The organism is Akkermansiaceae bacterium (assembly GCA_019634595.1).
Lineage (GTDB): Bacteria > Verrucomicrobiota > Verrucomicrobiia > Verrucomicrobiales > Akkermansiaceae > Luteolibacter.
In genome coordinates this window covers 173,015-401,705 of sequence record JAHCBC010000003.1, presented here as the reverse complement: position 1 = coordinate 401,705, position 228,691 = coordinate 173,015, and the positions used below count along the sequence as shown (strand labels likewise).

Annotated in this window: 201 protein-coding genes, 1 tRNA gene, 1 other RNA gene and 1 riboswitch (2 of these 204 cut by a window edge); of the genes, 122 read left to right on the top strand and 81 right to left on the bottom strand. The window is 63.2% G+C overall.

Translation table 11 applies throughout. The features are described 5' to 3' along the window. The 3 genes in view from ruvB to KF712_12380 are tightly spaced (at most 56 nt apart) and all read right to left on the bottom strand, a layout consistent with a single transcriptional unit that may run on beyond the window. Positions 1 to 300, bottom strand: the 5' end (the start) of a protein-coding gene (gene ruvB / locus KF712_12390) for a Holliday junction branch migration DNA helicase RuvB (GenBank protein ID MBX3741786.1). It extends 732 nt beyond the left edge of the window; 300 of the gene's 1,032 nt are visible here — the first part of the coding sequence; its start codon is at positions 298 to 300; its stop codon lies off the left edge, out of view. Positions 301 to 356: 56 nt separating this feature from the next. Further along, the gene (locus KF712_12385) at positions 357 to 1,436 is read right to left on the bottom strand and encodes a hypothetical protein (GenBank protein MBX3741785.1); all 1,080 of its coding nucleotides are present in this window, start codon (positions 1,434 to 1,436) and stop codon (positions 357 to 359) included. A gap of 8 nt (positions 1,437 to 1,444) precedes the next feature. Next, the gene (locus KF712_12380; GenBank protein ID MBX3741784.1) at positions 1,445 to 2,368 is read right to left on the bottom strand and encodes a DUF2167 domain-containing protein; all 924 of its coding nucleotides are present in this window, start codon (positions 2,366 to 2,368) and stop codon (positions 1,445 to 1,447) included. A 39-nt stretch (positions 2,369 to 2,407) separates the two neighbouring features. Between KF712_12380 and KF712_12375 the strand changes: the two genes are divergently transcribed. After that, positions 2,408 to 3,787 carry a hypothetical protein gene (locus tag KF712_12375; protein MBX3741783.1) on the top strand — a complete coding sequence of 460 codons (1,380 nt, stop codon included), beginning with the start codon at positions 2,408 to 2,410 and terminating at the stop codon, positions 3,785 to 3,787. A gap of 9 nt (positions 3,788 to 3,796) precedes the next feature. Here the strand turns inward: KF712_12375 and KF712_12370 are convergent, their stop codons facing one another. The 3 genes from KF712_12370 to KF712_12360 form a co-directional block, all read right to left on the bottom strand. Continuing rightward, complete coding sequence (locus tag KF712_12370; protein ID MBX3741782.1) at positions 3,797 to 4,150, bottom strand: hypothetical protein; 354 nt, start codon at positions 4,148 to 4,150, stop codon at positions 3,797 to 3,799. 73 nt (positions 4,151 to 4,223) lie between these two features. Then, positions 4,224 to 5,078 carry a prolyl oligopeptidase family serine peptidase gene (locus tag KF712_12365; protein MBX3741781.1) on the bottom strand — a complete coding sequence of 285 codons (855 nt, stop codon included), beginning with the start codon at positions 5,076 to 5,078 and terminating at the stop codon, positions 4,224 to 4,226. A 302-nt stretch (positions 5,079 to 5,380) separates the two neighbouring features. Beyond that, entirely contained in the window at positions 5,381 to 7,609 is a 2,229-nt protein-coding gene (locus KF712_12360) for an NADP-dependent isocitrate dehydrogenase (protein ID MBX3741780.1), read from the bottom strand. A 159-nt stretch (positions 7,610 to 7,768) separates the two neighbouring features. Here KF712_12360 and KF712_12355 point away from each other — a divergent pair, with 159 nt between their 5' ends. Beyond that, a complete protein-coding gene (locus KF712_12355) occupies positions 7,769 to 8,023 on the top strand; it encodes a DUF167 domain-containing protein (protein MBX3741779.1) in 255 nt (84 codons plus the stop codon). A 159-nt stretch (positions 8,024 to 8,182) separates the two neighbouring features. Here KF712_12355 and KF712_12350 read toward each other — a convergent pair whose 3' ends face one another. The 3 genes from KF712_12350 to KF712_12340 are packed head-to-tail and all read right to left on the bottom strand — an operon-like array spanning position 8,183 to position 10,776. Beyond that, positions 8,183 to 9,295, bottom strand: a complete 1,113-nt coding sequence (locus KF712_12350; protein ID MBX3741778.1) for a DEAD/DEAH box helicase — start codon at positions 9,293 to 9,295, stop codon at positions 8,183 to 8,185. Further along, positions 9,292 to 9,999 (bottom strand): HAD family hydrolase, encoded by a 708-nt coding sequence (locus KF712_12345; GenBank protein ID MBX3741777.1) that lies wholly within the window; start codon positions 9,997 to 9,999, stop codon positions 9,292 to 9,294. Before KF712_12345 ends, KF712_12350 begins: the two co-directional genes overlap by 4 nt. A gap of 36 nt (positions 10,000 to 10,035) precedes the next feature. Further along, positions 10,036 to 10,776, bottom strand: coding sequence for a class I SAM-dependent methyltransferase (locus KF712_12340; GenBank protein MBX3741776.1), 741 nt, complete (start codon positions 10,774 to 10,776; stop codon positions 10,036 to 10,038). A gap of 127 nt (positions 10,777 to 10,903) precedes the next feature. On the opposite strand from KF712_12340, the gene KF712_12335 reads away from it, so the two are divergent. Continuing rightward, the gene (locus KF712_12335) at positions 10,904 to 11,323 is read left to right on the top strand and encodes a DUF5069 domain-containing protein (GenBank protein MBX3741775.1); all 420 of its coding nucleotides are present in this window, start codon (positions 10,904 to 10,906) and stop codon (positions 11,321 to 11,323) included. Here the strand turns inward: KF712_12335 and KF712_12330 are convergent. From KF712_12330 to KF712_12300, 7 genes are all read right to left on the bottom strand, one after another. Then, a complete protein-coding gene (locus KF712_12330) occupies positions 11,320 to 11,790 on the bottom strand; it encodes a hypothetical protein (protein MBX3741774.1) in 471 nt (156 codons plus the stop codon). The two genes, KF712_12335 and KF712_12330, sit on opposite strands and share 4 nt — an antisense overlap. A gap of 158 nt (positions 11,791 to 11,948) precedes the next feature. Next, positions 11,949 to 12,890, bottom strand: coding sequence for an AEC family transporter (locus KF712_12325; GenBank protein MBX3741773.1), 942 nt, complete (start codon positions 12,888 to 12,890; stop codon positions 11,949 to 11,951). A gap of 226 nt (positions 12,891 to 13,116) precedes the next feature. Then, positions 13,117 to 13,314 (bottom strand): hypothetical protein, encoded by a 198-nt coding sequence (locus KF712_12320; GenBank protein ID MBX3741772.1) that lies wholly within the window; start codon positions 13,312 to 13,314, stop codon positions 13,117 to 13,119. A gap of 16 nt (positions 13,315 to 13,330) precedes the next feature. Beyond that, positions 13,331 to 13,486, bottom strand: coding sequence for a DUF3309 domain-containing protein (locus tag KF712_12315; GenBank protein MBX3741771.1), 156 nt, complete (start codon positions 13,484 to 13,486; stop codon positions 13,331 to 13,333). Between the two features lie 35 nt (positions 13,487 to 13,521). Next, positions 13,522 to 13,713, bottom strand: coding sequence for a CsbD family protein (locus KF712_12310; protein ID MBX3741770.1), 192 nt, complete (start codon positions 13,711 to 13,713; stop codon positions 13,522 to 13,524). Positions 13,714 to 13,927: 214 nt separating this feature from the next. Continuing rightward, complete coding sequence (locus KF712_12305; GenBank protein ID MBX3741769.1) at positions 13,928 to 15,334, bottom strand: MATE family efflux transporter; 1,407 nt, start codon at positions 15,332 to 15,334, stop codon at positions 13,928 to 13,930. A gap of 179 nt (positions 15,335 to 15,513) precedes the next feature. After that, on the bottom strand, positions 15,514 to 16,227 hold the full coding sequence (locus KF712_12300; GenBank protein MBX3741768.1) for an MgtC/SapB family protein: 714 nt from the start codon (positions 16,225 to 16,227) through the stop codon (positions 15,514 to 15,516). A 96-nt stretch (positions 16,228 to 16,323) separates the two neighbouring features. Between KF712_12300 and KF712_12295 the strand changes: the two genes are divergently transcribed. Further along, the gene (locus KF712_12295; GenBank protein MBX3741767.1) at positions 16,324 to 18,126 is read left to right on the top strand and encodes an N-acetylmuramic acid 6-phosphate etherase; all 1,803 of its coding nucleotides are present in this window, start codon (positions 16,324 to 16,326) and stop codon (positions 18,124 to 18,126) included. On the opposite strand, the gene KF712_12290 is transcribed toward KF712_12295, so the two are convergent. From KF712_12290 to KF712_12270, 5 genes are all read right to left on the bottom strand, one after another. Continuing rightward, complete coding sequence (locus KF712_12290) at positions 18,127 to 18,873, bottom strand: hypothetical protein (protein ID MBX3741766.1); 747 nt, start codon at positions 18,871 to 18,873, stop codon at positions 18,127 to 18,129. A gap of 460 nt (positions 18,874 to 19,333) precedes the next feature. Continuing rightward, the gene (locus KF712_12285; GenBank protein MBX3741765.1) at positions 19,334 to 19,780 is read right to left on the bottom strand and encodes a nuclear transport factor 2 family protein; all 447 of its coding nucleotides are present in this window, start codon (positions 19,778 to 19,780) and stop codon (positions 19,334 to 19,336) included. 414 nt (positions 19,781 to 20,194) lie between these two features. Further along, the gene (locus KF712_12280; protein MBX3741764.1) at positions 20,195 to 20,347 is read right to left on the bottom strand and encodes a hypothetical protein; all 153 of its coding nucleotides are present in this window, start codon (positions 20,345 to 20,347) and stop codon (positions 20,195 to 20,197) included. Positions 20,348 to 20,368: 21 nt separating this feature from the next. Beyond that, positions 20,369 to 21,022 carry a gluconate 2-dehydrogenase subunit 3 family protein gene (locus KF712_12275; protein MBX3741763.1) on the bottom strand — a complete coding sequence of 218 codons (654 nt, stop codon included), beginning with the start codon at positions 21,020 to 21,022 and terminating at the stop codon, positions 20,369 to 20,371. A gap of 39 nt (positions 21,023 to 21,061) precedes the next feature. After that, positions 21,062 to 22,846 (bottom strand): GMC family oxidoreductase, encoded by a 1,785-nt coding sequence (locus tag KF712_12270; protein ID MBX3741762.1) that lies wholly within the window; start codon positions 22,844 to 22,846, stop codon positions 21,062 to 21,064. 124 nt (positions 22,847 to 22,970) lie between these two features. Between KF712_12270 and KF712_12265 the strand changes: the two genes are divergently transcribed. The 5 genes from KF712_12265 to KF712_12245 all read left to right on the top strand — a co-directional run bounded on the left by KF712_12265 (position 22,971) and on the right by KF712_12245 (position 29,123). After that, the gene (locus KF712_12265; protein ID MBX3741761.1) at positions 22,971 to 23,501 is read left to right on the top strand and encodes a sigma-70 family RNA polymerase sigma factor; all 531 of its coding nucleotides are present in this window, start codon (positions 22,971 to 22,973) and stop codon (positions 23,499 to 23,501) included. Then, positions 23,498 to 24,826, top strand: coding sequence for a discoidin domain-containing protein (locus KF712_12260; GenBank protein ID MBX3741760.1), 1,329 nt, complete (start codon positions 23,498 to 23,500; stop codon positions 24,824 to 24,826). Before KF712_12265 ends, KF712_12260 begins: the two co-directional genes overlap by 4 nt. A gap of 62 nt (positions 24,827 to 24,888) precedes the next feature. Further along, positions 24,889 to 26,493 (top strand): FAD-dependent oxidoreductase, encoded by a 1,605-nt coding sequence (locus KF712_12255; GenBank protein MBX3741759.1) that lies wholly within the window; start codon positions 24,889 to 24,891, stop codon positions 26,491 to 26,493. Positions 26,494 to 26,667: 174 nt separating this feature from the next. After that, positions 26,668 to 27,678 carry a type II secretion system F family protein gene (locus KF712_12250; protein ID MBX3741758.1) on the top strand — a complete coding sequence of 337 codons (1,011 nt, stop codon included), beginning with the start codon at positions 26,668 to 26,670 and terminating at the stop codon, positions 27,676 to 27,678. Positions 27,679 to 27,716: 38 nt separating this feature from the next. Continuing rightward, on the top strand, positions 27,717 to 29,123 hold the full coding sequence (locus KF712_12245; protein ID MBX3741757.1) for a DEAD/DEAH box helicase: 1,407 nt from the start codon (positions 27,717 to 27,719) through the stop codon (positions 29,121 to 29,123). A 272-nt stretch (positions 29,124 to 29,395) separates the two neighbouring features. Here the strand turns inward: KF712_12245 and KF712_12240 are convergent, their stop codons facing one another. Beyond that, positions 29,396 to 31,567: an SUMF1/EgtB/PvdO family nonheme iron enzyme gene (locus KF712_12240; protein MBX3741756.1), complete on the bottom strand. Its 2,172-nt coding sequence runs from the start codon at positions 31,565 to 31,567 to the stop codon at positions 29,396 to 29,398. Positions 31,568 to 31,690: 123 nt separating this feature from the next. Between KF712_12240 and KF712_12235 the strand changes: the two genes are divergently transcribed. Beyond that, complete coding sequence (locus KF712_12235; protein MBX3741755.1) at positions 31,691 to 32,365, top strand: PEP-CTERM sorting domain-containing protein; 675 nt, start codon at positions 31,691 to 31,693, stop codon at positions 32,363 to 32,365. 6 nt (positions 32,366 to 32,371) lie between these two features. On the opposite strand, the gene KF712_12230 is transcribed toward KF712_12235, so the two are convergent. Then, entirely contained in the window at positions 32,372 to 33,385 is a 1,014-nt protein-coding gene (locus KF712_12230) for a Fic family protein (GenBank protein MBX3741754.1), read from the bottom strand. A 180-nt stretch (positions 33,386 to 33,565) separates the two neighbouring features. Here KF712_12230 and KF712_12225 point away from each other — a divergent pair, with 180 nt between their 5' ends. The 4 genes from KF712_12225 to KF712_12210 all read left to right on the top strand — a co-directional run bounded on the left by KF712_12225 (position 33,566) and on the right by KF712_12210 (position 37,980). Next, positions 33,566 to 35,776, top strand: a complete 2,211-nt coding sequence (locus KF712_12225; protein MBX3741753.1) for a cellulase family glycosylhydrolase — start codon at positions 33,566 to 33,568, stop codon at positions 35,774 to 35,776. Positions 35,777 to 36,088: 312 nt separating this feature from the next. After that, a complete protein-coding gene (locus KF712_12220) occupies positions 36,089 to 36,535 on the top strand; it encodes a hypothetical protein (GenBank protein ID MBX3741752.1) in 447 nt (148 codons plus the stop codon). Positions 36,536 to 36,587: 52 nt separating this feature from the next. Further along, complete coding sequence (locus KF712_12215) at positions 36,588 to 37,661, top strand: class I SAM-dependent methyltransferase (protein MBX3741751.1); 1,074 nt, start codon at positions 36,588 to 36,590, stop codon at positions 37,659 to 37,661. Positions 37,662 to 37,731: 70 nt separating this feature from the next. After that, entirely contained in the window at positions 37,732 to 37,980 is a 249-nt protein-coding gene (locus KF712_12210) for a hypothetical protein (GenBank protein ID MBX3741750.1), read from the top strand. Positions 37,981 to 38,057: 77 nt separating this feature from the next. Here the strand turns inward: KF712_12210 and KF712_12205 are convergent, their stop codons facing one another. The 5 genes from KF712_12205 to dnaK form a co-directional block, all read right to left on the bottom strand. Further along, complete coding sequence (locus tag KF712_12205) at positions 38,058 to 38,333, bottom strand: Smr/MutS family protein (GenBank protein MBX3741749.1); 276 nt, start codon at positions 38,331 to 38,333, stop codon at positions 38,058 to 38,060. 7 nt (positions 38,334 to 38,340) lie between these two features. Continuing rightward, on the bottom strand, positions 38,341 to 38,907 hold the full coding sequence (locus KF712_12200; GenBank protein MBX3741748.1) for an SLBB domain-containing protein: 567 nt from the start codon (positions 38,905 to 38,907) through the stop codon (positions 38,341 to 38,343). Between the two features lie 121 nt (positions 38,908 to 39,028). Beyond that, entirely contained in the window at positions 39,029 to 40,669 is a 1,641-nt protein-coding gene (gene groL / locus KF712_12195; GenBank protein MBX3741747.1) for a chaperonin GroEL, read from the bottom strand. Positions 40,670 to 40,787: 118 nt separating this feature from the next. After that, the gene (locus KF712_12190; GenBank protein ID MBX3741746.1) at positions 40,788 to 41,078 is read right to left on the bottom strand and encodes a co-chaperone GroES; all 291 of its coding nucleotides are present in this window, start codon (positions 41,076 to 41,078) and stop codon (positions 40,788 to 40,790) included. A 92-nt stretch (positions 41,079 to 41,170) separates the two neighbouring features. Beyond that, a complete protein-coding gene (dnaK, locus tag KF712_12185) occupies positions 41,171 to 43,084 on the bottom strand; it encodes a molecular chaperone DnaK (protein MBX3741745.1) in 1,914 nt (637 codons plus the stop codon). Positions 43,085 to 43,391: 307 nt separating this feature from the next. Between dnaK and recJ the strand changes: the two genes are divergently transcribed. The 4 genes from recJ to KF712_12165 all read left to right on the top strand — a co-directional run bounded on the left by recJ (position 43,392) and on the right by KF712_12165 (position 48,567). Beyond that, on the top strand, positions 43,392 to 45,089 hold the full coding sequence (recJ, locus tag KF712_12180) for a single-stranded-DNA-specific exonuclease RecJ (protein MBX3741744.1): 1,698 nt from the start codon (positions 43,392 to 43,394) through the stop codon (positions 45,087 to 45,089). An 85-nt stretch (positions 45,090 to 45,174) separates the two neighbouring features. Further along, positions 45,175 to 46,572, top strand: a complete 1,398-nt coding sequence (locus tag KF712_12175; GenBank protein MBX3741743.1) for a Gfo/Idh/MocA family oxidoreductase — start codon at positions 45,175 to 45,177, stop codon at positions 46,570 to 46,572. Positions 46,573 to 47,003: 431 nt separating this feature from the next. Then, the gene (locus KF712_12170; GenBank protein ID MBX3741742.1) at positions 47,004 to 47,951 is read left to right on the top strand and encodes a hypothetical protein; all 948 of its coding nucleotides are present in this window, start codon (positions 47,004 to 47,006) and stop codon (positions 47,949 to 47,951) included. Between the two features lie 193 nt (positions 47,952 to 48,144). Further along, entirely contained in the window at positions 48,145 to 48,567 is a 423-nt protein-coding gene (locus tag KF712_12165) for an RNA-binding protein (protein ID MBX3741741.1), read from the top strand. A gap of 272 nt (positions 48,568 to 48,839) precedes the next feature. Here the strand turns inward: KF712_12165 and KF712_12160 are convergent, their stop codons facing one another. The 3 genes from KF712_12160 to KF712_12150 all read right to left on the bottom strand — a co-directional run bounded on the left by KF712_12160 (position 48,840) and on the right by KF712_12150 (position 50,558). Next, on the bottom strand, positions 48,840 to 49,274 hold the full coding sequence (locus tag KF712_12160) for a hypothetical protein (GenBank protein MBX3741740.1): 435 nt from the start codon (positions 49,272 to 49,274) through the stop codon (positions 48,840 to 48,842). Between the two features lie 112 nt (positions 49,275 to 49,386). Then, entirely contained in the window at positions 49,387 to 49,818 is a 432-nt protein-coding gene (locus KF712_12155; GenBank protein MBX3741739.1) for a GNAT family N-acetyltransferase, read from the bottom strand. A gap of 11 nt (positions 49,819 to 49,829) precedes the next feature. Next, positions 49,830 to 50,558, bottom strand: coding sequence for a hypothetical protein (locus tag KF712_12150; protein ID MBX3741738.1), 729 nt, complete (start codon positions 50,556 to 50,558; stop codon positions 49,830 to 49,832). A gap of 209 nt (positions 50,559 to 50,767) precedes the next feature. On the opposite strand from KF712_12150, the gene KF712_12145 reads away from it, so the two are divergent. Next, a complete protein-coding gene (locus KF712_12145) occupies positions 50,768 to 52,771 on the top strand; it encodes an ATP-dependent DNA helicase (GenBank protein ID MBX3741737.1) in 2,004 nt (667 codons plus the stop codon). Between the two features lie 56 nt (positions 52,772 to 52,827). Here KF712_12145 and KF712_12140 read toward each other — a convergent pair whose 3' ends face one another. Further along, positions 52,828 to 53,532, bottom strand: coding sequence for a type I 3-dehydroquinate dehydratase (locus KF712_12140; GenBank protein MBX3741736.1), 705 nt, complete (start codon positions 53,530 to 53,532; stop codon positions 52,828 to 52,830). A 154-nt stretch (positions 53,533 to 53,686) separates the two neighbouring features. Between KF712_12140 and KF712_12135 the strand changes: the two genes are divergently transcribed. From KF712_12135 to ppdK, 8 genes are all read left to right on the top strand, one after another. Continuing rightward, positions 53,687 to 54,316, top strand: a complete 630-nt coding sequence (locus KF712_12135; GenBank protein ID MBX3741735.1) for a hypothetical protein — start codon at positions 53,687 to 53,689, stop codon at positions 54,314 to 54,316. A 73-nt stretch (positions 54,317 to 54,389) separates the two neighbouring features. Continuing rightward, on the top strand, positions 54,390 to 56,240 hold the full coding sequence (gene pilM, locus KF712_12130; GenBank protein MBX3741734.1) for a type IV pilus assembly protein PilM: 1,851 nt from the start codon (positions 54,390 to 54,392) through the stop codon (positions 56,238 to 56,240). A 33-nt stretch (positions 56,241 to 56,273) separates the two neighbouring features. After that, on the top strand, positions 56,274 to 57,269 hold the full coding sequence (locus KF712_12125; protein ID MBX3741733.1) for an Amuc_1100 family pilus-like protein: 996 nt from the start codon (positions 56,274 to 56,276) through the stop codon (positions 57,267 to 57,269). A 30-nt stretch (positions 57,270 to 57,299) separates the two neighbouring features. Continuing rightward, the gene (locus KF712_12120) at positions 57,300 to 58,334 is read left to right on the top strand and encodes a hypothetical protein (GenBank protein ID MBX3741732.1); all 1,035 of its coding nucleotides are present in this window, start codon (positions 57,300 to 57,302) and stop codon (positions 58,332 to 58,334) included. 98 nt (positions 58,335 to 58,432) lie between these two features. After that, a complete protein-coding gene (locus KF712_12115) occupies positions 58,433 to 61,042 on the top strand; it encodes a type II and III secretion system protein (protein MBX3741731.1) in 2,610 nt (869 codons plus the stop codon). A gap of 408 nt (positions 61,043 to 61,450) precedes the next feature. Continuing rightward, positions 61,451 to 63,460, top strand: a complete 2,010-nt coding sequence (gene rho, locus KF712_12110; GenBank protein ID MBX3741730.1) for a transcription termination factor Rho — start codon at positions 61,451 to 61,453, stop codon at positions 63,458 to 63,460. Between the two features lie 24 nt (positions 63,461 to 63,484). Further along, positions 63,485 to 64,060, top strand: coding sequence for a hypothetical protein (locus KF712_12105; GenBank protein ID MBX3741729.1), 576 nt, complete (start codon positions 63,485 to 63,487; stop codon positions 64,058 to 64,060). A 266-nt stretch (positions 64,061 to 64,326) separates the two neighbouring features. Continuing rightward, entirely contained in the window at positions 64,327 to 67,227 is a 2,901-nt protein-coding gene (ppdK, locus tag KF712_12100) for a pyruvate, phosphate dikinase (protein MBX3741728.1), read from the top strand. Between the two features lie 98 nt (positions 67,228 to 67,325). Here the strand turns inward: ppdK and KF712_12095 are convergent, their stop codons facing one another. The 12 genes from KF712_12095 to KF712_12040 form a co-directional block, all read right to left on the bottom strand. Then, positions 67,326 to 67,799: a YcxB family protein gene (locus KF712_12095; protein ID MBX3741727.1), complete on the bottom strand. Its 474-nt coding sequence runs from the start codon at positions 67,797 to 67,799 to the stop codon at positions 67,326 to 67,328. 28 nt (positions 67,800 to 67,827) lie between these two features. Beyond that, the gene (locus KF712_12090; protein ID MBX3741726.1) at positions 67,828 to 68,343 is read right to left on the bottom strand and encodes a GNAT family N-acetyltransferase; all 516 of its coding nucleotides are present in this window, start codon (positions 68,341 to 68,343) and stop codon (positions 67,828 to 67,830) included. Between the two features lie 32 nt (positions 68,344 to 68,375). After that, complete coding sequence (locus KF712_12085; GenBank protein ID MBX3741725.1) at positions 68,376 to 69,890, bottom strand: NADH-quinone oxidoreductase subunit N; 1,515 nt, start codon at positions 69,888 to 69,890, stop codon at positions 68,376 to 68,378. Between the two features lie 47 nt (positions 69,891 to 69,937). After that, the gene (locus KF712_12080) at positions 69,938 to 71,368 is read right to left on the bottom strand and encodes an NADH-quinone oxidoreductase subunit M (protein ID MBX3741724.1); all 1,431 of its coding nucleotides are present in this window, start codon (positions 71,366 to 71,368) and stop codon (positions 69,938 to 69,940) included. 55 nt (positions 71,369 to 71,423) lie between these two features. Then, a complete protein-coding gene (gene nuoL / locus KF712_12075) occupies positions 71,424 to 73,274 on the bottom strand; it encodes an NADH-quinone oxidoreductase subunit L (protein ID MBX3741723.1) in 1,851 nt (616 codons plus the stop codon). A 49-nt stretch (positions 73,275 to 73,323) separates the two neighbouring features. Next, positions 73,324 to 73,740, bottom strand: coding sequence for a GxxExxY protein (locus KF712_12070; protein ID MBX3741722.1), 417 nt, complete (start codon positions 73,738 to 73,740; stop codon positions 73,324 to 73,326). 64 nt (positions 73,741 to 73,804) lie between these two features. Next, positions 73,805 to 74,122, bottom strand: a complete 318-nt coding sequence (gene nuoK, locus KF712_12065) for an NADH-quinone oxidoreductase subunit NuoK (protein ID MBX3741721.1) — start codon at positions 74,120 to 74,122, stop codon at positions 73,805 to 73,807. A gap of 34 nt (positions 74,123 to 74,156) precedes the next feature. Further along, on the bottom strand, positions 74,157 to 74,720 hold the full coding sequence (locus KF712_12060) for an NADH-quinone oxidoreductase subunit J (GenBank protein ID MBX3741720.1): 564 nt from the start codon (positions 74,718 to 74,720) through the stop codon (positions 74,157 to 74,159). A 16-nt stretch (positions 74,721 to 74,736) separates the two neighbouring features. Beyond that, positions 74,737 to 74,913, bottom strand: coding sequence for a hypothetical protein (locus tag KF712_12055; GenBank protein MBX3741719.1), 177 nt, complete (start codon positions 74,911 to 74,913; stop codon positions 74,737 to 74,739). Beyond that, positions 74,910 to 75,476 (bottom strand): 4Fe-4S binding protein, encoded by a 567-nt coding sequence (locus KF712_12050; GenBank protein MBX3741718.1) that lies wholly within the window; start codon positions 75,474 to 75,476, stop codon positions 74,910 to 74,912. Before KF712_12050 ends, KF712_12055 begins: the two co-directional genes overlap by 4 nt. A gap of 12 nt (positions 75,477 to 75,488) precedes the next feature. Then, entirely contained in the window at positions 75,489 to 76,739 is a 1,251-nt protein-coding gene (locus tag KF712_12045; GenBank protein MBX3741717.1) for an NADH-quinone oxidoreductase subunit H, read from the bottom strand. Between the two features lie 21 nt (positions 76,740 to 76,760). Next, positions 76,761 to 78,518, bottom strand: a complete 1,758-nt coding sequence (locus KF712_12040; GenBank protein MBX3741716.1) for a molybdopterin-dependent oxidoreductase — start codon at positions 78,516 to 78,518, stop codon at positions 76,761 to 76,763. Between the two features lie 199 nt (positions 78,519 to 78,717). Here KF712_12040 and KF712_12035 point away from each other — a divergent pair, with 199 nt between their 5' ends. Continuing rightward, on the top strand, positions 78,718 to 79,287 hold the full coding sequence (locus KF712_12035; protein ID MBX3741715.1) for a Uma2 family endonuclease: 570 nt from the start codon (positions 78,718 to 78,720) through the stop codon (positions 79,285 to 79,287). Positions 79,288 to 79,326: 39 nt separating this feature from the next. Here KF712_12035 and KF712_12030 read toward each other — a convergent pair whose 3' ends face one another. Then, positions 79,327 to 80,871 carry a pyridoxal-phosphate dependent enzyme gene (locus tag KF712_12030; protein ID MBX3741714.1) on the bottom strand — a complete coding sequence of 515 codons (1,545 nt, stop codon included), beginning with the start codon at positions 80,869 to 80,871 and terminating at the stop codon, positions 79,327 to 79,329. A 98-nt stretch (positions 80,872 to 80,969) separates the two neighbouring features. On the opposite strand from KF712_12030, the gene KF712_12025 reads away from it, so the two are divergent. Then, on the top strand, positions 80,970 to 81,197 hold the full coding sequence (locus tag KF712_12025; GenBank protein ID MBX3741713.1) for a DUF2132 domain-containing protein: 228 nt from the start codon (positions 80,970 to 80,972) through the stop codon (positions 81,195 to 81,197). Between the two features lie 29 nt (positions 81,198 to 81,226). On the opposite strand, the gene KF712_12020 is transcribed toward KF712_12025, so the two are convergent. From KF712_12020 to KF712_12010, 3 genes are all read right to left on the bottom strand, one after another. Next, a complete protein-coding gene (locus KF712_12020) occupies positions 81,227 to 81,877 on the bottom strand; it encodes a hypothetical protein (GenBank protein ID MBX3741712.1) in 651 nt (216 codons plus the stop codon). Further along, positions 81,874 to 84,033 carry a tetratricopeptide repeat protein gene (locus tag KF712_12015; protein MBX3741711.1) on the bottom strand — a complete coding sequence of 720 codons (2,160 nt, stop codon included), beginning with the start codon at positions 84,031 to 84,033 and terminating at the stop codon, positions 81,874 to 81,876. Before KF712_12015 ends, KF712_12020 begins: the two co-directional genes overlap by 4 nt. Before the next feature lie 192 nt (positions 84,034 to 84,225). After that, on the bottom strand, positions 84,226 to 84,678 hold the full coding sequence (locus KF712_12010) for a hypothetical protein (GenBank protein MBX3741710.1): 453 nt from the start codon (positions 84,676 to 84,678) through the stop codon (positions 84,226 to 84,228). 278 nt (positions 84,679 to 84,956) lie between these two features. Here KF712_12010 and trpD point away from each other — a divergent pair, with 278 nt between their 5' ends. The 11 genes from trpD (at position 84,957) to KF712_11955 (ending at position 101,006) form a co-directional block, all read left to right on the top strand. Then, positions 84,957 to 86,000: an anthranilate phosphoribosyltransferase gene (gene trpD / locus KF712_12005; protein ID MBX3741709.1), complete on the top strand. Its 1,044-nt coding sequence runs from the start codon at positions 84,957 to 84,959 to the stop codon at positions 85,998 to 86,000. A gap of 34 nt (positions 86,001 to 86,034) precedes the next feature. After that, positions 86,035 to 88,710, top strand: coding sequence for a 4-alpha-glucanotransferase (locus tag KF712_12000; protein MBX3741708.1), 2,676 nt, complete (start codon positions 86,035 to 86,037; stop codon positions 88,708 to 88,710). Then, positions 88,707 to 89,249: a GNAT family N-acetyltransferase gene (locus tag KF712_11995; GenBank protein ID MBX3741707.1), complete on the top strand. Its 543-nt coding sequence runs from the start codon at positions 88,707 to 88,709 to the stop codon at positions 89,247 to 89,249. The genes KF712_12000 and KF712_11995 overlap by 4 nt, the downstream gene beginning before the upstream one ends. A 105-nt stretch (positions 89,250 to 89,354) precedes the next feature. Next, positions 89,355 to 90,536 (top strand): ADP-forming succinate--CoA ligase subunit beta, encoded by a 1,182-nt coding sequence (gene sucC, locus KF712_11990; protein MBX3741706.1) that lies wholly within the window; start codon positions 89,355 to 89,357, stop codon positions 90,534 to 90,536. Between the two features lie 29 nt (positions 90,537 to 90,565). Next, positions 90,566 to 90,967 (top strand): VOC family protein, encoded by a 402-nt coding sequence (locus KF712_11985; GenBank protein MBX3741705.1) that lies wholly within the window; start codon positions 90,566 to 90,568, stop codon positions 90,965 to 90,967. 31 nt (positions 90,968 to 90,998) lie between these two features. Then, a complete protein-coding gene (sucD, locus tag KF712_11980; GenBank protein MBX3741704.1) occupies positions 90,999 to 91,895 on the top strand; it encodes a succinate--CoA ligase subunit alpha in 897 nt (298 codons plus the stop codon). A 104-nt stretch (positions 91,896 to 91,999) separates the two neighbouring features. Beyond that, positions 92,000 to 94,345, top strand: coding sequence for a hypothetical protein (locus tag KF712_11975; protein ID MBX3741703.1), 2,346 nt, complete (start codon positions 92,000 to 92,002; stop codon positions 94,343 to 94,345). 219 nt (positions 94,346 to 94,564) lie between these two features. Continuing rightward, the gene (locus KF712_11970; GenBank protein ID MBX3741702.1) at positions 94,565 to 96,841 is read left to right on the top strand and encodes a hypothetical protein; all 2,277 of its coding nucleotides are present in this window, start codon (positions 94,565 to 94,567) and stop codon (positions 96,839 to 96,841) included. Between the two features lie 32 nt (positions 96,842 to 96,873). Further along, positions 96,874 to 97,851: a PmoA family protein gene (locus KF712_11965; protein ID MBX3741701.1), complete on the top strand. Its 978-nt coding sequence runs from the start codon at positions 96,874 to 96,876 to the stop codon at positions 97,849 to 97,851. 579 nt (positions 97,852 to 98,430) lie between these two features. Continuing rightward, on the top strand, positions 98,431 to 99,723 hold the full coding sequence (locus KF712_11960) for a glycosyltransferase (GenBank protein MBX3741700.1): 1,293 nt from the start codon (positions 98,431 to 98,433) through the stop codon (positions 99,721 to 99,723). Between the two features lie 68 nt (positions 99,724 to 99,791). Continuing rightward, complete coding sequence (locus KF712_11955) at positions 99,792 to 101,006, top strand: glycoside hydrolase family 57 protein (protein ID MBX3741699.1); 1,215 nt, start codon at positions 99,792 to 99,794, stop codon at positions 101,004 to 101,006. A 106-nt stretch (positions 101,007 to 101,112) separates the two neighbouring features. Here the strand turns inward: KF712_11955 and KF712_11950 are convergent, their stop codons facing one another. After that, positions 101,113 to 102,312: a PmoA family protein gene (locus KF712_11950; protein ID MBX3741698.1), complete on the bottom strand. Its 1,200-nt coding sequence runs from the start codon at positions 102,310 to 102,312 to the stop codon at positions 101,113 to 101,115. 138 nt (positions 102,313 to 102,450) lie between these two features. On the opposite strand from KF712_11950, the gene KF712_11945 reads away from it, so the two are divergent. Beyond that, the gene (locus KF712_11945) at positions 102,451 to 103,866 is read left to right on the top strand and encodes a TonB-dependent receptor (protein MBX3741697.1); all 1,416 of its coding nucleotides are present in this window, start codon (positions 102,451 to 102,453) and stop codon (positions 103,864 to 103,866) included. 31 nt (positions 103,867 to 103,897) lie between these two features. Continuing rightward, positions 103,898 to 104,791, top strand: a complete 894-nt coding sequence (locus KF712_11940) for a hypothetical protein (GenBank protein MBX3741696.1) — start codon at positions 103,898 to 103,900, stop codon at positions 104,789 to 104,791. A 153-nt stretch (positions 104,792 to 104,944) separates the two neighbouring features. Here KF712_11940 and KF712_11935 read toward each other — a convergent pair whose 3' ends face one another. From KF712_11935 to KF712_11925, 3 genes are all read right to left on the bottom strand, one after another. Beyond that, a complete protein-coding gene (locus KF712_11935; GenBank protein ID MBX3741695.1) occupies positions 104,945 to 106,135 on the bottom strand; it encodes a hypothetical protein in 1,191 nt (396 codons plus the stop codon). Positions 106,136 to 106,252: 117 nt separating this feature from the next. Continuing rightward, positions 106,253 to 106,666 (bottom strand): hypothetical protein, encoded by a 414-nt coding sequence (locus tag KF712_11930; protein MBX3741694.1) that lies wholly within the window; start codon positions 106,664 to 106,666, stop codon positions 106,253 to 106,255. Between the two features lie 26 nt (positions 106,667 to 106,692). After that, entirely contained in the window at positions 106,693 to 108,108 is a 1,416-nt protein-coding gene (locus tag KF712_11925) for a family 10 glycosylhydrolase (GenBank protein ID MBX3741693.1), read from the bottom strand. Between the two features lie 404 nt (positions 108,109 to 108,512). Here KF712_11925 and KF712_11920 point away from each other — a divergent pair, with 404 nt between their 5' ends. The 30 genes from KF712_11920 to gntK all read left to right on the top strand — a co-directional run bounded on the left by KF712_11920 (position 108,513) and on the right by gntK (position 138,624). Then, positions 108,513 to 109,529 (top strand): ThuA domain-containing protein, encoded by a 1,017-nt coding sequence (locus KF712_11920; GenBank protein MBX3741692.1) that lies wholly within the window; start codon positions 108,513 to 108,515, stop codon positions 109,527 to 109,529. 68 nt (positions 109,530 to 109,597) lie between these two features. Further along, positions 109,598 to 109,894 carry a hypothetical protein gene (locus tag KF712_11915; GenBank protein ID MBX3741691.1) on the top strand — a complete coding sequence of 99 codons (297 nt, stop codon included), beginning with the start codon at positions 109,598 to 109,600 and terminating at the stop codon, positions 109,892 to 109,894. 310 nt (positions 109,895 to 110,204) lie between these two features. Next, positions 110,205 to 111,566, top strand: a complete 1,362-nt coding sequence (gene xseA / locus KF712_11910) for an exodeoxyribonuclease VII large subunit (GenBank protein MBX3741690.1) — start codon at positions 110,205 to 110,207, stop codon at positions 111,564 to 111,566. A 17-nt stretch (positions 111,567 to 111,583) separates the two neighbouring features. Then, positions 111,584 to 112,351, top strand: a complete 768-nt coding sequence (locus KF712_11905) for a glutaminyl-peptide cyclotransferase (protein MBX3741689.1) — start codon at positions 111,584 to 111,586, stop codon at positions 112,349 to 112,351. Between the two features lie 8 nt (positions 112,352 to 112,359). Continuing rightward, positions 112,360 to 113,337, top strand: a complete 978-nt coding sequence (locus KF712_11900) for a hypothetical protein (protein MBX3741688.1) — start codon at positions 112,360 to 112,362, stop codon at positions 113,335 to 113,337. A 1-nt stretch (position 113,338) separates the two neighbouring features. Continuing rightward, entirely contained in the window at positions 113,339 to 114,193 is an 855-nt protein-coding gene (locus tag KF712_11895) for an MBL fold metallo-hydrolase (GenBank protein MBX3741687.1), read from the top strand. Beyond that, the gene (locus tag KF712_11890; GenBank protein MBX3741686.1) at positions 114,186 to 115,484 is read left to right on the top strand and encodes a hypothetical protein; all 1,299 of its coding nucleotides are present in this window, start codon (positions 114,186 to 114,188) and stop codon (positions 115,482 to 115,484) included. The genes KF712_11895 and KF712_11890 overlap by 8 nt, the downstream gene beginning before the upstream one ends. Further along, on the top strand, positions 115,481 to 116,434 hold the full coding sequence (locus KF712_11885) for an NAD(P)-dependent oxidoreductase (GenBank protein MBX3741685.1): 954 nt from the start codon (positions 115,481 to 115,483) through the stop codon (positions 116,432 to 116,434). Before KF712_11890 ends, KF712_11885 begins: the two co-directional genes overlap by 4 nt. 4 nt (positions 116,435 to 116,438) lie before the next feature. After that, the gene (locus tag KF712_11880) at positions 116,439 to 117,587 is read left to right on the top strand and encodes a hypothetical protein (GenBank protein MBX3741684.1); all 1,149 of its coding nucleotides are present in this window, start codon (positions 116,439 to 116,441) and stop codon (positions 117,585 to 117,587) included. Next, positions 117,580 to 118,152 carry a hypothetical protein gene (locus tag KF712_11875; GenBank protein ID MBX3741683.1) on the top strand — a complete coding sequence of 191 codons (573 nt, stop codon included), beginning with the start codon at positions 117,580 to 117,582 and terminating at the stop codon, positions 118,150 to 118,152. The genes KF712_11880 and KF712_11875 overlap by 8 nt, the downstream gene beginning before the upstream one ends. Next, complete coding sequence (locus KF712_11870; GenBank protein MBX3741682.1) at positions 118,149 to 119,390, top strand: hypothetical protein; 1,242 nt, start codon at positions 118,149 to 118,151, stop codon at positions 119,388 to 119,390. Before KF712_11875 ends, KF712_11870 begins: the two co-directional genes overlap by 4 nt. A 65-nt stretch (positions 119,391 to 119,455) precedes the next feature. Next, complete coding sequence (locus KF712_11865; protein MBX3741681.1) at positions 119,456 to 119,773, top strand: hypothetical protein; 318 nt, start codon at positions 119,456 to 119,458, stop codon at positions 119,771 to 119,773. Between the two features lie 193 nt (positions 119,774 to 119,966). After that, a complete protein-coding gene (locus KF712_11860; protein MBX3741680.1) occupies positions 119,967 to 120,668 on the top strand; it encodes a cytochrome c3 family protein in 702 nt (233 codons plus the stop codon). Between the two features lie 61 nt (positions 120,669 to 120,729). Next, the gene (locus tag KF712_11855; GenBank protein MBX3741679.1) at positions 120,730 to 124,098 is read left to right on the top strand and encodes a TAT-variant-translocated molybdopterin oxidoreductase; all 3,369 of its coding nucleotides are present in this window, start codon (positions 120,730 to 120,732) and stop codon (positions 124,096 to 124,098) included. Positions 124,099 to 124,140: 42 nt separating this feature from the next. Then, a complete protein-coding gene (gene nrfD / locus KF712_11850; GenBank protein ID MBX3741678.1) occupies positions 124,141 to 125,616 on the top strand; it encodes a polysulfide reductase NrfD in 1,476 nt (491 codons plus the stop codon). Positions 125,617 to 125,644: 28 nt separating this feature from the next. Continuing rightward, positions 125,645 to 126,202 (top strand): DUF3341 domain-containing protein, encoded by a 558-nt coding sequence (locus KF712_11845; GenBank protein ID MBX3741677.1) that lies wholly within the window; start codon positions 125,645 to 125,647, stop codon positions 126,200 to 126,202. A gap of 36 nt (positions 126,203 to 126,238) precedes the next feature. Next, positions 126,239 to 126,892, top strand: a complete 654-nt coding sequence (locus tag KF712_11840; protein MBX3741676.1) for a cytochrome c — start codon at positions 126,239 to 126,241, stop codon at positions 126,890 to 126,892. A gap of 17 nt (positions 126,893 to 126,909) precedes the next feature. Beyond that, the gene (locus KF712_11835) at positions 126,910 to 128,220 is read left to right on the top strand and encodes a hypothetical protein (protein ID MBX3741675.1); all 1,311 of its coding nucleotides are present in this window, start codon (positions 126,910 to 126,912) and stop codon (positions 128,218 to 128,220) included. 36 nt (positions 128,221 to 128,256) lie between these two features. After that, positions 128,257 to 129,033 carry a c-type cytochrome gene (locus tag KF712_11830; protein MBX3741674.1) on the top strand — a complete coding sequence of 259 codons (777 nt, stop codon included), beginning with the start codon at positions 128,257 to 128,259 and terminating at the stop codon, positions 129,031 to 129,033. Positions 129,034 to 129,058: 25 nt separating this feature from the next. After that, a complete protein-coding gene (locus KF712_11825) occupies positions 129,059 to 130,564 on the top strand; it encodes a cbb3-type cytochrome c oxidase subunit I (GenBank protein MBX3741673.1) in 1,506 nt (501 codons plus the stop codon). Between the two features lie 27 nt (positions 130,565 to 130,591). Continuing rightward, complete coding sequence (locus KF712_11820) at positions 130,592 to 131,305, top strand: cbb3-type cytochrome c oxidase subunit II (GenBank protein ID MBX3741672.1); 714 nt, start codon at positions 130,592 to 130,594, stop codon at positions 131,303 to 131,305. Between the two features lie 29 nt (positions 131,306 to 131,334). Continuing rightward, positions 131,335 to 132,105: a c-type cytochrome gene (locus KF712_11815; protein ID MBX3741671.1), complete on the top strand. Its 771-nt coding sequence runs from the start codon at positions 131,335 to 131,337 to the stop codon at positions 132,103 to 132,105. A 77-nt stretch (positions 132,106 to 132,182) separates the two neighbouring features. After that, entirely contained in the window at positions 132,183 to 134,096 is a 1,914-nt protein-coding gene (locus KF712_11810; GenBank protein ID MBX3741670.1) for a cbb3-type cytochrome c oxidase subunit I, read from the top strand. 62 nt (positions 134,097 to 134,158) lie between these two features. Continuing rightward, positions 134,159 to 135,799, top strand: coding sequence for a heme-copper oxidase subunit III (locus KF712_11805; GenBank protein MBX3741669.1), 1,641 nt, complete (start codon positions 134,159 to 134,161; stop codon positions 135,797 to 135,799). Between the two features lie 36 nt (positions 135,800 to 135,835). Continuing rightward, positions 135,836 to 136,174 carry a cytochrome C oxidase subunit IV family protein gene (locus KF712_11800; GenBank protein MBX3741668.1) on the top strand — a complete coding sequence of 113 codons (339 nt, stop codon included), beginning with the start codon at positions 135,836 to 135,838 and terminating at the stop codon, positions 136,172 to 136,174. Positions 136,175 to 136,195: 21 nt separating this feature from the next. Continuing rightward, complete coding sequence (locus tag KF712_11795; GenBank protein MBX3741667.1) at positions 136,196 to 136,396, top strand: hypothetical protein; 201 nt, start codon at positions 136,196 to 136,198, stop codon at positions 136,394 to 136,396. Between the two features lie 13 nt (positions 136,397 to 136,409). Beyond that, positions 136,410 to 136,631, top strand: coding sequence for a hypothetical protein (locus tag KF712_11790; protein MBX3741666.1), 222 nt, complete (start codon positions 136,410 to 136,412; stop codon positions 136,629 to 136,631). A 27-nt stretch (positions 136,632 to 136,658) separates the two neighbouring features. Then, on the top strand, positions 136,659 to 137,639 hold the full coding sequence (locus KF712_11785; GenBank protein MBX3741665.1) for a cytochrome c oxidase subunit II: 981 nt from the start codon (positions 136,659 to 136,661) through the stop codon (positions 137,637 to 137,639). A gap of 26 nt (positions 137,640 to 137,665) precedes the next feature. Next, positions 137,666 to 137,980: a DUF3820 family protein gene (locus KF712_11780; GenBank protein ID MBX3741664.1), complete on the top strand. Its 315-nt coding sequence runs from the start codon at positions 137,666 to 137,668 to the stop codon at positions 137,978 to 137,980. Between the two features lie 125 nt (positions 137,981 to 138,105). After that, positions 138,106 to 138,624: a gluconokinase gene (gene gntK, locus KF712_11775; GenBank protein MBX3741663.1), complete on the top strand. Its 519-nt coding sequence runs from the start codon at positions 138,106 to 138,108 to the stop codon at positions 138,622 to 138,624. On the opposite strand, the gene gluQRS is transcribed toward gntK, so the two are convergent. Next, complete coding sequence (gluQRS, locus tag KF712_11770) at positions 138,567 to 139,442, bottom strand: tRNA glutamyl-Q(34) synthetase GluQRS (protein ID MBX3741662.1); 876 nt, start codon at positions 139,440 to 139,442, stop codon at positions 138,567 to 138,569. The genes gntK and gluQRS overlap by 58 nt on opposite strands. A gap of 289 nt (positions 139,443 to 139,731) precedes the next feature. Here gluQRS and nuoB point away from each other — a divergent pair, with 289 nt between their 5' ends. The 3 genes from nuoB to KF712_11755 are packed head-to-tail and all read left to right on the top strand — an operon-like array spanning position 139,732 to position 141,665. Further along, complete coding sequence (gene nuoB, locus KF712_11765) at positions 139,732 to 140,268, top strand: NADH-quinone oxidoreductase subunit NuoB (GenBank protein MBX3741661.1); 537 nt, start codon at positions 139,732 to 139,734, stop codon at positions 140,266 to 140,268. Positions 140,269 to 140,297: 29 nt separating this feature from the next. After that, positions 140,298 to 140,867 carry an NADH-quinone oxidoreductase subunit C gene (locus KF712_11760; protein MBX3741660.1) on the top strand — a complete coding sequence of 190 codons (570 nt, stop codon included), beginning with the start codon at positions 140,298 to 140,300 and terminating at the stop codon, positions 140,865 to 140,867. A 45-nt stretch (positions 140,868 to 140,912) separates the two neighbouring features. After that, the gene (locus KF712_11755; protein ID MBX3741659.1) at positions 140,913 to 141,665 is read left to right on the top strand and encodes a rhomboid family intramembrane serine protease; all 753 of its coding nucleotides are present in this window, start codon (positions 140,913 to 140,915) and stop codon (positions 141,663 to 141,665) included. A 13-nt stretch (positions 141,666 to 141,678) separates the two neighbouring features. Here the strand turns inward: KF712_11755 and KF712_11750 are convergent, their stop codons facing one another. Beyond that, positions 141,679 to 142,653, bottom strand: coding sequence for a hypothetical protein (locus KF712_11750; protein MBX3741658.1), 975 nt, complete (start codon positions 142,651 to 142,653; stop codon positions 141,679 to 141,681). A 263-nt stretch (positions 142,654 to 142,916) separates the two neighbouring features. Between KF712_11750 and KF712_11745 the strand changes: the two genes are divergently transcribed. The 3 genes from KF712_11745 to KF712_11735 are packed head-to-tail and all read left to right on the top strand — an operon-like array spanning position 142,917 to position 145,314. Next, positions 142,917 to 143,606 (top strand): type II secretion system protein, encoded by a 690-nt coding sequence (locus KF712_11745; GenBank protein MBX3741657.1) that lies wholly within the window; start codon positions 142,917 to 142,919, stop codon positions 143,604 to 143,606. 8 nt (positions 143,607 to 143,614) lie between these two features. Then, positions 143,615 to 144,334 carry a type II secretion system protein gene (locus tag KF712_11740; protein MBX3741656.1) on the top strand — a complete coding sequence of 240 codons (720 nt, stop codon included), beginning with the start codon at positions 143,615 to 143,617 and terminating at the stop codon, positions 144,332 to 144,334. 20 nt (positions 144,335 to 144,354) lie between these two features. Further along, positions 144,355 to 145,314 carry a prepilin-type N-terminal cleavage/methylation domain-containing protein gene (locus KF712_11735; protein MBX3741655.1) on the top strand — a complete coding sequence of 320 codons (960 nt, stop codon included), beginning with the start codon at positions 144,355 to 144,357 and terminating at the stop codon, positions 145,312 to 145,314. 19 nt (positions 145,315 to 145,333) lie between these two features. On the opposite strand, the gene rnpB is transcribed toward KF712_11735, so the two are convergent. Beyond that, positions 145,334 to 145,721: RNase P RNA component class A (gene rnpB / locus KF712_11730), an RNA gene on the bottom strand. A 52-nt stretch (positions 145,722 to 145,773) separates the two neighbouring features. Continuing rightward, positions 145,774 to 146,310: a DUF456 domain-containing protein gene (locus KF712_11725; GenBank protein MBX3741654.1), complete on the bottom strand. Its 537-nt coding sequence runs from the start codon at positions 146,308 to 146,310 to the stop codon at positions 145,774 to 145,776. A gap of 109 nt (positions 146,311 to 146,419) precedes the next feature. On the opposite strand from KF712_11725, the gene KF712_11720 reads away from it, so the two are divergent. The 6 genes from KF712_11720 (at position 146,420) to KF712_11695 (ending at position 151,070) form a co-directional block, all read left to right on the top strand. Beyond that, entirely contained in the window at positions 146,420 to 147,373 is a 954-nt protein-coding gene (locus KF712_11720; GenBank protein ID MBX3741653.1) for a D-alanyl-D-alanine carboxypeptidase, read from the top strand. A gap of 60 nt (positions 147,374 to 147,433) precedes the next feature. After that, entirely contained in the window at positions 147,434 to 148,507 is a 1,074-nt protein-coding gene (locus KF712_11715; GenBank protein MBX3741652.1) for a 6-phosphofructokinase, read from the top strand. Positions 148,508 to 148,605: 98 nt separating this feature from the next. Further along, positions 148,606 to 148,965: a four helix bundle protein gene (locus KF712_11710; GenBank protein ID MBX3741651.1), complete on the top strand. Its 360-nt coding sequence runs from the start codon at positions 148,606 to 148,608 to the stop codon at positions 148,963 to 148,965. Positions 148,966 to 149,010: 45 nt separating this feature from the next. Continuing rightward, entirely contained in the window at positions 149,011 to 149,496 is a 486-nt protein-coding gene (locus KF712_11705; GenBank protein MBX3741650.1) for an Lrp/AsnC family transcriptional regulator, read from the top strand. An 84-nt stretch (positions 149,497 to 149,580) separates the two neighbouring features. Next, positions 149,581 to 149,982 (top strand): hypothetical protein, encoded by a 402-nt coding sequence (locus KF712_11700; protein ID MBX3741649.1) that lies wholly within the window; start codon positions 149,581 to 149,583, stop codon positions 149,980 to 149,982. Positions 149,983 to 150,047: 65 nt separating this feature from the next. Then, on the top strand, positions 150,048 to 151,070 hold the full coding sequence (locus tag KF712_11695; GenBank protein MBX3741648.1) for an LLM class flavin-dependent oxidoreductase: 1,023 nt from the start codon (positions 150,048 to 150,050) through the stop codon (positions 151,068 to 151,070). A gap of 16 nt (positions 151,071 to 151,086) precedes the next feature. On the opposite strand, the gene KF712_11690 is transcribed toward KF712_11695, so the two are convergent. Then, a complete protein-coding gene (locus tag KF712_11690) occupies positions 151,087 to 151,950 on the bottom strand; it encodes a bile acid:sodium symporter family protein (protein MBX3741647.1) in 864 nt (287 codons plus the stop codon). A gap of 221 nt (positions 151,951 to 152,171) precedes the next feature. On the opposite strand from KF712_11690, the gene KF712_11685 reads away from it, so the two are divergent. Continuing rightward, the gene (locus tag KF712_11685; protein ID MBX3741646.1) at positions 152,172 to 153,566 is read left to right on the top strand and encodes a PEP-CTERM sorting domain-containing protein; all 1,395 of its coding nucleotides are present in this window, start codon (positions 152,172 to 152,174) and stop codon (positions 153,564 to 153,566) included. A 128-nt stretch (positions 153,567 to 153,694) separates the two neighbouring features. Here the strand turns inward: KF712_11685 and KF712_11680 are convergent, their stop codons facing one another. Further along, positions 153,695 to 154,900, bottom strand: a complete 1,206-nt coding sequence (locus KF712_11680; GenBank protein MBX3741645.1) for a cellulase family glycosylhydrolase — start codon at positions 154,898 to 154,900, stop codon at positions 153,695 to 153,697. Positions 154,901 to 155,079: 179 nt separating this feature from the next. Here KF712_11680 and KF712_11675 point away from each other — a divergent pair, with 179 nt between their 5' ends. Further along, positions 155,080 to 158,220, top strand: coding sequence for a c-type cytochrome (locus tag KF712_11675; GenBank protein ID MBX3741644.1), 3,141 nt, complete (start codon positions 155,080 to 155,082; stop codon positions 158,218 to 158,220). Between the two features lie 114 nt (positions 158,221 to 158,334). On the opposite strand, the gene KF712_11670 is transcribed toward KF712_11675, so the two are convergent. After that, positions 158,335 to 159,948, bottom strand: a complete 1,614-nt coding sequence (locus KF712_11670; protein ID MBX3741643.1) for a CTP synthase — start codon at positions 159,946 to 159,948, stop codon at positions 158,335 to 158,337. Between the two features lie 20 nt (positions 159,949 to 159,968). Next, on the bottom strand, positions 159,969 to 160,721 hold the full coding sequence (gene kdsB / locus KF712_11665; protein ID MBX3741642.1) for a 3-deoxy-manno-octulosonate cytidylyltransferase: 753 nt from the start codon (positions 160,719 to 160,721) through the stop codon (positions 159,969 to 159,971). Between the two features lie 352 nt (positions 160,722 to 161,073). Between kdsB and KF712_11660 the strand changes: the two genes are divergently transcribed. From KF712_11660 to KF712_11630, 7 genes are read left to right on the top strand one after another with little or no spacing between them, the layout of a single operon-like run. Then, entirely contained in the window at positions 161,074 to 162,348 is a 1,275-nt protein-coding gene (locus KF712_11660) for a hydroxymethylglutaryl-CoA reductase (protein ID MBX3741641.1), read from the top strand. Then, positions 162,345 to 163,244 carry a UbiA family prenyltransferase gene (locus KF712_11655; protein ID MBX3741640.1) on the top strand — a complete coding sequence of 300 codons (900 nt, stop codon included), beginning with the start codon at positions 162,345 to 162,347 and terminating at the stop codon, positions 163,242 to 163,244. The genes KF712_11660 and KF712_11655 overlap by 4 nt, the downstream gene beginning before the upstream one ends. Positions 163,245 to 163,275: 31 nt before the next feature. Then, the gene (locus KF712_11650; protein ID MBX3741639.1) at positions 163,276 to 165,714 is read left to right on the top strand and encodes a hypothetical protein; all 2,439 of its coding nucleotides are present in this window, start codon (positions 163,276 to 163,278) and stop codon (positions 165,712 to 165,714) included. Then, the gene (locus KF712_11645; protein MBX3741638.1) at positions 165,711 to 166,811 is read left to right on the top strand and encodes a DUF3419 family protein; all 1,101 of its coding nucleotides are present in this window, start codon (positions 165,711 to 165,713) and stop codon (positions 166,809 to 166,811) included. The genes KF712_11650 and KF712_11645 overlap by 4 nt, the downstream gene beginning before the upstream one ends. Beyond that, positions 166,808 to 168,130 carry a hypothetical protein gene (locus KF712_11640; protein MBX3741637.1) on the top strand — a complete coding sequence of 441 codons (1,323 nt, stop codon included), beginning with the start codon at positions 166,808 to 166,810 and terminating at the stop codon, positions 168,128 to 168,130. The genes KF712_11645 and KF712_11640 overlap by 4 nt, the downstream gene beginning before the upstream one ends. Continuing rightward, complete coding sequence (locus KF712_11635) at positions 168,127 to 169,116, top strand: GNAT family N-acetyltransferase (GenBank protein MBX3741636.1); 990 nt, start codon at positions 168,127 to 168,129, stop codon at positions 169,114 to 169,116. Before KF712_11640 ends, KF712_11635 begins: the two co-directional genes overlap by 4 nt. Beyond that, positions 169,113 to 170,678, top strand: coding sequence for an AMP-binding protein (locus tag KF712_11630; protein ID MBX3741635.1), 1,566 nt, complete (start codon positions 169,113 to 169,115; stop codon positions 170,676 to 170,678). The genes KF712_11635 and KF712_11630 overlap by 4 nt, the downstream gene beginning before the upstream one ends. A gap of 462 nt (positions 170,679 to 171,140) precedes the next feature. Here the strand turns inward: KF712_11630 and KF712_11625 are convergent, their stop codons facing one another. Together KF712_11625 and KF712_11620 are read right to left on the bottom strand one after the other, a co-directional pair. Further along, positions 171,141 to 172,466: a cytochrome P450 gene (locus KF712_11625; GenBank protein ID MBX3741634.1), complete on the bottom strand. Its 1,326-nt coding sequence runs from the start codon at positions 172,464 to 172,466 to the stop codon at positions 171,141 to 171,143. Then, positions 172,463 to 173,584: a sulfotransferase gene (locus KF712_11620; protein MBX3741633.1), complete on the bottom strand. Its 1,122-nt coding sequence runs from the start codon at positions 173,582 to 173,584 to the stop codon at positions 172,463 to 172,465. The genes KF712_11625 and KF712_11620 overlap by 4 nt, the downstream gene beginning before the upstream one ends. A 58-nt stretch (positions 173,585 to 173,642) precedes the next feature. Here KF712_11620 and KF712_11615 point away from each other — a divergent pair, with 58 nt between their 5' ends. Then, entirely contained in the window at positions 173,643 to 174,239 is a 597-nt protein-coding gene (locus tag KF712_11615) for a nuclear transport factor 2 family protein (protein ID MBX3741632.1), read from the top strand. 185 nt (positions 174,240 to 174,424) lie between these two features. Here KF712_11615 and KF712_11610 read toward each other — a convergent pair whose 3' ends face one another. Continuing rightward, positions 174,425 to 175,735 carry an SGNH/GDSL hydrolase family protein gene (locus tag KF712_11610; GenBank protein ID MBX3741631.1) on the bottom strand — a complete coding sequence of 437 codons (1,311 nt, stop codon included), beginning with the start codon at positions 175,733 to 175,735 and terminating at the stop codon, positions 174,425 to 174,427. After that, entirely contained in the window at positions 175,735 to 177,528 is a 1,794-nt protein-coding gene (locus KF712_11605) for an ATP-binding cassette domain-containing protein (protein ID MBX3741630.1), read from the bottom strand. The genes KF712_11610 and KF712_11605 overlap by 1 nt, the downstream gene beginning before the upstream one ends. A gap of 177 nt (positions 177,529 to 177,705) precedes the next feature. Between KF712_11605 and rsmA the strand changes: the two genes are divergently transcribed. From rsmA to KF712_11570, 7 genes are all read left to right on the top strand, one after another. Continuing rightward, positions 177,706 to 179,031: a ribosomal RNA small subunit methyltransferase A gene (gene rsmA, locus KF712_11600; GenBank protein ID MBX3741629.1), complete on the top strand. Its 1,326-nt coding sequence runs from the start codon at positions 177,706 to 177,708 to the stop codon at positions 179,029 to 179,031. A gap of 48 nt (positions 179,032 to 179,079) precedes the next feature. Continuing rightward, positions 179,080 to 181,764: a PQQ-dependent sugar dehydrogenase gene (locus KF712_11595; GenBank protein ID MBX3741628.1), complete on the top strand. Its 2,685-nt coding sequence runs from the start codon at positions 179,080 to 179,082 to the stop codon at positions 181,762 to 181,764. Positions 181,765 to 181,822: 58 nt separating this feature from the next. Further along, on the top strand, positions 181,823 to 182,710 hold the full coding sequence (locus tag KF712_11590) for a hypothetical protein (GenBank protein MBX3741627.1): 888 nt from the start codon (positions 181,823 to 181,825) through the stop codon (positions 182,708 to 182,710). Between the two features lie 7 nt (positions 182,711 to 182,717). Continuing rightward, the gene (locus KF712_11585) at positions 182,718 to 183,434 is read left to right on the top strand and encodes an SCO family protein (protein ID MBX3741626.1); all 717 of its coding nucleotides are present in this window, start codon (positions 182,718 to 182,720) and stop codon (positions 183,432 to 183,434) included. A 7-nt stretch (positions 183,435 to 183,441) separates the two neighbouring features. Continuing rightward, positions 183,442 to 184,008 (top strand): DUF420 domain-containing protein, encoded by a 567-nt coding sequence (locus KF712_11580; protein ID MBX3741625.1) that lies wholly within the window; start codon positions 183,442 to 183,444, stop codon positions 184,006 to 184,008. Between the two features lie 140 nt (positions 184,009 to 184,148). After that, entirely contained in the window at positions 184,149 to 185,621 is a 1,473-nt protein-coding gene (locus tag KF712_11575) for an MBOAT family protein (protein MBX3741624.1), read from the top strand. 9 nt (positions 185,622 to 185,630) lie between these two features. Then, a complete protein-coding gene (locus KF712_11570) occupies positions 185,631 to 186,449 on the top strand; it encodes a hypothetical protein (protein ID MBX3741623.1) in 819 nt (272 codons plus the stop codon). Positions 186,450 to 186,658: 209 nt separating this feature from the next. Here the strand turns inward: KF712_11570 and KF712_11565 are convergent, their stop codons facing one another. Both KF712_11565 and KF712_11560 read right to left on the bottom strand, forming a co-directional pair. Next, positions 186,659 to 187,543, bottom strand: a complete 885-nt coding sequence (locus KF712_11565) for a transglutaminase family protein (protein MBX3741622.1) — start codon at positions 187,541 to 187,543, stop codon at positions 186,659 to 186,661. Positions 187,544 to 187,558: 15 nt separating this feature from the next. Further along, complete coding sequence (locus KF712_11560) at positions 187,559 to 188,410, bottom strand: transglutaminase family protein (protein ID MBX3741621.1); 852 nt, start codon at positions 188,408 to 188,410, stop codon at positions 187,559 to 187,561. 204 nt (positions 188,411 to 188,614) lie between these two features. On the opposite strand from KF712_11560, the gene hisD reads away from it, so the two are divergent. After that, a complete protein-coding gene (gene hisD / locus KF712_11555) occupies positions 188,615 to 189,904 on the top strand; it encodes a histidinol dehydrogenase (GenBank protein MBX3741620.1) in 1,290 nt (429 codons plus the stop codon). Positions 189,905 to 189,991: 87 nt separating this feature from the next. Here hisD and trpC read toward each other — a convergent pair whose 3' ends face one another. After that, a complete protein-coding gene (gene trpC, locus KF712_11550) occupies positions 189,992 to 190,771 on the bottom strand; it encodes an indole-3-glycerol phosphate synthase TrpC (protein ID MBX3741619.1) in 780 nt (259 codons plus the stop codon). Between the two features lie 114 nt (positions 190,772 to 190,885). Here trpC and KF712_11545 point away from each other — a divergent pair. Both KF712_11545 and KF712_11540 read left to right on the top strand, forming a co-directional pair. Further along, positions 190,886 to 190,960, top strand: a tRNA-Gly gene (locus tag KF712_11545). An 81-nt stretch (positions 190,961 to 191,041) separates the two neighbouring features. Further along, the gene (locus KF712_11540) at positions 191,042 to 191,902 is read left to right on the top strand and encodes a 50S ribosomal protein L11 methyltransferase (protein MBX3741618.1); all 861 of its coding nucleotides are present in this window, start codon (positions 191,042 to 191,044) and stop codon (positions 191,900 to 191,902) included. Between the two features lie 4 nt (positions 191,903 to 191,906). Here the strand turns inward: KF712_11540 and mutM are convergent, their stop codons facing one another. Together mutM and KF712_11530 are read right to left on the bottom strand one after the other, a co-directional pair. Then, positions 191,907 to 192,722: a bifunctional DNA-formamidopyrimidine glycosylase/DNA-(apurinic or apyrimidinic site) lyase gene (gene mutM, locus KF712_11535; protein MBX3741617.1), complete on the bottom strand. Its 816-nt coding sequence runs from the start codon at positions 192,720 to 192,722 to the stop codon at positions 191,907 to 191,909. Between the two features lie 6 nt (positions 192,723 to 192,728). After that, positions 192,729 to 193,385, bottom strand: coding sequence for a hemolysin III family protein (locus KF712_11530; GenBank protein MBX3741616.1), 657 nt, complete (start codon positions 193,383 to 193,385; stop codon positions 192,729 to 192,731). Positions 193,386 to 193,630: 245 nt separating this feature from the next. Between KF712_11530 and KF712_11525 the strand changes: the two genes are divergently transcribed. Next, on the top strand, positions 193,631 to 196,429 hold the full coding sequence (locus tag KF712_11525) for a DUF2339 domain-containing protein (GenBank protein ID MBX3741615.1): 2,799 nt from the start codon (positions 193,631 to 193,633) through the stop codon (positions 196,427 to 196,429). A gap of 4 nt (positions 196,430 to 196,433) precedes the next feature. Here KF712_11525 and KF712_11520 read toward each other — a convergent pair whose 3' ends face one another. Further along, entirely contained in the window at positions 196,434 to 196,952 is a 519-nt protein-coding gene (locus tag KF712_11520; protein ID MBX3741614.1) for an NUDIX hydrolase, read from the bottom strand. 54 nt (positions 196,953 to 197,006) lie between these two features. Here KF712_11520 and KF712_11515 point away from each other — a divergent pair, with 54 nt between their 5' ends. From KF712_11515 to KF712_11485, 7 genes are all read left to right on the top strand, one after another. Next, positions 197,007 to 198,176 (top strand): 3-dehydroquinate synthase, encoded by a 1,170-nt coding sequence (locus KF712_11515; protein ID MBX3741613.1) that lies wholly within the window; start codon positions 197,007 to 197,009, stop codon positions 198,174 to 198,176. Positions 198,177 to 198,210: 34 nt separating this feature from the next. Further along, on the top strand, positions 198,211 to 199,800 hold the full coding sequence (locus tag KF712_11510; GenBank protein ID MBX3741612.1) for a sel1 repeat family protein: 1,590 nt from the start codon (positions 198,211 to 198,213) through the stop codon (positions 199,798 to 199,800). Between the two features lie 54 nt (positions 199,801 to 199,854). Beyond that, a complete protein-coding gene (locus KF712_11505) occupies positions 199,855 to 200,796 on the top strand; it encodes a glutathione S-transferase family protein (GenBank protein ID MBX3741611.1) in 942 nt (313 codons plus the stop codon). Positions 200,797 to 200,851: 55 nt separating this feature from the next. Next, positions 200,852 to 201,466, top strand: a complete 615-nt coding sequence (locus KF712_11500; GenBank protein ID MBX3741610.1) for a TetR/AcrR family transcriptional regulator — start codon at positions 200,852 to 200,854, stop codon at positions 201,464 to 201,466. Between the two features lie 72 nt (positions 201,467 to 201,538). Further along, positions 201,539 to 202,711 (top strand): efflux RND transporter periplasmic adaptor subunit, encoded by a 1,173-nt coding sequence (locus KF712_11495; GenBank protein ID MBX3741609.1) that lies wholly within the window; start codon positions 201,539 to 201,541, stop codon positions 202,709 to 202,711. 78 nt (positions 202,712 to 202,789) lie between these two features. Next, complete coding sequence (locus KF712_11490; protein ID MBX3741608.1) at positions 202,790 to 205,951, top strand: efflux RND transporter permease subunit; 3,162 nt, start codon at positions 202,790 to 202,792, stop codon at positions 205,949 to 205,951. Then, positions 205,948 to 206,694, top strand: coding sequence for a glucose 1-dehydrogenase (locus tag KF712_11485; protein ID MBX3741607.1), 747 nt, complete (start codon positions 205,948 to 205,950; stop codon positions 206,692 to 206,694). The genes KF712_11490 and KF712_11485 overlap by 4 nt, the downstream gene beginning before the upstream one ends. A 61-nt stretch (positions 206,695 to 206,755) precedes the next feature. Here the strand turns inward: KF712_11485 and KF712_11480 are convergent, their stop codons facing one another. Both KF712_11480 and KF712_11475 read right to left on the bottom strand, forming a co-directional pair. Further along, entirely contained in the window at positions 206,756 to 207,544 is a 789-nt protein-coding gene (locus KF712_11480) for an SDR family oxidoreductase (GenBank protein ID MBX3741606.1), read from the bottom strand. Between the two features lie 265 nt (positions 207,545 to 207,809). Then, positions 207,810 to 208,796 carry an alpha/beta fold hydrolase gene (locus KF712_11475; GenBank protein MBX3741605.1) on the bottom strand — a complete coding sequence of 329 codons (987 nt, stop codon included), beginning with the start codon at positions 208,794 to 208,796 and terminating at the stop codon, positions 207,810 to 207,812. Between the two features lie 177 nt (positions 208,797 to 208,973). Here KF712_11475 and KF712_11470 point away from each other — a divergent pair, with 177 nt between their 5' ends. Then, positions 208,974 to 210,107 (top strand): DUF4886 domain-containing protein, encoded by a 1,134-nt coding sequence (locus KF712_11470; GenBank protein MBX3741604.1) that lies wholly within the window; start codon positions 208,974 to 208,976, stop codon positions 210,105 to 210,107. Positions 210,108 to 210,222: 115 nt separating this feature from the next. On the opposite strand, the gene argB is transcribed toward KF712_11470, so the two are convergent. The 7 genes from argB to KF712_11435 form a co-directional block, all read right to left on the bottom strand. Then, on the bottom strand, positions 210,223 to 211,092 hold the full coding sequence (argB, locus tag KF712_11465) for an acetylglutamate kinase (protein MBX3741603.1): 870 nt from the start codon (positions 211,090 to 211,092) through the stop codon (positions 210,223 to 210,225). Next, positions 211,089 to 212,726 carry a hypothetical protein gene (locus tag KF712_11460; protein ID MBX3741602.1) on the bottom strand — a complete coding sequence of 546 codons (1,638 nt, stop codon included), beginning with the start codon at positions 212,724 to 212,726 and terminating at the stop codon, positions 211,089 to 211,091. The genes argB and KF712_11460 overlap by 4 nt, the downstream gene beginning before the upstream one ends. A gap of 7 nt (positions 212,727 to 212,733) precedes the next feature. Continuing rightward, positions 212,734 to 213,684 (bottom strand): phosphotransferase, encoded by a 951-nt coding sequence (locus KF712_11455; protein ID MBX3741601.1) that lies wholly within the window; start codon positions 213,682 to 213,684, stop codon positions 212,734 to 212,736. A 60-nt stretch (positions 213,685 to 213,744) separates the two neighbouring features. After that, on the bottom strand, positions 213,745 to 213,999 hold the full coding sequence (locus KF712_11450) for a hypothetical protein (GenBank protein ID MBX3741600.1): 255 nt from the start codon (positions 213,997 to 213,999) through the stop codon (positions 213,745 to 213,747). Between the two features lie 289 nt (positions 214,000 to 214,288). Then, positions 214,289 to 214,786 carry a hypothetical protein gene (locus KF712_11445; protein MBX3741599.1) on the bottom strand — a complete coding sequence of 166 codons (498 nt, stop codon included), beginning with the start codon at positions 214,784 to 214,786 and terminating at the stop codon, positions 214,289 to 214,291. Between the two features lie 49 nt (positions 214,787 to 214,835). Then, complete coding sequence (locus KF712_11440; GenBank protein ID MBX3741598.1) at positions 214,836 to 215,228, bottom strand: VOC family protein; 393 nt, start codon at positions 215,226 to 215,228, stop codon at positions 214,836 to 214,838. Positions 215,229 to 215,235: 7 nt separating this feature from the next. After that, a complete protein-coding gene (locus KF712_11435) occupies positions 215,236 to 216,465 on the bottom strand; it encodes a polysaccharide pyruvyl transferase family protein (protein ID MBX3741597.1) in 1,230 nt (409 codons plus the stop codon). A gap of 92 nt (positions 216,466 to 216,557) precedes the next feature. On the opposite strand from KF712_11435, the gene KF712_11430 reads away from it, so the two are divergent. From KF712_11430 to KF712_11410, 5 genes are all read left to right on the top strand, one after another. Next, positions 216,558 to 217,712, top strand: coding sequence for a beta-lactamase family protein (locus tag KF712_11430; GenBank protein ID MBX3741596.1), 1,155 nt, complete (start codon positions 216,558 to 216,560; stop codon positions 217,710 to 217,712). Between the two features lie 80 nt (positions 217,713 to 217,792). Further along, on the top strand, positions 217,793 to 218,605 hold the full coding sequence (locus tag KF712_11425; protein ID MBX3741595.1) for a sugar nucleotide-binding protein: 813 nt from the start codon (positions 217,793 to 217,795) through the stop codon (positions 218,603 to 218,605). 187 nt (positions 218,606 to 218,792) lie between these two features. Next, on the top strand, positions 218,793 to 219,809 hold the full coding sequence (gene pheS / locus KF712_11420) for a phenylalanine--tRNA ligase subunit alpha (GenBank protein MBX3741594.1): 1,017 nt from the start codon (positions 218,793 to 218,795) through the stop codon (positions 219,807 to 219,809). A 101-nt stretch (positions 219,810 to 219,910) separates the two neighbouring features. Further along, positions 219,911 to 222,292, top strand: coding sequence for a phenylalanine--tRNA ligase subunit beta (gene pheT, locus KF712_11415; GenBank protein MBX3741593.1), 2,382 nt, complete (start codon positions 219,911 to 219,913; stop codon positions 222,290 to 222,292). 455 nt (positions 222,293 to 222,747) lie between these two features. Next, complete coding sequence (locus KF712_11410; GenBank protein ID MBX3741592.1) at positions 222,748 to 224,007, top strand: hypothetical protein; 1,260 nt, start codon at positions 222,748 to 222,750, stop codon at positions 224,005 to 224,007. 288 nt (positions 224,008 to 224,295) lie between these two features. Here KF712_11410 and KF712_11405 read toward each other — a convergent pair whose 3' ends face one another. Then, positions 224,296 to 226,275 (bottom strand): FAD-dependent oxidoreductase, encoded by a 1,980-nt coding sequence (locus KF712_11405; GenBank protein MBX3741591.1) that lies wholly within the window; start codon positions 226,273 to 226,275, stop codon positions 224,296 to 224,298. Between the two features lie 152 nt (positions 226,276 to 226,427). Between KF712_11405 and KF712_11400 the strand changes: the two genes are divergently transcribed. Further along, positions 226,428 to 226,808, top strand: coding sequence for a hypothetical protein (locus tag KF712_11400; protein MBX3741590.1), 381 nt, complete (start codon positions 226,428 to 226,430; stop codon positions 226,806 to 226,808). A 96-nt stretch (positions 226,809 to 226,904) separates the two neighbouring features. Here KF712_11400 and KF712_11395 read toward each other — a convergent pair whose 3' ends face one another. Then, on the bottom strand, positions 226,905 to 227,117 hold the full coding sequence (locus tag KF712_11395) for a hypothetical protein (protein MBX3741589.1): 213 nt from the start codon (positions 227,115 to 227,117) through the stop codon (positions 226,905 to 226,907). A 123-nt stretch (positions 227,118 to 227,240) separates the two neighbouring features. Between KF712_11395 and KF712_11390 the strand changes: the two genes are divergently transcribed. The 3 genes from KF712_11390 to KF712_11380 form a co-directional block, all read left to right on the top strand. Continuing rightward, complete coding sequence (locus tag KF712_11390) at positions 227,241 to 227,399, top strand: hypothetical protein (protein MBX3741588.1); 159 nt, start codon at positions 227,241 to 227,243, stop codon at positions 227,397 to 227,399. Positions 227,400 to 227,540: 141 nt separating this feature from the next. Beyond that, positions 227,541 to 227,765, top strand: a riboswitch (cobalamin riboswitch). Positions 227,766 to 227,900: 135 nt separating this feature from the next. Next, entirely contained in the window at positions 227,901 to 228,491 is a 591-nt protein-coding gene (locus KF712_11385) for a hypothetical protein (protein ID MBX3741587.1), read from the top strand. Positions 228,492 to 228,510: 19 nt separating this feature from the next. After that, a protein-coding gene (locus KF712_11380; protein ID MBX3741586.1) for a TonB-dependent receptor crosses the window boundary here: on the top strand, positions 228,511 to 228,691 show its start. It continues 1,796 nt past the right edge of the window; 181 of the gene's 1,977 nt are visible here — the first part of the coding sequence; it begins with the start codon at positions 228,511 to 228,513; the stop codon falls past the right edge of the window.

The following is a 228,691-nucleotide window of genomic DNA, read 5'->3' as shown; positions in this document are numbered from 1 at the left end:
GGTGAGGATCCCGGCGAGGTCGCCCGCCTTTTCGATCTGCGGGCCGGAGGTGGTGTGGAGCTGGGTTCCGGCGGCGCGGGCGATGAGGTTGGCCAGCGTGGTCTTGCCCAGGCCGGGCGGGCCGGAGAGCAGCACGTGGTCCAGCACGTCACCGCGTTTCTTCGCCGCCTCCAGCATCAGCAGGATGCGGTCCTTCACCTTTTCCTGGCCGATGAACTCGGAGAACGCAGGCGGCCGCAGGGAAACGTCGAAGGAGGTTGCCGGGGCGGTGGTGGTCTGCTGGTAGAAGTTCTCGGACATCGGGCGGCGGCCACCATTGGAGCGGATGGCGGCGCGGGAGAGAAGCGCGGAGTTGTTCAGGGAAAGGCTTTCAGGGGGACGCCCTTGCAGTCGGTGCAGGAGTCCACGCCATCCGCGAAGACCGAGTGGCACCGCGGGCAGAACCGGGTCGCGCCTTCATCCCCGGAGTTGGAGGGGATCGTCCCGTAGCCGGAAATTTCCCTGCCGTGGCGGGACAGGGCATTTTCCAACAGAGGCCGGATCAACGTCGCGCGGTCGTCATCGAAGGGAACATCCGGCCTCGGGTGGAGCAGTTCGCGGGAAAACCTGCCCAGCCACGGGTTCTCCGTATCTCCGGTGGAAAGGAGCAGCGCCACCGGGTGGGTGGTCGCCATGGCGTGGACGGCGGCCAGCTCAAAGGCACGCATCGCGTGGAAAGGCACCACACAGCAGAGCGCCGCATCCGCCCGCAGGGCGCGGCGTGCGGCGGGATAGACCCTCCCGCCCAGCCACCACAGGCGGCAGCCGATGACTCCCATCAGCACCCACAGGAACAGCGCCACACCCAGCGTGGGCAGCACACCGGCATACAGGAACGTCACCGGCAGTCCGATGAAAAACCCGGTCGTGAGCAGGAGACAGAATGGCGCGAGCGGGGAGGATACAAGCCGCCAGCGCCGCCATTCCTTTGCGGCGCGGTGGGGTGACATTGCCTTTTTCCATGCGTCCGCGATACCCTCGGAGGGGGACAGGCCGCGCTTTTTCGCACGGCGGAAAAGATCGACCATCCGCGGTGAGGAAACCCGGGCGGACACGCCACCCAGCGAAAGCCTGCCGGCGTCCACCGTGATGTCCTCCCACGTGGGGGCCCCGCACTCCACCAGATCGGACGCCGCGGTTTCCAGCAGCACCTTCCCCTGTGGAGTCACCAGCAGGGGAGGTGACTGGCACGGAGCGAGGCCGGTGTCCGGCACCACCGGCAGCATGGCCACCAGCCCCAGCTCACGGGTGGACATCCAGTGGCCGGGCCGGACGACGCTCCAGCGGTCGGAAAGCGGCCGTTTCCGCAGCGCGGCGGCACGGAGCGGCAGCCACAACCCGGACTCCCAAAGGTAGATGGCCAGGGCGATGAGGAAAAATTCCGCGGCGGCAGACATGCCGTGCGTCAGACGGATTCCTTCTTCTTCTTGAAGCCGAACAGCTTCGCGATGCCGGCGAAGACCGCCACCACGCCGATGAGGATCGGTTTGAGGAATTGGCCGAGCTTCGACAGCAGGCCGGTCTTGGCCGCGGCGAGCAGCGTTCCGCCGACGATGAGTCCGGTCAGGCCGTATTCGGCGATCTTGTCACCTTTTTCGAAAGAGGCGTAGGCCTCCTCCTTCTTGTAGGAGAATCCGCCGAGGAGTTTCTGGTATTCCGGCACCACGGTGGCGAGCTGGCTTTCATCACACACCAGCACCACATCCATCACACCCCTGCGTCCCAGGATCTTCGTGCGGTAGTTCACCACCTGTCCCCCGGCGCTGCTCAGGCGGACGGCCCATTCCAGGTTCTTCGTTTCCGGATTGTAGAAAGGAGGGGTCTGCCAGCCCAGGATGGTGAGGGGCGACATCCCACGGCGTGAGAGTTCAGCGTTTGCCTGCTCCTGGCCCTTGCGCATGTCCTCCAGGATCTTGTCCGCGTCCAGCTTGTCCTTCTCGTCGTCCTTCACGTAACCGACATCGGAAAAGGTGAAGACGGCGAACCAGGAGAAATCCTCCGGAGTGAGGTAACCCAGCTCGCTGCCATTCGTCAGGTTGCCGTAGAACTCCATCAGCTTCGATGAGCCGGGCTGGCCGGTGAAGCGGTAGCCTTCCGGCACGTTGATGGTTGCCTGGTGGCCGATCCCCGCCTCACCGCTGGTCGTCCAGCTAAGGGACTCCACCAGTTGGACAAAGGGATTCGGTCCTTCCGGCGCGGTCTGTTCCGCCGCGGGTGCTTCAGGTGCCGCCGGCTGGGCGATGACCGGGATTGAAAAGGACAGCGAGAAAACGCTGAACAAGGGCAGGAGCTTGGAAAGGGTCATGAACTTTTTCGGGATGGCTCTCATCTTCTCTCTGATGCCCGGCCATTTTGCAAGCCGCATGCCATGTCCAACGGCCCGTGGACAGCGGCGGGAGGTGGGTTAGGGTGGAGGATGTTCCGCGTGATCGGTCTGTTGATGGCCTTCCTGTTCGCCCAGGTGTTCCAGGCGGAGGCCCAGCCCATCAAGGTTCTCACCATCGGTGACAGCCTCACGGAGGAATATCGCTTCGAGGGCGTCTTCAGCGGCCCGAAGGTCGAGGGGGTGCCGGTTCCCGTCGCCAATACGCGGAATTGGGTCGAAATCGTCGCGGACCGCCGTGCCGGCCTGGTTTCCTTCGGATCGTTCGACGCGAATTTCGGCGCCTACTCCGACTTCCGGAATGGCGGCTACGCACACAACTACGGCGTGCCCAGCTTCACCACCACCAACTGGGTCGGTGTCATCAACTGGGAGACACTCTATTCCCAGGGAATACCGTACATGGTGGCCGCCATGCGCACCCATGACAAGCTGGTGGAAAACCTGGAGGAAGAGGGCATCGGTGTGGTGGTCATCTTCCTCGGCGGGAATGACCTGAAGTCGAACTATTCCGGTATCTTCCAGAATGCGGAGCCTCCCGCCCTGCTCCAGACCGCGGTGAACAATCTCGCGCAGATCATCAGTTTCGTCCGCCAGCAGAACGCCACCGTGCCGATCGTGGTCTGCACCTTTCCGGACATCGGTGCCACGCCGGTCATCACGACGAACAACAACTACGCGGACCTGTCGCTGCGGGCGAGGGCCAGGCAGCGCATCGCGGACACGAATGCCGCGGTGATGTCGCTGGCCGCCAGCAGGGGGGCGCAGGTGGCCCGCATCGACTTCCTGACGACGCGGATCTTCGATGAGCCGCAGTTCCATCTGAACGGCACGGTATTCAAGTATCCGCCGAACGATTTGAATCCGCCGGACCATCTGTTCTGCCATGATGGCTTCCATCCTTCCACCGTCGGGCAGGCGTTGATCGGGAATCTCGTCCTTGATGCCATCAACCGCGCCACCGGAGCGTCCATTCCGCTGATGCAGAACCGCGAGATCATCGGCGATGTACTGGGTCTCAACTCGGACCAACCCTATCTCACCTGGGCGGGTTCCGCCGGTGGTCCCGCAGCCAATCCCGACGGCGATGGCTTTCCCAACCTGGTGGAATACCTGCTGGGAAGCAGCGCCACGGTGGCGGACAACCCGCTCACCTTCGCCGCGAATGGCGGGCTTTCCTTCCGTCCGCTGGAAGCTCCATCCCGCTACGCGGACCTGGCCGTGCAGGAATCCGGAACCCTCCGCAACGACTGGACGGCGGTGCCGCAGTCGCGCATCACCGTGCTGCCGGATGGCACATGGCAGGTCGCCCCGAACGGAGGTGCGAGGAATTTCTACCGTCTGGCCGCAACGCCGAAGCCCTGACGTGTAGGCTTACGGGTAGAAATACTTCTCCAGGCGCCCGAGGAAGTATTTCTCGGTGGAGGTCAGGCCGTCGGCGGCGAGCACGCGGGTCAACCATGTCAGGGCGGCCCCTTCGTTGCCATGGCGTTTGATGGTGTCCGCCCGCTCGGCGAAGAAAACCTGGGTTTTTTCCAGGCTGGTGAATGCCTCGCGGGATGACCCGAAGGCGCGGAAGATGAAGCTTTCCCGTGGTGATCCGGACTCCCAGCCCAGCGTGTCGAGCGCCTCGGTCAGCACCTCGTCCTCCGCCAGTGACAGATGGTCGTCCATATAGAGGGACAGGAAAAGCAGCTCGATGATCGCTTCGCGGGAGTTTTGGTTCATGGCAGCGGAATCTAACGGGCCGTGCGGAAAGCTCAATGTCATTCAGCCGGAGTGGAATCGTGGCCCGGAAATTCTACCGGTGCTGGGAGAAAAGCCACGCGGCCACCTTCGGGTCGATCCACGCGTGGACGGAAATCTGGTGGCCGCCATCCTTGAACTCGGAGTAACGGACCGGGCCGCCCGCCGCCGAGATCTGTGAGAAGGCGCGTCGGGATTCCTCCACCGGGACGATGTTGTCGTTCTCCCCGTGGAAGATCCACAGCGGGACGTCCTTCAGCTTTGCAGCCTGGCCTTCCGGCATGCCTCCACAGATGGGGATTCCCGCCGCGAAGCGTTCCGGCTGCCGGACCAGCCAGTCGAAGGTGCCGTAGCCACCCATCGAGGCACCGACCAGATAGACGCGCTCCGGATCGATCTCCTCCGTCTTCAGCCGATCATCGAGCAGGGCCATCAGGTCCGCGAGGGCGGGTGCCGGTTGTGGGGAAAGTGGATGGACGGGAGAGGTCCATGAGGCGGTGAGCGTCCACATCTCACCCGGAGGGCACTGCGGCACCATGACAAAACAGGGATGGTCTTTCTGCCGTTCAGGCGTAGCCCATACCCCGGCACCCAGCGCACCCGTGCCAGCCAGCAACTGGCTCCGGTTGTCGCTGCCCTTCCCGGAACTGCCATGCAGGACGATGACCAGCGGCAGCGGCTTGTCCGCCTTTTCCGGGGCGAACCAACGGTAGCGGACGGTCCTCCCTCCATGGTCGAGCGTGCGGGCCTCGAAGCGGTCCGGGTTCTCCCGCAGCAGGCGCTCCCGCATCTTCTCCACCGCCGCGCCCTGCGCCTCGTATTGAGCCGGTGGGATGATCTCCGGCTGCGGTTCCTTGGCCGAGCAGCCGATGGTGGTGAGGAGGAGAAAGGAGAGGAGGCTGGGTTTCATGATCAAGTATATGACGGGCATTCGCTGGCCGATCTTCCGCAGTAGGTGGCAGGGACCGCATTCCATGCGGTCAGGCGGGGGCGACATTCACTTATCCCGGGATTCCGCATCCGGGTGACGTCCGTTGATCTCTGGAGGGTGGGTCGGTTAGATATTGATCACTCTAAGGCTGGTCGACCGTCCCCACCCTGACCGCATGGAATGCGGTCCCTGCCGAAGATTCCCCGATTCCACGACGAAAAAAACCGACCTGCAGGAGCGGCTCCTGCAGGTCGGAAAAATTCAGGCTGTTTTCAGCTCGATCAGATCGCTGCCAGAATGGCGTTGAACGTCCCGCTCGGGCGGAGGGCGGCGGAGGCCTTGGCTTCGTCCGGCTGGAAGTAGCCGCCGATGTCGACCGGCTTGCCCTGCACGGCCAGCAGTTCGGAAACGATGGTTTCCTCGTTGGCGGCGAGCTTTTCCGCGACGGGGGTGAAGATCTCCTTCAGTTCCGCATCCTTGTCCTGTCCGGCGAGCGCCTGTGCCCAGTAGAGGGCGAGGTAGAAGTGGGAACCGCGGTTGTCGATGGTGCCCAGCTTGCGGCCCGGGGAGCGGTCGTTTTCGAGGAACTTGCCGGTGGCGGCGTCCAGCGTGTCCGCCAGCACCTTTGCCCGTGCCAGGCCGAAGGTATCGGCGATGTGCTCGAACGATGGCGCGAGGGCGAAGAACTCACCGAGGGAATCCCAGCGCAGATAGTTTTCCTGCACGAACTGCTCGACGTGCTTCGGCGCGGATCCACCGGCTCCGGTCTCGAAGAGGCCGCCACCGTTCATGAGGGGAACGATGGAGAGCATCTTCGCGGAGGTGCCGACTTCCAGGATGGGGAAGAGGTCGGTGTTGTAGTCACGCAGCACGTTGCCGGTCACGGAGATGGTGTCCTTGCCCTGCACGATGCGCTCGAGCGAGTAGGTGCAGGCATCCGCCGGGGCGAGGATCTTGATCTCCAGGCCGGAGGTGTCGTGGTCCTTGAGATACTGTTCGACCTTGGTGATGAGCTGCGCGTCGTGGGCGCGGTTCTTGTCCAGCCAGAAGACGGCTGGGTCGCCGGTGGCGCGGGCACGGTTCACGGCCAGCTTCACCCAGTCCTGGATCGGCGCGTCCTTCGTCTGGCAGGCGCGCCAGATGTCACCTTCCTCCACTTCATGGGAGAGCAGCACGTTGCCGTTGCTGTCGGTGACCTTGACCGTGCCCTTGGCAGGGATTTCAAAGGTCTTGTTGTGGGAGCCGTATTCCTCGGCGGCCTGGGCCATCAGACCGACGTTCGGCACGGAGCCCATGGTCTTCGGGTCGAGCGCGCCGTTCTTTTTGCAGAAGTCGATCACCGCCTGATAGACGCCGGCGTAGGAGCTGTCCGGGATGACGGCGAGGGTGTCGCCGGTCTTGCCCTGTGCGTCCCACACCTTGCCACCCGCGCGGATCATCGCGGGCATGGAGGCGTCCACGATGACGTCGGACGGCACGTGGAGGTTGGTGATGCCCTTGTCGCTGTTGACCATGGAGAGGGCCGGGCCGTCCGCATAGGCGGCCTGGATGTCCGCCTCGATCTCCGCCTGCTTGTCAGCGGGGAGCTTGGCGATCTTGGCAACGAGGTCGCCGAAGCCGTTGCGGAAATCCACGCCCAGTTCCTTGAGGGTGTCCGCGTGCTTGGCGATGAGCTCCTTGAAGAACACCTCCACCGCGTGGCCGAAGATGATCGGGTCGGAAACCTTCATCATCGTCGCCTTCATGTGCAGGGAGAACAGCACGCCGTCTTCTTTCGCCTTGGCGATCTGGGTGCCCAGGAAATCGACGAGGGCGGCCTTGCTCATGAAGGTGCCGTCGATGATCTCACCGGCCTTCAGCGGGGTGGAGTCCTTCAGCACCTTGGTGCTGCCGTCCGCGCCAACGAACTGGATCTTCACGTCGGTCGCGTCCGCCACGGTGACGGACTTCTCGTTGGAGAAGAAGTCGCCCTTGCCGTTCATGCTGCCGACGGAGGTCTTGGAATCACCGCTCCACGCACCCATCGAGTGCGGGTGGGCCTTCGCGTAGTCCTTCACCGCCTTTGGCGCGCGGCGGTCGGAGTTGCCTTCGCGGAGGACCGGGTTCACGGCGGAACCCATGACCTTCGCGTAGCGGGCCTTCACTTCCTTTTCCGTGTCGGTGGACGGGCTTTCGGGGAAGTCGGGCAGCTTGTAGCCCTTCGCCTGCAGCTCGGCGACGGCGGCCTTGAGCTGCGGCACGGAGGCGGAAATGTTCGGCAGCTTGATGATGTTCGCCTCGGGAGTCAGGGTCAGTGCGCCCAGCTCGGACAGCGCGTCGCCGATCTTCTGGTCCTCCGTGAGGTATTCCGGGAAGTTCGCGATGATCCGGCCCGCCAGGGAGATGTCGCGCGTCTCGACGGCGATGCCGGAGTGCTTGGTGAATGCCTGGACGATCGGCAGGAAGGAGTAGGTGGCGAGGGCGGGCGCTTCGTCGGTCTTGGTGTAGATGATGGTGGGAGACGCGGACATGGTTCTGGAGTTTGGAAATTCCGGGAGGTGTTTAGGTGCTGCGGGACACAGGGGCAAACGCAAAGAGTGTCCCGGACGGCATCTTTCCGGCCCGGCCCGGATGCGGAGCATCGGATTTGGGGTTTGGCGGCGGCGTTCCATCCTGTAGCGATGGTGCGCATGAGATTGACCGTCAGGGCCGTGCCGAACGCGAAGACCAGCGCCATCCTCGGCTGGGAGGAGGATCCGCTTGCGGGGCGCGTGCTGAAGGTTCGCATCGCCGCCCCGGCGGTGGATGGAAAGGCGAATGCCGCGCTCACCGCATTCCTCGCGGAAAACCTGGGGCTTTCCCGTGCCTCGGTCACCTTGGAAAAAGGAGGAACCTCACGGTTCAAGCGGTTCACCATCCCGGATGGGACGCGGCTGCCGGAGTGAATGCCCGCCGTGCGAGTACCGAGTCGGCTCCGATGCCAAAAATGCCGGTCTGGAGACCGGCGCTCCCAGCGTCCTGGATGGCATCCTTTCCATGCGGAGTTGAGGGGTGTCCGTTGATTCGCCCAGCCGTCGTGACGAAGTCACGCCGCTACCGAATTCTCACCGCGCCTCGCTGAAGCGGATCTCCAGTTCGTCCTCCAGCTTCTTCAGCTTTCCGCGCTCCTTCGGGTGGATGAAGGCGATGGAAAGGCCTTTCCTGCCCGCCCGGGCGGTCCGGCCGCTGCGGTGGGTGTAGTATTCCGTCTGGCCGGGGAGCTGGTGGTGGATGACGAAGGACAGGCCCTCGACGTCGATGCCTCGTGCCGCAACGTCCGTGGCCACCAAGAGCTGGGTGCGTTCCTTCTTGAAGGAGCGCATCACCTTGTCGCGCTCCGACTGCATGAGGTCGCCATGGATGGTGTCCACGCCGAAGCCTTCCGCCACGAGCTTCTTGGAAAGGTGGATGGTGTCTTCCTTCGTGCGGCAGAAGATGACCCCGCGTTCCCCGCGCTGGCGGCGGAGGAAGTCGAGCACGGCGGGCAGCTTCTCGTCGTTCGTGCAGACCACGTATTTGTGGATGATGTCGCGGTTCACCACGTGGGCCTTGTCGATCTTCAGCATCGGCGCGCTTTCCGCCATGCAGACCTTCGCCAGCGCCTGGATGGAGTCCGGGATGGTGGCGGAGAACAGCCAGGTGCTTTTCCGGCTGCGGGTGTGGGTGAAGATCTGCTGCAGCTCCTTCTTGAAGCCCATGCTCAGCATCTCGTCCGCCTCATCCAGCACCAGGTGCTTCACGTGGCCCAGATCGAGCGCCTTCTTCTTCAGCAGGTCGATCAGCCGGCCCGGCGTCACCACGATGATGTGGGTAGGCCGCTGGAGCGCGGAAATCTGCCGCTCGATGGGATCACCGCCGCAGAGGACCTCCGTGAAGACACGGTCGGAGTATTTTGTGAAGCGGAAAAGCTGCTTGCCGATCTGCTTGGCCAGCTCCCGTGTCGGGGTGACCACCACGCCCTGGATGTGCGGGACGCCCGGCTTCATCGCCGCCAGCAGGGGCAGGCCGAAGGCCGCCGTCTTTCCGGTGCCCGTCTGTGCCTGGACGATGAGGTCCCCGCCGCCCTGCAACAGTTGCGGGATGACCTTGGCCTGCACCTCCGTCGGCTGGCGGATGTCCAGTTCTTCGAGGCCCTTGATGAATCCGGCGCTGATGCCGAGGTCTTGGAATGTTTTCACGATGTCAGTTGGCGGATGATTTCCGGCAGGTCGCTCATTTGGCCGAGTTTGAAGAACCGGTCAAGGAACTCCACCGGTTCCTCCGCATGCTCGCCGATCCAGGTGATGTGGTAGGGCAGGTGCGCGCCCGCCCCGCCGAGCGCCAGCACGGGCAGGATGTCCGATTTCAGGGAGTTCCCCACCATCAGGAAATTCTCCGGCGGGATGCCGTGGCGGTCGAGGATCTTCCCGTAGGACGAGCTTTCCTTTTCCGAGACGACCTCGATGTGGCGGAAATATCCCGCCAGCCCGGACCGCTCCAGCTTCCGCTCCTGGTCGCGGAGATCCCCTTTGGTGATGACGATCATGCGGTGGTCCGCGGCCAGCGCGTCCAGCGTCTCCGCCACTCCGTCCAGCAGATCCACGGGGTGCTCCAGCATGTCGCGGGCGGCGTCCAGCAACTGGCGCAGCTCGCTGGAGCTGATGGCCCCGTTGGACAGGGTGATGGCGCTCTCAATGGCGGACAGGGTGAAGCCTTTCACGCCATAGCCGTAGAGGGGGATGTTCCGCATCTCCGTGGCGACCAGCACCTCGCCCGCCGGGAGCGGGTCATGGTAGCGGGCCAGCAGCTCGCGGAAGCGGTCGTAGGCGCGCTCGAAGATCGGCTGGTTGTGCCAGAGCGTGTCGTCCGCGTCGAAGCCGATGATGAGTTCCCGGGCGGGCATGCTCCGCACGCTAGTCCATCCCACGGCTGCGGTCGATCAAAGACGCTCCCCGGCCTTCACTGCGGTGTATTCGCTGAAGACATTGAAAATGGCGCGGCGTTTCACCTCGACGAAGCCCGCTTCCTCGAACGCCTTCATGATGTCCGCGGGGCGCACGCAGGTGTCCATGGTCTCCCAGAAATAGACCATCATCTCCTCCGCCTTCTTGCTGCGGGTGAGCAGGCGGGAGAAGCCCGGATAGATCTTTCCGAAATACAGGCGGAACAGGAAGGAGCCGAATTTGCCCTCGGGCCGCGTCGCTTCCAGGATCAGCACCTTGCCGCCCGGCTTCAGCACGCGGTTGAACTCGGTGAAGGTTTTCTTCAGGTCAGCGAAGTGGCGCATCGCATAGCCCACGGTCAGGAAATCGAACTGGTCGTCCGGCAGAGGCATGTCTTCCCCGCCGCTCTGGACGAAGGTGGCGTGCAGTTTGGCCTTCGCCTCGCGGATCATCCCGTCACTCGGCTCCACGCAGGTGATGTCCTTTTCATAGCCCATCAGCTCCGCGGCGGCAACCGCCATCAGGCCGGTGCCGGAGGCGACATCCAGCAGCTTCATGCCGGGGCGCAGGCCATGGCGGCGCTGGGCGTCCTTGCGGTAGAGGTTGCCGGTGCCGAAGAATCCCCACTCGCAGATGGAGTCGTAGTGCTCCGCTCCTTCGTCGAAAAGCTGCTTCACATAGACCGGGCGCTCCTCGGGACGGGTGTACCGGTTTTCCAGGACAGGATGGGGATTCATTCGCGGCGCGACCTTGCAAGATGGCCCGGAAACGTCAATACCGGCGGCGGATTAGTTTGAAGCGCCGTCCGACATAACGGGAAATCCTCTTGCCCCCGGCGGACCTCCTTGGAAACCTCCACATGCCATGAGTTTTCCAATCCGCAGCGCACGGGACCAGGTTTCGGGGGTCTATGTTTTCGGTCGCATCCTCGACAAGATCCGCCTCCACGCGGAGGGCAAATTGCCTCCCGCCTACCACCTCGGCGTCATCCCCGGCAACCGCACCTTCGACGACCGGGTGTGCAAGTTCCTGGGCGTGGAATACGCCGCCCTGCGTGACCGCGTGCTGGAAGGCGGCACCGACGAGGAAGTCATGGAATGGTGCTTTGAAAACGGCACGCGCCCGACCGACGAGCAGATCGAGATCTGGAACGGCTTCATGTTCAAGCGCGGCTGGCGCGACAGCTCCGGCTTTGAAAAGGACAAGGCGGACGCCGGTTTCGGCGACCGCCCGGAGATCATGACGTATTTCGACCTGTTCGACGCGGAGGAAGGCCGGGCTTAATAGTCCGCCGGATCCGCGCGGTTCAGCACGATCTGGTAGCCGTGGCGCTCCAGCACCACGGAGTCGCCCGCGTTGCGCGCGCGCCATTGGGCGACGGACACCGCCTGGCGGGAGCCTTCGCTGAACTGGTTGCCGAGGAACAGCTCGTTGGTGCCAGGGAAGACCTGCCAAACCATGATCCGCACCTTCACGTTCGGGTTCTGGCGGAGGGAGACGGCGACCTTGCCGCTGGCTTTCTCTCCGGTGATGCCGGAGTTGAAATCCATGAACCACTCGCGGCCGGTGCCTGCCGGAAAGAACGGATCGTTGCTGGCGGCGACCTTGTACATGCCGTTGAGGGAAAGGGAGGAACGGCTGCCGTTGGGGAGATCGGCGCGGGATTGGTGGACGAACGCAACCAAGAGCAGGGTGGCCAGATAGACGAAAAACTTCAGGCCATGGGATTTAGGTGCGGTAGAAGTATTCATAGCACCTTTCCTCTAGCCAGAGGCGTGCCGAATTCGCCCGGTTAGATTCCGGTGTTGTGAAATCAATGGCTTATAGGTCTATATGCTTTGTTTTTACCGCCATGCGAAATGCGTCTGTGGGGGAAGGCGGGCCCCGATGAATGCGTTTTGCCCGATGCTCAGAGCCAGAGCTTCAGGATGTAGACCAACAGGGTGGTCGTGAACATGCTCGCCAGCGTGCTGTAATAGACGGCGGACGTTGAAAAGGAGAGGTCCCCGCCGAATTCGTGGGCCAGCAGGGCGGTGTTGACCGCGGTGGGCGCGGCGGCGGAGAGGATGAGGGAGGCGGCCACTTCCTTTGGGAAACCGAAGAGCAGCGCGAGCGGGGCGGCGAGCGCGGGGGCGATGGCCAGCCGCAGCGCGATGGCGGACCACAGCGGAGCGCGGAAAGGGGCGGGGCGTGTCTGGGACATCTGCACACCCAGCGTCACCAGCGCGAAGCCGATCAGCCCGGCCTGGATGAGGTCGAGCGGTTCCCACAGCCAGGTGATGCTTTTCACCGGCACCTCCAGCGACTTGCACAGCACACCCAGCAGCAGCGCATAGAGGGTCGGCTGGCGCAGCACCTTCATCAGCGCCTTGCGGTGGGAAACCTCCGCTTCGCCATGGGACTGCGCGAGGAACAGTCCCACCGTGTAAGTGGAGACGTTCATGGTCGCCAGCACGTAGATCTGCACCGCCGCCGCCTGGTGGCCGAAGGCCAGCGTCACCAGCGGCAGGCCGTAGTTGCCGGAGTTGTAGAACATCGTTGCCAGCGATAGGGACTGACGCTGTTTCTCCGGCATCCTGAAAATGCCTCCCGCGAGCCTGCTGCCCACGAACATGAGGAAGACGATGCACAGCGTGAACGCCACGATTTTCAGCGCATCCCCACCCGCCAGCTCCGTGGAGATGACCTTCGTGAAGATGAAGGCCGGCACCATCAGGTAGATGTTCAGCTTCACCATGCTCTCCAGGTGCAGCTTGAACTTCCGGTCCAGCAGCCAGCCCGCCCCCACGGTCAGGAAGATCGGCGCGCAGACATTAAGGAAGATCTGGAAGAACACTTCGCCGCCGATCAAGGAGCCGCCGGGCTTTCCTGTCAATCAGAGCAGCCTTATTCGCGGTTCGGATTTTTCTGAAACAAGGCGACAAGCGGGATCGCCCTTCCGTTCGTTCTCGTAGCCTGCGGGAAAAAGACGGAAATGTCGAGGAGGCCCAGAAGGCCATCAGCTCCTTCAGCGGATCAAAAAAAGCCCCGCGCGGATCACCGTGCGGGGCTTTTCTGTTATGGTTTTCCGGATGGAATCAGTTGCCGAGAGCCTTATCGATCTTCTCGCCCGCCTTTTCGCCCGGGCCTTTGGGATCGACGGCGTCTTTGATATCTTCTCCGGCCTTGTCGAGGCTTTCGCCGATTTTCTCCGCCGGGCCTTTTTCGCGGCAGGAGGTCATCATTGGAGCGATCGCGCAGAGGGCGAGGGCGGACATCAGGATGGTGGTTTTCATAGGTTGGTGTGGGAGATCAGATTTTGCCCATCAGGACGAGGATGATCACGATGATCAGCACGAGGCCGAGACCGCCGGTGGGGCCGTAGCCCCACTCACGGCTGTGACCCCATGTCGGGAGTGCTCCGATGAGCAGCAGGATGAGCAGGATCAACAGGATGGTTCCTAACATGGCGGTAGGTGGGTGAGGGTTTCAGGATTTGGGGATCAGCGGTCCGCATCGCGCAGCGCTTGTTCGACCGCTTCGCGGGTTTCACCGGTGCGTTTCTGGATGCGGCCCACCAGCTCGTCGCCGAGTCCTTCGGTATACTGGAGATCATCATCGGTGAGCGAGGCCCACTTCTGCTTCAGTTTTCCTTTGGCGATGTTCCAGTCTCCTTTAAGTGTGAATTTGTTCATGGTTTTGTAGGTTGGGGTTATTGGGGGATTATTATCAGGGATCGTGCCATCCGCTGGAATTCACCCACGTCACCGCCCGCAACTCCCCATGGCTGTAAGGATGCCGCGCATCACCGGCTTTTTTTCGTGCTGCCCGGACGCTCCCGGAATGAGTGCAACATGCATTATTTTGCAAAGAGCCGGTGCAAAAGCGCTCCTGCTCCAATTGGTGGGATCAAACCACCTGTGTCTTCCACCGGCCCTTGCGGAACAGGACCAGACTCCAGAGTGCCAGTACCGAAAACGAGACCGGCACCGCAACGAACACACCGACCGGACCAAATCCCAGCGGCACCGCCAGCAACCACGCGAGCGGCACCTGGCCCGCCCAGAAGCAGAAGAAGTTCAGCCGCGTGGGCGTCCACGTGTCACCCGCACCGTTGAAGGCGCCTTCCATGCACATGCCCGCCGCATAGAGGGGGAATGCCAGGCTGATGATCCAGAGAGCCTGCGTGCCCTGGCGCGCGACTTCCGGATCGTTGGTGAAGATCCCGATGAGAGGCTTGGAAAACACGACGAATATGAGACCCACCACGCCGAGAAACAGCATGTTGAAACGGGTGGCGATCCGCACTGCCTTGTCCGCCCTGTCCGGTTGGCCCGCGCCGAGGTTCTGCCCGACGAGGGTGGAGCCCGCGTTGGCCAGTCCCCACGCCGGCATCAGCGCGAAGATGACGATGCGGATGGCGATGGTGTAGCCCGCCAGAGTGGTGCTGCCGAACATCGCCAGGATCTTGAACAGGCCCACCCAGCTCGTCGTGCTGATGAGCAACTGGGCGACTCCGTTTTTCGCCAGCCGGACGATGGCGAGCAGGATGGCGGGGTCCGGCAACAGGTGGGAAAGGCGGACCTTCAGCCTGCTGTTGTGGCCGGCCAGGTGCCAGAGTTGGTAGAGCACGCCGGTGCCACGGCCGATGTTGGTCGCCACCGCCGCACCGGTGAGGCCCATTTCCGGAAATGGCCCCCAGCCGAAGATGAAGCACGGACCCAGCACGATGTTCAGCGCGTTGGCCAGCCACAGCGTGCGCATCGCGATGACCGCGTCACCCGCTCCGCGGAACGCGGCGTTGATCAGGAAGATCAGGAACACCGTGATGTTCCCGCCCAGCATGATCCTGGCGAAATCCGTGCCCATCCGGACCACGGACCCGGAGGCACCCATGAGCGCGAGGATTTCCCCGGCGAAAATCGCCAGCACGATGCCGAGCACGGCGGACACCGTCGCGCCCAGCAGCAGGATCTGCCCGGCGGTCCGCGCCGCCTGTTCCGGATCCTGCTCACCGATCCGCCGGGAGACCATCGACGTCGCGGCGAAGGAAATGCCGATGGCCACCGCATAGATGAGCGACATGACGGACTCCGTCAGGCCCACCACCGCGATGGCATCACTGCCCAGGTGGGAGACCCAGAAGACGTCCACCACCGCGAAGAGGGACTCCATCACCATCTCCAGCACCATCGGGATCGCCAGCAACAGCACGGCGCGGTTCAGCGGAGCGGTGGTGAAGTCGTGGTGCCTGCCCTTGAGCGACTCAAGGATCACACGCCCTAGGGACATGTTGTCGGTGGAAGATGGTTCCATGCGGCGGGCGCTGGATTTCGTCGATCCGCCCGCGCCGTGCAAGATCAATCGGGTGCCGAAGCTCGTGAGGGCTTCGGCAGAGTGGACGTCCATCCGCAAACAAGCTCCTGTCCCCATGGCCTTCCCCCCAACCGAAGCTCTCACGAGCTTCGTTACCCGCCAGGACGCCACCGCCTCCCTCAGCCGTGCCAGTGCACCGTCTTCACATCCGGCAGGGCGCGCAGCGCGGTGATCGCTTTTCCGGGCAGGATGAGCCGTTCCCCTTTTTTGTATTTCACGTGGAAGAGGAGGACGCGTTCGTTTCCACCCATGTTCTCCTTCCAGTCCACTCCCTTGACCTTCATGTGCAGGGATTCGATGACCTTGATGGCTTCATCCACATTGGAGTCCGTGGAGTGGAACGAAATGCCGAGATCCGAGTACCAGTCGTTCTCCATCCGGTTCTCGAAACGGGGGATCAGGCCGAGGATGATCAGGGCGAGCACGGTGGAAACCAGCCCTACTCCCAGCGACCCCGCGCCCAGAGCCAGGCCGATGATCGCTGCGAACCACAGCGTCGCCGCCGTGGTCACGCCCTGCACGACGTGATCCCGCTGGTGGACGATGACGCCCGCGCCGAGGAATCCCATGCCCGCCAGGATGCCCGCCGCCAGCCGCGCCGGATCCGGGTGCCAGCCCGCCGCCCCCCGCCTGTCGAAACTGTCCTGATAGAACGCGTCCGAAACGATCATGGCCGCACAGGCGGAGAGGCACACCAGCAGCGTGGTCCGCAGGCCCGCGGCCCTCCCGTGCGACTCCCGCTCCATCCCGATGAAAAATCCGGCAACCAGAGAGAGCCCGAGCCGGAGGAGGATCTCCGGATTCAGATCATTGAGGAAAAGCTGCCAGTTCATCTGTCCCATGAAGATGCACGCGGGAGGAAAAAAAGAAACGGAGGAATCCATCATTCCCAGCAGGCGGGAAGTGGTATGATATGGAGGAGAACTGGAATGACCGCGGGGCATACTTATCTGGGGATCGAGACCGGGGCCACCCACACCACCGTGCTGGTGGCGGATGGGGCCGGGCGGGAGGTGGATCGTTTCGAACTCGGGCCCGCCAACGTGCTGCTGTCCACGGACGGGGAACTGGAGCGTTTCTTCCGCGAGATCCGGTCGCGCGTGGGTGAGGTGTCCGCCATCGGTGCCGGCATGGCGGGCCTGCGGAACGAGCAGGACCGGCGGCGGGTGGACGCCATCGCGCGGGTGGTCTGGCCGGATACTCCTTTCCATGCGACGAATGATCTGGAAACCGCGCTCGCTGCTGCCGGGGAGTGGCCTGCGGGGATCGATGCCCGTGTCCTGCTGCTGAGCGGCACGGGATCCTGCGCGTATGGGCGTGACGCGGCGGGAAAGGTCGTGAAATTCGGCGGCAGGGGGCACATCCTCGGGGACCGCGGCAGTGCCTGTGACATCGCGTTGGGCGCGTTGCGCGCCGTCGTCTATCAGTTCGATGTGGATGGCCGGTTCCCGGCGCTGGGGAACGCGGTGCTGGCCGCCCTCCAGCTCAATGAGCCGGACGATCTCATCCCTTGGATGCAGGAGGCCGAGAAGCATGAGATCGCCGCGCTGGCGGTGACGGTTTTCCGAAAGGCGGAGGAAGGGGACGCGCTGGCAAAGCAGGTGCTGCACGATGCCGCGGACAAGCTGGCGGACATGGCCGTGCATTGCGCGGAGCGTCTGTCGCGGAAAGGAATGCCGGTGCAGTTCGTTCTGGCGGGCAGTGTTTTGCTGAAGCAGCCCGCCTTCGCCGCCGGGGTGGGCCGCCGTTTGCAGGAGCAGTGGGAGGGCTGCCAGGTGGTGAAACTGGAGGGTGAGGGTGTATGGGGCGCGCTGGCACTGGCGCGTACCCTGCCTCCTGCGGAAAAGAAAACGGCCCCGCTGCCTGCACGGCAATCCGGTCCGTTGATCGCCCTTTCACAGATGGCCTCCGCCCCGACGGAGTGGCGGAACCCGCGCACCATGGAACTGGACTCCATGCCGCTGGCGGATGCGATCCATCTTTTGATCGAGGAAAACGCGGCGGCGGTGGATGCGCTCAAGCCCCACGCCGCGGATCTGGAATGGATGATCGTGCGCACGGTCGAGGCGTTCCGGAACGGCCGGCGTCTGTTCTATGTCGGGGCCGGGACCAGCGGGCGGCTGGGCGTGCTGGATGCCAGCGAATGCCCGCCCACTTTCCGGGTGCCGCCGGATCTGGTGCAGGGCATTATGGCCGGGGGACGCCGTGCCTTGTGGAGCGCGGTGGAAGGAGCGGAGGACAAAGAAGCGGAAGGCGCGGAAGCCGTGAGGTTCCGCGGCGTGGGGCAGGGGGATGTCATCCTGGGCATCGCCGCGAGCGGACGGACGCCGTATGTATGGGGTGCACTGGAGGAGGCACGGCGTCTCGGTGCGGTGACCGCGCTGCTGGCATTCCATCCGGGTTTGGAAGTGCCGGACGCCCACCGGCCGGACCGCCTCATCCTCATCAACACCGGGCCGGAACCACTGACCGGCTCCACCCGCATGAAGGCGGGCACCGCCACGAAGGTCTTCCTCAATACCCTCACCACCCTGGCGATGGTCCGCACCGGCAAGGTCCGCGGCAACCTGATGATCGATCTCAACCCCAGCAACACGAAGCTCCGCGACCGGGCGGTGAGGCTGGTGACGGAACTCGTTTCCTGCGACGGGGAAACGGCGCGCAGGGCGTTGGAAGAAAGCGGCTGGGTCGTCAGGGCGGCGGTGGAGCGGTTGACCGGGGAAAGGAAGTGATCATCGGCTGGGGGGAGGTACGACCCTTGGGCGTGGAGCATTCGGTACGATGCGCGGGCGCATCTTGGGAGAAGTCTCCTCCAGCCAGTTGATGCTGATCTGCACCCAGTTCCTTGTCTCGTCCTGAGGGTCTCCGCCGACGATGAGGGTTGCCTTTCCGCCCGGCACCTCCCCGGTAAGCGTCAATGGTCCGCCATCCTTCCAGAATTGATTCTTGATCCAGATCTCCGCGCGTTCGGACGGGATTTTGAAATAGGCCAGCAATGCGGGCACATCCCCTCCGGGCAGGGTGCCACTGGTGTATGCTCCCTTTACCGGTGTCTCCGGCCCCGCCGGGGGTGGGTCCGGATAATAGTCGCCGCGGGGTATGAAATCCTCCGCCCGGAAGCCGATGCTGACTTTGGTGACGGAGATGGACGGTGTGGCCTTGTCCTTCGAGGCGAACGTGAGCGAAAGCGGGCCGGAGCTTTCAAGGGATTTCGACCAACGCAGATCCTGTTGCTGAGGTAGAAGAAATTTCAGGTCCGCGGCGGTGAAGGTGGAGAACTTCGGAGCCTCATCCAGCACCAGCCGGATCGGCACAGGAGCCGGGGCGGGAGGTTTGGCTGTGTCTGGTTGTGGTGCCAGTAACTGCTGGGGAACCGGATTCGGCTGCGGCGGGGTGCCCGGTGGCGTGGGTGTCTGCGCGAGGAGGACCGGCTGGAGCAGACCGGCGGTGAGGAGCATGCGTGCGACGGAGGTTTTCATGTCAACGTGATCAGACGCGCGGGTAGGGTTGTTATTCATATAATTCCATGGCTGCGCCATGACGGCTGGGTGGGGCGATGCCTTTCTCGCGGCTCCGCATTGCGAGGGATATCACGGGTGCGCCAGCTTTTGGAGTGCGGCGGCCCTCCGCCGCTTTGGAGGGGATGCCACTGCGGGAGGAGGTCGCTTGATTTAGGAAAGTCGTATCCGCTGCCGGATAGCGGCAGAGACTGCCGCACTCCATGACGCTGCCGCGCGGAGGGGGCTTCCGGGAATGGATGGTCTCCATCCTCCCATCCGCATTTACCATCCATCGGTCACATCCTCCAGCCCCAGCAGCTTGATGACCTCGTAAGGCACGCCGGGATAGGGTCTGGCGAGGAGATGTCACCGGTGCTGTGGCAGGTAACGTCAAGGTGCGGCATGGAGTGCTGTGGAGCTGTCTCCACCGGCTTCCGCATTACGCTTGGGGTCCCAAGTGTTCTGAAACAAGCTGCCAAGAGGTATTTCCACGAACAATCGTCGAAGTTCCTCTTCCTGCTCCTGATGCTTGCTCGCCTGCGATGACCCCGGACCAGGCGAAAGAATAGGTGAAAACCGCGAAATCCTTGTTCCTGATCACCCAGTGTAACTCCGTGATGGAATATTTTTCGTTCTCGATTGCATCGAAATTCCTTTGGAAGGCCGCTTGGACCTCCGTTTTTCCTTTGTGACAACTGCCATTGGAGAAGGTGACGGTGCAGTCCGGGTGAATCAAGGGGGCGACTTTGCCCCACTCCTGGGTTGCGAGCGCCTTTTCATACGAGATGACGAAATGTTCAGGTTCCATACTCTTCTGTTCATTTGCTTGGGATGGACTGGACGATACGAGCATCACGCCCACCAATGATGTCAGGGGGAATTTCATGGGTTGGATTGCCAAGGTGAGGAGCGGAGTGCGACGGGATTTGCTTCACCATCATGCAAGTTCCGGCGAATCGCAGGGGTCCTGGAGTGTGTATCCATTTTGGGACGTGGGAGTGAAATTCCGTCAATAAGGGTCATTCATATCCGTTTGTCACCCTTATTGTCATTTGGCGGCGGAGCCGCTCCTGAAAAGCCCGGTAGGGCCGGACCGGCCCCGGTCCGCCGTGGCTTCCGGTGGAGCGGTCATGGATTTTCCTTCACCAAACCGGCTCCGCAGGCCAGTCCGCCTTACAGCTTCGGCGGCCCGGGCGGACCAACCCTACCGTTTTCCGAAATGAGGTGACCCTGCATCCATGGCGCATTGGAGCCGGGAGATCGCATTCATCCTCCCGGCCGGAACGGCGGAGCCGTCCCGTTACACGAGAAGCGGAAGTCGTGAGACTTTCGGCGGGGTGAACGGCATCTGCCTCTCCAGCCTCATCCCGGAACAGACGGCATCCATCCGCTGCGTCGTCATGGGGTGGATGGAGTCCTCCCCGCCGAATCTCTCACGAGATTCGCTGCGCATGGGATCGGCTCCCCACGCGGCCTACCACCCATCCGTCACATCCTCCAGCCCCAGCAGCTTGATCACCTCGTCCGGAACGCCGGGGTAGGGTCCGGCGATGGGGACATTGCCGACGTAGCCGAGGCTTTTCCAGGTGCTACTGTGTGTGTAGTATCCGCCCAGGGTGAGCATGCGCAGCCGCCGGAAGAAACGCACGCCGGGAGCCAGTGCGGGCGCGGCTTTCGCGGGATCGCAGATGGTGTCGAGGATGCCGGTCTGCTGGGCTTCCGTCAGGTCGTCGAACCTCTTTCCATGCAGCGCGTTGCTGTGGCTGTGCATCCAGGCGAGGCCGCCGCGCAGGTTCTCGAAGTCATCGAGCGTGTCCTTGTAGGGGGCACCCACCCACTCGTTGAGGAAGTCCGGCACGCCGATGGCGGATGGCATCGGCAGGTCGGCTCCATCACCGGGCAGGATGATGTCGCAGAGGATGGCGAGGGTGGCGACCTCCGCCTCCGTCAGCGGCTTCTCCCAGGGGATGACCTTCTGGGTGTAGTCCGGGTCGGTGAGGGCGTCCTTCACGTTGCGGGTGAGGGGCTGCGGGGCCTGGGCCTTCGCTTCCTTCGGCATCATCGCACCGGCCGCGGTGGCGGCGGCGAAGAGGCGGAAGACATCGCGGCGGGAAATCTGGGAAGACATGGGAAATGAAATTGGGGATGGGAGATTGGAAATTCGGATTCAGAGGTTTCCGCGCTTCATTTCCTGGGTGAGGTATTCGGAGGATCTCCACGCCAGCGCCATGACGGACAGGGTGAGGTTCTTGTCCGGGTTGGACGGGAGGATGGAGCCATCCATGCAGAAGAGATTCTTCACGTCCCAGGTCTGGCCGAAGGAGTTCACGACGGAGCTTTTCGCATCCGCGCCCATCATGCAGGTGCCCGCTTCATGGATGATCTCGCCCGGCTTTTTCAAGGCGACCTTGCCCGGCTGCGGGTTCGCCTTTCCGCCCATCGCGTCGATGATTTCGGCGAAGGTGTTCTGCATGTGCGTTGCCTGGTTGATCTCATGGTCCGACCATTTCCAGTGGAAGCGCGGGATGGGGATGCCCCACTGGTCCACGCGGTTGGGGTCCAGTTCCATGTAGCAATCCTTGTTCGGGATCATCTCGCCGCGACCTGCGAAGCCGATGTTGGAGCCGTAGTAACGGCGGGCCTCGTCGTGCAGCTTTTTGCCATACACGCCGGGCGCCTTCGCATCCAGCGTGCCGAAGGAACCCATGTCCGGCATGCCCCGGCCGCCGCCGATCTCGATGTGGTAGCCGCGTGCGAAGCCGAGCTTCTCATGCTCCCCGTAGAGCCACCACGGGCTGTAGACGTGGTTTCCGCCCGCGCCGTCCTCGCTGTAGGGCGGGATGCTTTCCATCGCCGGGATCTGCGCACCCAGGTTGGTGCCCACGGTGTCCGTGAGGTTCTTTCCGATCTGGCCGCTGGAGTTGGCGATGCCGTTGGGGAACATCGCCGACTTCGAGTTCAGGAGGATGCGCGCCGTCTCGCAGGTGCTGGCGGAAATGATGACGACCTTCGCCTTGGCCACCGCGTCCTTCCGCGTCGGCTTGTCGATGTAGTGGACGCCGGTCGCCTTGCCGGAGGAGTCGACCAGCACCTCCCTGACCATCGCGTCGGTGATGATGTCCAGATTTCCCGTGGCGAGGGCGGGTGGGATGAGGACCGTGGTGCTCTGGAAGTTCGCGCGGATCGAGCAGCCGCGGACGCAGGGCGTCGCCCAGAAACACGGAGCGCGCATCGACATGTCCGCGCCGACGATTTTCTGTGCCAGCGGGTTGTTCGGGAACATGCGCTTCGCACGGGCCGGGCCGTCGAGCGCCTCGCTCAGCACGGCGCGGTGGATGGGGACCACGGGCACGCCCGCTTTGCGCCCGCCCTTTTTCGCCAGCAGGTCGCCGTGGCGGGGCTTCGGCGGGGGCTGGAGGATGCCCGCCGGGGAGTCCGGGATGTTTTCCATCCCCGTGTTGGTGCCGTAGATGCCGACGATGAGTTCCGTCTTGTCGTAGTAGGGCGCGAGATCCTCGTAGGAGATCGGCCAGTCGTAGCCCAGTCCGTCGCGGGACTTCGGCTTGAAATCGTAGGGTCCGAAGCGGAGGGAAATGCGGCCCCAGTGGTTCGTCCGGCCGCCCAGCATGCGGGGGCGCCACCACCAGAACTCCGCCTCCGTGCCCGGCTTGTCGGAGTAGGGTTCGCCCGGCACCTGCCAGCCGCCGCCCACCGTCGCGTCATAGTGGCCGAAGGGCCGGTCCGGCGTTCCCTTTCCGCGCAGCGGTGCCTGTTCCGGCGTATTGAACATCGGCGTTTCCGTCACCGGGTCGTAGTTCCGGCCAGCTTCCAGCATCAGCACCTTGAAGCCTTCCAGAGCCAGTTGCAGGGCCATCATCCCACCGCCCGCGCCGGAGCCGACAATGAGGACATCGTAATCGCGGGACGTTTTTCGGTCGGTGAGGATAGCCATGGGTTACGGGATTGCCTTTCAGGCTAGCGGGCGGTGGCGGGATGGAAATGAGTAAATTCGCTCCACCACTCCCCGAAAGATTTCCGGTAAGATTCCTCCCGGATGCGGTAAGAAAGGAGAATCCATGGCGGAAATCCCACAGACCCCGGAGGAAAGCGTCGTTGCGCTCATCACGCGGCACCAGCTCGCGCTGTACTCCTACATCCTGTCGCTGCTGCCGGACCGGTCGCTGGCGGATGATGTGCTCCAGGAAACGAACCTGGTCATCTGGCGGCGGGCCGCGGAATACGATGTCTCCAGGCCGTTCATGGCGTGGGCCTGCCGGATCGCCCATTTCCAGGTTCTCGCCGCGCGCCGGGATGCCGCGCGGGACCGCTGCGTCTTCCACCCGGATCTTGTCGATCTGCTCGCCACGGAAGATGAACCTGACCTGGAATCGACCGACGCCATGAACCACGCGCTGCGTGACTGTCTGGAGGAACTGCCGGAGGAAAAGCGCGAGCTGATCCTGAACCGCTACCACTCCGGAAGTTCCGTCGCCGGGATGGCGCAGGAGAAGAACCTCACTCCGGGAGCATTGTCCGTGCAACTCCACCGGATCCGCCAGATGCTGGAAGGTTGTGTGAACGGGAAACTCAGCCGCAGCACGCCATGAACCTTCCGGATTATGATGCCGCACGGCTGGACCGGTTGATCGCGGATCTGCTGGACGGAACGTTGCCGGACGCGGAGCGGGTTGAGCTGGGGGAGATCCTCGCCGCATCGCGCCAGGCACGGGACCACTACCGCTCCAGCATGCGCATCCATGCCGCGCTCATCCGACACGCGCCGCCGCTTCCGGTCCGGGAAAGCAGGCGCGTGAGCCGTCCGCTGTGGCCCGTTGCCCTTGCCGCCGCGGCTTGCGTTGCCATCGCCGGATGGATTGCGTTTCCACGGACCGGGGTGCCGGTGGCCGTGTTGTCCGGGACGAACGACGCGCAGTGGGCCGGGGCGGAACCCGCGGGCGAACTGATGGGCGTGCCGTTGGAACTGCGGCGCGGGTTTGCGGAGATCTCCTTCCGCAGCGGTGTCCGTGTCACCGTGGAAGGCCCCTGCCGCTTCAGGGTGAAGGATCTTTCCTCGCTGGAGTTTGGCCATGGCCGCGCGTCGGTGAAGGCTCCGGACAAAAAGCCCGCCGGGTTCGCGTTCCATCTCGATACTCCCGGCGGCAGGCTGACGGATCTGGGGACGGAGTTCGGCGTTTCGGTCGGCACCGGTTCGCATGGTGCGGTGGTGATGACAGAAGTCTTCGACGGCGAGATCGAGGTGCCTTCGGACAATGGCGCGCGCCGCCGGATGCTGGCCGGGGATGCCGCCGCCATCCTGAAGGAAACCGACGGCACGCGACTGGTCACCACCGTCGGCGACTATCCGGTGGATCTGGGGGATGTCGCCCGCCGTCTGCCCGCACCGGTGGTCAGGAGGGATTTTTCCGGAAACCTCGCCCTCGGAAAGCCGGTCACCACGCCTGCTTATCTGTCGAAGGCCGGTGGCAGTGTCTTTCCTCCCGACAACCTCACCGATGGCCGCCTGAATGATACCGGCTCACCCGGCGACTGGTCGTTCTGGCTCGCGCCGGATGGCGAAACCGGGGAGGCCACCATCGACCTCCTTCAGCCGGAAACCATCGGCAGAGTGGTGATGCAGAACACGCGCAACCGCAGGAACGGGGACCGTGGTATGAAGGAGTTCGTCATCCGCGTGTCGGAGGACGGGCAGATTTTCCACGAAGTTCACCGGGGTGAGATGCGGCGCGTGGAGGATGAACCGTCACCTGGTGTGGACTTCCCGTTCGAGACCATTTCATTCGGGCCGGTGCGGGCGCGTTACGTCATGGTCCAGGGCATCAGCCACTATCGCAGCAAGGACCGCCAGCCATCCCACCGGCACTACGGCTTCCATAGTGGCGGGCTGAACGAAATCATGATTTTCGCCCCTTGAGGGATTTCCGGTAAGATCGGCGGACCGGACGGTAATACAACCGAACCACGAAACCACGACCCATGAAATCCATCCGCCACTCCCTTCTGCTCGCCGTGTCACTGGCGGGCGCACTCCACGCCCAGGAGGCTCCGAAGCCCTCCGATCTCCGCTACTACTATCCACCCGCGAAGACGGATTCCAAGGAAGTCATCGAGGTGGATGTCTGCGTCTATGGCGGCACCTCCGGCGGGGTCACCGCGGCGGTGCAGGCGGCGCGCATGGGGAAGAAAGCCGTGCTTGTGGAGCTGGGCCGCCATGTGGGCGGCATGACGGCGGGTGGCCTGAGCCACACGGACGGCGGGCATCCTTCCATCACCGGTGGCCTTGCCGGTGAATTCTACAAGAAGATGGGCAAGCGGCGGGGCTTCCGTCCTTCCGAAGCGGAGAACGCCTATCTGGCCATGCTCAAGGAGGCGGGGGTGAAGGTGCTTTTCGAGCATCCGCTGAAGTCGGCGGAAAAGAACGGGAGCCGGATCACGGAGATCGTCATCGAGAACGGAACCCGCATCCGTGCGAAGCAGTTCATCGACGCGACGTATGAGGGCGACCTGATGGCGGCGGCGGGTGTTTCCTACACCGTCGGCCGCGAGAGCAACTCGCAGTATGGCGAAACCATCAACGGGGTGATCTACGGGCCGAAGGACAACTTCGACAAGCCGGTCGATCCCTACGTGAAACCCGGGGATCCTTCCAGCGGCCTGCTGCCGGGTATCACGAACGGGCCGCCCGGCAAGGTGGGGGAAGGGGACAAGCTCATGCAGGCCTACAATTTCCGCATGTGGCTGGAACCGGCGGAGAACGCCATCCCGTGGCCGAAGCCCGCGGGCTATGACGCGGGCCGCTACGCGCTGCTCGTCCGTTACATCGAGGCCGGTTGCCACCACACCCGCCTCCACCAGGGGGACAACAACAACCACCACATGTTCAACGGGGCCTACTCCACGGACAACATCGGCATGAACCACCGCTGGCCTGAGGCGGGCCACGCGGAGCGGGAGAAGATCTTCCAGGACCATGTGACCTACCAGCAGGGCCTGATGTATTTTCTGGCGAATGATCCGCAGGTGCCAGACGCCATCCGGGAGAAAGTGAAAGCGTGGGGGCTGCCGAAGGACGAGTTCACCGGCACCGGCGGCTGGCCGCACCAGTTGTACGTGAGGGAAGCCCGGCGGATGGTCTCCGACTATGTGATGACCCAGCACCACGGGCGCGGCGAGGTGGTCGCGGAGGACAGCATTTCCATCGCCTCCTACCAGATGGATTCCCATAACACCGCCCGCGTGGTGGTGGATGGCAAGGTGCAGAACGAGGGCCAGACCTACGAGAACGTCGCCCGTCCGCTGCCGCTTTCCTACAGGGCGATCACGCCGAAGGAGTCCGAGTGCACGAACCTGTCCGTCATCTTCTGTGTCTCCGCCTCCCACATCGGGCTGAGCACCCTGCGGATGGAGCCTGTGCTGATGATCACCGGCCAGTCCGCCGGAACCGCCGCCGCATTGGCCATCGACGAGGGATGCTCCCTCCAGAAGCTGCCCTATCCGAAGCTGCGCGACCGCCTGCTCGCTGACGGCCAGATCCTCGTCCCGCCGCCACCGAAGCCGAAGGAGGAGAAGAAGGCGAAATAAGCAGCGCCGCGCTGGATTTCAAAACCGCGAATGGACGCGAATAGGGTGATGGGATCGATTCTTCAGGAAAATGACTTCATTCGCGTTTGTTCGCGTCCATTTGCGGTTGGAAAAATGAGGTCGCGATGACCCTGCTTGTTTCATGGGCGGCGGTGGCGTACGTTTCCGCAACCCATGAGCAGCAACCCCGCGCAGAAGCACCTCCTCCACCTCGAGCTGGCGAAGCTGCTGGAGGCCGGGTTCGGCATCCGCCAGGCCATCGCCACCATCCTCAGGACAAAGCCTCCGGGCGACCAAGCGGCGCTGCTGGCCGGGGTGGACGCCTCCATCGCGGCGGGGAAATCCATTTCGGACGCCTTTTCCGCCGGCACCGGGGTGACGGACCTGGAGCGCAGCATCATCGGTGCAGGGGAGCGTGGCGGGCGCATGGCCCAGGCGTTCCGCCATCTGGCGGACTACTATGAAATGCTGGCCCGCACGCGCAGGCAGGCTGCGCGGGCCATGGTCCAGCCGCTGGTGCTCATCCACATGGGCGTGTTCCTCGCGGTCGTTCCGTTCGGGCTGATCGCCGGGAAGGGCTGGGGGGAAATTCTGTTGTCCGGTGCGGTCACGCTGGGTCTGCTTTACGGCGGCCTGATCGCCGTGTGGGTGCTGGTGCGCATGGCGCTGGCGGCGGCTCCGGGGAATGCGGCGGTGGATTCCCTCATCAACCGCATCCCCACCATCGGCGGGGCACGGCGGGCGATGGCGATGGCGCGCTTCACCCGCGTCTATCACACCGGGCTGCTGGCCGGGCTTTCCATGAGCGAGACGGTTTCCATCTCACTGGATGCCACGCAGAGCGGCGTCCTGCGGGAGGCGGGCAGGGATCTCCTCATCACCGCGGAGACGGGAGGCCCCCTCGGTCCCGTGTTCGCAAGGAATGACGCGTTCCCACCCGCGTTCGCCCGTTCCTATGAGACGGCGGAGGAAGCCGGTGGGCTGGACCATGATCTCGCCCGCTGGGCGAAATATTATCAGGAAGATGCCGTCCAACGCGTGCAGGTGGCGGCCGCCACCATCCCGAAGGTGATCTACGCCCTCATCCTCATCTTCGTGGCGTGGAAGATCATCAGCTTCTTCCTCGGCTACTACAGCTTGCTCGACCACATCGAGGACTACGGATCGGACCCGCCGGAGGAGTGAAAGCTGGTGCTCTCCCCTCCGCCGCGTATCCTCCGGCCATGGCGTTCGACAAATTCGGTCTCGATGTGGAAATCCTCCGGGGCATCCGGAAGGCGGGCTACACCCAGCCCACCCCCATCCAGGCGGCGGCCATCCCGCACGTCATGCGCGGCCGTGACGTCACCGCCATCGCCCAGACCGGGACCGGAAAGACCGCCGCATTCCTGCTGCCCATGCTGAACCGTTACCGCCTGCTGCATGTTGACGGGCAGCTCCGGGGCACGAAGGCGCTCATCCTGGCCCCCACCCGGGAGCTGGCCCTCCAGATCCACTCGAACATCCGCACCTTCAGCGAGCACCTGCCCATCCGCGCCGCCGCCATCTACGGAGGGGTGGAGGAGGAAGCCCAGTTGAAGGCACTCCGCAGAGGCGTCCACATCGTCATCGCCACGCCCGGACGCCTCATGCACCTGGCGAAGGAACTGCACCTGCATTTTTCCGAACTCGAGACCCTCGTGCTGGATGAGGCGGACCGCATGCTCGACATGGGGTTCCTGAAGGACATCGAGACCATCGTCGCCAACCTTCCGCCCCGGCGGCAGACACTCATGTTCTCCGCCACTTTCCCGAGGGAGATCGAGGGGCTTTCCCGCAGATTCCAGCATGAACCGAAGATGGTCCGCATCGGCGACCAGTCGAACCCCGCGGATACCGTCAGGCAGTCCATCTATGAGGTGCCGAACCATCTGAAGGGACCCATGCTGCTGGAGCTGCTGAAGCAGCCCGGCTTCACCAGGGTGCTGGTCTTCACCCGGATGAAGGACGGCGCGAACCGTGTTTTCGACCTGCTGCAGAAAGGGAGCGTCCAGGTGGCGAAGCTCCACTCCAGCCGCTCCCAGGAACAGCGCATCAAGGCGCTCCAGGATTTCAAGGACGGAAAGGTCCGCGTACTGGTGGCGACCGACATCGTTGGCCGCGGCATCGACATCGAGGGGGTGACCCATGTGGTGAACCATGATTTCCCGGTGAACCCGGAGGACTACATCCACCGCATCGGCCGGACGGGGCGCGCGGAGATGACGGGGGAGGCCATCAGCTTCGTGCCGCCGGGGGATCTCAATCTCCTCCACATCCTGGAGATGGCCATCGGCATGAAGCTACCGCGGAAGCGGCTGAAAAATTTCAACTACCACGCCCGCTCGCAACCTCCCGCCGCCGGTGAAAAGCCCGCGAAGCGCGACTGGCGGAAACGCACCCGCGACATGGAGGCGAAGAAAGCCGCCGCCGCGAAACCCGGTCACGCTGCCCCCGGAAAGTTCCGCAAGGAGACCAAACCCGGCGCGCCGAAGGCAAAGCCTGACACCGGAATGCAGTCTTCCCCGGGCAACGAAACTTCCGGACACCCTGCGCCGGACCGGCGGTCGGTAGACGGACCGTTTGCGAAATTCCGCAAGAAGAGGAGCTAGGAAGGCAAGGACTAAATCGGGGGAGAGAAGCCAGGGTTCCTACATTAGGGATGGGCAGTTCCCTGATCCCTGCATTTTTCAACCGCAGATGAACGGGATGTACGCAGATTAACGGAAAATTTCTGTTTTCATCTTACGCCTCGGACTTTTGTAACCGAAGTTGTCGGTTGGGGGGCGGGTTCCAGATCCATCCTGATATTCATCTGCGTCAATCCTGTTCATCTGCGGTTGGATTTCTCCCTAATGTAGGGACCCTGGGAGAGAAGCTGGCCTCAGGGGTCGAGTGTATGTACGTCGATGTGCTGAAAATCAATACCTTTCGGGCCGGTAGATGCATCCAGAGGTTGTTCGGGCACATTTCCGTATGGAGCCAATTGAGCGAACAGCGATAAATCTCCGGCCAGTGTTGCCGCATCAAATTCTCGCTCTCCGATCAGGCAATCGTTGCTGTAGACCTTCATTCGATTGCCATGCACGGATACTCTGAATCGATTCAGGGAACCGTCGGTGCGAATCATGCCCCTATTGATTTTCACGAAAGGTTCCGCCTGATAACCTCCGGATGCATCATAGTAGCCACTGCCCCAACCAGGCAGCTGAGCATGGCTCACAAAAGCCCGATATCCCGATCTCGCATTTGCACCTGTTCTGAAATTGAAAGCGATTCCGAATCCTACTTCTTTCTCAGGCATCCCGATCAAACAGTAACCCACAGTCGCCTCGAAATCCTTCGGTTGCTCGGCGAGGGGAATTAGGAAGGCAAATCCTTTGAGTGCATCAGGATGGGTCATGTCAAAAAATTGCTTCTCGGGTGGGATGGGGACGGAAACAATTGTGCGTTGATCTTCGGCTTTCGAGGCGTTGTCATCGGGTGCCAGAACAATCCTGTATCCCATGATAGAGGTGGCACCTTCACGGGCGAGTGGCCATCGCAGGTCGGTGCTTACACCGATATCGTCCGAGGATAACCAAGAACCTCCTCTCGCACATACCACACCCGTGTTCGAATGGTCGATCTCCGGGTGCCTCCGATAGACGTATGGATGGTTGAGACTCCTGTCATAGGGAGTGTCGCAGATTTCGGTGACGTTGCCTCCGAGATCAAAGATTCCCAGTGGATTTGGATCATATGAACCTACAGGTGCTGTTATTTCCGCCCCATCTCCGCTGGCTGAAGGGGTCTGTTCAAAGTTCAGTTTCAGGTTGCCGTAATTTCCCCGCCTGGAAGGAGAGATTTCGTAAGGATTCCACGGATAAATCGTATCCCCTGCCGCCAAGCTCCATTCCGAGTCCCTGATGACGCGATATCTGAAGCCCTCTGGAATGGTCTTTTGTTTTTTCTCCCTTGTGGTGAGCCAATCGCAGAATTTCGCCGCATCTGCCAGGCTGATGCCTACCACGGGATGGTTACCGTTTTGGTAGAATCCGGGGCTTTGCCAACTCCGGCCGAAATTCGCCCATTTCGCCGTCCCGTCCTTGTCGTCGGTTTCGTGGGTTTGCATCCGGGTCGTGATCGGATAGGTCCCCGAATCAGCGAAGATCCTGAAGTCGTCGACTCTCAGTTCCCAGATGCTGCAAAGAATCTGGGAGTCGGGTAGAACGACAAATCTCATCCCCAGGCTATTAACAAATGGCGCGGTTTTGTCATGGTTTGCAGGCTTGAAATGAGAGGCATTCCCGTTAGCTGACTTCGAAAAGTATGCGGCCGCCAGAGTTACGCCTACGGCGCAAGCGAGTAGCAAGGATCCTGCGACCAGCCGTTTTCTGCTTTTTCGGGGTGCTCTCCAACTTTTATCCAAGGCGACAGGAACGTCAGGGCTGTTACCTGTGTTTGGTTGAATTTGAGGTCGTACGGTTTCCTCTGGTGCAGGGCGGGGCCTGACGCCCAGCTTGTCCGGGAGAAGTTCGATCATTTCCCTCAGGTGTCGTTCGACATCTGCGAATGCTTCAGCCGGGTTGATCCAGCGTTTGTCTTCGACAGGTTTCACTTCGCTGGGAAGAGCCTGGAGGCAATACCACTGTTCTTTCTTCCAGCCGGGAGTTGTCCTGAGGAGGACGGGGACGATGACTGCTTTTCCTTCGTTCATCAGTTGCATCGCGATCGGAGCCTCCACGTTGCGGATGAACTCGGAGTCCAGAAAATTGTTGCTCACCAGAAAGATGATCACCTGTGAGGCCATCATTGCATCGGTGATGGACTTTTCCCAATGGTCGCCCGGTTGGATCTCGCCGTCCGTCCATTGCTCGATGATGCCCTGCCGCTGCATAACCCTGAGGTTAGTATCGAACTGCCTCTTGAGATCCGCATCATGATGCGCATAACTTACAAAGACTCTGGGAGGATTTGTGGATGACATGGATAAATGATTCGTCAGATCGGATGGTGTGTCATGAGCTGCGAGGCGGCAAGAAACATTCATGTCCATTGGGATTCTTGCTGGCATAGGATTGTCGGAGTTCAGAGGGGCATCTTTTGATGGCGAATCATCAGGGTTTCCTTATCAATTAAGGGATTGATCCCACCCGGGGGTGTGGGTTATACGCCTTGATCGTAACTCCCCCCGGTTATGAAATCACCCCTCGCCCTGCTGCTTGCCGCAGCTTGTTTCACCCCGCTTGCCTTGCAGGCGCAGAATGACGTCACCATCGGTGTGAGCCTCGACTCGCCGCTTGATGGAAACTACGAACTCACCGGCCAGTCCGCCTTCATGCAGTTTTATGCAGGTGGCATGAGCACCGGCGGGCAGTTGGACGGCATCATGTCCGGTTCCACCGGTCTCGGCTTCACGGAGGTTTTCTCCCCGCCGCCGCTGGAGGACTACGTTGCCTGGTCCTACTTCGGCAGGATCAATACCTATGACTCCGGCAACGCGCTCGTGGACCGGAGCTTCGTCATCGCGTTGCAGAGCGGTACCGGTGTCGGCCTGAAGGTGGAGGATCTCTTCGCCTACACCGAGTCGGAACTGGTGACCGCTTTCGATACCTACGACTCGCCCGAGTTCCTCGACATCCTCGTCGGAGGAAATGGCATCGATTCCGTGGCCATTTCGAAAGGGGCGTTCACCATCGCCCCGCTCGGTGCGGCTGGCAGCAAGCTGGATCTCATCGCCTTCATCGGTGGTCCGGGCGGCGATGTGGGCGTGAAGGTGGGGGAGATGTCGGTGGCGGTCGTCCCGGAACCGGGTCCGGCGGGCCTGCTGGGGATTCTCGGCGCCATCCTCCTGCTGCGCCGGCGGGCCTGAGCTTCTTCAGGAGCGTCGTGGTAACGCGCTTCCCTTTTCGGTGAGCCGATATTTCTGCAGCCGGCTGCGAGGCTTCGATGGAATGGCATATTCGATCCATCCCCCGGAAAGCGCCGGAGCCAGATAGTTCATCCGGAAGGTGGGACGGTGGGAAAGCCCCAGCCGCTCCATGCACTTCACCGCGCTCAGGGTGTCGCCGCCAATGGCGGAAAGGAGTGATCTGACTTGGTCGGTGACTTGGTCGGTGACTTGGTCGGTGGAGGAGATCTCGAGAAGCGCGGTCAGCAGAGCATCCAGCAGAAATTCAATGAATGCCGTGGAGTTTCCCGCCTTGTCGCACAGGGCAAGCACCCGGTAGTAGGCATCCTGGCGGTCCCGGATGACTGTTTCCACCGGTAGGTAGGCGAAGAGGGTATTCCAGCGGCTGAGGATCAGCGTTTGCCATAGCCGTCCCATGCGACCGTTGCCATCCACGAAGGGGTGGATGAACTCCAGTTCGTAGTGGAAAACGCAGCTCGCGACGAGGGGATGCGTGTCCGTCCGCTTGAGCCATCCGATGAGATCTTTTATCAGTCCCGGCACTCCTTCGGACGGTGGAGCCAGATGGACGATCTGCTTTCCTTGTGCGATTCCGACCGAACGCGTGCGGAACTTCCCTGCGTCGCCAGCCAAACCTCCGAGCAGCATCCGGTGGGCGGAGAGCAGATCCTTCACGGAGTGGGGACTCCACTCGTGCATTTCCTCATACGCGGCGAAAGCGTTCCGGACTTCGAGAATCTCACCTGGTGGGCCGAGAACCCGTCTGCCTGCCACCACTGCGGTGACCTGGTCCAGGGTGAGCGTGTTGTTTTCGATCGCCAAGGAGGCGTGGATGCTGCGGATGCGGTTCTGCCGCCGCAGCTTGGGGGCGATCCCGTTGCCCGGCATCCCACCCAGCCTGCCTACCTCCGCGGCGATCTCCGCGACCGCCGACAGGATGCCGGAAGTGATCACGAAAGGGGGTGAGTAGGAGGCGGCCATCGGACAGCAGGATGATGGCAGGATATCCCAAGGAAAGCACGATCATCCCGTGGAGTGCCGTTCTATCACGGAAGGTCGCCTCCCGTACTACCCAATCGGGTTCTTGCCAATAAATCCGGATGATTCCATTTTTCACCGATCCAGGGGCCGACCCCTCACCCGAAAAACCATTTCCCATTCATGAAACTTCCATCCGGATTCCTTTCCACCCTCGCTGCGGTCGCCCTGCTCGGATCAGCGGCCTTTGGTGCCAACCTCGTGTCGAACGGGGACTTTGAGAAATCAGGGGAGGGGGAGTGGCCGGCGGATTGGGCGAAGCCGGGTGCGGGCGGCACTTGGGAAAAGGAAGACGCGAACCGTTTCCTCCGTCTTGCCAGCCCCGCTCCGGGCACGAACGTGATGCTCTACCAGGAATACAAGATCCCGGAAGGCACCCGCGCGCTGGAGTTGAAGTGGAAGCAGCGGGTGACCGGCCTGAAGGTGGGCAAGCAGAAGTGGTTCGACGCCCGGATCATGCTGGAATTTTCAAATGCGGAACGCCTGAAGGTTGCCGGCACCCCCTCTGCCCCCGCCACCAACCGCGACACCGACGGCTGGGTGGAGAAAAGCACCTCCTTTCTCGTCCCGCAGGATGCGGTCTACCTGAAGTTCATGCCCGCCCTGTTCCAGGCGGAGGCAGGCACCTTCGATCTGGACGACATCTCCATCGAGAAAACCGATCCGAAGCCCCTGGAGGAAGAAAAGAAGGCGAAGGATGAGGAACGCGCCCGCAAGGCCGCCGAAACCGCCGCGAAGCGCCAGGCAAAGGCAGCCGAGTTGCTGGCCGCCACGGGCAACCTCATCACCAACGGCGACTTCCAGACGGAATCAAAAGGCAAAGCCGGCGGCCCGGAGGGCTGGGGCGTGCTGAAGGGTGACAAGGAATGGAGCCAGGAGGGCGCGAACCGCTACGCCACGATGAAGTCCCCCGCGCCTGACAGGATGGTCTCCCTCTACCGCACGGTGGACGTCCCGGCGGATGTGAAGGCGCTGGAGCTTTCCTGGAAGCAGCGCGTCACCGGCCTGAAGAAGGGCAAGATGCCGTGGTTCGACGCGCGCATCATGATGGAGTGGCATGACGCCGGTGGCAAAAAGATCGGCACTCCGCCGCCAGCCCCCACCCAGAAGGACACCGATGGCTGGGTGGAGCGCAACAAGAGCTTCCTGGTGCCGGAGGGTGCCGTCACCCTTGTCCTGATGCCGTCCCTGTTCCAGGTCACCACCGGAACCTTCGACATCGACGACATGGTCCTCAAGCCGACCGATCCGGAGATCCTCTACGCCCAGCAGCGGGCGAATGAGGAGGCGGAGCGCATGCGCCACGTGGATTTCGAGGAGCCGAAGAAGGACAAGTGGCCGCAGCCGCTCAAAGTGGTGGGCAACCGCCTGCATGATCCCTCCGGAAAGGAAGTCTGGCTCCAGGGCGTGAACCCCGGCGGTCTGGAAACCCTGCCGCATGATAAGCAGGTGCTGAAAAGCACGGTGGTCGCGCTCGACGAATGGAAGGCCAACTGCCTGCGCCTGCCGATGAACGAGATGTTCTGGTTCGGCCGCAGCCCCATGCAGAAGGACGGTGGCAAGGAATACCGCGAGCGCATCGACCAGATCATCACCCTCACCGCCAACCGCGGTGGCTACCTGGTGCTGGACCTCCACCGCTTCCGCGCTCCGAAGCAGGAGCACGCGGACTTCTGGAAGGACGCCGCCGAGCGTTACAAGGATCACCCGGCGGTCATCTTCGATCTCTTCAACGAGCCATACGGCATCGACTGGAAGGTCTGGCGGGATGGCGGCTTCGTCGCCAACCAGGGCAAGATCACGGATGAGTCCGCCTTCCTTTCCGAAGAGGAGAAGAAGAAGAACCAGGGCTTTGAATCCGTGGGCATGCAGGCCCTGCTGGACGCCGTCCGCAGCACCGGCGCGAAGAACCTCGTCGTCGTCGGCGGACTCACCTGGTCCAGCGACCTGCGCGGCATCGTCGATGGCTACGCGCTGGATGACCGCGGTGGCAACGGCATCATCTACGGCTGGCACATCTACAACTGGCACAAGGACTGGGAGAAGCTCATGCTGGCCGTCTCGGAAAAGCATCCCATCCTCGTCGGTGAGGTCGGTGCTGACACCAAGATCCTCGACTTCATCCCCAAGGAAGCCCAGGAGGCACCGGAAACCTGGGTGCCGGATATGCTCGGCTTCATCCAGAAGCACAAGCTGAACTGGACCGGCTGGTGCTTCCACCCCGGGGCCTCACCGGTCATGATCTCCGACTGGAAATACACCCCCACCCCTTGGGGTGCCATGGCGAAGGAAGCCCTCGCAGGGAAGCAGTTCGAGCTGAAGCGCACGCGCTGAGTCGCGGAGGAGGAAACGGCGGTGGCAGATGGTGATTCGTCCTCCGCCGTCACCGGAAAATACGGTGGAGAGTGGTTTCAGAACCACCTCCGCCTTTTTGTTTGCCATGGGCTGTTTTCCCGCCGGAATTGAATGAGATTCCGTTGCGTATGGCATTCATTCCTTGGTGGGCGTTCGCTCTGGCCCACCGGACCCTTGTATTTAAGGGAAATTAACCGATCGGGGAATTGTCCTCATTATTACGGTTTTTTGAAAAATTTGACGCGATGATTGAACGAGTGCGCGGGAAGGCTGTCGAAACAGCCGAGACCTATGAAATCACTCCTGACTTCCTGCGTTTCCCCCCACGCTTCCTGCCACTACCGCATCGAGTCCGAAAGGAACATGCACATCGAGGAATACACCGGAAAGGTGGGCTTGGACGACCTGAGAAGTCTGGCCTCCGTCATGGAGGAGGATCCCGAATGCCAGGAGTCGAACAACCGTCTCGTTGACCTGAGCGGTGCGGATCTGGAACTGAGCAGTGACGAGGTGCTGCGGTATGCCCTCATCATGCGCTCCGGAAAGTCCCGGCCGGTTGGCTGGCATGCGTTTGCGGTGAAGGATGCCGCCGCGTTTTCCCTGGTCCGGATGCTTTCCCATTGGGCGCGCGTCAGCGACCGTTGCCGGATCTTCTCGTCCCGGGATGAGGCGGAGCGGTGGCTGGAGGTGAACTCCCCCGCCGTGGTGGCTTCCGTCCCCGCCGTTTCCGTGGCTTGAGCGCGGTAAAAGGATCGACTTGCCGGTGGACCTTCCTATCAGTGGGGGTCTGATGCATTCCCCTGAAGTCGCGCCACCGTCACCCCTGCTCCTCCGGATTCCGGAGGTATTCGCGGATCTCGTTCCTGAGATCCTGGACGGGTTGGCCGTGCAGCCCATCAAGCGGATGGGGGCGGAGTATTTCCTGGTGAACGCGGGACTGACGGACATCCGGAGTTCGGCGTATGGGAAATTCGTCAGATGGTGCCTCCCGGTCGAGCATGGCTGGCCGTGCAATCCGGAGAAGATGACCGGCTTCGTCGAGAAGGCGGCGCAGGGGCTTTTCAAAAAATTCGGGGATCGCAAGCCCCAGGCGATCCTTGCCGGCCAGCTCGACCCGAGCGCCTCCGGCCGCTACTACAAGACGCTGGCGTCGAACCTGCGTGGGCGCACCCTCCAGGTGTTTCCCTCCATGGACATCGGCTCGGCGGAGGAACAACACTCGGGCCGGGCGACCTTGTTCTGCCTTGTCGGAAAGGATGGGCTGTTTTCCGGCATGATTTCGCCGAAGGCCGCGAACGGCTTCCACCCCGGCGGGACGAAATACATCTCACAGAACGCGGAGGACACCATCAGCCGGGCCGGGGCGAAGATCGCGGAGGCGCTGCACTACCTCCGCCTCTACCTGCCGGAACTTCCGGCGGGCGGGCGGTGGCTGGAACTGGGAGCCAGTCCCGGTGGCATGACGTCGGAGCTGTTGAAGCGTGGATTCCATGTCACCGCCGTGGACCGCGCCGCCCTCGATCCCCGGCTGGCGAATGCCAGGAATCTGGAGTTCCTGCGGCGGGATGTCTCCACCTTCGTGCCGGAAAAAGGCTCCTCCTACGACGCCATCCTGTCCGACATGAACGGAAAGCCGCGCGACGCCTTCCAGCAGGTCGCCCGTCTGTCCGTGTTCCTCAAGCCGGGAGGGATCGTGGTTTTCACCCTGAAAACGACTGCCGTGGGATCCGCCGCCGCCATCAATGACCTGCACCTCGCCGTCCTGAAAGATGCGGAGGAAGCGGGACTCACACCCGTGGCCTGCACCCATCTCACTTATAACAGGCAGGAATTCACCCTGTTCTTCCGCAGGAGGAATGCGTGAATTTTTTTACAGCACGTTGAATAATCCGTGCGAGCTTCCGTCATAGATGTTGTAACCCAACTGAAAGGCCATGAAATCAATCATTCTCAAAACCGTCGCGGTTCTCACCGCCGTCATCGCCACCACCTCCTGCATGACGACCTATGACGCGTACGGACGTCCCGTGCAGTCCGTGGACCCAGCCGCCGCCACCGCAGGCGTCGTGGCCGCCGGGGTGCTGGGATACGCCGTCGCCAACAGAAACAACGACCGTCACCACCACCACCACTACGACCGTGGCTACTACCGTCCGCGCCACCGCGGACACTACTACCGCTGATCTTTCCCGACGCGAAAAGCGAAATCCCGGAGGAGCACATCCTCCGGGATTTTTCGCGTAAGGGGTGTCCATCCTCCTTACCTGAGATTCACCCAGGTCGCCCCCCATGATCCGGCATCCGCTTCCGCCGGGTATTGGTAGGAGGCCACCCCGGGGATCTTGGGCAGCAGACGGTGGACCGTTTCACGCAGGGTGCCCGTGCCTTTGCCATGGATGACGCGGACGCGGGAGATCCCCCGCGCCCGGCATTCGTGGAAATACTCCGGCAGCAGGTCCTTGATCTCGGATGGCCGGAACGTGTGCAGGTCCAGCTCCGGGGTGATGGGGATTTCGATGGGATCTTCCTCGTCCATGGCGGTGTCAGTCACTGGCACCTTCGAACGGACCACGCTGTTCGACAATGATGGAGTCGTCCGGCATGAGGATGAGATTCTTGTTCTCCGTTTTCCGGAAATCGAGGGCCATGGTCTTGCCATTCCGGATCAGGCGGATGTTGCGGCTGCCGAACTCATTCCGGTCACCTGCCGCCTGGATGGCCTGGAGCAGCGTCATGTTCTGGCGGAAGGCCACCGGGCCGGAGCGTCTGACCTGGCCACCCACGCTGACGATCGCTTCCTGGCCTTTCTGGTCCGCACCGCGGACGATCTCCACGTCGATGGCCGGTGTTTGATAGACACCCGCCGTGATGTAGGCTCGCTCCGCCGCCGCGGCAATCTGTTCCGGCTCCATGCCGGATACGGGGAGGCGGGCCGTCAGGAAAGGGAGACGCAGGCCGCCGGCACCCACGCGGTAGGCTCCGTTGACTTTTTCCTGCTCCACGGCGGGGATGCCGCGGACGGTGACCTGGATGGAATCGCCTTCCTTCACTCCGGCGTGGAGCAGGCAGGGCGCGAGCGGGAGGAGGCAGGCGAGGTATCGTGCTTTCATGGTGGAATCCCTTAAATCGCATTAACTTTGCATTGCAAAGTAAAAAGGGAAAGAAAAAGCCGGATGGTCTCCCACCCGGCTTTTTCAGATGATTCAGCGAACGTGCGCTGGAAGGGATGGCTTAGAAGCCGCCCATTCCGCCCATTCCGCCGCCGTGGTCGTGACCGTGGCCACCACCCGCGGCTTCCTTCTCAGGAAGGTCGGTGATGAGGGCTTCGGTGGTGAGCAGGAGGCCGGCGATGGACGCGGCGTTCTGCAGGGCGGAGCGCGTCACCTTGGTAGGATCGACCACGCCGGAGGCGATGAGGTCTTCATACTTGTCGGTGGCGACGTTGTAGCCGTGACCTTCCTTGTTGGTCTTCACGTTGGAGACGATCAGCGCGCCTTCGCGGCCTGCGTTGGCGGCCAGCTGGCGGAGAGGAGCCTCCACGGCACGGGCGATGATGCCTGCGCCGGTGAGTTCGTCACCTTCCAGCGGCAGATCGCCGACGGCGGCCTGCGCACGGATGAGGGCGGTGCCACCGCCAGGAACGATGCCTTCCTCGACGGCCGCGCGGGTCGCGTGGAGGGCGTCTTCGACGCGGGCTTTCTTTTCCTTCATCTCGGTCTCGGTGGCGGCACCGACGTTGATGACGGCCACACCGCCTGCGAGCTTGGCGAGGCGCTCCTGGAGCTTCTCGCGGTCGTAGTCGCTGGTGGTGTCTTCGATCTGCTTGCGGATCTGGTTCACGCGGCCGGTGATGCCGTCGGAAGAACCGCCGCCTTCAACGATGACGGTGTTCTCCTTGCTGATGACGACGCGCTTGGCTTCGCCGAGGTCGCTGAGTTCGACGGACTCCAGCTTGATGCCGAGGTCTTCCGTGATCACGCGGCCACCGGTGAGGACGGCGATGTCTTCCAGCATGGCCTTGCGGCGGTCGCCGAAGCCAGGAGCCTTGACGGCGGCGATGTTGAGGATGCCGCGGAGCTTGTTGACGACGAGGGTCGCGAGGGCTTCGCCTTCGACGTCTTCGGCGATGATGAGCAGCGGACGGCCGGTCTTGGCGACCTTCTCAAGGAGGGGAAGCATGTCCTTCAGGGAGGAGATCTTCTTCTCGTTGATGAGGATGTAGGCGCTCTCGAGGAGGGCTTCCATGGACTCAGGGTTGGTCACGAAGTATGGGGACAGGTAGCCCTTGTCGAACTGCATGCCTTCGACCACGTCGAGGGTGGTCTCGATGCCCTTGGCTTCTTCCACGGTGATGGTGCCGTCCTTGCCGACCTTGTCCATCGCCTCGGCGATGATGTTGCCGATTTCGGTGTCCCAGTTGGCGGAAACGGTGGCGACCTGTGCGATTTCCTTGGTGTCGGAGACAGCCTTGGAGATCTGCTTGAGCTGGGCGACGATGGCCTCGGTGGCCTTCTGGATGCCGCGCTGCAGGGAGATCGGGTTGGCACCGGCGGTCACGTTGCGGAGGCCTTCCTTGTAGATGGCTTCGGCGAGCACGGTCGCGGTGGTGGTGCCGTCACCGGCGATGTCGGAGGTCTTGCTGGAGACCTCGCGGATGAGCTGGGCGCCCATGTTCTCGTAAGGGCACTCGAGCTCGATTTCCTTGGCGACGGAAACGCCGTCCTTGGTGATGGTCGGGGAGCCGAATTTCTTGTCGAGGATGACGTTGCGGCCGGCTGGTCCGAGGGTTGCCTTCACGGCACGGGCGAGTTTCTCGACACCGCGGAGAAGGGCCTGGCGGGCTGCTTCGTCGAATTGGAGTTGTTTGGCCATGGTGATAAAAAGTTATTGGATATTCGTGATTGGATAATTGGGTGGCGGGTATCCGGGTGGCTCATGGTTTGGGGATAACCCCAATTTCCAATTTCCCATCCCGAATGTCCCGTTGGCGTCAGCCAACGATGCCGAGGATGTCGTTTTCGGAGATGATGAGGACTTCCTGTCCGTCGAGCTTCACTTCGGTGCCGCCGTACTTGGAGATGAGGACCTTGTCGCCGACTTTCACGGTGAACTCGATGAGCTTGCCGTCTTCGTCGCGGCCGCCGGTGCCGAGGCTGAGGACTTCAGCTTCCTGCGGCTTCTCTTTGGCGGTGTCCGGAAGGACGATGCCACCGGCGCTGATGGCGTCGGCTTCGATGCGCTTGACGAGGACACGTTGTCCCAGGGGTTTGATGTTGGCCATATGGTCTGTGTATTCTGGTTTGGTTTGTTGTGAGAAAGCCGCCCCTCCCTTTTCGGAGAGGGGCGGAAAGTGTGTCGGTTCGGAAAAAGGAATCAATCTACGACTTCGGCATCTACGACCTTACCTTTCGCCTGCTTCGGCTCGTTGGAGGCCTGCTCGTCACCGGCGGGTTCGACGTCCGGTTGGGCGGCACCCGCGCCGGCCTGCTGGGCGGCTTGGGAGAGGGCCTGCAGGGAACCTTCGAGGTCGGCGACGGCGGAGTTGATGCGGTCGAGGTCGTCGCTGGAGATCGCGTCCTTCACGGCCTGGACCTTGCCTTCGAGAATGGACTTGAGTTCGGCGGGCGCGTTGTCGCCCAGTTCGCCGAGCTGCTTCTCGACCTGGAAGACGAGGTTGTCCGCCTTGTTCTTGGCATCGACTTTCTCGACGCGCTTGCGGTCTTCCTCGGCGTAGGCCTCGGCGTCCTGCTTGGCCTTCTCGATCTCGTCCTTGGAAAGGCCGGAGGATCCCTGGATGGAGATCTTCTGCTCCTTGCCGGACTGCTTGTCCTTCGCGGAAACGTGGAGGATGCCGTTGGAGTCGATGTCGAAGGTCACTTCGATCTGAGGCTCACCGCGGCGAGCCGGGGCGATGCCATCGAGCTTGAAGTTGCCGAGCTTCTTGTTGTCCGCGAACATCTTCCGTTCGCCTTGGCAGATCTGGATGTCCACAGCGGGCTGGTTGTCAGCGGCGGTGGAGAACACCTGCGAGGTCTTCTTCGGGATGGTCGTGTTGCGCTCGATCATCGCGGTGGCGATGCCGCCCATGGTCTCGATGGAGAGGGTGAGCGGAGTGACGTCGAGAAGGAGGACGTCCTTCACGTCACCGCGGAGCACACCGCCCTGAATGGAGGCACCGATGGCGACGACCTCGTCCGGGTTCACGCCCTGATGCGGGGTCTGGCCTGCCAGTTCCTTGGCGGTTTCCACCACCTTCGGCATGCGGGTCATACCACCGACGAGGACCAGTTCATCAATGTCGCTGGCGGAAACACCGGCTTCCTTGAGGCAATCGCGGACGGGCTTCTTGGTGCGCTCGAAAAGGCTGTCGGTCAGTTGCTCCAGCTTCGACCGGGTGAGGGTGAGCTGGATGTGCTTCGGGCCGGTGGCGTCCGCCGTGATGAACGGCAGGTTGATGTCGTAGGACTGGCTGGAGGAAAGGGCGATCTTCGCTTTCTCCGCCTCTTCCTTGATCCGTTGCAGCGCGTCCGGCTGGCCGGAAAGGTCGATGCCCTGGTCCTTCTTGAACTCACCGGCGATCCAGGAGATCAGGGTGTTGTCCCAGTCGTCACCGCCGAGCTGGGTGTCGCCATCCGTGGCGAGCACCTCGAAGACGCCTTCGCTGATCTCGAGGACGGAAATGTCGAACGTGCCACCGCCGAGGTCATACACGGCGATTTTCTCGTCGGCCTTCTTGTCCAAACCGTAGGCGAGCGCGGCTGCGGTCGGCTCGTTGATGATGCGGAGGACTTCCAGACCGGCGATCTCACCGGCGGCCTTGGTGGCGTTCCGCTGGGAGTCGTTGAAATAGGCGGGCACCGTGATGACGGCCTGCTTGATGGATTCGCCCAGCTTCGCTTCGGCGTCGGCCTTCAGCTTGCCGAGGACCATGGCGGCGATCTCCTGCGGGGAGTAGGTCTTTTTCTCGCCGTTCACTTCCACCTGGATGTGGGCGTCGCCGTTGGCAGCCGCAACGATGGTGTAGGGCATGCGCTTGTCCGCCTCGGTCAGCTCGCTGAACTTGCGGCCGATCAGGCGCTTGGCGGAGAAGATGGTGTTCTTCGGGTTGGTGACGGCCTGGCGCTTGGCGGCCTGGCCGACGAGGCGTTCGCCGTTCTTCGCGAAGGCGACGACGGAAGGGGTGGTGCGTGCGCCCTCGGAGTTCTCCAGCACGGTTGGCTCACCGCCATCCATGACGGCCATACACGAGTTGGTGGTTCCGAGGTCGATTCCGAGAATTTTTGACATAAGTGGGTTCCTTTCGATTGGTCCCATGCACGGGCACGGGGAAATGATGATGCCAGCCTTTCGCAGGGAACATGCCACGGGTGCTGTGGGTTTCCTAAGTCATTGGATTTCAGGTGGAAATCAAGAAAGTAATTCATCCCGTTTTCTAACAGAAACACCTAATTTGCGCCAAAGTGACGCAGTGAGGGTGGTCGCTTTGTCGCGCTGGACGGGATGTCCCACCAGTCGGCGGATTGGGTCCGGGCGCCCTTTCCGATTTCAAATCTTGTATCCGGGGCGGTGGGGTATTTAGAATGTCCGGACGTTGATGCGAGCTGAACCTTTCCGATGGATTGCCCGCGGAGAACCGTTTCACACCATCGGAAGCGGTTCCTCCGCTGAATTTCCCGCGATCCTGGAGCACCTCATCCTCCAGCGCGGATTGCCCGTCGGAGACCGGCTGGAAAGTTTCCTCCGCCCCCGTCTGGCGGATCTGGCGGATCCTTTCCTCATTCCCGGCATGCGTGCCGCCGTGGAGCGCATCCTGCTGGCGGTGGACCGGGGGGAGCAGGTGTGCATCTTCGGCGACTATGACGTGGATGGGGTGACCTCCATCGCCATCATGCGGCGCATCCTCCGCAGCTACGGGCTGGAGCCGCGTCATTTCATCCCGCGGCGGGGATCGGAGGGCTACGGGCTGAACCGGGCGGCGCTGGAGCGCTGCATGCGGGAGGGGCCGAAACCGGACCTGCTCATCGCGGTGGACTGCGGGACCGTCTCCGTCGCGGAAGTCGCGGAGCTGAATGAAAAAGGTGTGGATGTGGTCATCGTGGACCATCATGAACCCGCCGAGGAACTGCCAGCGGCGGTGGCGGTGGTGAACCCGAAGCGCGGCGATGATTTCACCTACCTCTGTGCCGCCGGTGTCGCGTTCAAGGTGGGCCATGCCCTGCTGAAGACGCGGCAGGTTTCACTCGATCTCAAGGAACTGCTGGATCTGGTGGCGGTCGCCACCATCGCGGACATCGTGCCGATGGTGGGGGAAAACCGGCTGCTGGTGCGCCACGGCCTGCGCCACCTGCCCGGAACGCTCAATCCCGGCCTGCGCGCGTTGCAGGAGGTGACGGGCATGAACGGCCACGCCACCTCCATGGACGTCGGCTTCCGCATCGGCCCCCGGCTGAATGCCGCCGGGCGGATGGATGTGCCGGAGGACGCGCTGGAAACCCTCATCACCGACTGCCGGCGGCTGGCCATGGACCTGGCGCTGAAGCTGGATGACTACAACCGCGCCCGGCAGGAGCATGAAAACCTCATTCGCAGGCAGGCGCTGGAGCATCTTCAGAGAGACTTCGTTCCGAACCGGGACCCGGTCATCGTGATCGGCTCGCGGGAGTGGCATCCGGGGGTGGTCGGCATCGTCGCGTCGCGGCTGATGCGGCAGTATCACAAGCCGACCTTCGTCATCGCCATCGACGGTGACGGCATTGGGAAAGGCTCCGGCCGCAGCATCGAGGGCGTGTCCCTGGTGGAGGCGATCCGTGCCTGTGGTGACGACCTGCTGGCAGGCGGTGGCCACGCGATGGCGGCTGGCCTTTCCATCGAGGAAGCGCGGCTTCCTTCCTTCCGCGACCGCTTCGCCGAATACGTGCGGCGGAACACGAACGAGGATCAACTGAAGCCGACGCTCTACTATGATGCGGAGATCAGCTTCGGCCAGCTCTGCCTGGAGTTCATGGACAGCTATGACCTGCTCCAGCCCTTCGGCAACGGGAACCCGCAGCCGGTGTTCATTTCACGGGGCATCTCCCTCAGCCGTCCGCCGGTGCGGATGAAAAACCAGCACCTGCGCTTCATGCTCCGCCAGGGCTACCATGAGCAGGATGCCGTGTTCTTCGGCGGTGGGGAAAAGGCGCTGCCGGACCCACCGTGGGATGTGGCATTCACCATCGACCGCAATACGTTCCGCGGCAGGACGACGCTCCAGTTGATCGTCCAGGATGTCCGTGGGGCCGTACCGGTTTGAGATTCCCCGCGGTCTGACTGATAAGCGGTGCGAATCGGTCGAAAAGAGGCAAACGCCGTGGTGACAGATGGTGTATTGATGGGCCATGAGCATGACCGACAGGAGAAACTTCATCAAGGCGACCGCCGCCGCTTCCGCCGCCTTCACCTTCCTGCCGCGCCATGCGTCCGGCGCACCGCGCAAGCTGGGGCCGGATGACAAGGTGAACGTGGCCATCATCGGCACCGGCGGCCAGGGCCGTTCGGACATGCGCCAGCTCCTGAAGCTGGATGACGTGCGCATCATCGCCATCGCGGACCCCGCGGATTCCTTCAGCCTGGATGCCTTTTACTACAAGGGCATGGGCGGTCGGCTGCCGGTGAAGAAAGAGATCGAGGCCCACTACCAGAAGGCGGATCCGGCGTTCCGTTGCGCGGACTACGTGGACTTCCGCGAGATGCTGGAGAAGGAAAAGGACATCGACGCGGTGCTGGTGGCCACGCCGGACCACCTGCATGCCTATGTCTCCGCCTACGCCATGCGCGCGGGCAAGCACGTCTACTGCCAGAAGCCACTCACCCATAACATCTGGGAGGCCCGCCACGTGGCAAAGGTAGCGCAGGAGACCGGTGTCGCCACCCAGCTCGGCAGCCAGGGCCACTCATCCGACGGCACCCGCGAGACCATCGAGCTGATCCAGGACGGAGCCATCGGCGCGATCCGTGAAGTCCATGCGTGGGCAGGCACCGGCAGGTGGAACCCGGGTCTGAAAGGCGCGCCGCAGGGAGGTGCTCCGGTGCCCGCCGGGCTGAACTGGGACCTGTGGCTGGGGCCGTGCGAGGAGCGTCCGTTCGATCCCGCGTATTTCCCGGTGGCCTGGCGTGATTTCTGGGCCTTCGGCACCGTGGGTATCGGTGACATCGGCTGCCATGACCTGAACAGCGCGGTGCGCGCGCTGGATCTCCAGCTTCCTTCCAGGATCGAAGGCTCCGGCGCGGGCGGCATGAATGCCGATATCGGGCCGTATGGCTCAATCGTGAATTTCGAGTTCGATGCGAAGGGAGACCGGCCGCCGGTGAAGCTCACCTGGTATGATGGCGGCCTCATGCCGGTGACCCACCCGCTGATGGAAGGCGTGAAGTTGCCGGGCAGGGGCTGTGTCTACATCGGTGAGAAGGGCATCATCTGGGCTGCTGGCAATGGCGGCCCGCCGAATCTCATCCTGTCGGAAAAAGGCGCCACCCATCCGAAGCCCGCGGCCCGCATCAAGCGGCTGCCCGGCGGCCACTACCGGAACTGGATCGACGCCTGCAAGGGCACCGAGGAAGCCTACAGCCCGTTCGGCTTCGGCGCGCATCTCACGGAGATCCTGCTGCTGGGCGTGCTCTCCCTGCGCATGCAGAAGACCATCCACTGGGACGCGGCGGAGATGAAAGCCAAAGGGATGCCGGAAGCGGACAAGTTCATCCGCGAAAGCATCCGCAAGGGCTGGGAGATCGTGTGATGAGGCGAGCGTGGCTGCTGCGTCCCGCAGCAGGCCGTGGCATCGGCGTCCCGCCGATGTCGTTTTGGGCAGGGACGATTTTCCAAGCCGTCCGGCGGCGAGGGTGTCCCATCATCCCGTGATTCCGATCCCCTGGTGGCCTTGTACGGTTTTTCCAAATGGCCCCGGGGTCTCCAACAGACATCCAACTGATCGATCCATGAACTTTCCCGGGGGATTTTCCCTCCCGCAGGCGTTGGTGGTGGCAGATGACAAAAGGGAGAATAGGGATCGGGGCGTGCGTGTTGGTCGTGGCGATGTTGGGGGGCGGAGGCATCTTTCTGATGCCGGATGAATCGGGATCTCATCGGGAGGTGGGGCGGTCGCAGGCATCGGGTGACAGGGCTGGGGGATCAACCCGGAGCCGCCGGGAAAGGCCCGCTCCGCCGAAGGTGGGAATCACCCCCGCCGAAGCGAGGGAGCGATTGGTGGTGGCCCGGGGCATCGAAGACATCCGGTCGCGTGCGGCGGCATCCCGGGAGGTGATCGCGGCGCTGTGTGCGGCTGGTCATGCGGAGGAGGCGTGGGCATTGATCGAGAGTGAGCCGGGGCAGGTGCGCAGCCATCAACTGGAAGTGTTCTTCCATCATGCCAAGCTGGCGGATCAGGCGCTCTATGAAAAGCTGCTGGCGTTGTCGCCGCAGGAGATGTCCGCAGGGATGCGCGGGCTGTGCCAGCGTCACCGGCCGGAGGAACTGGCGGCATATCTGACCTCGCCGGGTTTCAAAGACTTCTTCGTCAGACTGGAAGCGGCCGGCTTCACGAAGAACGGACTGGCCACCACGCTTTCCCCGCTGCTGCAGCTCCATGTGCATGACGCCGCCACCGGGGATGTGGCGGGGCAGCGCACGCGGATGGAAGCGGTGGCGGATCTCTACGGAAAGGGCCTGCTGACCCCGGAAGTGATGGTGGCGGTTCTCAAGAACGGGAACCTGATGAACATCGCCGCGAGGGTGGATGCGATGCAGCGCATCCCTGACCTGGGTGATGGCCGGAATGCGTTGCAGACCTACCGGCGCTCACTCATGTCAGCGTGGGTGAAGAGGGATCCGGAGGCGGCGCTGGCCGCCGCGCGGGCAGGCCCGCAGCCGCTGATGGACCTGAGCAATACCTTCAGCTCATGGGCGAAAATCGATGGTGCCGCTGCGGCGGACTGGTATGCGGCGAATGCCGGTTCATTGGCCTGGGAACACAGGGACGCCGCGGCGATGGGCGGCTTCGCCGTTTCCGTGGACCTCGGCGACTACGATGCCGCACGGGAATGGATCCTCCAGATCTCGAAGTCGGAGCGGAGGGACTACCTGTCGAAATATCTGGCGACGCGGGAGGGAGGGAAGTGAGCGGTTCCGCTGATTCTTCACCGTTGTGGATTACCGTGCGGGCGAAATAAATTCCGAATCATGTTGCTTATCCCATCCTCCGGTCATAAGCGTGAGGCTTGATCGTCAGCGGCAAGTCCGTCCGGTCTAGCTTGACCGGTTCTGTAACGCAAAGTCCCCGCCAAGTCATAGGAATGCGTTAAACGAAAGAAATATAGATATGGATATTTATGTGGGCAACCTGCCCTATTCCGCCAAAGAAGCTGATATTTACGAAATCTTCGCTCCTTTTGGTGATGTGCAATCGGTGAAAATCATCACCGACCGCGACACCGGATCCTCCAAGGGATTCGCCTTCGTGACCCTCGCGGACCAGTCCCGTGTGGACGAAGCGGTGAAAGCACTGCATGACAGCGATTTCCAAGGCCGCGCCCTGCGCGTGAACCCATCGGAACCCCGTCAATCCGCACCACGTAGTGGTGGCGGCGGTTACGGTGGTGGCGGCGGTTACGGTGGTGGTGGAAACCGCGGCGGTGGCTACAAAGGCGGCGGCGGTGGCGGCGGTGGCTACAAAGGCGGCGGTGGCAACCGTGGCGGTGGCGGCGGCAGCCGTGGCGGCTACGGCGGAGGCTGGTAAGCCTTCCGCAAGGTCAACACCTTGATTTCATGGACCGGTGTCTCCTCGCGGGACACCGGCTTTTTGTTCTCGCTGGTGAGCGGAGAAGAACTGAGGCGGAGGGGAGGACGCGGAATAGACAGGAGAGCGCGGGCAGGGATGCCATTCCATGGCGTCCGGTGGGGGAGAGCCATCATCATGTTCCGGTTCCGCAACCCGCGGACGTTTTCTTGGAAGTCCGGGATTGGAGGATGATGAATCATCCATACAGGCTGACGCCATCGACTGCCGTCTTACGGCGCTTCCGCCAGCTTCGCCCAATCCCGTTCCGGCTGGAAGCCTTGGGAAATGAGGAAGCGACGGAGCGTGCCGAGGAGTTGCTTGGGCGGGAGGCGGTCGCTGCCATCCCAGGTGATGTCCCCGCACTGGAAGCAGATGCGCAGGGTGCTGGTGGTGTTTCCTTTGTTGCGGAATTGGATGATGTGATGATCAAGGAAGGCGCAGCGGGTGCGGTTATCTTCAGTTCGCGCGTCCAACGAGCGGATGGAGCTTTCCAAAAATGAAGCGGCAGCGGGTGGGAGGTCTGCCTGGCGATAAATGCGGCGTGGCTTTCTGAAAGCTGCCTTTCTTTCCGGACCAAGGAAGTCCATGGGATGCGATTGCTCGATGATCCTTACGGTATCCGCGCCGCGGATGGCATCCGCCAACTGGTCCCGGTAGGACGTCATGCCCTGGGATGACGGCCGCACTGGTTCATGGAAGCCGCATGCTGTGATCAACAGAGGAATGACCAACAGAATGAAGAGTCGCGGCATGGAGGGACCAGAGTCGGGTGAGGGGTTATGGAAGCAGCCGCTTCTTGAAGCGGTAGCCCGTCTTGTCATACCCCAGCCGGGTGTAGAATTCGTGGGCGTCATCACGCTGGAGACCACTGTGGAGGCGGACGTCCTCGATGCCGCGGGACCGGAGGCCGTCCTCCGCGGCGGCGATGAGCGCCTTGCCGATGCCTTTCCGCCGGTGGCCCTCCGCGACGGACAGGGCGAGGATCCAGCCGACGGGGATGGAGTATTCATAGACCGGCAGGACGATGACACCGATGAAGCCGACGACCCGGCCATCCACCTCCGCGACGAGCGTATGGTAGTAGTCCGCAGACATGGAGCGCATGCGTTCCGCGACCTGCTCCGGGGTGGAAGGGTAGCCGAGATCCGCCATCAGGGCGGACATGTCACCGGTGTCTGCGGCTGCGAACGGGCGGATGATGGCGGACATGGCAGGACACCTCAGTCAGGGGAAACGGCGGATTTCCTCAGCGACCGGATCTCCGCGGCCGCCTTGGCGATGCGTTCCTGGGCTTCCGCGATCTTCTCCTGTTCCCTGCTGATCCACTGGTTGATCCGGTTGCCGTGCCTGAGGCCGGCATAGATCCGGGATGGGCGGCGGTTGACGTTGACGCGGGATTTCACATCGTCCTGTTCCTCGACCTTGCCTTGCTCGAACGCCTTCGTCGCGCGCTCGGACTGGCGATGGATCTCCTTTTTCGCCGCGTCGATCTGCCGATAGGTACGTTCGATGAAATTCTCCAGATAGGTGATGCGCCTGCCTGCGTCCGCGTCCCGGGGTTCCAGCATGGCCTCGAAGGCGGTGTGGCGCATTTCCTCCGGGAGTGCGGCGTCCAGTATGGCGGGATCGGAAAGGGCTTTTTCAATGGCTTTGTCGGCGGCCTCGCGGTTGGCCTCCACCATGCCCCGCGCGACCTCCCGGTCATGGGCGGCGGCGTCTTCCTTTTCCTTGCGCAGTTGCTCGGCGGCGGCTCCGGGTTTCACCTGGAACTTGTCGGCCAGCTCCCGCGGCAGCCGGTTGAACGGAACGCGGGCGGTGCCCGCATCATGGGTGATCTTGAGTCCGACGGCATCCGCGCCGACGACCTTCGCGTTCTCATACACCTTGTGGTCGCGGGTGGTGAGGGTGCCCAGCTCCATGGGCAGTTCCACCGCCCCGGCGGGTAGCATGGCCAGCGCGCCCGCGAGGAGCAGCGGAAGCCTCCAGGATCGAACGAGGGATGGATGGGATGGTATGATGAGGTGGAAAGCTTTGCAGTGAGTATGGACGCTCCCCGCCCCGGAGGACAGGAAATAGTCACCCGTGGCGGGAGACCGGTCGTCGTACTCTGAAGTTGAGCTTGGCAGGAGGGGGGATCGCGGAGTGCCATGGGGTCCGCATGATCGCCATCACCGAAGGACAACCACTGCCCGGATTGGGGGAGGCGGTGCGTCATGCGTTTTCACCGAAGGGGATTCTGTCGAAGTCCCGGGACTTCGAATACCGGCCGCAGCAGCAGGAGCTGGCGGTGGCCGTGGCGGAGGCGCTGGTCAGGGCGTCCCCGCTGGTGGCGGAGGCGGGGACCGGGGTGGGGAAATCCCTGGCCTATCTGGTGCCCGCCGCGCGCTTCGCCCTGGAGACGGGGCGGAAGGGGGTGATTTCCACCCACACGATCAACCTGCAGGAACAGCTTGTGCGGAAGGACATCCCCATCGTCCGCAAGGTGCTGGGGGAGGAACTGCCCGCGGTGTTGCTGAAGGGGCGGCAGAACTATCTGTGCCCGCTGCGGCTGAAGCGGGCGCGGGAGCAGGCGGGGGATCTTTTCACCTCCACGGAGAGCGAGGAACTGGAGGCCATCCGCCGCTGGGCGGAGGCCACGCGCGACGGCACGTTGAGCGACCTGGATTTCCAGCCGTCGATGAAGGTGTGGCTGCAGGTGTGCAGCGAGGCGCACCTCTGCACGGCGCGCTACTGCGGGCCGAGGGGGGATTGTTTTTTCCAGGAGGCGCGGAAGGCGGCTGCGGACGCGAAGCTGGTGGTGGTGAACCACACGCTCTTTTTCGCCCTGATGAACACCGACGAAATGGGCGGTGACGGGGAGTCGGCGAAGGCCCCCGGCTTTCTTTTCCCGAATGATTTCGCGGTGCTGGACGAGGCGCACACCATCGAGCAGGTGGCGGCCGTCCAGCTCGGCCTGCGCCTTTCGCAGTCCGGCCTGAAGTTCGATCTCCAGCGGCTCTACCATCCGCGGACGCGGAAGGGGCTGCTGAAGTCCTTCCGGAAAGCCTCCGCCATGATGGCGGTGGAGGAGACGCTGGTGGCGGCGGACCGTTTCTTCAACCGGGTGGGGGATGCCGCCGCATTCGGGAGCTACGCGAAGGAACACCGCGTGCGCCAGCCGGAGATGGTGCCGAACACGCTGGCGGAGCCGCTGCGGAACCTGTGGCTGGAGCTGGACGCCATCGCCGCGGATGTGGAGTCGGAGGCGACGAAGTCGGAACTCCAGGACGCCGCGCGGAAGCTGCGTGAGGCGCACGGTGCCGTGGGCGTCTTCCTGGACCAGTCTTCGGAAGACAGCGTCTATTGGGTGGAAAAAGGTGGCCGGGAGGAGACCCACTACAGCCTGCACGCCGCACCGGTGAACGTGGCGGACCGCCTGCGGCCGTTGCTTTTCTCAGGGCCGAAAAGCCTGGTGCTGACGAGCGCCACGCTGGGCGTGGGGGATCCGGCGCTGGGCTATTTCCGCGGCCGGGTGGGGGCGGAAAGCTGCCGCGCGCTGAGCATCGGCAGTCCCTTCGACTACCAGCGGCAGATGAAAGTGAGGATCTACAAGTCCGTGCCGGAGCCGAACGCGCCGCGTTACGACGAGCTGCTGGCGGAGGGCATCCGGCAGGCGGTGAGCGAGAGCGAGGGCCGCGCCTTCGTCCTGTTCACCAGCTACCGCATGATGCGGGACGCGGCGCAGCGGCTGGAGGGCTTTTTCAAGCGGAAGGGCTGGCGGGTGCTCATGCAGGGGGACGGCCTGCCGCGCCACCGCATGATCGAGGAGTTCCGGAATGACGTGCACAGTGTCCTTTTTGGCACGGACAGCTTCTGGACGGGCGTGGATGTTCCGGGTGAGGCGCTGTCGAACGTGGTGGTCACGCGGCTGCCCTTCGCAGTGCCGGACCACCCGCTCACGGCCTCCCGCCTGGAGGCCATCGAGGCGGCGGGAGGGAACCCGTTCATGGACTACTCCGTGCCGGAGGCGATCCTCAAGATGAGGCAGGGTGTGGGGCGTCTGATCCGCACCGCCAGGGACAGCGGGTTGGTATGCATCCTGGACAACCGGATCCTGACGAAGAGATATGGAAATCTCTTTCTCAAGGCACTGCCGGATGCTCCGGTGGAGATCATCGGGTGAGGACGGGGAGAGATGATCCTTTCTTCATCCCCATCTCCCATCCACCCGGCGGGAGATCAAAGCGTCGTCAGCCGTGACACCGCGTCCTTCAGGAAAGCCGCGCTCCATTGGCCCGGGGCGGTGGGCGTTTCGCCGATGTAGCCGTAGTTCAGCACGCTGCCGTACTGCGCGCATAGTAGCCTGGACACGGGGGCGAGCGGGCCCATGCCCATGGTGGCCACCGGCAGGCCGTGGTCCGCTGCCTGGAACTCCGCCAGACGTGCGACGTCCGCCGCGGAATTCACCCGCGCGGCTGCCTTGAACACGGCGGCGCCGGCGTCCCCGGCCAGTGCGGCCGCGGTTTCCAGGGCGGCGGTGGAAGGGAGTTTTCCGAAGTCATGATAGGATGCCACCCATGGCAGTCCGAGGTGGGCCATCTCCTCGATGACCGCGGACATCTCGCTGATGCTGGCGACCTCGATGTCGATCAGGGCCGCATCCTCGATGGCGAGGCGGATGAGTTTCTCCCGGTTCGCATGACTCAACTCGATGGGGCTTCCTTCCTCTTTCCTCCGGGCCGTGAAAAGCAATGGCATATCCAGCAGGTGGGACCAGATCCCGCGCTCCGGAGTGGTGCCCTCCGCCACCATCAGATCCAGCCGGATCTCCAGCAGGTCGGCGGCCTCCGCTGCCGCCGCTGCGGACGTGGCCGGGATCGTCCCGGCACGGCCGAAACTGCCAACGATATTCGGTCGGTTGAGGGCGGGTTGCGGGCGGGGCATGCCCCATGGAGAACCACCCGGCGCATTCCGTCAATCGCTTGCGGCAAAAGGGGACTTCATTTGTAATTACACGAAATAATTTTCATTCTGATCCGACCTTTTCTCTGGCCAACCCGGACACCCAGCACCTAGTTATCTTGGAAACCCGATTCTCATGATTCCTTTCTTTCAAAAAATCGCCCTATCAGCCGCCGTCGTCACCGCATCCCTGGCATTTTCCGCTTCCGCAGTTGCCCAGGCCGTGAAAGTCACCGCAGACAAACCGAGCTTCGAAGATCTTCCTTCCCCGACCGATTTCGGAGGCGCGAAGGGCAAGTCCTTCAAGCAAAAGGACTGGCTGGAGGTTGAGACCAAGCTCAAGTTCCAGATGGCTCCCGCGCCGAAATCCCAGACGCTGGAGCGGATGACGGTGAAGTGGTACATCGCTGTGAAAAACCCCGAGAAGAGTGGGACCTTCCTGCTGCTCAGCAAGGACATCGAGTACGTGAACATCGCGCTGGATGAGGACGTCTATGCCTCCATGTACCTGTCTCCAGCTTCGATCAAGCGCCTCACCGGCAGCGACAGGGCCGGCAAGAGTTCCGTGGAGTTCGTTGGTTTCGAAGTTCTGGTCAACGGTGAGAAGCTCGCCGCTGAGACCAACAAGGGCCAGGTCGGCTGGTGGAACGCCGCTTCGGACAAGATCTCCCGGACCGACACCGTGCCCCTCCTGAGCAAGAAAGAAACGCCCTTCAGCGTGATGTGGTGGGACCGCTACGCGGAAGAGGCTCCGGTGCGCCGCTGATCCTCCCTGCACTGGCGTGCCGGAATCTCCGGTACGCCGCTCCTTGTTTTCCGATTTTCACAAAAAACGCATCATGGCTGACACTCCAGCAACCGTCGCTCTCAATATTGGTTCCCAACGAATCGGCATGGCCGTGTTCGAAGCCGCGAAAGGCGGAGGACTTGTCCTCAAGGCTTATGAATCCGAAGCCATCGTCGCGGATCCCGCGATGGAGGCCGCCCGGGTCTCCCAGACCCGCATTGCCGTCGCCAGCCTCGCCCAGAAGCTGAAGGTCGGAAAGTCGAAGGTCCGCTACGCGATCTCCGGCCAGTCCGTCTTCACCCGCTTCGTGAAGCTGCCCCCGCTGCAGGAGGACAACATCGAACAGCTCGTCACCTTCGAAGCCCAGCAGCATGTTCCTTTCCCCATCAACGAGGTGGTGTGGGACTACGAGCTGATCGAGAACCCGGGTGAGAAGGAGGTCGTCATCGTCGCCATCAAGGGTGACGCGCTGGATGAGATCAATGCCGCCGTAACGGATTCCGGTCTCAGCACCGTCGAGGTGGATGTCGCGCCGATGGCGCTCTACAATGCGTTCCGCGCCGCCTATGGCGAGCCTGCTGAAACGGTCCTGCTCATCGACATCGGTGCGCGGACCAGCAACCTGCTTTACATCGAAGGCAAGCGCTTCTTCACCCGCAGCATCGCCATCGGCGGAGCGGCGGTGACCGCCGCTGTGTCGAAGGAGTACGGCGTTTCCTTCATGGAGGCGGAAGGCACCAAGGTGCAGCACGGCATGGTGGCGCTTGGAGGCGGCCATACGGAGCAACTGGAGGAAAGCGTGGCCGCGCTGGCCGGTGTGGTCCGCAACGCCCTCACCCGTCTGCCGGCGGAAATCGCCCGCACGACCAACTACTACCGAAGCCAGCAGGGTGGCAGCGCGCCGACGCGCGTGATCCTGGCCGGAGGCGGCGCCAACCTGCCCTACACGCTGGAGTTCTTCCAGGAGAAGCTCAACCTGCCGGTGGAGTTCTTCAACCCGCTGGGCATCGTGACCGCGGGCAAGGGCATGGATCCCGCCGTGCTCCAGCGCGATGGGCACCTGCTTGGTGAACTCATCGGCCTCGGCCTGCGTGGCCTGGGCAAATCCAGGATCAACATCGACCTGGTGCCCGCCGTCGTCGAGCAGGCGCGCGCTGCGGACCGCCGCAAGCCGTTCCTCATCGGTGCCGCCGCCCTGGTCCTCTTGGGTGCTGGTGGATGGGCCGGTCTGCAGTATCTCGCCTGGCAGAAGGCGGAGAAGGAGAAACTCCAGCCGCTGACCGAAACCAACGAGCAGCTCAACCCCATCGCTGACAACATCCGCGGCCTGCTGCGGGAAGAGGAAGGCATCCGCAAGGTGGCCTCCGGCTACACCAAGGCGGAAGACGACCATGCCTATTGGTATGACCTGCTTTCCGAAGTGCGTGGTTCCTTCGCCAGCGACGCGGTCTGGATCACCGATCTGGAGCCGCTCAACGGATACAATCCGCTGGCTGACACGAAGGTTGATCCGAAAGCCGGCCAGCCGAAATCCCTGATCAAGCCCGACTTCTTCAGTTCCGCCTACGGCCAGACAAATCTTCTGGTCCTTACATCGGACGCTCCGACCGGTGGCAGGGGTGCAAGTGCCCAGCCAGTATCCCTCACGGACGCGAACGCCATCCGCATCCGCGGATTCTGGCGGGACAATCCGGCCGGGCAGAACGTGGTTTCCGAGATCCTCAAGAAGATCCGGGAGAACACCCAGTCCTTCAATTTCGATCTGCCGGGCAAGGACGGCAAGCCGGTCACCCTCAAGGATGAGCAGATCCTGAAAGTTTCCGTCGGCAACGCCGGCAGCGGCGAGCTGGGCTTCCCCTTCGAGGTCACACTGCCTCTCGCCGAGCCTGTCGCCATCAGATAAAAACCCCATCGGAACATTTTTCACTGACCTCATATGAGTTGGATCAAGGATAACAAATTTGCCGCAACCCTCGGCGGGATCACCCTGGTGGGTGCCGCGGGATTGATCGTCGCGGGCCTCCAGTTTTCGGGCAAATACGCCGAGGCCCAGGCGAGCTACGAAGAACAGACCTCCATCACCAACGACGCCGAGAACCTCGCGTTGTACCCCACCACGGCGAATGAGCAGGGCAAGCGCAAGGCTGTGGCGGACTACAAGGCCGCTGCGGAGGCGCTCCAGACTTCCTTCGGGAAGTTCCGTCCGGAGAAGCTCGATAACATCCCGCCGCAGGAATTCACCAACCGGCTGCAGGCCGCGAACGCGGAGGTGCTCGCGGCGTTCCAGGCGAGCAAGACGGATGTGCCGGGTGTCTTCTTCCTCGGTTTCGAGGGTTACACGGGATCTCTCGCCAAGGGTGCCGCAACCGGCATCCTCGACTTCGAGCTGGGTGCGATGAAGGAGCTGATGCTCTCTCTGGCCAAGCCCGGCATCGCCCAGCTCATCAACGTCCGCCGCGAGAAGCTGGTGGAGGAAGATGGCGGAGTCTTCAAGGAAGAGTCGGGCCAGGTTGCCCGCCCTCTTTCCGTGGAGGTGACCTTCAAGGGTTCCGAAGCCGCCGCGCGTGATTTCTTCTCCTCCATCGCAGGCTCGGACAAGCACTACTACGTCGTCCGTTCCGTCCGTATTTCCAACGAGAGGAAAGGGCCGCCTCTGGCAACGGATGCCAAGTTCGATGACCCGGTGCCGACGACGGATGCCGCCCCTGCGGATGGTGGCTTCGCCCTGCCTCCGGATCCCGCTGAAGCCGCTCCGGCCGCCGATGATGCCGCTCCCGCCCCCGCTGCGGAAAGTGCCGCACCTGAGGCCGCCGCCGCCGCTCCCGCCCCGGTCGATACCGGCAGGATCCTCCAGCAGGTTCTCGGAACGGAAGACATCTACGTCTTCGTCCGCATCGACATCATGCAGTTCCTGCCCGCCAAAAAATTCTGAGGTTCATTTCCTTAAAACCCGTTTTCATCCATGTCCTGGTTATCGAAAAATTATGAGAAGGCCGCCCTCGGCGGTGCCGCGGTCATCGCCCTCGGGCTTGCAGCCGTCGGTTTGCTGAAGGTCGGCAAGGTAGAGGAAGACTTCGCGACGGAACTCAAAGGCTCCGGCAATGACAATCCCGCCGTCACGGATGCGGATCTGGTTGCGAAAGCGTCCGCCTCCCTCGGCAACAAGCGCAAGTGGGACCAGGCGGACGACAAGGGCCGCCCGGTCAATCTCTTCACCGGCATCCCGCTGTTCATCTCCAAGTCCGATCCCGCCAAGCCGGTCGATCCCTACGGCGGGGATCCCATCCATCCGCCCATCCCGAACCAGTGGTGGCTGCAATACCGCCTCGACCCGGGCTTCGGGGATTCCCCTTTGCGGGATCCGGACGGCGACGGCTTCTCCAACCTGGAGGAATTCAACGCCAAGACCGACCCGACGAATTCGGAGGACTTTCCCGCGCTCATCAACAAGCTGGTGTATCTCGGTGATGAGAGCCTCAACTGGGTTCTCCGTCCTGGATTCGATAGCGACGGCGGCTTTGGCTTCAACTACCGCGACAACAAGGGCGGGACCAACAGGATCCCGGCGGGCGGAGTGGTCAAGCCGGACGAAATCTTCTTTGCGGACGGCGTGATGAAGGGCCGCTTCAAGCTCCTTGGTTCCGAGGAGCGGGTGGTGAAGAACGAGAGGACCAACTCCGAGCAGCCGTTCAAATTCGTCCGGGTCGAGGACCAGAAGGCCAACAAGAAGGGCACGATCTACGAACTCAAGCAGAGCTTCCGCGATCCGGAGGAACTGCCGGTCTACAGCCAGTATGATCGCACCGCCGTGCTGAAACTGGAGGCGCTCGACCAAGCTGGCAGCCAGTTCAAAATCGAGGAAAACACCACCTTCGGCCTGCCGGCGAACTCCGACAAGAAGGACTACCTCCTCAAATCCGTCACCCCGGAAAAAATCGAAGTCGAGTATTCGGCGCCCGATGGAACGAAAAAAACCATCGAAATCCCGAAACGTTAGACTTTACAAACAACGATTTGATGTCTCCCCGAAAAAATCTCTTTCCAAAGTTTCATAACACCGCCAAAAACCCGAAATCACGTATGCAAAAAACGCCAATGTATCGTTCCAGTCGCACCGCCCTCGCGTTGATGGCGGTGGCTACCTCCATGCCGGTGACCGTCACGGTCGCCACGGCGGATGAAGGTGGCAGCTATAGCGGGCTCGCCCAGCGCGAAATGATCCGCCGCCAGGAAGCGGTGGTGGATGCGGATCGTCTTCTCGGTGAAGGCCGTGAAGCCTATGCGAAGGCCGACTATCAGGTCGCGGTGAACAAGTACCGCGAATCGCTGGACCGCCTTCCGGACGCGCCGAGCCTTGAGGATCGCCGGCTGGAATACACCGCCCACCTCGCGGATGCGAGCGTGGCCTTGGCACAGCAGCACCGCCGCGTTGGCAAATACACCGAAGCCCGTGCCCTTCTGGACGGTGTCCTCGCACCGAACGTGGATCCGGAGAACGCCGCCGCCAAGCGTGAGCTCAGCTATCTGGATGATCCCATCCGCACCAATCCGGCCCTCACTTACGAGCATACCCAGAATGTCGATGCCGTCCGCCGCGGCATTTACATGGCGGAAGGCAACTACAATCTCGGCAAGTATGACGATGCCAAGCGCGAGTATGAGAACGTCCTGCGCAAGGATCCCCACAACTCCGCCGCCCGCCGTGGCCTGGAGCGCCTGGCCGCCGCCAAGTCCGACTACTACCGCGCCGCCTACGACCACACCCGCGCCGAGCTTCTGATGGAAGTGGACAAGGCCTGGGAACTGGCCGTGCCAGCCACCCTGCCGGACTTCCCTCTGCAAACGGACGGTCGTTCCGGTGACACCGGCGGAGTCGCCTACATCACCCAGAAGCTGAAAACCATCATCGTCCCGCGGATCGACTTCGAGGACACCACGGTTGAAGAAGCGATCGATTTCCTCCGCATGCGCTCCGTGGAGCTGGATACGATGGAACTGGATCCCACGAAGAAGGGCGTGAACTTCATCGTCCGCCGTCCCCGTCCGGCAGCCGCCGCCGCTCCTTCCCCGGATGGCACCGCTCCCGCCGACACCCTCGCCGCGGCTCCGGATCCATCCACCATCCGCATTCCTCAACTGCGCGTCCGCAACGTGCCGCTGCAGACCGCCCTCCAATACATCTGTGATGCCGCCAAGCTGCGCTTCAAGGTGGATGATTTCTCCGTCACCCTCGTTCCTCAGAACGAAACCGGCGAAGATTTCTTCATGCGCACCTTCAGCGTGTCCCCGGACTTCTCCACCCAGCTTGAAGGCGCCGGTGGTGGTGGTGCTGCGGCTCCTGTCGATCCGTTCGGCGGCGGTGGTGACACAGGTGGATCCTCCCTTTCCACCCGCAAGCCGATCCGGGAACTCCTGATCAACAACGGCATCACCTTCGCGGATGGCAGCTCCGTGACCTTGGCTGGTGGCAACCTAGTCGTCCGCAACACTCCGAGCGAACTCGAGAAGATCGAGAACCTCGTGGAGGTGACGAGAAACAACCAGCCGAAGCAGGTGAAGATCACCACCAAGTTCGTCGAGGTTTCCCAGGAAAATACCGACGAACTCGGTTTCGACTGGGTCGTTTCCCCGTTCGGTCTTTCCGAGAACCATCTCTTCGGCAGCGGCGGCACCGTCAGCAGCGGCGGCTTCCGCGGCTCCGGTGACTTTGTCAACCCGGTCAACGGCCTGACCCTGCCGAGCTTCCCGGCGGATCCTTCCCAGAACGTCACCAACATCATGACCGGCGGTCTCCGCTCCGGTGACCAGGCGATCAACCGCAACAACATCGACGCGATCCTCAACAACCCGAACCGCACCGCCCAGCAGGCGAACGTGGCGCCGGGCATCGCTGCCCTCACCGGTCTGTTCTCCGACGGCCAGGTCCAGCTCATCATGCGCGGCCTCGCCCAGAAGAAGGGGACCGACCTCATGACCGCTCCGTCCGTGATGGCGAAGAGCGGCCAGAAGGCCAAGATCGAGATCATCCGCGAATTCATCTATCCGACCGAATACGAACCCCCGGAACTTCCGAACAGCGTCGGTGCGACCGGCGGCACCGGCGGCGGTATCGTCGGCGGTCTGGGTGGCGGCTCCGGCATGTTCCCGGTCACTCCGGCGACGCCAACCGCGTTCGAAACCCGGAATACCGGTGTGACGCTCGAGATTGAGCCGAATGTCGGTGACAACGACTTCGTGATCGAGCTTCGCTTCATCCCGGAAATCGTCGAGTTCGAAGGCTTCATCAACTACGGCAGCCCGATCCAGTCGCCTTCCACGGACATTCTGGGTAACCCGGTCACCGTCACCATCACTGAGAACCGCATCGAGATGCCGGTGTTCTCGACCCGCAAGGTCGATACCTCCCTGACGATCTATGACGGTTACACCGTCGCGGTCGGTGGTCTGATGCGTGAGGACGTGCAAAACGTCGAGGACAAGGTGCCGATCCTGGGGGACATCCCGTTCATCGGCCGCCTGTTCCAGAGCAAGTCGGAGAACCGGATCAAGAGCAACCTGATCATCTTCGTCACCGCCCAGATCATCGATGCCACCGGTCGTCCGCTCCGCGGAGCGGATGCCCCTCCGACATCGACACCGGTTTCGACCAGTGGTGCACCTGACTACAACGGCGGTGTGCTTCCGGACATCAGCCTGCCTCAGTGAGGTGGTTGCTCCGGTAGATTGATAATTCCATGCAGGCGGAGGAGAAATCCTCCGCCTGTTTTTTTGCTCATCAGGAAGGCGCTGGGAGCGCCGGTCTCCAGACCGGCCTCGACGGCAGCGGGACAGGTCATCGGTCATCGGTCATCGGTCATCGGTCATCGGTCATCGGTCATCGGTCATCGGTCATCGGTCATCGGTCATCGGTCATCGGTCATCGGTCATCGGTCATCGGTCATCGGTCATGGATCATCGGTCATGGATCATGGATCATGGATCATGGATCATGGATCATGGATCATGGATCATGGATCATGGATCATGGATCTCCCCGCAACCCGTCCGGCCAGGATTGTCCCGCTTCTCCGGAAGAGGTGGACAGGAGTGTCCACCCTCCTTACTCATGATCGCATGCGCGTGCTGGCACTCACGGGGGGAATTGCTTCGGGGAAATCGACGGTGGTCCGGTGGTTCAGGGAACTGTTGCCGGGGGTGGTGGTTTTTGACAGCGATGCGGCGGTGCGGGCATTGCTGGATGGGGATGCCGGGGTCGCGGCGGCATTATTGGAATCATTTGGCGAAGGGGTGGTGGATGGCGAAGGGAAGGCGGACCGGGGATTTCTTCGGGAAAGGGTGTTCGGAAGTCCGGAGGAACGGAAGAAACTGGAAGCCATCCTGCATCCCCGGGTGAGGAAGGAATGTCTTGCTTTGTTGGAGCGCGCTGCCAGAAATGGCGCGGGGGGATTCGTCGCCGATATCCCCCTTTTCTTCGAAACGGGCTTCGATTTCGGCCAGGATGAGGTGATCGTCGTTGCCTGTTCCCGGCGGAGCCAGATCGAGCGTGTGAAACTGCGCAACGGCTTCGATGATCGGATGATCGGATCGATGCTCTATGCGCAACTCCCCGGAGAAGAGAAAATACGCCGCGCGGATGTGGTGTTCTGGAACGAGGGTCCGCCCGAGGTTCTGGAAGCCCAGGTCCGCCGGTTCTGCCAAGCATTCCCCATGACAAGTCCCAACGAGATCGAAGCCTCCGATGCCGGAAACGGAATTCCAGCCGATGTGCCCGCCGCCTCGCCATCCGGGGAAGCAACCGCACCCGGGCAGGATGCCGTTGCTGTTGAGGAGCAGGCTCCTGTGGAAACCCCACCGAAGGTCCAGGTGCCGCCTCTGGTGGATGTGAACCTGCTCCGCCTGAAATCTTTCTCGGAACTGCAGGCGATGGCGGAGGCCGTGCCAGCCCGTATTCCCGGAGGCATCCCGAAGACGCAGCTCGTCTATGAACTGCTGTGCTTCTATGGCAAGGAAGGCGCGGAGATCGTCTGCGAAGGGATACTGGAGGGCGTGAAGGAGAATTTCGCCATGCTGCGGGATCCGCACCGGAGCTTCCGGCCTGGGCAGGATGACATCCATGTGAGCGCGAATCTGCTGCGGGAACATGGCCTGCGCATCGGCCAGAAGGTGAAGGTCCACGTGAAGGTGCCGCGGGAAAAAGACAAGTACATGACCGCCGGCGATGTCATCGAGATAGAGGGTATCCCGGTCGCGGACTTCCAGCAACCGACGGAGTTCGACAAGCTGACGCCGCTTTTCCCTGACCAACGCATCCACCTGGAAGGTGAGGGAACGGAGTTCCTCGGCGTGCGAGTCATCGACCTCATCGCGCCGCTCGGCAAGGGCCAGCGCGGGCTCATCGTCGCGCCTCCGCGGGGAGGTAAAACCATTTTGCTCAAGCAGATCGCGAAGTCGATCAAGCGCAACCACCCGGAGGCGGAGCTGGTGATCCTGCTGCTGGACGAGCGTCCGGAGGAAGTCACCGACTTTGAGGAAACCGTGGGTGCCGAGGTGTTCGCCTCCACCTTCGACGAATCGCCGAAGCGCCACGCGCAGGTCGCCGACATGGTGATCGAGCGGGCGAAGCGCCTGGTTGAGCAGGGCAAGGACGTGATCCTCCTGCTGGACAGCCTCACCCGCCTGGCCCGCGGCCACAACTCCGCCATGCAGGGCGGCCCGATCGGTTCCGGTGGTGTGAGTCCGGTGGCGCTGCAAAAGTCGCGGAAGTTTTTCGGCACCGCACGGAATGTGGAGGAGGGTGGCTCACTCACCATCCTGGCCACCGCGCTGGTGGAGACGGAGAGCCGTCTGGACGATGTCGTTTTCGAGGAGTTCAAGGGCACGGGCAACATGGAGGTCCGGCTGGACCGGGAACTGGCGGAGCGCCGTGTGTTCCCCGCCATCCACATCCCGCAGTCCGGCACCCGGAATGACGACCGGCTCTACCACCCGGATGAGTTCGTCAAGGTGGTGGACGTCCGCCGCCAGCTCGCGCAACAGCCCATCGGCGATGCGATCGAGTCGCTGCTTTCCAACCTCAAGGGCACGAAGACCAACGCGGAGTTCCTGCTCCGTGGTCTGCGGTGACCGGAAAGTCCAACCACCACCGCCATGAAATTCCTCGCCGTCGTTTCCATGGTGTTTCTCGCCGGTTTCTCCGCCGTGGTGGCGCAGGAGGAAAGGAAGGATGGTCTCTCCTCCAGCGGGAAGATCGCCTGGCATGTCGTCGCGGGGAAGGACAGCGCGGAGGTCTTCATCTCCGAAGGCGACCAGGGCGAATCCGCCGCGCAGAAACTCTCCGACGCGCTGACCGTGGCGAACACCGAGGTGTTCGTGTCACCGGATGACTCGTGGATCGTCATCCAGAGCGGTGGCGGCAGCGTGGGTGTTTTCCTCAACGCTTTCCGCCGGGAAAACGGGATGATCTACAACCAGGAGAAGGACACGGACATCGGTGACGTGGCATTGCTCGCCGCATGCGGTGGTGACCGGAAGAAGGCGGACGCCATGGACCACGTCTATGTCCGCTTCACCGGCTGGGCCGCGGACTCGAAATCGCTGCTACTCTCCGTGAACGCGCGGGGCGGGGAGAAGCAGAAGGTGGAGTCCTTTTTCGGCATCTATGATCTCGCGGCGAAGAAGATCGGCTACGATCTGGAGAAGTTCAACGGCTCGCGGGTGAAGTGAGGGGATCCGTGGTTGGCTGCGGGTCCGTCAGGCGTGGTGACGCATCGGCGGAATGATGTGGCGCAGGGGTGGCCCCACGGCCGGGGTTCCGATGTCCGGCCGCGCCGCGGAACACCCGTGGAACGTGGATGAACCGCACATTTGTGGCAACTGTCCGATTGACAGAGTTGCACCTGTTGTTAGCCTCCCGCGCCTTGCGCTGGGGTTTTGAGTTGCATTTTTCCTGCAATCCCAGCCCTAGCCAATAACCTGACATACCAACCACGATGGCAACCAAGAAGAAGGCCGCTAAGCCTGCCGCGAAGAAAAGCGCCCCGTCCGCAGCCAAGTCCGCTGCAAGCAAGACGGGCGCCAAAAAATCCACCGCCGCCGCCAAAGCGCCCGCCGGTAAGAAAACCAAGTACGTCTACACTTGGGGAGCCAACAAGGCCGACGGCAACGGCACCATGAAGGCCCTTCTCGGCGGCAAAGGCGCGAACCTCGCGGAAATGACCCGCATCGGTCTGCCAGTGCCTCCCGGATTCACCATCACCACCGAGGTCTGCACCTACTACTACGCGAACCGTAAGAGCTACCCGCAGGAGCTCCAGGCCCAGATGGAGTCCGGCGTCCGCAACATGGAGAAGATCATGAACAGCAAGTTCGGCGACGCCAAGGGTCTCCCGCTGCTTGTCGCCGTCCGCTCCGGCGCGCGTGATTCCATGCCGGGCATGATGGACACCATCCTCAACCTCGGCCTCAACGACCAGACCGTCCTTTCCCTCGCCGCCGTCACCAAGAACGAGCGCTTCGCATGGGATTGCTACCGCCGCTTCGTCCAGATGTATGGTGACGTCGTTCTCGGCGTGCAGAAGCGCGAAGGTGAGGACCACGAGCCTTTCGAAGTCGTCATCGAAGACTTCAAGCACGAGAAATACGGCAAGGACATCATCGACTCCGACCTGACCGCCGACGACCAGAAGGAACTGGTCAAGCGCTTCAAGGCGCTCGTCAAGGAGCGCACCGGCAAGGGCTTCCCGAGCGATCCTTGGGACCAGCTCCGCGGTGCCGCCGGCGCCGTGTTCTCCTCCTGGATGAACGACCGCGCGATCGTCTACCGCCGCAAGTACGGCATCCCCGCCGAGTGGGGCACGGCCGTCAACGTGCAGGCCATGGTCTACGGCAACACCGGTGAAACCTCCGGTTCCGGCGTGGCCTTCACCCGTAACCCTGCCAACGGTGTGAACGAGTTCTACGGTGAGTTCCTCGTGAACGCACAAGGTGAGGATGTCGTCGCCGGTGTCCGCACCCCTGAGCCGGTCATCAACATGAAGAAGGCGATGCCGAAGCCATACGCCGAACTCATGAAGGTCCGCACCATCCTTGAAAAACACTTCAAGGACGTCCAGGACGTCGAGTTCACCGTCCAGGAAGGCAAGCTGTTCATGCTGCAGACCCGGAACGGCAAGCGCACCGCCGCCGCCGCCCTCAAGTTCTCCATGGACATGGTCAAGGAGAAGCTCATCACCTGGGAAACCGCGATCCTGCGCAACCCTGCGGAGCAGCTCGACCAACTCCTCGCCCCGATCTTCGACGCCGCAGAGGTCAAGAAGGTCAAGGCCATCGCCACCGGCCTTCCAGCCGGCCCGGGCGCCGCCTCCGGCAAGATCTACCTCAACGCCGACCGCGCCGTGCTTGCTGAAGCACGTGGCGAGCGCGTCCTCCTCGTCCGCACCGAGACCAGCCCGGAAGACCTCCGCGGCATGATCGCGGCGGAAGGCATCCTCACCTCCAAGGGTGGTGTGTCCTCCCACGCGGCACTCGTTGCCCGCCAGATGGGCAAGGTTTGCGTCTGCGGTGCCGCGGGCGTCGAGATCGACTATGACAAGAAGACCGTCACCGCCGGTGGCAAGACCTTCAAGGAAGGTGACTTCATGTCCATCGACGGAACCGCTGGCACCGTCTACGGTGGCGAGCTGAAGACCGCTCCTTCCGAGATCATCGCCGGCATCGTCAGCAACGACAAGGCCGCCAAGGCGACCGAGAAATTCAAGGGCTTCACCCAGCTCATGAAGTGGTGCGCTGACGCGACCCGCATGTCCGTCCGCACCAACGCGGACACCCCGGAGCAGACCCGCATCGCACTCGCGTTCGGCGCGCAGGGCATCGGCCTCACCCGGACGGAGCACATGTTCTTCGAAGGTGACCGCATCGACGCGATGCGTGAGATGATCCTCGCGACCAACCTTCCTGCCCGGAAGGAAGCCCTCGCGAAGCTCCTCCCATACCAGCGTGAGGACTTCACCGGTATCTTCAAGGAGCTGAAAGGCCTCCCTGCCACCATCCGCCTCCTGGACCCACCACTCCACGAGTTCCTCCCTCACACGAAGGAGCAGCAGCTCGACCTCGCCAAGAAAATCGGCGTGCCGGTGGAAGCCATCATCCAGCGCGTGCACGACCTGCACGAGTTCAACCCGATGCTCGGCCACCGCGGCTGCCGCCTCGGCATCGCCTATCCGGAAATCACCGAGATGCAGGCCCGCGCCATCTTCGAAGCCGCCGCTGACGTGGCGAAGAAGAAGATTGCCGTGAAGCCTGAGGTGATGATCCCGCTCGTCGGCTTCAAGAAGGAGTTCGACCTGCAGGCAGAGATCGTCCACCGCGTGGCGAAGGAAGTCATGGGCGAGAAGAAGGTGAAGTTCGACTACCAGGTCGGAACGATGATCGAAGTGCCGCGTGGTGCCCTCACCGCCGACCAGATCGCCGAGAACGCCGAGTTCTTCAGCTTCGGCACGAACGACCTCACCCAGACCGCACTCGGCATCAGCCGTGACGACATGGGCGCGTTCCTCATGCCCTACACCGAGAGCGACGTGTTCAAGAAGAACCCGTTCGCCACGCTCGACACCGTCGGTGTCGGCCAGCTCATCGAGACCGCCGTCTCGAAGGGCCGCCAGACCCGCCCGAACATCAAGCTCGGCATCTGCGGTGAGCACGGTGGTGACCCTGAGTCCGTCGTGTTCTGCCACAAGGTCGGCCTGAACTACGTGTCCTGCTCGCCATACCGCGTGCCGGTCGCCCGCCTCGCCGCCGCCCAGGCCGCTCTCGAAGAGAAGCGCGCCGCAGGCAAGGCAGCTCCGGCGAAGAAGGCCGCCAAGCCAGCCAAGAAGGCAGCGAAGAAGAAGTAATTCTTCCTGATACCTGATATCCTTGAAGCCGTCCCGGGAAACCGGGGCGGCTTTTTGTTTGGGTAGGCTAGAAGCCCGCGCTCCGGTCCGTCACCGTATCACTTTCCGCTCACGCCGGACAGGCGTTCGCGGACGAAGCGGTCCTCCTCCTCTGACAAAGCCCGCTTTGGCAGGATGCGCGCGTGGAGGTCACTCTCGAACAGGAAGATGAAGCGGCGGTCCTCGCTCCATTTCCGGATCCGGTCCCAGCCCAGCAGACGGGTGCCGGTGGAGTGGCTGTAGCGGATGCCCTCTGCGTTGATCTCCACCGTGAAGGTTTCACGGAGGGAGGCCTGGTCGTCGAAGGTCTTTCCCAACCGGTGCCTCAGGACGAAGATGACGGTGGGCACCATCACCAGCAACGCCACCACGTAGGGCGCGGCGGCCAGCACATTGTCATTCCGGATCACCCGGAAGGTGGCGATGGCTACCACCACGGCAGCGAGAAAGAGGATGAAACGGAGCGTTCGTTGCTTCGCCAGGCTCAGGGAAGCGGCGAGGTATTCGTCACGGGTGAACTTGAAGGTGGCCATGGATCGGAGTGGGAACGGATTCAGGCAACTACTCCCGGATGAGGGCGAACATGTGCGAATCGTGGGCGACATCCCCCACGCAGAGGCGCTTCCGGAGGATGCCTTCGTGGACGGCTCCCACGCTCTCCGCCACTTTGCGGCTGGCGACGTTTCCGGTGGCGACGACGATCTCCAGGCGGTTCATGCCCGCCACCGTGAAGCCGAAGTCACGCAGGAGCAAGGTGCTCGCACGCGCCGCGCCCTGCCTGAGACGGGAGGAACGGATCCAGTAGCCCAGGTTGCAGAAACGATTGACCCGATCCAGATGGTTCAATCCGCAAGCCCCGGCGATGGAGCCGTCGGAGTCGTCGATGATCAGGTGTTCGTAGCTGTGGATACCCCATTCTGACACCACCTTGTTGACCCAGAACTCCGCATCCGCAGGTTGGTAGGCAGGAGTGAGCCAACCCATCCACGGAGAGATGTGGGTGATCGATTCACTGGCGGCCGCATGGACCGCATCCACATCCTCGTGGCGGTAGGGACGGATGGAGAATCGGCTCATCGTAAAGACGTCCTACATCGCGGTGGAGCGGCTCACTTCAGCAGCGCGAGGATCGGCTGCGGCCAGATGCCGAAGAGCAGGACGGCGGCGGTGAGGACGCCCACGGCTGCCTTGGTGATGGTAGGCAGCACCAGCGGTTGAGCACCTTCTGCCGGTGCGGACCACCACATGGCGCGGATGACCTTGAAGTAGTAGTAGAAACCGGCGGCGGCACCGATGAAGGCGATCACCACGGGAATCCAGAGATCGGCCTCCACCGCGAGGGAGAAGACGAAGAACTTGCCGTAGAAGCCTGCGGTGAGCGGGACACCTGCCAGCGCGGCGAGCAGGACGGTCAGGGCGAAGGCCAACGTCGGGTTCGTCTTGCCGAGGCCATTGAAGTCATTGATCGACTCGCCGTCGCGTTGGATGCGGATCTGGGAAAGCACGAAGAACACGCCCAGAGTCATGAGCAGGTAGGTGGCGAGGTAGAAGGATGCCGCTTCGTTCGAGCTGAGGGTCTTGTCGGAGCCGGGATTTCCGGCAGCCAGCGCGAGGAGGAGGAAACCGGCGTGGGCGATGGAGGAGTAGCCGAGCAGGCGCTTGAAGTTGGATTGGGAAATGGCGGCCAGGTTTCCGAACAGGAGGGTGGCACCGGCCAGGATCGCCAGCAACGTGATGACTGAGCCGCGGGTGAGGTCGCTGGCCAGGAATGGCTCCAGGAAGCGCATCAGCAGGATGAAACCCGCCGCTTTTGATCCGACGGAAAGGAAGGCCGTGGTTGGCGTCGGAGCACCTTGGTAGACGTCGGGGATCCAGATGTGGGTCGGAACCGCGCCGATCTTGAAGCCCAGGCCGATGAGGACCAGGGAGATGCCGAACAGCAGCGGAAGCTGGGGAACGGCGGGATATGGAACCGGCTCCGATGCGATGGGGGTGACCAGGCGGGGGATGAGCGCTTCCGACATCTCCGCGAGGTTCATGGTGCCGAGGGTGCCATAGACCCAGGCGATGCCATAGATGAGGAAGCCGGTGCTCAGCGCGCCGATGATAAGATATTTCACCCCTGCCTCCAGCGAGCCGACGTTCCGGCGCATGAAGGAAACGAGGATGTAGAAGGTGATGGTGACCAGCTCCAGGGCGACGAAGGCACCGGCCAGATCCTTAGCGGATGCCACCCACATCATCCCCGCACAGGCGAAGATGGGCAGGCAGTAGTATTCACCGGTGCCGTTTTCGGAACCCGGATGCTCGGTGAAGCGGGCCAGCACCTTGCGGTAGTCCACGGCCAGCAGCAGGACGAGGATGGTGGTGAGCAGGGAGAAGATCTTGTAGAACTTCGCGGAAGCGTCGAACTGGTAGAAGTTCCAGAGCGGCCACTTTGCCCATGCGGCTTCGGGGTTCGCCGCCGGTCCGACCGCCGTGAACGTCAGGACCAGGATGACCGCCAGGCCGATGGCACCGGCAATGCCGAGCCACGCCTTGCTTTTGCCCGGAGAAAAGGCTTCGGCCATCAGCAGGACGATGCCGAGGGTGACGGTCAGGGCTTCGAGATAATAGGCGGGCATGGGAAGAAGTGGAGAGTGATCAGTGATCGGTGATCAGTGGAAAAACCTTACTTGAGCAGATTGAGCAGCAGGTTCGGGTAGAGACCGACGGCGAGCAGGGCGATGATCAGGATCAGGGCCGGGGCGCGGTCGGCGAAGGTGATGTCCGGAGCGGAGGTGGTGAGCTTCACGGCCGGGCCGTGGAAGATCCGGCGGTAGGCGCGCAGCATGTAGACGGCGCTGATGACCACACCCCATACGGACAGGATGCAGGCGATCTGGACCGGGCCGAGGCCCGCGGTCGGGGAGTAGTCCTTGAAGGCGGAGAGGAAGACCAGCACCTCACCGGAGAAGTTCGCCAGCCCCGGCAGGCCGATGGAGGCCATGGCGGCGATGCCGAAGAGGAAGGCGAGCGTCGGGGCGGATTTCGCAAGGCCACCGAGGTCCGCCAGATCGAGCGAACCGGTGTTGCGCTCGATGCGGTCGGCCAGGCCGAACAGCAGCGCGATGGAGACACCGTGGGCGAACATCAGGATGACGGCGGCGGGAAGCGCGAGGGTGTTACCGGGAACGGCGATCAGCGCGGCGATGGCTAGGAAGATATAGCCCATGTGCATCACGGAGGAGTTCCCCAGCAGGGTATCCAGGCGCTTCTGGGAAATGGTGACGAGGCCGACCCAGAGGATGTTGCCCAGCAGCAGGACCAGCAGCGGGGTCAGCCACTGTTGCAGGCCTTCCGGCACCAGTGGGATGGCGAGGCGGAGCAGGCCGTAGAGGCCGAATTTTTTCAACACACCGGCGTGCAGCATGGCCACCGGTGCGGGTGCGCTGGCATAGGCCGGGGCGGCCCAGGAGTGGAAGGGGAAGAGGGACACCAGCGTGCCGAAGCCGATGATGAGCAGCGCGGCGATGCCTTTCTGCGCCTCCGCCGGGATCATCGCCTTGTTGGCGATCATCGTCGGGATGTCGTAGCTGCCGGTGAGGTTCGCCAGCCAGACGAGGCCTGCGAGGAGGATGATGGAGCCGACACCGAGGTAGATGGTGATCTTCCACGCGATCTCGCGGCGGTCACCGCGGCCGAGGATGCCGATCATCAGGAAGGTGGGGATGAGCGCCAGTTCGTGGAAGGCGTAGAAGAAGAACAGGTCGGTGGCGGCGAACGCGCCCAGCGCACCGGCGGAGATCAGCAGGGAAGAACCGAAGTAGAGCTTCTCTTTCCCGGCGGGGGACTGGCCGGAGAGAACGGCCGCCAGCGTGACGATGACCGTCAGCAGCACCATCACCAGGCTCATGCCGTCCGTGAAGGCGAAGGAAAGGTGGAGCGCCGGTTTTTCCAGAACCGGCAGGTTGAACGCCCACGCCGCCTTCGGGGTGACCGTGGCTGCGAGTCCGAGCAACAGGTTGATCGCCGCCGCCGCGATGGCGGAGGACCTTGCGGGCGCGCCGAGCAGGATCGCGGCGAAGGCGATGATCGGGAGAAAGACGAGGAGGGCGAGCATTTGAAAGTTTGCTAGGTGGCAGTTTTCAGTTTTCAGGGAAAGGCGCTCCGGAAGCTCAATAGAAAACCGTGAAGTAGATGACGAGGAGGGTTCCGATGCCGAAGGCGAAGGCGTAGGCCTGGAGGCTGCCGGATTGGACCTTGCGGAAGGCGTTGCCAAGGGACTCCGCGCCGCGGCTCAGACCGCCGACGAAGATGCCGTTGATGAAAAGCTCGTCGAAGAAATGGACGATGGCGGCGAAGGCATCCTGGAAGTAGCGGACCAGGAAGTTGTCGTAAAAGCCGTCGATGTAGAAGCGGTTCTTGAACAGCGGGACGGAGAGCGGGTCCTTGTCCTTGCCCTTGTAGAGGACGAAACCAACGGCCAGACCAAGCAGCAGGGAGGCGATGGATGCACCCAGGATGACGCCGTGGCCTTCCGCGTGACCGCCTTCATGGATGGGGCGGTAGGCGTTGAGCGGGCCGCTCAGGAAGGTGAAACCGGCGATCACCGCCATCACGGCGAGAACCACCAGCGGGATGGACATCAGCGGGCCGACTTCGTGCGCGTGGCCGGCACCGTGTTCGTCACGCGGCTTGCCGAGGAAGGTGACCACGAACGCGCGGGTCATGTAGAAGGTGGTCAGGAAGGCGACGAAAACGGCGATGCCGAACAGCGCCTTGTTCCCATTCCAGGCGGCGGCCAGGATTTCCTCCTTCGACCAGAAACCGGCGGTGACCCAGGGCACGGCGATCAGGGCTGCGGTGCCGATGGCGAAGGTGATGCCGGTGATGGGCATCTTCTTCAGCAGGCCGCCCATTTTCCAGATGTTCTGCTCGTGGTGGCAGGCGTAGATGATCGCGCCGGAACCGAGGAAGAGGAGGGCCTTGAACCAGGCGTGGGTGAAAAGATGGAACATGCCAGCCTCACCGGAGACGAGGCCGACGGCCATCACCATGTAGCCGAGCTGGGAGAGCGTGGAGTAGGCGAGGATCTTCTTGATGTCGTCCTGTTGGGTCGCCATCAGCGCGGCGGCCAGCGAAGTGATGCCACCTACCCAGGCGATGACCTGGCTGGAGAACAGACCGGCGAGGACATCCTCAGGCAGGGCAAGGGAAAGCTGGACGCGGAAGAGCATGTAGACACCGGCGGCGACCATGGTCGCGGCGTGGATGAGGGCGGACACCGGAGTGGGGCCTTCCATTGCGTCCGGCAGCCAGACGTGGAGCGGGAGCTGGGCGGACTTGCCGACCGCGCCGCAGAAGACGAAGAGCAGCGCCATGGAAAGGATGCAGCCGTAGGCGGCGGAGTTCTGGGCGAAGTAACCGGCGTTGTCCGCGCCGAAGGCTTTCATGCCATCGGCCATGCCGCCGAAGGTCAGCGTGCCGGTGATGCCCCAGATCATCAGGATGCCCACCATGAAGCCGAAGTCGCCCACGCGGTTGGCGAGGAACGCCTTCTTCGCCGCGTCCGCCGCGGAGTCCTTCTGGTACCAGTGGCCGATGAGCAGGTAGGAGCTGAGACCGACCAGCTCCCAGAAAATAAAGGTCATGATGAAGTTCGACGCCAGCACGATGCCGGTCATCGAGAACATGAACAGGGACAGGCCGGTGAAGTAGCGGGCCTTCGCCTCGTCATCCTTCATGTAGGCGAGCGAGAAGATGTGCACCAGCATGCCGATGCCGGTCACCACGATCATCATGCCGGTGGAAAGCTTGTCGAGCTGGACACCGATGTTGACGGAGAAGTCGCTGATGGTCGCCCACTGGAAATCATACGTGCCGGTCTTGCCGAGCAGCAGCACCGCGATGATGAAAGTCGCAACCGATGATCCGGTCGAAACGAGCGGAGCCAGGCCCGTCTTCTTCAGAACGAGCTGGTTGGCCGCGGCGACGGCCAGAGGGAGAAAGAGTAGGATCCAGGGCATGGGTGCGTCTTTTAGGAAAGGGGATGGGAAACCACGGATTACACGGATTTTACGGATTATTCAGATTCTGTGTTCGTGGATCAGTGTGAATTTCGGAGTTCTCCTGGAGGTAAATATTGGCGATCCGTTTAAAGGTGAGAGAGATGGTCCGGAAATTCAGAATCAGGCCAACTTGGAGTCCTGTGATGCTGAGATAACTTAATGTCTGGGCGATGTGGATGTCGCTGATGCTGGAAGCGACTTTTGCTTCGATGATCACCTTGTCGCAGACGATCAGATCGGTGATGAGGTTGCCCACAATGCGCTTCCGGTAGAACACCGGGAACGCCTGTTGCTGGGTGAAATCGAGTGACTGGGCTGCGAACTCCAGGCAGAGAGCGTTCTCATAGATCTTCTCATCCAAGCCTGGGCCAAGAGCACGATGCACCTTCATGGCCGCACCGATGATCTGCTCGGTGAGTTCCATGTGCGGGTGGCTGTCAGCTCTGCTCTTCATTAAATCCGTATAATCCGTGAAATCCGTGGTTTTCTCACCCCTTCAGCGAGGTCAGCTCGTCGGTGTGGATGGTCTGGCGGGAGCGGTAGAGGGCCACGATGATGGCCAGGCCGACGGCGACCTCCGCGGCGGCGACGGTGATGACGAAGAAGACCAGCATCTGGCCGTTGTAGTCCGGCAGGCCGTTCACGGTGTTGAATCGGGAGAAGGCGACCAGGCTCAGGTTCGCGGCGCTGAGCATCAGCTCCAGGCACATGAAGACGATGATGATGTTCCGGCGCATCACCACTCCGGCGAGGCCGATGGCGAACAGCAGGCCGGAGGCGAGGAGGTAGTCGTTGAGAGTAGCCATCGGTTCAGGGGTCAGCGGTCAACAAGTGGAAGGACTATTCAGCCTGGCGTTTGGAAAGGGAGACGACGCCGACGGTGGCGACGAGGAGAAGCACGCCGAGGATCTGGAGGGCGAAGTTGTATTCGGTGAACAGCGTGTGGCCGATCAGGTGGACGTCGGGCAGTTTTCCTTCACCCAGTGTGGTGGCGATCTTGGAACCTGCCTGGAAATTGCCCGCGGAGTTGGCGAGGGCGGTCTTGTCCAGTGCGGGAGCTGCCTTGTCCACCGTCTTCGAAAGGACGCCGAGAAGCTGGACCACGAAGGCCAGTGAAAGGGCGATGCCCGCCGCGATGGGGGCGATGCGGTTGGCCCGGTGTTCCTCGTTCTTCAGGTCGAGGAGCATGATGATGAACAAGAACAGCACCATGACCGCTCCGGTATAGACGAGGATCTGGATGACCCCGACGAAGAACGCGCTCAGGCCGATGAACAGCCCGGCCAGCCCCACGAAGCAGGTCACGACGGACAGCGCGCTGGAGACCGGATTGCGGAAGGCGACGACCGCCGTGCCACCGATCAGCATGATCGTTGTAAAAAGCCAGAAGAGGTAAGAGGGCATTGGAGTGGAAAGGGTTTCAGCGGTCGTATTTGAGGCTGGCCCACCAGCCGATGAGGCCGAGGGACAGCGTGATCATGCCCGCAGCCACGGCGATCATGGCCAGGGAAGGATGTGCGCTGCTGGCGAGCGGAGCAGAGGCGATGACGCCGAACATCCCGGCAAGAACGACGATGGAGGCCGAGATCGATTTCATTTCAATTCGTTCCACTTGTTGACGAGGCCTTCACGGACGCCGCCGATCTGGTAGAGTTTCTTCTTGTCGTGGACCATTTCCTTCCGGGTCAGGCCGGTGATGAGGTAGTCCTTGCGGAGGAAGATGGCCTGCTCCGGGCAGACTTCCTCACACATGCCGCAGTAGATGCAGCGGATCATGTCGATGTCGAACTCCAGGGGGCGCTTCTCGACCTTCGCCCACTGATCCTCTGACGGGATCTCGGACGGGGTGATCTTGATCGCCTTCGGCGGGCAGATGAATTCGCAGAGCTGGCAGGAAACACAACGCTCGCGGCCCTGCTCGTCGGTGACGAGGGTTGGCGCGCCGCGGTAGTGGTTGGGCATGTGGTCGTCCCACCGTTGCTCGGGGAACTGCATGGTCACGCCCAGGCCGGAGGAGTTGAGGCTTTTCGCGCCCATCGACTTTCCGCGCAGCGAGGTGATCGCGTGGCGCATCGTGAGCATGAAACCCTTGATGAGGGCGCCGAAGTAGATCTTCTCGCCGAGGCCGAGTTTGGGGCGCTGGAGTTTGACGATTGCCATGGAGGAAAAGGGTTAGGCCCGGAGCAGCTTGGGTTTTTCCTCGGACACCTTGGCCACCCAGATGACGGCCAGCGTGAGGACGATGAGGAGAACGGCGCCGACGGCGATGATCGTGCCCTTGAGCTGTGGGGCGGCGAGGATCAGCGCGGCGAGGAAGACGTTGATGAGGGCGGCTTCGAAGAAGATCACCCAGCCCAGCTTCATGAGCTGGTCGTAGCGGAACCGGGGCACCGTCCAGCGGACGAGGATGAAGAAGAGGATGAAAACGATCAGCTTCGTCATGAACACACCCAGATGGATCAGTCCCGCCAGCCCGAAACCGGCGATGTTCCAGTCCGCGATGTGCGCATCGAGCGTGAAGCCCATCGACCAGCCGCCGAGGAACAGGGTGACGATCATGGCGGAGCCGATGACCATGGCCGCGTATTCACCCATGAAGAACATGGCGAACTTCATGGAGGAATACTCGGTGTGGTAGCCGCCGACGAGTTCCGTCTCGCACTCCGGCAGGTCGAAGGGCATGCGGTTGGTCTCCGCGAAGATGGAGATGGTGAAGATGAGGAAGGCGATCGCGGCGGGGAACCAGAACAGCACCTTTTCCGTGGTGAGGCCGAAGCCGTCCTTGTCCCAGACGGGCAGGAGCAGCCAGCCGTGGTCCGCCTGGTGCTGGACGATCTTGGAAAGGTTCAGATCGCCGAAGTAGAGCAGCACCGGGATGATCGAGAGGCCGAGGCAGATTTCATAGGAAATCATCTGCGCCGTGGAGCGCACGCCGCCGATGAACGGGAACTTCGAGTTCGAGGCCCAGCCCGCCAGGGTGATGCCATAGACACTGAGGGAGGCGATGGCGAAGACGAACAGCGGGCCGACGTCGATGTCCGCGATGACCAGCTTGTATTCCTCGCCGTTGATGACCAGCGGTGAGCCGAAAGGAACGACGCATACGGTGATCAGCGCCGGGATGACGGTCAGCGCCGGGGCCAGCCAGTAAAAGGCTTTCCGGACGTGGTCCGGGGTAAAGTCTTCCTTCAGGAACAGCTTCAGGCCGTCCGCGATGGGCTGGACCAGACCGAAGAGGTGGAAGTCCTTCTTCGCGCCGAAGAGCGTCAGCGGGATGCCCACCCGGTTGGGACCCACGCGGTCCTGGATGATGGCGGAGAAGCGGCGCTCGAAATAAACGGATACCGGCACCAGCGGCAGCACGACCATGAAGGTCAGCGCGACGATTTTGACCAGGATGATGAGGATCGGGACGATGTCCATGGTAGCGGAAAGGTTGACCGGTTAGCCGTTGATGATGCCAGCGGCCTTGCGGGCGCCCTCGTTCTTGAGGAGGGGGATTTCGTAGCCGGTCTCCAGCACCTGCGTGCCTTGGTGGCCGATTTTCGAGAGGGTGAGTCCGTCGAAGGCGGGGACCGCCGCGGCGACCTGCTTGAAGAGATCCTCAATGAGGAACAACGGGCTCTTTTCACCGGTGATGGCGGCGGTGAGGTCGCGGAGGATTTCCCAATCGTCGTGGGCCTGTCCCGGCAGTTCGTTGGCCCGGTTGAGGCGTTGCAGGCGGCCGCTCAGGTTCACCATCGAGCCGCGCTTTTCCGTGAAGGCCGCGGACGGCAGGACGATGTGCGCGTTTTCCGCCGTGGGGTTCGCCAGGATGTGGGACTGCACCAGCAGCTTCAGTTCCGAAAGGTCGTCGTGGGTGAAATCGGCGTCGGCGATGAGATCCTCACCGAAGACGAGGAGCGCCTTGATGGCCCCGCGGAGGACGCCCTCGCGGATGGCGGAAAGGTCGGCGTAGGGATCTTCCAGACCCAGCACCAGCTTCGCGCCGGTCGTGTTCGGGTTGCGGTCGGCGGCGACCAGCAGGGTGTCCGCATCGCCCGTGCGCGGGACGAGGGAAAGGTGGCTGGTGCCGATGGTTTCCGTGAGCTTTTTGACGAGAAACAGCTCCTCGTTCGTCATCCGGCCGGAGGCGATGACAGCCACTTCGTCGGGGGAGAGCGTCTTCAGAACGGTGGCGGCGGTGGCGTGGGCGTCCGCCCATGGGACCACTTCGTGGACGGGGCCTTGCTTCACCAGCGGCTCGGTCAGACGGGCGTCGCTGTTGATGTAGTGGAAGTTGAGGCGGTGGGAATCCGGCATCCAGTTGCTGTTCACGCCGTCGTTCTGGCGCGGAGTGATGCGGTGGATGGTGTTGCCGCGGGTCCAGACGGTGATGTTGGTGCCGGTGCCGCAGTTCACGTCGATGGTCGGCGTTTCCTTGAGGAACCAGACCCGCATCTGGAAGCGGAAGTCATTGGAAGTCAGTGCTCCGACCGGGCAGATATCCGCCGTATTGAGGGAGTAGTTGGAGTCCAGCAGGCGTCCCGGGTGGACGGTCAGGGTGGTGTGGGTGCCGCGCTGGGTGAAGCCCAGCACCGGGTCACCGGCCACCTCATCCATGAAGCGGATGCAACGGCTGCACATGATGCAGCGTTCGTCGTCCAGGCGGATGCGCGGGCCGATATCGACATTCTTCGGCTTCTTCACCTTCATGTCCACGAAGCGGGAAACGCCGCGACCGTGGTCCACGGAGTGTTCCTGCAGGCGGCACTCGCCGGCTTGGTCGCAGATCGGGCAGTCCAGCGGGTGGTTGATCAGGAGGAACTCCATCACGCCCTCGCGGCACTTCTCGACCAGCTCTCCCTGGGTGCGGATGCCCATGTTCTCGCCGACGGTGTTCGCGCAGGCGATGGCCGGGCGGGGCATCCAGCCGATGTTTTCGTAGCCGTTTTCGTCGCGCTTCGGCTCCTCACCGGGAGCGGGGCGGGGTGGCATTCCCATCTGTACCAGGCACATACGGCAGTTGCCGGGGACGGAAAGCTTCGGGTGGTAGCAGTAGTGCGGCACCAACGCGCCCACCTGGCGGCAGGCCTCGATCATCCTGGTGCCACGGGGAAACTGGTGCCATGTGCCGTTGATCTGGACATTCACCATGCCCTTTTCGGCGGCTAGGTCTTTTGGAAGCTTGATTTCCGCGGTCGCCGAAGGTGTGTCGCTCATGGCTGGTGAAAGGCACTGAATCCCGCCGGATGATCATTTCCGGCGGGTTCGCGCGCGAATATGTCAATCCGCCCATGAACGGGCAAGCGTGCTTTGTGAAATTTTTCACAAGCGGGCAATACGCGGGCAAAAAAGTTGCCCATGGCCGCCAAGGAGTTGGCGTTCTTGCCAATTCCTCTCCGGGGGCTAGGATGCTCCTATGACGGCTGGGCCGAAACATGCCCTGCTGAGCGTGGAGGATTACCTGGACGGGGAACTGCGCTCCGAGGTGAAACACGAATACCTCGGGGGGGAAGTTCATGCGATGGCTGGTGCGACCAACCGGCACAATCTGATTTCATCCAACGCACTGGGCATCTTGTTCGCAGGGCTTCGGGGAAAACCCTGTCGGGCATTCAATAGCGACACCAAAGTCAGGGTGGAGCTTTCTTCGCAGACGCGCTTTTACTACCCCGATGCTCAAGTGGTGTGCGACTTGAACTCCGGAAACGACAGTTTCCAGGAGCGCCCGGTCGTGGTTATTGAAGTTTTGAGCGATTCGACGCGCCGGGCGGATCTGTTGGAGAAGAAAGAGGCTTACTTGATGATAGCCACGCTCAAGGTGCTGATTTTCGTCGAACCGGACGAACCCCTGCTCATTGTGCACCGACGCAGGCCCGACGGAGGGTTCACCAAGGAAGAGTATTTCGGATTGGAGAAATCAGTCCCGCTGCCGGAAATCGGGACGGAACTGAAGTTGGAGGAGGTTTTCGAGGGGCTGGAGTTCTGAAGCGGAAAAAATCGACGGCCATCCCGTGATGCCGTCCCGTCACAGTCCTCCCACCAGCCGCCGCCGCGTTTCCTCATCCACCGGCTCGCACAGGCGGTAACCATCTCCATGGCTCGGGATGGTCATCAGCAGCGCGTCCCGCTCGTAGGGGGAGGGGAAGTCGAGGCCGATGAGCGCGCGGCCGATGCGTTCACCGGACTGGCGGTAGTTGAAATAGCAGAGGTTCGCGTTGCCCTGGATGCGCTGGCCGAGGAAGTCATGGAGCGCTCCCTTCCGTTCGTAGAAGTCCAGCCGCAGGAACGCGGGGTTCCTCAGCAGGTCGCTGCGCAGCGGGATGGCGCGGAAGTCGATGTCGATGGCCCCGGTGAGGTCCTGCCAGGCAAACCCGGCGGCGTCGAGTTTCGCCGGGACCCCTTCCAGGACGGCCGCATCGTCCGCGGCGATGGTGAAGGCGGGCCACGCCTCCGCTTCGTCGGTCTTCCCGTATTGGAAATCGGTGATGTTCACCCCGTCGAAGCAGGTGTCCAGCAGCTCCAGCATGGTCCCCGGGCGTTCCGGGATTCTCACCCGCAGTGTCCGGCTGATCTGGTTGGAGGCACCCTGTGACTGGGCGATGAGGCCAAGCTGGAGGAAATCCACGTTCGAGCCGGAGACAACGATGAGCACTTTCTTTCCCTTGAGCGCTTCGCGGTTCTTGATGACGGCAGCCAGACCCAGCGCGCCGGACGGCTCGGAGACGCAGCGCAGCGTTTCCCACAGCGTGCGGATGGCGTGGCTGACCTCCGTGTTGGTGACGGTCTCGATCCGGTCCAGCGTTTCGCGCAGGATCTGGAACGGGAACTCGCCCGCCTTGCGCACGGCGGTTCCGTCGCAGAACAGATCCACGTTTTCCAGCGCGACGGGCTTCCCCGCTTCCAGCGCGGCTTTCATCGACGCCTGGCCGACGCCCTCGACACCGATGATCCCGATGCCCGGCCAGTAGGTCTTCAGCCAGGTGGAAACCCCGGCCGCCATCCCGCCACCACCGATCTGGAGGTAGGCGGCGTCGAAAGGGCCGTGGCCGGAAAGGACCACTTCATCCGCGAGCGTGCCTTGCCCGGCCATCACTTTCACATCATCGTAGGCGTGGACATAGACGGCTCCGCTCTCCGCCTCATCGGCGCGTGCGGCCTGCACCGCTTCGTCATAGGAGTCCCCGGAAAGGTGAATCTCCACGAACTCCCCGCCGTGGTGGAGGACGGCGGACTGTTTCACCCGCGGGGTGGAGCGCGGCATGTAGATCCGCGCACGGATGCCCAGCGCCTTCGCCGCCAGCGCGATGCCCTGCGCGTGGTTGCCCGCGGAGGCGGTGACCACTCCCTTCGCGGCTTCCTTCGGCGTCAGCACCGCCATGCGGTTGCACGCGCCGCGCCACTTGTAGGACTTCACCGCGCACAGGTCCTCCCGCTTCACCCACACCTCGGGTCCGTCGGGAATGATGATGCGCTCGAGAGGGGTCGGCTGGCCGAAACGATAGACACGCTCCCTGGCAAAGAGCGTTTCCTGGCGGAGTTGTCGGTCGAGCGGGAGATCCTCGCGTTCCATGATGCGCGGAGTCTTGTCCGGCCCACCGGACCCGGCAAGCGTGGCGCGGCGCGAAATTCACGGATTGCCATGCCGCGTGATTCCGGAATGCTGCCGCCATGGAACATCCGAACGATCCCCTGCACGGCGTCACGCTGGAAGCCGTGCTGCGCAAGATGGTGGACCGCTACGGTTGGGAAACGCTCGCTGACCGCATCCCCATCCGCTGTTTCATGTTCGATCCCACCATCAAGTCCAGCCTCACCTTTCTGCGGAAAACCCCATGGGCGCGGAAGAAGCTGGAGGACTGGTATGTGTACGATGCGGTGCGGAAGATCGACGGGTGAAGCAAGGAGAGCAGTCGGTTTGTTACTTCTCAGCGACCCAGGAAACTTTTGGTTTCGCCCATGCTCATGGAGCGTTGTTCGCGCCAGTCCACGACGGCGGGTGGGGTATAGACACGGCGGCGGATGTCGGTTTCCGCGTCGGAGGGCTTGCCGAGGCGGTTGCCACCGGCTTCGCGGGCGGCGCTGGTGCCGTATTGATTGGTGCGGTATGCGCCAGGCAGCTTGGCGGAGGTGTTCGCCTCACGGGCACCGGAGTCCTGAAACCGGGAGCTGGTCTGGAAGCGGCTGCCGTTCGTGTCGCCGCCGAATTTCTTGCTCTCGTATTGGGTGTCCCCCCACCACGACTTCTTGGAGTAGTCGTTGGTCTTGAAGTTTTTCTTCGCGTAGTCCCCTTTGAAATGGGGGGAGTCACGGTTTTGCTCGAACGAGCTGCGCTTGTTGGAAGTGGGGAGGAAGTTGCCGTCGGCGTCCTTGGTGTAGCCGCCGTCGCGCCCGGCCATCATGTCGTTCATCCTCTCTCTCATGGGCTTGAAGCCTGTGTCACTGGAACTGGAGGAGCTGGGCCTGCCGGAGGCACCGGTGGCGGAGTCGCCGCCGCCATCGCCGCCATCGCTGGCGCAGGAGGCCAGGAAAAGCAACGGAGCCGCGAGGATGATGCGGAAGTTCCGGGAAAGTGTCATGGTGCGGAGCTGGCGAGGAGTTTCTCAAGCCGGGGGTCCGGCAGGGCACCGCGTTCCAGTCCCTGCTGGTAGTAGTTCCGCGCGTCATCGAGCTTCTTCTTCTTCACGCTGATGAGCGCGAGGTTGATGTAGGGATCGCTGAGGACAGGATCGGCGGAGATGGCTGCCTTGAAGTGGGATTCCGCCTCGCTGGTCTTGCCCTGCTCGAACTGGATGAAGCCGAGGAGCATCTGCGCCTTGTAGCTGTCCGGGGCGAGTTCGACGGAGCGGGCCACCCTTTGTTCCGCCTCCGCGGAGTTGCCCGCGCTGTGGAGCGTCAGGCCCAGCATCATGTGGGCGTAGGGGTTGGTGTCATCCAGCTCGATCGCGCGGCGGAAGGCATTGTCCGCACCGGCAAGGTCGTTCAGTTTGAGCTGGATCACGCCCAGTTTGCAGAGCGCGGAGGTGTCGCCCGGGTTGGCATCGACGACCATCTGGAAAAGCTCCTTCGCCGGGTGGTAGCGTTCCGCGGCAAAGGCGCGGGTGGCGGCGCGGTCGTAGCTTTCCAGCTCCCGTTTCAGACCCTGGGTAGCTCCCTCCACGGTGGCGCGGTCGCGGGCGAAGGGGGAGATGAATTCACCGTCCACCTGCCGGTCGGCGATGAGTTTCTGTTCCTCCGGGGAAAGCTGGATCTCCTCGCCCTCGAACATCTCGATGGCGCGGGCGACATTCTCATCCTGGCTGCCGAGCTTCTTCGCGGCCTCGACCAGGATGTCGCGGGCTTCCTTGCGGTGGTTCTGGGCGCGGATCTGGCGTTTGATGATGTCGCGCAGCATCTCGACCTCGGCGGGATCCGCGGCGACCTCGCCGCGGGCGAGCGCGCCTTCCTCGTTCTTCAGGCGGGCCTGCAGTTCCTCCAGGCGCTTCTCCTGCTTGATGCGTTCCTTGCGGAAGGCGTTGATCTGTTCCTTGGCCATGGCCAGGTCGCGGAGGGTCTCGGTCAGCTCGTCCTTGGTGGCGTTGTTGTCGAGGTCGAGACGGTCCACTTTCTCGGTCGCCTCGCGGAGCTGCTTGGCGAGACCCATGTTCTGCTCGATGAGCTGCTGGATGCGGCCCGCTTCGTTGAGTTTCAGGAGGGCGGCCATCTGGTCGCGCTCCAGCAGGAGTCCGTCGCGCTCGGTGCGCAGGTCGTTGAAGGCGGCGCGGCTCTGGTCCAGTTCCACCTGCAGCCCGGCGATGCGCTGGTTGGCCTTGTCGAGTTCGTCGCCCTTCGACTTGAGGGCCTTTTCCATGTTGTCGAGCTGGCGGCGGAGGCCGGCGACGACTTCGTTGGCCACGCCGCGTTCCTTCGTCAGGTTCCGCTCGGAGTCCACCTGCTGCTGCCGCAGATCGGCGGATTCCTTCCGGAGTCTGGACACGTCCTTTTCCAAACCGGAAATCTTGTCGAGCGCGTCACGGTGCGCGCCGTGGCTCTGTGCCAGCGCGCGGGCCATCCCCTCACGTTCCATTTCAAGACCCTCGATGCGCTTGTTGAGCGCCTTGTATTCATTCTCCGCCGGAGAGGTGGTGAGTCGTGCGCGGAGGCTTTCGACATTGGTTTCCGCGGCGCGGAGCTGCGCGGCCAGGGAGTCCCGCTGGCGTTCCAGATCCCCGACGCGGGAAGCGTTGCGGGAGGCTTCGTTCGGGTTGGAATTGGCGATCTGGTTCCGGAGGCGCTGGACTTCCTGAAGCGCTTCCGTGAGGCGGCGGTTCAGCAGCGGATCCGCGGCCAGCACGTTGGGATTCGGGTCTTCCGGTGCGGCTGGCATGGTACCGGCGCGGGCACCGCCTTCGAGCTCGGCCACGGCACCCTGGTTCTTCTTGCGCTGTTCTTCCGCCTTCGGGCGGACGCTGGCGATGGATTCGGTGGTTTTTTCCGAACGCCCGGCGACCATTTCCTTTTTCCAGTCCGGATAATAGCGGCGGACGCTTTCGAAGAACTTGCTGGCCTGGTTGAGCTTTTCGGCCGCGCCGATGAAATCGCCGTCCGCTTCCAGCTTTTCCGCTGCGCGGGTGGCCAGGTAGCCTTGGAAATAAACGTCAGAAGGGTCGAACTGGGCCGGTGCCGCCGGAGGAGGGTCCTGGGCGCGCGTCGTCTGTACGGCGAAAAACGGGATCGCCGCCGAGAAGAGGAGCACCGCTGCGAGGGATGGGGTTTTTGCCGGCCGGTGGACCATGGGAGCCGGAGGCTAGCGGGCCTCCCCGGCGGGCGCAAGGAGGATTGCGGGGTGTTAGATGCGGTGGGAAAAGGGAACGTCGAACTTCAAACGTCCAACATTGAACATCGAAGTGAAGAGAGGGGAGTACTGCTCAATGTCCGGCCGGCGGTTTTAGCCGCGTGACATGCGTCTGATGGTCTCCTCCAGCGCCTTGAGCTCGGCGGGGTCCGGCGCGGGCTCCACGCGGGCTGGGACTTTTTTGAGGTTCTTCAGCGGCTCCATTGCTTTCCGGCGGATCTCCGCGATGGCATGGCCGACTCTTTCCATCCGCCCGGCGACCATGTCTTTCTTCCAGTCCGGATGGTCGCGCTGGATGCTTTCGAAGCACTTCCTGGCCTCGTCGAGCTTTTCGGCGGCGCCGATGAAATCACCGGCCTGCTCCAGCTTCTCCGCGGCGCGGGTGGCGTTGAAGCCTTGGAAATAAACGTCGGTCGGGTCGGGCTGGGCTTCTTCTTCAGCAGCAGGTTCCTGGGCGTGTGTCGTCCCGATGGTGGAAAACGGGATCGCCAGTGAGAAAGCGAACACCGCTGCGAGGGACGGGGATTTTGCAGACCAAGGGACCATGGGATCCGTAGGCTAGCGGGCTGCCCGGCAGGGCGCAAGGAGGATTGGGGGGAGGGAACATCCAACATCGAACGTCCAACATTGAACATCGAAGTGAAGAGGGGTGGGTGGAGTGACGACAGGGAAGGAGGGTCGAGATGGCCGTCCGGCTCTTGATCTGCCATCCTTGCCCGCCCGGGTCCACCCGCCCCTCTTCACTTCGATGTTCAATGTTGGACGTTCGATGTTCGATGTTAAAAAATCCTGCGGCGTCACCCGTTCACGTGCTAAGGTCGGCCATGGACGCTTTGATTCATCATCTGGAACACGGGCAGGAGCTGTCTCCACGGGAGGTGGAGGTGGCGGCGGAGCTTTTGCTGGACGCGGGTGTGCCGGATGAAAAAAAGGGACGGCTGCTGGAGGCGCTGTCGAAGAAGGGGGAGACACCGGCGGAGATCGCGGGGTTCGTGGAGGCGTTCCTGGCGCATGCGGTCGATCCGGGCGTGGCGGACCTGGAACTGGAGGGGCCGACCATCGACGTTTGCGGGACGGGTGGGTCGAAGATGGACCTGTTCAACTTTTCCTCCACGGCCATGTTCATCGTGGCGGCGGCGGGTGGCGTGGTGCTGAAGCACGGGAACCGCGGGATCACCTCGAAAAGCGGCGGCGCGGATGTGCTGGAGGCGCTGGGGGTGCGGATCGACCTGCCGCCGGAGGGCTTCCGGAAGTGCATCCAGGAGGCGGGCGTGGGCTTCCTTTTCGCGCCGAACTATCACCCGGCGTTCAAGGCGGTCGCGCCGATCCGGAAGGAGCTGGCAGGGCGCGGGGTGAGGACCATTTTCAACATCATCGGCCCGCTGATGAATCCGGCGCGGCCGGAGTGCCAGCTGGTGGGGGTGTTCGCGCGGGAGTTCTGTCCGGCCTTCGCGGAGATCCTCCAGCGGCTGGGCCGTGACAGCGCGTGGGCGGTGCATGGCTCGGTGAGCGATGGCCGCGTGATCGATGAGGTGAGCCTGATGGGGCCGACGCGGATCTGCAAGGCGGGTGCGTACCAGGACCTGGAGGACGAGGAGATCACGCCGGAGGACTTCGGCTTCGCCCGGGTGGACCCGGAGGACCTGCGGGGCGGCGACGCGAAGGTGAACGCCGCGATCCTGGAGGCCATCCTGGAAGGCCGGGAAACGGGCGCGAAGCGGGACATGGTTTTGCTCAATTCCGGCGCGGCGCTTGCTTGTGCCGGTCTGGCGGACCACATCGGCGACGGCATCGAGTTGTCGCGGGAGGTGATCGCCAGCGGTGCCGCGCTCGACCGCCTGCGCCGCCTGCAGAAAGCCGCCGTCTGAGATCATTTTTCCGTCCCCCTCTGTTCCACCGTTCATGAAAAAAATCGTCTTCCGGGTCAACTACCACACCGTCGCTGGCCAGAGCCTGTGGGTGAGGATCTCGGTGAAGCTGGGCGACGTGGTGTTCGACCATCTGCTGCCGATGCGCTGGATCAGCGGGACGCAGTGGCAGACGGAGTGGGAGACGGGCTGGAGCACCAGCGCGGGATTCCTGCTGTTCACCTACCGCTATGTTTTCCGGCAGGAGGGGAACGGGGTGGAGCTGGAGGAATGGGGGGGGGCGCGGATGATCGGCGCGTTCGAGGATGCGGTGGTGGCGCTGGACACGTGGTGCTCCGCCGGGACGGTGGACCATGCCTATGAGACGAAGGCGTTCGATGCGGTGACCAGGCCGCGCGTGGTGGAGGACCTGGACGCCCGCGGGAACCATGATTTCCAACTGCGGATGGCGGCGGTGCCGGAGGGCATGGCGGTCTGCCTGCTGGGCGGGCCGCGGGAACTCGGTGGCTGGGATCCCGGCCGCGCGCTGGTGATGAAGGAAACCGCGCCGAACCTGTGGAAGGTGCGGGTGGGGATGCCCGCCGGTCGGGATGTGGATTACAAATATGGTCTCTATGACCTGTCGCGGGGTGCGCTGGTGGATGTGGAGCAGGGTGAGAACCGCTGGTTCCACAGCCCGGTGGTGGCGGAGAACCAGTCCACCCGGATCAGTGACGAGGCGTACCGGCGGGATGAGCGCCAGCTTTTCCGCGGAGCGGGAGTGGCGGTGCCGGTCTTTTCCCTGCGCAGCCGGGATGGACTGGGGGTGGGGGAATTCGCGGACCTGAAGCCGCTGGCGGACTGGGCCGCATCGACCGGACTGAAGATGATCCAGATCCTGCCGGTCAATGACACGACTTCCTCCCATACCTGGACGGATTCCTATCCCTACTCCGCCATCAGCGCGTTCGCACTGCACCCCATCTACCTGCGGGTGGATGCCATGGGCTTCAGCATGCCGGAGGATTTCCAACGGCGGCTGCGGGAGGCGCGGGAAAGGCTGAACGGCCTGCCGCAGGTGGACCATGAGGGGGTGATGGCGGCGAAGACGGGCCTGCTGCGGGAGACCTACGATGCGCACCGTAGTTCCATCCACGCGGATGCCGGGTTCAGGGCGTTCGTGGAGGGGAACCGCGGGTGGGTGGTGCCGTACGCGGCGTTCTGCCTGCTGCGTGACCGGAAGGGGACGGCGGAATTTTCGAAGTGGGGGGAGTGGGCGGCGTACGACGCGGCCCGGGTGGCGGAGATGGCGCGCGAGGGTGGCGGCGACTGGGATGCCATGGCGTGGCACCTGTGGCTGCAATACGAACTGGACCGCCAGCTCATGGATGCGGTGCGCCACCTGCACGGGAAGGGCGTCGCGCTGAAGGGTGACCTGCCCATCGGCATCGACCGGGAGTCCGTGGACGCGTGGTCCGCGCCGGAGCTGTATCACATGGGCGCGCAGACCGGCGCGCCGCCGGATGCGTTCGCGGTGAAGGGGCAGAACTGGGGCTTCCCGACCTATAATTGGGGGTTGATGAAACAGGACGGCTACGCCTGGTGGCGCGAGCGCTTTGCCCGCCTGAGCCGGTATTTCGACGCCTACCGCATCGACCACATCCTGGGCTTCTTCCGGATCTGGCAGGTGCCGTATGAACAGGTGGACGGCATCATGGGATGGTTCGACCCGGCGCTGGCGATCCATGCGGACGAGATCTGGGAGCGGGGCATCCCCTTCGGCAAGGAGCGGTTCTGTGAGCCGTACCTGCGGGAGGAGTCGCTGGAGGAACGCTTCGGAGCGGATGTGGAGGCGGTGAAATCCCGCTTCCTGGACGACCGGGGGAAAGGCGCGTGGCGGCTGAAGCCGGAGGTGGACACGCAGCGGAAGATCACCCTGCTGCCGGAGGACGGCCTGACCGGACGGGTGCGGGAGGCGCTGCTGGACTGCGTGAGCGACGTGCTGTTTTTCGAGGTGCCGGGGTCCGGTGGGGAGGAATACCACCCGCGCTGCGGCATGCAGCTCACCCGCAGCTACGCCGCGCTGGAGGCGGACACGAAGGCGCGGATGGAGGACCTCTACAACGACTATTTCTACCGCAGGCAGGAGGACTTCTGGCAGGCGCAGGGGTATGAGAAACTGCCCGCCATGCGCCGCGCCAGTGACATGCTGCTGTGCGGGGAGGACCTGGGCATGGTCCCCGCCTGCGTGCCGGGCGTGCTGAAGGAAACGGGCATCCTGTCGCTGGAGATCCAGCGGATGCCGAAGGCACCGGGCAGCCGGTTTTTCAATCCCGCGGACGCGCCCTACATGAGCGTGGTCAGCCCGTCCACCCACGACATGCCGACGCTGCGCGAGTGGTGGACGGAGGACCGGGAGGCGACGAAGGATTTCTCATGGGAGATGTTCGGCATCGCGTCACCACCGGAGGATCTGGATGGGGGGATGGCGGCCCGGATCATCGGCCAGCACCTGCACTCGCCCGCCATGTGGGCGGTCTTTCCGCTGCAGGACCTGCTGGCGATGGATGAGACGCTGCGCCACCCGGACGCCGCATCGGAGAGGATCAACGTGCCCGCCATCATGCCCTACTACTGGCGCTACCGCATGCACCTGGAGGTGGAGGCGCTGGCGGCGGCGGAGGGTTTCAACACGCGGCTGGGCGGGCTGGTGAGGGAGTCCGGCAGATGACCGGCGTGCGGCTCAGGCAGTGGCAGGACGGCGATCTGGAACGGTTCGCGGAAATGAACGCGGACCCGGAGGTGATGCGTTGGTTCCTGAAATCCTCCTCCGCCGCAGAATCGGAGGCGATGATGGAGCGTTTCCGCGCGGACATCGGCCGGCGGGGATGGGGAGTGTGGGCGGTGGAGGTGGACGGGGAATTCGCCGGGTTCACCGGGCTTTACGAGCCGACCTTCACGGCGGCGTTCACCCCCTGCGTGGAGATCGCCTGGCGCTTCCGTCCGGAATATTGGGGCCGGGGAATCGCCTTTGCGGCGGCCCGGCAGGCGGAGGATTTCGCGTTCGGAGAGCTGGGGTTGGCGGAACTCGTCTCCTTCACGACGGAGGGCAACCTGCGGTCCAGGCGGCTGATGGAGCGGCTGGGATTCGTGCGGAATCCGGCGGAGGATTTCCCGCATCCGCAGGTCCCGGCGGACCACCCGCTGGTCAGGCACGTGCTTTACCGGAAGGAGGGTCCGGGAACCGGCCGGGATGAATCCCAGTCCTAGCGGGGATTGGAATAAATCACGAGGGATGCCTTGACCGGTCCGGGGGGGAGATCCTAGTTTTCGCGCGGTTCGCTGCCCGCCGCAGCCAGTTTTTTTCCCCGCGCCATGAACATCCACGAATACCAGGCCAAAGAGCTTTTCGACCGTTTCTCCGTTCCAAGCCCCATCGGTGCGGTCGCCTCCACGCCGGAGGAAGCTGCGGAAGCCGCCAGGAAATTCGCCGGCGCGAAGCTGGTCATCAAGGCGCAGGTCCACGCGGGCGGACGCGGCAAGGGTCATTTCAAGAACGGCTTCCAGGGCGGTGTCCACCTCATCGACTCCCCGGAGCAGGCGGCGGAATTCGCCGGCAAGATGCTCAACGAAACGCTGGTGACCATCCAGACCGGTGATGCCGGAAAGCTGGTCCGCAAGGTGATGGTGGCGGAAGCCGTGGACATCACCCACGAATACTACCTGGCCATCCTCATGGACCGCGCCACCTCCCGTCCGGTCATCGTGGCTTCCACGGAAGGCGGCATGAGCATCGAGGACGTGGCGCACAACACCCCGGAGAAGATCATCCGCCAGTTCGTGCACCCCATCCTCGGCCTGCAGGGCTATGAGGTGCGGAAGCTGACCGCCGCGCTCGGCCTTTCCGGAGACCTCGCCAAGCAGTTCGGCAAGCTCCTTTCCAACCTCTACAAGCTCTTTGTCTCGCTCGACTGCGCGATGGTCGAGATCAACCCGCTGGTCACCACTCCGGATGGCCGCGTGCTGGCGCTGGACGCGAAGTTCGGCTTCGACGACAACGCCCTGTTCCGCCACCCGGAGATCGTCGCCATGCGCGACAAGGACGAGGAGGATCCACGCGAAGTGGCCGCCTCCGAGTATGACCTGAACTACATCGGACTGGACGGAAACATCGCCTGTCTGGTCAACGGCGCGGGTCTGGCGATGGCCACCATGGACATCATCAAGCACTACGGTGGTGATCCTGCCAACTTCCTCGACGTGGGCGGCGGCGCTTCCAAGGAGCAGGTCACGGCGGCCTTCAAGATCATCCTCGCCGACCCGAACGTGAAGGGCATCTTCATCAACATCTTCGGCGGCATCATGGACTGCAACGTCATCGCCGAAGGCGTCATCGCCGCCGCGAAGGAAACCGGTCTGCCGATCCCGCTGGTGGTCCGCCTGGAAGGCAACAACGTCGAGGCGGGCAAGGCCACCCTCGCCGCCTCCGGCCTCAACATCACCTCCGCCGACACCATGGCGGACGGCGCGGAGAAGATCGTCGCCGCGGTCGCCTGATCCGCAGAACCCTCCACCCCACCACGACCATGTCAGGCATCGGCATCAAGGAACTCGCATTCGTTGGTTATTCGGTGAACGACATCGCCGAGTCCCGCCGCTTCTACGGTGAGATCCTCGGCCTGCCGGAAGGCATGGTTTTCGACCACGAGGGCGAAGTCGGCTGGGTGGAGTACAGCGTGCCCGGTGGCGGCACGCTCGCCATCACGAAGGCGAACGACCAGTGGCAACCCAGCGAGCATGGCGGCGGCGCCTGCTTCGAGGTGGAAGACCTCGACGCCGCTGTCTCGAAAATGGAAGCCGCGGGCGTCAAGATCGCCATGCCCATCCAGGATTTCCCGATCTGCCGCATGGCCCTGATTTCGGACCCGTCCGGCAACACCATCGCCATCCACCAGAAGAAGACGAACCATCCCGAGGGTTCGCACTGAAACTTTCCAACACGCATCTCCCACTCCCGCCATGTCCATCCTCATCGACGAAAACACCAAGGTCCTGGTCCAGGGCATCACCGGCAGCTTCGGCGCCCGCCACGCGCAACTTTCCCTGGCCTATGGCACGAAGCTGGTCGCGGGCGTGACCCCCGGCAAGGGCGGGCAGAAGTTCGAGAACGTGGTGCCGATCTTTGACACCGTCTCCCAGGCCGTGCAGGAAACCGGAGCGACCGCCTCCGCCATCTTCGTCCCGCCGCCATTCGCCGCGGACGCCATCCTGGAGGCGAACGACGCCGGTGTGGACCTCATCGTCTGCATCACCGAGGGCATCCCGGTCATGGACATGATGCGCGTGAAGGAAGCCATGCGCGGCTCGAAGTCCCGCCTCATCGGCCCGAACTGCCCCGGCCTGGTCACCCCCGGCTACGGTGAGAAATCCCACGGTGGCTGCCGCATCGGCATCACCCCCAGCCAGATCTGCAAGCGCGGCAACGTCGGCGTGGTTTCCCGCTCCGGCACCCTCACCTATGAGGCCGTGTTCCAGCTCACCCAGCTCGGCTATGGCCAGAGCACGCTCGTCGGCATCGGCGGCGACCCTATCAACGGCACCTCCCACCTCGACGTGCTGGAAATGTTCAACAACGACCCGGAGACCGAGGCCATCATCCTCATCGGTGAGATCGGCGGCAACGCCGAGGTCGAGGCCGCCCGCTGGGCGAAGGACAACTGCAAGAAGCCCATCGCCGGATTCATCGCCGGAGCGACCGCACCTCCCGGACGCCGCATGGGCCACGCCGGCGCCATCGTCGGTGGTGAAGAGGACACCGCGCAGGCGAAGAAGCGCATCCTGGCCGAGTGCGGCATCGCCGTGGCGGAAACGCCGAGCGTGATGGCCAGCACCCTGCTCGAGCGCTGGGGCAAGTAAGTTCCGCATCACGCACATCACTTCCGGCCGGTCCATGGAAACGTGGACCGGTCTTTTTTTAAGTGGGCTGAACGGATGGGATGTGAGATTGATCGACGTCGGTTATGATTTCCCCCTCCCGTTGGCTGCCATTGTTTGTCATCGCCGTTGCGGCCATCTTGCTGGCACCCGCCAGCATGGCGGATCTGGTGATCAGGAACACGGCGGGGGAGGTGATCACCTCCTTGGATGCGGGATCGACCATCAAGGACGATCCCCGGTCCATCGAAATACGTATTGAGAATACCGGCACGACCCCCGTGGGAAATCTTGTTTCGTTCACCGGACCGGCGGCGGGGGACTTCAGCATCGGAGGTATCTATGGGACCTCCATCCCGGCGAAGGCATCAGTGACCGCGTATGTGTATTTCAAACCGCAGGCTCTCGGCTTGAGGATGGCACGGCTTTCCGTGGGATCTTCCGATCCTGGTTCCACCAATGTGTTCCTGGATCTTGCGGGTACGGGTAGTACGGTTTTTGAACCCATTTTCGTGTATCCTGACAGTGAAGCCGTCCATGTCAGCTTCAACGCACAGGGCTATTCGATAGGTAAGGTGACCATCAATTTCCCTCCCGACCCGCACAGGGATCTTCTGATCGCCAGGATTTTCAGCGGGATGTTCACCAACCACTTTGATCCGGTCAGGGTGAGGTACCAGGACAGAATCTACCTTTATGAGCTGGCTTACCGCCAGCATTTATCGGGCAGGTACACTTGGGTGCTTGCGTTATCCTCCGTGACGGGTCAGCAGGATACCTCCTTCAATCATCCGCTCAACACCGGGGGAGGGACAGTGGCTGTCCAACCTGACGGCAGGTTGATTGTAACCGGAGGCTTCCTGAATCCGGGCGGAACGGGAAACCAACGGATCGCCCGATTGCATCCGGATGGGTCCATCGACACGACATTTGTGGCCGCTGCAGATGGGATTGCCGCCTGCGTTTTTCTCCAGGAGGACGGAAAAATTCTGATGGCGGGGCCATTTTCCAAGGTGAACGGGGTGGTCAGGTCAGGCTTGGCGCGCCTCCATCCGGACGGTTCGCTGGATGAGGGGTTCGTTCCTCCCGTGGATGTTCAAGTGGCCCGGGTCCTGGGCATGAAGGATGGGAAAATCCTCGCCGGGGGGCCTTCCCCTGTATCCGGAGGCAACGGTTCCGGGCTTCTCCTGCTGCATCCGGACGGATCGGTGGACCATTCGTTCGATGCCGGTATCACCAGTTCGACTGCCATCTACAGCTTGGCGGAGGAAGCGGACGGTGGAGTTTTGGTCGGCGGCGTCATGACGATTGGGGACACCGCGCGTTACCTGTGCCGTCTCCACCCGGATGGCTCTCTGGACACCGGTTTTCAAGGAAGCACCAACGCGAATGTTTCGGCGATCATCGTCCAGCCGGACGGGAAGCTGCTGATTGCCGGTGGGTTCAACTTGGTGAACGGACGAGCGCAAGCCAAGGGAGTGGCAAGATTACATCCGGACGGTTCGCTGGATGAGGCTTTCGTGCCCGGTCCGCTTGGTTTGGTTTGGATACACTGCATTCTTCTCCAAGCCGATGGCAGGATTCTGATAGGTGGTACTGCCAGCAATGACCTCCGTTGGGGCTCATCGCGCCTCACCCGTATGGAGGCTGATGGAGCGGATGATGTGACATTCGCCGCACCTACGATGCATCTCCAGGTGACTGGTCTCTCCATGGGTGCCGACGGTTCCGTGTTCGTCAACGGGTCATTTGGACCTGGTAATGGACTCCTCAAGCTCCGCAATCATCCCGGGGTTTCGGACCTCCTCCCTGCGGGAAGTGGGGGCCTGAAATGGACCCGGACTGGAGCGGTTCCCGAGCTGCAGGCGGTGGTATTTGAAAACTCCGCCGATGGGGGAGTGACGTGGAGCAGACTGGGAGAAGGAAGCCGTGTTGCGGATGGATGGGTTCTGGATGGCGGTCTTTCTCCCGGAACTGGATTTCTCCGGGCGAGGGGAGTGGGGCTTGCTTCAAACCGGGGCTACGCTGCGATCCGGGAGACGATCATCCACGGGCGGAATCTGACGGCTCTGGAAACGTGGAGGCAGGTGCAGCTCGGATCACCCCTGAACGAGGGAGTGAGTGCGGATGGTTTCGATCATGATCGGGATGGCATCAGCAACCTCCTCGAGTATGCCTTTGCCCTGAATCCCAAGCTGCCGGACGCGCACCTGTTCCCGGTCTGGCAGAAGACAGAGGATGGCTATGAGCTCATCTTTCCGAAATACCTGACCGTTGGGGGCATCACCTATCACCCGGAGTGGTCGGAAACCATGCGCGCGGACGACTGGCATCCCGGGGAGACTGTCGGTGATGGGACCCGGAATATCTTCCGGATTCCTTTCGGGCCGGAGGATCGGAAATTTTTCCGGCTGAGGGTGGAGAATCCGTGATGATGTTGAAACGCCGAGCGTGATGGCCAGCACGCTGCTCGAGCGTTGGGGCAAGTAAGTTTTTCCATAGCGCAAGGTTTGCGGCCGGTTCGTGGGAAACTCCGTGGAGTTCCCGTGAACCGGCCTTTTTATGTGGGCTGCACGGATGATATGTGACATGGATCGACGCTCGCCGTTCCAGTTATGACTTTTCGATCCCATTGGTTTCCATTGTTCGTCTTGGCCTCTGCGGTCATCGCTGTGGCCCCCGTCAGCATGGCTGACCTGGTGGTGAAGAATAGCGCAGGAGATGTGGTGACCTCATGGGCTGCGGGAGAGACCGCCATCATCGATCCCAGGTTCATCGACATCCGCATCGAGAATACCGGCACTGTGGCGGTTGGAGGACTGTCCGCGACAGCGGAGGGCACGGCAGCGGTGGATTTCTCCGTCACCAACCTTTCCGCGACAACCATTCCCGCGTCTTCGTCTGTGACCGCGCGGATCAGGTTCGCCCCGCAGGAACTCGGATCCCGGCAGGCGGTCCTGCGGATTTCCTCATCCGCTCCCAGCGTCCAAGAGACTACGCTGGATCTCAGCGGCACCGGCAGCATGACGTTCTCACCGATTGTGAACGATCCTTCGGGGATACAGAGCGTGGGTCCGGGGCCTTCCGGCCGGGTCTATGACTTTGGCATCATGACGCTGAACTTTCTGCCGACGGATCAGGCCATCACTTACCAAATGTCGCCGGAATTCAGCACGAATGTCAGTGCTGGGGGGATTGTATATGGCAATTATCAGGGAGCGCTTTTCCCCTACCGTGCCTCCTTCCAGCAAGGGCCACCTCCGGCCCGGATCTCCACCATGACGCTTTCCATGGCAATGGGAACCGCGTTCGCGGATTTCGACGCGAGGCTGGATGGCAGCGGGGGAACGGTTGCAATCCAGGGGGATGGAAAAGTGATCGTGACCGGGAGATTCAGCATGGTAGGTGTTCATCGTAGGGAGCGGATCGTCCGGTTGAATGCGGATGGCTCTGTCGATCCCAGTTTCCTCTGCTCCTTGGATGACGTCGCGGACTCCGTCGCAGTCGATCCGTCTGGCAGAATCCTCATCTGCGGCTATTTCGAGACGGTCAACGGCATCCCCATGCCGGGTCTGGCGCGTCTGAATGTGGATGGTTCATTGGACTCCTCGTTTGCCCCCATCTCCGGCTTCAGCCACGGTTTGCGTGTCGTGTCGCTGCCGGATGGGAAAGTCCTCATCAACCCGGGGATGCTCCGCAGACTGAATGTCGATGGCTCCATCGACGGGACTTTCACGGAAACTCCCGTGAGCAGTCCGTTCAACAGTTTCGCGGTGCAGGATGACGGGAAAATCGTAGCGAACACCGACCGGGTCAGGCGTTACAACGCGGACGGGACTCTGGATTCCACCTTCACGGCGGATGTGGCATCCGTCACGGCCATCGCCATCCAGAATGACGGAAAGATCATCGTCGGCGGCCACTTCGACGTGGTGGGCGGTGTGGCGCGGAAACGGGTGGCGCGGTTGAATGCGGATGGCACCCTCGATTCCGGTTTCGCAGGTGCCGCCTTTGCGGCAAGTGAGGCCGTGTCCTGCGTCGCGGTGCAGGAAGACGGCGGCGTCATCATCAGCGGCACATTCATCAGCATTGACGGAGCGGCCCGTCCCTGTGTGGCCAGGCTGAATCCGGATGGCACCCTGGACCGGGGCTTCGCTCCTGCTGGCAGCGGCAACGTGATCACGGGAATGTCACTGGCTGCGGATGGATCGGTTTTCGTAGCGGGACAATTTCAGTCGATCGGCAGCGAGAGCCGGAGGGGGTTCGCGAAGCTCCGGAACCGGTCGTGCGTCGCGGAGTTCGGCATCGAGGGAGGCAACACGTTGCGGTGGAGGCGTAGTGGATCCGCTCCCGCTCTCTCTGCGGTTACATTTTCGGTTTCCACCGACAGCGGCCATAGCTGGACGGTGCTGGGTTCCCCTGAACGGTCCGGGGACAGTTGGATTCTCGGTCCGGTGTCCCTGCCTTCCCATGGCTTCGTGCGTGCCAGTGGTGGCAGCGTCCTTTCCAGCCGGGGCTTCGGCCTGATCCGGGAGAGCAAGCTGTTCGGCCGTGGCCCCACCGCCGTGGAGGAGTGGCGGACCGCCAACTTCGGTGCACCCCTGAACGAGGGGAGCGGCGCGGATTCCCAGGACTTCGACAGGGACGGCCACCGGAATCTGGTGGAGTACGCCTTCGCTTCCGATCCCAAAACCGCAGGTCTGCCGGCCTATCCTTCATGGCAGGCAGCCGGGTCCGCCTACGGCATCAGTTTCACGAAACCGGCTGCTGTCACCGGCATCACCTACTCCGCGGAGTGGTCGGAGACGATGGGTGGGGACGACTGGCATCCTGCGGAGGACCTGAGCGTGGGGGATGCGAAGTCGTTCCGCGTGCCGGTGGGGACGGAGGAACGGAAGTTCTTCCGGCTGAAGGTGGCGAATCCGTAAGATCCGGCGGCGGAAGGGGGTATGTGGGCACGATGAAAACCCATAGCCTCCTCTGCCTGGCCGCCGCGTGCGCGGCAATGGTCTGCCCCGCTGCCGCCGCATTTTCCGTGAAGGACTCTCCGGCGGAGGGCCATCTGGATATCCTGGAGGATGGCCGACTGGTGGGCCGCTACATGTATGGCCGGGACAAGTCGTCGAAGAACGTCGATTTCGACACGGCGAAGACCTACCTCCATGTGTTCGACGCGGAGGGGAAGGAGACGATCACAAAGGGACCGGGCGGTGAGCTTCCCCACCACCGTGGCATCTTCATCGGCTGGAACAAGCTGACGGTCGATGGAAAGGCGGACGACCTGTGGCACATGAAGGGCAGCGAACAACTGCACCAGAAGTTCGTGGACGAGAAGGTGGACGACACCGGCGCCAGCGTCACCTCGCTGGTGACGTGGAAGGGGAAATCCGGTGCGACCTTGCTGGAGGAGCGCCGCACGATGACGTTCCGCAAGGCTGCGGCTCCCGCCTACCTGCTGGTGGATTTCAGCTCGACGCTCACGGCGGTTGCTGGCGAGGCGAAACTGGAGGGAGATCCGGAACACGCGGGCCTGCAGTTCCGCCCGGCGAATGAGGTGGACCGTGCGAAGACGCGCTTCCTTTTCCCGAAGGCGGACGCCGTGCCGATGAAGGACCTGGACTACCCGTGGGTGGTGGAGTCCTACGTCCTGCGCGGGAAGACCTACAACGTCGCCTTTCTGAATCATCCGGAGAACCCCACGGGCACGCGCTTCTCCGCCTACCGGGACTACGGCCGGTTCGGTGCGTTTTACAAAACCGCCGTGCAGAAGGAATCCCCGCTCACCCTGAAGGTCCGCTTCGTGGTCGGTGAAGGCCAGCTCCCCGAGGCCGCCTGGGTGCAGGAGCAGGCGAATGCTTTCACCGGAAAGTCCGATCCGGTGCCGGCGACGACGTTGACCGAGTCCAAGGCGAAAGCCGCCCCCGCGCCGAAGAAGTGAGGATGGAGCGCGGACTTCAGGCCGCCCCGGAGAATCCGGCTCGCTGTCTTTGGGAGCCGGAGAAGCACATCCGGATGATGACCGTAGCGGCGTGGCTGCGCCACGACGGCGGGGAGAGCACACCTTCCTCCCTGCGGGGCCGCATGGGGAACAAACCGCGCGAGGTCATCAGGAAACCGGAATCGCGGGATGATGGAGATCCACCCCGCCTGACGGTTTGGAAAACCGTCCCTGCCAAAAGAATACCGTCGGCCGCACCCTCCCGATCCGAATGGCGCAGCCATTGCGCTACGCCGCGTTGGCATGACTGGGACCGCGGGATTCATCCCGCCCCGGAGAATCGGATCTTTGCGAAGCCAGGCGGACTGAAGTCCGCGCTCCGTTGGGATCTACGTTTTGCGCGGCGGGTGAGCGGAATTGCGTGATATGATCGGGCGGATCTCCCGGTGTGTGGTGGATGATAAGGAATCAATGTTGTTTCCCAACGAAGCTGGATCTTGGCCCGTTGTATGCTACCGATGCAGCGCGCCGTGGAGTTATTCGCATTGAACCACTTGCCACCACGGCGGGTTCCGGAACATGAAGCGTTTGCGTGTCCTCAAACTCGGCTGGGAATTTCCACCTCTGATCAACGGCGGCCTCGGGGTTGCCTGCCTGGGTTTATCCAAGGCGCTTTCGAAGCACGTTGATCTGACGGTGATCGTGCCGAAGGCCGCTCCGGACGCCTCCTTCGACGGTTTCGATCTGCGGGGTCTGAACCAGCTTTCGATCGACCAGCTCAAGACGGTGGAGGGGAAATACCGCTACGAGAGCTTCGCCCAGGTGCGCAATGTGCCGATCTTCCTGGACCCCTACTCGACGGAGGAACAGACGACTGCGGTGCTCGACCGCACGCCGGAAGGGGAGATCACGTTTTCAGAGACCACGCGTCATCAGCTCGACTCATTCAAGCTCGGTGAGCTGTATGGGCCGGACCTGGGCAACAAGGTGGTGGAGTTCTCCAAGGTGGCGGCGAAGCTCGCGCTGCTGGAGGACTTCGACGTCATCCACGCGCATGACTGGATGACCTTCCTGGCCGGGGTGGAGGTGAAGAAGGCCACCGGAAAGCCGCTGGTGGTGCATCTCCACGCGTCCCAGTACGACCGCGCCGGTGCGGATGCGCGCGGGTGGATCTACGACATCGAGAAATACGGGATGGAGCAGGCGGACCGCGTCATCCCCGTGAGCGGATATACGGGAGACATCGTAGTCGGGCACTATGGCATCGATCCGGCGAAGGTCCGGCCGGTCCATAACGGGGCGGATCCGGTGGATGTCTTCGTCACGAAGAAAAAGTTCCCGGAGAAGCTGGTCCTGTTCCTGGGGCGGCTGACGGCGCAGAAGGGACCGGAGTTCTTCCTGGAGATCGCGACGAAGGTGCTGGAGAAAAACCGGGACGTCCGCTTCGTGGTCGCGGGCACGGGGGAGAAGCTCAGGCCGCTGATCGAGACCGGCGCGTTCCGCGGTCTCGGCGGGCATTTCCATTTCACCGGATTCCTGAACAAGGAGAAGGTCAACGACCTGTTGTCCATGACGGATGTCTATTGCATGCCGTCCGTGTCGGAGCCGTTCGGGCTGTCCGCGCTGGAGGCCGCGCAGTTCGGCATCCCGGCGGTGATCTCGAAGCAATCCGGCGTCGCGGAGGTGCTCCAGGGCGCGTTGGTGGCTGACTTCTGGGATGTGGAGCTGATGGCGAAACACATCAACGACCTCCTCACCGACGATGAAATGAGGGAGCGCGTGGTGGAGCAGGCAAAGCAGGACATCGCCGCCTCCACGTGGGACGCCGCCGCCTCGAAGGTGGTCGATATTTACCGTGAGGTGACGACGTAAAGTGATGAGAGAGATGTTCCAGAAGAATTCCCGGCTGGCTGCCCGCGGCCGGTGTTCACCCGAAAACCATGCCTGACGTCTGCCTCTATTTCCAAGTCCACCAGCCGAACCGGCTGGTGCCGTACGATTTTTTCCGCATCGGGGAACACGCGCTGTATGAGGATGACGGGCTGAACGCCTCCATCCTGAACAAGGTCGCGGAGAAGTGCTATCTCCCGGCGAACCGCATGTTCAAAAGGCTGATCGAGGAAAGCGAAGGACGCTTCCGCATGGCCATGTCGATCAGCGGAACGGTCATCGAGCAGTTGGAGCAGTACCGGCCGGATGTCCTGGAGTCGTTCCAGGAACTGGTGGCGACGGGCGGGGTGGAGATCCTTGCGGAGACGTATTACCACTCGCTCGCTTTCGTGCATTCGAACAGGGAGTTCGAGCGGCAGGTGGAGATGCACCTGGACAAGATTGGTGACGTGTTCGCGGTGAGGCCGCGGGTTTTCCGGAACACGGAGCTGATCTACAACAACGCCATCGCCGCGAAGGTGGAGACCATGGGCTTCGACGGCGTGATCGCGGAAGGCGTGGAGTGGACGCTCAACGGGCAGTCGCCGAATTTCCTCTACCGCGCGCCCACCACGGCGCGGGTGAAGACGCTGCTCCGCAACACGGGGCTTTCGGACGATCTTGGCTTCCGTTTTTCCGACAAGAGCTGGAAGGACTATCCGCTGACTCCGGAGAAGTTCGCGCAGTGGGTGATGGAATCGCCGGGGGATGTGGTGAACCTGTTCCTGGACTACGAGTCGATCGGCGAGCATCAGTGGGAGGAGACGGGTATCTTCGACTTCTGGGAGAAGCTGCCGGAGGCGGTCATCGAGGCGGGCGCGCAGTTCGTGACGCCGATGGAAGCGGTGGAGTTCTACCGCGCGTCGCGTGAGTATGACTGCCACTTCATCACCTCATGGGCGGATGCCGAACGGGATCTCTCCGCCTGGATGGGTAACATCCTGCAGCAGGAGGCCATCGCGAAGGTGCACCGTCTGGAGCAGGAGATCCTGGCGGTGAAGGATCCGGACCTCACCCATACCTGGGCGAAGATGCAGACGTCCGACCACTTCTACTGGATGTCCACGAAGGGCGGCACGGACGGGAATGTGCATTCGTATTTCAGCCCGTATGCGGGGCCATACGATGGCTACATCTACTTCATGAACGTGCTGGCGGACCTCCAGATCCGCCTGCGGCGGGCGCAGGAGAAGATGGGCATGCGGTCGATCCCGAAGCCGCTGTGATGGGGTGGAGTGGAGCGCGGACTTCATCCAGCTTGGCTTCGCAAAGACAGGATTCTCCGGGGCGGGATAAATCCCGCGGTCCCAGTGATGCCTTGGTTCCACGCCGCTACTTCTTCCACGTCGCGGTGACGGGATGGGCGTAGTCCTGCCAGAGCCGTTCGATCAGTTCCGCGTCAGCCTCCCCGTCGAAGATGATGAAACGGTAGCGGGAGTGGTAGGATTCACCCGGCTTGATGGACATGCCTTCTTTCGTCTGCGGCGCGAAGCTGATGAACGGCTCGTTCGGATGGATGCGGACCGGCTGTGGTGCGCGGAAGTTGTCCGGATGGGAGAGGATGGCGAGGCCGGCGGTTCCTCCTTCCGCAGCCTCTCCGCTCATGGCGATCCAGTGGGCGGGCTGGCTGTTGGCCTTGTTGCGGTCGGTGATGTTCGCGGAGGTGACAAAGCGTGCGGCATCCTTTCCGTTCCATCCTTCCAGTCCGCGGATGCCGATGCCGCCGTAGTGGTAGATGGGAAGGTCCAGCGGCTTGTCCCCGGTGGTGGTCTGGATGCTGTCCAGGTCGATGATGTGGTAGGTGGCTCCGGTGTCGTAGGTCCTGACGGTCCATGTTTCATCCAGCACATCGACCGGCGGGCCGCTGGTGAGATCGGTGAACTTCTGGAGGGCGGTCAGACCCGTCTCGACCGGACCGCTCCAGCTCTTGCCGAGTGAGACGAAATCGACCTTTCCCTTGCCTTGTCCCATGTTCCAGAAATCCGGCTCCCGTCCATCGAAGCGGGTCTTCGTCCACGCGGTCCAGATCCCGTGGTGGTGGAGGTGGTTGAGCGCGTAGTCATCCGTGACGATCTTTCCGGAAGGAGTCCTCAGCGGGTGGAGATAGCCGCCTCGCAGGAACTTGGGATCGAGATTCTCCCGTGGGGATGTGCGGGCGGTGGTCTGGTAGGCGGCCACATTCTTTCCCCGGACGCTGAGCTGGATGCGGTCATCCTCCTTTGCTGCCACCGCTTTGTTTGGGAAGTTTTCCCCCTCCACCATGGACAATTCCAGCTTCTGGTGAGCCCCCAATGCAGGTAGTATGAACGTGATTTTTCCGTCACTCCCGGACTGGTAAGGGAGCCGGATTCTTCCATCATCCGACTGTAGCACACCACCGGTCCCTCCGGCGGAAGCGGCTGGCCGGTGCAGCGTCACGATACTTGCCCTGCGGGCGAAATCCCCGGTATCGATCTCCAGTTTATGGGCGTACACCGGTTGCACGGAGAGCACCAGCGCGAGAGCGGGAAGGGCGGGGAACACGGGTTTCATTTCCGTCACTGCAACCGATTCCACCGGTGCAGGTCAACGGAGAAGCGTTGCGGGGGTTGCGGGCTGGCGTGAATGTTGCTAGGAGTCCGGCATGGGATCGCATGCTCAGGATCAAGGTGTCAGCAGTGGAGGTGAGGGATGAGTCTGAATGAACGGGATGAGGCGCTGGATACCCACTTCAAGGCGCTGAAGGTGAACCTGGACCCGCGCTGGTATGGAACCTTCGCGGAGATCGGTGCGGGGCAGGAGGTGGTGCGGTGGTTTTTCCGCGTGGGTGGCGCGGCAGGCACGGTGGCGAAGAGCATGTCCGCCTATGACATGGTGGTCAGCGACGCCATCTATGGCGGCAGCGAGCGCTATGTTTCCAAAGGCCGGGTGCAGGCGATGCTGGACCTGGAGTTCGGCCTGAACCTGGAGCGCCTGAGCGAGAAGCGCGGCGACTCCACCGCTTTCTTCGCCTTCGCGGACACGGTGGTGGCCCGCAGTTTCAAGGGCGGCAACGAATGCCACGGATGGATGGGCGTGAAGTTCCAGTCCCGCCCGAATGACGAGGCGAGCCAGATCCTGATCCACGTGCGGATGCTCGACACGGAGGCCGCGCTGCAACAGGAAGCCCTGGGCGTGGTGGGTGTGAACCTGCTCTACGGCGCGTTTTTCCTCCACCATGAGCCGGAGAAGCTGGTGGAAAGCCTGCTGGACCAACTGACCACGGGCCGGATCGAGATCGACGTCATCGAGTTCCGGGGCATCGAGTTCCGTGCGGTGGACAACCGGCTCATCGCGCTGAAGCTGGTGCAACTGGGACTCAGCGGCGCCGCCATGTTCGACCCCAGCGGCCAGGTGCTGCAACCGTCCGAGGTGCTCTACAAGAAGGCCGTGCTGGTGGAACGCGGCAGCTTCCGCCCGCCGACGAACGTGAATGTGGACATGCTGCAGTGTGCGCTGGAGAAGTTCAGCAAGGAACCGCAGGTGGTGGGAAAGACCATCCTGCCCATCTATGAGCTGACGATGCGCAACCTGCTGGCGGGCGGGGATGACGTGGACCGCCGGGATTTCCTCGCACGGGCCGACCTGCTGGCCGCCTGCGGGATGACGGTGCTCATTTCCGACTATTTCGAATACTACCGTCTCGCCGCCTATCTGGCGTGGCGGACGAAGGAACGCATCGGCATCGTGATGGGGGTGCCCAGCATGGTGGAGCTGTTCGAGGAGAAATACTATACGCAGCTCCCCGGCGGCATCCTGGAATCGTTCGGCAGGTTGTTCAAAAACGAGCTGAAGCTCTACGTCTATCCCTTGTTCGACCAGATGCTGGGCAAGCTGACCACCGTGGAGGATCTGCTGGTGGCTCCGGAACTGCGGAAACTCTACGGCTACCTCCAGGACCGCGGGAGCTTCGTGGCGCTGGACAACTACAATGAGGCGTATCTGAAAATCTTCTCCCGCGACGTGCTGAAGAAAATCGCCAGCGGGGATGACGAGTGGGAAAGCATGGTCCCGGTGGAGGTGGCCGCGATGATCAAGCGGCGCGGATTCTTCAGTTACAAGCCTTGAGCTTTCCCCCGCGGATGGGGATGCTCGGCCCATGAACCGGAGGAATTTTCCATGGATTGTCGTCGGGATGATGTTCGCGGGCGGCGCGTTCGCGGATGAGGTCGCCTTTGTCCGTGCGGAGCCTTCGGCCTCCATCCAGTCCGGGGCGGTGGCGGAGGCCAGCGGGCTGGCGGTATCATCGCGTGACGCCGGTTTCATGTGGATCGTCAACGACAGCGGGGCGCAGGCTGACCTGCACCTGTTCGGGAAAGATGGCGTGGACCATGGCCAGGTGAGGGTGGAGGGAGCGGTGAATGTGGATTGGGAGGACCTCTCGTCGTTCGAACTGGACGGGAAGCCCTACCTGCTCATCGCGGACAGCGGGGACAACCTGTCCCGGCGGAATGACTGCGTGTTGTATGTGGTGGAGGAGCCCGCTTTGCCAAAGGAGGGGGAAAAACTCTCCGGCACCGTGAAGGTGGCGTGGAAGATCCCGTTCAGCTTCGAGGACGGGCCGAGGGATTGCGAATCCGTCGCCGTGGACGCGCGGGTGGGAAAGGTCATCCTCGTCAGCAAGCGGACGAAGCCGCCCGTGGTGTATGAGATGCCGCTGCGCCCGAAAGACGGTGTGGTGGTGGCGAAGCGGTTGGGGGAAACGACGGTGGCTCCGCCAAAGGGCGTGCCGATGCTCCCTTACATCGCCCAGCCGACCGGGATGGATCTGGCGCGTGATGGATCCATGGGGGTGCTGGTCAGCTACTACGGCGTGTTCCTTTTCCCGCGGAGCGGAAAGGAAAGCTGGGGTGAGGCCTTCGCGAAGGCACCGGTGATCCTATCCCCGCATGGCATGGCGCAGGCGGAGTCCGTGGCGTTTTCCCGGGATGGGAAGACCCTGACCCTGGTCTCGGAGAGAGGGGACAAGAGGATCGTGGAATACCGGAGGTGAGAAAAGGGGCGGCACTCTTGTCGCACGGTGGCATTGGCGAAATACGGCACGGAGGGGAACTGGATGGCTTGCAAGATGGGTTCGCTCATTGCAGCCGGTGGACAGGAAGGGCATCAGCGGACATTGCGGCTCCGCCGAAATGTCCGCCCTTCCTTACTCGAGGAATTTGGAGATGGTTTCCTGCGCGTGCTTCAGGTTCGCGGCGGGGTCCTGTTTGTCAGCCTTTTCCAGTTCGCCCGCGTATTCGAAGTGCTCGGCGTAGAGCTTGCCGCCGTCATCGTCCTCGTCACGGAGGGTGAATGTGGCGCGGTCCGCCATTGTCTTCGTCCAGGTGTCCCGCACGTCCTTCCAGTAGGCGTTGGTCTTCTCCCAGTATTTGTTGAAGGCGGGGGCCAGCTCCGGCTTGGTGATCTCCTCGTAGCGGTTCACCCCCAGCTCGGCGCCCAGGTAGGTGCGCTTGCCGTCCGGGTCCACCTGCAGCTTGCGGTTGTTCTGGAGGTGCACCCAGCCGTTGGGGGTGATGGTGATTTCATGGAAGCCCTCCAGCACGTTGTAGTCCTTCCGCACGGAGTGTTCGCGGCGGGGCAGGGGGCGCGGGCAGTTGTCGCTCTGCCAACTGTGCAGCACGCCATCGTGGGTCCAGCCGCCCATCACCTCGTAGCGCGGGGAGTCGTCCACCTGATAGACCGCCTGTGACCAACGGCCCTCCGGGCGGGCGGCGGCGGTCTTTTTCCACGTCCTGTTGCCGGTGAACTCCTGCAGCTCTTTGTCCTGCCAGGTCCAGTCCTGCCGCCAGTGTTTCATCACGTGCGGTCCCTGTTCCTTGCCGTCCTTGTCCTTGAAATACATCACCAGCGAGTGCTGGAGGCTGATGAACTCACCCCTATCCTCCAGCACCATCACGTGCTCCGTGGCCCATGAAAAATAAGGGCGCATCGGTTTGAACTCCTCTTTGAAGCCGAGCGATTCGATGAAGTCGAAGCCCACGCGGTAGTTCCCCGCCATGGCCAGGATGGCCCGCCGGTCCTGCTCGAACTTGGAAAGGCCCGGCTCATTGAGCTTCTTCCAGGCGTCCTTCGCGCCGGGGGCCAGCGTGACGTCCGCTCCCTTCGAGGTGCCGCCGCGGGGCACCATTTCCTTCCACTCGATGAAAGGCCAGGCGAAGACATGGCCGGTGGATTTCTCCTCCTTAGGCACCTTCGTCGCGGCTTCGTCGGTGGCAGCCTCTTCGGCCTTTTCTTTGGCGGAGGTCTCCTCCGGAGCCTTTTCGGCTGGAGCTTTGTCCGCGTGGGCGAGGCCTTGGAGCGCCATCAGGGAGGAAAGGAGGATCGGAAGAGGTTTCATGGGCAGGGTTCGAAGGTAACGGGCTGTCACCGTTTCTCAACGGGATTCAGTGACGGGTTCTTGCCGGAAAATGGCGGCGGGTTGCGGGGAGGGTGGTCCCGGCGGCGCTTCGCCGGATCACATCGGCTGCCCGGAGAGCATCATCGGCTCCAGCAGGACACCGAGCAGGAACAGGCCCATGGCGACGAAGGACAGGAAGCATCCCCCGCAGAAAAGCCCCTTCCGCAACCACGGCTTCGGCTCTCCGCGGAACAGGACCGCCCGCAGGTAAAGCTCGGCCAGCGGCCCTCCGAAAAACGCGGCGTTGGCACCCAGCCCGCACAGCAACCCGCTGGTGATGGCGAGCGGGAGTGGCATGGAATCGCGTGAGAAGGCAACCGCCAGCACGCCGATGCCGGGCAGGAGCAACATGCCGTTGTAGAGCAGCCGGAGCTTTTCCCATCCCTTCACCAGCTCTCCGAACGCGGAGAAAGACACCGGATCGGCGGCAGCGGAGGACGCAGGGGTGGCGTAGGGGTTGGCGGGATTCATGTGGGCGGGGAAATCATCAGCCTCCATCACAGGCCCAGCACCTTCGGCGCGCTGGCATTTCCGTAACGGTCGAGCGCGGTGACCGCCACGACATCCGCCCGCTGGGTGGTGATGCCCTTGTGGCCGGCGGGGAAGACGCCCACCACGCGCCATTGGCCGCCACTGCGCGTCTGCACCAGCACCCGGGCCGTGCCGTTGGCCGGCACCCAGCGGATGAAGGTGCCATTTCCGCTCACGGATGAGGCCACGCCCGGCGCGGCGGGCAGCTTGTTGTTGATCCATGGCATCGGCGGCACGGCGGCGGGCTGGGTGTAGGTGCCGGCGAGCCGTGTGGCGATGCCGCCCTGGTTCTTCACCAGCGACTTCGCGCTCCAGTGGATGTGGCCGTTCCAGTTCCGGCCGATGCGGCGGCTGGTGTCGATCTGGCTGGTGATTTCCGATGCCGGGCGGCCCGGATCCTCCGATGAGTTGATGCGGGAGGTGGCGATGCCCGGCCAGACCGGGCGGCTGCCCTGCTGCCGCCACCAGGAAAGGAGGTGGGAGAAACTTTGCTTCCGCGGCTGTTCCCGCCAGTAGAGCTGCGGTGCCAGGTAGTCCACCCAGCCGTTCTTCAGCCATTTCCGGGAGTCACCGGCGAGCTGCTCATAGGAATCAATCCCTGCCTCGATGCCTTCCGGCACACCGGGCCGCCAGATGCCGAACGGACTGATGCCCACGCGCACCCATGGCTTCTGCCGCTTCACCGCCGCATACAGGTTGTTCACGAACGAATCCACGTAGCCGCGCCGTTCCGCCGGGGACTTTCCATCGGCGAAGCGCAGGCCGCCGGACGGGTAGGGATAGAAGTAGTCGTCCAGGTGGACGCCATCGATGTCGTAGCGTTTCACCACATCCATGATCACGTTGAGCGCGCGGGTCCGCGTTTCCGGCAGTGCCGGATCACACCACACCATGGAGCCGAATTTTTTCGTGATGTGTGGCGCGGAACGAGTCACGTGGTTGCCGGACACCGCCTGCGAGGAGCTGGTCAGCGCGCGGAACGGATTGAACCAGGCATGCACCTCGATACCCCTCGCATGCGCCTCTCGGATGGTGAATGCCAGCGGATCGTAGCCGGGATTCGCGCCCATCTTTCCCGTCAGGAAGGACGACCATGGTTCGATGCTGGAAAGGTAGAGGGCATCGCACTGAGGCCGGACCTGGAAGATCACGGCGTTGATCTTCAGGCTGGCGAGGCGGTCCAGCATGTTCCGCATCTCCGCCTGCTGCGCTCCCGCGGACAGGCCCTTCGCGCTGGGCCAGTCGATGTTATGGACCGTGGCGATCCACGCCGCTCGGAACTCACGGGGGAATGGCGGCGGCTTCACATCCACCGGGGCGTAGTTCTGGGCGGAGGAAAAAGCGGCGGTGATGAGGAAAAATACGGCTGCCAGACGGAACATGGGCTGAGTATGGCCTCATTCGCCACCCGGGGCAAGCTGCGGTGGCTGATGGAAAAACCATGCGGCTTCCCGCTGTTGGAAGGGGATGACCACTGATTGCACTGATTTACTGATTCAAGAGGATGATCTGGTATGATCCGGAGACTTTCCGGAAACGGGGCAACCAACGGCAGGGTGATTTCCTTCCCCGATGAATCAACCCCTGGCATGTGCTTTTTAAGCCCAATCAGTAAATCAGTGCAATCAGTGGTCATCCTCACCTTTGCTTCCTGGAAATGTTGGTTTCATCTGTGATGTGGATGGGTTCCCACATGCCGCGCCGGTGAACCCACGGTTATTGCTGTCACTCGGGCCGGACGACCGAAAGATTGCTTGTGGCCGGTTGGTAGGGATGTTCCAAGATCATGAAGATGAACCTTTTCTCCACGACCGCTTTCCTCTCCCTCGCCACGCTTTCCGCCCTCCATGCCGAGTCCGGCCCGGGCTGGATCACCTATGAACCGAAAGGCGACATCAAACAGGGCAAGGAAGTCGTCCTGCTCGCGGGTGATGAGGAATACCGCTCGGAGGAATCCCTGCCCATGCTGGCGAAGATCCTCAGCGAGCGCCACGGCATCAAAGCGACCGTCCTTTTTTCCTACAGCGGTGATGGTGTCATCGACCCGAAAGCGGGCGGCTCGCTCGGCAAGCCGGAGGCTCTGGACTCCGCGGACGTCGTCGTGCTCGGACTGCGTTTCCGCCACTGGCCGGATGATGCCATGAAGAAATTCGAAGGAGCGGTGAACCGCGGTGTCGGCATCGTCGCGCTGCGCACCAGCACCCATGCCTTCAACTTCCCGAAGGACAGCCCGTGGACCACGTGGTCCTGGAACAACCAGGGCGGATTCGGGAAAAAAGTGCTCGGTGAAACCTGGGTGACCCACTGGGGTTCCCATGGCAAGCAGGCCACCCGCGGCGTGGTCGAGGTCGGCGCGGGGAAGAACCCGCTGCTCAACGGAGTGTCCGATGTTTTCGGCGACACCGACGTCTATGAAGCCTACCCGCCGCAGGACGCCACCATCCTGCTCCGCGGTCTGGTGCTGGAGAACATGGAAAAGGACGGGAAGCCGCTGGAGGGTGAGAAAGCCCGCGCCACGGACAAGCAGAAGCAACCCATCAACGATCCGGCGATGCCCGTCGCCTGGAGCCGCGAGGTGAAGAACGAAGCCGGCACCACCAACAAGGTCATGACGACCACCATGGGTTCCGCCAGTGACCTGGTGAACGAAGGGCTCCGCCGCCTCGTCGTGAACTCCGTCCTCTGGGGCCTCGGTGAGTCCGTTCCGGAAAAGGCGGATGTCACCATCGTCGGTGATTTCACCCCGACCAAGTATTCCTTCGACGGATTCAAGAAAGGCGTGAAAGCCGCGGATCTGAAGTGATGGCCGTTCCCGGAACTGATGCGGAGGGCCATGGTTGCCTTCCTGGCAGGAGGTGTTATGCCGGTGGCGTGAAGTTTCTCCCCGGTTTGCTGTCGTTGTTTTTCGTCGCCGGATGCTCCCTGAGGCATCCCATCAATGTTTCCGATGAAACGGATGAGATCCACGTCAACCGCCGGTCGAAGCTGTCGCTGACCACCGTCCAGCAGATCGCCGATGCCCGTGGCGGCAAGGAAGACGGCGAGGTCTGGCATGTGGACCGGCAGAAGGACGACGTCAGGATCCGCAAATCCCGCGACGGATCGAACCCGGACGATGATGTCGAGCTGTGGTTCCGCGACGAGGACGGATCCTGGATGCCGCGATAGGTGGCAGGGACCGCATTCCATGCGGTCAGGAGGGGGCAAGCCGATGCTGCTCCGCCGGTCCCATCCTTGTCGTCCCGCGCCACCCCATCACCTGCGGAGATGCCGCAATCCATGGGGCATCATGGGATAGCCTCCGCCGTCCCCCGCCGGACCGCATGGAATGCGGTCCCTGCCAACGCCGCAGATGGAGCCGTCCTGCAGCTTGGGATCGGCAGGGCTTCCACGCCCTTCCGTTTTCCCGAAATAAAGCGACCTTGGGCGGAGGATTTCCCCGCTGGATATTTCCTTTCGCGGAGGCATCCTTTCCGCCGTGGATCTTTTCTCAAAACCCCGGCCGGAGCCGAAGGCGCTTTCCGTCACGCAGTTGCTGCGGCGGATGAAGAATGTCCTGGAGAGCGGCGTCGGCGAGGTGTGGGTGGAGGGGGAAATCTCGAACTTCAAGAAACAGGCGAGCGGGCATTGGTATTTCTCGCTGAAAGATGACGGCGCGCAGATCCAGTGCGCCATGTTCGGCGCGAAGCGGAAGCCGGGCGCGGAGGTGATGGAGGATGGGGTGAAGATCCGGGCTTTCGCGGAAGCCACCGTTTATGAAGCCCGCGGCACGCTCCAGATCATCGTCCAGAAAGTCGAGAAATCCGGAGCGGGTGACCTCCAGGCACGGTTCGAGGCATTGAAACGCAAACTGGCCGACGAGGGCCTTTTCGATGCCGCCCGGAAGAAGCCGATCCCGAAATTTCCCCGGGTGGTGGGGATCGTCACATCGGACACGGGCGCGGCGATCCGTGACATCCTGAACGTGTTGGGCCGGCGCGCGCCGTGGGTGCAGCCGGTTCTGTTCCCGGTGCGGGTGCAGGGGCGCGGGGCGGAGCGGGAAATCGCGGAGGCGATCAGGAAAATGGGTGAGCCGGAGAAATACGGCTACCCGCGCTGTGATGTGCTCATTGTCGGGCGCGGCGGCGGATCGCTCGAGGACCTGTGGAATTTCAACGAGGAGATCGTCGCCCGGGCGATCGCGGCCTGCCCGCTGTCGGTCATCTCCGCGGTGGGGCATGAGATTGATTTCACCATCGCGGACTTCGTGGCGGACCTGCGTGCGCCCACGCCCAGCGCGGCGGCGGAGCTGGCTGTGCCCGATGGCGCGGAACTGGCGATGAAGCTGGCGCAGGCGCGGCGCAGGCTCGGCCGGATCACGGCGGAGCGGCTGCTTTCCGCGGAGCGGTTCCTGGCGGGGTTGAAACGCGGCGCGCTGAGGCGGGATGGTGAGAGCCTGCTGCGGGAGCCGGTCATGCGGCTGGATGGTCTGCGGACCCGGCTGCGGTCGGCGGCGGTGCAGGGATTGAGGACCGCGGCCATGCGCTACACGGAGGCGAAGAACACCCACCGCACCATCCACCCGGCGAAGGTTCTGGAGCGCAGGCAGGAGAAGCTGGAAATGCTGCGTGCGAGGCTGGAGCGGCTGGGCGGGGACGGCGTCGCGCACCATTCGCGGCGTCTGGATGTCCTGCGTGGCCTGCTGCGCGCGCTGGGACCGGAGTCCGCCTTCCAGCGCGGATTCTCCATCACGCTGGATGAACATGGCGGGGTGATCCGTTCCACGAAGGAAGTGGCGCCCGGCAGCTTGCTGAGAACGAAACTGGCGGATGGCGAAGTGGCCAGCCGCGTGGAGAAATGACTTTCCGAATGATTGAAATGAGATCGCTTTTGAAATGGAGCGCGGCGGCGCTGGTGTTGGCCATCGCCGGATGCGCGAAGAAGGACGCCGTCCCGGAGACTCTGTCCTATGAAGTGGTGGCCGTGGTGCCACATGATGTGGATGCCTACACTCAGGGCCTGCAGCTCACCGGCGGCAGGTTGCTGGAAAGCACCGGCCATTATTCGAAATCCTCCGTGCGCGAGGTGGACCGGAAAACCGGAGCGGTGCTGAAACGCCGCAGCCTCCCGGCGGAAGTGTTCGGCGAAGGCATGACCCTGATGAACGGCGAGCTGTGGGTGCTCACGTGGAAGGAAAAGACCGCCTTTGTCCTGGATCCGGCGACTTTCCGTACCCTGCGCACCCATACCTTCGAAGGCGAGGGCTGGGGACTCACCACGGATGGGAAGCACCTCATCATGAGCGACGGCAGCGACGCGCTGAAGTTCCGCGACCCGAAGGACATGGCCGTGAAGAGAACCGTCACGGTGACGGATCAGGGCCGGCCCGTGAAGCTCCTGAACGAGCTGGAATACATCAACGGCTCCGTGTTCGCGAACGTCTACATGACCAACCGCATCGCGCGGATCGATCCGGAGAGCGGGCAGGTGACCGGCTGGCTGGACCTCTCCGCGCTCCGCTCCCAGCTTCCCACGCCCAACCGGGCGGAAGTGCTCAACGGTGTCGCCCATGATGAGGAGACCGGCCACCTGCTGGTGACGGGCAAGTACTGGCCGAGCATGTTCGAGATCAAGCTGAAGCCATGACGCGGCGGGTGAAACTCCTCTCGACCGCGGCGGTGGTGCCACCGGCCCGCCTGACGGACGGAGACCTGGACCGCGCGCTGGGCCTGGCGGACGGGGCGAGCTTCAAGGCGACCGGCATCCGCTCGCGTGCCATCTCGACCACGGAAACCGCCGCATCCCTGGCGGCGGATGCCTGCCGTGCCGCGCTGGAGACCGCCGGCCTCGGCTGGGATGACGTGGACGCGCTGGTGGCCGCCTCCGCGACGATGGACCAAGCGCTGCCCTACAATGCCGCGATGATCCACGCCGAACTGGGCCTGGGCGGAAAGCGCACGACCACCTTTGACGTCGGGGCGAGCTGCATGTCTTTCATCGCCGCGCTGGATGTCTGTTCCGCGCTCATCGCCGTGGGACGTTTCCGCCGGGTGATGGTCGTTTCTGCGGATGTCTCCACCTTCACCGCGGACCGCACGGACCTGAAAGTCGGCGGCTTGTTCGGCGATGGTGCGGCGGCCTGCCTGTTGGGGCCCGCGGAGGCGGGTGAAAGCTCGGCGATCCTCGCGACGGAGAGCATCACCCTTTCCGATGGCGTGGACTTCTGCCGCATCCCAGATGGCGGCTCGCGCTTCCACCGCCGCACGCCGGACTCGAATGCGGGCGCGTTCTTTGGCATGTCGCCGAAGCCGCTCTACGCCCTGGTGGCGAAGGAGCTGCCGGGCTTCGTTGAGCGGTTGCTGGCGGCGGCGGGCGTGACCATGGATGAGATCGATCTGGTGGTGCCGCACCAGGCCAGCCCGCTGGCGCTGAAGCACATCATCCGCACCCTGGACATCCATGCGGGGAAAATGGTGGACATCTCCGCGGACCACGGGAACCAGGTGGGCGCGTCATTGCCCACCGCCCTGCACCATGGACTGGCCGGCGGGCGCATCCCGCGCGGGGCGAAGATCCTGTTGCTCGGGTCCGGAGCGGGTGTCACCATCGGCGGAACCGTGATGATCTACTAAGATGACCGTAGAACCGATTTCCTTCGACCTGCTGAGGGTGGGGCACTGCACCCATCCGGAGTGCGTGGCGATGCGCGGTGGCCGTTTCAAGTCCATCGAGTTCCCCGCGCTCGTCGGACTGATGAAACATCCGTCGCTGGGTTACGTGCTTTATGATACCGGCTACTCCCGCCATTTCTGGGAGGCGACCCGCACCTTCCCGGAGTGCCTCTACCGGATGATCACGCCGCCTGCGCTACCACCGGAGGAGGAGCTGATCCACCAACTGGAGCAGCGGAACATCCGCCCGGAGCAGATCGGCTCCATCATCATCTCCCATTTCCATGCGGACCATGTCGCGGGGCTGCGGGATTTCCCGAAGGCGCGCTTCATCGCCACCCGTGACGAGTTCAGCGAGATGCGGGGGAAAGGTCGCTTCGCCCGGTTGCGCGGAGCGTTTCTCACGAAGCTGCTGCCGGATGACTTCGAAAGCCGCGTCTCATGGGCGGAGGACCAGGCGGTGGTGGATCCACGTCTGGCGGGCTTCAATGAGGCGTACGATCTCGCGGGCGATGCCAGCCTGCTGGGCATCCCGCTGCCCGGCCACGCGCGCTCGCAGCTCGGCCTGCTCTTCCGCTCCGGGGAGGGAAGGAATTTCCTCATCGGCGACGCCTGCTGGCAGATGGAGGCGCTGGAACGGCGGCGGCTGCCGTCCCGCGTGACGAAGCTGTTGTTCGCGGACAGCCGGCGCTACGCGGAGACGTTTTTCCGGCTGGCGGACCTTCACAGGTCGGATCCCTCCGTGACCATCATCCCATCCCACTGTGCCAGCACCTGGAAGCGGCATGGAAACACCCGGCAGGTGGTGCATGCCTGAAACGCTGTCCATCCTCCGGCACTTCGTTGCCGCGCGCTGGCTGAGGCGTTTTCCCACGCGGGCGTCACTGCTGGCGTGGCAGCGAGCGCGTCTGGATGCCTTCTTGGTGCGTCTGGTGAAGGAGGTGCCCTTCTATCAGGGAAAGACTCCCGTCTTGGAATCACTGCCGGTGATCGACAAGGCGGCGATGCGGGGGAACTTCGCCGCGCTCAACCGGCACGGCATCCATCTGCATGAGGCGGAGGCGGTCGCGCTCGAGGCGGAGACCCGGCGCGACTTCTCCCCGGTCCTGCCGGGCGGGGTGACGGTCGGCCTTTCTTCCGGGACGTCCGGAAAGCGCGGCGTGTTCCTTGTCAGTCCGGAGGAGCGGGAACAATGGGCGGGCATGATCCTGGCGAAGATGCTTTCGCGGAGATCGCTCGTCAGGATACTCAGCTTCTGGCGGACGCCGCTCCGCATCGCTTTCTTCCTCCGCGCCGACAGCAACCTCTACCGCACGGTGGCCAGCCGCCGCATTGATTTCCGCTTCTATGACCTCCTGCAACCGCTGGGGGATCTGGCGCATGATCTGGAAACACACCGCCCGCACATCCTGATCGCCCCCGCGTCCGTCCTTGCCGAGCTCGCCAGGATCGATCCCCTCGACGTCCATCCGCAGCAGGTGATCTCTGTGGCCGAGGTGCTGGACGACCGTGATGCGGAGATCATCCACGCGCGTTTCCGCGTGGAACCGGGGCAGATCTATCAGGCGACGGAGGGCTTCCTGGCCTGCACCTGCCGGGAAGGACGGCTGCACCTGAACGAGGAGGTGCTGCACATCGAGCCACAATGGCTGGACGCGGAACGGACAAAGTTCCATCCGGTCATCACGGACTTTTCCCGGACGGCACAGGTCTTTGTCCGCCACCGTCTGGATGATGTGCTGGTGGCTGATGAAAGGGAGTGCCCGTGCGGAAATCCCGCGCTGCGGCTGGCCCGTATCGAGGGCCGTGCGGATGAAGTCCTGCGCTTCCCGGAGCCGGTCTTTCCGGAGGTGTTGCGGCAGGCCCTGTATGCCATGCCCGATGCGCCGGACTTCTACCGGATCGAGCAGCGCGGCGGGGAACTGGCGATTTTCCTCAAGGACCCATCACCCGCACTGCGGGCCGCGGTGGAGGAGGCGATGATCCGTCTTTTCACAAGACTGGGTCTGGTCACTCCGCGGCTGGCCTTTCCGGAATGGACGGACCAACCTCGCGGCGAAAAGCGGCGCCGCATCCGCTGTGTCTCCCCGCTGCATTCCCTCACATGAATATTCTCATCACAGGTGCGTCCGGTTTTGTCGGCGGTTCGTTCATGCGTTGGGCGGAACGGCATCCGGACGTGTGCGTGCATGGCATCGGCCGCCGGAAGCTCGCCATGGCCAACTACACCTCGTGCGATCTCACGAAGCCACTGGAGCTGGAGCAGACGCCGGATGTGATCATCCATGCCGCGGCGAGATCCGCCCCATGGGGATCCTTGCAGGAGTTCCGCCGCCAGAACGTGACCGCCACGGAGAATGTGGTGGATTTCTGTGTGCGGAAGGGCGTGAAACACCTCATCTACATATCCTCCAGCTCCGTCTTCTACCGGGAGGCGGACCAGGAAGGGATGACGGAGGAGACACCCATCGGTCCGGACTTCGTGAACCACTATGCCCGCACGAAATACGAGGGCGAACTGGCGGCGCGGAAGTTCCCGGGCCGGGTGGTGGTCCTCCGGCCGCGCGCCGTCTTCGGGGAGGGGGACACGGTATTGTTCCCGCGCATCCTCGCCGCCGCCCGGGCGGGCAGGATGTACCGCTTCCTGCGGGAGGGGCCGCCGGTGAGGGGGGATCTCATCCACATCGGCTCCCTCTGTGACTACATGCTGCGGGCCGCGCTGGACCCGCGGATTGAAGGCGACTTCAACCTCACGAACGACGCTCCGGTCGAGATCGGGCCGTTCCTGTGGGAGATCTTCGGACGTCTCGGCATCGCGCTCCCGGACAAGACGATGACCTGTGAGAACGCACTGAAACTGGCGACAGCGATCGAATGGGTTTATAAGATCATGATGCCTTGCAAAGAACCACCCATCACCCGCTTCGGCATCGGCGTGCTCGCGTATTCGAAAACCTTCGATGCCTCGAAGACCCTGCGCGTCCTGGGCCGGCCCGCCGTCTCTCTGGAGGATGGGGTCGAAGCGTTCATCCGCTGGCAGAAACAACAGATGCCCTGAACCCATGCTGGTCACTCTCTTCATCATCGCCTGTTGCGGCCTCTACCTTCTCCTGCTGGGGATGAAGGCGGTGCTCGCCGTGTTGCAGGCGCGGAAGGATGCGCACGCGGAGGAGCAGCTTCTGAAACTGCGGACCCTCACCGTGCTGCAGCCCATCCTCAGTGGGGATGAAAAGCTGGAAAGGATGCTGGCGAGCAACCTGCACTCGCTGCCGGGGCAGTGCTTCGTCTGGCTGTGCGATGAAGGCGATGCGGAAGCCATCCGCGTGGCGGAGACGCTGCGGTCCGCGTATCCCGCGCACCAGATCACCATCGTGACCTGCCCGGAATGTCCGGACGGGGTGAACCCGAAGGTTTTCAAACTCATCCAGGCATCCTCAATGGTGGAGACGCCGTTCTTCGCGGTGTTGGATGATGACACGCACCTGCCTGCCGCCACGGCCGCGGATCTGGTGATGCACGCGCAGGACGCGATGCTTTCCACCGCGCTCCCATCCTATCGTGAGAGCGGAGGTTTCTCCGGTTCCCTGCTCGCACAGTTCGTGAACAACAACTCGGCGATGACCTACTTGTCGCTGCTGCCGTTCTGCCCGCCCATCTCCCTCAACGGCATGTGCTACGTGATGAAAAGCGGGGACATCGGCCTGTTCCCGGGCATCGCCCGCCATTTGACGGATGACCTCGCACTCGCCGGTGCGGTGAGGTCCGCGGGCGGTGTGATCCACCAGTCGTCCCTGCCGGTGTTCCTCACCACCCACATCAACGGATTTTCCCACTACCTGCGGATGATGCACCGGTGGTATCTGTTCGCGCTGCTGCTGGTGCGGGAACAACATCCCGCCCGCCAGGTGGTGATCTTCGCGTTCCATGGCTGGCACCAGCTCCTGCTGTGGGTGCCGCTGGTTTTCCTGGTGATCCGGCCGTCGGTGCGGCTGGCGGTGTTCACTTTGATCGTTTTCCTCGTTCGCTCCTTCATCCTACAGTTGATGCAGACCGGTGTCTTCGGCACGCCCATCCACCGTCCGTTCGCATCCCTTGTTTCGGAACTGCTCCAGCCGTTGCACATGGTCCACGCCCTGATTGACCGCAGGATCCGCTGGCGCAGCCGGAGATACCGTGTCCATGCCAGTGACCGCTTCGTGAAGGATGAATGAGGAAAGGGTCATCGTCGCCTTTTTCACCGGCCAGAGCGATCCACGGACGAACGCACTCAGTCCGCTGCAGCTCGGATTCCTCGACCGGTCGCCCGTTTCCCCGGAGCAGAGGCTCGACCTGAATTTCCCCTACCGGCCCGCGGCTGCGTGGCGTGAAACGAACCTCCTCCTCGCGAGTTTCAGCAACGCGCGGCAATACCTCGCCTCCCGGCGTCCGTCATTCGTGGAAAGACACCGCCTTTCCTTCCAGGAAACATTCGTCTCCGCCGGAAAGGTCATTTTGCTGGCGGGAAGTTGCGGGCTGGAACTGTTGGTGAACCTGGGGCTGCCGGAGCAGGACCTGCGGCGTCTGCATGTCTTCGCCTACGGCCCCGTGTCCCGGTCGCTCCCGCGCTGCGCCTCGCTGGAAACCGTGCAGGGGAAACGCGACGCGATCTCCAGATGGTGGCACCCGCAGGTGGACCATGTCATTTCCTGCGGGCACATGGACTATCTGGAGGCGGAGGAAACGATGGCGCTCTTTTCCGCATTCCATCGCCGGGTGACCGGGGGAGGGGAGCCGTGAGGAAGATCCGCGTGTGCCTGCTGGCCCCGCCCTACAGCGGCCACCTGTATCCACTGCTGGGCCTCGGGCGTGAGCTGCTGCCGCTGGCGGAGGTGACCGTCTTCAGCACCCCCGGCGTGATGCGGGCGGTGGAGGCGGCGGGCTTGTGCGGCTATCCCATCATCAAGGAGCATGAGCAGCTCATTCTTGATATCGCTTCGCCCGGGCAGTCGGTGAAAGGGAATCCCTTGCTCCTGTTCCGGCAGTTGGAGGCGAATGTCTCGCTGAAGACACAGGTGCTGGAGGAAGTCGCCGCCGCCATGGCGGAACTGCGGCCGGATCTGGTGATCGCGGACTTCACGCTGCCGGTCGCCGGAGTGGCCGCCGCACGGCTGGGCATCCCGTGGTGGAGCCACCTGCCCTCGCCATGCGTGTTCGAGGCTCCGGACGGCCCGCCCGCCTATTTCGGCGGACTGGTCCCGGCGGAGTCCCCTGCGGAAAAGGCGGTCCATTTCCTCCTGCGGAAGGCCACCCGCGTATTCAAGCGGCTCATGTTCTTCGTTTTCCGTGGCACGTTCCGGAGGGTCGGCCTCACTTCCGTCTATCGGCAGGACGGTTCGGAGCGGGTCTATTCGCCGGAGCGCATCCTGGTTTCCGCCGCCAGCGAGATCGAGTTTCCGCGGACCTATCCCGGCCACTTCCAGTTTATCGGGCCGTTGCTATATACGCCGCCGGTGGAGCCGGTGCCGCCTGTGTTCGCGGAAGGGAAAAGGCACGCGCTGGTGACGCTGGGCAGCCACCTGGGCCACCGGAAGGATGAGATCGCCGCCGCCATACGCGATCTCGCGGCGGGGAATCCGGAATGGATCTTCCATTTCACCGATGGTGATCCGCAGGCCGGGCAGTGGCCAGGAGAGGGGAATTTCCACCGCCACCCGTTCATTTCCTATGACCTGCACCTGCCGCGCTATGATCTGGTCATCCATCATGGCGGCAGCGGCATCCTCCACCATTGCCTGAAGCACGGCCTGCCCGCCGTGGTGATGCCGATGGATTTCGACCAGTTCGACAACGCGGCGCGCCTGGCGTGGGCCGGGACGGCGGTGCGGGTGGATGCGCTGGAGGAACTCCCGGCTGCTTTCCGGGAGGTGGCGGGGAGTCCGGAAATGAGGGCGGAGTGCCGCCGATATGCCCGGATACTCGGAAAATACGATCCCGGAGCGCGGGTCCGCGGCATGGTCGGGGAAAGGTTCCCGTAACCGGGGGAATCCGCGCCGTTTCTTTCAACTTCTCATCGGCGTGGGGCTCCGCTCATAGTCCGTGCATGCCCGAGACGGAAATTTCCACGGTAGTCATCCTCATCGCCGCATGTGCGGGGATCTTGTTCCTCATCCTTGTCGGGGTGATGTTGATGGGGTCCCGTCTTGCCCGGATTGAGCGGCTGCTTGCGGGGCAGAAGGAGAATTCCCGGGAGCAGGCGGCCAAACGGGGAACCGGAGAGGTCATCGAAAGCCGGCCCGGAAGCGCGTTCGACAAATTCCTCGATGAGGTGCCCTCCCGGAAGCTGCTTTCCAAGAAGGAGCAATCCGCCGCTTACCGCAAATGGCGACAGGAACAAGGGATGAATTGGTCGAATTCATGATTCCATCAGCCTGATAGAAAAGCCGTTCAATACGGAGTGATTGCGCAGAAATTTTTCGGTTTTTTCGCATTGCCAGCCGACCTCCCATTGGCATTCTCCCCGTGCCCGACCCGAGCCAATCGGGAAGAACTCGAAAACAGCTTGTGAAAAATTTCACAAGCTCCTAAAACAGTCGCACCGAACCGCCCTCCTCATGGCAAATTTTTTCCCACGCTGGTCGAACCTGCTTCCGCTGAAGATTGCGTTTTGTGCTGGCACGGCTCTGGCGGGTGTCGCCCTTGCTTTCGCGTACTACGCGACTCCCAAGGCGACGACCGTCGGATACCAGCCGGCCCAGCCGATTCCGTTCTCCCACAAGATCCACGTTGACCAGCTCGGTCTCGACTGCCGCTACTGCCACTCCTTCGTGGATGTTTCCGGCACTTCCAACGTCCCGACCGGGAACACCTGCTGGAACTGCCACCAGCACGTGCAGAAGGACAGTCCGAAGCTGGCTCCGCTTCATAAGTCGATGAACGTGAGTTATGAAGGTTACGACGGCAAGCCCATCGAGTGGGTGCGGGTGCACAAGGCTCCTGACTACGTTTATTTCAACCACTCCGCCCACGTGAACCGGGGCATTTCCTGCCAGAGCTGCCACGGCAACGTGGACAAGATGGAAGTGGTCTATCAGGCGGAGAGCCACTCCATGGCCTGGTGCCTCGAGTGCCACCGCGCTCCTGAGAAGCACCTCCGCCCGCTGGAGGAAGTCTTCAACTTCTCCTATGGCGACAAGGATGTCTCGAAGTATGCGAAGGCAAACTCCGGCATCAAGACGACCCAGGATCTCGGCCTCAAGCTCAAGGAGCAATTCGGCATCAATCCGAAGACGAGCTGCGCGACCTGCCACCACTGATCGCCGTTTCGCCCATCCATTTCCCATCATCCCCGACTTTTCCCGAAATTCTTAGCCTCACATGAGTAAGCGCATTTGGAACCACCCGGAAGCGGACGCTGGCAATGCCACCGTCGCTTGGCGCAGCCCGGGACAGCTTCAGGACTCACCGGAGTTCCGCACCTGGCTGGACCGGGAGTTCCCGCAGGGAGCCGCGGAAATGGCGGATGGCGAGGACGCCGAGACGTCCCGCCGTTCCTTCCTGAAACTGATGGGGGCATCCACCGCGCTGGCCGGTTTCGGCATGGCCGCCTGCCGCCGTCCGGAATCCTACATCGTCCCCTACACCAAGGCACCCGAGTGGGTGATCCCTGGCAAGGCGACGTATTACGCTTCCTCCATGCCCCGTGCCGGTGGCGCGACGCCACTGGTGGTGACCACCTTCGAGGGCCGTCCGACCAAGCTGGGCGCGAATACCCTGCACCCGGACAACGAGGGCACCGACGCCTTTGTCCAGGCATCCGTCCTCGATCTTTATTCCGTCTCCCGTTCCCGCACCATTCTCAAGGAAGGCAAAAAGGCCTCCCGCAAGGATCTGGACGCCATGGTCGCCGCGCTGTCGAAGGACGCCGCCGGCAAGATCGGCTTCGTTTTCGGCGCGGATGACAGCCCGACCCGCACCCGCCTGAGCCGCGAGCTGGCGTCGAAGTTCTCCGCCGCGAAGTTCTACCAATACGAACCCCTCGCCGGTGAATCCGTGCTGGGTGATGGCATCACGACCGCCGTCGATTTCTCCAAGGCCGACCGCATCCTTTCCTTCGACTGCGACTTCACCGCGCTCGATTCCCAAGGCCCGATCCGTCCGTTCTACGACCGCCGCAAGCCGGAAGGCCGCACCTACGACCAGAAGCCGGACGCTTCCAGCATGAACCGCCTCTACATGGTGGAGGCCGCCTTCTCCCTGACCGGGGGCATCGCGGACCACCGCCTGCGGGTTCCCGCCAGCCAGATCGTCACCATCGCCGCCCAGATCGCCCGCGGCCTCGGCGTGAATGCCGCTTCCCTCACCGCCGCTGGTGAAGTGACGGACGCCAAGCATCTCCAGTGGATCAACGCGCTGGTCGAGGACCTGAAGGCGAACGCCGGCAAGTCCGTCGTCCTCGCCGGCTCCCGCCTGCCCGCCGCCCTGCGGCAGCTCGCGTTCGAGATCAACAGCAAGCTCGGCAACATCGGCGAAGGCAAGCCGCTCGCAACCTACCGCTCGGACGTGACCGGCCTCGGCACGCTCGCAAATGTGAAGGCGGACATCGACTCCGGTGCGATCGAAACCCTGGTCCTGCTCACCCCCGCCAATCCGCTGCACGACGCGCTCGCGGACCTTGGTTTCGCGGAATCGTTCAGGAAGCTGAAAGCCAGCATCCATCTCGGTACCCGCACGGACGCCACGGCGCATGCCTCCACCTGGCACATCCCGGCCGCCCACTATCTGGAGGCGTGGTCGGACGCCCGCAGCGTCCGCGGCACCTACACCATCGTCCAGCCGATGATCCTGCCGCTCTACGCGGACTGCGTGTCCGAGCTGGAGCTGTTGCTCGCCCTGCTTTCCGCGGAAGGCGAACTGATCAATGGCGAAGGCAAGGAAGGCGAAGCCTCCCCCGCCTACACCGCCGTCCGCGCCACCTTCGCCGGCATCGGCGGGGAAGGGGACACCGCCTGGAAGCAACTCCTCCGCGACGGTTTCCTCAAGGACTCCGGTTATCCCGCCACGGAGGTCAGCCTGCCGCAGAACGTCTGGTCCGGCCTCGCCTCCATCCGCCGCGAAGTGCCCACCACCACCTCGCTGGATGTGATCTTCGCCACGGACGCTTCCGTCTTTGACGGCCGCTGGATCGACAACGGCTGGCTCCAGGAAGCCCCGGATCCGATCTCCAAGCTGACTTGGGACAACGCCGCCCTCATCGCCCCGCAGACCGCCAAGGATCTGGGCATCTACAAGGATCTCGTGCCTCTCAGCACCCGCTTCGCCGACCGCGCTCCGGAAGGGGACAACGAAGGCGAGCACCGCACGGCGCCGATGATCAAGCTGACCGTCAATGGTGTGACCATCGAGATTCCGGTCCTCATTTCCTTCGGCCAGGCGGAAAACACCATCGTCATCCCTCTTGGCTACGGCCAGGGCTTCAACGAAGAGGATGAACTGGAGCGCGACACGAAAAACGCCTCCCACGTCGGCCTCGTCGGTGTGAACCGCGGTTTCGACGCCTACGTCCTCCGCAAGTCCGGCAGCGAATACTACGCCACCGGGGCCAAGGCGGAGAAGATTGCCAAACGCTACCACGTCGCCCTTACCCAGGAGCACAACTCCATGTATGGACGCGCGCTCGCCCGTGAGATCTCCACGATCGAGACCGATGAACTGAAGGGCGACTTCGCCAAGCAGCTTGCCGGCGTCAAGAAGCAGGGCAACGACTCCCACGCTCCGGAAAACATCTCCCTCTACAAGCAGGAAGGTTCCTCCACCTGGGATCCGGGCAAGGATGGCAAGGCCAAGCCGCTGCTCAGCGACCCGCTGCACCAGTGGGCGATGGCGGTGGACCTTTCCGCCTGCACCGGCTGCAACGCCTGCCTCATCGCCTGCCAGGCGGAGAACAACATCCCGATCGTCGGCAAGGAACAGGTCGCCCGCGGCCGTGAGATGCACTGGGTCCGCATGGACCGCTACTACGCCGTCCACAAGGACAACGACTTCGACCCGGGCAACCCGGAGATGATCACCCAGGGTGTCTCCTGCGTGCAGTGCGAAAGCGCCCCGTGCGAAACGGTCTGCCCGGTGAACGCCACCGTCCACACCGAGGACGGACTCAACGCGATGGCCTACAACCGCTGCATCGGCACCCGCTACTGCGCGAACAACTGCCCCTACAAGGCCCGCCGCTTCAACTTCTTCGACTACAACAAGCGCAACCCGCTCATCGAGCACAACCTGAACAAGGGTCCGTTCGGTGAAACCCAGGTGGGCAAAGGCCCGCACCTCCAGCGCAACCCGAACGTCACCGTCCGCATGCGCGGTGTCATGGAAAAGTGCACCTACTGCGTGCAGCGCCTGAAGGACGCCGTCATCCGCCAGAAGCGCGGCCAGAAGCAGGAAGTCCTCGCCTCCGGCCAGAAGTCTCCTGACGTCCAGGTCACCACCAACACGCTCCGCGTGCCGGTGGAAGCCCTCAAGGTGGCGTGCCAGGACGTCTGTTCCGCGGAAGCCATCAGCTTCGGCAACCTCCTCGACGGCGACAAGTCCACGATGGTCCGCGCGAAGAACAGCGAGCGGAACTACGACCTGCTCAATTACATCGGCACCCGCCCGCGCACCAGCTACCTGGCCCGGGTGAAGAACCCGAACCCGCAGATGCCGGACGCCAAGTTCGTCGGCAAGGCGACCATCGACATGGTCTGATCCGTTCACGCAATTCCCTCACCACCAGCCTTTCCACCACACATGGCATCCTCCACACACACGGCTCCGGAGACGCACACGGGAGTGAAACTCCCGGTTCTCGAGCGTGAAAAGCTGATCCTCAACGGCCGGTCCTACCACTGGATCACCGAGCGGATCTGCGGCGTCGTCGAAAACAAGCAGCCCCTCCTCTGGTGGCTGCTGTTCATCCCGTCCGCGCTGATCGCCCTCATCGGTGTCGGCGGCGGCCTGACCTACCTCGTTTCCACCGGTGTCGGTGTGTGGGGTATGACCAACCGGGTCTTCTGGGGCTGGGACATCACCAACTTCGTGTTCTGGATCGGTATCGGCCACGCGGGCACGCTGATTTCGGCGGTTCTGTTCCTGACGCGACAGAACTGGCGGACGTCCATCAACCGCGCGGCGGAGGCCATGACCATCTTCGCCGTGTGTTGTGCGGGTATCTTCCCGGCCTTCCACATCGGCCGCGTGTGGTTCGCCTGGTTCCTCGCTCCGGTGCCGAACGCGAACGGCATCTGGCAGAACTTCAAGTCGCCCCTGCTCTGGGACGTGTTCGCGGTGTCCACCTACTTCACCGCCTCCCTCATCTTCTGGTACCTCGGCATGGTGCCGGACCTCGCCACCATCCGCGACCGGTGCAAGCCTGGCCTGCGCAAGCTCCTCTACGGGATCTTCTCCCTCGGCTGGCGCGGTGGCAACCGCCAGTGGAGCCACTATGAGATGGCCTACCTCCTGCTGGCCGCCCTCTCCACCCCGCTCGTGCTTTCCGTGCACTCGGTCGTGTCCTTCGACTTCGCCACCTCCGTCGTCCCGGGCTGGCACACCACCATCTTCCCGCCCTACTTCGTCGCTGGCGCCATCTTCGGTGGCTTCGCGATGGTGCTCACCATCATGATCCCGGCCCGTTTCATCTACGGCCTCCAGGACATGATCACGATGAAGCACATCGACAACATGGCGAAGATCATCCTCCTGACCGGCACCATCGTCGGCTACGCCTACCTCATGGAGCTGTTCGTCGCCTTCTACTCCGGCGCGATCTACGAGATGGACGCCTTCAAGTTCCGGATCGCTGGTCCATACTGGTGGGCCTACTACGCGATGATGGGCTGCAACGTCATCTCCCCGCAGCTTTTCTGGTTCAAATGGTGCCGGGAGAACCTCTGGGTCATCATGATCGTCTCGATGTGCGTCAACGTCGGCATGTGGTTCGAGCGCTTCGTCATCATCGTGACCACCCTGGCGCGGATGTGGCTGCCGGGTGACTGGAAGACCTACTCCCCGTCCGGTGTGGAAATGATGACCTTCGTCGGCACCATCGGCATGTTCCTCGCCCTGTTCCTGCTCTTCCTGCGCTTCCTGCCCTGCATCAACATCGCCGAGGTGAAGTGGACCCTTCCGGAGTCCGACCCGCACTTCGACGACAACAACGAGCACGACGACCACGGCACGGTCTCCGAAGCCGCCTACCAGAAGGAGCTGGCCTCCTCCAAGTAATCCATTTCCAACCGACCTCCTCCACCACGTGAGCACCACCCGCAAACGCGTCTACGGCTACCTCGCCGAGTTCAAGAGCGCCTCCGCCCTCTACAAAGCCGCCGAGCAGATCCGCGACGCCGGCTTCCGGAAATGGGACTGCTATTCCCCGTATCCGATCCACGGCCTCGACGGGGCGATGGGAGTGAAGCGCTCCATCCTGCCATGGTTCGTCTTCTGCGGTGGCATCACCGGCACGGCGACCGCCTTCGCGCTGGCCTACTCCACCCAGGTGGTGATCTACCCGACGGTGGTGCAGGCGAAGCCGACGAACATCTTCACGGTGCCCGCGTTCTTCCCGATCATGTTCGAGCTGACGATCCTGTTCTCCGTGCTGACCGTGCTCTTCGGCGTGCTCGCACTGATGCAGCTCCCGCGCCTGAACCACCCGCTCTTTGCCAGCCGCCAGTTCCACCGTGCGACCGATGATGGCTTCTTCATCGCCATCGAAGCCCGCGATCCGAAGTTCAGCCCCAACGGCACCCGCGACCTCCTCTCCGAGATTGGCGGGGCGAACATCGAACTCGTCGAAGAAGAGGACAAATAACCCACGGCTGTCCGCACCCCTCAAACGATTTTCTCCATGCGCTACTTCTTCATCATTTACGCGATCATCGCGCTGCTTGTTGTCGGAATCTTCGGGTTCCGCGGCCAGCACTCGTCCAAGCCACCCATCCGGATCTTCCCGGACATGGACGAGCAGGACAAGCTGAAGGCCCAGAAACCGGAACCGTTCTTCGCGGACGGCCACGGCGGGCGTCTGCCGGTCCATGACACCCAGCCGCGTGGTTTCAACGAGGAAGGCGTCCGTGTCATCGGCGGCATCCCGGAATATGAATTCGGCGGCCAGACCGGCTACTACTATACCGGCACGCTGGATGACTACTACGGCACCGGCATGCCGGCGGAACTGGAGCTGACGGCGGACAATGCGGCGGCCCTCATCCGCCGCGGCCAGGAGCGCTACGGCATCTACTGCGCCGTCTGCCACGGCTCTTCCGGTGACGGACAGGGCATCACCGGGAAGTATGGCGTGCCCGGCATCGCCAACCTGCACGGGGATCCGTTCAAGTCTCCGGCCTACCCGGACGGCCGCATGTTCGACGTCATCACCAAAGGCAAGGGCATGATGGGTTCCTACGGCGCCAACATTCCCGTCCGCGACCGCTGGGCCATCATCGCCTACGTCCGCACGCTGCAAGCCGCCAAAGAAATCCCGGCTCCCGCCGCCCAATAATTTTCCTACCCGCCAAGATGTCCCATCACGTCACATCCGCAGACATCGCCATCAACGGCGATCACCTGGATAAATCGAAGATCGCCAAGGTGAAAAACATCGCCGGTGCGGTCTCCGCCATCGGCACTGTTGTCAGCCTTTGCGCCCTTTTCGGTCTATTCGGCCAGAAGGTGCAAGGCACCTACTCCTACTCCTGGCTGTTCGCGTTCTACCTTTTCCTCACGCTGTCCATCGGTGGCGTGTTCTGGACCCTGCTCCACAACGTCTCCAACTCCGGATGGGGGACCTCCGTCCGCCGGACCTTCGAGAACCTCGGCTCCACCTACGGCTGGATGATGCTCTTCGCCATCCCGCTGCTTTTCCCGCAGGTCCAGCAGTACCTGTATGAGTGGATGAACACCCACCGCGCCGCCCACGGCAACGTGAAGGAGCACCTCCACCATGTGGACCACCTGCTCTACAACAAGCACTGGTACATGAACATCCCGTTCTGGTACGGTCGCGTCGCCTTCTACTTCATCGGCCTCACCCTGGTGATCTTCGGCCTGCGCAAGCTGTCCACCTCCCAGGACACCGACCCGAACCCGGGGACCAAGCGCCTCTTCCGCGCCCGTTTCCACTCCACCTACACCCTGATCCTGTTCGCCCTGACGATCACCTTCACCGGTTTCGACTTCATGATGGCGCTGGACTACAAGTGGTTCTCCACCATGTGGGGCGTTTATCTCTTCGCGGGTTCCGCCCTGAACTCGATGGCGGTCATCATCCTGGTGGCCACTTTCCTCAAGAGCCGCGGCCACCTGAAGCACGTGACCGGTCCGGAGCACTTCCATATCATGGGCAAGCTGCTGTTCGCCTTCACCGTGTTCTGGGCCTACATCGCCTTCTCCCAGTACTTCCTCATCTGGTACGCGAACATCACGGAGGAAACCTCCTACTTCCTCATCCGGAACACCGGCAACTGGAACACCGGCATGATCGCGCTGGTCTTCGGCCACTTCGTCATCCCCTTCGTCATCCTGCTCCAGGCCTGGCTGAAGAAGAACCCGAAGTATCTCTCCATCATGGCGGGCTACACGCTGGTGATGCACGTGCTCGACCACTACCTCATCTCCATCCCGGAGCGCGGCGTTTCCCTCGGCAACATCAAGCCGGATGTCTTCGGTGCCATCCAGCCGTCCATCCCCGGTGCCTTCTGGGGTGATATCTTCGCCTTCGTCACCATCGGTGCCGGCTTCCTCTTCTTCCTTCTCCGCGCCCTCGGCCAGCATTCGGTCTACCCGAACCGCGACCCGCGCATCCTCGAATCCGCCAATATGTCGAACTGATCGGCCTACCGGAACACCCAGCCCTTTTCCTCTCACATGGACTCTTCCCGCGATAATCTCTTCACCCGCTTCACCACCTTCTGGTGGGCGCTCTTCGTGTTCGCCGGTTTCGGCGTGCTGCTGGCGGTCATCTGGCTCTTCAACAACTCCGAGCCGAAGAACCTCGAGGATGTCGTCGCGGTCGCCCGTTACAAGAACAAGGAAGAAGTGCTGAAGGCCCAGGCCACCGCCCTTCCGCAGGAAGCCATCGACAAGGCGATCTCCGGCGTGGCCGCGAAGCTGGCCGCTTCCAAGCCCGCCGCCGTCGCGACCGACGCCCAGATCGTCCCCGGTTCCGCCCGTGCGGAGGCCAAGGCAGCGGGCGGCTCCGTCGATCCCACCGAGATCAACAAGGCCGCCGCCGAGTCCACCGAAGCCGTCGATCCGGCGGTGCTGGCGAAGGGCCAGGCCAGCTACCTCCTCTGCGGAGCGTGCCACGGCCAGAACGGTGAAGGCGTGCCGATGGCAGGTCCTCCGCTGGCCGGCTCCGAGTGGGTCACCGGTCCGGTGTCCAACCTCGTCATCCTCGGTTTCCGCGGCCTCATCGGCCCGATCACCGTGGCCGGAAAGGAACACACGGAATTTGTCGCCGGCATGGCCCCGATGGCCGCCGCCATGTCTGACGAGGACTACGCCGCGGTCCTCACCTACATCCGGAACAGCTTCGGCAACAAAGCCTCGCCAGTGAAGCCGGAATGGGTCAAAGCCTTCCGTGGCGAGATCGGCAAGCCGCAACTCCCCACCTCCGAGCTGATCCAGCCCGAAGCCAAGTAACGGACCCACAATTTTCCCACAGACGATGTCTTCCACCGCCCAATCCATCCAGGACGCGAAACTCCGCGCCGATATCGACCGCTCGCTGCGCCACCCCGTCATGTTCTTCATGACCAGCGGCGCGGCTTGGCTCGCCGTCTCGATCATCCTCGGCCTCATTTCCTCCGCGAAGGTGCACAGCCCGGAGTTCCTCTCCGGCTGCGGCTGGCTCACCTACGGCCGCGTTTTCCCGGCCCACATTGCCGCGCTTGTCTATGGATGGGGCTTCCAGGCCGCCTTTGGCGTCATGATCTGGCTGATGGCCCGTCTTTCCCGCCAGGAGTGCAAGTCCGCCGGTGTCATCCTCGCCGCCGGCCACGTCTGGAACTTCGCCGTCAGCATCGGTCTTCTCGGCATCCTCGGTGGTGCCGGCACCGGTGTGCCGTGGATGGAATTCCCGACCTTCGTCTGGCCGGTGCTGCTGGTGACCTACTTCGTCATCGTCGTCTGGTCCTTCATCCAGTTCCGTGTCCGTCCTTCCGGCTACGTCTATATCTCCCAGTGGTACATCATGGCGGCCATGATCTGGTTCCCATGGGTGTTCATCACCGCGAACCTGCTGGTCTTCACCTTCAAGGGCGGCCATCCGGTCATGGCTGCGGGCATCGCCGCTTGGTTCAAATCCGGCCTGATCTACCTCTTCTTCACCCCGGTCGCCCTGGCCGCCAGCTACTACCTCGCGCCGAAGGTCACCGGCCGGCCGATCTACAGCTATTCCCTGGCGAAGCTCGGTTTCTGGTCCCTGGCCATCATCGCCCCATGGGCGGGCATGCAGAAGCTGACCGGCGCGCCGATCCCGTTCTTCCTGCCCTACCTCGGGGCCGCCGCGACCGCGCTGCTGTTCATCCCCGCGCTCGCCGTCGGTGTGAACATCCTCCGCACCACCCTGGCCAATCCGGAAGCGGTCGAGCAGAGTCCCTCCCTCCGGTTCTCCGTCGCGGGCATCATCGGCCTGCTGGTCTTCGGCTTCGCCGGCCTGTTCCTGAACCTTCCCGGCTCCAGCCTGAAGCTCACCCAGTTCTCCCTTTCCGGCTACGGTTTCGAGATCCTGGCCCTCTACGCCTTCTTCAGCTTCATCATGTTCGGTGCCATCTACTTCATCGTGCCGCGCATCACGCGCCGCGAGTGGCTGTCCCGCCGCCTCATCAACATGCACTTCTTCTTCTCCGTCTATGGCATCATTGCCGTCTCGGTGGTGGCGCTGTTCGGCGGCCTCATGCAGGGCATCGGCCAGGAGGAGTGGATCCAGCCGTGGATCAACGCCGCCACCCGCACCTATCCCTATGCGATCTTCATTACCATCGCCTGGGCGTTCATCCTCTTTTCCAATGTTTTCTTCTTCCTCCACCTGACGCTGATGTGGCTCCGTCTGGGCCGCCGCAGTTCGCACCCGACGCTGCTCGTCTCCCACCACGGTGGAAGCAGCCCGCACGGTGCGGAAGGTGACATCGACAACGCCGGTCCCGGTTCCGCGGACGCCCACGCCCACTAAGCACAACCGGAAATTTTCACCGCACTCATGAGCCTCCGCCACTTCATCATCGGCCTCTCGGTCAGCTTCGGACTTGCCTGGCTGTCGGTCGTCGTCATTCCGTTCGTCAAGATGCGGAACCTCGCTCCCATCGCGCTCAGCGTGGAGGAGCCGGATTCCGGCCCGTATTTCCCGAAGCGCGCCGGCCGTGTGGCCAACGGTGCGGAAATCTACGCCTCCAACGGCTGCTATAACTGCCACACCCAGGTGGTCCGCCCGACCTATGCCGGCAACGACCTCTTCCGCGCCGACTGGGGTGGCCTCAAGTCCGACCCCGAGCGTGGCGACACCCGCCGTGAGACGAACGCCTACGACTTCCTCGGTGAAAGCTTCGCCCACATCGGCGTGAGCCGCGTGGGTCCGGACCTTTCGAACGTCGGCCGTCGTGTGGAAGCCATCTATTCTCCGGAGAATCCGGCCCGTTGGCTCTACGCCCACCTTTTCAACCCGCGCTATGAGGCGGACCGTGAGAAATCCACCTGTCCTCCCTTCCGCTACATGTTCGACGAGAAGGAAATCGGCACGGGCCTCTCCGATGATGCCGTGACCTACTCCGACGGCAGGTCGCCCGGCTCCGACACGACCGAGTTCGTCCCCAACTCCGACGCCAAGGCGCTCGTTTCCTACCTCCTCTCGCTGAAGAAGGATCAGCCGGTTCCCGCTTCCATCGACTTCCAGAAAAAGGACGACGAGAAGAAATAATTTTCCCCACAACGCATTCATTTCCCACCATGTCCGTGCCGAACTCCAAGCCTGACCTCGATGAGTCGATCAACGTCGCCGAGGCTCATGGCCGTATCATCCGCGAAGCCGCCGCGACCGCGCGTGAGAAGCGCATCGCCGACAACGGCCGTGAACCGGTCTCCATTGGACTCATCGTCGTGATCGGCATCACGGGCGTGATCGCAGGTGGCATCCTCGGCCACGGTGGGGATTGGTTCAACTACAAGACGCTCTTCAAGCCCGGCTACGTCCGTGCCGAAGCCCCCGGTGGTGAGGACAGCGGTCCGAAGCCGAAGCCAGCCATCGAGGTTCTCTCCGCCCGCGGTGCGAAGCTCTACTCCGCGAAGTGCGCGGGTTGCCACGGCCCGGACGCGAAGGGTGACGGCTCCAACTACCCGGCCCTCGCCGGTTCCAAGCGCGTGCTCGGCAACACCGACGCGCTCGCCATGGTCATCCTCAACGGTCTCCAGGGACCGACCAGCTCCGGCAAGACCTATGGCGCTGGCCTCATGCCTCCGCAGGGCGCGGGTATGGGCGCGGAAGACCTCGCCGGCCTGCTGACCTACATCCGCAACGGCTTCGGCAACACCTCCGGTGATGTCGTCACCGTGGACATGGCGAAAGCCGCGCTCGACATCTCCGGCAAGCGCGCCAAGGCGGGCCAGCCTTCCACCGACGCGGAAGTCATGGCGGAACACGACAAGGCGCTCCCGGGTGAGCCGCTCGATCCGCAGATCATGATGGACCCTGTGACCCTCCAGCTGGCACCTGCCCCCTGATTTCAAAACCAACGGCGGATCTTTTTCCGTCACCTTTCCCCAACTCCACCTTCGACCCCACCGCCGCAGCCGGACCTATGAGCGCCCACGCAGACTCCCACCACGGGCATGACGCCCATCATGACGATCACCATCATCACGATCCGGGATTCCTCCAGAAATACGTTTTCTCCACCGATCACAAGATGATCGGCATCCAGTACGGGATCACGGCCATGTGCTTCCTGGCCTTCGGATTCTACCTGATGATGGTGATGCGCTGGAGCATCGCCTATCCGCACGAGCCGCTGCACGAGTGGATGAGCTGGATCTTCACCGACAGTTGGAAAGCCCGCTGGCTGTCCGATGGCAAGGTGACCGGTGAGACCTACAACATGTTCGGAGCCATGCACGGCACCATCATGGTGTTCCTCGGCATCGTGCCGCTCGGCTTCGGTGCTTTCGGCAACTACGTGACCCCGCTGCAGATCGGCGCGCCGGACATGGCGTTCCCGAAGCTGAACATGCTCAGCTACTGGCTCTACCTCCTCGGTGGCGTGGTGATGTGCGCCTCCTTCTTCATGGAGTCCGGTGCGGCGAAGTCCGGCTGGACGAACTACTCGCCGCTCGCGGGCTTCGCGGACGGCCAGGTGGTGAACCAGTGGCTCGCGGGTCAGACCCAATGGCTCATCGGTCTGGTGCTGCTGATCACTTCCTCGCTTCTCGGCTCGGTGAACTTCATCACCACCATCATCAACCTCCGCGCCCGTGGCATGACCTGGATGCGCCTGCCGTTCCTGGTGTGGGCCATGCTTGTCACCGGCTTCCTGCTCCTGCTCGCGTTCCCTCCGCTTGAGGCCGCCGGCATCATGCAGCTCATGGACCGCGTCGCCCATTCCTCCTTCTTCATGCCATCCGGGCTCTTCACGAAGTCGGAAGGTCTGGCGGATCTCTCCGGCGGTGGTTCCCCGCTGCTGTTCCAGCACCTTTTCTGGTTCCTCGGCCACCCGGAGGTGTACGTGCTCCTTCTTCCTGCCATCGCCTGCGTCGCGGAAATCATCCCGGCCAACACCCGCAAGCCGCTGTGGGGCTACAAGTCGATGGTCTATTCCGTCCTCGTCCTCGGCTTCCTCTCCTTCATCGTGTGGGCCCACCACATGTATATGACCGGCATGGGACCGATGGTCTCCACCTGGTTCCAGACCACAACGGTGCTCATCTCCGTGCCGTCGGTCATCCTGCTGACCGCCATGATCATCTCCCTGTGGGGCGGTTCCATCCGCTTCACCCCGCCGATGATGTGGGCCTGCGCCTTCCTGCCGATGTTCGGTATCGGCGGTCTGACCGGTCTGCCGCTTGCCTTCAACCTCGCCGACCTCCACCTTCACGACACCTACTACGTGATCGGCCACTTCCACTACGTGGTGGCACCGGGGATTCTCTTCGGCCTCTTCGCCGGGGTGTATCACTGGTATCCGAAGATCACCGGCCGCTTCATGAGCCGCAAGCTGAGCCACCTCCACTTCTGGCCGAGCCTCGTCTGCATGAACGTCATCTTCTTCCCGATGCTCGTGCAGGGTATGGCAGGCTTCCACCGCCGCTGGTACAATGGTGGTGACGCCTACCTCGACAAGACCGCCCTTTCCCAGGGTGTGGACAGTGCCAACGTCTTCGCCAACACCGTGGCCCAGCACATCGACCTGAACATCCTCATGTCATGGGGCGCATGGGCGCTGGCCGTCGCGCAGATCCCGTTCTTCCTCAACCTCTTCGGTGCCTGGAAGTTCGGCCGCAAGGTCCAGAGTGACAACCCGTGGGACGCCACCACCCTGGAGTGGGCGACCCCGACACCTCCCGGCCACGGCAACTTCACCTTCGACATCGCCGTCTACCGCGGTCCTTACGAATACAGCCGTCCTGACTGCAAGGAGGACTACCTCCCGCAGTGGATCGAGCCGAAACACGGCGCCGGCGACGCGGCGGCAACCCCAGCCAAGGCAGCCCACCACTGATCCAGAGCGCTCCGCCCGCGGCCTGCTGAAGGCCGCCAACGGAAACCAGACATCTCTCCAAAATGGAAATTCCCTACATCGTAACACCCCGCAAGGACACCGGGCTCTTCAACTCGAAGATCGCCATCTGGTTGTTCCTGGCCTCCGAGGTCATGCTTTTCGGTGGTTTCTTCTCCGCCTACGTCTTCCTCCGCATCGGGGCTGACTATCCATGGCCGGAGCGGACCCTGCCGGTGCTCCCCGGTCTGATCAACACCTTCGTCCTCATCGGTTCCTCCGTGACCGTCGTGTTCGCATGGGCCGCGCTGAAGATGCGAGAGTGGCGGAAATTCCAGATCTACATGTGGATCACCATCCTCTGCGCCGGACTCTTCATGGTGCTCAAGGCCATCGAGTACAAAGTGAAGTTCGGCCACCAGGCCGTCCGCCTGAATGACTACTCCATCGTCGAAGGCCACCTCGGCTACGAGAAGGAGAACGGTGAGTACGTCAAAAACTACAAGGGTGACAAGATCGAGGAGAACCAGATCGTCATCGAAGGCACCAAGTTCAGCTTCAGCACCGTCCGCTACCACGGCGCATGGGTGAAGAGCATCGCCGACCAGGCGAAGCACCACGGCGCGACCGTCACCGTCGCCGCCGACGTCAAGGCCGTCACCAAGGTCGGCGAGGCCGAGGAAGTGATCGCCAAGGCAGGTGAACCACTCACCACCGACCTGCTTTCGAAGGTCCGCGGCGTCCACCTGAAGGCCCGCAAGCACAACGGCGCCCTCCGCACCGCCGCCCTCCGCCAGGAATGGAACGATGCCAAGGCCGCCAATCCGGACGCCTCCAGCGTCGCACTGGCTCCTAACGTCAACATCGACGCCGAGGCCCTGGCCCCGAAACTCCTGACCGAGATTCCGTCCGTCGCCTTCAACGTCAGCAAGCCCGTCCACTTCCTTTTCGCCCCGCGTGACATCCGTGAGGCCGACGGCCAGTCCCGCCTGCGGGATGACACAGTGGTCGAGGGCAAGCTCCTCGCCAGCCCGATGGTCTTCCACTACGTGGACGCGATCGACTTCCAGCACTTCGCCATGAAGGCGAAGGAGAAGGGGATCGATATCGATCTGGCCATCGACAACTCCTGGCTGATGAAGAACGACGCCTTCACCCGGGAAATCTGGGCCTGGCACCGTGGCGAGATCGCCAAACTGGAAGCACGTCTCCTCAAGGAATACAAGGTGGACGAGAAGACCGGCAAGCCGAACCGCCATCCCACCTGGAAAGAGCGCTATCGCGTCGGTTGGAAGGAAATCAAGAAATTCTCCGAAGAGAAGAACGGCATCAAACTCTCCGGTCTGGCCGCTTTCAAGGAAGAGTTCACCGGCCCGAACTACACGGCCCGCAACCCCAACGGCGATGACCTGACCAAGCCGCACACCTTCCCGCACCTTTCCGTGCCGCGTGAGGAGATCCGCTTCGCCTCGAAGTTCACCCCGTCCTGGAACACCTACTACGCCATCTACTTCACCATCACCGGTCTCCACGGCCTGCACGTGGTGGGTGGCGCGATCGTGCTGGGCTACTACCTGTTCTTCGGCCGCAAAATGTATCTCTCCAATCCCGAGTGGCTCGCCAACCGGGTGGAGGTCGGTGGCCTCTTCTGGCACTTCGTGGACCTTGTCTGGATCTTCGTGTTCCCGGTCCTGTATTTGATGTGATCCACCCAGCAGCGAACTTTTTCATCACCTATCTCCATGGCAAATTCCCCTGAAGAAATCCAAAAGGCAAAGAAGCTCTATCTGCTGATCTTCGGCGCGTTGCTCGTCTGCACGGTTCTGACCGTTGCTGTGGCGACCGTCGAGGCTCTCGACATCGGTCACCACGGCTTTGACATGTGGGACTGCATCCTCGGCCTCGCCATCGCCACCGTTAAGGCGAGCCTCGTCGGTGCGATCTTCATGCACCTTAACCACGAGAAGAAGTCGATCTACTGGATCTTCTTCGGCTCGTTCATCTTCGCGCTGGCGCTGTTCGGTCTGACCGCTTTCGCGGAGTTCGACCCGATCTTCGACCCGCACTTCTTCGGCAAGTAACCCTCCAACCCGGAACTTCCCATGTCACTCAAAGGTTTCCACATCGTCTTCGTCACCGTGAGCACCCTGCTCTTCGTGTTCCTCGCGCTATGGGCCTTCGTCTACATGCAGGAGGCCACCACGCTGACCCGTACTCTCGGCGGCATCGGCATCGCCGGAGCCATCGTGATGCCGGTCTATGGCGTCCTCTTTTACCGCAAGGCCACCCGCCTCCATCTCTGACCCCATTACAGCCATGATGCTCCAATCTCCGCTCGCGTGTGCGACCTGCCAGGCCAACATGGCTGCCGGTGGTGATGCCGCCGGATATTCGATCTTCTTCCTGTTGATCGTCATCCTCGCCGTCCTCGGCGGCGTGATCTTCTGCATGGCCCGCATGATGCGGCGGGAACAGGCCAGCCTTGATCCGGCGCTGCAGGACGACTACGTCCGCCCCTCGTCCACGACCCATTCCTGATTTCTCCCATTCCGATTCGTCTTTTCCATGAGCCCTTCCAAGTTCCTCGGCATTCCTGAAAACTTCTCCCTCCACGGCGCGGACGTGGATCATATCATGGACGTCGTCCATTGGTTCATGATCGCGCTCTTCGTGGGCTGGACGATTTTCTTCCTGTTCTGCCTGTGGCGTTTCCGCCAGTCGCGCAATCCGAAGGCGTCCTATGAAGGCGTGCGCAGCCACCTTTCCAGCCACCTTGAGATCGGCGTGATCATCATCGAGGCCGTGCTTCTCCTCGGCTTCGCCTTCCCGCTGTGGGCGGACCGGACCGACAAGTGGGACCACGTGCAGCGCCAGAACCCGACGCGCGTCCGCGTCGTCGGCTGGCAGTTCGGCTGGACCTACCACTACCCCGGTGCCGACGGCAAGTTCGGCCGCATCGACCCCGCGCTCATCAGCGGCACCAACCAGCTCGGCATCGACTACAGCGACCCGAACGCCCTCGACGACTTCACCGCCCCGCTGCTGAAGCTTCCGCTCAACCGTCCGTCCGTCCTCAACATCGGCAGCCTGGACGTCATCCACAACTACTCCATCATCCCGATGCGCATCCAGCAGGACGCCATCCCCGGGAAGGAGATCCCGATGTGGTTCACCCCCATCGCTCCGCTGGAAACCTTCGTCGTCTGCGGACAGCTCTGCGGTGAAGGCCACGGCAACATGACCGGCACCATGGAAGTGGTTCCCGCCGCCGACTTTGACAAATGGCAGGAGGAGCAGACCAAGGCCGCGCTCGAGGCGAACCAGAAAGCCCAAGCCGCCAAGGCTCCGGCTTCCCCTGCGGAACAGGTCGCTCCCGCGCCCGTGCCGCAGCCCGCTCCGACCGAGCAGCCTGCCGATGCGAACGCGCCTGCTCCCGCCGATGCGAACGCACCTGCTCCCGCCGACGCGAACGCACCTGCTCCCGCCGACGCGAACGCACCTGCTCCCGCCGACGCGACTGCCCCGGCACCTGCTCCCGCCCAGTAATCGGGGAACCTTACGGTCCCTACGCGATGGATCCCATCGAGCTTGACCGCGAGGACTTCCGGAACCTTCTGGCGGAGATCGGACGCACCCGGATGCCCTTCGGGAAATTCGGGATCAAGGAGTACCCGCCCGCCGGGGTTCCGATCATGGATCTCCCTCCGGAGTATCTGGCGTGGTTCAAGGAACGTGGTTTTCCCAAAGGCCGCCTCGGCGAGCTGATGGCCCAGGTGAACGTCATCAAGGAAGTCGGCATGGACGCCGTCTTCGACCCTATGCGCCAGGCGATGGGTGGCAGGTTTCCGCTAAGGCAGAAGCCGCGGCGGTCATTTGATTTCGAGTAGTGGGGCTGGGACCGCGGAATTCATTCCGCTTGGCTTCGCTTGCCATTTGCTCCGGGGCGGAATGAATTCCGCGGTCCCAGTCTTTGCCTTGCCTAACCGCGGACAAACGCGGAATTTCCTCCCCGATGGAATCAACGAACAGGGTCTTCGTGGTGATGGGGGTTTCCGGCAGCGGGAAATCCGTGGTGGCTTCCGAAGTGGCGCGGAAAGTGGGCGGCGCGATGCTCGACGGTGACTTCCTCCACCCGCGGGCGAACATCCTCAAGATGTCCTCCGGCCAGTCGCTCAACGACGATGACCGTGCTCCCTGGCTGACCGCCCTGAATGACGCCGCTTTCGCGATGAAGCGCACGAACGCGTATTCGTTCATCGTCTGCTCCGCGCTGAAGGCCCGCTACCGCGACCGCCTGCGGGAGGGGAATCCAGACCTCACCTTCATCTATCTGAAAGGCAGCTACGATCTCATTCTCGGACGGATGCAGGCGCGTCCCGGACATTTCTTCAAACCACAGATGCTGGTCACCCAGTTTGAGGCGCTGGAGGAGCCCGTGGAGGATGAGGCGGATGTCATCGTGATCCCGATCGATCAGACGCTGCCGGAGGTCGTGGACGCCGTGATCGCCCGGATCACCGCCGGATCCTGAATCCGCGAAAGGATCTCCGCAGGGGGGGCTCCGGCTTCCCTCATGGCGGCGACGGCCAGTGCGTCATGCCGCTTTGCCAGCCGCTTGCCGCTGTCATCCAGCACCAGCGGGTGGTGGAGATAGACCGGCTCCGGCAGTCCCAGCAGTTCCTGCAGCAGCCGGTGGACATGGGTGGAGTGGAGGAGGTCCTCCCCGCGTGTCACATGGGTGATTTCCTGGAAAGCGTCATCCACCACCACGGCGAGATGGTAGGCCGTGCCGATGTCTTTCCGCGCCAGCACCACGTCTCCCAGCAGGTCTTCATCCACCACCGCCACGCCGTGCATCAGGTCGTTGAAAGTGAGCCTGCGTCCCGCCCGGCACGCCGCCTTTCCGGCATCCAGCCGCCAGGCGTGGGAGAGTCCCGCGGCCAGTTTTTCCTGCCGGACCTCCACGGGCAGTTCCCGGCAGGCACCGGGATAGAGCGGACCTTCCGGACCGTGGGGGGCACCCATCTCGTTGATCTCCCGCCGGGTGCAGAAGCACGGGTAGGCCACCCCCATTTCTTTCAGCCGCTCCAGCGCGGCCTCATAGGCGGGGATACGTGTGGTCTGGCGCAAAGGAGTGCCCTGCCAATCCAGCCCCAGCCAGAGCAGATCTTCCTCGATGCCGCTGTAGTATTCCTCCCGCACGCGGGTCAGGTCGATGTCCTCATGCCGCAGCAGGAAAGTGCCGCCGTGTGCATCCGCCAGAGCCTTCGCCACCCACGCCGCCATCGCATGGCCGAGGTGAAGCTTTCCCGTGGGGCTGGGAGCGAAGCGGGTGCGGAGGTGGGTCATTGGAATCATCCCGCGCTTCCGGGCACTGGAACGGGCAAATGAGGGCGGCGGGGATAATCTCTTTGGCCGCCGGATTTTCACAAGGGGAAAGACATGGGGACGGGAAGGAGAAAGGAGGGCAAGCCTCCGGATTGCCTCCCAAAAGAAGCAAGCCTGAGGCTTGCCCCACCTGGTGTTGGCAATCCGGAGGCTTGCCCTCCTTTCTTTTCCGAGAGGCTTGTGAAAAATTTCACAATCCACTTGAGGCAGCCGCATCCCATGGGCAGAGTAACGGCGATCCCGCCCCGCTATGGTAACCGACTCCTCCTCGATCGCTCATGCCGCCTATGATTCGAAGATCGAGGGCAACGTCATCTTCACCCAGCTTGACGCGGCGATGAACTGGATGCGGAAGAACTCGCTGTGGCCGATGCCGATGGGCCTCGCCTGCTGCGCCATCGAGCTGATGGCCACCGCTTCCAGCCGCTTTGACATCTCCCGTTTCGGCATGGAGGTCATGCGCTTTTCCCCGCGCCAGAGTGACGTGATGATCGTCGCCGGCACGGTGACCTACAAGATGGCACTGGCGGTGAAGCGCGTATGGGACCAGATGCCGGAGCCGAAGTGGTGCATCGCCATGGGGGCCTGCGCCTCCAGCGGCGGGATGTACCGCAGCTACGCGGTGCTGCAGGGCATCGACCAGCTCATCCCCGTGGACGTCTATATTTCGGGCTGCCCGCCACGGCCGGAAGCCCTCATCGAAGGCATGATGCGCTTGCAGCGGAAGATCGAGGGCGAGAGCGCCGTCGAGGACCAGAAGCGCACGATGATCGAGGAAATGGCCTGATTTTCCCCGAACGAGAAACTTTCCAAGCCATGGCCAAAGGAGAAGACACCGCGAAGCTCAACGAAGTGTTCGGAACGAAAGTCGCCGGAATCACCGAATTCCGGGGCGAAACCACCCTTCACGTCGCAGTGGCGGATCTCCATGCGGTTCTCGGGAAATGCCGGGATGACCTTGGCTATGAACTGGTGCTGGACATCTCCAGCGTCGATCACTTCGGGGATGATCCCCGTTTCGAGGTCGTCTATGAACTGGCCACGCTGGATGACGCACGCCACCTGCGGGTGAAGGCGAAAGTCAGTGAGGATGAGGAAGTGCCCAGCGCCGTGGACATCTGGGCCGGTGCGGACTGGCATGAGCGCGAGGTGTGGGACATGATGGGCATCCGTTTTTCCGGCCACCCGAACATGAAGCGCATCCTCATGTGGGAGGGTTATCCGTTCTTCCCGCTGCGGAAGGACTTCCCGCTCGCCGGACGGCCGACGGACATGCCGGATGTGGCGTTCACCGGCGTGGCTCCGCTGGAGGGCGGACCCTTCGTCACCAGCGCGGGAGCCGCGGATGTCATCCGCCGGGAGCCGCGCGCCCGGGTCATCGACTGATCCGCCTGCTTCCGGACCGATTCCTGTTTCCAACCCCACGCCGACATGCGATGTTCCGGTGTGTACTTTTCCGAATTGGGGCACCGGCTGAGGTCGATTTTGTCGGCCCGGGCCTCATGGGGGGTGGTGCTGGTCCTCGTTGCCGTGCAGGTGCTGGTTTCCGTGGCGGGGGGGTATGAGGCGCTGCCTTGGATTTTCCAGAAATTCGGGCTCAGCCGGAGTGGGATTTCGGACGGAGAGGTGTGGCAGTTGTTCAGCTACGGCCTGCTCCATGGCGGGCTGCTGCATGTGGGGATCAACTGCCTGTGCATCGTGATGATCGGTGCGCGGGTGGAGCATGTGCTGGGAAAGGGGCGGGTCGTGAAGACCCTGGCGGCCGGTGTTTTTGTCGGCGGCTTGGCCCACCTCATGTTGGATGACGGCGGTCCCTTGGTGGGGGTTTCCGGCGGGTGTGTCGCGCTGCTCATCCTGCTCACCACCCTGTCCCCGGACTCAAAGATGTGGCCCATCCCGGTATCCGCCCGGACGCTGGGCATCGGCGTCATGATGGTGGAACTGGTTTTCGCGCTGGTGGACCTGAATCCGGATGTCCCCGGTTTCACCAAAGTCGTGGAACTGTTCACGGACGCGGGGCTGGCCGGTCAGGGATACAGCATCGGCCACGCCTGTCACTTCGGTGGAGGCATGGCCGGCTTCTTCATGGGGCTGTGGCTGTTGCGGCCCCGGGTGACCATCGCCACCCTCCGCCGTGACCGGGAACGGAGGGAGGCGAGGAAGGTCAAGTCCGGGGAAGCATAGGGTGGCGGCCCGTTTATTCGCGGCGGGATCCGCGTCCGTCACCCCTGCGTCCGCCGTCACCGGCGGATGGTGCCTGCTGGCGGCTTTCCCGCTGGAAGCTGGGGGCCTGGCGTTGGGGAGGTGCCGGACGGTCAGGTGCCAGCCTCACCGGATTGTTGATGCCGGATGGGGTCGGGCGGTTGCTTTCACGGGATCTCTCCGGGCGGAACTGCGGGCGCTCGGGAGCCTGCTGGCGGAACTGGGGTCTCTCCGGTGCCTGCTGGCGGATGTCGGGGCGGATTTGCGGGCGGTCGGGTGCCTCCCGGCGTTGGAATCCTCCCTCACGCTGAGGACGGCCGAAGTTTGAGGAATCCCTCTGCGGAGGGCGGACAAATGGGGAGCTGTCCCGGCCCGGGCCGCGTCCACGGTCCGCATCCCCTCCGGGGAACTGGCGTTGGACGGGGACATTGCCACGGTTGAAGCCACCGCGGTCGCCACGGTCATTGTCCGTCCGGCTGCGGTCAAACCCGCCCGGGCGGCCGCGGCCGTAGTCGGAGCCGGGCTGGAACCTCGATCCGGAATCGCGCTGTCTGACCTCGTTCCTCCAGGAGAAGTTGCTGTTGCGGTAGAGGGACTCCCGGTTCTGGTAGCCGGAAAGGGTGTGGCTCCTCACCCGGCTGGGTGGCGGGCAATAGCGGCTGCCGGGCCGCCAGCCATGGGGGTGCGGGACCCCATAGACGATCGGGGGGCGGAATCCGACCGGATAATAACCGTAGAGGTAGGGGTCGTAGTAGGCACGGCGGTGATAGTCGTAGTAGCTGTGGGAATATGGGTCATATCCCCAGCGTGGGTCGCCGGTGCTGATGAAGACGGAAGTGGAGTAGGATCCGCTGGAATAGCCACCACCGTAGCCATCGGAGTAGTAGGGATCATAGGCGCAGGAACTGATGAGCACTGCGGCGGTGAGACCGGCTGCGGCGGCAGCCAAGCGGCGAAGGGTTTGCTTCATGAGAATAAGACTCGTCGTTCCCGGTGGGTATTCGACGATTTTTTCAAAGAATTTTGATTGCCGTGCTCCGGCGCATTGACAGCCTTGGTTCAACTCGCGTTTCCTATGCGGACATGGAAGTGGATTTGATGACCGGCACGATCCTGATGGCGCGCGTCCGCTCTCCGGAACCACCCCGGGCGTGTAATATCATGTATTTACATTTGCCCTTGTAATCTCGCTTTCATCCGACCATATTCCGACCAAAACCCTGCGAAAACCCCATGCAATTTGGATCCCTGAAATCATCCCCGTCGTTCCGGACGCGGGGATTCTCGCTCATCGAACTCCTGGCGGTGATCGCCATCATCTCCATTTTGATGACCGTTGCGGCCATCGGTGTGGGCGGGGTGCTGGGGGGCAAAGGCACGGGGACTGGTGTGGCCACGGCTGAAGCTGTCTTTGATGAAGCCCGGGCCGCGGCGGTCAGCAAGCGGACCCGGTCACGGGTGTTGGTCGATGTCACCGATCCGAAGAACCGTGAGAACTACCTCCGCCGCATCTTCGTGGTTTATGAGGAAATTGATGACAGCGGTCTGCCGGAGAAGGACAACTGGGTGGTGGCCGGCCGCGCGCTGTTTCTTCCCGACCAAACCTATTTCAGCCGCGCCTACAGCACGAAGGATCACTCCGGTGCGGGCGGTGCGCTGGACCAGATGACCCTTTCCAACGTGAACCGCACGTTCCAGGGGGAATACCTCTACTACGAATTCAACGGCGAAGGGATCTGTGCCACTCCTGGAGCCAGCTTCGTCATCGGTGCCGGCGCCCGGAATCCGGGTGAGCCAAAGCCAGTGGTCACCGCCTCCACCAAGCGGGACTTCGGAGGCTTCGTCGTCTGGCGCAACGGCCGTACTTCGACCTTCCGCAGTCCCGAGCAGATGAATCTCCCCAGCGAAGTCCAAAATTTCTGAACCCGTCCATGAAAACCCAACCTATGGTCAAAAAATCCGGCTTCACCTTGCTGGAAACCGTGATCGCCATCGGCGTGCTCGCCGTGCTGCTCACCGGCTTCATGTATGTCTTCGGCCCTGCGGCCACCGGTATCCGTCGTGCGCTCAACGTCCAGGAGGCCGACCGCCTGGCCTCCACGCTGGAGCGTGAGATGACCAGCGTCCGCGACAGGGAATCCTCCAAGTACGGGACCGGTTTTGAGAAGGGATACGACTGGATCGAGAACTCCTACAATCCCCGGGAAGCCATCTTTGTTTATCAATACCGTGGGGATCCGTCCGACCAGCGGCCGGATGGCACGCTGAATGCCATGCCCAGGGCCCAGGGCACCCCCGGCAAGGACTATGTGGTCCAGCCGATGGCACGCCGCTTGAACGACCCTCTCTTTGCGGAGGACATCAAAGCGATCGAAGGCGGCCTGTTCCTGGTGAAGTGTCTCCAGCTCACCTATACCGGCGCCAAGGATGAACTGGAGGCGAAGCCTTCCTCGAAAGGCCGCATCACCTCCCCGGAGGGGTCGGGTGGAGGAGGCGTGGAAAACTATCCTGAGGCGGTCATCGCATTCGCGGCGGAGTTTTACAGCATGCCCGCGAAGTCGATGGACTACCTGAAAAGCACGCCATTTTCCCAGATTTTCGAATCCGACTCAAATCCCATCTTCCGCCGGAACCTCGCCGTCCGCCGCTGAATCCCATTTTCCCCTGCGACATGAAAACCCTTCCAACCAACGTCCGCCGCAAGCGGGGCTTCACCCTCATCGAGCTCATGGTGGCGATGACGATCACGACCATGATCGTGACCGTCCTTGTCTCGATCACGGCCATCGCCCTCGATACCTGGACCCGCAGCCGCTCTGAGATCCGTGCGAGCCGCCAGGCGAAGTCCATGCTGGATACCATGGCGCGGGATCTCGAGGCGCTGGTGAACCGGCGCGGTGCCAACACCGAGTGGCTTTCCGCCGTCACCGAACCCGTCGAGGCAAAGGGGGCCGTTCCGGCCATCGACAGCCCGAGTTCCTCCAGCCTGATCTTCTACACCTCCCCGACGGACCGCTACAATGGAGAGGTTTCCGAAGAGGCGAAAACCGTCGGGGATGTTTCCTGCGTCGGCTACCAGTTGAAGTACCAGGACCCCATCCAGGCTCAAGGCTCGAAGGAGATCCCCACCTTCGTGCTCTACCGGAACCTGGTGGACCCGGACAAGACGTATGACAAGCTGCTTTCCAAGTCGAACCGCACCGCGACCAGCCTGCGCTCGATGTTCGACGAGGCATTCGGCTCGGAAACCGATGACCCGAACAACTTTGTCTGCGAGAACATCTTCCAGTTCACCATCACGCTTCATGTGAGGGTGGAACGCTCTTTCGCCCGGGGTGCCTCCACCGTGGATGTGCCGATCACCCTTGGCGGTGCCAACGCAACCGCCACCGAGTTCCGCCTGGAGGCCGGGAACATCATCACGGACTTCAGCGCCCGTTCGACGGAAGTCACGGATGACGAACTCAAGGCCGGATCCCTCACCTCCGTGGAGGTGTCCATGTCGGTCCTGACGGACTTCGGTGTGGAGCAGATGCGCGTGCGCTCCTTCAAGACCCCCACCGAGCAGGCGGATTTCCTCACGAAGAACTCCTACCACTACTCCAAGCTGGTCCCCGTCGCCACTCCCTGAGCGGGGTTATGGGAAAAGGGGATGCCGCTCCCCTGTAAGCCGGATTCTGTCCACCCTCACGGGCTGTACGGCCATTTCTCTCACCCCGTTCGCACGGGGCGCTCCGCTTGCGCGGAGTGCGACTAATACCCGGGGATCGAACGGGCGGGCAGCCCTTCCCCTGTTTTGTCTTGCACCACGCGGGGTTTGCCGTGCCACCTCGGTTACCCTCGGCGCGGTGGGCTCTTACCCCACCGTTTCACCCTTGCCTGTGTCCTTGCGGACCATCGGCGGTATGCTCTCTGTTGCACTTTCCGTCCGGGTCCCTCGCGGTTCCCGTCCCCCGCTTTCACGAGGCGCGTTGCCCTATGGTGTCCGGACTTTCCTCAACCTTCCTTGCGGAACATTGCGGCCGTCCGGGGAGCGGCGGGGGCAGACTGCGGCTTCCCCGCCCGGAATCCAAGCAAAAGCTGCGGGATTTCACCCGATCCAGAACACATCCGCCACGAACCAGAGGATCATCAGTACCCCGACGACGATCTTCACCACCATCCCGGCGATGGTCCCCACCACCGAGCCGACACCGGAACTGGCCGCGAAGGTGGGCTTTTTTTTCGCAAACAGCATCTCCGCCGCGAACGCGCCGATCAAGGGTCCGAGCAGGAGGCCGAAGGGAAAGAAGAACATCCCCACGATGCTGCCGGCGAACGCGCCGACCGCCCCCCACCGGGTGCCGCCGAACCAGCGGGTGCCCGCCGCGCCGCTGGCGATCTCGAACGCCTGGGAAGCGGCAAGCAGCAGTCCCAGCACCAGGAAAGACCACCACTCCAGCCCGGAACCTTCCCGCCCCAGCATCAGCCGATGGGCGATCGCGCCGATCAGGATGATGAGATGGCCCGGCAGGACCGGCAGCACGCAGCCGACCAGCCCGGCCACCATCAGGCAGAGGGTCACCACCCAGGCTACGCCAGCGCCAACACCGCCCCAGTAGTCCCATCCGGAGATCGCATCCCACATGCGTCTGCTATAGCCCGCGCGACCGCTGCCCGCAACTTCGCAGGGCGTTTCCGGTTGAGTTGCGGGCGGGGAGTGCCTAATCTTTCGGCTCTACGAACCATTGCCCCCTATGATCGTCCGCTTATTTTCACTGCTCGCCGTTTTCCTGCCCCTTTCCCTGGCCGCGCAGGCACCGGAAAGCGTGATGGTGGTGGAGGCCTACTCGGGGAAAATCCTCGTCGCCTCGAACGCCGGCCAGAAAAGGCCCGTCGCCAGCCTGAACAAGATCGCCACCGCGGTCGTTGCGATCGACTGGGCGACCGCTTCCGACCGTGACATCGCCACGGTCATGATCACCGCTCCCCAGACCGTATCCCTCGTTGGCGGGCCGAATCCCATGAACCTCCAGCCGGGCGACCGCCTTTCGCTGAGGGATGCGCTCTATTCCGCGCTGCTCGGGTCGGACAACCTGGCCGCCCTCACCATCGCGGACCATGTCGGCCGTGATCTCCTTGCCCGCCGCGGGAGGGGCGGGGATCCGGTGGCGGCGTTCGTCGCGGAAATGGGGCGGCTCGGCCAGGCCGTGGGCATGACCCAGACAAATTTCGTGAACCCCCACGGACTGGATATCCGGAATACCAAGGGCTACTCCACCGCCGCGGACATGGCGAAGCTGTCCGTCTATGCCATGCGGCGCAACGCCTTCAATTTCATCGTCCGCCAGCCGAACCGGAACGTGACGGTTTCCGGGGCGGGAGGGAACCGGAAGTTCCTCGTCCGGAACACCAACCAGCTCGTCGGGGAACCCGGCATCCTGGGGATCAAGACCGGCACCACCAATGCGGCGGGCCAGTGCCTCGCCGTCTGCATGGACCGTGAGCCGCTCGTCCGCATGAAGGCGGACGGCAACAAGGGTGCCACCCCGCGGCGGCTGATCGTCATCATCCTCAACAATCCGCAACGCTTCGACCGGGCCCGCTCGCTCATCCGCCAGGGTTGGTCGATTTATGATCCATGGCTGGCCGCAGGTGCCCCGGTCAACGATCCCAAGCGTGAAATCCTTGCGATTCCTCCGGCGCAGTGACGAGAATACGCGCGTCCCGGAACGGTTGCTGCTGCTCCGGGGGTGAAAAACAATTTACTCATGCGAATCGGTATTCTCAACAGCGGCGGCGACTGCCCCGGACTCAATGCGGTGATCCACGGTGTGGTGGGTGCGGCTGACCAGCTCGGCTGGGAGGTGATCGGCTTCCGTGACGGCTTCGAGGGACTGCTGCCGCCGGGAGATTACAAGGTGCTCAAGCCGAAGGATACCATCGGCATCCTCAAGCTGGGCGGCACCATCCTGGGAACCACCAACAAGGGCCACTTCGCCGCGAAGGTGGGGAAGGGGGATGTGGCGGAGGTTTCCGAAATGATCATCGCCAAGGCGAAGCGCACCATGGACCAGCTCGGCATCGAGGCGCTGGTCATCGTCGGCGGGGATGGATCTCTCACCACCGGCCTGCAACTTTACCGCGCCGGATGGCCCATCGTCGGTGTCCCGAAGACGATCGACAACGACCTCAGCGCGACGGCCATGACCTTCGGCTTTGACAGCGCCGTGACCAGCGTGGTGGACGGGCTGGACCGCCTGCATACCACCGCGGAGAGCCACAAGCGGGTGATGGTGCTGGAGGTGATGGGCCGGCACGCCGGATGGATCGCCCTTTGGGGTGGCATCGCCGGTGGCGCGAACGTGATCCTTCTGCCGGAGGTTCCCTTCAGCATGGAGAAGGTGGCGGATTTCATCAAACAGCGGGACGCCCAGGGCCACCACAGCACCTTGGTGGTGGTGGCGGAGGGCGCGAAACTCCCGGATGGCGACCTGGTGACTCTGAGCGGGAATGCCGGGGGCGAGATCCGTCTCGGCGGCATCGGCGAGTGCGTGGCGAAGCGCCTGGAGGCATTGACCGGTAAAGACACCCGTGCCTGCACGCTCGGCCATCTCCAGCGGGGTGGCGCGCCCACCGCGCTCGACCGGATCCTCGGCGTGCGCTTCGGCGTCATGGCGGTGAAGCTGGCGGAGGAAGGAGCCTTTGGCCGCATGGTCAGCTACCAAGCCTACCACGTCGACTCCGTGCCCATCGAGGAAGCGGTGAACAAGCTGCGTCTGGTGGAACCGGACGGCGAACTCGTCCAAGCGGCGAAGGCTGTCGGCATCTGCCTGGGAGACTGATCTGGTTGAAAGTTGATGGTTGAGTGTTGAGGGTGAAGAGGCTGATGGGAGTTGAAAGTTGATGGTTGAGTGTTGAGGGTGAAGAGGCAGAATCGGGCATGTTCGGTTTTGAAAAGCTGGAGGTCTGGCAGAAAGCGATTGCCTTCGCTGATACGGTTTATTCCGTGACACGCGGCTTCCCTTCCGACGAACGGTTCGGATTGACCAACCAGATGCGCCGCGCAGCAGTCTCTATTTCGTGCAACATCGCGGAAGGAAGCGCCCGCTTGTCCCGCAAGGACTTCAGCCGCTTCATCGAGATCGCTTCCGGATCGCTGTTCGAGGTTGTTTCGCAAGCTCACATGGGAAGAAACCAAGCCTTTCTTTCGGAAGAACAATTCCAGACACTTTACTCCGCCGCCGAGGAACAGAGCAGAATGCTCAGCGGCCTCCGTCGTTCCTTGTTGTCCGAATCCTGAAACCACTCTCAACACTCAACCTTCAACCCTCAACTTCTTCAAACCATGTCCTCCGATCCGCTTCTCCAGGTTCTCCGCCACAAGGCCCGCTTCTCCGACCAGGAACTCGCGGACCTGCTGTCCATGTCGCCGGAGGCCGTCGCGGCGCAGATCGCCGGTTGGGAGAAGGACGGCACCATCCTCGGCTACCATGCCGTGGTCGATACCGAGCAGGCTGGCGACACCTCCGTTTCCGCCTTCATCGAGGTGAAGGTCACGCCGGAGCGCGGCGGCGGCTTCGACCGTCTTGCCCTGCGGATCTCCCGTTTCGACCAGGTGGTTTCCTGCTACTTGGCGAGCGGCGGCTATGACCTGATGGTGGTGGTGGACGGAGCGGATCTGCGCGAAGTCGCCCTTTTCGTTTCGGAGAAGCTCAGCACGCTGGACGGTGTGATCTCCACGGCCACCCATTTCCGCCTGAAAACCTACAAGGAAAACGGCTTCCTGTTCGAGAAGAACACCTCCACCGAGAGGCTGGCCGTCAGTCCTTGAGAGCCGCCTTTCCCGGCAGGGCCGGAGTGAGCGGACATCATTTCACTTGGCAAGGGTCGCGCGACCGTTCTACCCCGGCGCGCGATGTTTTCCCATGAACCCATAGAATGGCCGGATGAGGTGGAGGTGCTTGTCGATCGTCTCGAGACCGAGGCAGCCGAGCGGAAGCTGACCCGCGAGGAGCGGGCCTTCATGGACGTGTATGAGACGGTGGCCCTGCTGGACGCGGAGGACGGTCTCCACGGCTTCTGGCAGAGCGGCATGAACCACCAGCGGGTCATCGGCTCCTTCGAGCTGGTCGGCGCGACGACCTTGGTCGATCCACTGAACGCGAGCCGTTGGTGCGAGACCCGCCCGGAGGACCGCTACGACTACAGCGAAACGGAGGAGGAATACCTCTGCACCATCGAGGAGGAACTTTTCGAAGGAATGGGCGACCTGGTGGACATCATGCTCACCTACATGGAGGAAGAACTGGGCGAGTGATGCACCCGTGAGGGGGATGGTGGTGCGGGGCTGGATTTTCTCCGGAATCATGTGAGGTTCCGCGCATGAAGAAACTCGGTTTCCTTTCGTTCGGCCACTGGACGCCATCGCCGCATTCGGGGACTCGGTCGGCATCGGACGCGCTGTTGCAGTCCATCGACCTCGCGGTGGCGGCGGAGGAACTGGGAATGGATGGCGCTTATTTCCGCGTGCACCATTTCGCGCGGCAGTTGGCATCGCCTTTCCCGTTGCTCGCGGCCATCGGTGCGCGGACGGAGCGGATCGAGATCGGCACGGGGGTGATCGACATGCGGTATGAGAATCCGCTCTACATGGTCGAGGATGCGGGGGCGGCGGATCTCATTTCGGGCGGACGCCTGCAACTCGGCATCAGCCGGGGTTCCCCGGAGCAGGTCATCGACGGCTGGCGGTATTTCGGCATGGAGCCGGATGAAGGGGAGACCGAGCAGGACATGGCGCGGAAATCGACCGAGGCATTCCTGAAGCATCTGTCCGGCCATGGTTTCGCGAAGCCGCACCCGCGGCCCATGTTCCCGAATCCACCGGGCCTGCTGCGGCTGGAACCGCATTCGGAAGGACTGCGGGAGCGGATCTGGTGGGGTTCCGCATCGAACGCGACGGCGGTGTGGGCCGCGAAGATGGGCATGAACCTGCAGAGTTCCACATTGAAGTGGGACGAGACGGGCGAACCGTTCCACGTGCAGCAGGCCAAGCAGATCCGCGCCTTCCGGGAGGCATGGAAAGAGGCGGGTCATGCCCGCGAGCCGCGTGTTTCCGTCAGCCGGTCGATCTTCGCCCTGATGGATGACCGGGACCGCCACTACTTCGGTGCGGAGGGAAGCCGGGCGAAGGATGAGACGGGCGTCATCGATGAAACCACCGCCATCTTCGGACGTTCGTATGCGGCGGAGCCGGACCGGCTGATCGAACTGCTGAAAGCCGACGAGGCGATCGCGGAGGCGGACACCCTGCTGCTGACCGTGCCGAACCAGCTTGGCGTGGAGTATAACGTCCACGTGCTCCGTTCACTTCTGGAGCATGTGGCCCCCGGCATGGGGTGGCGCTGACAGGGCGGGGCTAAAATCAGGCGGAACGTGGCTTCCTGCCGAAGATGGCGATCATGGCGGCACCCGTGAAGAACATGAACAAACCATAGACGACGGCGGGGATGGCCAGCCGCGGGCTTTCCAGGATGCCCAGCGCGATGGCCAGGGCGAGGGTGGCGTTCTGGATGCCGACCTCGATGGAGATGGTGACGCGTTGGGCGCGCGGAAGGCCGAACCACATGGCGAGGGCGAAGCCCAGCACCATGCCGCTGATGTTGAGGGCTGCGACGGCGGGACCGGCGATGGCGATCTGCGCGCCGAGGTCCTTTTCCTTCAGCACGGCGGCGAGGATGACCACCGCGAGGAAGATGATGGAGAAGAGGTTCACCGGCCGGGCCATCCGCTGGCTGAAGCCGGGTAACCGCGCATGGACGACCATGCCGATGATGATGGGGAGGAGGGTGACTGCGAAGAGCTGGATGAAGGTCTTCAGGAAAGGAAGCTCGATGACCGCGTGACTGCCCAGGAAGTGGGTCATGGACAGCTTCATCAGGAGCGGGATGGTGAAGACGGTGACCACGCTGGAGATGGCGGTGAGCGTGACGGAAAGAGGGATGTCGCCGCGCGAAAGATGGCTGATCACGTTCGAAGTCACCCCTCCCGGACAGACGGCGATGAGCATCAGCCCGGCGGCGAGGTCTCCCGGCATGCGGAACACGGTGGCGATGGTGAAAGCGAGGATGGGGAGGGCCAGGAGCTGCGCCGCGCAGCCGACGAGCTTCGCCTTCGGGGAAAGGATCACGCGCTTGAAATCCGCGGCGGTGAGGCCGAGTCCCATGCCGAACATGATGAAGATGAGACCGGCGGGCAGGAGGACGGTTTTGAGGAAATCAGCGGGCATTGGCGGAGGATTCCCGGGCCGGGGACGGTGGCCAACCAAAATCCGTCCGGAGGCCTCCACTGGCCCTATCCGGCACCTTGGTGACGGGTCTGCGGGTGGAGGGACCGGGTACTAACCACTCAGGGAGTTGAGCGGAAACCCCGCATTGTGTGTGCTTGGAAAGATATCTGGCAATGGTCCGACGTCGGAACATTCCCCTCTGAAATCCCATCCGGCCCACCATGAAACGAACCCTCCTTTTTGTCCTCCCGCTGAGCGCGGCCCTCCATGTCCAGGCCGGTACCATTTACTGGGATGGCTCGGGCGGATCACCCGGTGGCTGGGCGACAGCCGCAAACTGGTCCACCGCCGAGGGGGCCTCCTCTCCGGATCCCACGGCGGCTCCGGGAGCAGGGGACGATGTCGTCTTCAACACTTCCGTCCATGATGTGGACACGATCGTGACCACCGGCATCGCCATCTCCGCGAGGTCCCTCACCTTCAACAACACGGAGACCACCACCATCAGGTCATCCAGTGGCACCGCGCGCAACCTGCTGCTCGGGGGAGGCGGTATCACGGTGGATGCGGATGCAGGTCTGGCGAACCTGGGGGGATCCAGCAATACGCTGTCGGTGAGGATCGAGGAAAGCCAGACATGGACGAACAACTCCACCAGCGGGAACGCTTCCTCCCTGCGACTTCACAACGCGGTGTCGGGACCTTTGACGGGAACGACCCCGGTCACCCTCACCATCTCCAACACCAGCACGGGCGGGACGAGCTTCAACAACGCGCTGAACGATGGGGCCGGAGGCGGTGCGCTGAAGCTGGTGGTGGATTCCTCCGGTTCCGGCTTTGTCACCATGAGCGGTGGCAGCTACAGCGGTGGACTGGTCATCCTGAAGGGAACGGTGGCCGTGAACTCGAGCGTCATCGCCGGTGCCGGCAGTGCGACCTTGGAATCCGGGGCGGGGACAACCTCCACGCTAAGGGTGAACCACGCGGGCGCGGTGACGAACAACGTCATCTCCGGCGGTGCGGGGACCAACGTGCTGGAGTTCATCTCCACCAGCGGAACCCTGAATGGGAGTGTCACGCTGGACCATGACCTGGCCCTCGGCATCCGCAGCGCCGGAGCGACCGGTTTGACCATCAACGGTGACATCACCGGCAGCGGTGACCTCATCAAGGGGCAGTACCAGGGTGGTAACAGCGGCCAACTGACCTTGGCGGCGAATGTGACGACCTCGGGAAATATCCTGGTGAACAATGGTGTGCTCACTCTTGCCAATACCTCATCGATGACTTTCCGGATCGGTGAGGACGGGGTTTCCAACAAGATCGGCGGAACGGGCACCGTGAATCTCAACGGCCAGATCATTTTCGATCTCTCGATGGCCGCCGCGGAGGATGGCAATACCTGGCTGGTGGTGGACGCGGCAACGGAGAACTACGGCAGCGGTTTCTCCGTGCAGGGTTTCAACCAGAACGGAACGGACTGGACGCTGGGGGGCTACACCTTTTCCCAAGGGACCGGTGTGTTGACCTACCTGGTGCCGGAACCATCTTCATCACTGCTACTGCTGGGAGCCGGTGTGGTGTTTTCCTTCCGCCGTTCCCGCAGGGAAAAGTAAGGAGGGTGCAACGGGAACCCATGGCAAAGGGATCTCGATCCGCGGTCGGCCATCTCTCTGCTGAACACTGAAGACTTCTCATCCTTATTGCGCCAATGCCGCCGGTGGACAGGAGTGTCCACCCTCCTTTATTTCATCCGCTCGTTCGCGGCCTGCACCAGCCTGAGGATGGCATCCCCGGAACCATCCGCCGGGATCGAGACATCCTGATGCGGGAAGTCGAACACCCACACCGCGGACAGCGGCACCTTCAGCGACACCATTTCGTCGATCATCGCCGCCGTTTCCTTCAGCCGGGTGGCGGGGTCCGTATCCGGCGCGGGTCCGAATTCACCGACGAAAAGCGGCTTGCCGCTGGCGTGGCTGGCACGCAGGCACACTTCCAGTTGCTCCACATGGGTTTTCCCGGTGATGCCTGTGCCGTCGTCCTTGTGGAAGGGATAGTAGTGGACGGAAAGGGTATCGATGGGGGAGGGGTGGCTCCGCAACAGGGCGTCGGTCCACTCCGGCTCCTTGTCAGCCGTCCATGTGCCATCGCGTTCGAGATGCGCCGCCGCGCTGCGCGGCATGGCGTGGCCGGAAATGATCGGCCTGTCCGGATCCGACTTTCTGACCGCCTCGCCGAACACCTTGAGGGCGATCCCCACATCGGCGGCCCGGAGGGCGTCGCGCGCCCGCGGCGCATCGGGAAATCCCCGCGAGGGGTGGAACCAGCGCTTGTGGTTGGCGGCACCTCCCGGCAGGTCCATGGCGAGATTGTATTCATTGCCGAACTCCCACGCCAGGATGGCTGGTGAGCGATGGTAGCGCCCCACCACTTCGGAGACGTATTTTTTCATCCAGGCATGGGTCCGGCTGCCTTCATCCCCCCACGCGTCGAGCGGCTCGCCGGAGATGCCGGGCGGAGTGAGGAAAAACCAGAAGAAGGAGGGGATGAGGCCGATGCCGCTTTCCTCCGCATCCGCCACGAAACGGTCCAGCAGCCGGAAATACCGTTCCGGATCTTTTTGGTGGATCTCCCAGTTCGTCGGATAGAAGCCCCCGCAGTTGAAGCGGATGAAAGGAATGCCGTGTTCCTTCAGCTTGCGGAAGCCCGCGCGGTATTCCGCGGCTTTCGCCTCGTCATCCAGCACCCGGGCGAAGGCGTCGAAATAGTTCACGCCCATCCGGCGGACGGGATGGCCGTCCATCGTCAGCATTCCGTCTGACACCTTCAGGCCGGGCGCGGCATCCGCCCGGGAGGCGCCCGGAAGGCAGGCCGCTGCGATGAAAGTGAACAGGAGCCATCCGGCTGCCGCCGCCCTCATGATGCCTGCTGGATGTCCTTTCCGCATTCCGTCGGGAACGGGTGGAGGTGGTGCGCTTCTTTCATCGTGGCATGTTCCACCCTGGCGGAGAATCGCCGACGGGCCATGGGAGAGGGATCTGTCTTTCTTTGGGATTTTTTGGATAAATCTTTGTTATTTTCCGCGTATGCATCAACCTCGCCGCAACCCATCGGCTTCACCGTTTCATGAAACTTCCTCTGCTTCCTCTTTTCTGTTCCCTGGCCGCATCCCTGGCGACCGCCGGAGCCCAAACCCCACCGAAGGAAGGCGAGTGCATCGTTTTCATCGGAAATGGCCTGGGTGAGCGGATGAACGATCATCCCTACCTGGAGGCGGAACTCCAACTGCGGTTCCCCGGGAAGAATCTGGTCATCCGGAATATGTGCTTTCCCGGGGACACGCCGGGTTTCCGCCCACATCCGTCGCGCAATTCCCAGTGGGCCTTTCCGGGCGCGGAGAAATTCCGCCCTCAGAACAAGATCCACGCCGGCAACGGCCACTACATGACGCCGGACGAGTGGCTGACCCACCTGAAAGCGGATACCATCCTCGGCTTCTTCGGCTATAACGAATCCTTCGACGGCCCGGCAGGATTGGAGAACTTCAAGGCGGAGCTGGACGCGTTCATCACCCACACGCTGGCGCAGAAATACAACGGCGGAGCCGCGCCGCGGTTGGTTCTCGTTTCCCCGATCAGCTATGAGGATCTCTCCGCATCACGCGACCTGCCTGACGGAAAGAAGGAGAACGAGAACATCGCCCTCTACGCGGCGGCGATGTCGGAGATCGCGGCGAAGCACAAGGTCCAGTGCATCGACCTGCTTTCCACCAGCGCGAAGCTCTATGCCGCCTCGGAAAAGCCGCTCACCCGGAACGGCTTCCTGCCTACGGACGAAGGCTACAAGCAGCTTGCGAAACCCCTGGCGGACGCCCTTGCCGGTGAATCGCCCCGCATCGCGAAGGTGAAGGAAGAAGCGGTGGTGGAGGCGCTGAAGGACAAGAACTGGTATTGGTTCAACGACTACCGGATGCTCAACGGTGTCCATGTGGACGGCCGCCGCTACAATCCCTTCGGCCCGGACAACTATCCCGCGGAGATCGCCAAGATCCGCGAGATGACGGAGATCCGCGACAAGGCGTTGTGGAGCGTGGTGAACGGCACCAAGTTCGACGTCGCCGCCGCCGACAAGGGCACCAGCGTCCTTCCGGAAGTCAAAACGAACTACAAGTCCAAGGTCGAAGGCGCGCCGGTGGAATACAAATACGGCGAGGATGCGGTGAAATCCCTCACGCTCCCCGAAGGCTACAAGGCCGAGCTTTTCGCCTCCGAAAAGGAGTTCCCCAACCTGGCGAACCCCATGCAGCTTGCCTTCGACAACAAGGGCCGCCTGTGGGTGGCGACCATGCCGACCTACCCGCACTGGCGTCCGGGTGATCCGCGTCCGGATGACAAGATCCTCATCTATGAGGACACCAACGGCGACGGCAAGGCGGACAAGGAAACCGTCTTCGCCGACAAGCTGCACCTCCCCATCGGCATCGAGTTCGCGCCGGAGGGCGTCTATGTTTCACAGGAGCCGCATCTGGTCCTCCTCCGTGACACGGATGGGGATGACAAGGCGGACTCCCGCGAGGTCATCCTCACCGGGTTCGATTCTCACGACACCCACCACGCGATCAGCGCTTTCCATGCCGACGGTTCCGGAGCGTTCATGATGTGCGAAGGTGTTTTCCTCCATTCCAATGTGGAGACGCCCTATGGTCCGGTCCGCGGGGTGGACGGCGGCTTCTACCGCTACAGCCCGCAGCGCGGAAAGCTGGAGCGCACCGCGCAGCTCAGCATCCCGAACCCATGGGGCATCGCCTTCGATGACTGGGGCCAGGATTTCTTCCTCCACACCTCCGGCCCGGCGATGAACTGGCTGATGCCCAGCTCCCTGAAGACTCCCTACGGCGCGAAGACCCCGCTGACGAAGGATCTCATCCCGGATGGCCAGAAAGTCCGTCCGACCTCCGGCCTGGAGTTCGTTTCCTCCCGCCATTTCCCGGATGAAGTGCAGGGCGATTTCCTCCTCTGCAACAACATCGGCTTCCTCGGCATCAAGCAGCACTCCATCGCCGACGATGGCACGGGCTACAAGACGGCGTTCCGCCAGGAGTTGCTGAAATCCTCCGACGGGAATTTCCGTCCCGCTGCCCTGCAGTTCGCCCCGGACGGCTCCCTGTATGTCATCGACTGGCACAACGTCCTCATCGGGCACATGCAGCACAATGCGCGTGATCCGCTGCGCGACCATGTCCATGGCCGCATCTACCGCATCACCTATCCGTCCCGCCCGCTGGTGGAACCCGCGAAGATCGCCGGTGCGCCCATCGCGACGCTGCTGGAAAATCTGAAGCTGCCGGAGTACCGCAGCCGCTACCGCACCCGTGACGAGCTCCGCGGCCGTCCTGCCGCTGAGGTGCTCGCCGCGCTCGGGAAATGGACCGCCGGTCTGGATGCGGCGGATCCCCGCCGTGAGCACCACCTGCTGGAGGCCCTGTGGGTCACCTGGGGACTCAACCAGCCGGACGAGGCGTTGCTGGCCAAGCTTCTCAAGTCAGAGGACTACAAGGTCCGCGCCGCCGCCGTGCGCGTCCTCCGCTATAACACGCACCGCATCGCCAACCACGGCGACCTGCTTGCCGCCGCCGCCGCGGATGTCCATGGCCGTGTCCGTGCGGAAGCCGTGGTGGCCGCGTCCTGGCTGGACAACGCCGTTGGGAAGAAAGTCGTCAGCATCGCCGCGGGAATGCCGCAGGACGACTGGATCGCCCCGGCCATCAAGACCGCCACCAGCCGGTTGGAAGGCATCACCGAGAAGGAAGTGGACGAGCATCCCGCACCACCCGTTCCGGACCACCTGACGGGCGATGACAAGAAGCTCTTCCTCACCGGCCATGAGATCTATTTCCGCGAGGGTCACTGCGTCACCTGCCACCAACCGGACGGCAAGGGGCTGGATCCCGCGTTCCCTCCGCTCCACCGCAGCGAATGGATCTCCGGAAATCCGGACCGGCTCATCAAGCTCACCCTGCACGGCCTCATGGGGCCGTTCGAACTCCACGGAAAGAAATATGACGGCCAGGTGCCGATGACTCCCTTCGGCGGATTGCTGAAGGATGAGGAAATCGCCGCGGTACTCACCTACACCCGCAACCGTTTCGAGAACAAGGCGGACGCCATCCGTCCGGAGCACGTGACCAAGGTGCGCGAGGCGACCAGTGCGCGGAAGAGCTTCTACATGGTGGAGGAACTGCTCAAGGAGCACCCGATGGAGAAGTGACGCCCGAGGGTGGCGGGAGCCTGGAGGTCATCGGGGAACCATGGTTTGTTTCCTGATGGGCCTCCCATCCTGCCGATGCCCGCTGGAGCATCTCCTTGGAAAGCGCGGCCGTCCTCAGGAATTCGCCTTCTCCAGCGCGGCGGCGACGAAGCCGGCGAAGAGAGGGTGCGGGTGGTTCGGCTTCGACTGGAATTCCGGGTGGAACTGCGCGCCGAGGTAGAACGGATGGTCCGGGATCTCCACGATCTCGACGAGGCCTTCATCCGCGGAGACGGAGGAAATGACGAGACCGGCTTCGGTGAGCTGCTCCTGGTAGTCGGAGTTGAACTCGTAGCGGTGGCGGTGGCGTTCGTGGATGCGGTCCGCGCCATTGTAGAGTTCGGCGGCTTTCGTCCCGGCGAAGACGATGGACTCGCAGGAACCCAGGCGCATGGTGGCGCCCATGTCCTCCACGCCTTTCTGCTCCTCCTGGAGGCAGATGACGGGATGCTCGGTCGCTTTCTCGAACTCGGTCGAGTTGGCTTTCTTCAGGCCGCAGACGTTGCGTGCGAACTCGATGGTGGCGATCTGCATGCCCAGACAGATGCCGAAGTAGGGGATCTTGTTCTCGCGGGCGTATTTGGCGGCGAGGATCTTGCCCTCGATACCGCGGTCGCCGAAGCCGCCGGGAACCAGGATGCCATCGACATCACCGATCACGGCCTTCGCGCCGTGGTCCTCGATGGCCTCCGCCTCGACACGGACGATGTGGACCTTCGTGTCGTGGTGGGCGCCGGCGTGGATGAGGGACTCGTAGATGGATTTGTAGGCGTCCTGCAGCTCGATGTATTTCCCGGCGACGGCGATGGTGACCTTGTGCAGCGGATGGATGACGCGCTGGACGAAGCGCTCCCAGTCCTCCAGTGCGGGGGCGGGGGTGTCACCGAGGCCGATGCGGTCCACCACCAGGCGGTCGATCTTGTCGCGACGCAGGTCGAGCGGGCACTCGTAGATGGAGTGGGCGACGTCGCGGAAGGCGACGACGTTCTTCTTCTCCACGTTGCAGAACATGGCGATCTTCTTGCGGTTGTCCTCGTCGAGGTCCGCTTCCGTCCGGCAGATGATGATGTCCGGCTGGATGCCCAGTTCGCGGAGCTTGGCCACCGACTGCTGGGTGGGCTTGGTCTTGATCTCACCCGCAGCCTTGATGAAAGGCAGCAGCGTGACGTGGATGAAGCAGACGTTCTCCTTGCCCACTTCCAGCGCGAACTGGCGGAGCGCCTCGATGAAAAGCAGGCCCTCCATGTCGCCGACAGTGCCGCCGATTTCGGTGATGAGCACGTCGGTCGTGGGATTGTCCGTCGTGACCTTGTGCAGGCGGAGTTTGATCTCATCCGTCACGTGGGGGATGAACTGGACGGTCTTGCCCAGGTATTCGCCGCGGCGCTCCTTCTTGATCACGGAGTCGAACACCTGGCCGGAGGTCAGGTTGTTCATCCGGGAAAGGACGCCGGAGGTGAAGCGCTCGTAGTGGCCCAGGTCCAGGTCGGTCTCCGCACCGTCATCCAGGACGTACACCTCACCGTGCTGGTAGGGAGACATGGTGCCGGGATCGACGTTGAGATAGGGGTCGAACTTCTGCATCAGCGTCTTCAGGCCGCGGTGCTCGAGCAGCGTGCCGATGGATGCGGCGGCAAGACCCTTGCCGAGAGAGGAAACGACGCCGCCGGTGACGAAGATGTATTTCATAAGTGGAAAGTGAGCAGTGATCAGTGAGCAGTGGAAAGAAGACGTTCGATCTCGTCGGCCTGTCCGGGGGTGTCAACGCCGGGTGAGGTGTCGTCGGTGACCAACACCTTGATGGAGGCTCCGTTCTCGAGGGCGCGGAGTTGCTCCAGTGACTCGGCTTTTTCAAGTGGAGATGGTGCCCAGGTCACATATTTCTCCAGAAAGCCGCGGGAGTAGGCGTAGATGCCCTTGTGGCGGAAAACGGGGAGGCCTTCCACCGCGTTGCGGAAATAGGGCAGCGGGGAGCGGGAGAAATAAAGCGCGCGGCCATCCAGGGCGGTGACGACTTTCACCACGTTCGGGTCGGCCACGGCGGGGTCGGCGGGGTCCAGCGGATTGGCGGCGGTGGCCATGTCCAGCGTGGCGTCCGCGGCCATGGCGGCGGCGAGTTCGTCGATCAGCGCCGGATCGATGAGCGGCTCATCCCCCTGGATGTTGATGATGTGGGTGGCCTGCGGGATGACGCGGGCGGCCTCCGCGATGCGGTCGGTGCCGGTCGGGTGGTCGGGGCTGGTCATCACCACCTTTCCGCCGAAGGTGGCCACGGCGGCGGAAATGCGGTCGTCGTCGGTGGCGACGATGACGTCATCGAGGTTGGAACATTCCTGACATCGCTCCCAGACGTGCTGGATCAGGGGTTTTCCGGCGATGACATGGAGGGGCTTCCCGGGGAAGCGTGTGGAGGCCCAGCGTGCGGGCAGGATACCGATGATGTGGGTGGTGGAGTCGGAAATGGGCACGCTTAAAATGGGCTGGGCGAATTTATGGGAGGGGACCCATGGGCGACAAGGCCGGTTTTGGGAAAAGATTGGAGCGCCCGCGGCAGCCGGGGGAAATGCCCGAGATCATCTCATTCCGGATGCTTCTTGGGAGAGCGGTTGGATTACCACTGATTTCACTGATTTACTGATTCAGAATCGGGCATGTGACCGAAAGACGACCCATTACTCTCTCTTCAAATCAGTAAATCAGTGAAATCAGTGGTAATCCTTTTCAAATTTCGAATGGAGCTCCCGAAATGAGAGGACCCCGGGAAATGCCTCAAATCGGTTGACCTGCCGGGGACGGTGCCGATAGTTCCAAGGCATGACGGGAAAAGGAGGCCTCACGCAGCAGCATGCGGACCGGATTCTTGCGGGGAGGACGGTGGAGGAGGCTGCGGCCCGGCTGGAGCCGGACTGCGGGGACCTGCCCGAAGTTTCCGCCGGAACCGCGAAGGTCAACCGGGAGCGGGCGTCGCGGATATGGGATCAGGTTGGAGGGGACCCCGCGTGGCGGGAAACCCTGCTGGGGCAGTCGGATGAACTGGAGCACTACCAGGGGAACATCGAGAACGCCATTGGCGTGATGAGGATGCCCATCGGCCTGGCCGGGCCGTTGAGGGTCAACGGACTTTCAGCGAAAGGGGACTACCACATCCCGCTCGCCACCACGGAGGCGGCGCTGGTCGCCAGCTACCACCGGGGCTGCCGGGTGCTCACCATGGCGGGCGGCGCGTCGGCGATGGTCCTTTATGAAAGCATCGCCCGGGCACCGGCCTTCGCGTTTGAAACCGCATCCGATGCCTGCCGGTTCGTCGTCTGGGCGCTGGCGCAGTTCGACGTGTTCCGGGAAAAAGTGGCGGCGACCACTTCGCACGGAAAGCTGATCGACGTTGGCTCCACCGTGGAGGGGAACCACGTGTATCTGAATTTCGAATACACCACGGGGGATGCCTCCGGGCAGAACATGGTCACACTGGCGACGCAAGCGGTCTGCGATTTCATCCTGGAGGCGAGTCCGGTCCCTCCGGTCCGCCACTACGTGGAGTCGAACCTTTCCGGTGACAAGAAGGCCAGCGCCCGCGCCTTTTCCACCGCACGCGGAAAGAAAGTGACGGCGGATGCGAGGCTGCCCGCAGAGCTGGTGGGGAAATACCTGCACACCACCCCGCAGGCCATGCGGGACTACTGGCAGATGTCCGCCATCGGCGGGGTGCTCAGCGGCACCATCGGCATCCAGGGTCACTTTGCCAATGGCCTCGCCGCACTTTATCTCGCCACCGGGCAGGATGTGGCATGCGTGGCGGAATCCGCCACCGGGGTGACGCGGTTCGAGGTGACGGAGGAAGGGGATCTCTACGCCTCCGTCACGCTGCCGGGGATCATGGTGGGGACGGTCGGCGGCGGCACCGGCCTGCCGACGCAGAAGGCCTGCCTGGAACTGATGGGCCTGTATGGAGATGGGAAATCCCGCGCGCTGGCGGAGGTCTGCGCGGGCCTGCTGCTGGCGGGTGAACTCTCGATCATCGCCGCGCTCAGCGCGGGGCATTTCTCCCGCGCCCACCGCAAGTTGGCCCGCACCCGGAAGCAGGACCCGTGATGTTTTTCCAACGCTGGCACACCTACCAGAAGGAACGCTTCCCGCTGCTCGCGCATGGCCCGCTCATCGCGGCGTTCAGCGCCTGCGCGGTCGCCTTTTCCTCGATGCTGCGTGGCGAGCCTTCGCCCGGGTGGCCGGCCTATGCCGCTGCCTTCACCGTCTGCCTGCTGATGTTCCTGCAACTGCGGATCGCGGATGAGTTCAAGGACGCGGAGGAGGACGCGCGCTGGCGTCCCTACCGGCCGGTGCCGCGCGGGCTGGTCACGCTTTCCGCGCTGCGTGTGGTGTTCATCCTCGCCGCCGTCATCCAGGCGGGCGTGTCCCTGTGGCTGGATGCGCGGCTGCTGATCGTGCTGGGCATCGCGTGGAGCTACCTCGCGCTGATGAGCGTGGAGTTCTTCTGCCGGAACTGGCTGAAAAAACGTCCCGTCATCTACCTGGTCTCCCACATGGGGATCATGCCGCTGGTGGATTTCTTCGGCACGGCCTGCGAGTGGTTGCCCGGTGCGGGGCATGCGCCTGCCGGGCTGGGATGGTTCCTGGCCGCCAGCTTTTTCAATGGGGTGGTCATCGAGATCGGGCGGAAGCTGCGGCAACCGGCGGACGAGGAGGAGGGCGTGGAGACGTATTCGCGGCTGTGGGGCAGACGCGGTGGCGCGATGGTGTGGCTGGTGGCGCTGGCCTCCACGCTCGGCTGCGCGGTCATGGCGGCGCGGGCCATTTCCTTCGTCCCACCCATCGGCATCGGGCTGGGTGTGTTGCTGGCTGCCGCCGTTGTGATCGTCATCCGGTATCTGTCGAAAGGAACTTCCGGCAAGTGGATCGAGAATTTCTCCGCGCTGTGGACGCTGGCGCTCTATCTCCTGCTGGGGCTGGTGCCGCTTGCGTTCCGTTAGATCCTGCGGGATTGTCAGGCTTCCGAATTGCATGCCGCTCTTTCCTGAAACCGCGAATGCCACCGCCCCCTTCGGCGGAAAGGGGAACGCGTTGTTCCACCTGGGGCGTGCTGGATTTCCCGTGCCGGAGTGGTTCGCCATCCCGCCGGACGAGACCATCGACCCCGCAAGCTGGCCGCCGCTGTCCGGGGAGCATGCGGTGAGGTCGTCCGCCACGGCGGAGGATGGCGCGGCGCACTCCTTCGCCGGGCAGTTCGATACCTTCCTGCATGTTCCGCCGGAGCGGATCGCGGAGCGCGTCGGGCAGGTGCGGGATTCCGCGCAGGCGGAGGCAGTGCTGAGCTACTGCCGGGAAAAAAATCTGCCGCCTCCTTCGCCGCCGACGGTGCTCGTCCAGCGGATGATCGATCCCCGCTGCGCGGGCGTGGCCTTCAGCGCGGATCCGGTCGGCGGCAGCCGTTCGCTGACAGTGGTGGCCGCCGTCGCAGGGACGGGGGAGAAGCTCGTCTCCGGTGATGAGGACGGGGAGACATGGAACATCATGCGGGACGGAACCGTGACGGTAAAGCCGGACAGCACCATCCTTTCCGCGGACGATGCGAATGCGGTGGCGGAGCTGGCCGTCGCCTGTGAGCGTCACTTCGGAAGGCCGCAGGACATCGAGTGGGCCATCGACCGGGAGGGAAAGCTGTGGCTGCTCCAGTCCCGGCCCATCACCACGCTAGGCGGCTTGCCGGACCCCGGCGACACGCTCCGCGTGTGGGACAACAGCAACATCGCGGAGAGCTACGGTGGTGTGACCACGCCGCTCACGTTCTCCTTCGCGCGCCGGATCTACGAGCACGTCTATCGCGAGTTCTGCACGCTGATGTCCGTGCCGCGCGAGCGGATCGAGCGTGCGGACGACGTCTTCCCGCAGATGCTCGGCCTCATCCGCGGGCGCACCTACTACAACCTTGCGAGCTGGTACCGCGTGCTGGCCCTGCTGCCCGGCTTCCAGCTCAACCGTTCCTTCATGGAACAGATGATGGGCGTGAAGGAGCCGCTGCCGGAGCCGCTGGTCCAGCAGATCATCGCGGAGTCGCGGACCACCCTGCTCAATGACACGCTGGCGTTGGTTGGCACATGCATCGGTCTCATACGGCAGAACTCCGGACTGAAGAAACAGATCGCCCGTTTCCAGTCGCGGCTCGACCGTGCGCTGGACCTTTCCGGTTCGCCATCGTTGGAGGATTCATCGGCGGAGGTGCTGGCGGCGCACTACCGGGAGCTGGAGGGCCAGCTCCTGAAGAAGTGGGACGCGCCGCTGGTGAATGACTTCTTCGCCATGATCTACTACGGCGTCCTCCGTGGTCTCTGCAAAAAGTGGCTGGGCGACCAGGACGGCACGCTGCAGAACGACCTGCTGGCGCACACCGGCGGCATCATCAGCGCGGAGCCGCCACGGCGCATCATGAGGATGGCGGCGCTGGCGGCGGAGGTGCCGGGCCTTCCTGAAAAGCTGGCGGACCCGGAGGTGCGGGAGGATGTGAAGCTGAAGCTGGTGGCCGCGCACGCGGAACTCTCCGCGGCTTTCCAGTCGTATCTCGATGACTTCGGCGACCGCTGCCTGGAGGAACTGAAACTGGAATCCCCGACCGTCCGTGATGATGCCTCCACGCTGCTGGTTTCGATCGGTGCGCTGGCCGTTGGCGGAAAAGCGGGCGAGCGTGCGGAGGAATCCCCGCACAAGGGGACGGACGCTCCGCGCATCGGGAATCCTCTGCGGCGGATGATCTTCCGCCATGTGCTGGAGCGTACCCGTGAGCGAGTCCGCTGCCGGGAGAACCTGCGCTTCGAGCGCACGCGCCTGTTCGGGAGGGTGCGGAAGATCATGCGGGAAATCGGCCGGCGGCTGTGGGCGGACGGGCGTCTGGAAGATCCGGCGGATGTCTTCTATCTCGAACTGGGGGAAGTGCTCGCAACCTGTGAGGCCACCGGCACCACGGATGACCTGGCCGCGCTGGCCGCGCTGCGGAAAAACGACTTCGACGGCTTCCGCGCGGAGGAAGCCCCACCGGACCGGTTCGAGACACGTGGGCCCATCCACCGCCACCAGTCGTGGGAGCATGCGGCGGTGAGCATCGATGCCACCGGGGATGCCATCAAGGGCCAGGGTGCCTGCCCCGGCGTGGTGACCGGAAAGGTGCGGGTGGTGCTGGATCCCCGCGGTGCCAGACTGAAGCCGGGGGAAATCCTCGTCGCCCTGCAGACGGACCCGGGGTGGGTGGTGCTGTTCCCCGCCGCGTCCGGCCTGCTGGTGGAGCGGGGCAGCCTGCTTTCCCACTCCGCCATTGTTTCCCGTGAACTCCGGCTTCCCTGTGTGGTATCACTCGCCAACATCACCCGCATCCTGAAAACGGGCGACCGCGTGGAGATGAACGGCGCGACCGGAATGATTCGCATCCTCGAACGTGCCTCCGACCGATGACCACCTCCGAGATCCAGCACCGCGCCGACTTTTCGGAGATCCGCTACGCCCAGTGCTGGGAGGACTCCCGCTTGCTCATCGGCGGCCTGCTGCCCGCAGGCCGGGACTGCCTGAGCATCGGCTCCGCCGGGGAGAACAGCTTCGCTCTGCTGGCGGCGGGTGCGGCCTCCGTCACCGCCGTGGAGATGAACGCGGCGCAGATCGCCTGCATCGAACTACGGAAAGCATCGTACCTCCATCTGGACCATGGGGAACTGCTGCGGCTCATCGGCTCCCGTCCATGTGCGGACCGGCAGGCGATCTACCGGAAAGTCCGCGACGCGCTGCCGGAGGAGGTGCGTGCGTTCTGGGACGCGCGTCCGGAGGCGGTCGCGGCGGGTGTCGGCTCTGCGGGGAAGTTCGAGCGCTACTTCGCCACCTTCCGCAGCCGGGTGCTGCCGCTGGCCCATGGCCGCAAGCGGGTGCTCTCCTTGCTGGAGCCACGCGACCCCGGTGCGCGGCTGCACTTCTACCAAAGGGAATGGAACAACCGCCGCTGGAGGTGGATCTTCCGCATCTTCTTTTCCCGCACGGTGATGGGGGCGCTGGGCCGTGATCCGGAGTTCTTCAAATACGTGGAAGGCTCCGTCGCGGACCGCATCCTGTCCCGCACCCGGCACGCGCTGGCGGTGCTGGACCCGTCGGAAAATCCCTACCTGCACTGGATCCTGACCGGCACCCATGGCGGGGCGCTGCCGGAGGCGCTGGAGGAGCGGAATTTCCCGCTCATCCGCGAGTCCATCGCGGCGGGGAGGTTCCGCATCGCTCCCGGGTCGATCGAGGCCTTGCTCGAATCCGAGCCGGACCGGCGTTATGGTGCGTTCAATCTTTCGGACATCTTCGAATACATGAGCGAGGACAACACCGCCGCGCTGCTGGAAAAAATCGCGGACGCCTCCGTGCCCGGGGCGCGTCTGGCCTACTGGAACATGCTGGCCCCGCGGTCGCGTCCCGCATCGCTGGCCCACCGGCTGCGGCCCATCCCGGCGGATGATCTTTTCGGAATGGACCGTGCCTTCTTCTACAGCCGCTTCGTCGTGGAGGAGGTCATGGAGTGACCGGCTACGAATGGCTCTGCGTGCTGGTGGTGGTGCTCATCCTCGCCGCGGGCCTGCCATCGGTCCGTGCGATCACCGCCCGCTGCGGAGCCTCGCCGGAGGTTTCGCGGAAGTCGGTCCATGTGCTGATGGGGCTGGTCTGCGTTTCCTTTCCATGGGTGTTCGAACGGCCGTTGCCGGTGTGGGTGCTGGCGGCGGCGGCCACCATCCCGCTGGCAGTGGTGCGGTCCATCCCGTCGTTGCGCAGCGGCGTCGGCTCCGCGTTGCACGGGATCAAACGGCCATCGTATGGGGAGGTGCTGTTCGCGCCTGCCGTGGCCGCCGTGTTCCATTTCTCCGGTGGGGATCCCTACCTGCACGGCATCCCCATCGGAATCCTGACACTGGCGGATGCGGCCAGCGCCGTGGGTGGCACACGGTGGGGCAGGCGTCACTATGGGGTGGGGGAGGGCTTCAAGACCGTGGAGGGTTCGCTGATCTTCCTCACCACCGCGTTCCTGTGCGTGTTCCTGCCTCTCTTCCTCGGGGGGCGCATGGACATGGTCCACTCCCTCTGGATCGCGCTCATCCTCGCCACGCTGGCGATGATGGCGGAGGGGATCTCCGACCGTGGGTTTGACAACCTGGTGATCCCGCTGGGCTGCATCTTCGCGCTCGACCGCCTGCTGTTGCTGGACACCCCGTCGCTCACCTGGCGGTTCATCGTGCTCGTCGTCCTGCTGGTGCTGGTGTTGGTCGGATCACGGTGGTCCACGCTGAACGGCGGCGCGTTGCTGGGCAGTGTGCTGCTGGGATACGGCTGCGCCATCCTCGCGGACTGGAGGTTCGCGCTGCCGCCGTCCGGCGTGTTCATCTCCCACCTCATCACCACGCGGAAACACCATCTCATCAAATCCTTCGACCACCGGCTGGACGCGGTGGTGTCCCATGCCCTCGCCGCCATGCCGTGGGTTGTGGCGGTGGCACTGGATCGGCTGCCGGTCGCGCTGGGTCTGGCGGGCGTGTCCTTCGCGATGATGGCGCAGCTCGCCATCCTGGACACCGCCACCCGCACCTCCGTGCCGGGGCTTTCACCGAGGCCGCTGCGGGCGGTGCTGAAAGGAGCGTTCATCGCCGCGCTGCCGGGCTTGGCATGGCTGTGGCCGTATGCCGGCGCGCTGGTGGTCCCGGTTGCATCGGCATTTGCCGCGACCCTGCTGGCCGTGCTATGGTTCGGCAAATTGTCACGCTCCTGGCGGGGCGGTGACACCGCTCTGTGGATGGTCAAGGGCGTGCTCGCGCTGGCCGTCTCCCTCACCGCTTTCCTTTTCCGTCCATGAATCCGCTGGAAACCATCATCACTCCCGGCCCGGGCATTCCGGAGATGCCGCTTGCGGAAAATCTGCCATCGCCCGGTGCCATGGTTCCGGAAAGCGAACAACCGGATGCGCGTGTCTTCGTCACGGAGGGAGGAAAGATCGCCGCCCATCTCGCGCTGTGGTGGAGTGATGTCCCGCCCTACCCGGAGAACAAGCTGGGAGTGGCAGGAGGATTCGCCGCGCGGGATGAGGAAGGCGCGAAGGCCCTGCTGGATGCCGCGTGCGGTCACCTCGCCGCGCAGGGATGCATGCTGGCGGTTGGTCCCATGAATGGCAACACGTGGCGGAGCTACCGCTTCGTTGATGAAAGCGACGGTCGCCCACCGTTCCTGCTGGAGCCACGCAACCGTGAGTTCTATCCGGTGTGGTGGCGGGCTGCGGGCTTCGGCGAACTGTCCTCCTATTCCTCATCCGTGATGGAGCTGGATGGCAGCGAAGCGGTGCCCCCCGCCTTGAAGGAAAGGATCATCCGCTCCGGCATCACCATCCGTCCGCTCGATACGGAGCGCTATGAGGAGGAACTGGCGACCATCCATGATCTCAGCCTGCGCAGCTTCACGAACAACTTCCTCTACACCCCGCTGGGCAGGGAGTCCTTTGTCTCCTCCTACCTGAAGGTGAAGCAACATGTGGACCCGCAGTTTGCCAGGATCGCGGAACGCGACGGTGTGCCGTGTGGTTTCGTCTTCGGCATTCCGGATCTGGAGGCCGCTGCCCGTGGGGAGCAGCCCGCAGTGATCGTCAAGACGCTGGCCGTCGATCCCTCATCCAGGAGTGCGGGCCTTGGCAGCCTGCTGGTGGATGAACTGCACCGCATCGCCCGTGGAAAAGGATACACGGAGGCGATCCACGCGCTGCAGCACCAGACGAACACCTCCCTGAAGATCACCGGCAGGCATGAGGGCCGCGCGTTCCGGAGATATGTCCTTTTCTCGAAGCCGCTATGAACCTGGTCGCACTGTTGGCGGAGCGTGCGGCGGAACATCCGGACCGTCCGGCGCTGGTCGATTCCGCAAACGGAGTGGACCGGATCGTGACCTACCGGGAGCTGATGGAGCGCGTGGCGGGTGGTGCTTCCTTTCTCAAGCGGAGCGGCCTGAAACGCGGCGACACCGTCCTGCTTCTCCATCCGGTGTCCATCGAGCTTTACGAATTCCTGCTCGCCGCATTCCACCTCGGTGTGCGGGCCATGCTGGCGGATCCGTCCGGTGGCAGGGCCTTCATCTCGCTGTGCTGCCAGCGGGTGAGGCTCGCCGCGTTCTTCGGTTCATGGAAGGCACAGGCATTCGGCATGGTCATCCCGGAGATCCGGAAATGCCCGATGCGCTTCCGCACCGGTGCATGGTTTCCCCGCACGATGAAGTGGCGGACGGATGCCACTCCCCATGAGCTGGTGGATGTCCCGGAGGATGAACCGGCGCTCATCACCTTCACCAGTGGCAGCACGGGTGTGCCAAAGGCGGCGGTCAGGACGCACGGCTTTCTGCTCGCCCAACACCGCGCGCTTTCTAGGTCGCTCGACTTCCGTGACGGCGAGGTTGATCTGATCACGCTGCCCGTCTTCGTGCTGGCGAACCTGGCTTCCGGCCTCACCAGTGTCCTCGCGGCGACGAACCTGGCGAAGCCCGGCTCTCCCGATACGGCGGCGGTCCTCAGCCAATGCGCGCGCCATGCCGTCACCCGTTGCGCCGCATCACCCGCATTCTTCGAGGCGTTTCTGCGATCTCCTGACGGCCTGCCGCCGCTGCGGCGCATCTACACCGGCGGCGCGCCGGTCTTTCCCGACCTGCTGCGGCGGCTCCGCAAGGCCCTGCCGGACGCGGAGATCCATTCCGTCTTCGGCTCAACGGAAGCGGAACCCATCGCCCATCACCATCCGGATGAGGAAGCCGCCGCCCTGACGAAGGAAGGCGCGGGCCTCTGTTCCGGTGTGCCTGTCGCGGAGATTTCGCTGCGCGTCATCAGGGATCACTGGGGCACGCCGCTGGGGCCGATGGATGCCGTGGCCTTCGATGGGCTGGAGCAGACGCAGGGTCAGGCGGGCGAGATCGTTGTCAGCGGGGACCACGTGCTGCCCGGCTATCTGGGCGGGCTGGGTGACCGGGAGACGAAGGTCCATGTGGACGGAACTATCTGGCACCGCACCGGGGACGCCGGATGGTTGGATGCACAGGGCAGGGTCTGGTTGCTCGGGCGTTGCGCGGAAAAGCTGCCCGCATTCCCTTCTTCCGGTGGATTGCCGGCGGATGCGTTCCGCTATCCATTCGCCATCGAGTGCGCCCTCCGGGAAAGCTTTCCCGGCATCCGTATGGCCACGCTGGAGTGGAAGGGCGAGCGTCTGCTGGTGGTGGGGAAAATCCTTTCGGCGGAGGAACACGCCGCGATTTCCGAAATGGCGACGTCGTTCGGGATGCAGCGGATCGTCAACCTGCCGGAACTGCCGCTCGACCGCAGGCACAACGCGAAGATCGACTATCCGGCGTTGAGGAAGCTGCTGGAAAGTATCTAGCGATACCTACCTCCACCGGACCGGCCGGACCGGGACACGGGGGCCTCTATACAAGGCCCCCCGTGTCCATGTCCCGATCAGGTAGAGACAAATCGGTCATGTCCCGAGCATGTCCCGATTGTCCCGAGGGCGCTGACCAAAGGGTGGTTTGATCCGTTTTCATCAGGCTATCAACGCTTTGTGCCGAACGCGTCGGCTCCTTTATCGTTTCCATGATCCTTTGAGCGCGTGTCCCGATGATGTCCCGAAGGATTTTTGGCGTCTCGCGGCGGATCGTTCAGGACAGATGAATTTTGTCCCGATGGTGGTTTGGGAGGGTGCGACTGCCTTTGGAAAAAAGGTAGGGTCGCGACCGCCGGGCGCGCCGATGCTTTCGGCGGACAGGCGGATGATGCCCGATGATGAAAAGGAGCGACGCAGGACTACCCGCGTTGCAGCTTCGGCAGCCCGGGCCGGGCAGCCCTACCTTTTTCTCGCCCTCAACCTCACCCGGAATCCATTCTTCATCCGCAGGGTGATCGACGGCTCCGCCTCGATGGTCTGGCCGGGCATCTCCTCCAGGTCGAATTCCCGCAGGATCATCGGCAGGATCACGCGGGCTTCCGCGAGCGCGAATTCACTGCCGATGCAGAAACGCGGGCCCGCGCCGAAGGGGTAGTAGGATTCATGGTCACGCTTCAGGAACCGGTCGGGCCGGAAGGCCTCCGGGTCCTCCCAGAAGTCCGGATGCCGGTGCAGCATGTAGGGGCTGAGAATGACGCCGGAGTTCCGCGGGATGTGGTAGCCGCCGATCTCGTCATCGGAAATGGCCCGGCGTTCCATCGCCCAGATCGGTGGGTAAAGGCGGATGCTTTCCTCGAAGACGTGCAGCGTGTCCACCAGCTTCGGCAGGTCCTCCATGGTGGGCGTACGGTTTCCGCAGATGGCGTCGAATTCCTCCCGGATGCGGGTGATCCATTCCGGATGCCGACAGAGCAAGTAGAGCGTCCACGCCAGCCCGTTGGCGGTCGTCTCATGCCCGGCGAGGAGAAAGGTGATGGCCTCGTTCCGTACGGCCCGGTCGCCCAGCGCGGCACCCGTTTCCTCATCCTCGCCGTGGAGCAGCATGGACAGCAGGTTGGGTGTTTCCGGCGGGTCCGCCCGCTGCGCGGCGATGAGCCGGGAAATGATGCCGTCCACCTCCGCGAGCGATCTGCGGAAACGCAGGTTCGCCGGTGTCGGCCAGTTCGCGGGAGGGGGGAGGAGGCTGCGCCAGCGGTGGTAGGTGTGGAGCATCATGCGGTGCATGGAGCTTTCCACCGTCTCCGCCTCCCGCCCCAGGTCCGCTCCGAAAAGGCACTGTCCCACCACGCGGAAGGTCAGCTTCATCATCTCCGACGCCGCGTCCGTTTCCTCTTTTCCTTTCCATCCGTCCAGCATGTCACGGGTGCATCCGGCGATGCTGGAGACGAATCCGGCGACCGCGCTGCGGTGGAACATCGGCTGGATGGTGCGGCGGCTCAGTTGCCACGCGGGACCGTTGGAGGTGAGCAGGCTTTCCCCGCAGATGAGGCCGATGTTTTCGGAACTGCGGGACGCCTTGTCGTAGTTCCTGCGGTTGCGGATCATCACGTGCGACACGTGGTCCGGGTGGTTGAGCAGGTGGAAAACCAGCGGCCCCACCTTGAAGCGGACGATGTCCCCGTGGTCGCGCGTGCTTTCCTCCAGCAGGCCCAGCACATCGTGGCGGATGCGGTGCAGGTGCCCTGTCAGAAAGCCGCCGCGTGGGGATGGTGCGTGGCGCTTCATGGGATGTCGTAGCCCCAGCGTTGGTAGATGCCGCCCCACTCCGAGCGGAGCTTTTCCTTTTCAGCAGCGGTCAGGGTCGTCAGGCGGTTTTTCTCATACCCATCCAGGGTGGAAACGTAGCGGCTGATCTTTCCTGAAGCATCCTCCCACGCGGGGATGCCCAGCGCCTTGTAGATGCCCTCCACGGTTCCCATGGGATCCCGCTCCACGTCATCGAAGGCCACCTCATGGAAGTTCCCCGGCGGGATCAGCGGCAGGTCGCGGAAGAACGCGCCATACAGCTCCCGGTAGCGGGCGATGATCTCTTCATCAATGCCGCCGCGGTCCGGGCGTTGCAGGTAGGTGTGCCACATCGCCGTGTCATAGTAGTGGCGGAACGACTGGAAGACCTCATCCGGCCTGCGGTGGATGTGAACGAACCTCGCGTCCGGAAACATCTCCAGCAGCAGGCGGATGCGGGCTGTGTGAGGGGGGGATTTCAGCAGCAGCGCGCGACCGTATTTCAGCGTGAGTTTCTTGATGAACCAACGGAACGCCTCCATCCACTGCCAGGTTTCCTCCCGCGACGCTTCATCGAAGGTCAGGTAGCGGTTGTAGAATGCTTCGCGGCGGGGGAATGACACGCCCAGATAGGAGGACATCAGGCTGATGAGCAGCGGCGCGAATTCATCTTCCTGCGGCGACTCGAAGCTGAGCGCCATGTTGTCCATGGGCCGCTTGTCCGGGATCATCCAGGCAAAGCGGCGCGTGTTCGCCTCCTCCGTCGTCAGGAAGGTGTGCGGGTTCACCACCTGATAGGTGTTCGCGAAGGCGAAGTTCACATCATCCTGCGCCAGCAGGTTGTGGAGATGGGTGGTGCCGCTGCGCCAGTGGCCGAGGATGAAAAGGGGCGGTCGCTTGATCTCCGTCGCCGCGATCTTTTCATCGAACAGCCGCTCCTCCCTGCGGCGGTGGAAGGAGTTGAAAAGGCTGAGCAGGGAGATGACCGCGGCCCGGTGCCAGTAGACCGCATCCACCCCGAAGCGGTTGGCGTTGAGAAGCCGCCACCAATCGCCAGCGGTGATTCCGGAAAGGTAGTTGTGGCCGATGCTCCAGCGGTGTTTTAGTCTGGCGGTCAAACAACCACGGGGTAAGCTGCATCCCTTGGATTTCCAAGTTCAAACTCCGCATATCGCCATGTTCCGATTCCTCCGCGCCCTCGTTCCGGCCATCGCTCTTCTCCTCTCCCACACCGCCCGCGCGCAGGATGCCGCGGAGCCGATGGACCCCGATCATGTCGAGCTGCGCGCGCTGAAGGACCAACTGGTGAAGGGGATCAACGAGGGGAACATGGACATCATCGATCCGCTGCTGCATCCCGACGTGGTGGTCACCTGGCAGGACGGCCAGGTGTGCAAGGGCCCGGCGGCCATCCGCAGGTTCTACGCGGACATGGCGGCGAAGTCGAAGAAGACCTTCCAGGGCTACAAGGTGCCGCCGACGGCGGATGAGCCGACCATCCTCCACGCGGGCAACAACGCGGGCGTCGCCTATGGCTACAACGTCGGCGTCTTCCACCTCGCGGGGAAAGACTTCGAGATGCACAACCGCTGGACCGCCACCATGGTGAAGCAGGACGGCAAGTGGCTGCTCTCCAGCTACCACGTTTCCATGAACGTCCTGGACAACCCGCTGCTCAACGCGGTGAAGGTGGTGGCCATCGCCGGTTCCGCCATTGCCCTGGTCGTGGGACTGTTCATCGGGCGGGCGCTTGGCCGCAGGCGGAAAGATTGATCGTCTGTCGGGCCTGTGGCTGCGGCGTCCCGCCGCAAGTCCTGCCGGGAAACGTCACCTTCCTCACAAGGGTGCCATACTTCATCGGCTTTGCTGCCGAATGGCCTTCCAGATGCGATGGCGGGACGCCATCGCCACGGCCTGCGGCGGGACGCCGCAGCCACAGTCGGATGGGTGGGCAGTCCTTAAATTCCGCCACCCTTCGGCAGTCCGCCTTCCGTGATCTTCACGTTTGTGATCCGCAGCGGGCCTCCCACGAACGGCTCGTTGGGGACGACGGCGGAGGAGAACTTCAGCTCCACCGGCATGCCGCCCTGGTCGGCGTCCACCTGGATGCCCGCGCACACCAGCAGCATCCGGCCATTGGTGAAGCCACCGCTGCGCAGGATGAAGACTCGGGGCTCTCCCTCGCACTTGCAGTGGAAGCTGCCCGTCACCCGCATCTTCGGCGGCACGTCCACCAGCGCGGAAATGCTGATGGTTTTTCCGCTGAGGGTGGCGATCTCTCCGGCGGAGAATTTCTTGCCGATGGATGCCTCCGGATTCCTGAAGTTCACCTCCAGCCCGCTACCATCCGCCGATTTCGTGGCATCGGCGTCTTTCCTGTCCGGAAGCTCCGCCCAATCGACCAATCCCTTGTCCGGCATCGCGGGCCATGATGGGGTGGTGAACGCCTGCCCCGCCGCGGCGGAGGTCCAGGCGGACATCAGTGCCGCCGCCACCAGGTCCGCGCCCTTGTGGTTGGACGGACCATCGCTGGGGTGGATGACGTCGTTGTTCCGGTAAAGGTCATCCGTCATCCCGGCGGTGACAAAGGCCGTGTGGGAGTCCACCAGTGTGAGCGATGGATGCAGGGCGGCGACCGTCTGGATGGACTCCAGCGCCCGCTTGTAGTTGTCCACCCGCTTCCACGCGTTCTGGTTCGTGATGACCTGGGGCACGCCCGGCCATTTCAGCGACGTCATGCCGATGGCGGCGAAAAGCCAGCCGCAAAGGGACGTCCTGTCACCCGGCAGCGACTGGAATGCCCCAAGCATGTTGTGCCCGTGGTGGAGGATGCAGCAGTCCGGCTGGGGGATGGCGTCGATCGCCTGCGCCCGGCGGGCGTTGACGAACATCTCCGTGGCGGAGGCACCGGGCAGGGTGGCCAGATAAACGGTGAGCGTCGCCTTGCCTTTGTCACGCAGCGTGACGGGGGCTTCGTATTGCTTCGGGCCGCTCGGCTTGCCCATCTCCCATTCGCCCCAGCGGTGCATCACCACCTTGCAGTCCATCGCCTCTCCGATGGCCTTGGCGAAGAGGAAATATGGTCCGTTCGGCTCATAGGAGGTGCTGTCGCCGTTGATGAAAAGGACGGCATCCTTTCCCGCGGCCAGCTTGCCCTTGATGGGGGAGAACGCGTTCGCGGTCCCCGTTTCCGCCGCCCGCATCCATCCGGCGGCTCCGAGGGTGAAGGCACTTGCGGAGGCGAGGAAGCGGCGGCGGGTCGTGGTCATCAGACGAGTTGTGTTTCTACGAGGAAGCGATACGTGCCGTTGTGCGCCAACAGTTCATCGTGAGTGCCACTTTCCACGATTTTGCCCTGGTTGAAGACCAGGATGCGATCGGCATGGCGGACGGTGGAGAGCCGGTGGGCGATGACCAGGCTGGTGCGGCCTTCCATCAGCCTTTCCAGCGCCTCGTTCACCAGCCTTTCGCTTTCGGAATCGAGCGCGGAGGTCGCTTCGTCCAGCAATAGGATGCGCGGGTCCGCGAGGATGGCGCGGGCGATGGCGATGCGCTGGCGCTGGCCACCGGAGAGCTTCGTGCCGCGCGGCCCCACCACCGTGTCGAATCCCTCCGGCAGAGCGGAGATGAAATCATGGGCATTGGCCTGCTTCGCCGCGGCCTGGATTTCCTCAGGCGTGGCACCGGGCCTGCCGTATTCGATGTTCTCACGGATGGTGCCGCCGAACAGCAGCACCTCCTGCGGCACGATGGCGATCTGCGAGCGCAGCGCGTGGAGCGAGAGGGATGGCGCGGGCCGGCCGTCGAACAGCACTTCGCCGCTTTCCGGTGAGTTGAAGCCGAGGATCAGGGAAAAGACCGTGGACTTGCCCGCGCCGGACGGTCCCACCAGGGCCACCCGCTGGCCCGGCTCCACCTGGAAGCCGAGGTCCGAAAGCACCTGTACATCCGGACGGGACGGGTAGCGGAAGGAGAGGTCGCGGAATGCCAGTGCCCCGCCGAGGCGCACGCCGTTTTCACCATCCTCACGCTCGGGCGGGGTGTGCATCAGCTCGCGCAGGCGCTCCGTGGCACCCGCCGTCTGTTGCAGCGCGGAGACGATCTCCGGGAACGTGCCGAGCGACGCGCCGACGAAGACACCGAACAACACGAACCACAGGAATTCCGTGCTGGAGATCTCGCCCGTCGCCATCATCCGCGCACCATACCAGCAGACGAAGGCGATGGTGCCGAACAGGGCGAAGATGATGAAGGAAAGGAACGCCGCCCGCGCCAGCGCGCCGCGCTTCGTCACATCCAGGAAGCGGGTGAGGGAGCGGTCATAGCGCGCGCCTTCCAGCGGCTCGTTGGTGAATGACTTCACATCCGCGATGCCCTGCACGCTTTCCTCGATGACCGTGCCGGCGTCCGCCAGCGCATCCTGTGCGTCCCGCGAGTGCTTCCTTACCTTGCGGCCGAAGATGGCGATGGCCAGCACCACGATGGGCACGCTGCCCAGCAGGATGAGCGACAGCTTCCAGGTGGCGATGAAGATGGCGATCAGGCCGCCGACGAGGATGACCGTGTGGCGCACCGCCTGCGGGATGGTGGTCAGCACCGTTTCCCGGACCAGGTTCAGGTCCGCGGAGATGCGGTTGCTCAGCGCGCCGGAGCGCTGTTCCTGGAAGAACGGCATCGGCAGGCGGATCATATGGCCGAAAAGGTCCCGCCGCATGTGGTTGAGCGCGGATTCACCGGAGCGGATGAAGCCCTGCACCCGGAAGAACGCGACGATGGACTGGAGCGCCAGCACCGCCACCAGTTCCAGCACGATGCGGTTCGACTTCGCCAGGATCTCGGCGGGGTCGATGCCATCGTTGAGGGCGTCCGTGGGGTTGCCGATCAGTTCCTTGAGAAACCATGGGAAGGCCAACGAAAGGATGGCGGTGAGGAAAAGCGCCACCATGGACGGGATGAAGATCCTCTTCTCCTTCATCAGGTAGCCGAAGATCCACCTCAGGGAGGAAATCGGCTTGCTGCGCTTCGGCTCGGACATGCCGGGATGGGAGACGATGGCGGGCACGCCGTCAACCGTGCAGCCAGCGTTTCAATCCCAACGGTGGACTCCCGCCGGAAGAAAGGGATGGTGTGGAATCCAGGTTCATTTTCACCCGTGCGGCAGGCGGGCGACCGCAAAATGGCAATTTGTCAGTGAACGCGGGGATTGCGCTACCCCGGCGGATGGCGCATGAAAGGCCCGATGACCGGTCGGGAAGTGCGCGAAGTGTTGGATCAGACGGGGGTGCTCCCCAGCAAGCAGCTCGGGCAGAACTTTCTGGTCGATCCGAACATGGCGCGCTGGATCGTCTCCCAGCTCGAACTGACCCCGGATGATGCGGTGGTGGAAGTCGGGCCGGGCACCGGCGCGCTCACGGAGCATGTGGTGGGCACCGTGCGGAAGGTCATCCTCATCGAGTTCGACGCCCGGCTCGCCGCGGCGCTCAAGGAGCGCTTCAAGGATGACCCCTCCGTCGAGGTCCACCATGAGGACGGCGCGAAGTTCGATGGCCGGAAGCTTTTCAAGCACCGCCCGGTGAAGTTCCTCGGCAACCTTCCATATTCCTCCGGGGGAGCGATCATGAAGAACCTGCTCAGCCGGCCGAACCCGTTTTCCCGCGCCGTGGTCATGCTGCAGAAGGAAGTCATCGACCGCCTGGCCGCCGCCGCCGGGACCGATGACTACGGCATGCTTTCCCTGCGTGTGCAGTCGGAGTGGGAGGTGAAACCTCTCCGCACCGTGCCGCCGGAAGCCTTCTATCCGCAGCCGAGGATCGACTCCAGTGTGGCCGTGCTCACGCCACGGAAAAGCGGCCTGCCTCCCTTTGACGCGCGGCTTTTCGATGAGATCATCCGTCGTGGGTTCGCCCAGCGGAGGAAGCAGCTCAAGAAGCAGATGCCGAAGGAACCGGCATGGGAGGATGTGGCCGGTGCGCTCGGCCTGCCCCTCACGGTCCGTGGCGAGGATCTCACGCTGGAGCAGTGGGTGGACCTTTCGCGGGCGTTCGATCCCCATCCGTTGAAGGATCTGCCGCAGAAGGATGGCGAGATTTTCGATGTGGTGGATGTGGATGACCAGGTCACCGGCACCGCCACCCGTGCGGACGTGCATGCCAACGGGCTGCTCCACCGCGCGGTCCATGTTTTCGTCCATAACAAGCGGGGGGACATCCTGCTCCAGCGTCGTTCATTGCTGAAGGACGCCCACCCGGGCGTGTGGGATTCCAGTGTTTCCGGGCACCTGGATTCCGGGGAGGACTATGAACCTGCGGCCATCCGGGAACTGGAGGAGGAAATGGGTATCTCCGGCGCGACGGTGGAGGAAGTGGGGCGCATCAAACCCTGTGCGGAAACCGGCTGGGAACACGTCCGCCTCTACCGCACGCGGCATGATGGCTCCGTGAAATTCCCCTGCGCGGAGATCGACGCCGCGATGTGGTTCCCCGTCGCGGAGGTGGAGGCATGGATCGCCAACCGGCCCGCGGATTTCGCCAGCGGCTTCCTGGAGTGCTGGAAATTGGCAAAGTGAAGGCAGAAAGCCGTCGCATTCTTCCGGAACCGGGTTACCGGTGTCCGGATGAAGGGTTATCGTGCGGCTCTGCTCACACTGATGCTTTTCACCCATGCGGGTGGCCAGCTCGTCCGCGTTCCTAACACCACGCTCAACCTCCCGGCGGCCCTGCCCTCCGCCACGGGATACACCACGCAGAACGCGCTGGGGGATCTGGTCTTCGATGAGCCGATGTCCGTCGTCTCCGTGCGGCATGAAAGGCACCGGTTGTTCGTCGCGGAGCGCGGAGGAATCCTAAGGATCGTGGATCTCACAGCGGCGGAACTGGAGGCGAAGCCCTATCTGGACCTGCGCGATCTGCTGGAGACGGACGAGACGTTCAACCGTGGAGGGGAAAACGGATTTCTCTCCGTGGCGTTCCATCCGGAGTTCGCCGCGAACGGGACGTTGTTCGTCTATTTCAGCTTCGTTGCCAAAGACGGAAAGCTGTTCCAGCGGCTCCACCGCGTGGTGATGGAAAGCCCCGCTTCGGACGCTCCGGAGATTTTTTCCCACGAACGCCTGCTGACAATCTACGACCGCGCGTCCAACCATAATGGCGGCACCATTGATTTCGGCCCGGACGGATACCTCTATCTTTCACTGGGGGACGAGGGCGGCGGCGGGGATCAGTACAACAACGCGCGCTTCATCACGCAGGACCCCACAGCGGGCCGGACCGGCTTCTGGGGGCAGATGGTGCGGCTGGATGTCGATCACCGCGCAGGAAACCTGACCCCGCAGTTACACCAGCAGAACTCCACCTCTTATCCGTCCGCAGTAAATGACGCCGCCTACAAGGTCCCGGCGGACAATCCCTTCATCGGCCGCACCACCTGGCACAATGTCGCCATCAATCCCGCAAACGTCCGCAATGAGATCTGGGCCACGGGCCTGCGGAATCCCTTCCGCTGGTCCTTCGACCGGCCCACAGGGCGGCTGTATCTGGGGGATGTGGGGCAGGGGGCGCGGGAAGAAATCGACATCATCACCCGGGGTGGTGACTACGGCTGGTCCTGGCGGGAGGGGACCCGTGAATACAACAGCCCGCCTTCCCCTGAGGATCCGCCTCCGTCCGGCTTTTCCCCCATAGAGCCGATCTATGACTACGGTAGATCCAGTAATGGGGTGCTGGGCGGTAACTGCGTGACGGGCGGGGCCGTGTACCGGGGTAACCGCCTGACCGAGCTGTTCGGAGCCTATGTCTTCGCGGACTACAGCGGTCCCATCGTCGCGTTGAGGGAAAACAACGGCACCTGGACCGCGGAAAAACTCGGAGAGGAGGGCGGTATCGTCCACTTCGGCCATGATCCGCGGGACGGCGACCTCCTCTTCTGCGCGAACGGACAGGTGAAGCGGTTCGTCCGCTCGCAGACCACCGGCACCGCCCCTCCGGCCACCCTTTCCGCCGTGGGCGCGTTTTCCAATCTGGCCTCCCTCACCCCGCACGCGGGCATCGTGCCCTACGATGTGAATCTCCCGTTCTGGAGCGACCACGCCATCAAGCGCCGCTGGTTTTCCATCCGCAACACGACGGACGATGTGACCTACAGCCGGGATGGCAACTGGACCCTGCCCACCGGGATGGTGTGGGTGAAACATTTCGACATCGAGACGGTGCGCGGCCAGCCGTCCTCCGCGCGCAAGCTGGAGACCCGCATCCTGGTGAAGACCGCCAGCGGCACCTATGGGCTTTCCTACCGCTGGCGGGCGGACCAGACGGATGCGGACCTGGTGGACGAAGAGGGGAGGGATGATCCGCTCACCATCACCGTCGGTGGCTCACCCACCTCACAGACATGGCGTTTCCCCAGCCGCGGGCAGTGCATGAACTGCCACACCCCGGTGGGCGGCCACGCGCTTTCCTTCAACACCCGCCAGCTCAACCGCGACCACCTCTACGGCACGCAGACGCGGAACCAGCTCACCGCGCTGGAGGTCGCGGGTTATTTCTCCAACAGCGTCGGCGGCGTCCACACCCTGCCCGCCTACGCCGCTACGGACGATGCCACCCAAAGCCGGGAGTGGCGGGTGCGTTCCTATCTGGCCGTGAACTGCTCCCAGTGCCACCAGCCCGGCGGCCCCGCGAGCGGAAATTGGGATGCCCGCGCGACGGTGGAGACGGATGCTGCGATGATCATCAACGGCGTCCTGCTCGACCCGGCGGGGAATGCCGCCAACCGATTCGTGGTGCCGGGGGATGTCACCCACTCGGTCGCGGTCCGCAGGATGCAGGGCATACCCTCCCGCATGCCACCCATCGGCTCGAACGTCATCGACTCCTCCGGCGTGGCGCTGCTCACGGACTGGATCAATGCGGACCTGCCCGCCCGCCGGAGCTTCGCCCAGTGGCAGGTGGCCATGTTCGGCGACCCGCCACCGGCGAGGGCCGCCCCGGACCAGGATCCGGATGGCGACGGGCTGGACAACCGCACGGAGTACCTGGCCGGGACCCTGCCTGAAACGGCGAACCCGCCGTCGCTCCTGAAAGCGGACATCTCCGGCGGCCAGCTCCGCTTCCGCCACACACTGCCCGCGAACCGGGCGATGGTCATCGAAACCAGCGAAACCCTCGCCCCCGGCTCCTGGGTGCCATGGGATGTGCCGGGAAATTCGCCCGTTTTTCCGGCTGCGGCGGGTGAAAGGACGTTGGAAATCCCTTTGCCCACCGGCCCCCGGCGGTTTTTCCGCGGGCGGATTTCCGCACCGTGACGATCAGGGTGTCCCTGTGGCTTGCCAAGCCGCTGCCGGGGGCTACGCTCTCGCGCGCATGCCGCAGCCTCCCGTCCAGCTCGAACCCGTAACGCCGGATCCCCGCAAGCTCTGGATGACCGCCCTCATCCTGGTGGTCATCATGGTCGTCGGTGCCGTGGCCATCCTGGGGGCCTACCGCAGCTACAACCGCAAGCAGGCCACCAGCGACCGCCCGGCGATGAACAGCAACCGCCTCACGCCGGAGAAGGATCTGCCCCTCGTGCGGCAGGACGGCGGGCGGGGTGCCTTGCTGGACCTTTCCGGGAAAGTCATCCTCATCCAGGTCGTCAGCTCCGCCCAGCCGGAGACTTCGGAGCGGACCAACGGCGTGATGAAGCGGATGGCGGAACAATACGCGGCGAACGATGACGTCGCCCTCGTTTCCCTGGTCGTGGACCCCGGCCCTCCGGAAAAGGCCCTGGAGTCCCTCACCACCGCCGCCACCGCCCTCGGTGCCAGCCTGCCCAAGTGGTGGGTGGGGACCAACCAGCAGGAACTTCTCCACAAGTATGTGAAAAAGGAGTTCAAGGCATCCATTTTCCCCCACCAGGAAGACGGGAAATGGGTGTTCGACACCTCGCTGGTGCTGCTCGACCGCAACGGCATCGTCCGCCAGCCGGTCGTTCCGCAGAAGCGGGGCGGATCACCCTATGTCGGGCCGTTTGACTTCGACCAGGCGGCCTCTTGGGACGAACGTGGAATAAAAACCGGGACGGAACGCTCCAACGCCGGAGAACTCGAAGCTCTCCTCGGAAAGACCATCGACATCCTGCTGACGGAGGCGGTCCAGAAGCCGTCTGACAGCAAGGCCCCCTTGTATTTCCTTGGTGCGGGAGTCGCACTTGCCATCGGGGGAGTCGGATACTTCGTGATCTCATCCCGGAAACGCCTCCGGAATCCGTGAAACAACCATGAGCCGCAAAACCACCATCTTCCTCTTCTACACCGGCGTCGCCGTCATCTCAGCCCTCATCATCGCGGCGGCGATCCTCACCCGGTCCACCTTCCCCGCGCTCCAACCCCGGGAGGAACTCATCATCGACAGTGGCAAGACCACGCCGCCGGATTACTTCGCCATCGGCAAGGACCTCACCGCCGTGAACCAGGATGAACAGCAGGTGAAGCTGTCCGACCTGCGGGGCAAGGTATGGGTCGCCGCGGAGTTTTTCGCCGTATGCCCGCACTGTGCCGTCCGCAACGGCTCCGAACTGCGGGAAATCTACGAAGCGTTCAAATCCGATCCGGATTTCCACATCGCCTGCATCTCCGTCGATCCGGAGGAGGACAAGCCGGAGAAGCTGAAGGAGTACGCGAAGGTGCTGGGCGCGGACACGAAGAACTGGTGGTTCCTCAACGCCGGGGAGGCCAAGGCGACGCACAGTTATCTGGAGAAGGAACTGAAATTCTTCGGCGTGCGCGAGCGCAGCGACCCGCTGGACATCGAGGCGAACGGCCGCTACCAGCACGACCTCGGCTTCCTGCTGGTGGACCGGAATTTCAACGTCATCGGCAAGTGGCCGCTGGCGGATGCCCGCTCCGAGGAAGCGAAGAAACGCGACCCGCAGATGTACGAGCGGATGAAGAAGGAACTCTTCGACCGCATCCGCCTGGAACTGGCGAAAAAGTGAATCTCCCATGACACCGGAACACAAAGCGTGGCTGTCACGCGCCCCTCAGGAAGCCCTTTCGAAGAAGCTGGGCATCACCGCATGGATCCTGACCGCCGTGGTGCTGGTGCTGGTGGTCATGATGCGCAGCCCCTACAAGATCCCGCTGCCGGAAGGCTGGTCCATGTCCTTCCTGCCGCCCGTGCATGCGGTTCTCAACACACTGGTCACCTTCGCACTCATCGGCGCGCTGGTGGCGGTGAAGCAAGGGAAGATCGCGCTGCACCGGAACTTCATCTTCGCGGCGATGGGCCTCTCGGTCGGCTTCCTGCTGTGCTACGTGGCCTACCACTTCACCACGGTGGAGACCCGCTATGGTGGAGAAGGGGTCATGCGGACCGTCTATTTCTTCCTCCTCATCACCCACATCGTGTTGGCGGGGATCAGCCTGCCGTTCATCCTGTTCGCCTTCATCTCCGGCTGGACGAACCGCTTCGCCGCCCACCGCAGGCTGGTGAAATGGGTCTTCCCGATGTGGCTCTACGTCGCCGCCACCGGCCCCGTCTGCTACTTGATGCTGCGGCCCTATTATTGACCAAGGAGCGCCGGCTTCAGCCGGCTTGGCTTCGCAAAGCAAAGATGCCGGCTGAAGCCAGCGCTCCGGTGATACGCGATCACGTGACTGGCGGGGGTTGAACCGGACGGGAGGACCGTATCTGATAGGTCCTCCCCCTGATGCTCTTCAACTCGTTCGAGTTCCTGGTCCTGCTCGCGATCACGCTCGTGCTGTACTATGTCCCCGTGCCGGCACGCTGGACACGTGTCTGGCAGGTGGGTGTGCTGCTTTCCGCCAGCTCCATCTTCTACGGCTGGGAGGATCCGCGGCTGCTGTTGCTGCTGGGCGTTTCCTGCGTCTTCAACGCCATCTCCGTCGAGAGGATCCTGTCGGCGAAGCGGGAGGAACGCCCCGTGGCGGCGAAACGCTGGCTGGTATGGGCCATCGTGCTGAACCTCGGCTTCCTCGCATTCTTCAAATACGCGGGCATCCTGCTAGGAACGGTGCCGGGCGTGCATCCGGCGGCGGTCGCGTGGGTCCGGTCGATCCCGCTGCCCATCGGCATCTCGTTCTACACCTTCCACGCCATCAGCCTGCTGGTGGATGTCCACCGTGGGAACGTGAGCCAGGAAACCCAGCGCCGCCTCGGCCGGTCGGGATCGGGCCGCGCGGCATCGCTGGGCGACCTTTCTCTCTACATCGTCTTTTTCCCGCAGCTCGTCGCCGGGCCGATCGTCAAGGCGCACGACTTCGTGGACCAGATCCGCGAGAAGCTCTGGAGCAACATCGACTGGACGCTGGTCCGCCGCTATCTGGTCACCGGCTATTTCCTCAAGATCTTCGTCGCGGACAATCTGGCGGAGCAAACCGTGCTGCTCACGGTGGAGGGCAGCCTGCGGACCAGCGGACCCATTTCGCTCATGGCCATGCTCTACGGCTATGGGCTGCAGATCTTCGCGGACTTTGCCGGGTATTCGCTCATCGCCATCGGGCTGGGCCTGATGTTCGGCTACCGTCTGCCGGAGAACTTCAGATTTCCCTACCTGTCGCTGAGCATCACGGAATTCTGGCGGCGTTGGCACCTCTCGCTCTCCTCCTGGCTGCGGGAGTATCTTTACATCCCGCTGGGCGGGAACCGGAAGGGATCCGGGCGCACTTACTTCAACCTTTTCCTGGTGATGTTCCTCGGCGGCCTCTGGCATGGCGCGGAGTGGAAGTTCGCGCTGTGGGGCACGCTCCATGGCGGCCTGCTGGCGTTCGAGCGGCTGGTCTTCCGCAGCCGCGCGGGCTCCTTCGCCTCCGCCGGTCCGTGGCGCTTGCTGCGCGACGGCTTCCGCTGGGTGTATGCCTTCCACGCGGTCATGTTCCTGTGGCTCACCTTCCTCATGCCGGACATGGCGCACATCCGCCTGTTCTTCGAGATGATGGGAAGCGGCGACTGGAGCGTGAAGGGGCAGCCCGTTTTCGCCCTCCTCGCCTATGGCGGCATGGCGGTGCTTTACCACGGCTGGGGATGGCTCCAGGAGCACCGCCCGTATTGGGTGAAGCAGGCGGGGAATCCATGGGCGGAGGGCATCGTCCATGCGGTGATGATCTTCCTGGTCATCACCAATCCCGGCGCGCCACGGGGCTTCATCTACTTCCAGTTCTGACATCGCACCATGGCCCGCTATCCTGTCATCCTCCTCGTTGCCCTCGCCGGATGTTTCGGCGCGCAGACGTTTGCCCTGAAGCTGGTGGGCGGGAAGACGCGCAAGAGCGAATCGAACTACTTCTCCTCCATCTCCCGCCTCCAGACCGGAGCGAAGGACCATCCCCGGGTGCTGTTTCTCGGTTCCTCCCTCACCGGCCGCCTGCCGGAACGCCCGCAGGCCGGAAACCTCGGCTGCGACGGAGCCAGCGCGGTCATCACCCTGCGCGCCATCGACGAGGGGCTGCTGCCATCCGCCGAAGTCATCTTCGTCGAGGCGAACACGCTTTCCTACGAACTCGACGGTAGGGGTAAGGAAACCGCAGCCGCCATCCGTTCGGATTGGTTCAAGGTGGGCATGAAAGTGCCGAACGTCGGAGCGACCGCGAGGCCGACCGCCTTCGCATACTCCTGGCTGGAGTCACACAGGAACAAGGAAGCCATCGCGGAAGCCGGTGATGCCTCTCCCTTCGCCGGATCATCCGGCTTCTCCGTCATGGATGCCGCGCCGGAATTGCAGGACGCCAGCGAGGAACGCCTGGTGGAGGAAATCTCCCGCATCCTCTCCCGCCTGAAATACAACGGCGCGGATGTGAGGCTCGTCCTGCTGCCCGCAGGCGGAAAGGAAACCGAGCTGGACCTGCGGATCGCGCGGGCGGTCGCGGCCAGGACCAGGTTGCCATGGTGGGACATGACCACTGGCATCCCGGCGGACGCCATCGGCTACACGGATGGCCGCCACATGGACGCCGCCGCAGCGACGTTCGTGGTCAACGCATTGCTGGAGTAAGGAGGGAGGACACTCCTGTCCTCCGGCTGCACCAGCAAGTCAGTGAAAATTCACCGCGAATGCGCAAAGGCCGCGAAGGAAAGAAACGGATCTTTTCAAGGCTGCCCGGATTCGTAGTCAGCATTCATTTATTTCCTGAAAACTGAACACTGAAAACTTCTCCACTGTTGTTCGCCAATGCCGCCGGAGGACAGGAGTGTCCTCCCTCCTTACGGCAACCGCTCGGTCGATATTGAAACCCTCAGCGTGGAGGTGACGCCCGGATTCCCGGCATAGCCTCCGGTCACGGGCATGACACCGCGCGGATGATGGCTCACACCCACCGCCACGTGGCCCGCACCGGTGCGGCGGCCGGTCGAGGGGTCGTAGCCCGTCCAGCCCTTGTCTGGCAGATAGACTTCCGCCCAAGCATGGGTCGAGCCGCGGCCCACCAGCGAGTTCGTGCTTTCCAGATAGCCGCTCACGAACCGCGCGGGATAGCCCATCGCCCGGCTTGTCTCGATCATCAGCACCGCCATGTCCCGGCAGGATCCGCTGCCGAAATCCAGCGTCGCGATGGGGGACTGCACGCCCGGTTCCTCCCGCCGCGTGTAGCGGATGGTCTTGAAAATGAGCGCCGCCAGTTCATCGAAGATCGCGCGGCGGTCTCCGGTCTGTGGTTCCAGATTGTTGGCGACGAACCATTTCCTCAACCGTTCCACTTCCTGCGGATAGGTGAACTGCCGGTAGGGGACGGTGATGAGTTCGTCGATGCCCGCGACATGCGGCGGATACGCGACCAGCAGCGGCGGCTTCTCTTTGTCCACGGGTGCCGGCAGGGCGATGATGAACTCGCTCCGGATGCGGAGTTCCGCGGAGGGTTCCGTGAACTCAGCCACCGCGATGGAGTTGTCCAGGATGTCACGGTGCCAGTGGATCTCCGAGCGGGGGAATGTCTCCAGCGTCATCATGTGGAGGCGCACGTCGTGGCCCTCCCGCGGGCGCAGGACGAGGCGGTGGGGCGAAAAATGGACCGGCTCCGAATAGGTGTAGAGCGACTCATGCACGAGATGCAGCCGCTCGCGGGGTTCGGTTTTGACGTCCAGGATTTCCATGGGCCACGGGTGGATTCAGAGCAGGGCGATCGCCTGGTTCGCCGCATGCAGCGTGTCGCGGGTGATGGGGACGAACTCCCCATCCAGCGACTCACAGGCCACCTGGATGTTGTTGAGCACCGGGTTCCCGAAGATGGTGCAGACGGCGGCGTCCGCGGCGTCCCGGCCGGTGGCGATGCGCACCAGACCATTCAGCGGGGCGAGGCGGGTGGGGTCGAAAACATACCACATCCCGCCGATGAAGACTTCAAACACAGCGTGGATATCCGGCGGATCCAGCAGGTGGGAGTAGCAGGACACGTAGCGCGCCGGCATGTTCATCGCCCGGCAGAAGCCGATGGCGAGATGGGAAAAATCGCGGCAGACGCCCTGCCGCTGCTCCAGCGTATCCACCGCGGAGGATTGCTCGTTGGAGGTGCCGCTGCGGTAGGCGACATGCTCGTAGATCCAGTCACTGATGCCGGAGGCGATGGCGTGCGGATCCTCCAGATGGCCGAAAAGATCGACGGCCTGTTGCCGGAGACGGTCGGACTGGCAGTAACGGCTGGGGAAAAGGAACGGGATCGCATCCGGAACCAGCAGGTGTGGTCCTTCCGAAATCAGCGAGGAAACATCCGTGAGCTGGATGCTGGTCTCCACATCCGCCTGGTAGCGGAGCGCCAGCGGTCCGCTGCCGGACGTCCGGACACGGGTGAAGCGGTTCATCCCCACGCCGATGGTGAAGTCATCCGTGTCCGCCTCCGGCTCGATCAGGAGCGACTCGTTTTCAATGTGCTGGCCGTTCGTTTCGATGCACTTGAGCGCGAAGAAGAACGTGGCGGGATCTTCCAGATGGTAGTCGAGCTGGGAACTGACGCGGAATCGCATCCGCCATCCTAACACATGGAAGTCCCGGATGCCATGGTTCCCGGAGGGAATTTATGTTCGGGAACCGCGGATGGAAGATGAATGGCCTTCATCCATGTCCATCCGCCCATTGGGACTCTGTCGATAGGCCTCGTGCAGACATCCGCTTTTCAAGATTGGCGAAACCGGAAAACCCGGGCACAGTGCGCGCCCGACCTGCCTGGTATGAAGATCCTCAGTTACAACGACCCCGGCTATCCATCGTTCGTCCGCAAGCTCAACCGGCGCGCGATCCCGGAGCATGGCGTGCGGGATCTGGTGTCACAGATCATCTCCGAAGTGGCGGAAAAAGGCGACCAGGCATTGTTCGCCTACACGAAACGCTTCGACAACGCCGTCCTCACCCCGAAGACCCTTTTCGTCAGCGGGGCGGAGTTCGCCGCCGCGGAGGAAAGCGTTTCCCCGGAGACGAAAGAAGCGGTCGCCCGCAGTCTCGCCAACATCACCGCCTTCGCGAAAAAAAGCCTGCGCAAGGATTGGTCCGCGAAGAACGCCGAAGGCGCCGTCGTGGGTGAACGCTTCACCCCGTTCGAGCGGGTGGGTGTCTATGTCCCCGGCGGCAAGGCCCCCCTCGTATCGACCGCGCTGATGACCGCGGGCTTCGCGAAAGCCGCGGGTGTCCCGCAGATCGTGGCTGCCACTCCCTGCGGCGCGAACGGAACCGTGAATGCCGCACTGCTTTACGCCCTCAAGGCGGCCGGCGTGACCGAAGCGATCAAGGTCGGCGGGGCGCAGGCCATCGCCGCGCTCGCGCTGGGGACGAAGTCGGTGAAGCCCGTGGACCGGATTTTCGGACCGGGGAACACCTTTGTCGTGGAGGCGAAACGCCAGCTCATCGGCGCGGTGTCCATCGACCTGCTGCCCGGGCCGAGCGAGATTCTCATCGTCGCGGACAAGACGGGGGATGCGGACTTCATCGCGTCCGACCTGCTCGCCCAAGCAGAGCACGGCGGCGACAGCGTCGTCGGCTTTGTCACCGACTCGAAGGCCTTGCTTGGCAAGGTGCTCAAGGCCATCGACCGCCAGCTCCCCACCCTTTCCCGTCCGAAGATCATCAAGGAAGTGCTCAAGAACGGCACCTTCCTCCTGCATGTGAAATCCTTCGCGGATGCGGTGGAAATTTCCAACGCTTTCGCGCCGGAACACGTCTCGCTCATCGTCGCGGACGAGGACAAGTGGCTGCCGCAGATCAAGACCGCGGGTGCCATCTACCTTGGCAACGACTCCCCCGTGGCTGTCGGTGATTTCCTCGCCGGTCCCAGCCACACCCTGCCCACCGGTGGTGGTGGCCGTTCCTTCTCCGGCCTGCGCGCCGACCAGTTCCAGCGCCGCACCAGCATCGTGAAGCTCGACAAGAAGTCGGTCCGCAAATCCCTTTCCGTGGTCGAGGAATTCGCCCGCATCGAGGGACTTGATGCCCACGGCCGCTCCACGGCCATCCGGTTGGAGAAGTGATTGCTGGGAGCGCTGGTCTTCAGACCGGCATCTTGGCATCGCTCGTCGAAAGAGCCGGTCTGAAGACCAGCGCTCCCAGCGAACCCCTCAGAGCGCCAGGTAAGCCTCGATCTCCCGGCTCGGGTCGTCCGCGCGCATCAGCGACTCACCGATCAGCACGGCATTCGCGCCGGCATCCCGCGCGCGTTTCGCGTCATCCAGTGTCTTGATACCGCTTTCGGAAACGAGCAGCACTTCATCCGGAACCTCGTCGGCGAGGGCTTCGGTGGTGGCCAGATCGATCTCGAAGGTCTTCAGGTTCCGGTTGTTGATGCCGATGAGGTCCGCCCCCAGCTCCAGCGCGCGGTCCATTTCCTCCAGGTTGTGGACTTCCACCAGCACGTCCAGTTGGAAGGACTTCGCCTCCTCGTAGAGTCCGCGCAGGAGATCGTCATCCAGCGCGGCGACGATGAGCAGGATGGCATCCGCCCCGGCGATCACCGCTTCATGGATCTGGATCGGGTGGATGGTGAAATCCTTCCGCAGCAACGGTGCGGTGGAGAATTCCGAGATTTTCGAAAGGTAGCTCAGGGAACCCTGGAAGTATTTCTCGTCCGTCAGGATGGAGAGGCAGGATGCGCCGCCGTCGATGTAGCGCCGGGCCTGCCGGATGGGGTCGAAGTTCGGGTCGATCAGGCCGACGGAAGGAGATGCCTTCTTCACCTCGGCGATGACGCCCAGCTTGTCCGGTCCACGGTCGAGCGCGCTGCGGAAACCCCTGAAATCATTTCTCTGGAGGGCGGCGGCGCGGAGGTGGGAAGCACGTGGTAGGAGGGCTTCGACCTCCAGATGCTTGGTGGCGATGATCTGTGCGAGTTTGTCGGACATGCTGGCGCGGCAAGGGAAACCCAGCCCCGGAGGAAAGAACATGGAAATTTTTGTCAAAAATGTCTTGCCCGCCGTCGCTGCGGATGTAGAAACCCCCCGCACGCAATCAGCGTCGCGGGCGTAGCTCAGTGGTAGAGCGCCACCTTGCCAAGGTGGATGTCGTGAGTTCGAATCTCATCGCCCGCTCCAACCTCCCATCCGGGAGGTTTTTTCATTTCCGATGATTGAGATTGGGTTTGGCAGAACCCGCCTTCCGGTTAGAACCGATCCATGTTCGTCTGGTCGAAACTCTCCGCCGCCAAATGGATCGATGCCTGGGAAGACCGCTTCCACGGGAATCCCAACTTCGTCCTCGATTACCTCAAGGGCGGGAAATCCGTGCGCGTGCAGGTTTATTGCGAATCGAAGAAAGACGCCGATGCCATCGTGAAGCAATTCGGCGGCAGCGTGCGCAAGCTCGTGAGCAGTGACTGGCAGAAGCCGGTGGAGGCTCCGAAGCCTCTCAAGGTGCGCGACGTTTTCCTCCTCACTTCCGAAACGGGAAAGAAGGAACTGGATGCGTTGAAAAAGGAGCACCCTAACCGCGAACTCATCATCATCCCGCCGGAAATGGCTTTCGGCACCGGCGACCATGCCACCACCTCCACCTGCCTCCGCCTGCTGGTGGATGTGGCCCGGAAAAGGAAAGGCACCAACTGGACCGTCGGCGACCTCGGCACCGGCACCGGCCTGCTCGCCATCGCGGCCCGGAAGCTCGGCTCCGGCCCGGCGTATGCCTGCGATTTCGACCCCTTCGCCGTCACCGTCGCGGAGCGGAATGCCGAACGCAACAAGGTCGATGGCATCGACGTGAAGGAACAGGACATCCTCAAGTGGAAGCCTGGAAAGAAGGGCTACGACGTCGTGTTGGCCAACATCTTCTCGACCGTCCTCATCCAGGCATGGCCGGTGATCGCCAAATCGGTCGCACCAGGGGGCGATCTCATCGTTTCCGGCATCCTCGCCTCCCAGGCATGGGATGTGTTCGAGGCCGCCGCGAAGTCCGGCCTCGGCTTCACGAAGGTGATCCGCAAGGGCAAGTGGGTCACCGCCCACGGCGGCCACATGGCGGACCTGATCAAGGAGAAGTGACGCCTCACCTCTGGCACTTCGGGCACCAGTAGGTGGACCGCTGGCCCATCACCGCATGGCGGATGGGCGTGCCGCATTTCAGGCAGGGTTCGCCTTTCCGTTCGTAGACGAAGAGCTTCTGCCGGAAATAGCCCGGCTCGCCATCCGATTTCAGGAAATCCCGCAGGGTCGTGCCGCCTTGCTCGATTGAGTCCGCCAGCACCTCCTTGATGGCGGCGGTGAGTTTTTTCAGCCGCGGCAGGGTGAGGGTGTTTGCCGCGGTCTGGGGAAGGATGCCGGCGCGGAAGAGGGACTCGGAGGCATAGATGTTCCCCACGCCGACCACGACCTTCGCATCCATGATGACGAGCTTGATCGCGGCCTTCCGCGAGGCGCAGGCGGAGCGGAGATACTTCACACCGAAGGTTTCCTCCAGTGGCTCCGGGCCGAGGTTTTTCAACAACGGATGCTGCTCCGGCGGCAGGGTAAAATGGAGGGCCAGCCCGAACCGCCGCGGATCATGGAAACGGAGCTGCTTCCCGTTCGAAAGTGTGATGCCGAGGTGGTCGTGCTTCTTCCACGCCTCCTCCGGCCCGATCACCCGCAGGCTGCCCGACATGCCCAGGTGGATCATCATGGATGATCCGTCGTCGATGCCGAAGATCAGGTATTTCGACCTGCGGATGACGGAAAGGATCTTCCGGCCCTCGATGGTGGCCAGGGTGGGGCTGACGGGTTGCCGCAGGTCGTGGCGTTTCACGATCACCTCACGGACCTTCGCTGCGGTCACATGCGGCTCGATGCCGCGGCGGGTGGTCTCGACTTCGGGAAGCTCCGGCACGGTGGTTCAGCGGAAGACGTAAAGCCAGATGGCGGCGACATGGCAGGCACTGCCGCCCAGCACGAACAGATGCCAGATGGCGTGATGGTAGCGGAGCTTGGTCCAGAGAAAGAAGACGACGCCGAAGGTATAGCTCAGCCCCCCGGCGACCAACCATGCGACGCCTGCGGTCGGCAACGCCCGGACCAGCGGGCCGATGGCGACGACGGCCAGCCACCCCATCACGACGTAGAGCGCGGTGGAGATCCAGTGGTCCTTTCTCCCGGGCAGCACCAGCTTGATCACCACCCCGGCCAGCGCCATGGCCCACACCACGCACAGCAGCGTCCAGCCCCACGGCCCGCGCAGGGAAATGAGCATCACCGGCGTGTAGGACCCGGCGATGAGCAGATAGATGCAGGCGTGGTCCAAGGACTGGAGGAAACCTTTCATCCTCACTCCGCTGAAGGCGTGGTAGAGCGTTGACGCTCCGTAGAGCAGGACCAGCGAGCCGCCGAAGATGGAGGCGCACACCACCTCGGTGGCCGTGTTGCACACCGTCAGGATCATCCCCACCAGCGCGGCGATGCTCAGCACCACGCCCAGCGCGTGGGTGAGGGTGCTGGCCATCTCCTCGCCATGGCTCTGGCAGAGCGGGGACCTGGATGCGGGCTGCTGGTTCATCGGGCGTCGTATTCCCATCGCTCCGGCGGGGCGGTTTGTCGAGGCCGGGTTTCCGCAAGAGGTGTAGCGAAGGTCGTGAGACCTTCGGCTGGAAAAAATGGTGGGGCGTGGCGGAGGCGGATGGAGCGCCGGCTTCAGCCGGCATGGTGGAGACGCCGGATTCTCCGGGGCCGGCTGAAGCCAGCGCTCCGTTGGAATCCGGAAATCGATGTTGCGGAATGCGGATTTCAGCTAGGCTACACGCTATGGCACCGGCAGACGGAGAGGCATGGAAGCGGGAAATCGAGGCTCTCCGTGCCCGGTTGGACCAACTGGAAAGCGGGCATAGGGCGGTGCTGGAGGAAATACGGAAGAAGCTTTCCGAACTGGAATCTGCTTCCCTTGTCTCCCAAACGGACCTGCCCGAGGTGCCGGAAGTGGTGGAAGAAGCCCCGCCGCTGCCTGTGGAAGAGGCACCCGCACCCATCGCCCCGCCTCCACTGCCGCCTTCTCCATTGCCACCGGCTCCGGTGGAGGCTCCATCTCCGGAACCCATGCCCGCCGCTTCCCCGAAGAGTCCGGCCACGGACGGCGGATTCGAAATGCAACTTGGCCGCGTGTGGTTGGTCAGGTTCGGGGTCGTGCTGTTGCTGACGGGCCTAGTCCTGCTGGGGAACTTCGCCTATAAGAGCTGGATCCGCGAAATGCCGAACGGCGTCCGGCTTCTCGGTCTCTTCCTCTGTGCGGGCGTCCTGATGGAGACCGGCCGCAGGCTGGCCGGAAAGGCCGCGCTCCAGCGCTTCGGCGAGGTCATCCTGGCCGGAGGCATGTCCTTCTTCTACTACTGCACGTTCGCCTCCCACCATGTCGCCCGGCTGCGGGTGATCGACAGCCCGGTGGTTGCGGGGATCCTCATGCTCGGTGCCGCGGGTGTGATCGTGACGGTGTCCTGGCTGCGGAATGCCCGGACAACGGCGGTCCTCGGGATACTGTTGGCATCGTACTCCACCATGCTGCAGCCCATCGGCTGGATGACCTGCTTCTCCAGTGTCATCCTCGCGGCGGCCGGGGTGCTGCTCATGCTCCGTCCCGGGTGGATGGGACCGGGCGTGGCGTCGATGGCGGGCACCTATGGCGCGTTCCTCGGCTGGCAGTTGCTGGGGGCCTCCGGTGGGGTCATCAGGGACCCGGCGGTGATGTGGTTCCTGCCGCCGGTCTGGATCATGCTGGCACTGCCGGGCGTGCTCGACCGTTTCCGCGAGGCCATGGGGCCCAGGGCGCGGGCATGGTTCACGGGGGGGAACAACGCGGCGTTCTTCACCCTGTTCAGCGGTCTGTGGTGGCAGCGCTACCAGAGCGAGAACTACTGGATGGTCTGTGCGGTGTTCGGTCTGGTGCTGCTGGCGCTGGGAGTCGTCGGCAGGCGGCGCAGCGAGATCGCCGGAGGGGTGAATGTCTTCCAGGGGCTCGCACTGCTCAGCCTGGCGATGGTGATCCGCCTGGAGGGCTTCCACCTCGCGCTCGGGCTGGCGTTTGAGTCGCTGGCGCTGGCGCTCGCCTTCGCGAAGTTCCGTGGCCGCAGCGAGTTCGTCTTTTCCTGTCTGGCCGCCGCCGGGGTATTGTTTCTCACCTTGATCCGGCTGATTCCCTTGGTTCCCTATGGCCCGATCCCGCCCTGGAGCGCCGGAGTCGCCGCGCTGCTGGTCGCCGCGGCATCCGTTCCCCTCCGCGTGGGTTCCACATCCGGGAAGGCAGGCTATTTTCTGGAAATGGCACGGTCCGGCGCGGGGATGGTGTTTTCCTTCGCGGTTGTCATGGGCATCGCGGGATGGGCGTGGTGGCTTCCCGGCCCGTGGCCCGCACTGGCCATGGCAGGAGTTGCGGCGGCTCTGTCCGCGGGATTCCTGCTGGCTCCCCGTGGCAGGGAGATGCCGGAGCTTGCCTTCGGTGCACTGGCTTTCGTGGCGGCTTCGGCCTGGCCCTCGCTTCACCTGACGGAATGGCTGCCGCTGGCATCCATCTCATGCGCCACACTGGTCACCGCAGGACTCTGGCACTGGCGCGAACGTCATTCCGATGTGGATGACTTCGGGAAATGCCTGCCGGACCTGCATGGCTGGATCTATTCCGTCGCCACCGCCGCCGCGGCTGCCTGGGCAATCACCCAAGGTGGAGCCGCCCAACACGGATTGATGCTCGCGGCCATCGTCAGCATGGCGCTGCTGGCCGCGGCCATCTTCGGAAAGATCGGCCGGTTGGCTCCGTGCTCCGCGGCCCTGCTGCTTCCGGCGACGGTCCGGTTCGGAAATGCCACGGTGGGGGACAGCCTGTGGCTCACGGGAACTGCTTTGGCGATGCTGGCTCTGCTGCTTTGCTCCGGGAAAACCCTGCCACAGGGCCTGCGCCTTGCCACCGCCTGGATCCTCCGCGGCACCGCTTTCATCGGCACCTGCTTTTTCTGGAATGTGTTCGCGCCCGGCTTCTTCGGGGACGGTATGGCTTTCACTGCCATCCTGCTCCTCGCCGCCGCCATCCTCCTGAAAATACGGACCATGCCGGAAGTGTGGGGCTTCCTCGCGCTGGCCGTGTTGTGGCTGCTGAGAGGAGTCCACGACATCTGGCGGATGAATCCGGACGCGTCGTGGCGCGGCTGGGCGGTGGTCTGCGCGTTGATCGGCCTGGTGGTCTGGACCTCATGGTTCCGGAAGGAAGCCGACCGCAGGCCCGCGGCGGTGGCCGGTTGGGCGGCCGCTGTCATCGGCTCGATGTGGGCCACGCAGATGCTCGTCTGGCGTCACGATTGGCATGCTGTGTCCGTGCTGTGGACCGTGCTGGGCTTCGGCATGGTCAGTGCGGGGCTCGCCATCCGGTTGGTGGCGCTCCGCCAGGCGGGTTTCTGCCTGCTGGCCATGGCGATCCTGAAGGTGTTCGTGCGGGATGTCTGGGACTTCAACGCGTTCACCCGCGTGATCGCCTTCATCGTCCTGGGAGCCGCGCTGATCCTGCTCGGTCTGTTCTACAACCGCTTCGCCCCTGTCCTGAAGCGGTTGCTCGAGGAAAAGTGATTCCTTACCTCCCTGCCAGCCACAGGGCGGCGGGGAGGCGGGCGTCCACATCCACGCCCGCGGCCTGCTTTTCCGCCAGCCACCGCCTCAGTCCGGAAAGGGGGACATGATGGACGGTGATGTCCTCGCCCTCCGTTCCGCCTCCTTCCGTCTCCTTCACCAGATCAGTGGCGAGAAAGATGTTCATGAACTCCCGTGCCAGCCCCGGCGTGGCGGGTGACCGCATCAGGAACTTCATGGTTCCCGCACGGTAGCCGGTTTCCTCCAGCAGTTCCCGGCGCGCGGTGTCTTCCAGGGATTCGTCTTGGAATTCCGGCTCATCCCCCACCAGTCCGGCGGGGATTTCGATCACGCGGGTCCCCGTCGGGATCCTGAACTGCTCGACCAGAACCACCTCGTCATCAGGGGTGATGGCCAGGATTCCCACGGCGAAGTCCGACGAAGGCCGTTGGACGTATTCCCATTTTCCTTCCTTGCGGACGCGGATCCACTTGGTTTCAAACAAAATCCGGGTGTCAGTCATGGGAAGAAACGGTGGCGTACGGGCGTATTCGGTGCATAAATTCGCTGTCCGCTGATGTCCCGCTACGATTTCCAGATTCCCGTCACCTTCAAGCACCGTATCGTTTTCACGCGTGATGCCTTCGCCGCGGACAATGCCGATCTCATGGAAATCCTCGCCGAGGGCGGCGGCAGACGGGTCATTGTGTTCCTCGAGGAAGCGGTTTCCGCCGCGTGGCCGGGGCTGGTGAAAAGCATCGCCGGCTACTTTGCCGCAGGCTCGCTGGACTTCCGCGGTGTGGTGGGCCTGCCGGGCGGAGAGGTGGCGAAGGCGGACGACTCGGTGGTGCGCCGGGTTTGGGCGGAGCTGGATGCCGCGCACATCGACCGGCACTCCTACGCCCTCGTCATCGGTGGCGGTGCCTTTCTCGATGCGGTGGGGTATGCGGTTGCGACCGCCCACCGCGGGGTCCGCTTGGTGCGTTTCCCCACCACCACCCTTTCCCAGGATGACAGCGGGGTGGGGGTGAAGAGTGCCATCAACTTCTTCGGAAAAAAGAACTGGGTGGGTGTGTTTTCCGTGCCTTTCGCCGTGGTGAATGACTTCCGCTTCCTGCATACCCAGGATGAGGAAACGCGCCGCGCCGGCCTCATCGAGGCGGTGAAAGTGGCGTTGGTGAAGGACGCGTCGTTTTTCGAGTGGATCGAGGAACATCTCACCGCCCTTTCGATCCTCGACCCGGAGACCCTGGAGCAATGCGTGGAAAAGTCCGCGCTCCTCCATGCCCGCCACATCGCCACCGGCGGGGATCCTTTCGAAACCGGTTCCAGCCGTCCGCTGGATTTCGGCCACTGGGCCGCGCACAAGCTGGAGGCCATGAGCGGCTACCGGCTCTCCCATGCCCCGGCGGTCGCCGTGGGTCTGGCGCTGGACACCATTTATTCAGCCCGCGTAGGACTGCTGGATCCCGCATCCGCGGAGCGCGTGCTGCGGGTGCTGGACGGACTGTCGCTGGTCACCTACCACCCGGATCTGGAGGTCCGGGATGAGAACGGCGGGAGGAAAGTTTTCGCCGGTCTGGATGAGTTCCGCGAACACCTCGGCGGTGAGCTGACCGTCCTGCTCCTGGAGGGTCTCGGAAAGGGCGTGGACGTCCATGATTTCGACATGCCGCTGCTCGACCAGTGCATCGGGGAACTGCGTTCCCGCTGGGAAAGCGGTGCCCGGGCTGGTTCAACTCAGTAGTTGCGGATTTTCCCCGGACCGGTAGCGTCCCGGGATGCGTTTGAAAAAGTCCGCCCTCCTCTTTTCCTGCTCCCTGCTCGCCCTGACCGCCGCGCGGGCAGCCGTTTCATCCCCCATCGAAATTTCCCCGGAGATCGCGAAAGAAGCCGCCGACGCCGCGGTGCCTGACGCGTCCGGTCCGGCAAAGCCGGCTCTGGACGCCTTCAAGGCGGGGGAACATGACAAGGCGGTGGCTCTGGCGGGTCCACTGGCCGCCACCGGAAACGCGGACGCGCTCTACCTCCTCGGCTTCGCGCATGAGAGCGGCCAGGGGGCGGATGTATCCAGGGACAAGGCCGTCGAGTTCTACACCAAGGCGGTGGCCGCCGGACAGAAGGACGCCGTTTACCGCCTCTCGTTCATCTACCTCGCCTCGGAAAAAGAGGAGGAGCGGTCCAAGGCCCGTGAACTGCTCGAAACCGCCGCAAAAACCGATCCCACGGTGGCCGGCAGGGTTCTGGGTGAGGCCTGGATGCGTGGCCGCCTGAGCAAGGAGCCTGACTTCGACAAGGCGCTCCAGTGGTGGAACTCCGCAGCGGAGAAAGGTGACATCACCTCCCTCATGCTCATCGCCCGCCTTTATGAGGGGCAATTCGGTTTCCCGGACAAACAGGACGGGACCAAGTCCCTGGAAGCCTACAAAAAGGCAGCGGAAAAAGGTGAGCCGGTGGCGATGAGTTCGCTGGGTTCCCGCCTGCTGAACGGTCCGGAAAAATTCCGCAACGAGAAGGAAGGCCGCGAATGGTTGAGGAAGGCCGCGGATGCGAAGGAGTATTCCGCCTACCTCGCCCTCGGTGACTACGAGGAGAACGTGAAGAAGGATCTGAATGCGGCGCTGGCCGCCTACGAAAAAGGCAAGGATGCCGGACAACAGGAATGCGCGATTCGCGCCGCGGAGTTCTACATCGAGGGCAAGGGCATCGAGAAGGACATCGCCCGTGGCACCACGGTGCTGGAAGCCGCTGCGAAAGACGGCAGCGCCCAGGCCCACCTCCGCCTGGCCGTGCTGGCCTTTGGTGCGGAGAAGCCCGACCGTAACAAGGGTTACGGCCACTTGGCGGCGGCTGCCTCCGGCGGTGTCGTCGAGGCCCAGAACGAACTGGGCCTATTTTACCTCTCCGGAAAGCTCGGCGGCATGGACGCCTCGGCCGCCGCGGCGTGGTTCACCCGCGCGGCGCAGGCGGGCTATGCTCCGTCCCAGAACAATCTCGCCACCCTCTTTGAGCGCGGTGCGGGAGTCCAGCAGAGCCTGCAGAACGCCGGGCAGCTCTATGCCCTCGCGGCCCAGCAGGGCCACGGCCCGGCGACCCTCGCGCTCGCCCGCCTGCACGCCCAGGGCGCCGGTATCAAGCGGGATCTGGGGAAGGCCTGGGCCTTCGCTTCCCTCGCTTCCGGGCGGGGTGAGAAGGAAGCGGAAACATTCGCCAAGGAAATCGATGCCAAGCTCGATGACACCCAGCGCGCGGAAGCGAAGAAGTTCCTGGCCGAAATGAATTCCGCCCAGGCATCGGCTCCAGTGGCCCCGGCTCCCCCGGTGGAACCCGCCAAACCGGTGGCTCCCACGAAGCCGGCCCCCAAGAAGTGACCGGGGCCATTTGACTCCATGGCATGGCGGGATGAAACTCGAGGTAATCCCGCCATGTCCGCCCCAGCCCAGTTCCCCGATGAGCAGTCCGCCGATGGAGAATTCGAACGCCAGGAAGATGAATTCCGCGACTGGGTGAGGCAGGACGGGGATGCCCGTTTCGAGGTGGCCGCAGGCCGCTACCATCTCTACGTCTCCCTGGCCTGCCCGTGGGCCAGCAGGACCGTGATCGTCCGCAAGCTGCTGGGGCTGGAAAAGGCCGTCGGCCTCACGGTCCTCGACCCCATCCGTGACGAGCGCGGCTGGGCCTTCCGTGATGGCGACGGCTACACCACTGATCCCATCAATGGTTTCTCGTTCCTTTCGGAAGCCTACCGTGCGAGCGACCCGGATTTCAAAGGACGCGTGACCGTTCCCGTACTGTGGGACAAGCAGCTCAAGCGGATCGTCAACAACTCGGAGGACGACATCTGCCGCATGTTCAATGATGCGTTCCGTCCGCTCGGAAATGGAGGCCTGGACCTGTTCCCGGAAGACATCGCCACGGAGCAGCAGGAACTGTCCGACCACATCTATGAGACGATCAACAACGGCGTCTATCGTGCCGGATTCGCTTCATCCCAGAAGCCCTACGAGCGGGCCTGCCGGAAGCTCTTTTCCGCCTTGGATGGCATCGAGGAACGGCTGGCCGCCGGCAGATACCTCTTCGGTGCGCGCATCGTGGAGACGGACTGGCGTCTGTTCTGCACCCTCGTCCGCTTTGATGCCGTCTATCACGGGCATTTCAAATGCAATGTCCGGCGGATCATCGACTATCCCAACCTGCACGGCTACCTGCTGGATCTGTACCAGCAGCCGGGCATCGCGGAGACGGTGGACATCGACCACATCAAGCGGCACTACTACTTCACCCACGGTGACATCAACCCGACCCGCATCGTCCCCATCGGGCCGGAGCTGGACTTCACCGCTGGACACGACCGGGACCGGTTTTGAGAAAATTCCACCTTTCCGCTTGTATTTGACTAAATGGTAAACTATTCATTTCCCCATGGGTCGCACGAGTGATGCCAAAGAACGCCTGTTGGACGCCGCTCTGGATTTGATCTGGAAGCGGTCCTACGGCGCTTTGACCATCGATGCGATCTGCGAGAAGGCGGGTGTGAAGAAGGGGAGCTTCTATTACTTCTTCGATTCGAAATCCACGCTGGCCGCCGCGGCGCTCCATGAGAACTGGTATTCCTGCGGCCGTGAGACCTATGACCGGCTGTTCTCGGCGTCCGTCCCACCCTTGGAGCGGATCACGAATTTCCTCAGGAACGTCCACGAGGGCCAGACGAAGGTGGTGAAGGAACACGGACAGGTGCTCGGCTGCCCTTGCTTTTCCGTTGGTTCGGAGAGCACCAGCGAGGATGAAGCCGTGCGGGAAAAGGCGAAGGAGGTGCTGGGGAACCAGCTCCGCTACTTTGAGTCCGCCATCCGTGACGCCCAGGCGGAAGGTTCCATCCCGCCGGGGGATCCTGCGGCGAAGGCGAAATGCTTGTTCTCCTTTTTCGAGGGCAGCCTCGCCCAGGCACGCATCCACAATGACCTGAACTTCATCAAGGATCTGCCGGAAACCGCGATCGGTCTCCTCCGCGCCACCACGCAGGAGACGGTGGCCTGATATTTTTTTTCGCAAATGATTGTTTACCATACGGTCAACTACAACCTCCGACGTTTGAAATCCGATACCGCCATGAATGCCCGACTCCCTCGGAAACTGCGCATCCCCGCCCTGACAGCAGCCGCCATTGCCGCCCTCGGCATCCCGGTCGCCTACCTTCTCAGCCACGCGAAAGCCGCTGATGAAAAACCATCCGCCGCCGCCACTCCTCCGCCGCCAAAGGTGACCATCGCCGCGGTCGAGCAACGGACCATCGTCGATCACCAGGAGCTGCTTGGCAGGGTGGAGGCGATCGAATCCGTCGAGGTGCGGCCGCGGGTTTCCGGCCACATCCAGGAAGTCCGGTTGGAGGCCGGAAAGAGCGTGGCGGCGGGGGATGTGTTGTTCGTCATCGACCCGCGTTGGTACAAGGCGCAGTTCGATCTCGCGGCGGCGGCGGTGGAGCGGGCGAAGGTGAAGGTGGACATCGCCGGCAGCCAGGCGAAGCGGTCGGATGACCTGCTTGCCAGCAGGGCGATCTCGATCGAGGAGGCGGATGCGCGCAACTCCCGGCTGGCCGAGGCCAAGGCGGATCTGGCGGCGGCGGAGGCCGCGAAGGAAAACGCCCGCCTCGACCTGGACCATACCGAGATCCGCGCGCCGATCAGCGGGCGGGTGAGCCGGGCGCTGGTGACGGCGGGCAACATGATCTCCGGCACCCCCGGAAATGGCACGCTGCTCGCCACCATCGTTTCGGATGGGGATGTGCATGTCTACGCGGACATCGACGAGTCCACTTTGCTCGCCTTCAACCGCCTCAATGGCGAGGGCCGCATCCTGAACGAAGGAGGCAGGATCCCGGTCGGGATGCAGTTGAGCGATGAGCAGGACTATCCCAATCAGGGTTACATCGAGTCCTCCGACAACCGGCTCGACGAAGGGACCGGCAGCCTGGTGCTGCGGATGGTGTTTCCGAATCCGGACGGAAAGCTCATCCCCGGCCTTTCCGCCCGGGTGCGGCTTCCCACCAGCGGACCGGAGCCGAAGCTTTTCGTCAGCGAGCGGTCCATCGGAACCAACCAGGACCAGAAATACGTGTTCGCCGTTTCCGCCGACAACACCGCCTCCTACCGTAGCGTGAAGCTGGGCCCGGTGCTGGATGGCAAGCGTGTGATCCGGGAGGGCATCGCCCCCGGGGACCGCGTGATCGTCAGCGGCCTCCAGCGGGTGACCGCCGGCATGAAGGTCGATCCCCAACTGCAGTAACCCGCCCCCAAGCCTCCGAACACCGCGTTTCCGGATCATTTCCCGGAATCACAGGCGGACCACGCCCATTTCCCAGCCATGAACTTCTCAGACTTCTTCATCAAACGGCCGATCTTCGCGGGTGTCCTGTCGATCGTCATCTTCCTCGTCGGGGCGATCTCGCTGACGCGCCTGCCGGTCAGCGAGTATCCCGAAGTCATCCCGCCGACGGTGGTGGTGACCGCCCGCTATCCCGGCGCGAACCCGAAGACCATCGCGGAGACGGTGTCCACGCCGCTGGAGCAGTCGATCAACGGCGTGGAGAATTCGCTCTACATGTTCTCCCAGGCGACGAGCGACGGGGTGATGACGCTGACGGTCACCTTTGCCCTGGGAACGGATGTGGACAAGGCGCAGGTCCAGGTGCAGAACCGCGTTTCCCAGGCGCTGCCGAAGCTGCCTGAGGAGGTCACGCGCAACGGCGTGATCACCGCCAAGAGTTCTCCGGACCTGACGATGGTGGTCCACCTGTTCTCCCCGGACAACCGTTACGATGAGGTCTATGTCCGGAACTACGCTACGCTCCAGGTGAAGGACGTGATGACCCGCCTGCCCGGGGTGGGACTCGTGAACACGTGGGGCTCCGGAGACTATGCGATGCGGGTATGGGTGGACCCGCGGAAGATGGCCTCGCGCGGGATCACCGCCGGGGATGTGGTGGCCGCCATCCGGGAGCAGAACGTGCAGGTGGCCGCCGGGGCGGTGGGCCAGCAGCCGAACCCGAATGGAGCGGAGACGGAACTCATCATCAACACCAAGGGGAGGCTGGTGACCGAGGAGGAGTTCGGCTCCGTGGTGGTGAAGATCGGCGGGCGGGGGGAGCGCACGCTCCTGCGGGACGTGGCCCGCATCCAGCTCGGTGCGGCGGAGTATTCGCTGCGCTCCCTGCTCGCGAACAAGACGGCGGTCGGCATCGGCGTCTTCCAGCTCCCGGGGTCGAATGCCATCGAGCTTTCCAACAACGTGCGGGCGACGATGGAACGGTTGAAGGCGGATTTCCCGGAGGGTCTGGACTATGCCATCGCCTATGATCCGACGGTCTTCGTCCGCAGCTCCATCGAGGCGGTCGTCCACACCCTGTTGGAGGCCGTCCTGCTGGTCGTGCTGGTGGTCATCCTTTTCCTCCAGACATGGCGGGCCTCCATCATCCCGCTGGCGGCGGTGCCGGTGTCGCTGGTCGGCACGTTCGCGGTGATGCACGGGCTGGGCTTCTCGATCAACGCGCTCTCCCTATTCGGCCTGGTGCTGGCCATCGGCATCGTGGTGGATGACGCGATCGTTGTGGTGGAGAACGTCGAGCGGAACATCGCCCTCGGCAAATCCCCGTTCGAGGCGACGCGGACGGCGATGCGGGAGGTGACCGGACCCATCGTGGCGACCGCCCTGGTGCTGGCCGCGGTGTTCATTCCCACGGCGTTCATCAGCGGCCTCACCGGGCAGTTCTACAAACAGTTCGCCCTCACCATCGCGATCTCCACCATCATCTCCGCGTTCAATTCGCTCACGCTCTCGCCCGCGCTGGCGGCCCTGCTGCTGCGGGACCACCACGCGCCGAAGGACCCTCTTTCGAAGGTGATGGACAAGCTGTTCGGCTGGTTCTTCCGGCCGTTCAACCGGTTCTTCGAGTGGGCATCCAACAAATACTCCAATGGCGTGGCGAAGGCCATCCGCATGAGCGTCGCGGGTCTGATTCTCTACGTCGGCCTGCTGGTGCTGACCGGCTACTCGTTCAGGAAGGTGCCCGGTGGATTCGTCCCCTCGCAGGACAAGCAATACCTAGTGGCCTTCGCGCAGCTTCCCGATGGTGCCTCGCTGGAGCGCACGGATGAGGTGGTGAGGAAAATGGGCGACATCGTGGCGAAGCATCCCGGCGTCGAAACCTCCCTCGCCTTCCCCGGACTCTCGATCAACGGCTTCACCAACAGCGCGAACAGCGGGATCCTTTTCCCGATGCTCAAGGACTTCTCGAAGCGCAAGGGCAAGCCGCGCATGAGCGGCCCGGAGATCGCGGAGGACCTGCAGAAAGAGTTCGGGGAAATCCAGGAAGCGTTCGTCGCGGTGTTCCCTCCGCCTCCGGTCAACGGCCTGGGCAGCACCGGCGGGTTCAAGTTCTACATCGAGGATCGTGCGGGCCTGGGATACGATGAACTTTACCGCTCCACGCAGGAGTTCCTGAAGAAAGCGAATGCCACGCCGGGCCTCGCGGGGCTGTTCTCCAGCTTCACCACCAACACCCCGCAGCTCGAAGTGGAGGTGGACCGGCCGAAGGCCAAGCAGCAGGGCGTGCCGCTTGCGAACATCTTCGAGACGCTGCAGGTGAACCTGGGATCGCTTTATGTGAACGATTTCAACCGCTTCGGCCGCACCTACCAGGTCGTGGCGCAGGCGGATTCGGAATTCCGCACGGTGGCGGAGGACATCTCCCGCCTGAAGGTCCGCAACTCCGCCGGACAGATGGTGCCGCTCGGCTCGCTCGCCAAGGTGAAGGAGACCTACGGACCGGACCGTACCATGCGCTACAACGGCTACGCCGCGGCGGATGTCAGCGGCGGCCCCGCACCCGGCACCACTTCCGTGGAGGCGGAAGCCATCATCGAGAAGCTCGCCGCAGAGACCTTGCCGAAAGGGATCGTGCTCGACTGGACGGAACTGACTTACCAGCGCATCATCGCGGGCAACACGGGGATGTATATCTTCCCGCTGAGCCTGCTGCTGGTGTTCCTGGTGCTGGCCGCCCAGTATGAAAGCTTCCGCCTGCCCTTCGCCGTGTTGCTGATCGTGCCGATGGCGCTGCTGTCCGCGATGGCGGGCGTCTGGCTGACAAAGGGCGACAACAATGTTTTCACCCAGATCGGCCTCATCGTCCTCATCGGCCTGGCGGCGAAGAACGCGATCCTGATCGTCGAGTTCGCCGTGAAGCTGCGTGAGGAAGGCAAGGGCGTGGTGGAGGCGGCGATCGAAGCATCCCGGCTGCGCCTCCGCCCCATCCTCATGACCTCCATCGCCTTCATCGCGGGTGTGTTCCCGCTGGTGATCTCGACCGGTGCCGGAGCGGAGATGCGCCGCGCGATGGGTGTCGCCGTTTTTTCGGGCATGATCGGAGTGACCATCTTCGGTCTTTTCCTCACCCCCATTTTCTACACGGTCCTCGAAAGGATCGGCGTGAAGAAACCAAAGCAACCAAAGGAAATCGAACCATGAGCAAACTAGCAGGAAAAGTCGCCGTCATCACCGGAGCGTCCAAGGGCATCGGAGCGGCCATCGCCAAACATCTGGCCGCGGCGGGTGCCTCGGTCGTGATCAACTATGCCTCCAGCAAGTCCGGCGCGGACAAGGTGGTGGGTGAAATCGAAGCAGCCGGGGGCAAGGCCATCGCCGTGCAGGGGGATGTCTCGAAGCAGGCGGACATCGACCGCCTGTTCGCGGAAACGCAGTCCGCTTTCGGCAGGCTGGACATCCTCGTCAACAACGCGGGCGTCTATGAGTTCGGCCCGCTGGAGGCCATCACAGAGGAGCATTTCCACCGCCAGTTCAACCTGAACGTCCTCGGCCTGATCCTCACCACGCAGAAGGCGGCGACGCTCTTCGGCGAGGAAGGCGGCAGCGTCATCAACATCAGCTCGATGGTCGCCGTCGCCCCGATGCCCGGTGCCTCGGTTTATAGCGCGACCAAGGGTGCGGTGGATGCCGTCACCAAGGCATTGGCCCGCGAACTCGGCGCCAGGAGGATCCGCGTGAATTCGCTGAACCCCGGAATGGTCGAGACGGAAGGCGTGCACTCCGCCGGCTTCCTGGAGACGGAGGTCCCGAAGGCGATCATCGCGCAGACCCCGCTCGGCCGGATCGGCCAACCGGATGACATCGGCCCGGTGGCTGTGTTCCTCGCTTCGGAGGATTCCGGCTGGGTGACCGGCCAGGTGCTCCAGGTGGCGGGCGGGTATTGATCAACGCAAAGAAAAGGCGGCGGTGGGATGACCACCGCCGCTTTCCTTTTCCGCGCGGAATTCAGAAAATGTTCCGGACCAATCCACCGTCCACCCGCAGCGCGGCGCCATTGATCGCGGAGGCACGCGGGCTGGAAACAAATGCCACGGCATCGGCGATTTCCGCCGGGTTGATCAACCGCTCGATGAGCGAGGTCGGGCGGTTTTCCTGCATGAACTTCCGCTCCGCTTCCTCTTTGGGCAAGTCGGGGAAAATATCGCCGATGAACTTCGTCACGCCTTCCGTCTTGGTGGAGCCGGGCAGCACCACGTTCACCGTCACCCTGGTGCCCTTCGTCAGTTCCGCGAGGCTGCGGGAAATGGATAGCTGCATCGTCTTGGTGGCGCTGTAGTGCGCCATCTCCGGCGCGGGGTTCACGCCGGATTCGCTGGAGATGAAAATGATCCGGCCGTCGTTCTTCGCCAGCATCTTCGCCAGGTAGTGGCGGGCCAGGCGCACCCCGCTCATGATGTTCACTTCGAAAAGGCGCTGCCAAGATTCGTCGGTTTCCTCGAAGAATCCGACCGGCTCATAGATGCCGAGGTTGTTCACGAGGATATCCACGTCCGGAAACGCGGCGATGGTCGCCTCCGTGCCCTCTGCCGTGCCGTTGTCCGAGGCCAGTGCTTCCAGATTCGCGTCCGGCAGTTCCTCGCGCAGCTTCGCGATCGCCTGCTCCACCGAAGACGCGGAGCGGCCGTTGATGATGACCGTCGCCCCCTCACGGGCCAGCGAGCGGGCGATTTCCAAACCAATGCCGCCGGAAGAGGCGGTTACGAGCGCGATTTTTCCAGCGAGTTGGAGGTCCATAATGTGTTCGAATTTCATCGAACATTAGCGCATCCCGGGATCCTTGCAAGGGGTTGCGGCAGGGATCGCACTCCGTGCGGTCCGGCGGGGGAGAGCCTCTCCTATCCTGCGACTCCATACCGAATCGACGTTCCCCAATCATTTCCATCGGGGACGCCATTTCCGGTATGGCATCTCCCCATCGCAAACATTGCCCCAGCCGGACTGCCCGGAATGGGAGCGTAGCGGACATAGCGGCGAAGCCGCAACTCAGTTGCTGCCTCTCTTACAGCCGCTCCATCATCCATTCCGCGATGGTCGCGTAGATCGGGAAATCCGTGATGAGCACGTTGTCATGCCCCGCACCCGGGATCTCGATCCACCGTGCTTCGATGGACGCGGGCAGGCACTCATACAATTTTCGCCCGGAGGACATTGGCGTGATCGTGTCCCTCGATCCATGCGCGACCAGCGTCGGGATGGGAACGTATTCCGCCGAATCACAAGGCCGGATCGAGGCGAGCGGAATCCCCGTCTTCGATTCATAGACCTTCGTCACGCCCTTCATCCACCAGCCGGCCAATGTTTCCCCGATCCGCATGGATGCCTGTCCACGGACCGCCGGTTCCAGCGCGTCGAAGCTGGCGATCACCACCAGCGCCTTCCACGGGATGTCGCCCTTTCCGGCGGCATGGACCGCCACGGATCCTCCCATCGACATGCCCACCAGACCGCATGGCTGCTTGTTGAAATCGAACCGCCGCGCCGCTTCGTCGAGCACGCGTTCCGGAAGAGCCGCCTCGCGGATACCGTAGGTGATGGTTTCCCCCGGATGCTCCCCATGCCCGGGCAGGTCCGGGATGATGCAGCGGAAGCCCGCCGCGCAGAGCCTCTCCGCCACGGGCAGGAAATCTTCCTTCCGGCCCTTGCGGCCATGGAGCAGGACGAGCGTACCTTTCACGATGCCGTAGGATGGCAGCGGCAGGCCCCTCGCCGCCAGTTGGTCGCGAATGATCGCGCCCCGCTTTCCCGGAGAGCCGTCGGGGGTGCAGACGAGGCACGGCGTCCCGTCACCCGCACTGAACCGGTCGATCCTCACGCCATGCGCGGCGGGATCCGCCAGAAACTCCCGATGATGATCCTCCAGCGCCTTCCTCGGGGGACAGGCGAGCTGGTCCCCGGCCCACAGCGTGAGGCCCGCCCCCGCCAGCACCAGCAGCCCGGATGGGATCAGGAACTTCCGGCTGAAAAGAATGGGGCCAAAGGGAAACATCCGCGCATGATAACCAGCGGTCGGGCCGTTCCGCCGCTGATTTCCGGCGCTTCACGTATTTTTCACAAAGCCACCTGTCGGCCGTGCTCCAGTCCGCCGCCAACCGGAAAGACATCGAACCGGTGGGCCGGTGAAATTTCTTGGCGGTCCTTCCACGTAGGGTAGCTTCCACCACCCATGAGACGCCTGACGAAAACCCTCGCCTGCCTCCTGCTCGTCCTCACCGGCCATCTGATGGCGAAGGAGGAACCGAAGGGCCAGGTCAAGCTGCTGACCATCGGCAACAGCTTCGCCAATGACGCGACCGCCTACCTGCCTGCGATGGCGAAGGCCGCGAACAAGGACCTCCTGCTTTTCCGCGCCAACCTCGGCGGCTGCACCTTCGAGCGCCACGCCCGCCACATGAAGGCCTTCGAGCTGAACCCGGCGGACCCGCAGGGCAGCCCTTACCGTGGAAGCGTCATCCACTCACTGGCGGACGACGTTTCCGCACCGAAGATCGCTTCCGGCGGCAACGAGGTGGATCCGAAATCCAAGGAAGTGCCGAAGAACTTTTCCCTGCGCCAGGCCTTGGAACTGGAGAAGTGGGACTACGTGACCATCCAGCAGGTGAGCAACACCAGCTTCCAGTTCGAGACTTTCGAGCCATACGCGGGCGAGATCATCGCCTACATCCGGAAGTATGCGCCCACCGCGGAGATCCTCATCCACCAGACCTGGGCCTATCGTGAGGACTGCCCGCTCTACAAGGACGGCTTCGACCAGCAGGCGATGTATGACGGACTGATGGCCGCGTATGGCCAGCTCGCGGAGAAGTATTCCCTGCGCATGATTCCCGTCGGCACCGCCATGCAGGAAGCGCGGAAACTTCCCCGCTGGACCTTCAAGTATCCCGACCCCGCCTTCAACTATAAGGAACCGCTGCCCGGTACGTCGCCCGTGCAGTCCGGCAGCCTGAACGTCGGTTGGACGGTGAAGAAGACCCTCGTGCCGGTCGAGGAACCCGCTCCGGTGGCGGAGCCTGCTCCTGCCGGGCAGCCTGCCCCTGCGGCAGAGCCTGCGGCGGAGAGCGCCACCATCGTGAAGGCGGAACCAAAGAAGGTGGAGAAGCTGGTGGCATCCCTCGACTTCAAGCACTGCAACGCGGAAGGCCGCTACCTCGGCGCATCCGTTTTCTATGGTTTCCTCTTCGGAGGAAAGGTGGCGGACAACACCTTCGTTCCGCCCGTTGTGACACCGGAGGATGCGGCGGTGCTGCGCGGTATCGCGGACCAGGTGCTGGTCAACGTGCCTGCGCCTGCTCTGAAGTAAAATTTCACCGCCAAGGCGCAAAGGGGGAAAAGAAATGGGTATCTTCAGGACTCGCTGGATTCGTGTTCAGCTTTCTTCTCTTTCCTGAAAACTGAACACTGAAAACTTCTCCTCCTTACCTCACCACCTCGGTGCCGATGCCGCCGTCGGTGAAGATCTCCAGCAACAGGGAGTGGGGCTGGCGGCCATCGACGAAGTGGACCTTGCGGACACCCGCGTTGAGCGCGTCCACCGCGCTGCGGATCTTCGGGATCATGCCGCCGGAAATGGTGCCGTCCGCGATCAGGCTGTCGGCTTCCTTGCGGGTCACGGACTTGATCAGGGAGGTGGGATCCTTCGGATCGGACAGAAGTCCGGGAACGTCGGAGAGATAGACCAGCTTCGCGACCCGCAGCTCCTTCGCCAGCGCGGCGGCGGCGAGGTCCGCGTTGATGTTGAGCGGGCGTCCGGTGCCGAGTTCCGCCGCGAGCGGTGAGATCACCGGGACGATGCCCGCGTCATGCGCGGCGTCCATGTTGGCGAGCTGGCAGCCGATGACCTCGCCCACGCGGCCGAGATCGACGGAATTTCCCTCCGCGTCCTTGCCGCGCAGCTTCTCGCCGAGGAAGACATTGTTACCCGCGATGCCCACCGCCTTGCCGCCGAAGTCACGCATCATCCGGACCAAGCCGGGGTTGATCTCCTCCGAAAGCACACGGGCCACGATGTCGATCGCCTCATCCGTGGTGACGCGGAAGCCGCCGACGAACTTCGCCTCCAGGCCGGCCGTCTCCATCGCGGCGGAGATCGCCTTGCCACCGCCGTGGACGACGATGGGGTTGATGCCGGCCACCTCGAGGAAAACGATGTCCCGCATTACGTTCTTCACCAGTTCCGGGTCTTCCATCGCGGAGCCTCCCATCTTGATGAGGAAGGTCTTGCCGCGGAAGGCCTGGAGATAGGGGAGCGCCTCGATGAGGGCGTCTGCTTTGTCGATGGGGTTCATGATGGCTCGGATGGAGGAGTTTTCTTGGCGCGGGTGGTCTTTTTCGCGGCGGCTTTCTTCGCGGGGATCTTCTTCGCCGCCGCTTTCTTGGCGGTGGTTTTCTTCGCTGCGGCTTTTTTCGCGGCTGGCTTCAGAGGAGGCTCATCCGTGACGGCCTCCGTTTTTTCCTCAACCGTCGTTTTCGCCGCAGCTTTTTTCGCGTTTTTTTTCGCCGCCACTTTTTTCGCGGCGGTTTTTTTGGCCGGTGGGGCAGGGGATTCCGTTGCCGGCGCAGGGACGGAGTCGGTCACCGGTGTGGTGATTTCTTCCGCGATCACCTCAGCGGGTGGGGAGGCTTCATCTGTCGGCGGGACGGCGGGGCGCGCTTCCGGCTCCTCCGCCGTATCACGGAAGAACAGGTGGCTGACGAAGAAAGCTCCGGCCACCGCACCCAGGACGCCGAGTGTCGGCGGCCAGACGGAGGTGGTCAGGAAGGCGATGAGGTGGATGGCCAGGGCGGCCGTACCCACCACCGCGAAGATGATCCCACGGCTGAACCGCGGGCGGCGGAATGGCATGGCCAGCAACATGGCGGCGATCCCGAGGATGGTCAGTTCCCGCCACTTTTCCGGACGGGTGAGGATTTGCTCCGGGGACATCCCCGCACCGGACGAGATGTCGGCCAGAAGAGGAGCCACCCGTGCGGAAAACGCCCTGGTCGGTGCCTCCGCATTGGATTGGTCATCACGCAGCACCACCAGGCCGGTCCCGGCAAGCGGTGTCCCATCCTGCATGTCCCCGAGCAGCTCCGCGCGGAGCAGGCGGGAATCGGTGGATTTCCCGGGATGGGTGGAAATCCGGCCCGTCTTGTCGATGGGGATATAGGGGCCTTTCGCGCCGAGCTTGATGAAATTCCCCAGCTCCACCTCCACTCCGTCAAACGGCAGGCCGCGTTCCACCAGCACGGCGACGAGCGGAAAGGAGAGGACGAAGCGGTCATCCCAGCGGGCCAGCACCGGGGAACCACCCGGCTCGTGCTCCAGCAGCGTGAAACCGGAAAAAGCGTTATCTCCCCCGAGGATCACTCCGGGGAGCGGCAGCCGGTTGACCGTGGGGACGCCCGTGATGTCTCCGCTGACCTGTGACCCGGCGATGGACGCACGGCGGAAAGTGGGGGGGATCGGAGAGCCGGTGGCTCCGCGGGACAGCGGGGAGGCGGTCGTCACGGCGGGGAACGCCGCCAGCGCATTGTCGAGCGCGCTGATGGCAATGGCTTCGGGTTCCTCCCACGCGAGGAGAGCGGAAATGGCGGGCTTCTCAGCTCCCAGCCGATGCATGTTCTTCAACACCACCGCCAGATCCACGGGGGAGGGAGGGGAACTCTGGAAGATGCCTTCCTTGTCATCGCCCAGGGAAACCACGGCGGGTTCGTGTTTCGGGTCCGCCTTCTGGTAGGGGGCCAGCACCCGCAGCGACCACGGGGATTCCTGCGTTCCCGCCCCGGCGATGATGAACGGCGGATTCGCCGTGGTGGATGCCATCGTCCTCACCATGAACCGGTCCACCGGCCCGGAGGGCAGCACGCTCCATGCACACCAGGCGGTCGCCGCGGAGGCGATCAGCACGCTGAGGAAGCGGAGGCGCGGGTGGGCCACGGGGAGGTCAGGGGATGGCCGCCAGGTAAGGGGCGAGTGGTTTTTCGAGGTCCGTGCCCGCGGTCACTTCGCGGAGGAGCTTCGCCGCCGTTGCGATGTGCGGGCGGTACCATTCATCTCCACGGTTTTTCAGGATGTTACCATAGGCGCCCAGCGCCTGCATCAGCCGCTGGGCGGCGCACTGGTGGAACAGCGTGGTTTCCGGACGTTCATCGGCGATGTCCTCCCATAGTGCCAGCAGTTGCTCGCGCTCACCGGCGGAGTGGTTCAGGTAGGGGTCGAAGACCAGCGAGGCCAGGTCATATTCCTGGCGGCCCCGGCGCAGCCCCTGGAAGTCGATCAGATACACGTCGCCATTCTTGATCAGGAGATTCTGCGACTGGAAATCACGGTGGACCAGATGGCGCGCCCCCGTCCCCAGCTTTTCCGCCAGCGCGGCGAGCGCCGGGTGGCCCTTCAGCGGGGTGGCGTCCATGCCGAGGAAGTCTTCCACCAGGTGCTCGATGAAATAGTTCTGCTCCCACCGGTAGAGCGCCGCGTCGAACGGCGGCATCAGTTCGAAATCCTTAGGTGGCTTCGCGTAGAACAGCTTGTCCACCTGCTCCAGCGCGGAGCGGTAGAACGGCAGGCGTTCGGAAAACGGGCGGTCCTTGAGTGAAAGCAGGTCCACATCCCCCAGATCCTCCACCAGGGCCACCCGGCGTTTGGCGCTCTCATGCAGGATATCCGGCACCCGCAGGCGGGCCTTTTTCAGGAAGTGCGCCACCGGGACGAACTGCTTGTTGTCCGCCCGCTCGTCCGTCCAGTGGATCCCGATGAACGGCTCATGCACCGGAGATTTGATGCGGACGATGGTCCGGCCGGACGCGCCGCGTTTGATCGGCTCCAATGTCACGGGGATGGTCGGGTCCACCTCGAGGAACTGTCGGGCGGTGGAGAGGATCGCGTCGGTCGGCATGGGCGGGGGCAGTCTAGGCCGGAAAAAGCCCGCCGTGACAAGGGAAATGCGGACCCCCGGTCACTCGTCATGGTGGAACCACAGGAGCGTCGCCAGACCCGTTCCGATCCCCCACAGCAGGATGCGGTTGTAGAAAAAATACGGGTAAATCATCATCGCAAGGCCGATCACGATCGGTTTCCACCGCTCGAGCGCCCGTCCGTAACGCAGCGCCCCCCAGCCGATGGTGCCGAAAATGAGGCCCGCGAGGATGTTGTAACCATCGAAGGCACCGCCGCTCCGGAAGAGCGAATCGAACTGGAAGGGATCATTCATGGCGGGCAGGGAAAGCCACGTGGCGATGCGGGGAAGATACCATCACAGCGCCGCCAGCACACTCCCTTGTTCGCGTAAGTAAGGAGGATGGACACTCTTGTCCATCGACGGCATCGGCAATTCACCAAACACCTGCCGCCAAACCGTAGAGCCATAAGGATATTCCTCCCTTCGCAGCCTTCGCTTTCGCCGCAGCGGGATCCTTCGCCAGTGAGCGGACGGTCCCGGAAAATCAGCCCGTCCAGGATCGTGTGGCCATTGAGCATGTCAGCGCCGGAGATGGTTTCCTCTACGTCGATTGCGTCGTTTTCTCAGCGATCAAGCGGGTGGGCGGGTACTCCACCAGAATGAGGCTGTGGATGGAGGCTTCCAACAGGTGGCTTGAAATGGGGATTTCCAGATTGCGGGTGCAGTCAATAGCGATCGTACAGTGCGGAACCCAGTTTTCCGGAAGGTAATGGAAGTCCACCGGGACGCCCAGATCGGATGCGATACGGCATACCGCGGCATGGAACCGGTGGATCTCCTCTGAAATTTCGGGCTTCAGAAATGTCACGTTGCCCCCTGCGAAAAATCCGGTGCCATGGAGGGAAATCACCCCGGCGGGAGACTCCAGTTGCCCGAAGGCATCACGCAGGCCCGCATCCCCGGTCACCAGTGTGAGATGTGGGATGACGCCGTGGTCGGTGAGATAGGTGGTTCCATACAGACGCGCCGCTTCCTGCCAGATCTCCAGGATGCGTCTTTCCGATTCCGGGTCGAATCTCAGCTCGATGGCAAATGGCATTCCGGCGGGTAGGGGTTATGGAGCACGCGGAGCGGACGCCCCGTTTGTCTTAATCCATCGTCTGGCCGAAGCCGATGTCGTGCCCGTCCAGATCCTGGGTGCCGAATTCCCGGCATCCATAGGGTTGGTCACAGAGTCCGTAGTCGATCACCGCACCGCGTGAGACGAACTCGGCGTGGAGGGCATCCACATCGGACACCCAGAAATAGATGTTCCATAGTTTGTCCGCCACCGTCCAGTGGGGGACGACGTGTTTGGGATCTTCCGCCTGCCGCAGCATCACGTACATTCCGTCGCGGTGGAGGATCACGAAAGTCGGCGGCTCACCCCAGAAGCGCTCGTAGTGGAAGCCCATCGTGTCCCGGTAGAAATCGGCAGCCGCCACCACATCCTTCACCAGAAGGACGGGGGCGGATGCGGTGAGGCGTGCCGGGTTGCTCATGGGTGTGTCAGCCGGAGGGCAGTGACTTCTTCAGCGTGGCGATTTCCTCCGCCTGCTTCGCAAAAACGAAATCCCGTGCCTTCGCGGCCTTCGCTCTCGCTGCGGCTGGATCCTTCGCCAGCGAAAGGATCGTCGAGGCGATGAGCTTGTATTTTTCCGGATCGTCGAGGTCGAACAGCCACTCATCCAGGCCGATGTCCCGCCACATGAAGCCCTTGGTGGTCTGTTCATCGAAACGGCAGACGATCGCCGGGATGCCGCTGCTGATGCACATGATGGGGCTGTGCATTTCATTTCCGAAGAGTCCGGCGGAGCGGTTATAGACGCTCAGCGCCTCATCGGTGAGCCAGTATTTGTCGCGCCAGACGCATTTCTTTTTCACCTCTTCCGGCAGCTTGTCGTAGATCATTTCCTTGCCCAGCGGGATCTGCGTCATGTCCTCGCAGCAGATCAGGACCTTCATGTCCGTCTGCGTGACGATCTGGATGATGCCCTCCCGGAGTTGGGAATGGTCGTGGTCCTTCATTTCCTGGTTGCGGGCGTCCTTCTTCGGGTCGAACGCGCGGCCCGGCTTCACCGTCCAGAAGGGCGTCCAGCGATAGCGCGGGATGCAGCAGAGGAACTTTCCGTGTTCCAGACCATTCGCGGAAAGGTAGGCATCCGCCGCGGCGTCATTGCGCAGCGTGACCACGCCGAAGGCGCAGTCCGGGCCGAACTCCGCGATGGGGGTGGTCAGACCCTGGTCCTTCGCCGTCTGCATGGAGACGCTGTCGCGGAAATAGACGAACTTCGCGCCATTCAGGATTTTGATGCCTTCCGGGTTGTTCTTGAAGAACGAGATGCCGAACACGCCGTAGGGCTTGTCCGTCTCCGCCTGCCAGCGGCCCACGTCCTTCTGCGCCACGAAGCCGGAGCCGGAGCCGTGCAGCATGAAGTCGCACTCCTTGATCGCGGCGGAGATGGCGTCCGCCCCTTCGAGGATGATGGTTTTCGGGAACCTTTGGAGCACCAGTTCCTTCGCTCCATGCTCCAGGTTGCTCGCCCAGAAGCTGATCTTCACATCCGGCAGGTGCTTTTCCAGCAGCTCCAGCATGCCCATCTGGTGGGCGATGTCTCCGATGTTGATGCTCTGCCAGCCGTTTCGCAGGAGGATATGCGGCTGTTTCCCGTCAGCGGCCCTGACGGATGAGGTGATGGCGGCGGCGAGGGCGGTTCCGATGAAATGACGGCGGTTCATGAGTTTGCGAAACTAGGGGAGCAGGCGGAGGTGATGGCAAGGTTATAAACTTTGCCATCCGCCCCGTTCTTGCGTAACTCCATGGGAAACCGATGAAGAGGACATTCCACATGATGTTGGCCGCCGCCTGTATGGGCACGGGATTGGCGAAGGAAACCCCTGGTTCGCTCGACGCCGCCCTTTCCGCGTTCCGCGAGGGGGTGGTGGAGGCGAAGGACGTGGCCGGTGCGGTGACCATCGTCGGCTCGAAGGAGAAGGTGCTTTCCTCAGGGGCCACCGGTCTGGCGGACATCGCCACCAAGCGGCCGATGAAGACGGACTCCGTCGCGTGGATCGCCTCCATGTCGAAGCCCGTCACCGGCGTGGCGGTCATGATGATGGTGGAGGAGGGGCGGATCTCGCTGGATGACCCGGTGGCGAAGTATCTGCCGGAGTTCAAGGATCTGAAGGATGCGGAGGGGAAAGAGGTGACCGTGACCATCGCCCAGTGCATGTCCCACACCGCCGGGCTGCAGGACCTCACCAAGGAGGAGGAAGCGGACCTGACCAACCTCGACCAGGTGATGAAACTCACCGCCACCCGGCCGGTGAAATTCGCTCCCGGGACGAAGTGGGCCTACTGCCAGACCGGGATCAATGTCGGAGGCAGGATCGTGGAGGTGGTGTCCCAGCAGAACTTCGCCGACTTCTTGGAGAAGCGCCTGTTCGGCCCGCTGGGGATGAAGGACACCTCCTTCTATCCCAACGCGGATCAGGTGGCGCGTCTGGCCCTGGCTTACAAGAAGACGGACGCGGGCCTGGAGGTGGAGGTGCCGCGCGTGCTGGCGGGCAAGGACTACGGTGACAAGAGCCGCTACCCCCGTGCGAACGGCGGCCTTTTCTCCACCGCGGAGGATTTCTCCAAGTTCCTCGCCATGGTCCTCAATGGAGGCGAGGCGAACGGCCATCGTTTCCTCAAGCCGGAGTCTATTCAGGAGATGACGAAGTCCCGCACGGACGGCTTGGAGAAGGTCGGCTTCGTCGAGGGGAACGCCTACGGCATCGGCTGGATCCGGGTGGTGAATCCGGGCGGCGCGACCGCATCCCTTTCCCCCGGTTCCTACGGCCACGGCGGGGCTTACGGCACCCAGGCATGGATCGATCCGGTGAAGGGCCGCTACTCCGTGCTCATCATCCAGCACACGAACATCGGCAACGGCGACAACTCCGGCTTGCGCGGGAAATTCCAGGCCGCCGCCGCGAAGTGATCTTGGAAAGTGACTGGGGCATCTTGCCCCAGTCCGTTGCCGGGGCGTCCCGCCCCGTTCTTCCGGAATAGGAAAACATCATGCCACACGTTCTGCTCATCGGCGCAGGTTACCTCGGTGCCAGGATCTCAGAGGTCTTCCGCGACCATGGCTGGGAGGTCACCCCTGTCTCCCTCTCCGGCGGCGACGGTTCGCGTGCGGCGGATGTCAGCGACCTTTTCTCCGTGCGTGGGCTGGCGGATGCCGCTCCGGATTTCATCGTCCACTGCGCCGCCTCCGGCCGTGGTGGCCCGGACGCCTACCAGCGGGTGTATGTCGATGGCTGCCGGAATCTGGCGGACGTATTTCCCGGGGTGCCGCTGCTTTTCACTTCCAGTTCCTCCGTCTATGCCCAGACGGACGGTTCCGAGGTGGATGAGGAAAGCCCTGCCATCCCGGAGCGGGAAACCGGGCGTCTCCTGCTCGCCGCGGAAAAGGTGGTGCTGGATGCCGGGGGCACGGTCGCCCGGCTCTCCGGGATCTACGGCCCCGGGCGCAGCGTCATTCTGAAGAAATTCCTCTCCGGGGACGCGGTCATCGAGGAGGACGGCAGGCGTTTCCTCAACCAGATCCACCGGGACGATGCGGCGCGGGCGGTTTTCCACCTGGCGTCGGAAAATCTTCGCGGAGTCTTCAACGTCAGCGATTCCACCCCGATGCCGCAGGGCGAATGTTACCGGCGGCTGGCGGAGATTTTCGGGAAACCGGTTCCGTCGTCCGGCCCTCGTGACCCGGACCGCAAGCGCGGCTGGACCCACAAGAAAGTCTCAGCGGCGAAGCTGCGGGACACCGGCTGGCAGCCGGAATTTCCGTCATTTCTGGACGCGGTTCCCTCGGTGGCGGAGACGTTGTGAGGCAGGGATGCCATTCCATGGCGTCCGGCGGGGGAGAGCCGCAAGCAACCCCTGCATGGGGGGGAAGGAGGGGCTTTCCGCCCGGAATCCGCCGCCACCCACCGGACGTCTCGGAGAGACGTCCCTGCCTTCCCCATTTCAAAGCCTTTGACCGCCCCGGAATAACCGGCTAAGCCGTCCGCCTCCCATGAACGAGTCCATCGCCTCCATCCAGACCGATGCCCTGGAACGCATCGCCAACGCAGCAGACGAGCGTGCGCTCGAAGACGCCCGCGTGGGGGTGCTGGGCAAGAAAGGCACGCTCACCCTGGCCCAGGCTGGCATCAAGGATGTGCCGAAGGAGGAAAAGGCCGCCTTCGGCCAGTCGCTCAACGCCGCCCGCGCCGCCATCACCACCGCACTGGAAGAGAAGCAGGCGGCCCTCCAGGAAGTCGCTGACCGCAAGGCGCTCGACGGAGTCGATGTGACCCTGCCTGCCCGCCCGGTCCTCACCGGTGCGCTCCACCCGCTCACCCAGATCCGTGACGAGGCCATCGGCATCCTCCGCAGGATGGGCTTCGCCCTCGCCGACGGCCCGGAGATCGAGGATGAGTTCCATTGCTTCGATGCGCTGAACACTCCCGCCGACCACCCGGCGCGCAACGAGAAGGACACGTTCTATTTCGACTCCGGAAAACTCCTCCGCACCCACACCTCCAGCGTGCAGGTGCGCACCATGGAGACTCAGACCCCGCCCGTGCGTATCATCGCCCCCGGCTCCGCCTACCGCCGGGATGAGATCGATGCCACCCACCTTTCCGTTTTCAACCAGCTCGAAGGACTCTACGTCGCGGAGGATGTCTCCCTGCCGGACCTGAAGGGCACCCTGGAGTATTTTCTGCGCGAGCTGTTCGGCACCTCCACGGAGGTCCGCTTCCGCCCGCACTTCTTCCCGTTCACGGAGCCGAGCTTCGAGATCGACGTGAAGCTCCAGGTCAAGGGCCAGGCTCCGCGCTGGATCGAGGTCGCCGGCTGCGGCATGGTGGACCCCGCCGTCTTCGCCGCCCTCAACGCCTCCCGCAAGGACACCGCCTTCGATCCGGAAAAGGTCACCGGCTTCGCCTTCGGCATGGGCCTCGACCGCCTCGCCATGATCCGTTGGGGCATCAAGGACATCCGCCTCCTCATCGAAAACGACGTCCGCTTCCTCAAACAATTCGCCTGATAAAAAGAACCGCGAATGAACGCGAATCAACGCCAATAAGAATCCTTCATTCGCGTCCATTGGCGTCCATTCGTGGTTTATAAAATTTCCCTCTTCCTGTCATGAAAACCTCCCTCAACTGGCTAGGCAGCCACCTGAATCTCTCCGGAAAATCGATCAAGGAGATCGATGACCTTTTCACCTTCGCGGGTGTTGAAGTCGAAGGCATCGAGACGAAGGGCATCGCCTCGGAAAAGATCGTGGTCGCGCAGATCATGGAGGCCGTGCAGCACCCGAACGCGGACAAGCTGAAGGTCACCCAGGTGGATGTGGGCGAGGGGACGCTGCGGCAGATCGTCTGTGGTGCGAAGAACTACAAGGTCGGGGACAAGGTGCCCTGCGCCCTGCCCGGCGCCGCGCTGCCCGGCGGCTTCACCATCGACGAGACGAAGATGCGCGGTGTTGATTCCCGTGGCATGCTCTGCGCCGCGGAGGAGATCGGCCTGCCGAAGGGCGAGGACGGCCTGCTCATCCTGCCGGAGGATTCCGTCATCGGGAAGCCGGTGAAGGAGATGTTCGACTCCGACGTCCTGCTCGAACTGGAAGTCACGCCGAACCGCCCGGATCTCCTGAGCCACCGCGGCATGGGCCGGGAGCTGGCCACCCTCCTGCGCACGCCTTTCCTGCCGCTGGAAATCCCGGCCGTGGAGAAGTTTTCCGAAGACACCTCCGTCGTCCGCATCAATGCCACGGATGCCTGCCCGCTCTACACCGCCGTCCGCATCAAGGGCGTGAAGGTTCAGGACAGCCCGGCTTGGTTGAAAAAGCGCCTGGAATCCATCGGCCTGCGCCCGATCAACAACGTCGTCGATATAACGAACTTCGTGCTGCACGAGCTCGGCCAGCCGCTGCACGCTTTTGACGCCGCGAAGGTCAGCGGCGCGATCGTCGTCCGCCACGCCAACGACGGCGAGGTGTTCAACGCGCTCGATGACTCGAAGCACGAACTGCTTTCCGGCGACCTCCTCATTTCGGATGAATCCGGAGCCGCGCTCGCCCTCGGCGGCGTGATGGGTGGAGCGGAGAGCGGCGTCACGGAGGAAACCACGGAGATCCTGCTGGAGTCCGCCTGGTTCGCCCCGCAGGGCATCCGCCGCACCTCCCGCCGCACCGCGCTTTCCTCCGACTCTTCCTACCGCTTCGAGCGCGGGGTCGATCCGCAGGGCGTCTTGCCCGCCTCCGCGCTGGCCGTGAAGCTCATCCTGGAGACCGCGGGTGGCGATGCCAGCGTGACCTTCATCTCCGGTACCGCACCCGAGCTGACGAAGCCGGTGGCACTGGATGAGAAACGGCTCAACCAGCTCATGGGTGGCTCCATTTCACTGGATGCCGCGGAGGAAATCCTCACCCGTCTGGGCCTGTCGAAACTCACCGACGGCACCTGGGATGTCCCGTCGTTCCGTGCCGATCTCCAGCGCCACATCGACCTCGTGGAGGAGATCGCCCGCGTGCACGGACTGGACAATGTGCCCTCCCGTTTCCTCGGTGCCTTCGTGCCGCAGAGCACCGTGGACAAGGCGTATGACGCGGACATGGTCCTGCGCCGCCGCCTCGCCGCGCTCGGCCTCTACGAGTGCCAGACCATCAAGCTCATCTCTGACGCCCAGGTGGCCGATGCGCTGCCACTGCGCCCGCTGCAGGATGGCGACATCATCCGCGTGAAGCTCCCGCTCAGCGAGGACCACGCCGTCATGCGCCCCAGCATCGTCCCCGGGTTGGTCGCCAGCGCCGCGCGCAACGTGCGCCAGCAGCAGAAGGCGCTCCGCTTCTTCGAAATGGGCCGCGTGTTCCGCAATGCGGGCGGCGGCAAGGCGAAGGACCAGGAAAGCGAAACGCTGGCCATCCTCGTCTCCGGCAGCACCAACACCGGCGGCTGGGCACAGACCGACCGCACCGCGGATCTCTATGACCTGAAGGGCATCCTCGGTGCCATCCTGCCGAACCGCACCATCCGCTTCGTGCCGAAGGAACGCGATGGCTTCGCGCTCGGCAGCGACATCAAGGTGGATGACCAGAACATCGGCGTCTTCGCCCGTCTTTCGCTGGCGAAGGAACGCGCGCTCGACTTCAACTCCGCCGTGTATGTCGCGGAGCTGGATCTGGCGAAGGTGCGCAAGCTCCTGGCCGGTATCACCCAGGTGGAGGACCTGCCGCAGTTCCCGGGTTCGTCCCGCGACGCCGCGATGGAGATCCCCGCCGCCACCGCCAACGCCCAGATCGAGGCGGTGATCGCCAAGCACGCCGAGCCGCTCCTGACCGGTTCCGAATGCTTCGACGTCTTCACCGACCCGACCGGCGTGAAACTCCCCGCCGACCGCAAGTCCGTGGCCTACCGCTTCCACTACCGCGCCGCGGACCGCACGCTCAAGGCGGAGGAAGTCGATGCCGCGCACCAGAAGGTGCTCTCCGCACTGACCACCGGCCTGGGCGTGAAGTTCCGCTGAGACTGCTGGAGAAAGCCCGCTGGGAGCGCTGGTTTCCAGATCGGCGTATTCATTCATTCCAGGAAGCCACCGCGTTGCCCGCGGTGGCTTTCCTGCGTTTGGGGAGGGGAAGTAACCCTTCTGCCAGAGGTTCCGCCTTTCAGCTTCGACGCATCGGACCGATCGGCTACCGCTACCCGCCAAAAAGCAAACCGGCAGAGTAGCGGGGGGACTTCTCTGCCGGTGGTGTCGCGTCGGGGGGAACGCTCTTTTGGGGGGATGTTGTCGGCGTTTCCGGTCGGGGGGAGTCCGTCGCGCTGACGAGAAAACCATGGCACAAAACCGGACACATCGGCATTACGCGGATGCGTAGATCAGGCGTCAGTTCATGGAATGAACGGGCGGATTCATGGGGATTCCGGAGCTTGCCAGAGACCCATGGTCTGATTCAGGTTCAGCATGTGAAACGTGCATCCTTGTCTGTGCTCGTGCTGGTGGGCCTGTTGGCGATCCTCTGGATTGCCGGTGGAGATTACCTTTTTCTCCCTGCCGCAAGTTCCGCACGGAAGTCCACCGGTACCGGGTTGGAGGCGGTGGGGGATGAGGCAGGCGTGGTGAAATTCCGCAGCAAGGAGCGTGTCGAAGGAAAAGTACACCGGCCGGAACAACTGGTGCATTTCATCCTGCCGCGCCTCGAGATCGACGGTCTCGCCCTCGGGGCGGCGCTCGACAAGCTGATGGCCGCCTATATGGATGCCTGCAGGCGCTCGGGGCAGATTCCATTGTCGTTCACGTTCGACGTTCCGCCGGACGACGGAACCCGGTTGCGGATGACGCTGGCGGGGCGGAACTTCAGCAATGCCTTGCGGATGCTCGCGGCCGGAGCCGGCATGCAGGTGACCCGTAGCGGCTTGAGCTACACATTCACACCCATGCCGGATGGCAGCGGGCCTGTTGCCGGCAAGGTGGCCATCTCCTACGACCTCATCCCGCGTCTGATGGATCTCACAGGAACCACGCCCGAGAAGCGCGAGGATGGTTCCATCCGCCTGGGAGGAACCGAGGCTCTTCTCAGGATGCTCGCCGCGATGGGGGTGAAGCTGGATCCGGCCACGAAGATCACCTTCGACACCTCCCACCGCGAACTGCGGATCGATGCCGCAAGCCCTGCGGATTTCGCAAAGCTGGAAGCTCTTTCCCGGATGGTGGATGACGCGCCCTCCGTGCAGTCTAAATACACCGCAAAGGTGGCGGAGATTCCCGCCGGGTTCGATGCGGAGAAGATCACTCCCGGGATTTATTCGTCGCAGGATATCGCCCGGTTGCTGCAAGGGATGTCGCAGGACTCCGGGGTGAATTTCACCACCCTGCCGGTGGTGATGGCCAAGGATGGTCAACCCGCGACGGTCGAGATGATCCGGGAGGTCATCTACCCGGTGGGGAATGGCTATGAAAGCAGGAACGTGGGGAAGGTCATCGACTTCAAGGGCGGCGCAGTGGGCTTCGGACAAGAGGCCACGGTTGGCTATCTGGATACCGCGCTGGATGAAAGCCCGGGGGAGGTGATCAGTGCCGCTTCCTTCCGAAGCACGGCGGATCTCAGCTCGGAAGGTTACTCCGACGATGGCTCGACCCGTCTCTTGGTGCAGCGTCGTGAGGATGGATCCCGGGTGCTGATGTTCGTTACAGTGGACCGCATCGATCCCACAGGCCGCCTGATGCGGGGTGGGGATTGAGGCGAGAGCCGGGCGGCGATCAAGCATCATACCACAGGTCATCCTGCCAAAAAGCAAACCGGCAGAGTAGCGGGGGGACTTCTCTGCCGGTGGTGTCGCGTCGGGGGGAACGCTCTTTTTGGGGGGATGTTGTCGGCGTTTCCGGTGGGGGGCGTCCGTCGCGCTGACAAAAAAACAATGTCACAAAACCGGACGCACCGGCATTACGTGGATGCGTAGATCAGGTGTCAGTTCATGGAGCGAACGGGCGGATTCATGGGCATTTGCCCGTCCCACGGATGCCCGCCTTCATTTCACCGGCGACCAGCGCACCGCATCCGCGATGACATGGCCGTCGGTGCCCTTGTTGGAAAGGGTCAGGCTGGAGGTTTTTCCGGCCTTGAACGGCCCGGAGTGGATCTTCACCCAACCGCCTTTGTTGCGCTGGTCCACGGTCACGGCCACCTCGCCGTTGGCTCCGGTGATGACCACCGGCACGTTCGTCGCGCGGTTGCCGGTTTTCTTCCAGGTCATGTACACGTCGTAGTTGCCATCCTTCGGCAGATCCGGGGTGTAGGTGATGGACTTGGTGCCCTTGTCCTTGTCCGCGTCATGCAGGTAGTTGCCTGAGGTCGCCTCATTCCATTTTCCGGTCTTGGCGGCGGCGGTGTCATCCACCTCGATGCCTTCCGGCGCGCCGGCGGTCTCCTCCGCGCTGAGCGGCGGGGCATCCCATTTGAGGATCTGTTGGTCGGCCAGCAGGCGTTCGCTCAGCTTCGCGTAGTCCACTTTCTGGACGGACGTCTTGCCATCGATGGCGAGGGACGCCGCCGTTGCGGCCGACTGCCCCAGGATCATGAACACCGGCTCCATGCGGATGGAACCATAGGCGATGTGGGAGGAGGAAAGGCAGACGCTGACAAGGAGGTTCGCGCACTCCGCTTCCTTCGGGACGATGCTGCGGTAGCTGATGGGGTAGGGGCGCGGGACGCGGACCTGGACGTCCCCTTCATTCCGCACCGCGCCGTCGATGACCACGCGCTGGCAGTTGTGGGAGTCCATGGTGTAGGCGGCCAGTCCGATGGAGTCCGCCACGACCTTCATGCTGCGGCACTCCGCCTCCGTCATCACATGGTCGGAGATCATGCGGCGGCCCTCGCGGACGTAGAGTTCATGCGGAAAGCCGCCGGTTTCCGGAAATTCACCCGGCATCAGGCCCCAGGCCTTCATCCTGTCGCGGACGCCCTGCGGAACTTCCGGATCGTTGGTGGCGAAGTAGGCCAGCCCCTTCTGGTAGTTCACGTGGTCCTGGAAGATCTTCTCGCGCGTTTCATAGTCCGCCTCCGGCCAGGCATAGTTCGCGCCGATGTTGTCGGTCGAGTAGCCGCCGACGTTGTTGCAGTCACCGTTGCGGAGCCTGAACGGGGCCGGTGGCGTCTTGGTGGTCTTCAGGTAGCGCTCATACAGCGCGAAGCGGCCGCGGTCATAGCCGTCCGGCTTCGGGAAAGGCAGGCGGTCCGGTCCGTCCCAGAGCTGGAAGCGGAAGTTGTAGGCCTGGATCTTCTTGTCACCGTCTCCGGCCTTTCCGGGATCTTCGGCGGAAATGCCGGGCAGCAGGCCGCTGGCGGGATCTCCCGGTTTCACATAAGGATCCACCCTGACGTTGAAGTTGTGCGCGTTCCGGAACTGGATTCCGTTGATGGTTTCCCCGTAGGTCGCGTTCGACTCCCGGCCCACGTGGTGGGAGACACCGGCCTTCGCGAACAGATCCCCCTCATAGGTGGAGTCCACGAACATCTTCGCCTTCACGCTGTTGCCGTTCTCGAAGGTGATGGAGGTAATCCGGTTGCCCTCCTTCACGACGTCCTTCAAACGGTGTTCATAGTAAATCTCCACTCCGGCCTCCTTCAGGAAATGGAGGAAAGCCGCCTCCGCCTGGGATGGCCGGAATCCGGCCGTCATGCCGATCTTTCCATAGACCTCATTGGCGAATCCGCCGACCGCCTTGCGGTTGCCGATGTCCGTGGCGGTGAGGCCGCCTGAGGTCATCCCGCCCACGTGGCGGCGCATGACCACCAGCACCGCCTTTTTTCCCATGCGGGCGGACTGGACCGCGGCGGAGACTCCGCCCGGCGTGCCGCCGTAGACGCAGACGTCCGCCTGGATGACCTGCGCGGGGTTCGCGGCGGGCACCGGGTAGTAGTACTTCAGGCCGGGATTGGGCGTCTGGGGCGCGGCGGACAATGGGGTCGCCAGGATGGCGGTGCAGAGGATGAGAGGAAATTTCATGGATTGCTGGGCATGGGGCTTTTCGGAAGCAGGCTCCATGGATGTATTAGCCGGAACCCGTGATATCTGACGGGGAAAAGTTCCGGGAGATCCCCGTCGGATCGATCCGCGGGCTTGTCGTTCCAGCGGAAAGGGCGTTTTCTTCCCGCTCCATGAAGCATCCGGTCAAGTGGCTCATCGCGCTGAACATTCTCACCCTGTTCATCACGTTGGTGATGTTCGGTGTGGGTTTTGCGGCAAATACCATGACATACAAAATGGAGAGAGATCTCCTCAATACTTCTGTCACCGAGGTGAGCGCGAAAATGGAAAAGAGGATCGGGAAATCCTACACCGCGGGTCTGCACGAGTCCGTAATCACATTCATGGAATCGGGAGAAAGGGTGATGGTTTCGTCCGTCGAGACCATGAGGTCCTTCACAACCGCCATCTTCCAGACCGGCGCGTGGATCTTCCTGATCAGCCTGGTGAATCTCTTTTTGCTCTGGAAAACGAAGCGCGTCCATGATGCTGCGACGTCCGTCTCCAGATGAAGGTCCGCTGGGTCACACGCTGGTAGCGCCGACTTCAGTCGGCCCCGGAGAATCCAGCCAGCGAAGCCAAGCCGGCTGAAGCCGGCGCTCCGTTCGTTATGGCGTTGATTTGACAAACTTAGCCATCATGGCCAAATAGTGCGCGTGCAGGTTTCCATCCATGAGGCGAAAACCCAACTTTCGAAGCTCATTGCGGCCGTCACTGGCTGGCTCCTGGATACCCATGCGCTCCTCTAAATGTTGCATGGTGATGCCCGTCTTTCCCGTGCGGCGGGTGATGCCATTGACGGGGATCTTCCCATATTCCATTCGCTCGTCAGCTTATGGGAGATCGCCATCAAGCTCTCGGGGAAGCGTTTCGATTTCCATGTGCGTTCGGATTGGAACACCTGCTACCCGGAAGCCTTGGAAAGGGTGAATGTTCCTCTTCTGGTGCCCGGCATCAACGACTGCCGTTTTGTGCAGGACCTTCCGAAGCATCATGCCGATCCTTTTGACCGGATGTTGGTCTCCCAAGCCACCAACAGGCAGTTGGGGATCATTTCGGCTGATCCGGCCTTGGATGCCTACGGCATCCGGCGGATCTGGTGAGCCGCACGCTGGGAGTGCTGTCTTCAGACAGGCCTTGTCTGTGGAATGGAGCATGGATGTCCCCGTCCATGCACACGACGGACGAGGCGCTCCGTTCCCTCCCGGCGGATGATACCCTGCAAAATCTACGCGCTTGCATGATGCCCCGGGGTCTGGTGTGGTCCCTGCCGATGACCTGATGCGGGGTGCATGGAATCCGGTGAGAGCCCGGAACAGTCGCGCTGCGGTATCCGACGAACGAATTCCCATACAGCCAATCTCCGTGCGAGCGGAGGTGAAGGCGGGAAGGAGGCGGAGGGACGGAAGAGATTCCGTTTCCTCCACAGTCGGGAGTCCGAATACTTCACCCCGTCTCGTTCGTCCCGGTGCCGTTCATCCGGATGCGGCGCCGCGTATGCCCTTCCGCGCAAGAGGGGTTTGGGACGGAGAATGACCGTGTGCCATGCGCCCGGGCGTTCCTCTTCTCGTGTCCGGGTCATCCACAGAACCAGAAGAGACCATATGAAAATCAACACCATCAGGGTGTTCGCGTTCGCGTGCACCCTGTTCTCCGCCAGCCTTGCCGGAGCCGCCAACATCATCCTCGGATCCGGTCCGGACGTGTCCTACCTCGTGCTGGAGTCCCCGAACATCGGGAGCCGCACCTACGAGATTTACTACACTTACAGCACGGGTTCGCCGCTGGATACCTGGGGCCTGCTCCAGATCATCGATTCCGCGGAGAGCGACCTTTCCATCAGCGCGAGCAACTTCGGCACGCCGCAGGAGCCGAACTATTTCATCAGCGCCATCACTTGGCTGGGTGTGACGGAGACCAACACCGGGGCACCGACCTACTCGCCATACTGGACGCAGTCCGTGGCGGGCGGACTGGCGGGCTATCCGACCGGTGTCCCCGTTGCGGAAGGCTCATGGTCGGAGGGCAGCGGAGTTTCCGCCCCTTTCCGTGTGGTGGCCCCGGGATCCTGGGATGGTCTGGTGTATGGCGCGTACGGGGATATCCCCAGCGTGGATCCCGTGCCGGAGCCTGTCGCTTCCGTGATGGTGCTCATGGGAGGCGCGCTGATCTGGCGCCGACGCAGGGCTGCCTGAGACCAGAAAACCTTTCGCGATGGCGGGATCTTCCAGCCTCGCCGGTTTTTCGGCGCTCCTGCTCGCCGTGGCTTCCGCCGCGGGCGAGGAAGTGATGCCTGAAATCGTGGTGGAAGCATGGCGGGGGGCTGTGCTTCCATCACACTTCGCGGGGAACGCGACCGTCATCGGTGAGGAGGAGATCATCTCCTCCGGAGTCC

What these genes read in the sequence shown, in the direction of transcription:
- KF712_12190 (MBX3741746.1), bottom strand. Translation starts at nt 41,078, where the DNA reads ATGGCCAACATCAAACCCCTGGGACAACGTGTCCTCGTCAAGCGCATC.
- KF712_12000 (MBX3741708.1), top strand. Translation starts at nt 86,035, where the DNA reads ATGAAAAAAATCGTCTTCCGGGTCAACTACCACACCGTCGCTGGCCAG.
- KF712_11670 (MBX3741643.1), bottom strand. Translation starts at nt 159,948, where the DNA reads ATGAAATACATCTTCGTCACCGGCGGCGTCGTTTCCTCTCTCGGCAAG.
- KF712_12280 (MBX3741764.1), bottom strand. Translation starts at nt 20,347, where the DNA reads ATGCGCAGCGAATCTCGTGAGAGATTCGGCGGGGAGGACTCCATCCAC.
- KF712_11575 (MBX3741624.1), top strand. Translation starts at nt 184,149, where the DNA reads ATGCTCTTCAACTCGTTCGAGTTCCTGGTCCTGCTCGCGATCACGCTC.
- groL (MBX3741747.1), bottom strand. Translation starts at nt 40,669, where the DNA reads ATGGCCAAACAACTCCAATTCGACGAAGCAGCCCGCCAGGCCCTTCTC.
- KF712_12255 (MBX3741759.1), top strand. Translation starts at nt 24,889, where the DNA reads ATGAAATCCATCCGCCACTCCCTTCTGCTCGCCGTGTCACTGGCGGGC.
- KF712_12345 (MBX3741777.1), bottom strand. Translation starts at nt 9,999, where the DNA reads ATGCCCGCCCGGGAACTCATCATCGGCTTCGACGCGGACGACACGCTC.
- KF712_12265 (MBX3741761.1), top strand. Translation starts at nt 22,971, where the DNA reads ATGGCGGAAATCCCACAGACCCCGGAGGAAAGCGTCGTTGCGCTCATC.
- KF712_12200 (MBX3741748.1), bottom strand. Translation starts at nt 38,907, where the DNA reads ATGAAAGCACGATACCTCGCCTGCCTCCTCCCGCTCGCGCCCTGCCTG.
- KF712_12330 (MBX3741774.1), bottom strand. Translation starts at nt 11,790, where the DNA reads ATGAATACTTCTACCGCACCTAAATCCCATGGCCTGAAGTTTTTCGTC.
- KF712_12310 (MBX3741770.1), bottom strand. Translation starts at nt 13,713, where the DNA reads ATGAACAAATTCACACTTAAAGGAGACTGGAACATCGCCAAAGGAAAA.
- KF712_12320 (MBX3741772.1), bottom strand. Translation starts at nt 13,314, where the DNA reads ATGAAAACCACCATCCTGATGTCCGCCCTCGCCCTCTGCGCGATCGCT.
- KF712_12035 (MBX3741715.1), top strand. Translation starts at nt 78,718, where the DNA reads ATGACGGCTGGGCCGAAACATGCCCTGCTGAGCGTGGAGGATTACCTG.
- KF712_11905 (MBX3741689.1), top strand. Translation starts at nt 111,584, where the DNA reads ATGAGATCGCTTTTGAAATGGAGCGCGGCGGCGCTGGTGTTGGCCATC.
- KF712_12205 (MBX3741749.1), bottom strand. Translation starts at nt 38,333, where the DNA reads ATGGACGAGGAAGATCCCATCGAAATCCCCATCACCCCGGAGCTGGAC.
- recJ (MBX3741744.1), top strand. Translation starts at nt 43,392, where the DNA reads ATGCGAGCTGAACCTTTCCGATGGATTGCCCGCGGAGAACCGTTTCAC.
- KF712_11830 (MBX3741674.1), top strand. Translation starts at nt 128,257, where the DNA reads ATGGACTCTTCCCGCGATAATCTCTTCACCCGCTTCACCACCTTCTGG.
- KF712_11865 (MBX3741681.1), top strand. Translation starts at nt 119,456, where the DNA reads ATGCCCGAGACGGAAATTTCCACGGTAGTCATCCTCATCGCCGCATGT.
- KF712_12030 (MBX3741714.1), bottom strand. Translation starts at nt 80,871, where the DNA reads ATGGAACGCGAGGATCTCCCGCTCGACCGACAACTCCGCCAGGAAACG.
- KF712_12275 (MBX3741763.1), bottom strand. Translation starts at nt 21,022, where the DNA reads ATGTCTTCCCAGATTTCCCGCCGCGATGTCTTCCGCCTCTTCGCCGCC.
- KF712_11930 (MBX3741694.1), bottom strand. Translation starts at nt 106,666, where the DNA reads ATGAATCCCGCCAACCCCTACGCCACCCCTGCGTCCTCCGCTGCCGCC.
- KF712_11760 (MBX3741660.1), top strand. Translation starts at nt 140,298, where the DNA reads ATGGCCAAAGGAGAAGACACCGCGAAGCTCAACGAAGTGTTCGGAACG.
- KF712_12375 (MBX3741783.1), top strand. Translation starts at nt 2,408, where the DNA reads ATGTCCAACGGCCCGTGGACAGCGGCGGGAGGTGGGTTAGGGTGGAGG.
- KF712_11400 (MBX3741590.1), top strand. Translation starts at nt 226,428, where the DNA reads ATGAAGCATCCGGTCAAGTGGCTCATCGCGCTGAACATTCTCACCCTG.
- KF712_12285 (MBX3741765.1), bottom strand. Translation starts at nt 19,780, where the DNA reads ATGAAATTCCCCCTGACATCATTGGTGGGCGTGATGCTCGTATCGTCC.
- nrfD (MBX3741678.1), top strand. Translation starts at nt 124,141, where the DNA reads ATGGCATCCTCCACACACACGGCTCCGGAGACGCACACGGGAGTGAAA.
- KF712_12315 (MBX3741771.1), bottom strand. Translation starts at nt 13,486, where the DNA reads ATGTTAGGAACCATCCTGTTGATCCTGCTCATCCTGCTGCTCATCGGA.
- argB (MBX3741603.1), bottom strand. Translation starts at nt 211,092, where the DNA reads ATGAACCCCATCGACAAAGCAGACGCCCTCATCGAGGCGCTCCCCTAT.
- KF712_12225 (MBX3741753.1), top strand. Translation starts at nt 33,566, where the DNA reads ATGAAACTTCCATCCGGATTCCTTTCCACCCTCGCTGCGGTCGCCCTG.
- KF712_11505 (MBX3741611.1), top strand. Translation starts at nt 199,855, where the DNA reads ATGTCCGCCCCAGCCCAGTTCCCCGATGAGCAGTCCGCCGATGGAGAA.
- KF712_11385 (MBX3741587.1), top strand. Translation starts at nt 227,901, where the DNA reads ATGAAAATCAACACCATCAGGGTGTTCGCGTTCGCGTGCACCCTGTTC.
- KF712_11880 (MBX3741684.1), top strand. Translation starts at nt 116,439, where the DNA reads ATGCTGGTCACTCTCTTCATCATCGCCTGTTGCGGCCTCTACCTTCTC.
- KF712_11585 (MBX3741626.1), top strand. Translation starts at nt 182,718, where the DNA reads ATGAGCCGCAAAACCACCATCTTCCTCTTCTACACCGGCGTCGCCGTC.
- KF712_11790 (MBX3741666.1), top strand. Translation starts at nt 136,410, where the DNA reads ATGATGCTCCAATCTCCGCTCGCGTGTGCGACCTGCCAGGCCAACATG.
- KF712_12235 (MBX3741755.1), top strand. Translation starts at nt 31,691, where the DNA reads ATGAAATCACCCCTCGCCCTGCTGCTTGCCGCAGCTTGTTTCACCCCG.
- KF712_11985 (MBX3741705.1), top strand. Translation starts at nt 90,566, where the DNA reads ATGTCAGGCATCGGCATCAAGGAACTCGCATTCGTTGGTTATTCGGTG.
- KF712_11590 (MBX3741627.1), top strand. Translation starts at nt 181,823, where the DNA reads ATGCCGCAGCCTCCCGTCCAGCTCGAACCCGTAACGCCGGATCCCCGC.
- KF712_11960 (MBX3741700.1), top strand. Translation starts at nt 98,431, where the DNA reads ATGAAGCGTTTGCGTGTCCTCAAACTCGGCTGGGAATTTCCACCTCTG.
- KF712_11440 (MBX3741598.1), bottom strand. Translation starts at nt 215,228, where the DNA reads ATGAGCAACCCGGCACGCCTCACCGCATCCGCCCCCGTCCTTCTGGTG.
- KF712_12045 (MBX3741717.1), bottom strand. Translation starts at nt 76,739, where the DNA reads ATGGACATCGTCCCGATCCTCATCATCCTGGTCAAAATCGTCGCGCTG.
- KF712_11475 (MBX3741605.1), bottom strand. Translation starts at nt 208,796, where the DNA reads ATGTTTCCCTTTGGCCCCATTCTTTTCAGCCGGAAGTTCCTGATCCCA.
- gluQRS (MBX3741662.1), bottom strand. Translation starts at nt 139,442, where the DNA reads ATGACCCACCTCCGCACCCGCTTCGCTCCCAGCCCCACGGGAAAGCTT.
- KF712_12090 (MBX3741726.1), bottom strand. Translation starts at nt 68,343, where the DNA reads ATGAGCCGATTCTCCATCCGTCCCTACCGCCACGAGGATGTGGATGCG.
- KF712_11725 (MBX3741654.1), bottom strand. Translation starts at nt 146,310, where the DNA reads ATGTGGGATGCGATCTCCGGATGGGACTACTGGGGCGGTGTTGGCGCT.
- KF712_12240 (MBX3741756.1), bottom strand. Translation starts at nt 31,567, where the DNA reads ATGCCAGCAAGAATCCCAATGGACATGAATGTTTCTTGCCGCCTCGCA.
- KF712_11635 (MBX3741636.1), top strand. Translation starts at nt 168,127, where the DNA reads ATGAATCCGCTGGAAACCATCATCACTCCCGGCCCGGGCATTCCGGAG.
- sucC (MBX3741706.1), top strand. Translation starts at nt 89,355, where the DNA reads ATGAACATCCACGAATACCAGGCCAAAGAGCTTTTCGACCGTTTCTCC.
- KF712_12160 (MBX3741740.1), bottom strand. Translation starts at nt 49,274, where the DNA reads ATGACGTCCTACCGGGACCAGTTGGCGGATGCCATCCGCGGCGCGGAT.
- rsmA (MBX3741629.1), top strand. Translation starts at nt 177,706, where the DNA reads ATGACCGGTCGGGAAGTGCGCGAAGTGTTGGATCAGACGGGGGTGCTC.
- KF712_11710 (MBX3741651.1), top strand. Translation starts at nt 148,606, where the DNA reads ATGTTCGGTTTTGAAAAGCTGGAGGTCTGGCAGAAAGCGATTGCCTTC.
- KF712_12120 (MBX3741732.1), top strand. Translation starts at nt 57,300, where the DNA reads ATGTCCTGGTTATCGAAAAATTATGAGAAGGCCGCCCTCGGCGGTGCC.
- trpD (MBX3741709.1), top strand. Translation starts at nt 84,957, where the DNA reads ATGGACGCTTTGATTCATCATCTGGAACACGGGCAGGAGCTGTCTCCA.
- KF712_12140 (MBX3741736.1), bottom strand. Translation starts at nt 53,532, where the DNA reads ATGCCCCGCCCGCAACCCGCCCTCAACCGACCGAATATCGTTGGCAGT.
- gntK (MBX3741663.1), top strand. Translation starts at nt 138,106, where the DNA reads ATGGAATCAACGAACAGGGTCTTCGTGGTGATGGGGGTTTCCGGCAGC.
- KF712_11495 (MBX3741609.1), top strand. Translation starts at nt 201,539, where the DNA reads ATGAATGCCCGACTCCCTCGGAAACTGCGCATCCCCGCCCTGACAGCA.
- KF712_11735 (MBX3741655.1), top strand. Translation starts at nt 144,355, where the DNA reads ATGAAAACCCTTCCAACCAACGTCCGCCGCAAGCGGGGCTTCACCCTC.
- trpC (MBX3741619.1), bottom strand. Translation starts at nt 190,771, where the DNA reads ATGTCCGACAAACTCGCACAGATCATCGCCACCAAGCATCTGGAGGTC.
- KF712_12270 (MBX3741762.1), bottom strand. Translation starts at nt 22,846, where the DNA reads ATGGCTATCCTCACCGACCGAAAAACGTCCCGCGATTACGATGTCCTC.
- KF712_11940 (MBX3741696.1), top strand. Translation starts at nt 103,898, where the DNA reads ATGAACCGGAGGAATTTTCCATGGATTGTCGTCGGGATGATGTTCGCG.
- KF712_11625 (MBX3741634.1), bottom strand. Translation starts at nt 172,466, where the DNA reads ATGAAGCGCCACGCACCATCCCCACGCGGCGGCTTTCTGACAGGGCAC.
- KF712_11645 (MBX3741638.1), top strand. Translation starts at nt 165,711, where the DNA reads ATGACCACCTCCGAGATCCAGCACCGCGCCGACTTTTCGGAGATCCGC.
- KF712_12105 (MBX3741729.1), top strand. Translation starts at nt 63,485, where the DNA reads ATGAAATTCCTCGCCGTCGTTTCCATGGTGTTTCTCGCCGGTTTCTCC.
- KF712_11680 (MBX3741645.1), bottom strand. Translation starts at nt 154,900, where the DNA reads ATGCGGAAAGGACATCCAGCAGGCATCATGAGGGCGGCGGCAGCCGGA.
- KF712_11470 (MBX3741604.1), top strand. Translation starts at nt 208,974, where the DNA reads ATGAGACGCCTGACGAAAACCCTCGCCTGCCTCCTGCTCGTCCTCACC.
- KF712_11805 (MBX3741669.1), top strand. Translation starts at nt 134,159, where the DNA reads ATGGAAATTCCCTACATCGTAACACCCCGCAAGGACACCGGGCTCTTC.
- KF712_11445 (MBX3741599.1), bottom strand. Translation starts at nt 214,786, where the DNA reads ATGCCATTTGCCATCGAGCTGAGATTCGACCCGGAATCGGAAAGACGC.
- KF712_12125 (MBX3741733.1), top strand. Translation starts at nt 56,274, where the DNA reads ATGAGTTGGATCAAGGATAACAAATTTGCCGCAACCCTCGGCGGGATC.
- KF712_11720 (MBX3741653.1), top strand. Translation starts at nt 146,420, where the DNA reads ATGATCGTCCGCTTATTTTCACTGCTCGCCGTTTTCCTGCCCCTTTCC.
- nuoL (MBX3741723.1), bottom strand. Translation starts at nt 73,274, where the DNA reads ATGCCCTGGATCCTACTCTTTCTCCCTCTGGCCGTCGCCGCGGCCAAC.
- KF712_12080 (MBX3741724.1), bottom strand. Translation starts at nt 71,368, where the DNA reads ATGCTCGCCCTCCTCGTCTTTCTCCCGATCATCGCCTTCGCCGCGATC.
- KF712_11530 (MBX3741616.1), bottom strand. Translation starts at nt 193,385, where the DNA reads ATGAACCAGCAGCCCGCATCCAGGTCCCCGCTCTGCCAGAGCCATGGC.
- nuoB (MBX3741661.1), top strand. Translation starts at nt 139,732, where the DNA reads ATGGTAACCGACTCCTCCTCGATCGCTCATGCCGCCTATGATTCGAAG.
- rho (MBX3741730.1), top strand. Translation starts at nt 61,451, where the DNA reads ATGCGCGTGCTGGCACTCACGGGGGGAATTGCTTCGGGGAAATCGACG.
- KF712_11675 (MBX3741644.1), top strand. Translation starts at nt 155,080, where the DNA reads ATGAAACTTCCTCTGCTTCCTCTTTTCTGTTCCCTGGCCGCATCCCTG.
- KF712_12245 (MBX3741757.1), top strand. Translation starts at nt 27,717, where the DNA reads ATGGCGTTCGACAAATTCGGTCTCGATGTGGAAATCCTCCGGGGCATC.
- KF712_11395 (MBX3741589.1), bottom strand. Translation starts at nt 227,117, where the DNA reads ATGGAATATGGGAAGATCCCCGTCAATGGCATCACCCGCCGCACGGGA.
- KF712_11405 (MBX3741591.1), bottom strand. Translation starts at nt 226,275, where the DNA reads ATGAAATTTCCTCTCATCCTCTGCACCGCCATCCTGGCGACCCCATTG.
- KF712_12070 (MBX3741722.1), bottom strand. Translation starts at nt 73,740, where the DNA reads ATGGAACTCACCGAGCAGATCATCGGTGCGGCCATGAAGGTGCATCGT.
- KF712_11860 (MBX3741680.1), top strand. Translation starts at nt 119,967, where the DNA reads ATGGCAAATTTTTTCCCACGCTGGTCGAACCTGCTTCCGCTGAAGATT.
- KF712_11955 (MBX3741699.1), top strand. Translation starts at nt 99,792, where the DNA reads ATGCCTGACGTCTGCCTCTATTTCCAAGTCCACCAGCCGAACCGGCTG.
- KF712_11610 (MBX3741631.1), bottom strand. Translation starts at nt 175,735, where the DNA reads ATGACCACGACCCGCCGCCGCTTCCTCGCCTCCGCAAGTGCCTTCACC.
- KF712_11815 (MBX3741671.1), top strand. Translation starts at nt 131,335, where the DNA reads ATGTCCGTGCCGAACTCCAAGCCTGACCTCGATGAGTCGATCAACGTC.
- KF712_12290 (MBX3741766.1), bottom strand. Translation starts at nt 18,873, where the DNA reads ATGAAAACCTCCGTCGCACGCATGCTCCTCACCGCCGGTCTGCTCCAG.
- KF712_11690 (MBX3741647.1), bottom strand. Translation starts at nt 151,950, where the DNA reads ATGCCCGCTGATTTCCTCAAAACCGTCCTCCTGCCCGCCGGTCTCATC.
- KF712_11580 (MBX3741625.1), top strand. Translation starts at nt 183,442, where the DNA reads ATGACACCGGAACACAAAGCGTGGCTGTCACGCGCCCCTCAGGAAGCC.
- KF712_12095 (MBX3741727.1), bottom strand. Translation starts at nt 67,799, where the DNA reads ATGGCCACCTTCAAGTTCACCCGTGACGAATACCTCGCCGCTTCCCTG.
- KF712_12175 (MBX3741743.1), top strand. Translation starts at nt 45,175, where the DNA reads ATGAGCATGACCGACAGGAGAAACTTCATCAAGGCGACCGCCGCCGCT.
- KF712_11810 (MBX3741670.1), top strand. Translation starts at nt 132,183, where the DNA reads ATGAGCGCCCACGCAGACTCCCACCACGGGCATGACGCCCATCATGAC.
- KF712_11890 (MBX3741686.1), top strand. Translation starts at nt 114,186, where the DNA reads ATGCCTGAAACGCTGTCCATCCTCCGGCACTTCGTTGCCGCGCGCTGG.
- KF712_12220 (MBX3741752.1), top strand. Translation starts at nt 36,089, where the DNA reads ATGAAATCACTCCTGACTTCCTGCGTTTCCCCCCACGCTTCCTGCCAC.
- KF712_11920 (MBX3741692.1), top strand. Translation starts at nt 108,513, where the DNA reads ATGAAGATGAACCTTTTCTCCACGACCGCTTTCCTCTCCCTCGCCACG.
- KF712_12295 (MBX3741767.1), top strand. Translation starts at nt 16,324, where the DNA reads ATGACCGCGGGGCATACTTATCTGGGGATCGAGACCGGGGCCACCCAC.
- KF712_12230 (MBX3741754.1), bottom strand. Translation starts at nt 33,385, where the DNA reads ATGGCCGCCTCCTACTCACCCCCTTTCGTGATCACTTCCGGCATCCTG.
- KF712_12360 (MBX3741780.1), bottom strand. Translation starts at nt 7,609, where the DNA reads ATGTCCGCGTCTCCCACCATCATCTACACCAAGACCGACGAAGCGCCC.
- pheT (MBX3741593.1), top strand. Translation starts at nt 219,911, where the DNA reads ATGAAAACCTCCCTCAACTGGCTAGGCAGCCACCTGAATCTCTCCGGA.
- KF712_11895 (MBX3741687.1), top strand. Translation starts at nt 113,339, where the DNA reads ATGACCGTAGAACCGATTTCCTTCGACCTGCTGAGGGTGGGGCACTGC.
- KF712_12040 (MBX3741716.1), bottom strand. Translation starts at nt 78,518, where the DNA reads ATGAGCGACACACCTTCGGCGACCGCGGAAATCAAGCTTCCAAAAGAC.
- KF712_12365 (MBX3741781.1), bottom strand. Translation starts at nt 5,078, where the DNA reads ATGAAACCCAGCCTCCTCTCCTTTCTCCTCCTCACCACCATCGGCTGC.
- KF712_11490 (MBX3741608.1), top strand. Translation starts at nt 202,790, where the DNA reads ATGAACTTCTCAGACTTCTTCATCAAACGGCCGATCTTCGCGGGTGTC.
- KF712_11685 (MBX3741646.1), top strand. Translation starts at nt 152,172, where the DNA reads ATGAAACGAACCCTCCTTTTTGTCCTCCCGCTGAGCGCGGCCCTCCAT.
- KF712_12135 (MBX3741735.1), top strand. Translation starts at nt 53,687, where the DNA reads ATGATTCCTTTCTTTCAAAAAATCGCCCTATCAGCCGCCGTCGTCACC.
- KF712_11650 (MBX3741639.1), top strand. Translation starts at nt 163,276, where the DNA reads ATGCCGCTCTTTCCTGAAACCGCGAATGCCACCGCCCCCTTCGGCGGA.
- KF712_11500 (MBX3741610.1), top strand. Translation starts at nt 200,852, where the DNA reads ATGGGTCGCACGAGTGATGCCAAAGAACGCCTGTTGGACGCCGCTCTG.
- KF712_11455 (MBX3741601.1), bottom strand. Translation starts at nt 213,684, where the DNA reads ATGCCGACCGACGCGATCCTCTCCACCGCCCGACAGTTCCTCGAGGTG.
- KF712_11660 (MBX3741641.1), top strand. Translation starts at nt 161,074, where the DNA reads ATGACGGGAAAAGGAGGCCTCACGCAGCAGCATGCGGACCGGATTCTT.
- KF712_11515 (MBX3741613.1), top strand. Translation starts at nt 197,007, where the DNA reads ATGTCCCGCTACGATTTCCAGATTCCCGTCACCTTCAAGCACCGTATC.
- KF712_12210 (MBX3741750.1), top strand. Translation starts at nt 37,732, where the DNA reads ATGAAATCAATCATTCTCAAAACCGTCGCGGTTCTCACCGCCGTCATC.
- KF712_12115 (MBX3741731.1), top strand. Translation starts at nt 58,433, where the DNA reads ATGTATCGTTCCAGTCGCACCGCCCTCGCGTTGATGGCGGTGGCTACC.
- KF712_11700 (MBX3741649.1), top strand. Translation starts at nt 149,581, where the DNA reads ATGTTTTCCCATGAACCCATAGAATGGCCGGATGAGGTGGAGGTGCTT.
- KF712_11525 (MBX3741615.1), top strand. Translation starts at nt 193,631, where the DNA reads ATGGCACCGGCAGACGGAGAGGCATGGAAGCGGGAAATCGAGGCTCTC.
- KF712_12055 (MBX3741719.1), bottom strand. Translation starts at nt 74,913, where the DNA reads ATGAAATCGATCTCGGCCTCCATCGTCGTTCTTGCCGGGATGTTCGGC.
- KF712_12050 (MBX3741718.1), bottom strand. Translation starts at nt 75,476, where the DNA reads ATGGCAATCGTCAAACTCCAGCGCCCCAAACTCGGCCTCGGCGAGAAG.
- KF712_12335 (MBX3741775.1), top strand. Translation starts at nt 10,904, where the DNA reads ATGAGTTTTCCAATCCGCAGCGCACGGGACCAGGTTTCGGGGGTCTAT.
- KF712_11945 (MBX3741697.1), top strand. Translation starts at nt 102,451, where the DNA reads ATGAGTCTGAATGAACGGGATGAGGCGCTGGATACCCACTTCAAGGCG.
- KF712_12025 (MBX3741713.1), top strand. Translation starts at nt 80,970, where the DNA reads ATGGAACATCCGAACGATCCCCTGCACGGCGTCACGCTGGAAGCCGTG.
- KF712_12150 (MBX3741738.1), bottom strand. Translation starts at nt 50,558, where the DNA reads ATGCTACCCGCCGGGGCGGTGGAACTGCCCATGGAGCTGGGCACCCTC.
- KF712_11950 (MBX3741698.1), bottom strand. Translation starts at nt 102,312, where the DNA reads ATGAAACCCGTGTTCCCCGCCCTTCCCGCTCTCGCGCTGGTGCTCTCC.
- KF712_11745 (MBX3741657.1), top strand. Translation starts at nt 142,917, where the DNA reads ATGCAATTTGGATCCCTGAAATCATCCCCGTCGTTCCGGACGCGGGGA.
- hisD (MBX3741620.1), top strand. Translation starts at nt 188,615, where the DNA reads ATGAAGATCCTCAGTTACAACGACCCCGGCTATCCATCGTTCGTCCGC.
- KF712_11715 (MBX3741652.1), top strand. Translation starts at nt 147,434, where the DNA reads ATGCGAATCGGTATTCTCAACAGCGGCGGCGACTGCCCCGGACTCAAT.
- KF712_11975 (MBX3741703.1), top strand. Translation starts at nt 92,000, where the DNA reads ATGATTTCCCCCTCCCGTTGGCTGCCATTGTTTGTCATCGCCGTTGCG.
- KF712_11750 (MBX3741658.1), bottom strand. Translation starts at nt 142,653, where the DNA reads ATGAAGCAAACCCTTCGCCGCTTGGCTGCCGCCGCAGCCGGTCTCACC.
- KF712_12385 (MBX3741785.1), bottom strand. Translation starts at nt 1,436, where the DNA reads ATGTCTGCCGCCGCGGAATTTTTCCTCATCGCCCTGGCCATCTACCTT.
- KF712_12155 (MBX3741739.1), bottom strand. Translation starts at nt 49,818, where the DNA reads ATGTCCGCCATCATCCGCCCGTTCGCAGCCGCAGACACCGGTGACATG.
- KF712_12085 (MBX3741725.1), bottom strand. Translation starts at nt 69,890, where the DNA reads ATGCCCGCCTATTATCTCGAAGCCCTGACCGTCACCCTCGGCATCGTC.
- KF712_11570 (MBX3741623.1), top strand. Translation starts at nt 185,631, where the DNA reads ATGGCCCGCTATCCTGTCATCCTCCTCGTTGCCCTCGCCGGATGTTTC.
- KF712_12260 (MBX3741760.1), top strand. Translation starts at nt 23,498, where the DNA reads ATGAACCTTCCGGATTATGATGCCGCACGGCTGGACCGGTTGATCGCG.
- dnaK (MBX3741745.1), bottom strand. Translation starts at nt 43,084, where the DNA reads ATGTCAAAAATTCTCGGAATCGACCTCGGAACCACCAACTCGTGTATG.
- KF712_12300 (MBX3741768.1), bottom strand. Translation starts at nt 16,227, where the DNA reads ATGAACTGGCAGCTTTTCCTCAATGATCTGAATCCGGAGATCCTCCTC.
- KF712_11480 (MBX3741606.1), bottom strand. Translation starts at nt 207,544, where the DNA reads ATGGACCTCCAACTCGCTGGAAAAATCGCGCTCGTAACCGCCTCTTCC.
- KF712_11615 (MBX3741632.1), top strand. Translation starts at nt 173,643, where the DNA reads ATGTTCCGATTCCTCCGCGCCCTCGTTCCGGCCATCGCTCTTCTCCTC.
- KF712_11430 (MBX3741596.1), top strand. Translation starts at nt 216,558, where the DNA reads ATGAAGAGGACATTCCACATGATGTTGGCCGCCGCCTGTATGGGCACG.
- KF712_11965 (MBX3741701.1), top strand. Translation starts at nt 96,874, where the DNA reads ATGAAAACCCATAGCCTCCTCTGCCTGGCCGCCGCGTGCGCGGCAATG.
- KF712_11825 (MBX3741673.1), top strand. Translation starts at nt 129,059, where the DNA reads ATGTCTTCCACCGCCCAATCCATCCAGGACGCGAAACTCCGCGCCGAT.
- KF712_11435 (MBX3741597.1), bottom strand. Translation starts at nt 216,465, where the DNA reads ATGAACCGCCGTCATTTCATCGGAACCGCCCTCGCCGCCGCCATCACC.
- KF712_11935 (MBX3741695.1), bottom strand. Translation starts at nt 106,135, where the DNA reads ATGAAACCTCTTCCGATCCTCCTTTCCTCCCTGATGGCGCTCCAAGGC.
- nuoK (MBX3741721.1), bottom strand. Translation starts at nt 74,122, where the DNA reads ATGGCTACTCTCAACGACTACCTCCTCGCCTCCGGCCTGCTGTTCGCC.
- KF712_11995 (MBX3741707.1), top strand. Translation starts at nt 88,707, where the DNA reads ATGACCGGCGTGCGGCTCAGGCAGTGGCAGGACGGCGATCTGGAACGG.
- KF712_11885 (MBX3741685.1), top strand. Translation starts at nt 115,481, where the DNA reads ATGAATATTCTCATCACAGGTGCGTCCGGTTTTGTCGGCGGTTCGTTC.
- KF712_12145 (MBX3741737.1), top strand. Translation starts at nt 50,768, where the DNA reads ATGATCGCCATCACCGAAGGACAACCACTGCCCGGATTGGGGGAGGCG.
- KF712_11755 (MBX3741659.1), top strand. Translation starts at nt 140,913, where the DNA reads ATGCGATGTTCCGGTGTGTACTTTTCCGAATTGGGGCACCGGCTGAGG.
- KF712_11450 (MBX3741600.1), bottom strand. Translation starts at nt 213,999, where the DNA reads ATGAATGATCCCTTCCAGTTCGATTCGCTCTTCCGGAGCGGCGGTGCC.
- KF712_11840 (MBX3741676.1), top strand. Translation starts at nt 126,239, where the DNA reads ATGCGCTACTTCTTCATCATTTACGCGATCATCGCGCTGCTTGTTGTC.
- pheS (MBX3741594.1), top strand. Translation starts at nt 218,793, where the DNA reads ATGAACGAGTCCATCGCCTCCATCCAGACCGATGCCCTGGAACGCATC.
- KF712_12250 (MBX3741758.1), top strand. Translation starts at nt 26,668, where the DNA reads ATGAGCAGCAACCCCGCGCAGAAGCACCTCCTCCACCTCGAGCTGGCG.
- KF712_11800 (MBX3741668.1), top strand. Translation starts at nt 135,836, where the DNA reads ATGGCAAATTCCCCTGAAGAAATCCAAAAGGCAAAGAAGCTCTATCTG.
- KF712_11510 (MBX3741612.1), top strand. Translation starts at nt 198,211, where the DNA reads ATGCGTTTGAAAAAGTCCGCCCTCCTCTTTTCCTGCTCCCTGCTCGCC.
- KF712_11785 (MBX3741665.1), top strand. Translation starts at nt 136,659, where the DNA reads ATGAGCCCTTCCAAGTTCCTCGGCATTCCTGAAAACTTCTCCCTCCAC.
- KF712_11820 (MBX3741672.1), top strand. Translation starts at nt 130,592, where the DNA reads ATGAGCCTCCGCCACTTCATCATCGGCCTCTCGGTCAGCTTCGGACTT.
- KF712_11520 (MBX3741614.1), bottom strand. Translation starts at nt 196,952, where the DNA reads ATGACTGACACCCGGATTTTGTTTGAAACCAAGTGGATCCGCGTCCGC.
- KF712_11740 (MBX3741656.1), top strand. Translation starts at nt 143,615, where the DNA reads ATGAAAACCCAACCTATGGTCAAAAAATCCGGCTTCACCTTGCTGGAA.
- KF712_11560 (MBX3741621.1), bottom strand. Translation starts at nt 188,410, where the DNA reads ATGCGATTCCGCGTCAGTTCCCAGCTCGACTACCATCTGGAAGATCCC.
- KF712_11565 (MBX3741622.1), bottom strand. Translation starts at nt 187,543, where the DNA reads ATGGAAATCCTGGACGTCAAAACCGAACCCCGCGAGCGGCTGCATCTC.
- KF712_12340 (MBX3741776.1), bottom strand. Translation starts at nt 10,776, where the DNA reads ATGAATCCCCATCCTGTCCTGGAAAACCGGTACACCCGTCCCGAGGAG.
- KF712_12370 (MBX3741782.1), bottom strand. Translation starts at nt 4,150, where the DNA reads ATGAACCAAAACTCCCGCGAAGCGATCATCGAGCTGCTTTTCCTGTCC.
- KF712_11795 (MBX3741667.1), top strand. Translation starts at nt 136,196, where the DNA reads ATGTCACTCAAAGGTTTCCACATCGTCTTCGTCACCGTGAGCACCCTG.
- KF712_11485 (MBX3741607.1), top strand. Translation starts at nt 205,948, where the DNA reads ATGAGCAAACTAGCAGGAAAAGTCGCCGTCATCACCGGAGCGTCCAAG.
- pilM (MBX3741734.1), top strand. Translation starts at nt 54,390, where the DNA reads ATGGCTGACACTCCAGCAACCGTCGCTCTCAATATTGGTTCCCAACGA.
- KF712_11925 (MBX3741693.1), bottom strand. Translation starts at nt 108,108, where the DNA reads ATGTTCCGTCTGGCAGCCGTATTTTTCCTCATCACCGCCGCTTTTTCC.
- KF712_12010 (MBX3741710.1), bottom strand. Translation starts at nt 84,678, where the DNA reads ATGGTCCCTTGGTCTGCAAAATCCCCGTCCCTCGCAGCGGTGTTCGCT.
- KF712_12020 (MBX3741712.1), bottom strand. Translation starts at nt 81,877, where the DNA reads ATGACACTTTCCCGGAACTTCCGCATCATCCTCGCGGCTCCGTTGCTT.
- KF712_12380 (MBX3741784.1), bottom strand. Translation starts at nt 2,368, where the DNA reads ATGAGAGCCATCCCGAAAAAGTTCATGACCCTTTCCAAGCTCCTGCCC.
- KF712_12060 (MBX3741720.1), bottom strand. Translation starts at nt 74,720, where the DNA reads ATGCCCTCTTACCTCTTCTGGCTTTTTACAACGATCATGCTGATCGGT.
- ppdK (MBX3741728.1), top strand. Translation starts at nt 64,327, where the DNA reads ATGGCAACCAAGAAGAAGGCCGCTAAGCCTGCCGCGAAGAAAAGCGCC.
- KF712_11835 (MBX3741675.1), top strand. Translation starts at nt 126,910, where the DNA reads ATGTCCCATCACGTCACATCCGCAGACATCGCCATCAACGGCGATCAC.
- KF712_12215 (MBX3741751.1), top strand. Translation starts at nt 36,588, where the DNA reads ATGCATTCCCCTGAAGTCGCGCCACCGTCACCCCTGCTCCTCCGGATT.
- KF712_11875 (MBX3741683.1), top strand. Translation starts at nt 117,580, where the DNA reads ATGAATGAGGAAAGGGTCATCGTCGCCTTTTTCACCGGCCAGAGCGAT.
- KF712_11695 (MBX3741648.1), top strand. Translation starts at nt 150,048, where the DNA reads ATGAAGAAACTCGGTTTCCTTTCGTTCGGCCACTGGACGCCATCGCCG.
- sucD (MBX3741704.1), top strand. Translation starts at nt 90,999, where the DNA reads ATGTCCATCCTCATCGACGAAAACACCAAGGTCCTGGTCCAGGGCATC.
- KF712_11425 (MBX3741595.1), top strand. Translation starts at nt 217,793, where the DNA reads ATGCCACACGTTCTGCTCATCGGCGCAGGTTACCTCGGTGCCAGGATC.
- KF712_11705 (MBX3741650.1), top strand. Translation starts at nt 149,011, where the DNA reads ATGTCCTCCGATCCGCTTCTCCAGGTTCTCCGCCACAAGGCCCGCTTC.
- KF712_11595 (MBX3741628.1), top strand. Translation starts at nt 179,080, where the DNA reads ATGAAGGGTTATCGTGCGGCTCTGCTCACACTGATGCTTTTCACCCAT.
- KF712_11630 (MBX3741635.1), top strand. Translation starts at nt 169,113, where the DNA reads ATGAACCTGGTCGCACTGTTGGCGGAGCGTGCGGCGGAACATCCGGAC.
- KF712_11540 (MBX3741618.1), top strand. Translation starts at nt 191,042, where the DNA reads ATGTTCGTCTGGTCGAAACTCTCCGCCGCCAAATGGATCGATGCCTGG.
- KF712_11780 (MBX3741664.1), top strand. Translation starts at nt 137,666, where the DNA reads ATGGATCCCATCGAGCTTGACCGCGAGGACTTCCGGAACCTTCTGGCG.
- KF712_12355 (MBX3741779.1), top strand. Translation starts at nt 7,769, where the DNA reads ATGAGATTGACCGTCAGGGCCGTGCCGAACGCGAAGACCAGCGCCATC.
- KF712_11855 (MBX3741679.1), top strand. Translation starts at nt 120,730, where the DNA reads ATGAGTAAGCGCATTTGGAACCACCCGGAAGCGGACGCTGGCAATGCC.
- KF712_12305 (MBX3741769.1), bottom strand. Translation starts at nt 15,334, where the DNA reads ATGGAACCATCTTCCACCGACAACATGTCCCTAGGGCGTGTGATCCTT.